This window comes from Paenibacillus sp. FSL L8-0502, assembly GCF_038593055.1.
In the GTDB taxonomy this organism is placed as follows: domain Bacteria; phylum Bacillota; class Bacilli; order Paenibacillales; family Paenibacillaceae; genus Paenibacillus; species Paenibacillus polymyxa_D.
Map to the genome: position 1 here is coordinate 2,005,758 of NZ_CP151958.1, position 230,686 is coordinate 2,236,443.

Here is a 230,686-nt window from a genome sequence, read left to right on the forward strand (position 1 = left end):
TCTGGATTATGTGCCTCACGAAGCGCGCAAGGCTCTACTAAATATTGGGCTATCTAATTCTTTCGGCTTCGGTGGTCATAATGCGGTCATTGTGCTGAAGCGCTACGAATCATAATTTGTAAGGAGTTATTGAAACCTCAGGCATTCTATTCGGCTGGATAGAGTACCTGAGGTTATTTTAATTGAAGAATAACAGATTCATTTTAGATCCGGATTTTGCAAAATTCGATACTAGTGGCTCTGAAGTGCAAGATATAGACGAACTAAACCATTTCGATCTATATCTTGTTTATTGAAAGTCGCTCAATGGATTTTTGCTAAATCCCAAGATAAGAGATAGAGTAAGATGAAGGAATACGATGAGGAGTTCATGGCTTATTTTTATTAATGGTGAAAGGTTTTGAAAAAATGAAAATTGACCGATTGCTTTCTATCGTCATTTTGCTACTAAAGAAAAATAGAATACAAGCGAAGGAACTGGCTGATTTATATGAGGTTTCGATCCGGACGATCTATAGAGATATTGAAGCGATTAGTATGGCAGGTATTCCGGTGGTGACTTATCAGGGAGCCAATGGGGGGATCGGCTTGATGGAAGGATACCGCCTGGATCGCAGTATGTTGACGGATCATGATGTCAAGGACATTGTAATGGGGCTGCAGAGTTTGTCCTCGTCGTTGGGCGGCCCGAATGTGTCGCGGTTACTTCATAAATTTGAAAGTATTATACCAGAGTCTGGGAAAGAGCAATTTAGTGTCCATACCACACAGTTTATCGTCGATCATTCGGGATGGGGAAATCGGGCTGCGCAGGAAGGCAAATTGATAAAGGTAAAAGAAGCAATGAGCCAAGCGCGCACTGTCGCCTTTACCTATCGAAATGCGGGGGGAGCCATTACAGAACGGAATGTTGAACCGCATACGCTCGTTCTGAAAGGACAACAATGGTTTGTATATGCATATTGTCCCGATAGGGAGCAGTTTCGTCTATTCAAGCTTTCCCGCATGAGTGACCTTGTGGTTACAGAGACCGTTTTTGCTCGCAGGGATCTTTCTTATGAAGTGTTGCCGTGGAATGAGGGGCGGATGGAGGTATCCAGGGCCGTACAACCATTTACGCTACAATTTAACCGTAACTCAAGGCATCTGGCGGAGGACTGGTTTGGCGTAGAAGCATTGACCGAGCAGGAGGAAGGGATCTATACGGTCTCGGTCCCGTTTCCTGAGGATGCATGGGCGTACGGATTTATTTTAAGCCTGGGACCGGATGTGGTTGTCAAAGAACCAGCCCATTTGCGGGATAAGATTCATAAGATGGCGCTGCGTATTGCGTCTAATTACGAAGAAGTTCGGGAATCATAAAGGAATTCTTAGATTAAAGTAAAACAAACCTGACCCATAGTTGTCAGGTTTGTTTCGTTATACTGGTGGCATACCTGATATCAGATAGCGAAAGGGGATTTACGAGGATGGATAAAGCTTGTCAAAGTTGTGGGATGCCGCTGGAGCATGAGGACCAATATGGAACGGATGCACAACATCATAAAACGGATGAGTATTGCAAGTATTGTTACAAGGAAGGCGAATTTGTACAGCCTGAATTGACTATGGAGGGGATGATTCAGCAGTGTGTGCCTATCCTGGTAGAAGAGGGGATGCAGGCAGAAGAAGCGACTTCGATGCTGCGTAATTACCTACCGCATTTGAAAAGGTGGAGGTCTTTAGAGGATACAGAGCTTCAACTTGATGGACCCATTCGGGAGGAATACCGAGGTGAAATCCATTTAATTGGACTAAAAGCACGTACAAATAATCAGAAGGAACAAACATCTCACGGGATCATTCCAAATATGTGGGAACGTTTTTGGAGCGAGGGTGTGCCAGGTCGGATCAGGGGGCATGAAGGATCTGCTTCCGTCTATGGTTGCTATACTGACTATGAAAATGGAGCTTTGGGCGAGTATACATTCTTTATCGGGAAGGAAGCGGCTGTTGATTTCCAAACTCCTGACGATCTTGAAGAACTTGTTATTCCGGCTGCACGCTACGCCATTTTTCAGACAACTCAGGAACCCTCTTCTATCTTCCGAGTATGGCAGACGATCTGGGAGTGGGCTGCCACGGGACAAGGGGAGCGGACATACACAGGTGATTTTGAAGTGTATGGCAGTCCTGATGAACCTGTTTTGATTTATATCGCAATCAAGTGATGATTTTGTCGTGACAGAAGAGAACCACCCGGTCATTGTCGTGGACCCGGCGGTTTTTTCTGATTCAATCCATAGCATTCTCCCCATCAAGTTGAACGTCGGGTCACAGCCCAAAAGATGAGAGCCAGAGCACTGACACCAGCTCCTAATAGACACACCCCGTTCCATCCGGCATAGATGTACATATGAGTGGAAGCAATAGCCCCGGTGGCGCTACCGATGGAATAAAATATCATGTAGCCTGCGGTAAGTCGGCTCCGTGCCTCAGGGCGAACATTGAAAATCAAGCTTTGGTTGGTGACATGTACAGCCTGTACGGCCAAATCCAAAAGTATTACGCCAAGAACTAAAGCGAACAAAGAATGCTCGGTGTAGCGGATAGGTAACCAGGACAGCAGCAATACAACGAGTGCGATACCTGTCGTCCGTTGTCCCAAGCCTTGATCAGCAAGACGCCCTGCTCGTGCTGCTGCTAATGCTCCGGCGACTCCAGCCAGGCCAAAGGCTCCGATGGCTGTATGTGAAAGAGATAGAGGCGGGGCACTGAGAGGTAACACAAGCGAAGTCCACAATATGCTGAATGCCATAAAAATGAGCAACGCAAGGACAGCGCGAATGCGTAGAATTCGTTCTTGCACGAACAACAAGATAACCGATCGGAGCAGCTGCGGATAGGAAAGTGCCGCACTCGTGGGTTCGTTCTTTGGCAACACCCGCAACAGAGCTACAGCCATAAACAGCGTAAGTATAGCAGAAACAAGGTAAACTGAACGCCAGCCTGCCAGATCAGTTAATACACCGGCCACGGTTCGTGCAAGCAGAATGCCGATAACGACTCCACTGGTCACCAGACCTACGACCTTACCCCGTTCAGTCGGATTAGCCAAGGTAGAGGCGAAAGCCACGAGTGTTTGAGTAACTACAGCCAGCAGTCCAACCATTGCCATTCCCATAAGCAGTATTGTACGAGTAGGAGCAAAGCTAACCACGCTTAATGCCAGCACGGACAGTAGCATTTGCCCAGCAATCAGCCGCCGTCGATTCAAAAGATCGCCAAGCGGGACGAGCAGCAATAAACCCAATGCATAACAAATTTGCGTGATGGTAATGACCATGCCTACCGATGAGTGCGTAATGCCAAATTCATTTGCCAGCGCATCCAGCAGTGGCTGTGCATAGTAAATGTTAGCGACAGCGAGCCCGCAGGCTATGGCAAATAGGAGTGCCACAGATCGGGACAGGGAGGGAATGGGGGCTGTTTCGGTAGCATTTGCTACCGTTTGATGAGGGAAGAGTACCGCTTTTTCTTCTGACGTCTTCATTTTCACATACCACATCGCTTTCTGTAAGTTACATACCGTTAAGTATAATATACCGATTGGTATGTAATTAATTTAGGTCAATATAACTCGTGCATATATGTTATGTCAAGAGTTTATCCTGTACATATTTGACAGTTCCTTTTCGTAATCATACAATCTTAATATACTGAACGATACGAAAAGAAGGAGCTGCTTATGGTTCGACCACGGGAATTTGATGAAGATCAAGCGTTGGATGCAGCGATGCAAATTTTTTGGGAAAAAGGATTCGAGGCTACCTCTTTAAGCGATTTAACCTTAAAAATGGGAATTCAGCGTCCTAGCATTTACGCTGCTTTTGGAGACAAGAAGCAATTATTCGAAGCCGCGCTGCGCAAATATACGCAATCTCATGCAGCTTGTGTAAGGGCTAAACTGCAAAATAGTTCATCTGTAAAAGAAGCATTTTACAATTTTTTTGGAGGAGTGGTGGCAGAAGAGTACGAGGAGGGACCCAATAAGGGATGCTTTTGCATCAACACGATGGTAGAATTAGCCCCTCATGATGAAAAATTCGAAATTTTAACTAGAGAACATCAAATGTATCTTTCTGCTGTCTTTCAGGAGACCCTCGAACGTGGTATTCAATCTGGGGAGCTTGAGGCGACTATGGATGCACGGGCTTTAGCGCATATGTTGGTCTCTTTGTTAATCGGGATTACCGTGATGATGAAATCACGCCCAGAGCGTTCTTTTGTGGATCATGCGGTTGCGACCGCACTTATGTTGCTGGATGGGAAATAGAGATGAAGGGAGGGGAGCGTGGATGCCACAGATAAAGGCCGTTCAAACCCCGATTGGAGTATTGTATGGACGAGATGCGATCTATTTGGACCATGTGCATATGAATTATTCGAAGAAGGAGCTGATTTTAAAGGGAGAGATTAATGGGGGGCTGGCAACGGAAGCAGCAGATGATTTTGTGCCTTATGAACTGATATTTACAGAAGTCTACTACTTCAACATGATTGAATTGGACGTCGCTTTGCACATGTCTGAACGGGAATATACGCAGGGCAGCAGCTTTGATGAGCTTATAGATACGCCGTTATTAGCTACAGTAGCAAGCGCACGGGGGAAAAATCTAAAGCACTATATGTTGAAAACCTATGACGATATAGTAGAAATTGCCTGTAGAGACTATAAGATGACTATATAAACGAGTTGATTTTTAGAAGAGGGAGAGGATCAATGGATACCCAAATTGAACTATTGAACGTGACAATACGTGTGTTGCAAGGGGATATTACCCGTTGTAAGGCGGATATTATTGTCAATGCAGCCAATACAAGCTTGCTGGGTGGCGGTGGCGTAGACGGCGCGATTCATAGGGCTGGCGGTCCGGCTATCTTAGAAGATTGTGTAAGTATCAGAAACAAGCAGGGTGGATGTCCCGTAGGAGAGGCAGTTTATACCACAGCTGGCAAGCTGGATGCCCAATATGTTATTCATACCGTCGGCCCTGTGTGGAATGGTGGCGACCATCGGGAAGAGGAGCTATTGGCGAAATGCTACCATAATGCACTCCAATTAGCTTTAGAACTGAATGCACGAAGCATTGCTTTTCCGAATATCAGCACAGGCATCTACTGTTTCCCCAAAGAAAAGGCGGCGGATATTGCTATACAGGAAGTGACACGTTTTGTACGTGAACATGCCGGTTTGAATGAGATTATTTTTGTTTGTTTTGATGCGGAAAATGCTCAGTTATACAGCCGTAAGTTACAAGATGGTGTTAAGGATATTCAAAAAGATACAGTTGAAGAGAGAATACATGAATAGAAATTAGGGGGGGATCATGAATGCATGAGGAGCAAAACCAGGAACATTGGCCGGTGTGGGCTACGGAGCCTGTAAAAATAGTGAATCCTGATCCTGCCTGGTCAGAGCAGGGCCTAAAGATCATTCACCAGTTGCGGGAGTTATTACTGCCGTTTAAGGTGACGGAAATCGAACATATAGGAAGCACGGCAATTCCCAATCTTTCCGCTAAGCCCATTATTGACATAATGGCAAAATTAGAATCTTGGGATCAACTGGAACAGATCGTGTCTACTTTACAACCAGCAGGCTGGAACTATGTTCCGCCTGAATTGGACGGTCGGGAATGGAGAAGATTTTTGGTTAAAGTGGAACAGGATCAAAGAAAGGGACATCTGCATCTCATACTGAAATCTGATGAGCATTGGGATCGGCAGCTATTGTTTCGGAACCGACTTCGTGAACAGCCTGAGCTGATTCAGCAATATGATGTATTAAAAAGGCGGCTGGCGATGGAAAATCAGCATGATCGTGAAGCGTACACGGATGCCAAGACTGATTTTGTGCAAAACGTTCTGAATATCGGACATCCTAAAGACTAGGACGACCGGACATTCCGGGTACTTTCCGACCAAGCGCTGAAGTCTCCGACATTTGTTATTGCCGTGTAGGGGAATGGCCGGAAGGCTTGCCAGCACACCAGAAAAAGCTTATTCAGAAGCTGTTACAGTAGGGTTCATCCAGTACTCATGTTCATTTCAAGATAGGAAAAATCGCATTTACAGGCGCTTCAAAAATGCGCTAATGCGCTCTAAAGCCATTTCCAACTGATCTCGCGATGATGCATACGAGCAGCGGATAAAGCCCTCGCCGCCTGAGCCAAATGCGGAACCGGGTACAGTAATGACTCCTTCTTCTTCCAGCAACCGCTTGGCAAACTGCTCTGAGTTTAACCCTGTGTGCATAATGGAGGGAAAAGCATAGAAGGCACCGTTTGGTTCGTGACATGGCAGTCCTGTCTGACATAGGCCTTCAACGAACCATTTTCTACGCAGATTGTAGGACTCCATCATACGATCTTTTTCCTCCAGCCCGTTACGCAGGGATTCAATAGCGGCAATTTGCCCGATAATAGGAGCGCACATGGCGGTATATTGATGAATCTTCAGCATAGCTGAAATCAACTCTCTGGGGCCACACACATAGCCGACCCTCCAGCCTGTCATCGCAAATGCTTTGGAAAAGCCGCTGATGAGCAGGGTGCGCTCTTTCATTTCTGGCAGAGCAGCGAAGCTTACATGCTTCTGTCCATAGGTCAGTTCAGCATAAATTTCGTCTGATATGACGACAAGATTATGCTCCTCAACCAGGCGGGCAATCGGTAGCCAATCCTCATAGGTCATCACCCCACCCGTTGGATTATTCGGGTAACAGAGAATAAGCACTTTGGATCGTGGAGTCAGCTTGGCTTGAAGTGCCTCAGCTGTCAGCTTGAACTGCTGATTCGCAGAGGTTTCAACCGTTACGGTATGTCCTCCGTTCAGAAACGTGATGGGCGAATACGAAATATAACATGGAGCCGGAATGAGTATTTCATCGTGTGTTGAGATGAGGGCGCGTAGTGCCAAATCTAGGGCTTCACTGCTGCCAATGGTAACCATGATTTCATCTGTCGGGTTGTAGGATGTGTTGAAGTTGCTCTCCAGATACCCGGCAATCTCCTCACGAAGCTCAGGAAGACCGGCATTTGGTGTGTATGATGTTTTGCCATTTTCCAGTGCTGTGATACAGGCCTTTCTGACATGTTGAGGGGTTACAAAGTCGGGTTCACCGACACCAAGCGATACAATATCTTTTCTGCCTGTACTATATTCGAAAAACTTACGGATGCCTGAAGGCGGCATTTCCCGTACAGCTGGAGTCAAAAAATCGGTTATAGATACTACTGTCGATACATTTGTCATGATGATTTCCTCCTTTTTGAAAAACAAAAAAACCCGCCCCTGTAAAAGGGACGAGTTTATACCCGTGTTACCACCCTAGTTTCATTCCATAGGAAATGACACTCTGTTCACGTATCCATCAATACGTGTTCCGGTTAACGCTGGAAAGGCGGCAGAGCTTACTTCAGGTTCAGCCCGCTTCTCAGAGATGGCGTTCGGCTACCCTCGGAATGTTGGCTTTCACCTGCCCCAACTCTCTGCAAATCCGCTGTATAGCTTACTCGTTCTCGTCATTGAAATTTGTTACCGTATCAAGTTAGGTGTAATTATAAGCACAACATTTCAGGATGGCAAGTCTTTTTTTCATAAACTCTAAAGACATATCATCATTATTGACGACTGGAAAATAACGTATATAGTGGTATCAAGGGGATTGTGCCCCAGATTTCAATGTGTTATATGACTATATTGCCAGAGAGGAATGGTATCCATATGAACGTATTTGAACGCTTTAGCGGTGAAGTTTTGCCGGCGGATTGGAGCTGGATCAATGAGCCGACAGAATGGAGATTTGATGATACCAAGTCTTTGCAAATTTTTGCACCTTCACAGGCAGATTTCTTTAGGGATCCGTCCGGCGCAGCGACTAAATCGTCCGCACCTTTTTTGCATACAACGCTTCAAGGTGATTTTACAATATGGACGAGGGTTCGTGTTGATATGAAGCAGCCTTATGATTCAGGATGTTTGATGATAATGGCGGATGATACCCGCTGGGCTAAGCTGTGTTTTGAATATTTCGAAAGCATTCCATCTATTCTTAGTGTGGTCACTCGGGATACATCTGATGATTGTATCTCTGGGGCGATGGACGTGTCCAATCCGTATTTACGAGTGGCACGAGCTGGAAATTGCTTTGCATTTCATTATTCATCAGATGGTCAGCATTGGAAGCTGGCGAGATATTTTGGGATGAATGTTCCTAACCAGCTAAAAGTCGGAGTTGTTGCTCAATCTCCCGTGGGGGAGGGCTGTGCTGTTACCTTTGATGCCTTGACGATAACAAACCATGTATCTGAGGACATACGAAACGTGGAGTAAACAGACAAAGACCCTCTTTCTTAATATGAAAGCGTTATAAAATTAGGATTAGAAAAGACGTATATACGCAACTCAGGCAGGAGGTAGATGGAAACTTGCTGTTAAGAAGGAAGGGTTACAAGCTGCCCAGTTTGTTGGGAGTGCTGCTTGTAGCTACGTTGGGCTGTTTCGGGCTCATTATGTATTTACAGTCCACAAGCGGAACGAGGATGTATCAATTTCTGTACTGGGATATATTCCTGGCCTGGGTTCCGGTCTTTATCACTCTCGGCATGATGGCTTTATCCAGACTGCGAAGTACAAAAGTGAGGAGTATTCTTTTATTTTTCTCTTTAATTGTATGGTTGTTTTTTCTGCCGAATGCTCTCTATTTGGTGACTGAGTTACTTCATGCGTTTCGTTTTTACGATGTGAATCCTGATACACGTTTTTGGTTGAACACCCAATTTTGGTTAATCTTATTTACGTCTTTTTCAGCAGCAGGGCTTGGCCTTTTTCTTACATCCCTTTGTGTGTTGGTGATCCATCATATGCTGAGGAGGATTTGTTCAAAGGGGCTCGCATGGGCTGTAGTTTTGGTGTTGTTGTGGCTGGACAGCATAGGCGTATATATAGGCAGATTTGCTCGCTGGAATAGCTGGGATGTGTTGTTGCAGCCACTGGTGCTCCTTACGGATATTTGGAGCTGGGGAGTATATGCTGGACCTAGGCTTCATTTGCTGTCCTTTTGCTGGCTGGTGTTTGGGATAGCAGTCATTTTTTATTTATTGATCTATATCTCTTTAAGTGAGGATCAGGATGTTTAGGCCGAGGACATGTATTCCATGAATACAGGCTTCGGCCTATTTTTACATGTGGCGAGTCAGGAGTTGGCGTTGTCCTCCCCATGCACATCGTAAAGCACGCGCACAAGCAGATCCTGACTGAAATTCCCGAATCTTTTGCCAAAAATAGTGAGTCCTCCTTTGTTTTCTGATTCATCGGTTACAGATAAACGGAGTGTAATGTCGCTTTTATAATTAAGGTTAATATCATCTATTGTGACCTCGGAAATGCGGCACCCATCAATGAAGCTGCCTTGTTGATTGATGCGAATTAATTTGAGCATACCATATTGATTCAGATGCGGTGGCCACCAATCTGGATTGAGAACCCCCGGCACTTCTCCAAAATCTCCGGCGCTGGTCCAGTGCCCAATAGGGATACCGTTAATGTGAAAACAAATATCGGAGGGATATTCCTCACAATAGCAGGGTGCTTCTGAGCCCAGTTCTGCGGAGAATTGAATTTCTTTAAAGGATTGATTCGCTTTCAGATAGTTGGGGATACGGTATTCCAAAAAGCCCTCAGCCATCCAGATCATTTCCGACTCCAGCCGCCCGGGATCTGCAAAATAGCGTGGATCATCAAAATCGCCGATAATGCTGTCTCGGGTCACCAATCCACAAGTGGGGGACGCTTGATAGTTACTATAATGACCTACGCGAATCTCAACCTCATACACATTTTTTTGTTCTCTACTGCGCAAATCTACCATCAGTTTATCCTTGTTCAAATAGCACATTTTTCGGGTGCCGTGCTTGCCGCTCACGGTATTGATCTCCACAAGGCCGCATTCTTCCAATTTTCGAATATGCATTGTAATGGTACCGTTGCTCAAATTAAGTTTGTTAGCAATGTCATTCATACTTTGTCCCTGGTAGGCAAGTAACTCGAGAATTTGAATGCGGATTTCTGAACCCAGTGCTTTAAAAATATCTAATCCTGACATTAAGTCCTTAATATAAATCATAGCTATAGACCATCCTTATCTATAAAAATTGTGATGTAAGCGCTTATATATTTACTTTGATTTATGTTAAAATAAAATCAAAAAGAAGTAAACTGCTTTTTTGTAAATTTTTTTTACTAAATAAAGAGGGGAGCAAATTAAACTCCGAATTAAGAATTACTTCAAAAATAAATCGTATTTAAGCTTTATCACTGATTATTTCGATAAAAGTTAACTTAAATACGATTTAATTTTGCTTTCCATGTTACTCTAATCTATGTTTTATAATTATTTAAAAAGATTGAAAAATACATTGACGAACCGAGGAAAGGCATGCTATATTTTGTTTGTAAACGAATTCATTATTGATAAAGTAAAATGTTAATTATATGGTACATGAGAGGGATGATAATCACAGCGGCAATCAACAACGGGTTGTGTACCGCACAGTTAAAGATTAGGCCGAGTGGTATAAAGTTATTTTAACACTAAATGTATGCGGTTTCATTTAAATTTAGGAGGGGTCGCGTTGATAAAGAAAAAAGGTTTTGCAATAACAATGGTTGTTCTGTTGTTAATGGTGGCTGCACTGGCTGGTTGTAGTGGGGGAAGTTCCAGTAGTGATGGAAGTAAGGAACTGACATTCATGTTCCGTGGTGGCACAGATGAACAAAAGGCTTATAAGGAAGTAATCAAGAAATTTGAAGAGGAACATCCTGGCGTAAAAGTTAAAATGGTCGTGACGGCAGCGGATCAATATGCTACAAAGCTAAGAGCTGCGATCACAGGAAATAATCTTCCAGATATCTTTTACTTTGCCCCTGGAGATGTGAAAGCTTATGTAAACAGTGGGGTATTGAAGAATCTCACTCCTTACATTGAGAAGAACAAGGATATTAAACTGGATAACATCTGGAAATACGGTATAGATTTGTATCGCTATGACGGTAAAATGGCCGGTCAAGGAGATATTTACGGTATGCCGAAGGACTTAGGTCCATTCGCACTTGGCTACAACAAAACGATGTTCGAAAAAGCGGGCGTTCCATTGCCTGACAAAGACAAACCGTATACATGGGATGAATTTATCAAGGTTAGCCAAGAGTTGACCAAAGATACCAATGGTGACGGCAAGCCAGATCAATACGGTACAGGTTTTAACGTTCAGTGGGCATTGCAAGCCTTTGTATGGAGTAATGGGGCTGATTGGCTGGATGAGAGCAAAACGAAAGTAACGATTGATGATCCGAAATTTGCGGAAGCTCTTCAGTACTTTGCTGACATGCAAAACAAATATAAAATCACACCTGGTATTGAACAATCACAAACATTGGACACATACCAACGTTGGATGAAGGGCGAAATGGCATTCTTCCCGGTTGGTCCTTGGGATATGAGTACATTTGAAAAACTGCCATTCGAATATGATTTACTGCCGTTCCCAGCCGGATCGACTGGCAAATCAGCAACATGGATCGGTTCTCTGGGTATCGGCGTTTCCTCTAAAACAAAATACCCGGATGAAGCTGTTGAACTGGTTAACTATCTGACGACTTCTAAAGAAGGAATGAAGCAGCTCGTAGATGCCAAGGTACAAATTCCGAATCTGCTGGACATGGCTGATGAATGGTCCAAAGATACGAAAACCAAGCCTAACAATAAACAAGAATTTATTGATATCGTAAATGACTATGGACGCTCATTACCAGGCAACTATACGTATAATGCAGAATGGTACGATATTTTCTTCACAGATATTCAACCTGTGCTGGATGGTAAAATTACGGCGGCAGATTATGTGAAACAAGAACAACCGAAGATGCAGAAACTGCTGGATAAAGCGGTGGAGCAAGAGAAAAAATCACAGAAATAATGCGTAAATAGAGGAAAAAAGGATGATGTTAGTGGCTGAATATCATGCTGCTAACATCATCTTCATTCCAAATTAGAAACAGAGGTGAGCCCTGTGATAACCAAATCTAATCTCTACCGCAAAGAGAAGGTATATGGATACTTATTTATTCTTCCACCTATTCTCGGTCTGCTAATCTTTACGTTATTCCCGTTTGTCTATTCATTATACGGCTCTTTTACAGACTGGGACGGATTGGGACAAATGAACTTTATTGGTCTCGACAATTTTAAAGATTTATTTAGCGATGAGCTCTTTTATAAATCGATGTACAATACTCTTTTCTTAATGCTAGGTATTCCAATCGGTCTTGTACTAGCTTTACTGCTGGCACTAGGTTTGAATCGCAAGATTCCAGGTACGACAACATTTCGTGTGATTTACTATATCCCGGTTATTTCTTCGTTGGCTGCCGTTTCTATTATGTGGAACTGGGCATACAACGGGGACTATGGTTTGGTGAACCAATTCCTCGAAATATTCGGTATTAAGGGTCCTAACTGGCTAATGGATAAGGATACGGTCAAACCGGCCTTGATCCTCATGACCGTCTGGAAGGGTCTCGGATATACGATGCTGCTATATTTGGCAGCCCTGCAAAGCGTATCTCGCTCTTATTATGAAGCAGCAGAGCTAGATGGAGCTAGCGGATTCCAAATGTTCCGCAATATTACATGGCCAATGGTGAAACCAGTAACTTTTTTCCTGGTCGTAACTAATATCATTGGTGGTTCGCAAATCTTTACTGAAATGAACATTATGACACCTACAGGGGGTCCGGAATACTCATCCGCCTCAATCGTCTTTTATATTTGGGATAAGGCATTTAAAAACCTGCAAATGGGATATGCCTCCGCGATGGCTATGATTCTCGGCATCTTCATTTTTATCGTAACTTTGATTCAATTCAAAATGAATGAAAAATCGTCCTTTGATGGGGATTGATTTTCGCGGAAAGGAGTGAGTCTGATTATGTCCCATAGTCAAAAAACGAAAGTTACCAATATCATTATCTTTATTGCACTAGCGATTGGAGCGATTGTGATGATCGCGCCGCTGCTTTGGATGCTGTCCACTTCAGTGAAAGAAAAGCAGGATGTCTTTGCTCTTCCACCAGTATGGATACCAGAGGTGTTCCAGTTTGGCAAGTATAAGGAAATTTGGGAAGCAGGGCCTTTGTTAAGCGGAATCAAGAACAGCGTGATTGTAGCTGTAAGTGTTACCGTTGTGGGTACCTTTACATCCAGTGTGGCCGCTTTTGCATTTGCAAAGCTGAGATTCCCTCATAAAAACAAACTGTTTTTGGCACTCATCGCATCTATGATGATTCCATACCCAACGGTTATGATTCCACAGTTTATGATGTTTTCCAAACTTGGCTGGGTCGATACACTTTTACCTCTGATCGTTCCAGGCTTATTCGGAAATGTAGTTATGATCTTTTTCCTGCGGCAGTACTTGCTTAGCGTACCGGATGCCATCATCGAAGCTGCGAAAATTGACGGAAGTTCTTATTTCCGACTCTATTCGTCGATAACGTTCCCGCTCATTAAGCCAGCAGTTGCGGCACAGCTTATTTTATGGTTCATGGGGATTTGGAACGATTATTTGGCACCGATTATTTACTTGAACTCACCAGAAACGCAGACATTGCAACTGGTTATCGCGAATTTTAATGCGACTTACGCCATTCAGACGGACTATCCGCTTATAATGGCAGCATCAATAATAGCCTTGTTACCTGTACTGATTATATTCTTGATCTTCCAGAAACAAATTATTGAATCGGTTGCTATTTCGGGTGTCAAAGGTTAATTGACACTTGGAGGGTACGCATGAATGATGTAAGGCAGTTACAATATGTAATGGGTAAAGGAAGGAGGAGAATAACAGTTATGGTTATGCTGCTCATGCTGGGTCTATCTGGCTGTGGGGATAACACTCCGGACCCTGTGTATCCGCAGGCTCCGCCTCCCGATCACTTGTATGATCAAAGTACGATTAACGATGAACAGCGCTGGACCATTAACAATGCACATGACCCGGCGATTATCAAAACAGATCAAGGCTACTATGTCTACTCAACGGATGTAAAGACAGGTGGAGAATTGAGACCCGGTGTCATGGTACGCAAATCGACTGATCTGATTCATTGGAATTGGGTGCAGTATGCACTCCCCGGCATTCCAAAGGAAGCAGAATCGTGGTCATCGGCAACCAATCTGTGGGCACCGGACGTCATCAAGATGGGTGATACCTATCGGATGTATTACTCTGCTTCTACCTTTGGCAGCACACGGTCTGCGATCGGATTGCAGACATCCAGCTCCCCGGAAGGCCCTTGGAAGGATGAGGGGCTGGTCGTTAAAACGAAAGAGCATGACAAGCTGAATGCGATTGATGCCAATCCGGTGCTGGATGCAGAGGGTAATCCATGGATGGTATACGGCTCTTTTTTCGGCGGTATTTATATTACACCGCTTGATCCCCAGACTGGAAAGCTCAAAGAATCTGGCTATGGTAAAAATATCGCTGCCAGAGATCGGGCAACTGAGGACGGTGCTGTAGAAGGACCATACATTGTGTACAATCCAATGTTCCGTAAATACTACTTGTTCGTCTCGTATGATTCTTTGTTTGAGGACTACAATGTTCGCGTTGCCCGTTCAGATTCTATCACAGGCCCTTATGTGGACATGAATGGACATGATATGGTAGATACCAGCTATTTGCCTCAATATGAGATTGGAAACAAGGTATTGGGCGGTTATCGGTTCAGCGAAGGAGAAGGCTGGGTTGCGCCAGGTCACAATTCTGTCCTGAAGGACGGTGAGGATTATTATATTGTACATCATGCGCGAGGAGAAACGGACAAGAGCTGGCCGTACCTGCATGTACGCAGAATATTGTGGACGGCAGAGGGCTGGCCGGTCGTCTCTCCAGAGCGCTATGCCGGCGAAAAGGAGCAGGATATACCCAAAAGGCTATTATCCGGCAACTGGGAGCGCATCGTGATAAAGCAGGAAGTAGACGGCCAGGTGGAAGCTGAACAGCTCCGTCTAGAAGATGGAGGGCGGGCAACCAGCGGTTCTCTTGAAGGTCACTGGAGCTTTGATGGCAGGCGTACTCTAACAATGGATTGGAGCAATACATCCGAAGGAACTAAGGAAGAATTGTTATTGCTTCCTTCATGGGACTGGGAGCTTGGTCGCCATACTTTAATTTTCACGGGTATGAATGAAAAGGGAATTTCCATTTGGGGAAAGCGTATCAGCGATTAATTGTATGAACTACATACTACACATAGAGGAGAGAATAACCATGAATCAAACTGTACCCTTTAATAATCCGGTCATTGAGCAACGGGCAGACCCTTGGATTTACAAGCATAGTGACGGATACTATTATTTCACCGGATCTGTACCAGAGTATGACCGCATTGAGGTTCGACGAGCAAGTACTATTCAAGGCTTGAGTACAGCAGAGCCTGTCGCAGTGTGGCACAAATATGAAACGGGCCCGTTAAGTGCGAACATTTGGGCACCGGAAATTCATTATATTAACGACAAATGGTACATTTATTTTGCAGCAGCTCGTACAACGGAAACGAAGGAAGGCCTGTTCGACCACCGGATGTTCGTGCTTGAAAATGATTCAGCTAATCCTCTGGAAGGGGAATGGGTGGAAAAAGGACAGATCAAAACCCGTTGGGAGACGTTCGCTCTCGATGCGACAACCTTCCAGCATAATGGAGTTTTGTATTATGTGTGGGCTCAGAAGGACCCTGACATCGTCGGTAATTCCAATCTGTATATTTCCGAAATGAGCAATCCATGGACGTTGCGGGGTGAGCAGGTGATGATCTCCACTCCTGAATATGATTGGGAAATCATCGGTTTTAAGGTGAATGAAGGAGCAGCGGTTCTGAAACGGAACGGGCGGATCTTTATCAGTTATTCAGCTAGCGCCACAGACCACAATTATTGCATGGGTCTGTTGACGGCAGATGAGAATGCGGATTTACTTGATCCGAAATCATGGACGAAATCACCTCAGCCGGTATTCTGCACCCATGAGGAAACAGGACAATTCGGGCCAGGTCATAACAGTTTTACGGTTGCTGCTGATGGTAGCGATGTAATCGTATATCACGCCCGGAATTACAAGGAAATTACAGGCGACCCGCTGTATGATCCGAATCGTCATACACGTGTGCAGCCGTTCTACTGGAAAGAAGATGGAACACCTGATTTTGGTATTCCAGTACCAGATGGCGTTTCTGTTGATAAATAAGCGAAATTTATTATAGATGGTTGACGTGTTGCACAGTGGCACTTTAACTTTCTAGAAATCATAGGGGATTATGATTCGGCTGCGTATAACAAGAGTAATGAGATATCTTCTGAGCCTTCAGGCTGGAGGATATCTTTTTGATTTTGGGACGGCATGAAGGACTCTTTTCAAAAACTTCGATTTCTGCTATATTTAAATCGTAATATTTACGAATTGATCAAGGGGTGGAAATCTCGTGAACGAACGGATTGATCCGTTTACCGTTAAAAAGGTTGAATACCTGCTGAATGGCTATATTGCGCTAAAGGTGCCAGGCTACGTGCGTTCTGACGTGCGGCTCATTTATCAAATAGAGGATAACTGTTTGATCTTGACGGAGGAAAGGCCTTCTAATGAAACTGAGTTGTGGGATCGCACGGACATTGTCCAATTTCGCTGGGAAGAAAATCATTGGCATGTATATGCCCGGCAAGAGGCTGAAAGCTGGCAGCGTGTAAAAGAGATTGCACCTAATCCGTGCTTTGAAGAACAGCTCGAACAGGTAGAAATAGATCATGCAGGTATTTTTTGGACAGGTTAACGAAGTACAGAATGATAAGTTCGGAAGATGGAGGTAGTGGGAGTCGTGTCGTTAAACTGTATATGGAAATAAACAGGCTGACCGTAATTCCTTATATGGAAGTTACGGTCATTTGTTTTGTCTGAAGTGGCACTGTCTAGTGCACTTGAGGGTTATGTGTGCGTTTGGAAAGTATGTCAAGCGGTTGATTGATACAAATGTTTAATATTTTCCACGAGGTGGAAGTTACAAATGTATGGTAAAGTGTAGTATATACAAGGTTTTAATCCAAATGTCTTATTCAAAGTCTCCTGTGCATACCGAATCCGAATCACACGAGGTGAGAAAAATGTTGCAATCGTTAAAAGCCATTGCTAATTACAGGAAAGAAAATGATCTGGCCTGGGATACACCGACTTGGTTAAAGCTGCTTGTTTCGGCTGAGGAGCGTATTGTAAATTTGGAACGCATTCGATCTATAGGTGAGTTAAAGGATGCCAATCCTGTACTGGATTACGTGGAGCGTACGTTGCTTATTTTGGACGGACTTCCATTGTCATTCTGGGTTAAAGAGCTACTGGAGGATGTATTGGTATGGTCTGAGACAGCCAAAGGAGGCACAGTCCGCGAACGGCTACGCTGGCAGCATGAGGGTATTAATTTATTTGTACATAATATCGGATCCTCCCAACTGTATGTCAGACAGGCCCAAGCGGAGTCCCCTGCTTACCCGCGCAATAGCATGACCCGAATTCTGATTGAGACGCATGGATTGATCGGGCAATATATACGGGGGGAAATTCCTTTTGCTGAAAATCGACTGCTGCTTGAAATTACTCGTAAGGGCTGGCTAAGCCCTGAGGAACTGGAGCTTGTTTTACGGGCCCTGAACGAGTGTATTATCGCCGGGGTGGAACCTGCATTATGGGATCAAGTACGCAGTGAAGTGGAGCAGCTGATCGGCTGGATTGCATGGGATAACGCACCTGTAGTCTGGAGTGTAAAGGAGCGACTGGAAAGGTTACGGTCGGTTTCCATTCATGAAGGGGAGCCGTTCGAGCAGGCTTACACAGAACTAGAGCGGGAGTTGAATGTAGAGAAGGCGCTGGCTCCGTTGGAGAATCGGACACTTTGGTATGTAGAATCAGCTTTGCAAGATTTTTCACTTCAAGAACTGGTAAAGGTATTTTTACTCACATTAAGGGATGGCACAGGGCAGGAACAGCCTGCGACCGTTCGCCATATCAGTTTCGAATCGCTCATGAATACGATGTATTATGACTATCGTGGTGTCAAGAAAATTAACGTATATAAAAAACGAATGATAGAAAAATATTTAAGTGCACTGTCTTGGCAGGACATTTCAAAAGGAAAACGGAAGCATAATCCTCATTTGAGTGTGATCGTGGAGCATAAAGAGGAGCTGCCGAGTACTGTATTTTTTAATTTTGTATTTTCATCTGCGGCTGAGAAACTGATTGACTTTTGTATTGAGGCAGAAAAAACGCCTCTGTATGACAAAGCAGTCCTGCTGCTGTTCGATCTGTTCGGATTACGGCGCGATGCGTATGATCGCTTTCACAATGAGGAAACGTACCTTACAGATATGAACCAGACCGTAGATTACAAAAGGATCATTTTAGATTATGTGACTGGAACCCGCATACTGGATATTGGACCCGGCGGGGGTGTACTGCTGGATCTGATCGAACAGGAAAGACCAGATGCGAAGCCATTAGGTCTTGATATTTCTGTAAATGTCATTGAGGCACTTAAACGTAAAAAGCAATTGGAGCGCCATCGTTGGGATGTCATCAAAGGGGATGCGCTTCAGTTAGAGGAATATGTGGAAACGGGGAGTATGGACACGGTCATCTTCTCTTCAATTCTTCACGAGCTCTATTCCTACATTGAACGAGATGGGATTCGGTTCAATCCACAAACAGTGGAGGCAGCTCTGCAGAGCGCCTATCGTGTGCTTGCACCCGGCGGGCGTATCATCATTCGTGACGGGATTATGACCGAACCAGTAGAGCAGCGCAGACGAATTCGATTCTTGGAGCCGGATGGAATGGAATGGCTGATACGGTATGCGCAAGATTTTGCAGGTCGCCACATTGAAATAGAGCGTGTGGGGGAGCATGAGGCTGTTTTACCAGTGAACGATGCGATGGAATTTCTCTATACCTATACATGGGGAGCGGAAGCCTATGTGCATGAAGTGCAGGAGCAGTTTGGTTATTTTACCCCGTCACAGTATGAAGAGTGTATTCGTAGCACACTTGGATCACAAGCGATTATCCGCGTGAGCCGCCACTATTTACAGGAGGGCTATGCCGAGGCGCTGTCTAGACGTGTTGAGTTCATGGATGAGCAGGGCCAGCAGGTTTCTTTGCCAGACAGCACCTGTCTGATCGTGATTGAGAAGCCGAATAATAGGGTTGGAGTTGCTGAATGATTTTTAAATTGAACAAGAGAATGCCTTCTGATTTGTGCCAAGCACGATTAGAAGGCATTTTTTAGAAAGCTATGCATTCAAATATGACCGTGCAGCGTATACCGAAGCCAAAGGACCATTCATTCGGCAGGTGGTTGAGCGAGCGAAGCTTGAAAGATATAGGTAGGGACAGATGAATTCTTAGTACGCATGAACAAAGTGGGGGAATGATGAAGAATATGATGCTTGATGCACAGCTAACGCCGAATGGTTTAAAAGACAGAATGCTACTACTGTCAGCGCTGGACATTATATTGTCTCCAGAAGATTGGTTACGCACGTATCGTATGCAGTCTGAATGGTCTGGTGATGTGTGCCTGGGTGAGGTAAACAATGGCGCTGGAGATACGATTCATATGCTATGGACGGGTGAAGGTGTGCTGCTGAAGGGGTTTGACCATGAATCCCCTGTAAGTTCTCATGCGAGAGACGAATATGAAGTCTGGCCGGGCATATATGACGGTGTGCCTGATGATATGATGGAGCTTTTGGAAGATGAAGCACTGGAGAAAGAGGACGTTACCTTTTGTATGTGGAGGGAAGCGGGAGATAAAGAGTGGCGTATGGGCAACGCGAACTTTCCTGAGGGATATGACGATGGCTCATCCTTTTTGTTGGGGAAAATTATAGTTACACCGGAGGAATATGAGGATTGGGCTGAGAGTTACTATGAGTTGCCGATTTCTCTAGGGGTGGTAAGCCAGATTTTCAACGGCGTTCCGATCACTGCACAGATGATCTCTGCGCTTCATCCACAGCGTAACGTTACGGAAGCGATAAAGGAGCTAAAGCAGCTTGGCGTTCAAGTGCATGAAAGCTAAGAATACAGATTTGTTTTTCTTGACAAGTTTTGTATATAATACAGGAGAAATGCTGGGTTAACCACCTCGAATTAAAGGAGCTGTGTTGAAGATGTCCAAACGTTTGATTCCTTACATCACGATGGATGGAAATGCAAAAGAAGCAATCGAATTTTATAAAGAGGCATTGGATGCTCAACTGCTTTTTATTCAAACCTTTGGGGAAATGCCGGAAAACCCCGATTTTCCCATTCCCGCAGAGGTCAAGGAACGTGTGGGACATGCTACCCTTAAAGTGGGTGAGACAGAGCTCATGTTTTCTGATACCTTTCCCGGGTCACCGTTTAGCCGCGGGAATCAGGTGAGCATCTGTATTACAACCGATAGTGTGGAGCAAGCTCAAAAAATGTTTAATGCTCTACAGCAGGGAGGACAGGTGGGAATGCCTTTGCAGGAAACCCATTTTAGTCCAGCTTATGGGAATGTAACAGACAAGTTTGGTGTCACTTTTCAAATGTTCACTGAGGCTCGGTCTTAAGAAATGTAAAACGGCTCGATTCCGCTACTTTAGCGATCTGGCCGTTTTTTTTTTCGTGTATGCCCTCGTGCTCAATTCAATAATTATTTTAATATTGTTGAAATAGAAACAAAAATATACTATATTGTATTGTTAATGCACCAACTGGTGGGAGGACAGGCCATGAACAAAGAAGAACAGGTCATAGTGGGTTTCAGGGACTTATTTAACAAGATGGTTTGGCTTAATAAAGATAAGATGGAAGACAGCCTTAAGGGTTATAAGCCTTCTGAAGTACATTGCATCGAATACATTGAAAGAAATGCAGATTCCAACGTGACAAAACTTGCGGAGTCCCTTTATATGACTACCGGTGCCATAAGTAAAATAACTAAGAAGCTTATAAAAAAAGGCATTATCGAAAGCTACCAGAAGCTGGATAACAAGAAAGAAGTCTATTTTAGGCTTACTGAGGAAGGGAAAGTAATCTATAACATCCATGAGGAACTGCACAAAGAGTTTCAAGAGCGGGATAAAGCCGTATTTGAGCAGGTAACCGAAGAACAATTTAACAGTATGATTAGCTTCTTGGAAAAGTATAGTAGGCATTTGGATGCAGAAATAAAAAAACAGGGTATAGATATTAAGACGGAATAAATTTGAATAATGAAAATCAAACCATAGGCAGCCGGGCTCTATTGAGAACGGGCTGCATTTTTTTGTTATTATTTTGTTGCCGAGGAAGCAAAATTGTGATACGATATTTTTGCTTCCGAGGAAGTGAAAATTAACCTTTAAGGGGAGAAATGAAGTGTTCAAATGTAGATCACACAATGAACAGAACACAGAACAAACCGTAGATAAACACGCTTTAATATTCGGCCTTATCTCTGTATTTCTTTGCGGAATAGGCTTCAGTATCATAATACCTGTCGTCCCATTCTTAGTGCAGCCTTATACAAGCAGTCCGGGAGAACAAGCTATAGTTGTTACGCTGCTGACCTCTGTTTATGCATTCTGCGTGTTTTTTGCGGCTCCCGTACTTGGAGCTTTGAGCGACAAATATGGCCGTCGTCCATTGCTCTTAGTATGCCTTTTGGGTTCCGCAATTGGGTACTTGGTTTTTGGCATAGGAGGAGCTCTATGGGTACTATTTGCTGGGCGCATCATAGAAGGGTTAACAGGCGGGAGCATAAGCACGATCTTCGCCTATTTTGCAGACATCATTCCTCCAGAAGAGAGAACCAAATACTTTGGATGGGTGAGTGCGGTTGTAGGTGTAGGCACTGTCATTGGGCCAACTCTAGGCGGATTACTTGCCAAGTTTGGTTATTCTGTACCCATGTATTTTGGAGCAATCATAACTTTATTGAACGTTGTTTATGGATTCTTTTTTATGCCTGAGAGCCTTGACAAGAAACATAGACTGAAAGAGATTACCTTTGTAAGACTGAATCCATTTACACAGCTTGCAAATCTGCTTTCCATGAAAAACTTAAATAGGTTACTTGTCTCTGCGTTCTTACTTTGGATACCCAACGGATCTTTACAGGCCGTTTTTTCACAATTTACAATGGATACTTTCAGTTGGAGGCCTGCACTAATCGGACTTATGTTTTCAATTATGGGTTTCCAAGACATCATTTCACAAGGTTTCATCATGCCCAAGCTTTTGATAAAACTTAATGATAAACAGATAGCCATTCTTGGAATGGTTTCGGAGATTATAGGTTACAGTCTTATTGCGCTATCTACTTTGTTCTCATTCTATCCTCTTTTTATCGCTGGAATGTTTATATTTGGTTTTGGTGATTCGATCTTTGGACCTTCATTCAACGGGATGCTCTCCAAGTCTGTCGATTCTAGTGAACAAGGAAGGATTCAAGGAGGTAGTCAATCTATTCAGGCTTTAGCAAGAATGATTGGGCCTATTATTGGGGGTCAAATCTATGTATCACTTGGTCATGCCGCACCCGCTTTTATGGGTATAATCCTTATAACAGCGGCAATACCAGTTTTATATAAGCGAACGCATGTAAATGAGGATTTTGCAAAATCCTGAAATATGTAAACTATCTACTTTCTTTAGGCAATAGGGTTTCAGAACTCAGGGACAAGTTCTGAAACCCTATTTGTTTACAGTTTTACGTAATTGTACTTATACGCCAAAATTAAAATCATCATCTGTCAGCGGCTCTACATTCATCGCCCGCACATAGCCGTTTCCTTTTTTAGAAAAGAAATCATGCTGCTTAGTATGGGTGCTGATGCCGTTGAATACAATGGGATTAACTTCTTCTTCTTCAAACAGTGGATCAAAGCCCAAGTTCATCATGGCCTTGTTGGCATTATAGCGCAAAAAGACTTTCACATCGTCTACGAGTCCAATAGGGGTGTAAATTTGCTCGGTGTATTGTTCCTCGTTATTATGCAAGTAGCGCAGCAAGCCTACCAGCGTCTGGTAAAGATCACGTTGTTCTTCCTCGTCCAATTCTGCATAAATCTCCTGTGCCAGTACACCTACGTACACACCGTGAATACTTTCGTCCCGTAAGATCAAATCGATAATTTCTCCACTACATGTCAGCTTGCCCTGGCCCGCCAGATAAAGAGGATAGAAGAAGCCGCTATAAAACAAATAGCTTTCTAACAGCACCGACGCAGCCATCGCGAGATAGAGGTCTTTCGGTGTGTGGATATTCATATAATATTGACGAATGGTTTCTGCTTTGGTTTGGAGATGTGGATTTTCTTCCACCCAGCGGAATACACCGTCAATTTCTTCCGTGGAAGCTAGCGTTGTAAAGATGCTACTGTACGACTTGGCATGGATTTGTTCCATCATCGCCATAAAGCTTAGTACGGCTTTGCGTTGCAGTCCGTCCACATGCTCCATAATTTGCGGCATACCTACACCGCCTTGAATGGTATCCAGCAGTGTTAATCCGCCCAGCACCTTCATGTAGGCTTCTTTTTCGATATCACTGAGGGTTACCCAGGACATTTTATCGTCAGACAACGGGATTTCATCATCCGTCCAAAATTGCATGATGTTCTGGTTCCAGAACATCAGTGTAAAATCATCGTCCGAGCGATTCCAGTTTACGGCTTGTATACCTGTCATTGTTAGCATTCTCCCTTCAGCTTGCGAGATTCCCTAGAAACACACATTGAAATAGTGCAGGCGAATCATCGTATGCTTGACATACGGAAGCTGTATCCGCGAGGGTCTTGTCCAGCCCCGTAAAGGTCTGAACCACACGCTGGATACAGCTTCTAATGCAAAGCATCCATATCTATTTAAAATCTAATTTTTATACTACAGCTTGTTACCATTTATGCTTAGATGGAGCAGGTGAGGCACTCTTCCACAGACAGCTTTTTGGTGCGTGTGTAGTATAACGATTTAAGTCCTTTGTGTGCGGCGTACAGATAGCAACGTGCTAACTGACGCGTAGTCACGTCACTGTTCACATGAAGAACGGTCGAAATTCCTTGGTCCACATGCGGCTGGATTTCTGCAATCAGATCCAGCACTTTGAATTGGTCCATTTGATAAGCGGATTTATAGAAGAACACGTTATCCTTTTGCAAATAAGGCATTGGATAGTAGGTCGTCGAATTGGCATAGGTACGGGTTTCAATCTGCTCAACAATCGGCATGACGCTGGATGTTGCATTTTGAATGTACGAAATGCTGGCAGTCGGCGCAATTGCCATACGATAGGCGTGGTACAGGCCATTTTTCATCACATCTGCTTTTAATTTGTCCCAGTCCGCTGTAGTCGGAACATAGATGCCCTTGAACAGCTCTTGCACACGTGCAGTTGTTGGACGATAATCTGTGTTCAGGTATCGGTCAAAATATACGCCTGTCGCATAATCCGATTCCTCAAATCCATAAAAGCTTTGTCCAGCCGCTTTCGCGATTTCCATACTCTTTTCGATGGAATGATAGTTCATCGTCATGAAGAAGGTACGGACAAAATCTTTTGCTTCATTGCTTTCATACGCAATTTTGTTCTTGGCAAGGTAGCCGTGCAGATTCATGACACCCAAACCGACGGAATGCATTTCACGGTTCGCTTTCGCAACACCTGGCGCATTAGCTACTTGGGTCATATCGCTGACCGAGGTGAGCGCAATCATACCCTCGTGAACGGATTCGCGGATTTTGCCATGCTCCATCACATTTACAATGTTCAGAGAAGCCAGATTACAGCTCACGTCCCGGCGGATGGTATCCTGTTGGCCGTAATCTGTAATTTCGGAAGTTTCCTGCAACTGGAAGATTTCCGTGCATAGGTTCGACATCTTGACTTGACCCACGTTTTTAAGAGCATGTGCCTGGTTCGCGTTACTTTTGTTCATGATATATGGATAACCAGACTCCAACTGAATCATGGCAATTTTCGTCAGCATGTCACGTGCGCTCATCGCTATTTTTTTCTTCACCCGATCGTCGGCGAGCAGCGTGTCGTACATTTCATCCAAATCCATGTCGTCCAGATGTGTTCCATAGGCTTTGAACACACTGTAAGGAGCAAATACATGCAGCGGTTCATTATCTTGAGCCAGCTTGTAAAAACGGTTTGGCACCAGCAATCCAATCGAAAGTGTCTTAAGACGTACTCTTTCGTCAGCATTGATTTTTTTGCTATCCAGAAACTCCAGCACATCCCATCCGAAAATGTTGTAATAGGCTGCCCCAGAGCCTTTACGTTGCCCCATTTGATCCGCATAAGAGAAGCCGTCTTCCATCAGCTTCAGCACAGGCATAATGCCTTTTGCTGCGCCTTCTACGCCTTTAATCGCTTCGCCGCGTGCCCGCAGCTTCGACAGGTTAACGGCAACACCGCCGCCGATTTTGGACAACTGCATGCAAGTGTTTAGCACATAGTTGATCGAGTTCAGGGAGTCGTCCATTTCGAGCAAGAAGCAGGATACCAATTCCCCACGGCGGCTTTTGCCTGCATTCAGGAACGTTGGTGTCGCTGGCTGGAGACGTTGCTCCATCATCGAGCGGGACAACAGGCGTGCCGTATCCGCGTTACCGCGTCCCAAATGCAGGGCAACCGCGGCAACCCGATCAGGGTAATGTTCCAGATAGACTTTACGGTCATTACTCTTCATTGCATAATCGGTATAAAACTTGGATGCTGCCATATAGGAAGGGAATTTAAAATTATAGCTATGAGTGATATGGAAAATATCATTAATTTCGTCAGCCGTATAGCTGTTGTAGAAATTCTCATAATAATCATTCTCAATCATATACAGCACTTGAGCGGCTGTGTCAGCAAACTTCAAACTCCGTTCCTGAACTTCCTTCATAAATTCTGCTACAGCCTCTTGGTCCTTTTCCAATTGGAAAAAGCCGTCTGTATCGCGTTTCATCAACATGTTGTTCAATTCAATATGCCGCAACTCGGCTCACCTCCTGTTTAAAACGCTCTACATCTCCGAACGTTCCAGATAATTCAAATTTACTAATCACGGGGACATTATAGTGGTCGGCAATCAAATCCGCACTTTTGGCAAATTTCTCACCCCAGTTACGGTTGCCGCTTGCAGCTACACCAACAAGGTTTTGTGCGTTTTTTTTCAAAAAGGAAGATACCCTCTCAGGTATCTGCCCAAACCCGGTTGTATATGTAATAAGTACGTAAGGCTCTTCTATAGTCATTTGCTCCTCGATCTGAACCGCTGGAAGCTTGAGCTTGTTTATAAATCTTTTTACATTGCCGGTCTTGGAATCATAAGCAATCAGCATGGTATGCATCCTCCTTAACAATTAACGAAAAAAAGAAAACGGCATTGCCCGAGATCCATCATAGCTCTAATCCCTTGCTGGCTGTGCCATTTTAAATTTTTGACTCTATATTTACATGTATTTTCATACCTGTATCTTCAAGATATCGGTCATAAATACGTTTTTTACACTATATTTAGAGTACATTCTCTATTTTATATCTATATATAGTTTTGTCAATCGGTCTAGAGGGGATCAGAGGACCCAGATCGGGTAGAAGTCCAAGCGGGGTGCGGAAAAGAGCGAAAGAACTTTTTTTTCGTAAGTATGTTAAAAAAGTATTGGAGTTTTTGAGGGTGAAGATGTACGATTTGTCAATGGGCAATTGAATGGAAAATTTACATTTTACTGTAGAAAGGATGAAGTGAATGGGAAGTGATTCTATGGAAGTTCAATCGTTTAATACGATCTTTTTTATCGTATTTGGACTCATTGCTTTTGTAATGATTATGGGAATTGTCAAAACGATCGGAGCGGGCCTGTCCAATCAAGCAGCCGAACGGGTACAACGTTCATGTAAGGTTGTGGATAAACGGACGAGAGTGCGTGGGGGATCAGGCGATTTTTCAGCTTCGACCTATTATTATATCACCTTTGAGTTTGACGGGGGTGAGCGTAAGGAGCTGGAGGTGAAGGATAGGGACTTTGGTATGATTGTGATCGGGGATCGTGGGGAGCTTCATTATAAAGGTACACGTTTTCTGGAGTTTGTGAGAGTAATGGAAGCATAAAGGTGCTTAAACAAATACATAATCGGAGGGAAGATTACGATGCCGCATATCATTGGAAAACGAGTTGTATTGAGAGAATACCGTCAAGAGGATATACCAGATATCCGAAAATGGGTCAATGACCCGGAAATCACACGTGGTTTAAGCGACGTGTTTATCTATCCGCATTCACAGGTGAATAGTGAATCTTTTGTACAGATGATGATTGACGGCAACCCCGAGATCAAAGGTTTTGTCATTGCGCATAAAGACACCCTGGATTATATCGGACAACTGGACTTATTTAAAATCAACTGGGTGAATCGGCATGCCACCCTTGGAATTGTGATCGGGCGTGACGGTGATCTGGGCAAAGGTTATGGACGGGAAGCGATCCGGCTGTTACAAAAATTTGCATTTCATACGCTGAACCTACATCGACTGGAGCTGGAGGTCTATGCGTTCAATGAACGTGCACACCGTTGCTATTTGGCCAGCGGCTTCAAGGAGGAAGGGCGGCTGCGGGAAAAGCTATTCAGGGAAGGGCGATACTATGACATTATTCAGATGGGGATTTTGCGAAGTGAATATGAGGCTGCACAGCAATCGACGGAATCCTGAGAGTGCAACCTCATAAGCTATATTACTCCGTCAGCTTTCTTCAATTTTTTATGAGTGAAATCACGGGGACTACGCTCATCCTTTTTTTATTAGCTAAAGGACTTTCTTTGCAGAGTGCGAACTTCTTACTGGTTGTATTCTTTGTAAGTATTTTTCTGTTTGAGATACCTACTGGGGCTATTGCAGACAAGTATGGAAGAAAAATCTCTGTTATTTTGGGACTTTGTTGTTTTCTAGCCTATAGTGTATTGTTCGTTTCGACAGATCATATCGGGGTGCTTGTGTTTGCGGAAGTCTTTGGAGGTCTGGCTATATGTTTACAATCAGGTTCGTTGGAATCATGGGTTGTGGAAAATAGTGATAAGCCCATGGAAGTTCTTTTTACAACCTCTAACAGTATACAGTACATTTCAGGATTTATTTGTGGTCTGTTGGGGGCCTTTCTCGCAACTTTTAACTATTCACTTCCATGGGCGGTTAGCATTTTATCTATTATTGTATGCATTTTTCTATGCTTCTTTTATATGGATGAGGAGAATGTGGCTCATCGAAAGACGTCCACTACCCGCATTAAAACGATTATCGGAGAAAGTGTCCGTATCGGTTTTGAAAATAAGTCTATCTGGATTGTGTTTATGATTGGCTTATTTATCAGCTTTTCGAACTCGGCGGGGAATACATTCCAACAGCCACGTCTGGTTGGCCTTTCTGAACAAGGGATTTGGATTATGGGGTTTATCAAGGCAGGGTATTCACTATGTATGACTTTGGGAAGTTACCTGGTTCGAAAGCTAGGCGCACGATTCAGTGATGTACATATACTCATGTATGCCTGCGGCATGATTGGGATATGGCTCATTTTTGCCGGTGCATTCAACACATTTTATCCTGTACTGCTTACCTTTTTGATCTATGAAATGGGCCGCGGCATGTACCCGGTTGCGAAACAAATTTTTCTGAACAAAAGAATCTCTAATGAGTATCGTTCTACACTACTATCTTTGGATTCTGCGATTTCACAATTAGGCATGTGCATAGGTTTAATCGTGACAGGGACCATCAGTCGTAATTTTACGGATTTGTCTTCCGATCAAACACCTATTCAAATATCTTGGGTGATGTGTGGCGGGATTGCGTTGATTCCTATCATTTTATTGTTTTACGTCAATCGTGTATCAGGGAAAAGTAATTCTTGGAAAGAAAAAGAAACCAAACAGAATATGTAATGTAAAAGTTAATGTAGAAGGGCTGAACAGCATGGTCTGTCAGCCCTGTAATATTTCATTAAAAAGGCAAACCCTATTTTTCGCCGTACCACAGTTTCAGCCGATTTTGAATTAGGCCAGTGTAGATTTCTTCAGCCTTTGGCACACCCGCCTGATCCAGCTCTTGGAGCATGCGGTCATACACAGCGTCGAACTGATCTGGCTTGGCGAGTACGGCCTCAGGAATGCGTTTGCGTACAATGTCCTGCGACTTTTGATAAATAACATTGTAATTCGTATTGGTCGGAACAGGCATGTTGTAGGCAGCCCCCCACTCTTTTACCGGAAAATCTTTTTCGTTCGGGAACAGGTCTTTCCACGTATGGGCTTTGTATGCCTGAAGGGACTCTTTCTCGGCTTGACTATAATTTTCGGTAATCATCTCCGGATAATTGGTTGTGTAATAATTGCCCGAAGGGTCCTTCACGCTATCGCCGTAATGTGGACCCCATATCCAGTACAAACCGATACCTGACTCTCTGCTAAAAGAAGCGTTATCGGTGTTCTTACGTTGTTGCACATCCGCCGGAATGACTCGTTTGCCATTCTCTACGTTGTAATGCTGGCCTTCAATTCCCCAATTACGTAAAATTTGTCCTTCGTCGGAGGCCAGAAAATCCAGAAACTTGATAGCTCGCACCGGATTTTTACATGAGGTTGTAATTCCGATCCCGGATGCGGTATCGAAGCCGATGGGCTGGAGGGAATGGTCCTCGTATTTCTCATTTAAAGTGACTGGAAAATGGGCGTAAGTGAATTCATCCTTACCTGCTGCTTTGAGCGCATTTTCGGCATCTTGATAGTTCCATTCCTGATCAATGAGTCCGATGACACGGCCTGCGGCAATTTTGGACTTGTACTGATCACTTTTTTGCACAAAAGTATCCTTATCCAACAGTCCCTCATTGTACATATGGTTCAACCAACGGAAATATTCACGTTCTTCTGGGCGCTTGTAGTGAAGAATGGCTTTGTGTGTTTTAGGATCAATATAATATTCGCCATCGTCGGGTCCACCTGTAGCAGTAACAGCCGGGTTTGTCACTGTAATTTGAATTTTCCAGTCCTCGGCATCGAGTGATAGGGGGATGGTTCGCTGTCCATTGGTGGTTGGATATTTGGCGACATAATCTTTAAGTGCTTTTTCAAAATCTTGAACGGTGCGGATTTTAGGGTATCCGAGCTTCTTAAGTGCCTGGTGCTGGATTTCGAAGCCGGCTTGTGCATCAAACGCAATGTGATCCACACCCAGATTGGTCGGGATCGTGTAGATGGCTGGATCTTCACTACTATATTTAATACGATTAAAATAGTCTCCATACACTTTCTTAATGTTAGGGCCGTATTTGTCAATGAGGTCGGTTAAGTCAATGAGTGCCCCGGCATCGACTAACTTGCCAATGTCTGATTTAGGGTACACGAGATCTGGATATTCTCCGCTCGCTGCCATTAAAGCAAACTTTTCCTCGCCTCGACCATTGACAGCATGTTCGGCATTTAGCGTAACGCCCGTTTTCTTGATAATTTCCTGTCCGACAGCATCCTTCATGTTGTTCCAGTTAGAGCTGGAATCACCGCCAAAGAAAGTAAATGTAATGGGACTGGTGTCATTAGGATCTTCCTTTTCTGCCTTACCGTCTGTTCCATTCGCACAGCCCGTTGTAACGAGCAGCAGCAAAGACAGGAGTAGAATAGAGCTCTGTCGTACCGACCTGTTCATGAACATTTGCAAATCCCCCTTAATAAGTATGATTTACACAATGTAAGTGCTTTCAATAGTAAATTGTAGGAAATAAAGAACCTCACGTCAAGTCATTTATAATTGTTTGTTATGCAGTTTGTTTTTTTATTAAGCAAACATATTTTAATGAAAAGTGTGGATTTGTGTAAATCCATCGTTTGATGATCTAAAACAAAGTATGCTACGATGGTACCAGTTTATAGGCATACCTGTATATTTAGAAGACTAAGGTAGAAAAAGATTTCGAATAGGGTTGGGTGAGGAGATGCGTGGAAAAGTAACATTACAGGAAATTGCGGATGCGGCGGGTGTTTCAAAGTTTGCTGTTTCGCGTGCACTGTCAGGCAAACCCGGTGTAAGTGAAGAGACGAGGGCGCTGCTGGTTAAGCTTGCTGCCCAGATGGGCTATTTTCGCAGTCATCCCAAAATGACTGGGATAGAGCCTCGGGACACAGATGCCAGAGAATGGTCGGGTACGGTGCTGGTGTTATTTCCAAATATTCGGCACCAGAACAGGGAATCCAGGTACTGGGGACCTGTATTTGAAGGGATTTCCGAGCGTCTGAACCGTAAGGGGATGGATATGATCACGTTAACGGAGCCCTCGACTGAGGATATGTTTTCTCTACTGAACCCGGAGGCGATTAAAGGGATTATCACAGTAGGGACAATTTCAACTTCGTTGTTGCTGAACATTTATCGGATGGGTATTCCGGTCGTCATGGTAGATCATTGGGATTCTGCATTTTTAAGTGATACGGTGTTTACAGATAATCGCACATGCATGAGTGAATTAATGAAGGATTTGCTGTGCAGGGGCTATACCCGCTTTCAGTTTGTGGGTCATATTGATGACGCTCACAGTTTCTACGAACGCTGGGAAGCTTGTCGTTCTACACTGGAAATGAGCGGAGTAGAATTGCGACAAAATAAAGCCCTTCTTCACGGAGGAGCGCAGGCGCTTGCTGAGGAAATGGACAAGTTGTCTGAGGACAAACTGCCTGAGGTTTTTGTGTGTGCTAATGATGTGACTGCTGCGCAGGTCGTGGATGTGCTGAAAGAAAAGGGGATTGACGTTCCGAGGCGTTGCGGAGTGACCGGGTTTGACGATACGAATGAACAAATGCCAATTTATGCCACGGTGAGAGTGGATAAGGAATTGCTGGGAATGCGTGCAGTGGACCAATTGTTGTGGCGCATAACGAACCCGAACTCGCCTGTCGAGAAAAAGTTGCTACATGCTGAGCTATTCATACGGGAAGTTCATGCACCCCGGATCAGTCGGGAAAATGATGACCGTGAGCGTCCCATCAGCACAATCACATATAGTTAATGTCCAGATACGTGTGTGACACCATACATCGTGAAGACAAAGGAGGTCGCTTTTAGCCTGTTTGGGGCAGAGGGCGACTTTTATTTTGTATTTTGTCACTTGTTCCAAAAAAACGATTGACTACTTTGTTAGCTTAATGTTATTTTTGTTATGTTACTGACGAATCCAGATGTTCCCAATCATGCTTATAGGGAGGCTTGTGACGATGGTTAATGTGATAGGGTTGGATGGCTGGAGGTTTAGAGAAGCACAAAGTGATGAGTGGCTCAGCGCGAAAGTGCCGGGTTGTGTGCATACCGATCTTTTACGACATGGCAAAATTCCTGATCCGTTTATGGGTATGAACGAGATGGAGGTACAGTGGATTGATAAGCAGGATTGGATATATGAAGCCCATTTTGAGATAAATGCAGATCAGCTTCAATGTCAATGTGTAGAGTTGGTGTTGGAAGGTCTGGACACATACGCAGATGTAAAAGTGAATGATCAATCTGTCTTGTCAGCCAATAATATGTTTCGAGTATGGAGACAGGATGTGAAGGCATTGGTTCAGCAAGGGGAAAATCGGCTAGAAATCAGTTTTCGTTCTCCGATTGCTGAAGATGTACCCAAGCTGGAAAGCTTAGGTTATGGACTCCCTGCACCCAATGATCAGTCTGAGATCGGTGGTTTGTCCGATAAAAAGGTAAGCGTTTTCGCACGTAAAGCTCCTTACCACTATGGTTGGGATTGGGGACCGAGGCTGGTGACGAGCGGTATCTGGAGAGAGGTTCGGATCGAGGCTTGGTCCGGTCTGATCGTGAGAGACTTGTTTATTCGACAGGACGAAGTGAGTTCGGCAGGGGCTAAACTCATGGCAGTGGTAGAGATCGAAAATGCAGATGAGATTAGAGATGCCGAGTTGCGTATTTCTGCTGACGGCAAAGTGTGGTCCAAGCCAGTTCGGCTGCTGAAGGGGAAGCAGACAGTGGAGCTGGAGCTGGAGATGAAGAAGCCGAAGCTGTGGTGGTGCCGTGGACTGGGGGAGCCGCAACTATATACGTTTGTGGCCGAATTAGTGGAACAAGAACAAGGAGCTGTAATCGCGGAAAAATCAGTAAAAACGGGACTGCGTTCCATCCGTCTTGTACGGGAACGGGATGCAGCAGGAGAGAGCTTTTATTTTGAGCTGAACGGAATTCCGGTGTTTGCAAAAGGGGCTAACCATATTCCGAATGACAGCTTCGTCACTGAAGTTACGATGGAACGATATCGGTATGAAATTGCCAGCGCAGCCGCCTCGAATATGAATATGTTGCGAGTGTGGGGTGGCGGTATATATGAGCAAGACGTATTTTATGAGCTTTGTGATGAATACGGTTTGCTCGTGTGGCAAGATTTTATGTTCGCTTGCAGTATGTACCCAGGCGATGAAGATTTTATAGACAATGTGGCACAGGAAGCCGAGGACAATATCAAGCGGCTGCGTAATCATCCCTGTATTTCCTTATGGTGCGGCAACAATGAGATCGATTCTGCGTGGGCGCATTATGAAGAGAATGGAGGCTGGGGCTGGAAAAAGAACTACACACCTGAGCAACGGGAACGCCTGTGGAATGATTATGAAATGCTCTTTCATCGGATTCTACCGGAGGCGGTACGCACCTGGTCAGCGCAGACAGCATATTGGCCCTCCTCCCCGCTAATTGACCTGACGAGAGATCGGAATCAGCATGCCCATCGGTCTTCAACTGCAGGTGATGTTCATTATTGGGGTGTATGGCACGCGTCTGAGCCGTTTGAGAATTATCATGTACATGTGGGCCGTTTTATGAGTGAATATGGTTTTCAGTCTTTTCCTGAATACAAGTCCGTTCGTACTTATGCGGAAGAGAAGGATTTGGAACTGGAATCTGCGGTGATGCTGGCACATCAGAAGAACGGTGCGGGCAATCGTCTGATTAAAGAATATATGGAGCGGTACATGCGAGAACCAAAGGATTTTACGGGTTTTCTTCCCATGAGCCAAATTTTACAGGCAGAAGCAATGAAAGCAGCTATAGAGGCGCATCGTCGTCACAAGCCTTATTGCATGGGAACATTATACTGGCAAATGAATGATTGCTGGCCCGTTGCCTCCTGGTCGAGTATGGACTATTTTGGTCGTTGGAAGGCGCTCCAATATACGGCTAAGCGTAGCTTTGCCGATGTGTTGTTGAGTGCAACAGATACAGAACAGGGGAATAAGGCACTACATCTGGTCAACGATACACTAGAGCCGATATCAGGTACGCTACGGCTGACGCTTTTGCATATCCGAAGCAGCCAGGCTGTTCGTGAAGAGAATGTTAAGGTAAAGCAACCAGCAGGTGGTGCAGGAATTGTACATATACTGCCTATCGACAAATGGCTGAGTGGCCTGAACCGTGCGGAGCATATGCTGGTCGCGCGTCTGACGCAGAATGGTGAACAGGTGATCTCCAGTGAAATTTATTTTGCAGACACGAAAGAGATGGATTTACCGCAGGCAAAAATTGAAGTGACAGAGATTCAGGGAAGCGAGGCTAGCAGATTCATGCTGTGTTCGGATGTACTTGCCCGACACGTGTGGCTATCGGCAGAGCAGGAAGGTATTTTCAGCGACAACCATCTGGATCTGGCTCCCGGTATTCCAAAAACAGTGGAATTTTTGGCTTTGCACAACGGTTCAGCGGCATTTGTGGCAGCTGCGCCGGGTACATTGGCAGTACATTCATTAGTCAATTGGATACAAGGTTAGACAACAGTAAAAGCTTATCCGTCTTTAAGTAGATGATGGATAGGCTTTTTTTTATAATATAAATTTATTTTTGTGATATGTGGAGCGATTTCATAATGTTCATATACATAACAAAAGAAGGCTTGGGAGCTGAGTGATAACAGATCATTTGTAAGAAATTTATCTATTCAGCATCTAACTGTTGGAATATAAAAAAACATATGGGCGGCCGAGAACTTGTAGAGGAAATCCGTCAGTTGGACTTTAGCAGGGTGGAGCTGAATTATAACATTACCCGGGAAATGCTAACGACGATTGAGCCTATGATTGAGCGGGGGAAAATCGGCATATCGAGTGTGTACAATACATTTCCTCATACACCAGATCCGAATTAGCACGAATTCCGTTCTGCTCGGGTTTGACGATGAGACCAAGCGACAACGTGCGATAGAACTGCTGGTGCAATCTGTGGAATATGCGCATCAGTACGGAGCAAAAGCGGGAATTGTGCATCCCGGACGACAGATGGCGAATGGACAGAGCGCAGCAACGGAATTTATAATGCCGTTAGCGGTATTATGCTAATTCATGCTGCCCGAATATTAAAACTACCGGAGCTACGCCTTTACCTGTGAGTGAAGTCTAAAACACAGTAAGCATCTATTTTTCGGGATGGGGTCGATTCCCAAAGAATAGATGTCTTTTTATGTTCATTTATGCAGAGGTGGAGCGCTTCCATTGAGCTTGAAGCCATTGTGGTGTACACTGTCCAGAACAGGTGTAAATTGGAACGTCAGGAAGGCAGGACGGTTACAAGGAGGGAAAGACACGTATGTATGCCCGTTTAAGATCGTTAAATTATCCAGTAAAACTTTATGTTTTTTTAACACTGGCCTTATGCTCCGTAATCAGTACATTGTGGATCATTAACGTGCGACTGCCCTCAGGGGGCCGCCCTTATCTTTTTATTTGGTGGAATATGATGCTGGCCTGGATTCCTATGCTGTTGACGCTGCTGCTTGATGTAGTGTATAGCTCGTGGAGGCGAGGAACGAGGACTTTTTTACTCTGGGTCACGGGGGCGGCATGGCTTTTCTTTTATCCCAATACACCCTATTTGATCACAGATTTGCTGCATGTATTCGCCAGATATCCGTTTCTCGGGGAGCAACGTTTCTGGGGAAATCCGTACTTTTGGAATCATGTATTGGGGATGCTGCTGGTAGCCATACTTGGCCTGACAATGGGATTTGTATCACTCGAATCCGTACGACAGTTGGTACAACGTGCACGTGGTGGGCTTGTTAGTTGGCTGTTTATGATGGCGGTACTCTTGTTGAGCAGCCTGGGTATTTATATTGGCCGTTTCTTTCGAGGGAACACATGGGATATTGTTTCTGCGCCTTCTCAACTGTATGCACAGGTATCTTCCATATGGGCAGACTCCTTGCAACGTACTCATTTTGTGGAGTTTAGCGGGATGGTATTCGTTATTTTGCTCGTCAGCTATGTATCCACGATGTGCGTAGTCTGGATGGGGAACAGCCGCCAGGACGAATGGCGTCGTTGGTGATTTTGTTGTAACTGAGTGGCTGAATATCATCATAAATATAAAAACAAAGGAGGAATAGCTACAATGAACGGACAGAATCGATCCGACATCCGCGCTGGTCTTCAGGTAGATATTGTACTTAAAAAGGATCAGCCTACCGGTAAGTTGACGCGAGGAACGGTGAAAGATATTTTGACTAATTCCCCACGTCATCCGCATGGAATCAAAGTGCGTCTGACAGACGGACAGGTTGGGCGTGTCAAACATATCGTAACGAACGAAGGCTAGAGCTTTGGGCTGAGGAGGAATGACGATGAACCAGGCAACGGCATGGTCTAAAAATGATCGCTACCCGCTTGTTTTACTTGTATTGCTGGCGCTTGCCCTCATTTGGTCTTTGATTCGCCCGGCGGATTATTTTACATGGGTACTGGAAGTTCTCCCAGCAGTTTTGGGAGCTGTACTGCTGGCGGCTCTGTACCGAAGATTTCGGTTTACCAATCTGGTATATACCCTAATCTGGCTGCACGCATTGATCCTGATTGTGGGCGGACATTATACCTATGCCGAAATGCCACTGTTCAACTGGATTCGGGACACGTTCGGACTGGAGCGCAATTATTATGATCGACTTGGGCACTTTGTACAAGGTTTTGTACCTGCACTCATTGTCAGGGAAGTGTTGTTGCGTAAAACGCCATTGGGAAGCGGGAGCTGGCTCACTTTCCTCACGGTTAGTGTGTGTCTGGCGATTAGCGCTGTGTACGAGCTGATTGAGTTTGCTGTAGCCAAGGCAACGGGAACAGCAGCAGAAGCCTTTTTGGGCACACAGGGGGATGTATGGGACACCCAATGGGATATGCTTCTTGCGTTCATCGGCGCTTTGACCGCAGTGATTTTGTTGAGTGGGGTACATAACAAGCTGCTGAAACAATTAAGATATTAGCAAAGGCTTTTCTTCTTTTATCTGCAATTGTAGTTAGACGGGGAAATAGTTAAGCTGATGAAGGGTGGTTACAGAATGCGTGAAGGAGCATTTTCTAACCACCCTTTAGCATCTGTAGCTATGAAGTCCTCAGAGTTACATTCGCCTCATGGGATGGCTATCAAGATGGAGGGTCGCTGCGTCCATGTAGCTGTCCAGTAGCCGTTCAAAAATACGGTCCCATGTCTGCTCCAGACTGTAGGCTCTACCAGTTCTGGATATAGCATCGCGAAGTGAGGCATCCTCATACAACAGGTGTACAGCTTTGGCAAAGGCAGAGGCGTCCCCAGCAGGACACAATAGCCCCGTTTTTCCATGGATTAGATTATCTTTTACCCCGCCTTCATTGGCACCGACCACAGGTGTACCGCTCGCCATAGCCTCCAGTACTACGTTGCCGAAGGTTTCCGTGGTGGAAGGGAAGAGAAATACGTCGGCTGCGGCGTAGAGTTCAGCTAATTCCGGCCCTTTCACAAAACCAAGCCAGTGGAGTGCATGCTCCGGCGCCCCTATATCCGCTGCAGTTTTGACCTTATATAATGGACCATCTCCTGCAATGACCAGCACAGAGGCTGCGCGGACGTCGTCAGGTAACTGGAGGTAGGAATCTAGTAACGTGTCTATCCCCTTTTCTGGTGCAAGCCTGCCCACATACAAAATAACAAATGCATCTGCATGAACGTCCCATTTCTTCCATACTGTATGACGGTCCACCTTTGGTTGAAATCGGTCGGTATCAATGCCTCTGCTCCAGATTTCGAGCTGCCCCATTCCTTTATTGCGCAATAATTCCATGGTTGATTGAGAGGGGACATATACCCTTTCGCAATGTCTGTGAAACCAGAGCATGTATTTCCATAACGCAGGTTCAAGCCAGCGAAGCTTGTAATATTCAAGGTATTTATCAAAGTGGGTGTGATATGAGGCAACGAGTGGAATATGGTGTTTGGCTGCGTAGCTTGTTCCATACAGGCCAAGGTTAAACGGAGTAGCGACATGAATCAAATGCGGGGAAAAGGCTGACAGACGCTCGTTGATCTGTTTGGCGTTGGGGATCGCAAGTCTGCATTCCCGGTACAACAAAAAGGGAATACTTCGAAATCGCTCTACACCCGGCCCAGAGGGCAGATGATGGTCTGCCTCCGGTGCGAAGACGAGCGTAGATACTCCATGTGTCTCCAGATAGCCAATCCATCGTTCCAGGGTCAGAGCAGCGCCATTCACGTCAGGCGTATACGTGTCCGTAAATAATGCAACTCGAAGCATGCCTTCATTCCTCCTCCGCCATTCTCATTTATCCTATGACGTTCCAAGGGAGTCCGCTTGGAGGCTCCGGCTTTTATTGTGTCATGATTTTGTTTACGGGCCTGCCGGGTTTTGTAAAAGCTGGCTCGCGGACGGACGCTTTTCTCGAAACATCCTGTAATAGACGAGGGAGGACAAAATATAGAAAACACCTGTCATGCTAAATGTGATGGCATAGCCCCAGTAGTTGCCATAAGTTGTAACCAGATAGGCTTGTACAAGTCCCATACCTGCGGTGCCTAGCATCCAGGTCGTCTGGAGAATGGAGTTGGCAATGCCACGATTTTTATCTGACACACGTTCGACGAGAATGGCGGTTTGCAGCGGATTGGCTGCATTCATTAGCGCTTGCCTGAATAGAAAGCTGATGGAAGCGATCCATAGCACGTTTGTAAAGCCTGTAATGAGAAGGAACGGTAGCGAAAGCAGTTGGAAGCCAACTACAGCTCTGACTAGACCAATTCGGCTGCCGAGGGTAGGTCCGATCAACATGGAGAGGATGGTCATGAGCTGGCCGAGTGCAATCAGTAAACTCATTGCGCTGAGCGATACGGAGAAGCGGTTCGTAAAATACAAATTAAGATACGGGATGACCAGACCTGAACCCAGTCCAAGAAAAAACTGGGCCAGAACAAATTGTCCAATAACCCGGCGATCAGAAGCAGCAGTAGGTGTCTCCGAGGCAGGGATATCGGATGTACTGTGCGGCGTCTGTACTTGTTCTGTTTGAGATGAAGATTCGGCAGGAGCTGGTGCTTCTACGGTTGCCGTAGTTTTTGTGATGAACAATAGAGGAATAAAAGCAGTCAATGTTGCCATTCCTCCAAGGAACAGAGCAACCCGCAGACTGGATAGCGGTGTGATTCCCCACGTCTGCAGCCCATCTGCGAGTACGCCACCCCCGAAGCTGCCCAGGACTTGGGCTGCCAGTACAAGAGCTGAGTAATAGCTGAATATTTTTAAACGTTGGGCTTTGCTTATGCTTTCTGCTAAAAAAGGCACGGCCAGCACCTGAATAAAGGCGGCGAATACACCTGAGATTACGGCAAATACCAACATGCTTCCGCTGGTATCTGTAAAGGTACGGGCGAGAAAGGCCAGGCCGCTGAATAATGCACCGATGACCAGCATATTTTTGCGGCTCGTCCGATCCCCCAAAAATCCGACCGGAATGAACAGCAACGCCGTCGCCAGCGCCTGCATGCTGACCACCCGGCCGTTCATATCATCATCAAAGCCAAGCCCTTGGATATACAGGTTATACAGTACAGAAAACATTCCCGTGCCCATCTGGTACAACAGATTGGCCATAAAAAACAATCGGATATTACGCGGCCACTTTCGGGGCTCTTCTAACATTTTGCTAGTCCATGACACGATGAGTTCCTCCTGTGACGTGTTGCAAATAAGTTAATACTGTTGATATGTATTCTATCAGGAACTGTACATTTCATAAATATTCCTGATCTTCGCTTGTTTTGGGTAATAATAAAGCATGGACTTTACATTGAATTTTCATTATAGTAATTCGGTATGAATAAATTTGAAAGGTAAGCAGGAGGGATGGCTTTGGCTTTTGGAGCACGGGTGTTGAAAACGGGAATTGCAGTGACGCTCGCCCTTTTTCTGAGCACGCTTTTGAACACCCATTCGCCTGTGGGGGCAGCGATAGCCGCTATTTTTGCCATGCAACCGTCGATATATAGGTCGTGGCGTTATTTTCTGGATCAACTCCAAACAAGCACACTAGGTGCAATCATGGCATTGCTGGGCGGAATGGTATTTTCGAATGAGCCGATTGCAGTCGGACTCGTATGTGTATTGGTACTTATGATATGTCTGAAAATAAATATGGCTGATACGGTTGGATTGACACTCGTGACCGTTGTTTCTGTAATGGAAGCCTCAGGGGACTGGAAATTTGCGGTGACCCGCTTTGCGCTCACTTTGATTGGGATTGTGTCTGCTTTTGTCATCAATGTTAGCGTTTTTCCCCCGAAACCGAAAAGGCAGTTTATTAATCAGATTCAAAATGTATTTAACAGCATGTCCTTGCTGCTGCGTACTGCCATTTCCGATGAGATTAAGGAGTCTGTCTTTAAAGAGGAAAAAGGAAATCTAGAGGGAGCCATTAAATCGCTGTCGGACAAATATCATTTGTTCGAGGAAGAGCAGAAGAAGCTCAAGCGCTCCAAGTTTAGTCAAACGAGACAAATGGTAGTATACAAACAAATGCTCGGAAGTTTACACAAAGGATATGAGGTACTGGATGCGGTGGAAAGGCACTACTTCCAGTCTTTACGGCCAAAGGGAACGGATGCTTTTTTTGACAGTCACCTGGAGTTGCTGATTCGTTTTCACGAGCACGCTCTACTGAAATTCGAAAATAAGCTAAAACCGAACGAGGACGAAAGTGAATTGTTCCAGCAGGCGAACGGCGAATTTATGAAGCATGCGATTACACGTTTTGACCATTGTCAGGAAGGAATGCTGCGGCTTTCTATTGTGGCTGCGGCCATGTACGACTACGGTCATCAGCTGGAGAGGTTGAGCAGATTGGCCGATCATATTCATCCTGTGGAAGAGAGCAGATAGGCGAATTTTCTAAAAGAAAAGCGACCGCATTCATCAATCAGATGAACGGTCGCTTTTTTATGTAATGAATTCAAGTATGTCAGAACAGGTTAATAGAAGGTTGCCAGAACGCACAAAAAAAGCCCGCTGGTTGCGAACAGGGACTGAACTTGCTACAATAGAGAATGCTCTGTTTTATGGTAAAACCATATGCATAAATTGTGAGTTACACTTCTTTTTACATTATAGCATGCTTCAAAGGATTAGTCAATTTTCCCGGAGCAGGGGGATGCCGCGGGTATGTCCGGGTCCATAATAGAGCATAGTTTGTACGCAAGGGAGCCCTGCGTGGAGCAGGAGGAAACGGAACAGGAGCGATGCCAGTGACTACTGAACAGCAATGGAATGAAGAACAACGAAGAGTAGAAGATGTGACCGCAGTAATTAGCGGGCGTATTCGGAAGCTAGAGACAGAGGTTGGTTCTGTGCGCGGAGATGTCGTCGATATGCGTAAAGACTTCTGGGATGAGGTAACGATCAATTTCAGTGAGGCGGATGATGTGGGCGAGACGTCCACCAGTTTGCGTCAGCAGTCTGAGATTTTGTCTGAGCGGGAACGAAGACACAAGCATTCCACAGAGGCGTTAGGTCGTTTGAAAAAGTTGCTTGATTCACCGTATTTTGCACGCATTGATTTTGCTGAGGAAGGGCAGACTGCGGAACGTGTTTATCTGGGGATTGCCTCCCTGCTTGATAATCAAGATGAGGAATTTCTGATCTATGACTGGCGCGCGCCTATTTCCAATCTTTATTACGATAACATGCCGGGTCCCGCTTCTTATAAAACTCCGGCAGGGGAGATGGATGGAGAGCTCACGCTTAAGCGTCAATTCTCGATCCGTGATGGACAAATTCGTTTTATGTTCGATACAGGGGTGACGATTGGAGACGAACTTCTTCAAGCCGTATTGAGCCGCAGCTCGGATGCTCAAATGAAAAGTATTGTCGCTACCATTCAAAAGGAGCAGAATCGAATCATCCGTGATGACCGAAGCCGTATGCTTATTGTTCAGGGAGCGGCAGGAAGTGGCAAAACCTCTGCAGCGCTTCAGAGAGTAGCGTATTTGCTGTATAAGTATCGGGATCGCTTGCGAGCGGATCAGGTCGTGTTATTTTCGCCAAACCCGATGTTTAACAGTTATGTTTCGACGGTATTGCCTGAATTGGGTGAGGAAAATATGCTTCAGGCCACGTTTCAGGAATATTTGGAGCGGCGTTTGGGCCGGGAGTTTCAGTTAGAAGATCCCTTTGAACAGCTGGAATATGTGCTTTCAGCGTCGTTACTGCCTGGGTATGAAGCCAGGATGGAAGGTATCCGTTTTAAATCGTCTAAGACGTTTTTACATGTGATTACAGGCTACAAGGCGTATTTGGAGCAGGAGGGCATGCGTTTTAAACCCATCCGCTTTCAGGGACGTGAGGTGGTTTCAGTAGAGCAGATGGCACGCAAGTTTTATGAATTCGACTCTACGGTGCGACTGGCGAATCGATTGGAACTGCTGCGGGATTGGATGCTTAAAGAGCTGGCCCGCTTTGGTAAGGAAGAATGCTCCGCCCCATGGGTGGATCAACAGATGGATCTGATGGAGCCGGAGGATTATCAGCGTGCCTATAACCGTATGCGCCGTAAATCCAAGAATAAGGGCGATACTTTCGACGATTTTGCACGTGAAAGAGAAATATTGGCGCGTATGGTGGTCAGTGACCGCTTAAAGCCTCTGCGCAAATGGATTAAGGCGCTTCGCTTCGTAGATACGACCCGGCTCTACAGCGAGCTGTTTATGAACGAGACACTGTTGAGCCAACTGGCGAATCATGCAGAGCTGCCCGTCAGCTGGGGTGAAATTAGTCGGCAAACCCTGCAACGAATTCAGGCTGGGGAGTTAGCGTATGAGGATGTAACCCCCTTTTTATATTTGCGTGAGCTGATGCTGGGCTTCCGTTCCAATAGCAACATCCGTCACGTCTTTATTGATGAGGCACAGGACTATTCCCCATTCCAACTGGCGTTCTTCAAGCGTTTATTTCCACAGGCTAAAATGACGGCACTGGGTGATTTTAATCAGGCCATCTATGCCCATGCCTCGGTGCTTCAGGATGCAGAACCATTGTATGACCTGTATGGAGCAGACCAGACCGAGATGATTTCCCTGACACGCAGCTATCGCTCGACACAGGAGATTGTGGAATTTACCCGGGGGATGGTCGCTGGGGGAGAGCACATTGTACCGTTTAACCGTAAGGGTGAGAAGCCTCTGGTAACCGAGGTGCGTTCACGTGAAAAGTTGCATCAACGGATAGCTGGGAATGTCACTGAATTGTTGGCAGAAGGCTATGAGTCCATCGCGGTGATCTGTAAAAATGCTGACGAAAGCGCGGCAGCCTACGAAGCGCTGGAAGGACAGCTGTCAGTGAAGCCAAAATTAATTAAGAAAACAACCCCCGCTTTTGAAAAGGGGATTCATATCATTCCAGCCTACCTGGCAAAAGGCGTGGAATTCGATGCGGTCCTGATTTATGACGGATCAGCGAAACAATACCAGCGTGAGAGTGAGCGTAAGTTGTTCTACACCGCCTGTACGCGAGCGATGCATTTGCTGCATATTTATAGCATAGGGGAGATTACACCATTCGTGAGTTTACGGGATTCGGATACGTATACCCGCAATGTGGAAGAAAGTGATCGTGTTCTGTAGAGAGGATATTGGCAATCAGCTGGGGACAAATGCCACAGGAACCTTTGCGATGTTTGAATAGATATAGAGTTGGCTGGCATTATGGAGCGTATTCCAGTAACATAAGCAAATAAGCAAATAAGCAAAACAGGTAAGAAGCATAAACGGAGGTTACAAACGTAATGGACATGAAGAGTGTATTTCAACGCCCGCCACTGGCGGAGTGTGTACCCGAGTTAGTAGCTACAGCTAGAGGGGAGCGCAAGGCATCACTGGTGATCCGCGGAGGAACACTGGTCAATGTGGTATCGGGCGAGTTGCTGCCGGGCATGTCTATTGCTGTGCAAGGTTCTCGTATCGCTTACGTCGGTAGGGACGTCAGTCATGCGATTGGTGAAGACACCATAATCATTGAAGCGGATGGCCGCTATATGGCACCGGGGTTACTGGACGGACATTGTCACATCGAAAGCACGCAGCTTACGGTAACTGAGTTTGCTAAGGCTGTACTGCCGCTGGGAGTGACGGGTGGTTTTTTTGACCCGCATGAAATTTCTAATGTACTGGGTCTAAAAGGGCTTCGTCTGATGTTGGACGAAGCCCGTACGACACCGCTGGCAGCTTACATGCAGGTGGCTTCCTGCGTGCCGTCCACAGGCCCGGAGCTGGAAACTACGGGTGCCTCCTTCGGCCCGGTGGAAGTCGCAGAAGCGTTAAGCTGGGGCCCGGATATGATCGGGCTGGGCGAAGTCATGAATTTCCCTGGTGTCGTCTATGGAGACGATGTGATGATCGGGGAAATTCAGGCCACGCTGCGCGCGGGCAAGGTGGCGGATGGCCATTTTACATGGGCCTCCGATGATTGGCGACTGCCGGTCTATGCAGCCGCGGGAATTTCGGGCGACCACGAGTGTGTCACGCCCGAGGATGTAGCTGAGCGTATCCGGCTCGGCATGTATGCCAAGATGCGGCAAGGTTCCGCATGGCATGATGTGGCCGAGACGATCCGCGCCAGCACGGAAATGGGTCTCGACACGCGCCGCATGATGCTGGTAACGGATGACCGCAGCGCAGAATCCTTGCTCCATGAAGGGCAGATGGACTTCGTTGTGCGTCATGCCATTGCACAGGGCGTCAAGCCCGTAACCGCGTTTCAGATGGCTACGCTGAATACGGCAGAGCGCTTCGGCGTGGCACGGGACATCGGCTCGATCATTCCGGGTGCGATTGCCGACATTATTTTGCTTGATGGCCGATTGGCCGAAGTGAATGTGACGGCTACCATCGCAGCGGGCCAGCTGGTGGCCGAGCACGGTCAAATGGTCGCCGATTGGGACGGATTCGTTTATCCTGCGGAAGTAATGGACACGGTCCATCTGGGACGAGAGCTGAGTGCAGCAGATTTCCGCATTGCGGCTCCAGTACAGGAGGGGAACGTACCCGTACGGGTGATTCGTGTTACGGAAAATCACGTGGACACGAAGGAAGTGCGGATGACCGTTCCGGTGCGTGATGGTGAAGTTGCATCAGATCCTGCGCAGGATTTGTGCAAAATCGCCGTTTTCGAGCGACATCATGCCAGTGGCAGTCACGCGGTCGCACTTGTGACAGGTGTCGGCTTCACTGAGCCGGCTGCGATTGCCATGACCGTCGCGCATGATAGTCACAACCTGCTCGTCATTGGTAATGATGACGAGCTCATGACCCAGGCGGCGAAGCAGGCTGTTGGTCTGCGTGGTGGCGTGGTGGTTGTATCCGCCTCGGGTGAGACACGCTTCCCGCTGCCTATTGCCGGGCTGATGTCCCCAGCTCCGTTTGCAGAGGTGGCAGCGCAGTCCGAAAGTATCAGCCGCGCGCTTCAGCAAGCCGGCTGCATGCTGAACAACGCGCTGATGACACTGTCACTGCTCGCACTGGTCGTTATCCCTGAAATCCGTCTGTCGGATCAGGGGCTTGTCGTCATCGGAGCGGATGGCATCCGCAAGGTATCTCTTTTCGTGGAAGAGGATGCTGCGGAAGTCTGATAGAACACGTCGCTGGGGGTTGTCCTGCAGGTCTGTCCAGACCTAAGGGATAACCCCTGTTTTTCATATACGAAGCCATAAAAGTTATCTTCGATTCCTTTATAAAAGTCAAGAAGAGGTGGGCAGATGCATCCCTATTATCGTTCACTAGAAAAAATGGCTCATCATGCCTCGATTATAGAGCAGGATTGGAACCGGTTTGTAGAGCAAACCCGTGTGAAGCATGTTCAGCAGGGAACGGTTCTCATTGAAGCAGGTGAGCTTGTGAAACATGCCTATTTTTGTTCAGAGGGATTATTCCGTTTATTTTATACATTAGCAGATGGCAGAGAATATAATGTCGGTTTTTCGCCAGAAGATGATTACGTAACCTCTTATGGGGCTATGATCCAAGAAGAAGCCTCCACTTTTTCGATTGAGGCAATGGAAGATTCGGTTGTCATTGAAATTCCATATCACGTATTGAAGGAGCTTATGGATACAAGCCATATGTGGGAAAGATTCGTGCGCAAGAGTGTAGAGAGACTTTACATTCGAAAAGAGGAGCGGGAACGCGAATTATTGTACCTCTCCGCTAAGGAACGTTATCACGCTTTTCTCCTAAAATACCCCGGATTGGACAAGCGAGTTGCCCAATATCATATAGCTTCTTACATAGGCGTCTCCCCTGTGTCACTTAGTCGTTTGCTGCGTAGTGATCCGCATTAACCTATGTTAATGCGAATTTGTAGACAAGCAGCGTACAATAACGATACATCATTCAAGCTTCACCAAAAAAAGGAGATAGGCATATGCGTTATATGATGATTGTATTATTGGAATTCTACCCTTCCTGGTTGGCTCTTCCTCGGGAGGAACGTCGAAAACATGCGGGGACCTTGCAGGCTACCATTCAAAAGTATAACGAACAGGTTCAGGTTCGGTTTTTTGATGCAGAAGCATTGCCTGGAAAGGACTACACCGATTTCGTCGTATGCGAAACAGAGGATATGAAGCAATATCACTATATGTGGGAAGAAATTCGCGATTCGGAACCGTATACCAAAGGATACATGAAGATTAAAGATGTAGTGATGGGTATGGAAAATGCATTTCAGTCCTATGAGTCAGAAATGTTACAGATGGAAAAATAACCTTCATTCCGCTTTCTATGTAAAATGAAGAGTTCATCTTATATACGGTTAATAAAGGCGAATTCCTGTGCTGCTTATGTTCAGCTGGGAATTTGCCTTTTATCTTTTGGAGACGAAAAAAGTGTAATAAGAAAAACCACATTATACAGTTGTGTTACTTATAATCTTCAGAAAACCGTTCTTCCCAGCGGTAAACATTAACTGATTAATGGATTTTCTTGCGGTATCATTAAACAAATACCACTCATCTTTCGATACGTCATGAACTAAAATCTCTGGATATTCTGTTGAAAGTTCAGATGGAACAGGACTAATTAAAGAATAAATATCAAAACGGACTAAGCTTTTCCCTTTTTTGTCTAAAAAATCATATTGTGCATTTTTATAATAAGACCCAAGTGTGTCAATAGTGAAGCTCCAAGAGTAGTTTGCAGGTGCTTCAACCTTTTCACCTATGTTGTTTGCAAAAATACTATAGATGGTTTCATTAAATGCATTTCCATTAATTTGCTGAACTACGCCGCCCATAAACATATGGTATTCATATTGCAATGCTTTTACTTGTACACCGTCTATGAACAGTGGTTTAGTATCAACAATCACTGCAAGGTTGCTGTAATTGACATTGCAGCCAAACGTCTCTGCAATAAAACGAAGTGGAACATATATGCGATTGTTTTTCGTGTATGGTTTTACATCAAGCAGTATCTTTTCGCCGTTTTTCTCCGCTGTACTTCTATTTATTGCTAATTTCACTTTCATATCGCTTTTAGCGAGAATAACCTCGGAATTGGACCATTCGACGCTAGCCCCCAAACTTTCACTAACAACACGTAGAGGTACCATTAAACGGTTGTTCTTCATTTCGGGCTTCACATCGGATGTAGCAGTCACACCGTCAACTTTGATTTGATTTTCTGCTGCATAAGTAGTGGATGATGAAATAAATAAAAAGATTGCAAGAAAAACCCAGCAGAATGCTTTGTTCATAAATGATTGCCCCTTTTTTGATTAAATTTGTTGTGAAGTAACTTTTCCCCATATTAAGACGCGATTGGATAAAATTTGTTGTGCTATCTTGTCTGTTAACTTAACGTAACAACCTGTTTATACTATTATTTAACTTCCGATATTTACCAACGAAAAACTTCTAACCTTCGCGAAGGATTATGTCGATAACATTGAATATTGTTCATAAATTTTATGAAAGCAAATCCTTAGGGGGGGAAGTTAATGAGAAAACAGCTAAAAGTTGCGATTTCTCTAGCATGTTTAATTATGTTTATAGGTTGTTCAGCTTCACCATTATCACAGCAGACGACCAAGATTACACTTTTGAATTCTAAATCTGAAATAAAAACCCAGTTAGAGGAAGTAGCAAAACAATACAATCAAGAGCACCCTGAAGTATCTTTAGAGATTATAACCGCTCCTGAGGGGACGTCTGCATATCAAAAGCTGATGTCGATGTATGGCTCAGGGAGTCCAGCTACCATGTCGATGCTTGATCCAGGCGACACGCAGACATTCTTGGATAAAGCTATTGATTTAAGTAAAGAGAAGTGGGTAGCCGATACGATAGAAAATGGACTTGACACCGTCAAGAAAAATGATGCTGTGCTGGGGTTTCCATTTGCAGTAGAAGGCTACGGATTAATTTACAATAAGAAAGTACTGGACAAAGCAACAGGGGGGGCTTTTGATGTTTCCTCGGTAAAAAGTAGAAGTAGCCTGAATTCATTAATGGCTAAAATTCAGAAGTCGGGAGTAGCACCGGACATGCTTTCACCAATGGACTGGTCTCTCGGCTCTCATCTTTTAGCTCTGTCTTATTCTGTTCAACCTGGGGGCTTTCCGGAGTTTGTTAAAGGTATGCAGAATAACTCCATTGATATGTCCCAGAACAATGTAATGTCTGGATGGGTACAAACTTTAGATCTGCTCAAGGATAACAACATTAATAAGCACTTGCCTTTGGACAGTACGTATGAAGATGGAGCCAAAGCTTTGGGAGAGGGCAAGGTAGGGCTTTGGTTTATGGGCAACTGGGCTTGGAATGGAATAAAGAGCAATGATACGGCAAATGAGGAATACGGTTTCTTGCCTCTTCCGCTAAACGATAATACGGATGATCCTAACAATGCTAAGATCACTGTCGGTGTGACAAAGTATATATTCATCGACTCCACAACTACCACACCTCAGCAGCAAGAGGAAGCAAAGAAGTTTTTGAACTGGCTGGTATATGAAAAATCCGGACAAGAACTTTTGGTTAACAAGGCCAATGTTATACCGGCGTTCAAGAATATTGACATGGTGCCTTCAGATCCTTTGAGTAAATCGATCAAGTCATATATGTCGAGCGGAAAGACGCTGCCGTTCATGGCAACCCTTCCACCTGATCATGGGGGCATCACAGGAGCATCTATCCAAAGCTACATCAGTGGAAAGATAGATAAGGCAGAGCTGTTGCGCCAAATACGTATATATTGGAAAGCTCAGCAGTGATGATACGAGACCAGTCACGGGAGGAAGATAAGGGTGTTTAAATTAACGTTAAAGAAAAAGATAATTAGTGCAGCGCTCATACTGGTGATCGTGCTGTCCCTTTCAAGTGTTATAGGCGTTATTAAGATGTCGGAAATGGGGGAGGCTTCTGATAAGGTAAATAACAGGTCTTTACCTGCAGTCATTCTTCTTCAAGGTATGGATAAGCAGATTACAGAAATCGATAGGCTCACCGTTCGAATGATACTCGAAGAGGATGCAGCCGTCCGCAGCACTTATCAAGAAGAACTAACCAAAGCTACAGCGTCAATGGATAAGAGTGTAAATAAATATCAAAGTTTAGCCTCCACGGCAGAGGAAAAAGAACTATTCACCGACTTTTATGGTCAGTGGGCAATGTATCTCCGCCATCTAAAGGTGGTTTCCGCGGCCATGGAAGAAAACGACAAGGTGATGGCCTACATGATCATCCATGGGAATTCTTCTATTTATAAGGCAGCCTTGGACGATGTGAATAAACTGAAGCTGCTTAATGAGCAGTACGCTACTGATGCCGCTAATCAATCGAGTCAATCTTACCATTCAGGTAGACTTTTGATGATTTCTCTGACTATCATATGTACGATCCTTGGAATTATCGGTTCTTTTTTACTGGCTCAATCGTTCACTAAGCCCATATTAAAGATAGCGGAACAGATAAAGCTGGTAACGAGAGGGGACCTGCAAGTGGAACCCCTTAGTATCCGATCCAAAGATGAGGTCGGGGAGCTGGCATCCGATTTTAATGAAATGTGCGATTCACTTCGCAATCTTTTAAAGGAAGTTGTGGATAATTCCTTACTGGTTGCCTCTACGGCTGAACAGTTAACGGCTAGTGCGGAACAGACAAGCATTGCTACCGAGCAGATAGCTATAAGTGCCACTCAGGTTGCGGAGGGATCTCAGACACAGCTTGTAGACATAGCTGAAACGCTGAATTACACGGTAGACGTTTCTAAAAGTGTAGAGAACATAACCAATCGCTTTGTGAATGTGGCAAATCTCACAACCCAAGCACAAGAAAAAGCAAACAACGGAAAAACCCAAATGTCTTCGACTGTTTCTCAAATAAGAGATGTGCATACCAAGGTAACTCAATCCGCTGAAGTAGTAAATATTCTAGGAGAAAAGTCTGCGGAGATCAGACAGATCACAGCTATGATCCGTGATATAGCAGCTCGAACCAATTTGCTTTCACTAAATGCGAGTATAGAAGCTGCGAGGGCGGGAGAGCAGGGAAAAGGGTTTGCGGTTGTTGCTTTTGAAGTACGCAATCTGTCGGCACAAGCAAGTGAAGCAACAGGCAAGATCTCTTCTCTGGTTAACGAAATTGCCTTAAGAACAGATGAAGTTGTGATTTCAATGAATGAAGGTGTTCAATCTCTAAATGAAGGCATGATGCTTGTCGAAGGCGTAGGTAACGTTTTTTCTGAGATTGTAGGTGCCGTTGAAGAAGTGAGCGGTGAGGTGGACACTGCGGCTGTAGAAGCAAGATCCGTAAATGAAGGGACCGTTTCTATGGTGGAATCGATGAAGAAAATTGCTGAAATCTCCGAACGTGCAGCAGATTCTACTCAAACAGTCGCAAGCGTAGTCGAGGAAACTACTGCATCCATGCAGGAAGTGTCTGCGGGTGCTAACATGCTTGCCAAGAGGGCGGAAGAGATGAATCAGACGGTGTCGGTATTCAAGATTTAAAATAAGCTTCAAATCAACTGGAGTTAAGAGCGGCAGCCTTGGACGAGAAAAAAGTCCTAGACTGCCGCTGTTTTGTTAAGCTTAAACCATTAGATTACGAATGAACTGCTTCAGCTTTTTTGGTTGCTCTTTTCAGATCCTGTTTACGGCGTTCTTCCAGATACCGCTCTCCATTCTTCTTGTCTGCTGTCAGTGTAAAACAGGATAGGATGGTGAATAGACCTGCAATGGAACCCAGAATTACATAAGTAATCGGGAAATTTAATACTTCATACATATGCCCGACAATGGGTGAGAAAATGGAAACCACCAGGGAGCCCATAAACAAATACAGCAGGTACATGGTGGAGGACAAGCGCTGGTCAAAGTTAACGGTAATGTACTTGAAGATGGCTACCAGAATAAGTGGTTTCTCCAGGGAGTGAATCATCTTCATCGCAGCCACCCATATAGAACCGAATGGCAGCGAAGAGCCGATAATACGCAAAGACATAATCGACCCGGCAATAATTAATGCCCATTTGGCGGTCGTTTTGTTCACAAACCAAGGGGTAACGAAAAGGAACACAAATTCCAGAAAAACCTGCACAGCGCTCAAATCGCCAAGGAATTGATTTCCTTCCGCTTTGGAACTGAACTGCGATACGAAGTATGTGGCAAACTGTTGGTCATATACCTCATAAATTTGGGTCACGCCAACCATGAATAGCATAAGAAACCAGAACTTTGTGGTACGTACGAGATGCAGCACATCAATGAGCTTCAACGATTCTGTTTTCTGCTGCTCCTGTCCAGAAATTTCGACTTTGGTCAGGAAGATGCAGATCATGGCAACAATGGCAGATACGGAGGCAATCCAGAAGGTCAGATTTACATTGATATTGATGACCCGTCCCGCAACAAAAGTAGCCGCCGCCCACCCGAGTGAACCCCACATACGAACCCGTCCGTATTCAAAGCCATATTTACGCGAAACTTTGTCCATATACGAATCGACGACACCGTTACCTGCATTAAATACCAGGCCGATAAATAGCGCACCAACAATGGCACCAATGACGAACTGCGTTTGAAGCAATGGACCGTATACATAGATAAAAAAGGGCCCGACGAGCAAAAGGATTGTAAAGAGTATGTACAGCAGGTGTTTTCTCAAGCCCAGCTTGTCAGATAAGTAACCGAACAAAGGCTGCATGATCAAGGCGACGATTGAATTAGCCGCGTATAAAAATCCCGTGTAGGTTTCTGAAATTTCCAGGCTTTGTCCCAGCCAAATGACAAAAAAAGACATGGCGGCAGACCATGTAAATAGATAAGCGAAGTTAAAAATACTCAGAGACCAATAGTTGCGTTTTGCCAAATTCGTCATGTTTAAGCACCCCTTCAATTGTAGCCGCTCAAATTGTATTCAACGTTAATATGCATTGTTGTACTATTAATTGTAAGGATTATTCGCTTGCTTCCATAGGGCATTTTCCCAAGATTTCCTGTGCTTATTACAATCAGTTGATGATTCGATTAAACCGCAGATTATGTAGTAATTTAAAACTTTTACGAGACCTACCGGGTGTGTGTAACTACATCTATGTCTTGTAAGAAATAAGTCCTACGTGTAAAATTCTCTTATAGTTCATTAAGCTCACTAAGTAGGAGGAGAAATATAGGGTAGCCTCATAAGTGCAAAAGCAAGGGGATGAAATGATTCATTTTTGCAAGTACAAAGTTACTTGAAACGATGATCGTATATAGAGTAACATACTCTAGGCAATCAGATGCCGTTCTTTGAATGCAACAATTGGCTACGTTCCTATTAACATACAGTATACAAAATTAAAAGAAAACGAATAAAAACAAAATGTTGTGAGTTCGTGGTTGGAGGATTTATTATGTCTAAAAGTGTTTCTACGTCCTTTATTATCATTATAGGATCAATGCTATTTGCCTTATTTTTTGGTGCAGGGAATCTAATCTTTCCACCTATGCTTGGGCAAATGGCCGGAAAGAATGTATGGATAGCCAATGCGGGTTTCTTGGTTACCGGTGTCGGCTTACCATTACTAGCCGTCACAGCCTTTGTTTTTTCGGGCAAAAGCAATTTGCAAACTTTAGCGAGTCGTGTACATCCTGTATTCGGTCTTGTCTTTACAACAATCCTTTATCTAGCCATCGGGCCTTTGTATGCAATTCCTAGAACCGGTAGTGTGTCATTTGAAATTGGAGTAAAGCCTTTTTTTTCAGACAATGCAGATCATCCTGTCGCACTTTTTGTATTTACTATCCTTTTTTTTGCAGTTGCATGTTTGTTGTCACTTAATCCTACAAAAATTATTGATGTCATCGGAAAGTTCCTAACACCCATTAAATTGACATTCATTGGATTACTTGTGATTGTAGCTATTATTCACCCAATAGGAAAATTCCAAGAACCTGCGGAGGGTTATACATCCAATGTCTTTTTTAAAGGCTTTCAAGAGGGTTATTTAACATTGGACGCTCTTGTAGCCTTTATTTTTGGAATTATCATTGTGAATGCGATTAAGGATAGAGGGGTTAATACAAAAAAAGAGCTGATGATCATTTGTGGCAAAGCGATAGCAATTGCGGTTATACTCTTAGCTTTTATCTATACGTCTCTTTCATACATGGGAGCTTCTAGTGTTGAAAAACTGGGCATTTTAGGAAATGGTGCTGAGGTGTTAGCTAAGGTTTCCTCCTATTATTTTGGATCTTATGGATCTATTCTATTAGGCTTAATGATTACAGTAGCGTGTTTAACGACAAGTGTGGGGCTTATCACTTCCTGCTCTTCCTTTTTTCATGGATTATTTCCAAAAGTCTCTTACAAAAGAGTCGCTCTCATGTTATCTATATTTAGTATCCTTGTAGCCAACATAGGTTTAACACAGCTCATTAAGGTTTCAACGCCAGTATTAATGGCAATATATCCTATTGCTATTTCTCTAATATTTTTAACTTTTTTACATCCCGTATTTAAAGGAAAGTCAGAAGTATATCAAGGCAGTTTGATATTAACCTTTATCAATAGTTTATTTGATGGCTTGAATGCTGCTGGAATAAAAATTAATGTAATTAATGATTTTTTCACCCATTTTCTCCCATTATATAATGTAGGGTTAGGGTGGTTAATTCCCTCTGTTTTAGGAGGTGTAGCTGGCTATATATTTACTAAATTAAGAGGAAGAAAAATAATTTTAGTACTTATGAAGCCCAAAAAAAACAAATAATTTATCCTATGCATATCAGTCTGTTATATAAGGGACAGCAAGCGCCTGATCTGCTTCGTGCTGCTTACGGTACTGCGAAGGGGTCAGGCCTTTCCATTTTTTAAAGGTCGCAATAAAGTAGCTTAGATTGTCAAATCCAACATCCAGCGCAATATCAACCACTTTTCGATCACTTTGCTCCAACAACCTGCAAGCCTTTTGAATCCGATGATAGTTGATATATTCTACCGGGCTTTTCTGAACCATCTGCTTAAAAAAACGGCAGAAATGTCCCTCGCTCATTCCAATCTCATCTGCGATTTCCCGTAAACGTATAGGCTCATGAGCATGACTGTTGATATACGCCAACGCTTTTTTGATCCGTTCAACTTTGTTGCGCTGACCCGCCATAATCACATCCTCTCCGTTAGCGGGAGTCATGTGTGGGTACAGGCAGGCGATCATGCTATAGAGCTGTGCCTTGGTCGCCAGTTCACGGGCAGGCGCATTCTTTTCATGGCTGGTGATAATGTATCGCAATGCAGCCAGCACCTCTTGCTCCCAGAGCTGCACGCCGCGAATGTGGGGGGGAGGGACAAGCTTTTTACTGATAAATGGGTCAATAAACTGCGTCTGCACCGTATCCTGCGTGCGGCTGTGCAGTATGTCGGGGTGAAACACCACCGCAGAAAATACACAGCGAGGACTTTTTTGTAAATAACCGGCGTGAAGCTCGCCACTGTTTACAAAAAGGGCTTCACCTTCGCTAACCTCCGTATAGACCATATCCGTCTGAAATACAGCGGTCCCTTGTTCCACTACGATAAACTCCATTTCCTCATGCCAATGGGACTCCAATATACTATTTCCGTTCAATTGCTCTACGCTCGGATATACGCTGACCGGATACATGGGATTGCCGTGAATGCGGTTTTCTCGTAACATTTCCCTTTGCATTTCAATGATTCCTTTCGGCAAACTGATTTATATAGAAAACATCAAAATATTGATATAATACGTCAAAATAAAAGAAGTAAACCCTTACATAAATCAATATTATTATAGTAAGGATTTCGAAAAAATCCAACAAGCGATTTGGAATCAAGAATATAAAGATTGAGACGGAGGAAGGAATAGATGAAATTTACTGATGGCTATTGGTTGGTTCGCAAGGGCTATGAAATACAAAATCCTGCTGAAATCCGTGATATCGTGACGGACGATGCTTCCATGACGGTATATGCAGCAACCCACCGGATCGAGCATAAAGGAGATACACTGAACGGAGCGTTGCTGAAAGCGACCTACAGCTCGCCTATGCCGAATGTCATTCGGGTACGTCTAAGCCACCATAAGGGACGGGTGTATCAGGGACCGGATTTTGAAATTCACACCTTGCCAACAGAGGTAGGCATTACGGTGGATGAGGACGCAGCGGTACTGAAAAGCGGCGATCTGAGTGTGCGAGTCGGTCGTGGAAAGAGCTGGGACGTAGGCTTTTATGTCGAGGATCGCAGAGTCACAGGTAGCGGACATCGGGGACCAGGATATATTACAGACCCGCAGGATCAGCCTTTTTTTCGGGAACAGCTGGAGCTGGGCATCGGTGAGTACGTATACGGACTCGGAGAGCGTTTCACTCCGTTCGTAAAAAATGGCCAAGTGGTCGATATCTGGAATGAAGATGGCGGGACCAGCAGTGAGCAGGCATATAAAAACATTCCATTTTATCTATCTAATAAAGGGTATGGTGTGTTCGTCAACCATCCGGAAAAGGTATCCTATGAGATTGCATCGGAAAATGTATCAAAGGTTCAGTTTAGCGTCTCCGGCGAATCGTTAGAGTATTTCATTATTGGTGGAGCTAACCCTAAAGAGGTACTGGACAATTACACCAAGCTGACGGGTAAGCCTGCATTACCACCAGCCTGGACTTTTGGTTTGTGGCTGACCACTTCGTTCACAACAGATTACGATGAAGCCACAGTGAATCATTTTGTGGACGGGATGGCTGAGCGAGATCTGCCGCTCTCGGTATTCCATTTTGACTGCTTCTGGATGAAGGAATACCAATGGTGCGATTTCCAGTGGGATCAAGACATGTTCCCAGACCCGGAAGGCATGCTGCAAAGATTGAAGGCAAAGGGTCTCAAAATTTGTGCATGGATCAATCCGTACATTGCTGAAAAATCCATTTTGTTTGATGAAGGCATGGAGAATGGTTATCTGGTCAAAACCGCCGATGGTGGCGTGTGGCAATGGGATATGTGGCAGGCGGGGATGGGGCTGGTTGACTTCACGAATCCGGCTGCAGTCGCCTGGTACCAGGATAAGCTGAAGGTGTTGGTAGAACAGGGGGTAGATTGCTTCAAAACTGATTTTGGCGAGCGCATCCCTACCCATGTGGTATATCATGACGGATCTGATCCGATGAAAATGCATAACTATTATACGCATTTGTACAATAAGGCTGTATTTGATGTGCTGGAGGAAAAGCTGGGTAAAAATGAAGCCGCGTTATTTGCACGTTCCGCTACAGCCGGGGGGCAACAGTTCCCGGTTCACTGGGGAGGAGACTGCTCGTCGACGTATGAGTCGATGGCGGAATCCTTACGAGGCGGTTTGTCGCTTGGTTTGAGCGGCTTCGGCTTCTGGAGCCATGATATTAGCGGCTTTGAGTTAACGGCTGCGCCGGACGTATACAAACGGTGGGTACAATTTGGACTTCTGTCCTCCCATAGCCGTCTGCACGGAAACGAATCCTATCGCGTGCCTTGGCTATTTGACGAAGAATCAGTGGATGTGGTGCGTAGCTTTACAAAACTCAAATGCTCGCTAATGCCATACCTGTATCCTTCTGCTGTGGAATCCTCGGTAAAGGGACTGCCGATGATGCGGGCTATGGTATTGGAATTCCCGCAGGACCCAACCTGTGCAACACTGGATCTGCAATACATGCTGGGGGATTCCATTTTGGTAGCCCCAATCTTTAATAAAGAAGGCAATGTACAGTATTATGTACCAGAAGGTCAGTGGACAAATTTACTTACGAATGAGAGAGTGTCAGGTGGTCGTTGGGTCAACGAGCATCATGATTTTACAACTTTGCCTGTGCTCGTGAAGCCGAACACACTGTTGGCAATCGGTCATGAGGACAGTCGTCCGGATTATGATTATGCTGATCAAGTGGCGCTTCATTTGTTTGAGCTTGGTGAGGGGCAACAGGCTCGAACGGTTATCGTGAATACGTCAGGTGAAGAAGAGTTAACGGTTATTGCCAGCCGCAAGGATTCTGTCATTACAGTGAAGGCAGAAGGTGCTGTTAAACCATGGTCGATCGTCCTGCGCGGTATCCACGAGGTTGTTCAAGTGGAGCAAGGCAGCAGCCAGTCGGGAGAACAGGGTGTAATTATTACAACAGCTTCCAGTGGACAGCAAGAGCTTACGATTCACTTGGGCTAGGTAAGGCGCTAGAAAGTGGATGAAGTATGTCACAATGTAGCGATTATATGTAAAGAAAGGGCTTGCTTGATCCAACAGGCAAGCCCTTTTTGATGCAGATTTTTGATAGAATCAGTTGCAACTTTTAGCATTGGTTATCTACTCCTATCCATTCTGCTGGAGTAGTAGCGGTACAATATACTGCCGGAAAATATCCACAGGAGTCCGTTTCTTTTTGAATTTATCGGCGGTAACGACAACAACCATGTCATACGACGGGACGACAACAATATATTGCCCACCAAAGCCGAGAGCGTAAAAATAGTCCGTTTCACTTCCTGTATCTGTTCCATCTGAAAAGGAAGAAGTCCACCAGTGCCATCCGTAAAATGCTTTTTGCGGTTTGGCAGCAGGGAGAAACGGACGGGTTGAATATCGAACCGTCTCTGCTTGGATGATCTGCCGTCCTTCCCAGCCTCCTTCATTCAGGTAAAGCTGCCCGAATTTGAGCATGTCCATTGGCCTGAGATGCAGTCCGAAGCCTCCCGTATGAGTTCCCTGAGGATCGGTTTCCCAATGGTAGCTTTCGATACCGAGCGGTTGGAATAATTGCTGTTCGGCAAATTCAGCAACTGTTTGTCCAGAAACATGACGTAGTATGGTGGCCAAAAGTTGAGAACAGCCAGAACTGTACTCCATTCGCGTGCCTGGCACATCCGATAATGGCTGTGAAAGTACAAATTGCACCCAGTCTGACGTTTTGCTCATGGTAGGAAAAGAGTTTTGTCCGCCAAACTCCGTCCAGTTAAAGCCTGCGGACATCGTCAGCAGATGTTCAATCGTAATATCATGTTTTCGAGAATCACTATCTGTGGCCAACTGGGGAAAGAATTCGAGGATCGACGTCTCCGGTTTCGGTCCCTGTTGCTGGTTCATAGCGATACTAACTAATGCAGAAATCACGCTTTTGGTGCAGGAATTTATTTTATAGAGTTCGTTAGCAATTTGAGGTTCACGATAGTAATTCAAGATCATGTTACCCTGCTGCTCAATAAGGCAGCTGCGGGTTTCCAACTCGTTAAGCACGTGAATAAGCGGTTTGAGCTCCAGACTGTTCATGCAGATCCTCCTTGAGGCTTATGCTATACCAATACATAGTATATCATTTAAATAGTCTGAAATTCGAAGAGTACAAACTGAAAACAGTTCATTTACCTAATTTTGAATTTTTTTGTTTTTTGATATTAAAAAAGATATATATGTTCACTGAATAGACATAAATATATTTAAAAATCTATACACTATTTTCTATTTCATTCAAAAAAACAATCGAATAAAACGATATATAGTAAGTTGGACATTTTATTCAGAAATAACTGGGGGACCGATTCATGAATTTAACGATTAAGGCCAAAATGATTCTTAGCGCGATACTGATCCCGAGTGTGATTGCAGCAATGCTGCTGACCAATTACATTTTAAGCGTACATAGTGAGAATGAGTACAAGGATATTATGAATCGTGAAGAGGCTATTGCGTATAACTCGAAGTCTCTTCAATTTTTGTTAAACGGCATATCTAATGATGAGCGGGCATATTTGCTAACTCGTGACGAACAGTATGGGAAAGAGATCGGAAACAAGCAAAGTGAAGTTGCAAAGTTGCTACAGGAGACAGAAGCTCTGCTTAGTACAGGCAATGAGGATTCTAGTAAAAAGATGACTGATCTCAAGACGGGGATTAATACCTATATGAATCAAGTTCATCGTTTACTGACTACAGCGGGGTATCAGAGTACAAGAGATGACGCTTTCCCGCCATTTTCTGATTTGCTCGATGATTTTGAAAACGAACGGGTGTTGCGCAAGCAACTTGATACCAAGGTAGTAGCCTTCGTCAAAGCTCAAGAGGATATGGTGACGGTGAAAGTACAGCAAGCGCACCAAACGATGACGAATACATCCTTGATTACGAGTATTGTAGGGCTTCTGGTTATCATTTACAGTATTTTTCAATCCATCGTTCTGATTCGTTCAATTCGTCCATTACACCATATGAATGAGCAACTGTTGGAAATGTCTGAAGGTGGGGGAGATTTGCGTAGCCGACTGGATATTACGTCCAAAGACGAAATCGGTATGATTGCAAGCTCCTACAACAAGCTTATTGAGGGATTCCGCAGTATTATAGTGGATGCTCAGGATACGGCGCGTACATTAACCGTAACCGCAGAACGGGTTAGCGTAAGTACAGAGGAAATGAATCAGGCCAATCGTCATACTTCCGGTGTAATGGAAGAATTAGCGGCTGGTATGGAGCATCAGGTCGACGATATTACACAAACTACAGATACTGTGAAAGAGCTTGCCCACGAACTGGAGCATATTGCAGCTACGAGCCAGCAGGTATATGAGTTGTCTGATACAGCCGCTAAAGATGCAGAAGCAGGGGAACAATCTATAGGTCAGGCTATGCGTCAGATGGAGAAGGTAAGCGAAAGTGTAGACAGCTCTGCACGTGCTGTACGTTCACTTAGTGAACAGGCCGAACAGATTGGCATGATTGGAGCTGTTATTACTGGAATTGCTAAACAGACAGGAATGCTGGCGCTCAATGCGTCGATTGAAGCGGCAAGAGCCGGAGAGCAGGGCAAAGGATTTGCAGTTGTAGCCTCTGAGGTAAGAAGATTGGCCGAGCAGGTATCGGTTTCAGCAGCAGAAATCACACAATTTGTGCAAAATATTCAGGAGCATGTTGGAAATGTCGCTTCCAGTATGCAGACAGGGACGGTTGAAGTGCAGTCTGGCGTAAAGGTCATGCAATCCGCAGAAACCGCATTTCGTCAGATTGGAAGTTCCATTCAACAGGTCAGCGAACAGATTCACAATGTAAACCGGTCCGTAGAACAAATGTCCGGCGGATCAGAGCGAATGGTGGAAGCAGTAGAACGTATTCGTGAAGTAGCAGAGCAGTCGGCAGGAGGAACCCAGAGCGTCAGTGCGGCGGCTGAAGAGCAACTGGCTTCCATGGAGGAAATTGCATCATCTATTCATACACTGGCGGATATGTCGCAACTGCTGAATGCAAGGGTCGGTGGATTTAAAGTGTAGCCGTATAAATCCCCACCAATGTAAACACAATAACATCTGTTGAACAAATCTGAACAGCTGTGTTATTACTTTTGCAAAGGTGGTAACGGGATGCAACAAAATAAGGGGAATCTGCTTGCGTTAGGTTCCATCCCGCTGATGATGACGCTGGGTAATTCCATGCTGATTCCTGTGTTACCGGAAATCGGACGTAAGCTACATGTAAGCTCTTTTCGGATTAGCATGTTGATTACAGTATATGCGGTGGTGGCCATTTTACTGATACCGATTGCGGGCTATCTCTCCGACCGATTTGGCCGTAAGGCGGTGATTGTTCCCTGTCTGATTCTGACAGTGATTGGTGGGGGGATTTCTGCAGCGGGAGCATGGCTGCTTCACGATTCGGCAGCATACTGGACCATTATTGCAGGCCGTCTACTTCAGGGTGCGGGAGCGGCAGGGGCTTTTCCTATAGTCATTCCGCTTGTGGGTGATCTGTACGAGAATGAGGATGAGGCCAGTAAGAACCTGGGGGTCGTCGAGACTTACAACACATTTGGCAAAGTGCTAAGTCCGATACTCGGTGCCGCATTGGGAGCTGTTCTATGGTTTTTGCCACTGGCCGTAATTCCAGGCCTCTGTCTGATTTCGCTCATTTTGGTGCTTTGGCTGATCCATGTGCCTAAGCGTAAGAACCAACCGATTATGTTTCGGGAGTTTGTGGGAAATGTGAAGCGGGTGCTTGCCGAAAAAGGACGTTGGCTCTATGCTATTTTCGCTATGGGCGGCATTTGTATGTTTGTCATTTTTGGCGTCTTGTTCTACTTATCCGACATCTTGGAAAGTCGTTACAACCTCCATGGAGTGTGGAAAGGTTTTGTGTTAGCCATTCCGCTGATTTCCCTCTGTCTGTGTTCTTATGTAGGAGGCAAGATCATCGGCAAGCACAAAAAGCGTATGAAGTGGATCGGTTTTAGTGGTTTGGCCATATTGACGATCAGCTTTGCCATTCTCGGATTTATCCAAAATATTTATGCGGTGATCGGACTGTTTACGTTAGGGGGCGGCGGAATTGGGCTTGCGCTGCCTTGTTTGGATTCTCTCATTACAAAGGGAATTGAAAAAGAGGAACGCGGAACCATTACTGCCCTGTATAGCAGCATGCGCTTTGTCGGGGTGTCACTAGGCCCTCCGGTTGTATCCTTGCTGCTGGGCAGCAGTGGACATGGTCTGCTCTTTGGCGTGATGGCCGCAGTGGGAGGCATTGCAGCTCTGCTGATGCTGTTTGCGGTCAGACCCAAGCAGGATGAACCCACAGATGACAAATCCACGGACCGTATGAGTGTAAATGAGGAGCAAACAAGCGTGTCCCGGGAAAAGCCTCGTTCTCCCAAGCTAAGACGCAAAACTCCTGCGAAATAAATGAAAAAGCACCCATTGTCCATGAAACCATGGCAACGGGTGTTTTTGATAACTAAGCAAGTAAGAGCTAATGTTCATTTGTAAAATATAGTCTACCCTTCTAAAGGGAGATGCGTCTTAGGCTTGCGGCTCACAACGATTTGTATGACATAGATTAGTAAGAACAGTACAACAAACAGCGAGGAAAGACGGTACATCCACGCATAATCACTTGCTTTGGCGATAATGCCAAGTATAAGCGCTCCGGCTGCAACCCCGAAATCGAGGGAATTGAGAAACATACCGTTTGCCATGCCCCTCTGTTTAGGAGACACGACCTGAATCATCCAGGTTTGGAGGGTCGGCTGCATGACACCAAACCCGATACCGTAGCAAAGAGCAGACATATACATGAAGACATCACTGTGTGCGTAGGAAAGCAGGATCAGACCGCCAATTAAAAACAGGGAGCCAGGGATGAGCAGTGCTTTTGCCCCTTTTTTGTCATAAATACGGCCCGAGAAGGGACGCACGATCAGCACGGATACCGCATTAAACAGGAAAAAGTAGGCCGGATGTGCCAGATTTGCTTCATCCCCGTAAAGCGCCATAAAGCCGAGTAATCCACCATATGTGATAGACATCAGCATGTTCAACAAGGCGGGAACCCACAATTTACGGTTAAATGCCGGTTTTCGCCCTTCTTCCAAAGGAACCATAGGTGGTTCGATGTGCCCTTTGGGTAGTGTACGAATCAGCCAGTAAGCCAACGGGAATATCACAACAATTACAGCTGCTGTCGTATAGGCAAGCAGGTTGAAACTCCCGTATTGAAGCATCGAAATGCCGATGGTCGGCCCAATCGACATCGCTAGACTAGTGGACAGACTAAAGAAGCCCATTCCTTCACCGAGACGTTTGGGCGGGATGACGTCAGAGGCCATCGTTGGAAAGGCCGTGCTACTCATACCGAAGCCAATCCCAAATAACATCCGCATGAGCAGAAGCACTGTAATCGTTGGCGAAACACTGTACCCCAGCGTTCCTGCCAATGCAAACAGCAGTCCCACGAAGATCAGGGTACTGCGATGTCCCTTTTCCAGCATACGGGCTGAAAAGAGTCGTGCTGCAATCGCACTTAAAGCGAATAAGGTGGTAACGAGACTCACCTGAACGGAACTAGCGTGGAATGTATTTTTCACATAAGAAGGAATGGAAGATAGGATCATCTGTAATTCCAGAAACAAAAATAAATTGGAAACCGTAAGAACGATAAATTCCTTGGTCCAAAGAGGTTGCTTGCCTTGTTGCATATTAATCGTTCTCTCCTTGTTTTTCTGATTCGGTCATGTTGGCGTGAATTTGTAAAAGAGTCCGGCGGAATTGCTTCAGATCGGCCGAGGAAATTCCTTTTACAAAATCGTGATTGGTATCAAGTTCGACAGGAAGAGTCTTCTCCACAAGCTGTCGGCCTGTTTCAGTCAGATGAAGCAAATAGGCCCGACGATCCTGTGGGCTATTTACACGCCGTACCCAGCCCTTCTTGTCCAACAAATCAATAATTCGAGTCGTGGTAGGCTGGTCCTTCACGGCCTTAGCTGCAATTTCTTTCTGATTTAAACCCTCAGCCTGATAGATTTGGAACAGAACCGACCATTGCTCTGGGGAAATATCATAAGGTTTGAGGCGCTGCAAGAGCTGCTGACTCATTTTGCGGTGAGTAATCCCGAGCAACATCCCAATGGAACAATCGGGAGGCAAGTTATTCATAGGTACTCCTTTCTGTTTCCCGTACATAAATTACTTTGAAATTAATTAGTTGTTATAACAATTATATGAACAACAAGTTATTTTGTCAAAAAAAGTTGTTCAGCGTTTTGGGTTCTGCTATCACTACAGCAAAAAAAACAGCCCGTAAAATACGGGCTGTTTGGGTTGATATAATATCGTTTGCCATGACTGGCGAATTAAGCTTTAGGTACGGTTTCCCAGTCCTTCAGGAAGCGTTCGATACCACTGTCTGTCAGTGGGTGTTTCCACAGAGAAGGGAGCAAGGAACCTGGAATGGTGGCAATATGTGCACCAGACAGAGCAGCATCTTCTACATGCTTAATATTGCGGATGGATGCGGCGATGATTTCGGATTTCAGACCATGAATGTCCAAAATTTGTCTCAGCTCACGAATCAGCTTCATACCATCAACAGCAATATCATCCAGACGTCCTACGAACGGGCTGATAAAAGTAGCGCCAGCTTTGGCTGCCATCAAACCTTGAGCCGCGGAGAAAATCAGTGTTACATTCGTTTTGATTCCGTTCTTGGTCAGCTCGTTACAAGCGTACAAGCCATCTTCAGTCATAGGAAGCTTGATAACCACGTTCGGTGCCCACTTGGCGATATCATAAGCTTCTTTGAGCATGTCTTCAGCTTTCAGACCAATAACCTCAGCACTTACGGGACCTTCAACGATACTGCAAATCTCCTGAATGACTTCCTTGAACACTCGACCTTCCTTAGCGATCAGTGAAGGGTTCGTTGTTACACCATCAACCAGACCCAAACGTTCAATACGTTTGATTTCTTCAATGTTACCAGTATCCAAGAAAAATTTCATTTGATTTCCTCCTCAGGTTTATATAATACATAATACATATCACATGCGATGTACAATAGTTCATTATAAATGTAGCATATTGCACACGTTAAACTTATAATTAGTATGTATTACATTCTTAATTGTGACACATTTTAAATTTGAAAACAAGCGGTGTATGATTAAAATTTGATGAATTGTCGGAAGATGCTGAAATTTACCGATCTATGCTCTTTATAATGTATTCTACCCCACTCCATAAGGAGGTAATCATTATTCAACTGTCTGAAAGACAGCGGGAAATTGTTGATATTGTCCGGCGTCTGGCACCTGTTACGGGGGATAAAATTGCTGAAACACTGGGATTGACGCGTCCGACTCTCCGTTCTGACCTTGCTCTGCTCGTTATGCTCGGACTGGTGGATGCCAAGCCGAAGGTAGGCTACCTGCCAGGGCGTCATCCTAAATATGATAGTCATATCGGAAACATACTCAAAAAGCTGACGGTGGCGGATATACTTAGTGATCCGATTTTGATTTCCGGTGACACGACCGCCTATGATGCGGTGCTAATGCTGTTTCAGCAAAATACAGGCACCCTGATGGTCACAGGAGAGGAGCAGGAGCTCATTGGAATTGTTACCCGCAAGGATTTGCTGAAGGTCATGCTGGGGCATACCGATCTTCACACCGTCCCGGTGACCATGGCAATGACGCGCCGGGCCCAAATGACGACGCTTGCTCCAGAAGACACTTTACTGGAAGCGATATCGAAACTGATTCGGCATCAGGTCAATTGTCTTCCAGTTTTGGACGAGCAATGTAGCTCCTCAACTCCAATTCGGGAGTTGGTAGGGCGGGTTACGAAAACGGACATCATGAACGCCATTCTGAGCTTGACAGAAGATAAAACGTAAAACGTAAATAAGGGGGCCTTGTATGTACTGGTTGGCCATGCTGACGATGCTGATTGACCATGTCGGACTTGTGTTTTTTCCGACGGATCCGGCTTGGAGAATTGCCGGCAGGCTTGCTTTTCCAATCTACGCGTACGCGCTGTATGCGGGATATACTCATACCCGAGACATGCAGAGCTACATGCTTCGTCTACTCGGACTGGCTCTGATTTCTCAGGTGCCCTATATGCTGGCGTTTGATGTGCTTAGACCGAACGTAATCTGGACGCTATTGGCCTCGTTGCTTGCGTTGGCTGCTGCATCCCACTTAAAGCATTGGACGGCTGTAACGTGCCTGTACGTCGTCTCAGCTCTGGTTATGGAGCTCAGCCAGATGGATTACGGAGCCTATGGACTGCTGTTGGTTCTGATTTATCGATACACCCGTTCATATATGATGATTGCAGCCCATTTTGTTTTGAACGTAGTGTATGACATGGTGCATCACGCGAATCTTCAGCACTTTAGTCTGCTGTCCAGTATTCTGATCGTATGTTTTGCAACTGGAGAAAGCGGATTTTATAGTCGGGTACCGCGTTGGTTGTGGCGTAGCTTTTACCCGGTACATCTGGCTGTTATCGCGGCAATTCGCATCTGGCCCTAATCTACATCTCATACATTAAAAAAACCTTTAAAACCACGACATAAAATGGTTTTAAAGGTTCTTTTTTATCCTTCAATAAGCTAGCCAACGTTTAGGATACCTTGTTGGGACCTTGAGCAAAAGGAAGTGGGCGAAGGGGAGCACCTTCCTTCATGTATTGCACCAATACTTCGGGAATATTGTGTATTCCACCTGCATTGACGCGATAGCCGTTCGTTTGCCCTGGCGAGTTAATCCCGCGTTTCACCGTAAACGTAACGTCAATACCCAAGGAACGGCAAATTTCCATCGTCTCCTTGGTATACCCACCATAAGGGAAGGCAAGTACATTCTGATCATTGTGTAGATGCTTGAACAGCTTCTTGTCAGCCATGTCCAAATCGGTAGAAACTCGCTGTTTGAACTCATTCTCGGTTTCCATTCGCCCCAGCTTTTTCGAATACACTGGAGCCATCAGAAGCGGCTTTTGTTGGGTGCGCGCTGTGTTGGAGTATCCGTAAGCATGCTGGTCATTCGTATGATTGTAGAAATCAATGCCTTCAGCATGCATCTGATGAATTTGATCCCATGTCAGCTTTGGAATACCAATATGTTTGGGATTGCTGATCGTGGACGTGATGAGAAAATTGGTTGCCGGTACCTGGTACTTTTTCAACACAGGAAAAGTGTCCGTATAAAAGGACTCGTAGCCATCGTCGAATGTCATAAGTACCGCATTATCAGGAACCTTGGCTTTATGTAAAATAAAATCCGTATACTCTTTCATCGTGATCCAGTGGAAGCCGTTAGCTTTCATTTCGTCCAACTGCCTCGTTAAATTACTAAGCTTGAGAGCACCGGGATCAGGTGGAGTCTTGGTCACCTCATGATACATCAGGACAATTACTTTGTTTTGGTAATATACTTTATCTGGTGTAGGCGTCAGTGAAAATAAATGGCGTACCAGTCGATCTGCATTAGCTGTGCGTGTACGATGAGCCCCTTTAACTGTAGGTGTGTGGTATATGCTACGTGCTTCATACACCAAAATTCCTAAAATAGCCAACAAACTTATGATTAGCAACGTTCTTTTAAAAAAAGTGTGTTTCATTGAATGACATCCCCCGCATGCAAAAAAATTCTGAAAGTATAGAGGTTTATACTAGATATGAAACTAGCAAAATCTAGTCTATCATACCGAAAACACGCGGGGGAAATATCACAACTTTGTTACCTCTGTGTAGCTTTTACAGATACCGGTGAAGAGGTCGGGAAGTAACCGATCTCGACGGCATGCTGGATCATGTTCCGAATAAAATTCAGGTCGGTTGCCGGGCATTGAACGCCAGCTTGTTCCAGCAGAGCTGTGGTTACAGAGCATCCGTAACGGTAAGCTGAATCCTTGGCTCCGTCACCTTCTAGTTGTCCCATAGCAAGGTGAAGTGCATCCTCCTGAATGCCGGAAGACGGATTTAGCAACCAGGCGCTGTAATCGTCAAAAGGCAGGGTTTCTACTGCGTAACCGAGTTGGTTTACCATAGCGATCAGTTCATCATATGGCAGTGGGTTCGGATTGCAGATATGGAAAATACGGTTTGCGCTTTTTTGATGAACAGACAGCTCTACGATAGCACGGCTGGCGTAATCAATCGGTGTGAAGTCCGTATGCCAATCGGCTTGTGGCGCTTTGCCCAGCAGCAGCATCGCCTTCATCATACGATAATAAGCATTGCTATCAATATTTCGCTGGAAGCGTCCGTTGGCCGAATGGGCTGTCAAATTACCCGCGCGATAGATCGAGACAGGCGTACCCTCCTGAGCTGCTTGGAACAACAGCTTCTCCGCCGCGAGTTTACTGTTCGTGTACAGATTGTCCACGTTCAATTCATCTGGGAAGGCAGAAAGCTCCAATGCCGACTCCCATTTTCCTTCGTTAGCAAGATCCTCCGGTATTCCCATAGTGGAGACATGATGGAAGGATACTCCCGGCTTGGCTTGGGCGATTTTCAGCAGTTCCAGTGTTCCGGTCACATTCGTGCGATCGAAGGCTGCCGAATCACCAAAATGACGTACGTCAGCGGCGCTGTGAATAATGCCGTCGATTTGGTGCTCCAGCATATGGCGGTCGACAGAAGAGAGACCCAGATCAGCTTGCTCCAGATCCCCATAGACAGCCTTCACTCGTCCTTCGATCAAGCTGGAGATATCATGTCCAAAATATCCCGTCAATACGGACTGAATACGCTCGATACCAGATGGACCGTCCTGAGAAGGGCGTACCATCGCGTATATTTTGGCTTCTGTCCGTTGAAGCAGGTCATACAAAATGTGCGAGCCCAGATAGCCTGTAGCTCCAGTCAACAAAATCACGCGCAAGTCGCGGACTTCAGCTAAGTCAGAAGCATCAGACAGCTCAATAGGATGCTCATTCAAATCCATTTTTTCTTGAGAAATCGCGAGTGGCTTGCGTTGCGGCATTTGTTCCGTACCTAATTGTTCCACGTATTCAGCAAGCTCACGAACGGTTTTGTAGCGGAAAAAATCTCCGATGCGCAGCGCGCCATAACGCGGCTTCAAAATAGCCAGCACATGGATGACACGAAGCGAATCGCCCCCGATCAGGAAGAAATCATCGGTAGCGCCAATGTTATTTTTACCAAGCACTTGAGTCCATGCTTCGGCAATGAGTGTTTCGGTTCCTTCTCGGAGAGGTTCCCCGCCAAATGAAAGATCAGACGCTTCCGGTAGTGGTCGCAGGGCCAGCTTTTTGCGATCGATCTTGCCAGTTGGTGAAATTGGCATAGCTTCCAAATGAACGACATGACTCGGTACAAAATAAGAAGGCAGCTTGCCCCCAATATAAGACTGAATAACGTCCTGTGGAATGGATTGTCCATCCGAAGTGGTGAAATAGCCAACTAGCATGTTCTGATCTGTGTGATCTTTGACGGCTACCACAGCGACGTCCTGAACACCTGGATGTTTGGAAAAATGGTCTTCAATTTCTCCGATTTCAATCCGATTTCCACGAATTTTGAGCTGCGAATCCTTGCGGCTTACGTATTCAATCGTACCGTCTGGCAGCAGCTTGGCGATATCACCCGAGCGGTACATTTTTTCACCCGGAACAAAAGGATTGTCCACGAACGATTGCGCTGTACGTTCTGGCTGATGGAGATAACCATGGGCCAATGCAGGAGTAGCAATACATACTTCACCCGGAATATTGACTGGGCAGAGCTTGTTATCATCGTTAACGATATACACTTTGTAATTGTAAATCGGCTTGCCGATCGGGATATTGACGACATGCTCAGGCACGGCACCACGGACCCGATGGGTCGTTGTCGCTACGGTGCATTCGGTCGGTCCGTATACGTTTACGATGTCGGTATCTGTACCGAATTTGCTTTGGAACGCTCGAACTTGGGAGCCGTACAGCGCTTCGCCTGCTACAGTAACAATCCGTACATTAGCGAGTTTGCGATAGCCTTCGTCTGACAAGTACGTAGATAGCTGATTAAAGAATACAGTTGGCAAAATGGTAATAATCGTCGTGCCTGTACGTGCAATGGCTTCAGCGAATTCTTCAACAGATACACGCTCTTCAGAAGACAGCAAGTACAATTTTGCACCGTAAAACAAGGCTCCAATGGTATCCCAAACGGATGCATCAAAGCTGTAGGTTGCAAATTGGGTCAATACATCCTGAGGTGTAATGTCGCAATCGCGTTGCACGACAGCTCCTAGGTTAACAACACCGCGGTGAGCGATCAGGGCACCTTTCGGTTTGCCTGTAGAGCCGGATGTATAGATGACATAAGCTAGATCATCCGGACTTACACGAACGTTCGGATTGCTTGCAGCATAGCCTGCCAGCGGCCCGTTAATAGCTAAAATTTCTTTTACCGTTTCAATAGAACCGCACAGTTCAGTCGCTTGTTCCATAAGTGCGGAAGTTGTTAATACAAAAGGAGAACGCGTGTCTTCGACAATGTAGCTACTCCGGTCAGCGGGGTGGGCGGGATCAACAGGTACATATACGCCTCCGGCTTTTAGGATACCAAGCAGTGAAATAACGGTCTCTAAGCTCCGTTCCATGAAGATGGTCACGAATTCACCTTTGGTAAGACCTTTGGATAACAAGACACGTGCGACTTGGTTAGCGCGTTCGTTCAACTCACGGTACGTGTACTCTCCAGTGTGGGAAGCAATAGCCGGACGATCAGGGTATTGTGAAGCCGCCTCCTCAAACATTCCATGAATAGTTTGATGCTCAGGATATTTCACGACTGTATTATTTAAAGCTTCGTGAGCAGCTCGATCTGCATCCGATAATATATCAATTGAATTCACAGGTGCATGGCTGTTGGTTAGCGCGCCACGCAAAAGGGTTTCAAAGTATTCTGCGTATCGGACAACCGTTGTTTCCAGCAAGAGTGATTGATCATATCGTATCTGTATTTGATAAGCGCCATTGTGTTCACTGACAGCCCAATCCATAATGCGGGATTCTACACCGCTGTCCGTAGGCAGATTTGTCGAAAATGAAGTATCGGCTTGTGGTTCCGCAAGGTATGCACTTGGCTGACGGAGCATCTCCTGAAATAAGTCTGCTAGTTCATGAAAAGTCGTTTCCTTTTCGACTGTCAGCGAAGCTGTAAGCAGACCAGTTTGTGGCACGAAAGTAGAAAAAGAAACTTCTTCTTCTGCGGAAAGGCGATATACCCATGCAGTATATGCTGATAAGAGCAACGCTTGTTTGTCTCCCGCAGTTTTTTGCTGATTTAATTGTTCCGAGATGGACGCTTCTAACTCTACTTGATAAGTAGAGGATGTATGCTTGCGTTGTATACGTGCATAATCCAAGGGAACTAGGAATGGGGAAGGGGTTGTCTGTGTACTGTTTTGTAGTAATGAAGCCATTACGCTAACCTCCTGAATGTATGATGTCTTAATATAAATGGTAAACTCAGTAAATGCCTCCGATCCCTTCAAATGCATGAACAGGAGGGAGGCATTACCGAATGAATGATTTACTTATGAAATTAACTTTAAGTCGATAAATGGCTATTATGATTTGCTACGGTTGATGTCTGCAATTTTGAAATAAGATGTAATTTCTTGAAGCTCTTCAGACATGGATGTCAATTTATGGGATGAATCAATAATCGAATCCAAAGAAGCTTTTTGTTCCTCCACCGTTTGCACAATGTGAACACTGTTATTGGCTGTTTTGGTTACAGTGGAAGAAAGATCGTCTGCTGTCGCTGTCATTTCCTGTGTACCCGCAGATATTTGCTCAGTAGCGCTGGATACTTCTTGGATTTGCCATGCTACATTTTTAGTTGCTTGAAGAATATCATTGAACAGCACGCCTGCTTGTCCAGCAACGACGATTCCGTTTTGAACTTCAACGTTTCCTTGCTCCATCGACTTCACAGCTTGTCCGATTTCATTTTGAATTTCTTCAATCAGTGATGTAATCTGTTTGGTTGCCTCCGCAGATTGTTCTGCCAGCTTACGTACTTCACTGGCAACGACGGCAAAGCCTTTACCTTCTTCACCAACGCGCGCAGCTTCAATAGAAGCGTTCAGAGCGAGCAGGTTGGTTTGACTGGAGATGCCTGAAATGGTACTGATGATATTGCCAATTTCCTGCGAACGACTGTCGAGCAACTTGATGATACGGGAAGTATTGGTTACTGTATCGGTAATCAAGTGCATTTGGGATGATACCTTACTTACAATCTCGTTGCCTTCGTTAGAGCGTTTCTCTACCGAATTGGCTTCTTCCGCAACATTGGAAGAACTCGTGGCAATATTTTGAATGACCGAAGCCATTTCAGCCATGGCACGTGCACTATCGCCTGTTGCTTTTTCCTGCGAACGGATATTCTCCGTGATTTCACTGATATTTTGATTGATGATGTTGGAATTGATTCCGTTTTGTTCGCAGATTGCGAGCAATTCTTTGGCAGATTCATTGACTTCATCAGTTGTCTGCTTCACCTTGGTCATAATGCTGTTAATATGACTTACCATATCGTTGAAATTCTGATTTACGAGTCCTAAATCATCATGACCTGCATGAATTTGAACATCCAGATTTCCTCTGCTTACTTCGCTGATACCGTACATCAATTGCTTAATCGGGGACAGCGTACGTTTCACAACCCAATATTGAAGCGCCAGGCAGATCAGTAGGAAAATCACTAAAATGGTAGCGCCGCTAATGAGCAGCTTGGTCAATCCTGCAGGTACGGCACCGGCATCTGCATCGACTGCAAAATATGCAAAGATTTTGCCGCTTGGATCTTTAATCGGAGTCATCAAAGTCGTCCATGTACCAAAAGTATCATCGTAGAAGCTGGTGAATGTTGGTTTGCCACTGTCCAGCATACCGGTTACGCCTACTGCCACGACATTGGGTTGCTCATACATAGAGCCAACGAGCATCTTATCTTTTTCAAATGCTTCTCTGAGATCCGTTGGCATCGCCACAATAGATGTCAGATTGCCATTTTCGAGCTCCGTCCCGAAAATATAGGCATGAGAGATATTTGGATTCGTCGCCATGATGTTATCTAGGTACGCGCGGAGTTTGGTTTGAATGGGTCCATCATAATTTTTCTCTTGAACCGCTTGGGTTACTTCATCGGAATTAATGCCCTGGGCCCACTTCAATGTGATTTTTTCCACTTGCCCATGCAATTGGTCTATCAAAATCGTACGTTGGATCAAATAGCTGGACACAATAAGGACTAGCCCAATCAATACGATGTTGAAGAAGGATAATAATAGGTTTTTGGTGAAGAATGATAAGCTACTCCACTTTTTCAAAATGTTCCACTCCCTGGTTGTATTTTTTGTATATGGTGTTGAACCGCTTATCGAATGAGATAATCAAGTCCCCCTTACAAACATGATAATAGAGATCATAGACCCTTGAATTTTATGTAATAGGTCTTAAGTCCTTTTATAGACAAGTAAGATATCCCTATATATATGTCGTACGAAAAGCCCTTGAAATGAATAGCTTACACAATAAAAAATTAATTTTTAATAGGTAAACGCTGTCTGTGTTTCAGTATATTCCAATTTATACTTCAACTTGAAATTCGAATTCATTACAGTCCATAAGCAACTATTCAACAGAAACCATCATACTTTATAATAGAGTCAAATGCACTTATCAATTTGGGACATTTTTCATATTTAACGTTGGAAATGCTTGATTTATCGCGGTTTTTGTGAATTGTTTGCGAAATGAGTCCTTATATCTATGCAAAGAGAAGAGGGATAAGAAGAATGTCCAAGCTTACGATTTTAAAGGTTGAGAGTAATCACGAGGATCTGCATGAGTTGATTCAAAGGCTGGATGAGGACTTGCTGGAAAGGTATTCTGCCGACGAAATTTACTTGGTTGATTTTTCCAATCCTAAAGTTAAAGAGATGGTTTTCGCTGTTGTGTATGTGGACGAAAAACCGGTGGCTTGTGGAGGGCTTAGGCCTATAGGTGCGGAAGAAATGGAGCTTAAAAGATTTTATGTCGATTCCTCTTATCGCAGACAAGGAATTGCGGTGAGCCTATTATCTTTTTTGGAAGAGGAAGCCAGAAAACGGGGAGTTGTAAGGATTAAATTGGAGACCGGAGCGGCTCAACCTGAAGCGATTGCTCTCTATACCAAGCGGGGATACGAACCTATTGAACGATTTGGGGAGTATGAACACGATGAAAACAGCCTTTGTTATGGTAAAAAGCTGTCTCTGTTAATATAAAGCGTTCTCTTATAAAATGGATGATGATCAATACTAGCCTATATAGCGGGAGAGATGATAATGAATTTGAAGCAAAAAGCGGCCGAAAAAGCAGTTGAGGCGATTCAGGACGGCATGAAAGTAGGACTTGGTACAGGCTCGACAGCCTTTTGGGCTATTCAAAAAATTGGTGAGCGTGTAGCGCAAGGATTACATATACAGGCTGTAGCTACATCCCAAGCGTCGGAAGATCAGGCCAGGGAGCTGGGAATTCCCATCATTCCGTTTGATCAGATTGGAAGGCTTGACGTTACCATCGACGGTGCAGATGAGGTGAATGAGCAGCTGGTGCTGGTGAAAGGTGGAGGCGGAGCCTTACTGAGAGAGAAAATTGTGGAAAGCAATAGCGACCGATTAATTATTATTGTCGATGAGTCCAAGGATGTGAAGGTGCTGGGTGCATTTCCTTTACCTGTTGAGGTCGTACCCTTTGCCAGTGAATGGACGTTGGAGGCCTTGCGGCAGACGGGCTGTAAAGCGGAGTGGCGTATGAAAGACGCCGAGCGCTACCTTACGGATAACGGTAATTATATTGCCGATTGTCGCTATGGTACGATTGAGAATCCGCAGGAGTTGGAAATCCGCTTGAACCAAATTCCGGGAGTAGTCGATAACGGACTGTTCATTAATATGGCGGACCAGGTGATTATCGCACGGGCCAATGGACAGATCGACGTCCGTAACAAGTAATGTCTAGGACCCGTCTGCTTCATCATGTGGCATTGGTGTTATTGATTTTATATACAGGACTTCTATTATATTGGATGTTTCTCGGTTTTGGTCGTACATTACGGCCAGGACCCCCGTATTCGTATAATATTGTGCCGTTTGATACGATCAGGCAATACTGGCGGGCAATGGAGTCGTTTCCTTTTCGGGTATGGGGTGTTAATTTGCTCGGTAATATTGGCGTATTCATTCCCTTCGGTATCCTTGTGCCTATCATTTGGGTGTCCATGCGAAGTATAGGCAGTCTGTTGTTAACGATAGTGATCGCACTGGTCATTCTTGAGGTGTCCCAAATGCTGCTGGGCGCAGGTACAATGGATGTGGATGACATCATACTGAATGTTCTGGGAGTATTATGCGGCCGTATTGCCTACGTATTTTTACGTAAGAAGTTAGGGATTGCAATATAATCGTCCTGCTCTCTGAATCAGTGTGTTAAGACTGGCTGAGAGCGGACTTTTTTTACATAATGAACTGTAATCTTCACATAATAGACGACAATTCCTCCATTTTTAGGCCGTAGGAGTAGGGGGAGGAACGCTTAAACTTGACAAAAGCGCACAATTAAGATATCTTGGAATAAAGATATGAGTAACGGAGGCTGTTAATATGTCTGTAAAACCAGATGATCAGGACCTAGCACTTAATTTGTTCGTTGTTCTGGCTCGTGCTTATAATTCGGTCACGTCTCGTACGAATCGGGACATTCATAGTCATGGATTAAATACAACAGAATTTGGTGTGCTTGATCTGCTGTATTATCGGGGACCCCAGCCTTTGCAGAAAATTGGAGAAAAGGTACTAATCTCTAGTGGGAATATTACGTACGTGGTAGATAAACTTCAGAAAAAAAACTTGCTTACCCGTCGTGCTTCGCAAGATGATCGGCGTGTGATTTATGCAGAATTGACTGATGATGGACGTCATTTCTTTGAGCAAATATTCCCGCAGCATCATCGTGTTATTATGGAGACCGTGGATGGCTTATCCGTGGAAGAGAAGGAGCAGGCTATTCATCTGTTAAAAAAGCTTGGACTAACGGCTGAGGGGCAGAAGAGTAACGGATCATAAATTGTGCATGTGCAGGTTAAATCTGCTTTAGATAAAATACCGACTTTTCGGTATTTTATTTTTTTGTCGTATTATGGGGGAGTAGGGTTAATGTAGAGACGCAAATCAGGTATAATTGTCTAATAGTCACGTCCGGAACAAATTCCCAGTACCTGTTTCGAATACAAAACCTTGTCGGGGAAGGAGCTGTACATGAGTATACAGCAATACACCGCAGGTGAATCGCTATTGATGCAAGCAGGAGCTTTGGCTGAATTAGTTACCCATAAGCAATACGAATTACAGCCCGATCTTTTGCAGCGTTTTGGGGATAACGGTAAAATAAAGACAAAACAGGATTCCATATATAGTTTGAACTATTTGGCTGAAAGTGTAATCATGAACAGCCCTATTTTATTTACACAGTATGTTTCTTGGTTAAAAAAGCTTCTGGAGGGTTTCGGGATAACCCAAGAAGATTTGAGCATCAATTTCAGATTAATCCAGGAGACGTTGGTAGAGCACTTCGATCATACGAATAAAGTCATGGTGCTGGAGCACCTGGATTTGGGGATACAGCAAATTGGGAAGAAAGAGGAGTATGCCTCTTTTATTACAGGTGATAATCCCTATGCTGCTGACGTGGCTCAATATTTGGAATATTTACTCTCAGGTAATCGCAGACAGGCTTTGGATTGGATCGTTCGCTTGCTGGATGAGGGTATCTCTATTCAACATACGTATAAATATATTTTTCAAATTTCGCAATATGAAATAGGCCGTCTATGGCATGAAGGCAAAATCACCGTCGGTCAAGAGCATTTTTGCACTGCCGTGACTCAATTTATTATTTCAAGCCTGTATCCCAGATGGATGGGGAGTGGAAGTAAGGAACGCTGCCTGGTGGCGGCGTGTGTAGGCAGCGAGCAGCATGAAATTGGAGTGCGTATGCTGGCTGATATATTTGAAATGGATGGTTGGGATACGTATTATTTAGGCGCCAATGTACCTAACCGGAGTTTGCTTCAGGCCATTGTGAGTTACAAGGCGGATGTAGTGGCTATCTCAGCTACCATGGCTTACCATGTCCATCTAGTGAAAGAGTTGATTGCTCTCATTCGGCAAGACCCAACGACTAGCCATGTGAAAATTATGGTCGGAGGCTTGCCTTTTAATCTCGATTCCCTCTTGTGGCAAGAAGTAGGGGCGGACGGATACGCACCAGGTGCGGAAGAAGCGCTGGAGGTTGCGGGTGACTTACTTTCGCTCAGGAAATAAGGTTGGTTTTGTGAACCTGTAAGTCATTTTGTAAAGGGGGCCTTTTAATATGAAGGAACCGACAGCAGAAATGGCTGTTCTGCGGAAAACGGTCGAACAATTAACGGATGAGATAGTGAAAAGCAAGGCTGAGGAAGAAAAGCTGCTGAATGAATTTTCAGCGATGAACAACGAGCTGGTTAATCTGCAGCGTCAGCTTGCCAAAAGCAATGCGGAATTATCACGGACGAAGGAAGAAGCGGTACGGGCTAATGACCTAAAGAGCACTTTTCTGGCTGTGGTTAGTCATGAATTCAGAACGCCAATGAACGGAATACTTGGAATGATCGAAATGTTAGGTTCATCCAAACTTTCCCCGGATCAACGGCAGGCCATCGGTGTGATACGTGAGTCAGCCTCCCTGTTGTTGAACATGATTAATAATCTGCTTGATATATCCAAAGTGGAAGCAGGACAGATGGAGCTGGAGATCGGAAACGTCAGAGTTCAGGCGATTATGAGCCATGTTGCTCAGTTGTTGGAGCCGCAAATCTATCAGATGGGTAACCGGTTGAGTATAGAGACCGATACCGATGTGGCAGAGCATCTGGAGGGAGATTCGGCAAGGATCATGCAGATCTTGCTCAATCTGTTGAACAATGCGAATAAATTTACGAGTGAAGGATTGCTCATCGTTCGAACAAAATTAGTGGAAGAAACAAAAGATTCCCAACGTGTTCGGTTTGAGGTGCAGGATTCGGGTATTGGGATTTCACCGGAGGATCAGAATAAGCTGTTTCAGCCTTATGTACAAGCCGGTGAAGGCAGCGCCTCCCAATATGGAGGAACGGGTCTAGGGCTATGGATATGCAGTTCATTTGTGGAACTCATGCAGGGAGAAATTGGGGTCGTCAGTACAGAAGGCCAAGGCTCCACGTTCTGGTTTGAAATTCCCCTCATGAAAGGATTGGAGCAGGCAGGCGAAATGGAGAAGCGTGAAAATGGTGATTTAAAGGTATTTAGCGAGTTGCTGCGTGAGCATAGTCATTCTCTAACTATTTTGGTGGCTGAGGATAATCGGGTAAATCGTCAGGTGGTGCAATTACAGCTTAACCATTTGGGATTCCAGCATATTGATTTTGCTGAGGATGGACAAGCTGCTGTAAAAGCGGCCTCCGAACGATCCTACGCTTGTATTCTAATGGATCATTACATGCCTCTGCTAAATGGTCATGATGCGGCAAAAGCGATCCGCCAGCGGGAAGCAGAAAACCAGCAACCACCTGTACCGATCATTTCTTTGACCGGGAATGTGTCTGAGGAGGATCAGGCACGGGGCCGGGAGGTTGGAGTGAACGATTACTTGATAAAGCCAGTAACGATTGAAAAGCTCTCTGAAAAGCTTGTCAAATGGCTTCCAAAGCCGGAAACCGAGCCGATTTTGGATAAGGAAGTTATACGTGAAATTATGCTGCTGGACGAGGATGGCAGCACGGCACTACTGGAGTCATTGGTCAAAATGTATACAAGTGATACACCTGCCAAAATCAATAAGTTAAGAGAACTGGCTGCTGTGGGCGAAGTCACAAAAGTAGTAGAGGCTGCTCATGAGTTGAAATCAGGCAGCGTGAGTCTGGGTGTCGGGCGTTTGTCCTCGTTGCTGTCGGATATTGAACAGCTTGCACGGGAGAACCGACTCGAGAATGCGAAAGCGAAGTTGTCTGCGCTCCAATCTGTCTATCAAGCAACGTGTTTAGAACTGGAACGCTATATTCACCAGTGCTAGACCGTTTTCCCCCCCCTTATTAGACTTGCACGCGGAAGGAGAACGTAAGAGGCATATATGAAAGAACAGTTGCGTTCCATTCACCCGCTGGCCTGGACGATTATTGTCGGTACTATTTTCGGGCGGATGGCGACATCCATGAGTATCCCGTTTTTGTCAATTTACCTTACCACCCGTTTAGGAGTGTCCCCCTTTCATACGGGGGTGATCGTGTCGGTAAGCTCGTTGGTCGGCATTTTTGCCAGCTTTTACGGTGGATATATTTCAGATCGAATCGGACGGCGTAAGGTGATGTTGGTGTCCATTGCGAGCTGGGCGCTTGTATTCGTTGCTTTTGCGTTGGCGGAAGCGGCCTGGGCCTTTTTTGTCATTAATGCTCTAAATGGACTGTGCAGGTCCTTGTTCGAGCCAACCTCGCGGGCGCTGTTATCAGATGTAACCCCCAAGGAGAAAAGACTGCTTATCTATAATATGAGATATGCGGCCATTAATGTTGGGGTAGTGGCAGGGCCGTTGCTTGGTTTGATGTTAGGATCTGCATCCAATGGTACGCCGTTCATGGTAGCTGCTGGTGTGTACGCACTATACGGAGTACTGTTGTTGATCCAATTTGCCCGTTATGCATCGGATCTGCATATAGGTACAACGGCGAGAGAGGCTCCACTGCGAATGGCTGAGGCATTCCGTACAGCCAGCCGTGATCCGGTGTTTATGCCGATTTTGCTGGGAACGGTATTTTGTGTGATGGGCTATGCGCATTCCAATTCCACAATGCCTCAATTCTTGTCCTTATCCTTCGCGGAAGGAACTCGATGGTTTACATATATGCTGACGGTCAACGCGGTTTGTGTATTGGCATTTCAATATCCGCTGGTGCGGCTGGCAAGCCGATTTTCCCCGGTGAATTCTCTGATTGCAGGGAATATATGTATTGCGGTCAGCCTGTTGCTGTGCGGTATGCTAAACTCAGGCTGGATGTTTATACTGGATATGGTGCTGTTTACGGTTGGTGAAGTGTTATTGTTCACGATGCTGGACGTATTGATTGACCAAATTGCAGATGCTCAATATAAAGGGACCTACTTCGGTACAATCGGATTTAATAATTTGGGAAGCGTGCTGGCTCCTTTATTTGGTGGCTGGTTGCTGGATATCTATGGTCAAACGGCGCCGCTTGTTGTTTTTGTTCCGGTTGCCCTGTCGGTTGTGATTGGCATTCCGTTCCTTCTGGTCGCACGCCGCCGCCTGGTGCAGCGTACAGCACGGATCGCGGCTCAAGGAGGAGAATCGGTGCAGCAACTGTCATCATAAAAAGGGAGTTGAGTGCAGGATGAAGTCGGAAGAAGATGTGCTACGAGTCATACAATATATGAATGATCCGCAGGTAATGGAAGACTTGCGCTATGTGCGAGAGCTGAAGTTGCCGCAAGGATGTATTGCCGCAGGCTATGTACGTAACCGCGTTTGGGACAAGCTCCATGGGTATACAACGGCTACACCTTTAAACGATATAGATGTTATCTATTTTGACCCGAAAAACACGCTAGAGGAACGAGATGAGTATCTAGAGTTGTCCTTGAACCGTAAGCAGGCCGGACGTAATTGGTCTGTCAAAAATCAGGCTCGGATGCATTTTCGCAACGGGGAGGCTCCTTATTCCTCGGTAGAGGATGCGATGAGCCGCTGGCCAGAGACGGCAACGGCGGTGGCGGTTAGATTGAATGACAAGGATCAAATAGAGGTCATTTGTCCGCATGGATTGGAAGATCTGCTGGATATGCGGGTACGACAAAGCCCTTTGTTTCGTCACACAACGGCTTATCGTCAGCGTGTATTTGAGAAGCAATGGCTTGATAACTGGCCGTTGCTTATTATGGAGAATTAGAGTGAAATCCTAATTTTAGGATATTAAGGAGAGACGACAAACAATGTTTAAAAATATAAAAATAGATTCAGATCGTGAGGAAGTTCTGGAGCTGTTAACCTACGCCGTGCTGGATCACCCTGAACGCGGAGAAGCAGTTTTACGTACCTATCAAGCCTCGGATGACTGGAAGCTGTTCGGTGTAGAAGATGAAGGACTTATTGTAGGTATTGTCGGCTTTGAGGACCAGGAGGATGGAACAACTGTAATTCGCCATCTGGCCGTGTTGCCTGAAAACCGTCATAGAGGATATGCCAGAGGTATGCTACTTACGCTCATTCAGGAGCGTAATCCAAAACGGCTTACTGTGGACACGGATGCGGAGGGGGCAGATTTTTTCCGCAACGTGGGCTTTGCCGTGTATGGATCAGAGGATTTGCCGGATGGTGGGCAATTCCATTGTGTATATGAAATAGACGAAGAATAAGCGAATCTCCGGGTCCCGCGTCCCTCTTTCTACATAAGATATGTTATGCAGAAAGAGGGAGGTGGGTTTCATTGGCGTACCACTACACAGCGATTGGAGATTCTTTAACAACAGGTGCAGGGACGTTGCTGAGCGGCGGATTTGTACCTATCTATCGGCGAATGGCAGAAAGACATCTGCGTACGCCAGTCAGTTACGAGAATCTGGGAATTAACGGGCTGACATCGCAGGAGTTGCTGTCCATGGTCCGCAACAATCCACTTTTTCGGTCGGCGATCAGCCGGGCTGAACTTATAACGGTAACGATCGGCGGGAATGATCTGCGCCCATACATCAGCGCCCTTGCTGGAGGGTCCGGCTTATCGGGTTCTTCCATTCCACAAGCGTTGAATCACACAAAAGAACATGTACGCCAAATTGTACATGCCCTGTATCAGATAAAGTCCGGTCAGCGTGAGCCATTTATCATTCGAATGGTGGGATTATATAATCCTTTTCCAGAAGTAAGGGAGGCGGGAGTATATGTGCGTCAGTACAACTCGTTTCTCTATACATTAGGCGGACCGAATTACCGGGTGGCGAATATTTATCCCGCATTTGAGGGCTATGAACGGGCACTACTTTCGTTAGACCGGGTGCATCCGAACAGTCGTGGTTATCGCGTGATTGCGGAAGAGTTGAATCGGCTTGGTTATGCGCCATTAAGGCGAGCGTGAGAGGATGCTTTGGATCAGACAAAGTATATTAAAGAAAGAGGTTCATGATGACAGTAGAAACTGACCATTATGAACCTCTTTGTTTGCGTTAGTAGGCGCTGTTTAGCCGATTGATTTACGAAATAAGCTACGCGCAGCCCACTTGCGCTCACTTCGTTTGCGGTATTTGGGTAGAGAGCGATAGACGGCAATGGACTGGTTAAAGGCTATAGTGGCTTCATCCTTGCGTCCCAGCATACGGTACATCAAGCCTGTCAGATAATAACCCTCGCTGGAAGAAGACTGAATCTCCTGAAATTGCTGCAGATAATGAAGCGACTTATTGACGTCACGTTCCTTGAAAGCAGCGGCTAAATGCAAATAAGGCTCACCGTACTGTACCCGCGGGTTAATATCCAGTGCTTTTAGTAAATGTTGTTCTCCATCCTCCAGATGGTTTGTATGTACTTCAGCCGTTCCCCGTGCGTTCCAATAGTCTGCTGAGTCTTCATAACGGGATTGAATTTCCAATAAGAGCTCCAAAGCCTGCGGATATTTCTTGCTTTCGATCCAGATACGAGCCAAATCGAACCTAGCAGCCACATCGTTGGTGTTTAGCGCAATCTGTTGGCGCAATCGAGCGGCATTGCGTCTTCTTTTCCATGGTTTGCTGATGCTGGGCAATACACCGACAAAGCTACGATCCAATATATAGATCACGATTAAGAGTACGAGCAGTGCCAGAAACGGGTTGCCGAGCAAACTCCATAGTAGAGAGAAAATTAAAAATTTCCCAATCATTTTTCTCCAATCCTCCTGTGCATGTAACAATCCATACTTTCCACATTATAGCATAAAGCCGCTTTAAGGGGCATTAGCCTGATGAGATTTCGAAGGATGGTAGAGGGGGTGAGAAGAAAAACACTTATTTGTGATGCTCGGTGTATAGTTTTACGAGAAAAGGAACCTTTTTTTATTCCCGCCAAAAGGTTGAACAGTCTGCCTTATCCAAAATATTAAACTCGATCATTTTCTCAAGTAATGAGAAATCAACTGGACTATCCCACTGGATACGTACCAACTGCTTGGTGTGATCATAGCCAGCCTGCACAATTAACTCAGAAAAATGATTAATCCCTGCCTTTTCAGGGGCAACGGCCAAATGATGTTTGGCTACGCTAAAGCCAATAATAAATGTGCTGTGATCCGTAAACATAGGCTGATTCCACGCAATTTTTGGCATTAAATTTGGAAATTTCTTGGTTACCCAAGCCAATACTTCTTGCGTTCGAGCCCGATGTTGGGGGTTATCAATATGCGCTAAATATTCTGCAAAAGCTTCCATGTTGTTCCCTCCTTAATTAAAAATTGTATCGTTCAGAGAAGTTCCTCGAACCTATTTGTCGTTAAAACTCCTCATAGAATGGCTCAGACACGTTCTTAACAACACCTATTTCCAACGATATATATTTTCAAACTAGATAGTCAAAATGGTTTACTATCAATTTATCGCAGCAACATGCTTCCCAAGATGTAAACAATACCTTTTATGTCCTGTTATATTCCTCAGAAAGAATAGAGTACAAATATGAATCGTGAAATTCGCCTTTGTAGTACCAGTGTTCTCGCATTATACCTTCACGTTGCATTCCGATCTGTTGCATAATCTTCTCAGAAGCCTTATTTTCTGGACGACATGTTGCATAAATACGATGGACATCAAGTGTGCTAAATCCAAAGCCTAGCAGGGCTCGTGCCGCTTCTGTTGCATAACCCTTTCCTTGATAATCTGGGTTTAGAATATAGCCCATTTCTGCATTAGTATCTTTGACATGAATACCAACACCGCCGATCAGGATTCCAGTGTTTTTCAGACATATGGCTAGTTCGTAGTCTTGTCGTGGCATTTCCTGCTGTGAGGCTAGAACTTGTTCTATATATGCCTTTGTATCTTCTTCTGTATTGGGTCCCCATGCTGTGTGCCTAGTAACTTCAGGCAATGACGTGTAGGTATGTATACTTCCCCAATCGGATGTACAAATATCACGAATGATGAGCCGTTTTGTCTCAAATTGCATAACGATTCCTCCTGTCTATAATTAGCATACATATTCGTGTTTTCTGCACATTCTATTAATCCTATTTAAGCAGATCTGATGGGGAAGATCCAAGATTTTGAGAGAAAGTGCTAGAGAAGAGGATCGAATTACGTGTTGAACAATGGGAACGAATCAATACCTTTTGCCACCTGAACGCAAACCGCAAGGGAGGCGTCCGGCAAAAATGCAAACAGAAAATATTGAATGTGGTACTGGAATAGCCCGCTATTATTAGCCATCCAGTTTGTCTTAAAACAGCCTGCGGGCTGTTACGAAACGATTCTGCCATTTACCATCAAGCGTGTCAAAATGAACGCCACGTTCTTTGGAGAATGTATGCAACAATTTGTTGTTCCCTGCATAGATCGCCACATGGCCGATCTCCAGGTCGCGTGCGCTGAAGAACAGCAGGTCGCCTTTACGTAGCTCGTTTAGCCCGACCTTCTGGCCTTCTTTAGCCTGATCGTAAGAGACACGGGGGAGGTCGATGGAGAGCGTATGTCGGAACACTTCCCCCACAAAAGAAGAACAATCAAAGGTCGATGTCTGGCCGCTTGCTGCGCCGAATTCATAAGGAGTACCAAGGAATTTCTCTCCGTAGGCGATGAGTTCATCTCCCTGCCGTTCCACCAGGGATGAGCTGGTATAATCGCTGTATTTGGGTTTAGCCGATATGTATCCGGTCAGGTTGTCTTTAGTGCGCACTTCCAACCAGAGGGCATTGATCTCACGGATGACATGAACCTTTTCGTTGGCTGGAATAAGCCGCAGGGAAGGGGAAGCTCCCGACGAATCCGGTTTGCTGCGCAGGTTGACTCCCGAAAGAACCGTTGTAAAAAAATCGTTACTGGAGACAATCCGAATCGCTCGGGTCAGGGCATCCCACTTCACTGTGCTCCCAAGTGCCTCGCTCACAAAACGTAGTGGAATCATTGTGTTGCCCTCAACAATTTGTCCAGGAACATTCAGGGACAGCGTTTTGCCGTTTAAGGTGGCAGCAAGTTCCCCCATACGGTAGGTCAGCACCGCTTCATTTTTGGTAGCTGTTACGGTTTTGCTGGATGCGTTCCAGGAAAGCTCGGCTCCTTGTGCCTCAAACAACTGGCGCATCGGGACGAGCGCTGTTCCTTCTAGCAGCAGCGGCTGGGCAGCAAGCTGAAGTGGGCGGTCATCTACATAAACGGTCGTCACCGGAGTCAGCGGTACCGACTTCGCATACGACGGGTTTGCTTGGAGCAGTGATACTGCTAGCAGAGCTAGCAATGCTTTCTTGTTGATTGTCATGCTGTCATCACCTCATTGTGAATATGTTCATCTAAGTTGTACGAGGCTTCCTCCGATTAGTTGTGTACCAAATATTGGACTGATTCGAAAAACGTAAACAAACAAAAATAAAACCAATAAATATCTGTGTTTAATTGTTGACACCAAAATAAAATAAAGATAACATTATACATGTGAAATATTTCACTTTTGAGAAATACCCTTATATTTAGCGAGGCAACAAGAAGTGAATCCTTTAGGAGGCCGATTTTATATGAGCGCACATGTATTTTTTGTACCATCTATCAATCTTATGGGAACAGGCTGTTTGCAAGAAGTTGGGCCGTATATAAAAGAACTGAATTTAAACAAAGCTCTAGTCGTGACGGATAAATTTTTGATGAAGAGTGGTATTGCAGGCAAGGTTACATCTTTGCTGGATGATATTGGATTGAACTATGCGGTATACGATGAAGTAAAACCAAATCCGACCTGTAAAAATGTACATGATGGTGTTCAGTTTCTGCAAGAAAATGAATGTGACTTTTTAATTTCGATTGGCGGAGGATCACCACAGGATACGGCTAAGGGAATCGGCATTATTGCCACCAATAGGGGACATATAACCGAGTATGAGGGCGTTCATAAATCCAAGCATAAATCGCTTCCTATTGTCGCCATTAATACCACAGCAGGAACATCTGCTGAAATCACGATCAATTATGTCATTACGGACGAAGAGCGCAAGGTCAAGATGGTTATGGTTGATAAGAATAGTGTAGCTACGATTTCAGTAAATGATCCTGAACTGATGGTAGATAAACCCGCCGCATTAACGGCAGCTACAGGGCTAGATGCTTTGACCCATGCCATTGAAGCTTTGGTTACGCCAGGTGCTTATCCTGTAACGGATGCAACTGCGTTGGCAGCAGTAGAAATTATTTTTAAACATTTAGCTCGTACAGTGAGAAACGGTCATGATATAGAAGCGCGTGAGCAAATGGTATACGCTATTTTCTTGGGAGGACTTGCATTTAATAATGCCGGATTGGGTTACGTTCATGCGATGGCGCATCAGCTTGGCGGCGTTTACGATTTGCCTCATGGTGTTTGTAATGCCATGCTGCTGCCAATCGTGGAGGAGGAGAATGCCAAGCATGTACCGGAGAAGTTTCGTGCCATCGCTAAAGCCATCGGTTTTGAAGATAAGGGGAAAACGGATAAGGAATGCGCAGACTATGTACTCCAAAGAATCAAAGACCTGTCGAAGGAAGTAGGGATTCCTTCCAAACTTTCTGAACTAGGTGTAAATGAAGTGGATTTGGATCTGCTTGCCGAGAACTCAATGAAGGATGCTTGCGCTCCGGGCAATCCGTTTATACCTAGCAAAGAACAAGTTATCGAGATGTTTAAGAAAATTTTTTAAATAAAAGAGGCAATTATTTTACTAAATACTATAAGGGCTGTCCCAGGAACTGATCGAAGTATACTGGGAACGGCCCTTTTTATTCGCATTTTCTACTAAGAGATTTGTGAGACTAGAGATAAGACAACCCCATTGAAGATTAAAGGCACAGCTCTCTCGGCTAAATCTGTAGGAGACTCTTTTTTTCCTTCCACATTCCAGCGAAAGGTTACACCATAAATGGACCAGCTTAAAATGGTCGCGGCAAGTTCTAACGTTCTTTGGTCTGTATTATTGGCTTCTCTTGTTATGAGTTGAAGTATGAATTGCTGTAATTGATTCTTAATATGTTCTTCCAGGATCGGTGCCACTGAATTATATTTATGAACGCATTGGTTACTTGAGTCGTGATAGTCACATAACGAAAGAATAAGTTTCTGAATGATCTCCTCCGACAAACGTGCCTCAGCATCAATCCTCTTGATAACATACTCCAAAAATGCATCTGACAAAAGGGTTTCAAGCAGTGCATATTTATCTTGAAAATGTGCATAGAACGTGGCGCGGTTAATGGTGGCTTTTTGGGTAATGTCATTGATCGTAATCGTGTAGAAGTCTTTCTTATTTAATTGGTCAACGAATGCGTCGAGAATTAATCTACGTGTTCGAATGACGCGAGGATCGTTTGGGTTGGGTGAAGTTACACCAGGCATCCTAAAGACACTCCTTTCAGGTAAATCAAATGATTCCCCCATTATAAACATGTGTTGTTTTGTCAACAAGTGAATTTAGATATACAACAATTTCATAACCCTTTTGGTTAAGCAACAGAATGAACATTTTGTCGGTTGAATGATAAATTAAACATTGCTAACATTTCACTTGCACCCCGTTTGATGATGCACGAGCCTTATATATAATCCTTTAAAAGAATAAAAGAAAATGAGGAGGTACAATCCTTGAGTAATCAACCGCAAAATGTTCATTCAACAGAAGCTTTATTTCAACCTTATACCATTCATAATCTAACCCTACAGACTCGTATTGTAATGCCGTCAATGGGCCGCGCTTTTTCACCAAATGGTGTGCCAGGACCGGATGTAGCCGCTTATTATCGCCGTCGCGCAGAGAATGATGTAGGTCTTATTATTACTGAAGGCGCAGTGATTGACCATCCGGCTGGAACAAGTGAGCCGAGGATACCTAATTTTTATGGGGAAGCGGCTTTAAACGGTTGGGCTGAAGTGGTCAGACAGGTTCATGAAGCTGGTAGTAAAATTTTCCCACAGCTTTGGCATATGGGGATGGCTCGTCCTTTGGGATCTCAGCCGAATCCCGAAGCGCTATCGATTGGTCCATCGGGGCTGGATCTGGAAGGCAATAAAGTGACCGAGCCGATGACAGAAGAAGAAATTGTCAAGGTCATTCGCGCCTATGTCGATGCAGCTGCGAATGCAAAACGACTGGGTTTTGACGGCGTTGAAATTCACGGAGCGCACGGCTATCTGGTTGATCAATTCTTTTGGGAGAAAACGAACCAACGTACGGATCGCTATGGTGGCGATATCATAAAACGTGCTCAATTCGCCATTGAGCTTGTGGAAGCTATTCGTGCTGAGGTTGGCCCTGACTACCCTATTGCCATGCGCCTATCCCAATGGAAAATGAATGATTACAACGCAAAGCCGTTCGATACACCGGATAAACTGGAGCAATTCCTGAATGTATTAGTAGAAGCGGGCGTGGACATCTTCCATTGCTCGACACGTCGCTTTTGGGTACCTGAATTTGAAGGCTCCGATTTGAGCTTTGCCGGATGGGTGAAGAAGCTGACTGGAAAAACTACGATTACGGTTGGCTCTGTAGGTCTGGATGAGGATTTTGTAAGTTATATCGAAGGGAAAGGGGCAGGACACCAAGATATTAATGAACTTCTGGAACGGCTCGACAACAATGAATTTGATCTGGTAGCTGTTGGGCGTGCGCTTCTGGGCGATCCTGCATGGGCTACGAAAATACGTGAAGGCCGAATTCATGATCTTCAAACCTTTACACCTGAGATACTTCAAACGCTCAACTAAAACATATCATACTTTGAACATCTCTTCATTTCATAAATAAATACTGTAAGCCAAAATACTCAAAGTCAGGTAAGGAACTTGGGTATTTTGGCTTTTTTATGCGTCTGCGATAGTAGTCCACCATGAACCATTATAGATTAAGTCATATTTGCTTTTAGTTCAGACTGGTATCAATACTTGATATATATAGATGTCTATGTAATAATGCTTGTATGTTAAAAAATAATGCAGCTGCACTGATAGGAACCATTAGAGACTCGATCAATAAATTGATTGTGTCTGAGCTCGAATCGAATGGAATTGAAGGGATTGTTCCTACTCATGGCGGAATCCTAATGTTCCTTTATCAAAACGACGGGCTTTCCATTAAGGAATTGACGCAAAAAATTTCTCGTCAGCAACCCACGGTCACTGTCTTGATCGACAAGCTAGTGAAGTTGGGATATGTCGAAAGAAAAAAAGAAAGGGAGGATAGCCGAGTTACCCTGATATTTCTGACCGATAAGGGAAGAGAGATAGAGCCTGTATTTGAGATGATCTCCAATAGATTACAAGAAACCATCTATGGTGGTCTCAAAGATGAAGAAAAAGAACAACTGGAATATTTGCTGGAGCATGTCAAAAACAGATTATAAATTTTTTTAAGTAAATGTATAGATATCTATATTAATATTAATATCAAAATAACAATAAAACATCTGGAGGTTATTAAAATGAAACATCTTATTATCTATGCTCACTCAAACGCAGAAAGCTTCAATCACGCGATACTCGAAACGGTTGTAAATACCTTGAAAGAAAAAGGTGATGAAGTCGTTGTACGCGATCTTTATGCCCTTAATTTTCAACCTGTATTAAAACCTGAGGATACTGCCGCTATGAGAGCAGGGCAAACTCCGGCTGATATCAAAGTGGAGCAGGAATACATCTCACAATCGGATACGATTACTTTTATTTCTCCCATTTGGTGGACAGGTCTTCCGGCTATCCTGAAAGGTTACGTTGATCGTGTATTTGCATACGGCTTTGCATATACGGCTGGTGCGGAAGGGATTAATAAGCTGCTTACAGGTAAAAAAGGTTTTATCGTGAATACACATGGTACTCCCAACGCGATCTACGATGAAATCGGTATGACCGCAGGATTGAAGCTCACATCCGATACGGGGATTTTTGATTTCGTTGGAATTGAATCCGTCGGTCACTTACTGCTTGGAAGTATTGGTTATCTCGATGAAGATGGCTATAAAGGACTGCTGAAGCAAGTCCAACACACGGTTAAAACGGTGCTGTAAAGTTAGTCCATTTTCTCTTAGAAACGTAAGACAGTCTTTAAATGATGAGGTCAACCCGTATTTAGTGGTTGGCCTTTTCTTGTAAATGTTAATACTTCTCTAATATAGTCCAAACAACAATCTCATTTGGAGCTGCTCAAATCCCCCTTTTCCTTGAAATTCTATGATATAACACATTTCCAGAACCTCATAAAAATGAAACACTCCTTGTTGTCTCCTCTGGGTGTCTCACAGTCCACGGTATAAAACCTCCTGTTACTGGACATTCAAGGGGGGATAAAGTATAAAAATTCACAAATATTTCATTGTTATTATCGTGGGCAATTCATTATAGTACATAGTATTAATAGTTAACTGTATGTATTACGTGTGTTGCGGAGGTTCACTATGAAAGATTATGAACTAAGGGACGAATTGAGAGAATCCGTTAACCGGATTTATGACATGGAATTATTCAGTAGCCTGACGGAGCTTGTTCAGGGGGAAAACCATGTGCTTCAATATTTAGTTCAGCACCGGGATGATGAAATTAATCCTTCCTTGCTCAGCGATGATCTGCATGTATCCAGATCAAGAATTACGGCAGCGCTTACGGGATTAAGGAAAAAAGGCTATGTGACTATGGAAATGTCTGAGCATGACAGACGACGAATGTGTGTAAGGCTCACAGTAAATGGTGAATCCTTGATCAGACAGAAGCAAGAGAGAATTGAAGGTTATTTTGAAGCGCTTGTAGTAGGTTTGGGTGAGAAGAATGTGAAGGAATTTATACGGTTAATTGAGCTTTCTTTGAGTATTATGAACGCGCGTTCTATTGAAAAATAACATAATGTGAGGGTGTACCGGGTGAGATATAAAATAATAGCAGATAGCTGCTGTGATTTAACGAGAGAGCTTAGAGAAGAGATGCAGATTACTACGATCCCGTTAAATATGACGCTGGGAGATAAATGCTTCGTAGATGATGACACATTGGACTTACCTCAGTTTATGGAAGAAATGAGAGCCTGTACAACCAAAATTGGATCCGCATCACCGTCACCTATGCTATATAAGGAAGCCTTTCAAGGTGCGCATACTTCTTTTGCCATTACATTATCCAGCAACCTGTCCAGTTCGTATTCCAGTGCATTGGTAGGAAAAGATATGGCGGAAGAAGAGGGGGCGGATGTTCATGTATTTGATTCGAAAAGCGCTTCGGCTGGACAGCTCTTGTTAGCTCTAAAACTGCGCAAGTTGATTGACGAGGGATATCATAAAAGCGAAATTATTTCATCCTTGGAGAGCTTTATCAGCAAGATGAAAACCTACTTTGTTTTAGAAAATCTAGATAATTTGGTTAAGAACGGGCGGATGAATAAAATCACTGGAAAGATACTTTCACTCTTGCATATCAGGCCTATTTTAGGCTCGGATGGTGACGGTAATATCGCATTTTTTACTCAAGCACGCGGTCAGAATCAAATTATCGAAAAGCTCGCAGATACTATTGAAAAAAGTGGCCGGGCTACCGAAGGAGAAAGCATTGTCATTACTCACTGCAATAATCCTGGGCTGGCGGAAAAATTAATGAATGCGCTGAGGAAACGCTATCAATTTAAAGATATTCATATTGTGTCCACCAGAGGGATTAGTTCAATGTATGCCAATGACAAAGGGATCATTATGGCCTTTTAAAAATATTCAGGGTTTATCCTCGCTGTATGGATAAACCCTTTTTTAGTACACTGAGGCTTTGCGGGAGTTCAAGCCTATCCCAATTTTCTAATGAGGACAGAAGCGTTTATGCTGGCTTGAGTTCCTCCGGCTTGTGTTTGCAGGGTAACAGCAGTAGTAGAGCTATGGTTTCGCAGAGTAAGGACGTCACCGCATGCCAGAGCAAGGATGGCTTGCCCTGTGTTCTGTTGTGTCCCGGCTCCTGAGCCGTATACAGTTCCCACAGCCAGTGCGCCATTAATAAAGATGGCGAATTGGTTAGGTTCCACACCGGACACCGAAAAGTGAACTTCATATTTTCCAGCATCGGATACAGCAATCTGTGTAGTTCCTGGAACATGAGCAATTCCAGGTGTAAGTATACCGTTCGTATCCCAAATGACATCCCCTTCAATCGGAACAACTTGGGGCTTTACATTGTAAATATAACCGAACTGCGCTAAATCACCTATGGTTCCAGAATCCCCTTCAGGTCCTAAAGCACCATGATTAATATTCACACTTACAAGTTGCTTTTTGACGATGATGTCTTTCCCAACCCCTTTCCGTTTCGAGCGGCTTTTTCTCTTTGGGGGTTTCTCCTCAAACTTTTTTTCTAACTTATCAAACCAGGCACGGACAAAAACATTTTTTTTACGGCCTTTTTTTCGTTTTAGTTCAGGATGACCCAATACAAACACCTCCATATGGTTTGTTGTATACTACTCCATTCATCTAGAGGAGGCATGGATATCTGTCCTGTGATTCATAGGAAACGATCTATTTTGACTAAAAACAGGCTACTGTACAAGGTACATTCGTCTAGTATGTAAAAAAAGCACCTTTGAATGTGCACTTGGATGACAACCAAGGAACAGACAAAGGCACCAGTAGAGGTGTATATCATGATGAAGCGGTTTGAAGCCGCTTTTTGCGCACATATAGGAAGTACAAGATGCCCCCAAGCAGGCACAGGATACATGTGAAGCCTGCCAGCAACCACGCCGATGAGACTGCTCCACCACGATCCATGCTATTTCCGAGCCATAAAGGCAGCAGAGCTCCCCCAACTCCACCTGCGCCTATAAGCAGGCTGGTGGTAGATTCTTCGGTGCCTGGCATCATTTTGCTGGCAAAAACAAGTGCGATGGAAAAAATGCCCGACATGCCCAGCCCCAGCAGTGTGATAAGGACAAAGGCAACGGTAGTTCCCTTGATCAGCGGGAACACGCATAGCAGCACGGTCGCCGCCAGCGAGCTTAGGGCTACAAAGACACCATAGCCGTACCGATCAGCAATACTTCCTGCGAACAACCGTCCGGTAGCCATTGCTAGCCAGAAGCAGGTAACACTGAGTGCTGCCTCGGCTTGAGTGAGGCCCAGCCGTTCGATGAACATGGAGGGCAGGAAATTAGCTAGGCTCATCTCTGTTCCTACATAGATAAAGAAAAAGACGATAAATAGTGTAAGTAGCTTCCGATTGCCAATAGGGCTACCCTCAGAAGCCTTCTCCGTGGGTGACTTCAGTGAATTAGTCGAATGCTTAAGGCTGTTATCTCGGTGTTCCTGTGGGTCCAATACAGCGTCCAGCGGGCCGAAGGACCCGCGCAACCAAGCTATAATGGTCACGGCTGCAAACATGGAAATGATGGGAAAGGCCAATCGCCACCAACCGAGAGTGATAAGTTGGCTGGCGATAGCGGGCATAGCCAAAGCGCCAATCCCAAAAAATACTTCCAGACGGCTCATCGCCGCGCCCGTTCCTTGAGTAATACCGCTGATAATAATAGTGCCAATGAGTGTTTCTACCATGCCGAAGCCAAACCCCGCTGCTGCACCGACGACATATAGCCAATCCCAAGGCGGCAGCAATGAGTATAGCACTTCAGCCGCGCACAGCAAGAGCAGGGCGAATACCAGACTTCGGCGTTTGCCGAAACTTCGGGCAAGCCACGGTGACAGCAGGACTCCAACCAGAAAACCGGAAAATTGAGCGAAGATTAGACTACCGCCATCCGTATAGTTTCTACCGTAATGCTCTAACAACACAGGCAGTAGGGAGCCTACAACCACGTGTGCCAGGCCGATTAAAAAATAAGACAAGCTGCCGATCCATAGCAGTCGTTTCATGATGAACTCCTTTGATACCTAGATTATACTCATGCAGCAAAGTGAACTGTATGTGTCAAATCTGAGTGATTATGATAGCTCCAGTACTTGAAAGCCGTAGCCTTCAATAGAAATATCTCCTTCCAGGTATTTACCGCTGATTAGCTCATTCCCTTTCTGATCATCCAGATGATATTGCTGCGTCTGGGCGTTATGATTCAGAATGAACAGATATGATTTTCCATCTTTGGTCCGTACAGTGGTTTCTACACCCGCAGGAGCGCGCAGCAGGGATGGAATCCCTTTTTGCTCACAAATGTAGCCCAGCAGGCCATCAAGGAAAGTCTCTTCAGGATCTGAAGCAACGTACCATGCCTCGCCTTGACCGAAACGATTGCGTGTCAGCACTGGCATGCCCTGATAGAAATCATCGCCGTATTCCGCCAGCACCTCGGCACCTTCGCTATGCAACAGGTCGCAGAGCAGACCACATTGATATTCACCTTGTAATACGCCCACCTTTTCTTTTAATACAATGCGATTGTATGATTCCGGCAGAAGCGCGTCAATTTCCTCCACCCAGATCCCGAGCAAGTTACGCAGTTTACCAGGATATCCTCCGGTTGTGACCAAATCGTTTTCATTTACAATGCCACTGAAAAAGGTCGTTACGAAGGTGCCTCCATGCTCTGTGAATTGTTCCAGCTTCTCGGCGGTACCTGGCTTGACCATATAGAGTACAGGCGCGATAATGAGATCATATTTCTGGAAATTTGCATCAACGGAAATCAGGTCTATCTGTACGTTACGCCGGAAGAGGGTCGCATAATACTTATGCACCTGATCCACATATTTCAAGGCGACAGAAGGACCGCTTGATTTTTCCAATGCCAACCAATTATCCCAATCAAACAAAATGGCTACTTTGGCATTGACGGTCGCGTCAAGTAGCGTGTTGCCTAATGCGCCAAGCTCACTGCCAAGCTGTGCCACCTCGCGAAATACACGTGTGTTCTCATGCCCGGCATGCTCAATAACAGCCCCGTGGAATTTCTCACATGCGCCGATTGAGCGGCGAAGCTGGAAGAACATGACCGTGTCCGCGCCATGCGCGACTGCCTGATAACTCCATAACCGCATAACGCCGGGCCGTTTAAGCGAATTATACGCCTGCCAGTTCTGCTGGCTCGGTGTTTGCTCCATCAGCATAAAGGGTTGCCCATCCTTCAAGCCGCGCATCAGATCGTGTGCCATCGCGGTATAGCTTGGCGGGGTATTAGCCGCAGGATAACTATCCCAAGATACAATATCCATGTGCTTAGCCCATTTAAAATAGTCCAGTTGTTTGAAAAATCCCATCAGATTGGTCGTTATCACGGCATGGGGAATATGTTTTTTAATCGCGTTGTATTCCAGCAGATAGCAATCCAGCATACTGTCTGAATTAAAACGTGCATAATCGAGGGATATGCCCTGAAAGGAGGAGTGATTTTCTCCCCAATGCTCGCTCAAATTATTTGGTGGCACGATTTCATCCCAATCATAGAAGGTATGACCCCAGAAGGAAGTATTCCACACCCGGTTTAGCTCTTCCAGTGATCCGTATTTTTGCTTGAGCCACACCCGGAATGCGGCCGCACAGTTATCACAATAGCAATCCCCACCGTACTCATTGGACACGTGCCACACGAGGATCGCGGGATGGTTTTTGTATCGTTCTGCAAGTTGGCCAGCCATCTGCTCCGCAAATTTTCGATACGTAGGACTGTTCGGACAAGAATTGTGGCGACCACCGAACTTCCGCTTCCGTCCGTCAGCGTCCACCCGGAGAACGTCGGGGTAGCGAGTAGCCATCCAAGCAGGATGCGCTGCCGTGCTAGTAGCTAGACAAACGAAGATATCGCTTTCATAAAGACTGTCAATCAATTGATCCAGCCATTCAAAATGATATGTGATTTCGTCGGATTGAATTTTGGCCCATGAGAATACGTTGACCGTGGCGATATCAATCCCTGCCTGCCTGAACATCCGTAAATCTTCCTGATGCGTGGCCTCATCCCATTGTTCAGGATTATAATCTCCACCGTAAAATACTTTAGGTAGTTTACTGCTTATCATGCCAATCACCTCTGTATATAAGAATAATTCTATCTTATAATACAAATAACTGCTTTTAAATATAATAAAATGAACGTGTATATAACAATATGGATCTACATGAGAAATACATACCCGCATACGCCGGAGGTGCTTTTTATGATTTTAACTCCCCATCATTTGCGATTTTTCCTGACTACGCGTGAGCACTCTTTACCCCTTTTTATTGAAAGTATCGGATTTAACAGCAGGCAGGAGGATGTGTCCCGTCCAGAGGGCTATCCGTGCTTTCACTGGATTCAGACGGTGTCTGGTGAAGGGATGTTTACATTTAAAGGGGGGACCTTTCGTCTGGGGGAGCAGTCTGGAGTTCTGCTGCTACCTGGGGAATCCCATGCATACAGACGGGCGACCAAGGTATGGCGAACGTTATACATTACATTTGACGGCCCCATCGCCGCTGCTGTACTGACTGCACTGGGGTTGAAGCATACGCGTGGGTATCATTGGGACCCGGATAGCGAGCTGCACAGTTTTGGGGAAACGATGCTTCATTCCATGGTTAGTGAACGTGATTTGTCTGGATTAGATGCTTCGGCCAATATGTATCGTTTTCTGACTCTGCTGCGTAAACATGGACAACATAGCTCGATGCCTTCCCTATCCCATAATGTGGAACGATTAACCCCTGTACTGGCCTTTATGGAGCAAAATTATGCCAGTCCAGATGTGGGCCTAGGTGATATGGCAGTTATGATGAATGTCAGCTCCCGTCATTTAAATACATTATTTAAGCAAGCGTTTGGTGTGACTTCGTATGCTTATCTGATTGTGATTCGGCTGCGGAAGGCCAAGGAAATGATGGCGGAATATCCGCAATTAACAGTAAAGGAGATTTCGGAGCGAGTGGGCTTCCGAGATACCAGTCATTTTGTGGCAACTTTTCGCCGAGCTGAAGGAATTACCCCGGAAAGGTTCAAATTACTGTATACATAAAGGTATTTTATCGAAATGCTCTTTCTTACTCGGGAATGCTCTTTTTAGGGAGCATTCCTTATTGTTTTTTTCAGGAAGAGGGAGTATAAAATAATAGTTCATTTGTTTCATCAATCTGATGTGCAGGTGACATAATAAACATAAGATCCATAATTCTTTTGCAAAACCCTCATCCAAAGAAGGAGTCAACGAAATGCTGAGCAAAGTCAAAAGATTATTAATCGGTCGTCCGCGAAAGTCGACGGCCCTTGAAGATGAGAAGCTGAATAAGCTCAAGGCACTGGCCATTCTGTCCTCAGATGCCTTATCCTCTGTAGCTTATGGAACGGAGCAAATTCTGCTGGTTTTAATTACAGCCGGCTTTGCTGCCCTATGGTATTCCATTCCTATATCCATTGCGGTATTGGGTTTGCTGATCATTCTGATCCTGTCTTATAGACAGACCATTTTTTCCTATCCTGGTGGCGGAGGAGCGTACATTGTTGCACAGGACAATTTGGGAAAGAGTCCGAGTCTGATTGCAGGCGGTTCTTTGCTGGTCGATTATATTCTGACGGTAGCAGTTAGCTCATCAGCAGGTACAGATGCCATTACATCGGCGTTCCCATCGTTACATGATCATCGGATCGCCATTGCTCTAATTATGATCATCTTTTTGACGATTATGAACTTGCGCGGAGTAACAGAATCTGCCTCAGTGCTGGCTGTACCGATTTACTTATTTGTTGTTGCCATATTTGTTTTGATTATTAGCGGTATCATTCATTACGTGGCAGGGGGAGCTCATGCTGCAGCACCGCAATTTGGAGCTACGGTATCCAACGTCAGCCTGTTCCTGTTACTGAAGGCGTTCAGCTCGGGTTGCTCGGCGTTAACTGGGGTAGAAGCTGTCTCGAATGCCATTCCGAACTTCCGCAAGCCAGCTGCCAAAAATGCAGCAACTACACTAATGATGATGGGTTTGATTCTCGGGTGTATGTTTATCGGAATCAGTTTGCTGGCTTATTGGTACGGTGTTCGTCCTAATCCGCATGAAACGGTCATTTCGCAAATTGCGAACGCCACTTTCGGGCGCGGTGTGATGTATTACATCATTCAGGGTGTAACGGCGCTCATCTTGTTTTTGGCGGCGAATACAGCCTATTCGGCCTTTCCATTGCTTGCTTTTATGCTCGCGAAGGACAAATACATGCCGCACATGTTCATGGTTCGTGGAGATCGGCTCGGATACTCTAATGGTATTTTGTTTCTGAGTATCTTCTCGGCATTGCTGGTCATCGTATTTGGCGGCAACACAGAAAATCTGATCCCGCTTTATGCAGTAGGGGTATTTATCCCGTTTACCCTTTCACAGCTTGGTATGATGATTCGCTGGATCAAGCTCAAACCGCCAGGCTGGATTGTCAAACTTGCTATTAATACGGTTGGGATGCTGACCACGCTGTCGATTACGCTCATCTTTATCTTCACCAAGTTTAGCCAGGTGTGGGTAGTCTTTATCTTCCTGCCTTTGGTTCTGTATTTCTTTATGAAGATCAACAGGCATTACAAAAATACGGCTGAACAACTGCGCATTGATATTACCAAGGATAAACCTATGGTGAAAGGCAATACGATTATTATTCCGGTGGCAGGCATTACGCGAGTCGTCATGAATACGATCAGCTATGCCAAAACCTTGTCGGACAATGTGGTTGCCGTATATGTGGGTGTGGATGATGATGCAATTCGCAAAATGGAACAGAAATGGGAAGAGTGGGATGTCGGTATACGTTTGGTCGTACTGAAATCCCGTTATCGCAGCATTATTAATCCGCTTCGCAAGTTCATCGATACAGTAGAGTGGAAAAAAGCAGACGAGGACCATATCACTGTTCTCATTCCACAATTCATCACCAAGCACTGGTGGGAAAATATTCTACACAATCAGACCAGCTTACTGATGAGAGCTTATTTAATTAATTATAAAGACGTGATCGTAACGACCGTACCTTTTCATTTAAACAAATGACAAAATGAACATCTTTTGGCCGCATTTCTTTGCGGTCGGAAGGTGTTTTTTTGCATAACGAGGATATTTACTTTAGTGATACATTTTGTGTATTATAGATACAAAATGTATCATTTGAGGCTGTTATGGAGGGATACGATGCCCGAAGCTAAGGGGAAAATGGAAGATGACAAGCTGCAATTTGTAGATACGCTAAGGGCGCTGGCTATTATTGGAGTTTTACTTGTGCATGTCAGCCAGCATGTGGACGGATTAAACGGTTGGTTGCAAAAAGGCTTGAGTATAGGAGCCAAAGGTGTCGCTTTATTTTATATGGCCAGCGCTTTTACGCTATTTTTGTCCTTAAGCAGACGTTCGGGTAACAAGAGTGAAAGAATTTCAGCTTACCTGATGCGTCGTTTTTTTCGGATTGCTCCTTTGTATTACGTGATGTTAGGAATCTATTTAGTTGTGAACGGGACAGGTCCACGATTTTGGCTTGGGGATCAGGAGGGAGTCACTGCCGCCAATATCGCAGCTCATGTCCTGTTTTTGAATGGTCTGAATCCGTACTGGATCAACAGCATTATCGGTGTGGAATGGTCCATTGCGGTGGAATGTATGTTTTATCTGTTTATCCCTCTATTATTTAAGCTGATCCGATCCGTCCGCCATGCGACGTGGTTTGTCGTGATGGCGCTTGTGGTAAGCTTGGGGCTAAATACGGTAAGTGTTCAATATCCATGGATTAGTGATCACTCTTTATGGGGGCACTATCTGTATTTATGGTTTCCGAATCAATTGCCTGTCTTTGGGCTAGGTATATTGTTGTTTTTCATTTGGAAAGACGAGCGGCATTGGAAAAGTATAGACCGAGTCAGTGGAGGTTTGCTGCTTGTTTCTGTGCTATTTTCATTTTTAGAAGGCATGACCGATGTTCTCATAGGTGTCGGGTTGCTGCTGGGAGCGTATGCTTTGTATCACTGGCAGCCGATATGGCTGCTTAATCGGGTATGGTCATGGATCGGCCGCCTTAGCTACAGCATGTATTTAACGCATATGCTGGCTCTGGGACTAATCGTACAGGTTAAAATACCTTTTGCTCCCCTAGTCAGCCTCACACTTATGTTTATCATGACGTTGCTAGTCACCATCGGACTATCTTGGTTTACCTACTCGTGGATTGAACAGCCCGGTATCCGTTGGGGGAAAAAGCTTATATCACGTATGAAGCCTGTGCGCAAGCAGGGAGATTCGGTCAAAGAAAGTGTTGCCTAAGCTACAACTTGAAGCAGCATCCGATAACATTTGGTTGAAGTGCTTGAATAAATTTATGAAATAATTGAAAAGACCTCTTGAAAAGTAGCTCCCAGCCCTTTATATTCGATGTACATCCAAGTTTTTGAATACACCGATGAGGTTTGTTGGAATTGTAAAGGAGATGCACGCATGCTTTTGAAGCCAATCGGCTTTTTGCTTTTCTCCACACTTGAGGGAGTCGCTGTTTTTGCGCTTATTTTGAGTATTTTTAAAGTTAAAATGACCCCTTATCTATGGCAGGCCATTTTTGTTAACCTGATTATGAATATGCAAAGTTATATGCTTAGAGAAGAGTTTTCCCTTTCGTATTTGGTGCCTGTCGTAAATATGCTGCTTTTTATTTTTTTACTCGCTACGGTCGTGAAGATTCCGATTGTGTGGTCCGGTATTATGACGGTTACAGGTTATTTTGCATATGCCGTTGTTCAGTCGGTACTCTTAAAAGTCATGTTCGGCAATCTTCCGGTTTCTGAGCTGCAGGATGGGTCCTTGAAGGGCTATCTGCTACAAGTGGTAAGCGCAGCAGTAGGACTGCTTATTTCATTGATGTTGTATCGAAAAGGGATCGGCTTTTCCCCTAATTTCAAGAAGCTTAAGTTCAAAGAGGAATATGGCATTGTCATCACGCTGATTATCCTGTCTCTCATTTCAACTTCTATTGTGCTCTACTATAACGAGGTATGGTTAAGTATGATATTTTTTGCACTGGTTTCGGGATTTTTCATCTATTATGCAATCGGAAAGGAATACCGGGATGATTGAAGCGATGGCTTTCAAACTTGCTAACCAGATCAAACGTACTGTGCCTGATCATCCGGCCTCTGTCGCGGTACTTAAATACGCACTTGCTCTCATTCTGAATGCGTCCCTGATCATTGTGTTGACACTATTCGCCTCATTCTTCACGGGGCGTATGGTAGAGGCTGTTACGATTCTCGTCGCTTTCGCCCTACTGCGCCAAATGTCAGGAGGCATTCATTTGAAAACGGGCATGACATGTGTGTTGGTGACCTCAGCAGCTTTTACTTACATATCCTGCATTGCCTTAAATAGTGGGTGGACAAACCTGTTTACCGGAATAGCTCTCATTTTCGTTTTATGTTTTGCCCCGTCCAGAATTGAAAAGCAGTCGCGCATTCCAGTACGGTTTTATCCCTTCTTGCGGCTGTTATCCTCCTTGCTTGTATGTACTAATTTTGTAATCGGTTCCTCTGTAGTGGCTGTTGCTTTTTTGGTCCAAAGCCTAACATTGATCCGGGGAAGGAGGTGAGTGGAATGATGAGAAAAATGGTATATGGGTTAGCCACATCGTTGTCTATGTTTGCTACATTTGCTGTATCAGTGGCGAGTTACGTGTATGTTTATCAAGGGGATACACCCGAGGAACTACTGAAATAAACAAAATGCCGAGATAGAAAAATGATACATAGAGCTGCTATTAAGCAGCTTCTTTTTATGCGAAAAAATCAGGCGCTCCATTTAAAGAGCGCCCGAATGGGAGAGGAGAAACCGGACGAAGAGCTTATGGGGAAACGTAAGTCTTCTCCGCGGTTGTCTACGACATTGGTTGAATGCCGATATCCTAAGGATGCCCAGGGAATGGTTTTTTATACCTGCCTCATCCTAAGTTTTTCAAACGGCGGTGCATGTGGTACGATAGCGTCATAATCTATGGTTATGAACACATATAGAAAATAGGTGAGTTTCAGCGTGAGAGTGGTATCAGGTAGTGCCAAAGGAAGGCCGTTAAAGGCAGTTCCCGGCACAGGGACGCGGCCAACCACGGATAAGGTCAAGGAAGCGCTATTTAGCATGATAGGTCCTTATTTTGATGGGGGAGTCGCACTTGATCTGTTTGCTGGCAGTGGCGGCCTGGGTATAGAGGCGCTTAGCCGGGGGATGGACAAGGCTGTTTTTATTGATATGGAATCCAAAAGCATTGATGTCATTAAAGAAAATTTGCGAAAAACTGGATTGGAAGGACAGGCCGAAGTGTTCCGCAATGATGCCGGACGAGCGCTCAAGGCGCTGGCAAAACGTGGAGCTCTTTTTGATGCTGTTTTTCTGGATCCGCCCTATCGTCTCAAACACGGAGATGAATTGATGAGCCGTATGGTTGAATTGAACTTGCTTCGTTCAGATGCAATCATCGTGCTGGAGTATGAATCGGGACATGAATATCCGGAAAGCTTCGGGCCGTTCGAACAGGTTAGAAAAGCAGTCTATGGGGAAACGGCGTTATCCATTTATCATTTTGCAGCCGATGCTTTATCGGATGTCGAAGAACATACAGAAGCCGGAGTGGTCAAGTTCGGCATCATCGAATCAGACGGGGAGGACCATCATGATTGAGCACAAACCACGTATTGCCGTATATCCGGGAACCTTTGATCCTGTGACAATGGGGCACCAGGATATTATTCAAAGAGCAGCCAGACAGTTTGATCTATTGATTGTCGCGGTTCTTAACAATATTAGTAAAAATCCGCTGTTTTCACTTGAGGAACGAATGGAGCTGCTGCGAACGGTAACTCGCAATATCCCGAACGTTGAGGTGGACAGCTTCCGTGATTTGACAGCTAATTATGTACGTCAAAAAGGGGCCCAAGTTATTGTCAGAGGAATCCGGTCGGTGACTGATTTTGAATATGAGCTGCAATTAGCCTCTACAAATCATAAGCTGAACCCGGATGCGGAAACGATCTTTATGATGACCAATCCGGCTTATTCATATCTGAGTTCCAGTATGGTGAAGGAAATTGCGCATTTTGATGGCAAGGTTGTAGATCTGGTGGCACCGGAGGTGGAAGACGCGCTGCGTGCAAAGGTCAACGCAAATCGCGGCGGCTCCACCATGAAGTCATAAAGGAAAAGGCCAGCAGGGTAACTATAATTGTACCCAGCAGCGCAATGGACAGTACGGTTAGTTGCCAGGGGTACATAGATGTTCCTTCTATTTGTGTTAGTAAGCTGCTGGCTTCGGCCATGACAGGATGCGTGCCGGATTCATTTACGCTTTCCGCAAAAGAAGACACAGAACTGCGACTGACGTAAGCGGGAATTGTATTGCTGACGATGCGGTTAAGCGGGACCCATGTCGCCAAGGTAAGTCCAAAAGCAATGATCCCATGGAGCACTCGTGACAAGGTGAAGGTGATACCCTTGTCGGAAGGTCTGGTGACGGCGGTAATTTGAAGCCAGCCGCACAGGCCGCCCCAGCCCAACACAGCACTGATCAGCGCTGCTTGTGTACGGAGATCGTAGGGCAGACGGCTGGTTTCATAGGAACCCAGATGGATTTCCATCCAAGCAGGCCATATGAAAGAAAGCGATCCTTGGCCTGTGTATATGGACAGCAGTCGAATCAGTACGGAAAAGAAAATAATGAATCCACCTGTCACCATCAGCGTCTGTACAGCATGGGATACGGTTTCGCCCAACAGTTTTCCGAAGCTGCGGCCGTCCCGTTCTCTGGCAGAACGGGTAGCTTCCCATGCGGATCGGATCAGGGAGGGAGAAGTACGGGAAACTGAGGTGCGCCGAAGGGCAGCTGGCGTTTCCCGTTTTTGCAATTCTTTGGACGATACAGGTAGTCTGGCGGTGATCCAGCCTGCCAGCAGCCCGGAAATCCAGTGAACGGCAAGTAACATCACGCCTACGGCAGCATTGTGCAGTAGCCCTGTCCCGATGACGAGCAGGATGGTAATCGGATTGCAGAAATGAGCGATGGCGGTTAGACGTCGAAGCTGAAGCGCGGTCATATCTTCCTGTTGTGACCATTGGCGTACTGCTTCCGCAGCAGCCGGGAATCCCGCGGTCAGGCCGAGGGCCAACACCCAGCCACTTCGTCCGGGTAGACGGAACCAGAATCGCATAAACGGCTCCAGCAGGACACCTAGTCCATGTACTAGACCAAAGGCGATGAGCATTTCGGACAGCATCAAAAAAGGTAGCATAGCTGGGAAAATAATACTCCACCATAGCTTAAGGCCTTGAGTAGAGGCTTGAAATACTTTTTCTGGTGAGGCGACAACAGCCAGTACAAGCAAAATGGCTCCGAGGCCAAGCAGTACGGTTGTCCAATAAGGAGCGGAATGGGCTTCCTTTTGCATCAAAAAATTCACCTCTCATAAATATGCTAAGGAGAGTCGGATGCTATCTCCAGCGTTTATTCACGTTCGTTGTCTTGGGATAGGTTGTTCGTATACGTTGTCGTAAATAATGTATGCTTTTTTGAAAGGCTTGAGAACAGGTGCACAGAGGCACTTGGATAAGATGGGAGAAGTTAGGCTGGAAGGGGGGAGAAGCAATGAAACGAATAAACCGGAAAAGAGCTTTTTTTACAACCGGTTATGTCTTAATGCTGGCTGCAATGGTCTATGTGCTGGTCTATATGCCAACCCCTTATCTGATCTACGGACCAGGTGGGGCAAATGAGATCAAACCGATGGTTAGAGTCCGGGAGGGTGACAGCATCGAACGGGGGGCCTTTATGATGACGACGGTATCGGCGCGTTATGCCAATGTTATCATGTTGGGTCTGTCCAAGTTGGACCGCAATTCGGAGATTCAGCGCAAAGAGGATCGTCTGCATGGAAAAAGTGAAGACGAGTATGCGGCAGAACAGTTATGGTATATGGGGGATTCCCAATCTTCCGCGATGGAGGCTGCCTACACCCGTGCCCATGTCCCCTATCGCATTGTGCCGGATTACGTGTATGTATTTAAGGTCCCGGGATCGAGCAGCGTGTTTGACCCCGGGGATGAAATATTGGAGCTGAACGGCGTGAGGGTGACCGATAATCGTTCCATTCGGAAGGCTTTGGAGGACGAAAAACCGGGAATAATGGCTAAAGTGAAGCTAAAGCGCGATGGAAAGTTGCTGTCCGTGCAAGCTCCTTTAACGACCATTACGGACAGTGAGACGGGCAAGCAACGTTCCGGATTTGGCGTCAGTATTGCCACGGTACAGAAGGTAGAGCCGAAGGATGGACGTAAAACGATTCATTTTACATCTACGGATGTTGGTGGTCCTTCGGCAGGTTTGATGTTTACCATGGAAATCTATAACCAACTGACACCAGGTGATTTGAGTAAGGGATATCGTGTAGCCGGTACGGGTACCATTGATAAGGACGGTCAGGTTGGAGCGATTGGTGGTGCAAAGTATAAAATAGTTGCTGCTGACCGTCAGGGTGCGGATTTGTTTTTCGTCCCTGCGGATAATTATAAAGAGGCCAAGACCAAAGCTGAGCAAATTGGAACCCGGATGAAGCTTGTTCCGGTTCGCAAGCTTGGCGATGCGCTGAATTATATGGAAAAGCTGCCCATCAAACCATAATGGGCGGTCGCAAGTAATCAGCATACATGTCGCGGATGGCGGGGCGTGGCATCCCGGCTGCATGTATGGCGGCTGCGGCGGTATCCCAGTCCAGATGAGGATGTGATCCGGTAGACAGCTTGACCCATACCGGAAGGGTAGCTGTCTGCTTCATACGTGCAAGCAGTTCGCGTCCAGCCCTGTTAAAGCCAAGCACGCGGATATAGCCCGGACCTTTCGCCAGCTCAGCCGGAGTCATATCGGCTTTGGCATGATTCAGCAAAATATGTGCACACATCCGCTGAAGCTTCGTACGAGTATAGCGCCTTGTCTTGATCGCGGCGAGCAGGGCCTCCACAGAGGGCTGGGGCAGCGTGTACAGCGATTGTCGCAGACGATGCTCCAGCCCTTCGGTGACCTCGTGCAGCTCCGCCAGCTGCTGCGAGCTACGTGTGATCAGGGCGTTCAGCAGCGGCTGGCTGAACGCTTCCCAATGCAGCGGTGCGCGTCCGGCTTGCCACTCGCGCCGCAAAATCCCCAGTGTCGCCGCAGGTATGTATGGCGACGCGGCCTCCGGCCCGCCGTCCAGCAGCAGACGGCGAATGGCCGTGGCACTGGCGATGACTCCGTCCGCAGGGGCCACGGCTTCATGGTAGCCCGATCCCGTGCGGGCTACCGTGAAGGGCTTGATTGTGCTGCCCAGCCGTTCCAGCGCAATCAAGTAATGCAGCCCCAACGTATTGTTGGGCTGCTGCATGAGGGCGGCGAGCGCAGCGCCGTCCGCTCCTTCGGCCGCGAGCGCGGCTGCGGCTCCCGCGTAGGCAGCGGGATAGCTCGCGCCGCTACTCAGGCGCTGCGCGATGCCGGCCTTGAGCTCGGCCGGCTCTGCCGCCAGCACGCGGGCCAGCGCGCGCAGCGGGGCGATGTCTCCGCTCTCGCTGCCGAAGCAGAGCGCGTCTACGATGCCTGTCGCATGGAGCAGGGAGATTGCTCCGCGGGCAAACCATTCTGCAGGCTGGACGGCATAGGCCACAGGCAGCTCCAGAACGAGGTCCACACCCATGGCGAGTGCCATTTCGGTGCGGGACCATTTGTCTGTAATCGCGGGTTCACCTCGCTGAAGGAAAGGACCACTCATCACAGCCACTGTGCGCTGTGCACCAGTGATGCGAAGAGATTCCTCCCAGTGATGGACATGTCCGTTATGCAGGGGATTGTACTCTACAATCATACCGAGTGTTTTCAAGACCGTATGTCGGCTCCTTTCTTATAGTAGCTTATTGGATAACTATTTTGACAATAATGGTTAAGTACCCGTGAATGATTGTTTTCAGGGCAGCTATACTGATTTTTCAGCATCGGCATGAACAAGACCATTGAGACCTGGACGAAAAAGCTTTATACTCGCATTATTGTACACGAAGAGTGGCGGGGGTACGAATACTCATCAGTACATGTTTAGCACAATGCATTTTTGCTTCTGCATAAAACTTGTCGAACCATTGGAAAACCGGTGGATTTGTGAGTGGTGTAAAGTGAAAGGTGTTGACAAACGACTCGATCAGTCGGTATAATAATTTTTGTTTGTTTGGAGTGATAGTGATGCAACTATTTTTTCGCAAAGTAGCAACAAGTGACGGTCCTTTTCCTATCCGTGAATCTCTCAATGTGAGTGAATTGGTGGATGATCGTGCTGATGTTACGGCCGTTTCCCCGCTGGAGACCGACTTGGTCGCCGTTAGTCTGGGTCAAGGCTTGATGAACGTGGAAGGCACGTTGACCGCAGGTCTGGACATGCTCTGCTCACGCTGTTTAAGCCCGATGCACGAGGATTTAAAGATTGAATTCCGTGAACGGTTCAAGCAAACCTCTTCGAGTGTTGAAGAGGAGGATGAAGATGGCGATTTTATCGCAGTGACGGAGGAGTCTTTCGACATTGCACCGTATTGTGAAGAACTGTTTGTACTGCATGTGCCGTTTGCGCCTTTGTGCAGTGAGGATTGTCAGGGAATCGCACCAAAGACCGGACAAAACTGGAGTATTGGCTCCGATGACAGTAGCGATGGCGATACGGAAAAGATTGATCCGCGTCTGGCAGGGCTTAAGGATTTTTTTAAATGAGAATTGAGTTCAATTCTGAAAAATCATCATCCGCTTGTGCCGGAGAGTTACAGAACCGATGCGTGGATGTTGCAGGCTTGATTCACCGGCTGTAAGATAATTGCTTCTGGCATTTTCTTCAGTCTTGAATGAGATAAGAAGTCATACCCGTTATGCGGGGTTGATCTGGTTAAGGAGGTGGGAATAATGGCAGTACCTCAACGGAGAACATCCAAAACTCGTCGCGACAAACGTCGTACTCACTTTAAACTGGCAGTACCAGGTATGGTGAAATGCTCCGAATGCGGCGAATTGAAACTTGCTCACCATGTGTGCAAAGTTTGCGGAACGTACAAAGCTAGAGAGATCATCTCTCAATAATGTCCGATAAGCGGATTCTTTGGAATCTTCGCAGAAAAAGTAGCGCTTCACTTCAGTGAGGCGCTACTTTTTTTGTCTGCATGCTTCCTTTTTACGTCAGCATGCTATATACTGTTTTAGTACCAGGTTCTAAGAAAGAAGGGCCGAAGGGGTTCCTTTATACATACAAGAAGACAAATCGGTTGGAGTTTCGCCGTTAGAAAGTGAAGTAAAGTAACCCGAGCTGTCGTCTGAACGATAGTTTATTGTAGGGAAAGGAGGCGTCACTGACATCGAACGTTTGCCGAAGAGACAGAGACAGCAGCGGCTGACTCAATTAATTGATGATAATCCATTCGTAACGGATCAGGAATTGACAAGACAGCTGAAGGTGAGTATTCAGACTATTCGGCTGGACCGGATGGAGCTGGGAATCCCCGAATTGCGGGAACGGCTAAAGCTGATGGCTGAGCGCTCCTACGACCAGGTTCGTTCCTTGCCTTTGCATGAAGTGATCGGGGATATCGTTGATCTGCAGTTGGATCGAAGCGGTATTTCGATTTTTGAGATTAAAGAGGAACATGTTTTTTCGCGTACTGGCATTGCGCGGGGGCATTATGTATTTGCTCAGGCCAATTCATTGGCCGTTGCTGTGATTAATGATGAGATAGCATTGACTGCATCAGCGGATATACGCTTTGTCCGCCCGGTTCATTTAGGTGAGAAGTGCATTGCCAAGGCATATGTACGTTCAAATCCAGAACAAAAAGGGAAGGCTAAAGTGGAAGTTTTCGCCTACGTAGGAGAAGAAATGGTGTTCCAAGGCAACTTTGTCATTTATCGCTCCACGGAGGAAGAGTATAGCGAAGGAGGAAGTCAGCATGCGGATCGCCATTGATGCCATGGGGGGAGATAATGCTCCTGAGGCGACAGTAGAGGGCGCGCTATCTGCGGCGGCGGAATGGAAGGATACGGACATTACGCTGGTTGGTGACCGGGAACGAATTGAATCGGTTCTGAACGGTAGAGCGTTGCCGACGAACCTCAGCATTCGCCATGCATCCGAAACGATAGATGCGCAGGACGAGCCTGTAAAGGCAGTGCGCCGCAAAAAGGATGCTTCAATGGTCGTAGCTGGTCGAATGGTCAGAGAAGGCGAAGCGGATGCCATGATATCTGCAGGTAATACAGGCGCGCTAATGACCACGGGGTTGCTGGTGGTTGGAAGAATGGAGGGCATTGAACGTCCGGCTCTCGCGCCGATGATACCAACGATTGACGATCAGGGTATTCTGGCGCTTGACTTGGGAGCCAATATGGATGCCAAGCCTGAGCATCTTGCCCAGTATGCACTGATGGGGAGCTTGTATCGTCAGAAAGTTCACGGTGTGGCTTCTCCAAGGGTGGGTCTGCTGAATGTGGGGACCGAGGCTGGGAAGGGCAATGAACTGACGAAGTTGGCATTTCCACTTATTGAGCAGTTACCTGTCCATTTTGTGGGTAATGTTGAATCGAGAGATGTGTTAACTGGGAATTGCGACGTACTGGTGTGTGATGGATTTGCTGGAAATATCATGCTAAAATCACTAGAGGGTACAGCGGGGGCCATATTTTCTCTCTTAAAAGAGCAATTCACCAAATCCTTGAAGACCAAGCTTGCGGCAGCCTTGATTATGCCTGAGCTCCGCAGTCTGAAAGGTAAATTGGATTATAAAGAGCATGGTGGGGCTCCTTTGCTGGGTTTGAGTGGACTCGTCCTGAAAAGTCACGGTTCGTCTGACGGCGTTGCCGTCAAAAATGCGGTAAGGCAGGCTCGTACGGCCCTGCAAAACCGGTTGGTGGAAAGTATATCCAAGGAAATCAGCAGGAAGTGAGTGACGATATGAATAAATTACGGCCGGTTGGTGTTATCGGAACAGGGAAATACGTACCTGAGAAAATTCTGACGAATAAAGATTTGGAAGCAATCGTAGAAACAAGTGATGAATGGATTGTCAGCCGTACAGGGATTCAGGAGCGCCATATTGCAGCTCCAGAGCAGGCTACATCTGATTTAGCTTATGAAGCAGCAATTAAGGCGTTGGAGTCCGCGGGTATGACGGCACAGGATCTGGATTTAATTATTGTAGCTACGGTTACACCGGATATGGCGTTTCCGTCAACTGCCTGCATTCTTCAGGACAAACTGGGAGCCAAAGGCGCAGCGGCTTTCGATTTGTCTGCGGCATGCTCGGGTTTTGTATACGGACTGGCTACGGCAACGAGCTTCATTAAGACAGGTATTTATAATAATGCGTTAATCATTGGGGCAGACTGTCTTTCTCGGATTACAGATTATACCGACCGCAATACCTGTGTCCTATTCGGAGATGGTGCAGGAGCTGTAGTGATTGGCGAAGTGCCTGAAGGCAGAGGATTCCAATCCTTTGATCTCGGGGCTGAAGGTGCAGGTGGAACCTTGCTTAAGCTGGAAGCTGGTGGCTCGCGTTTGCCTGCGAGTGCAGACACACTGGAGAATAAACAGCACTATATTTACATGAACGGACGCGAAGTGTTCAAGTTCGCGGTTCGTGTTATGGGAACGGCAACGGTTGATGTGTTGGAAAAAGCAGGGCTGTCCAAAGATGATATTGATCTGTTCGTTCCACATCAAGCCAATGTTCGCATCATCCAATCGGCGATGCAACGTCTGGATTTGCCAGAGGAAAAGGTAGTTGTTAATGTTCATAAATATGCGAATACATCCGCAGCATCAATCCCTCTCGCTCTAGTAGAAGCAGCTGAGGAAGGCCGCATGAAGGAAGGCGACCGTGTATTAATGGTGGGCTTTGGCGGTGGCTTGACCTGGGGAGCGTCGGTTCTTGTCTGGTAATAAGATGGAATTTTTGATATAATATTGAATTTGTGTAGTGTTTTACAGGACAAGCATTGGATATAGAGAGGTGCATACACGATGGGCAAAACGGCATTTATATTCCCCGGTCAGGGTTCACAAGCTGTAGGTATGGCTAAAGATGCTTATGAAGCAGTTCCAGCTGCAACAGAAGTATTTCGCCAAGCGGACGAACGGTTAGGGTTCGCACTAAGCACACTGGTTTTTGAAGGGCCAGACACAGCTTTGAAGCAAACATCCAATACGCAGCCTGCACTGTTAACGGCGAGCATTGCACTGTATGAAGCGTTCAAGGAAAAAATGGACATTCATCCCGATTATGTAGCTGGGCACAGTCTAGGAGAGTACAGCGCGCTAGTTGCTTCAGGTGTCCTTGCATTTGCGGATGCGGTTGAGACTGTTCGTGCACGTGGTCAGTTTATGGAACAGGCTATTCCTGATGGACAAGGCAGTATGGCTGCTGTGTTGGGAGCTGATCGTGAAGCATTGGCAGCATTGTGCCGTGATATTACGGAGTCTGGTCAACTGGTCGAACTAGCCAACATCAATTGTCCTGGACAAATTGTTGTATCTGGTACGAAGGAGGGCGTAGCTGCTGTCGCTGAACGTGTGAAGGAAGCGGGCGGCAAGCGCGCTATTACTCTGGAGGTTAGCGGTCCTTTCCACTCGTCATTGATGAAGGAAGCAGCGACCAAGCTCTCAGACAAGTTGGGGACTGTAACTTTCTCTGAAGCTCAGATTCCGGTGGTGGCCAATGTAACAGCTAAACCTATACGTGAGGGGAATGAAATCCGCCAACTGTTGGTGGATCAGGTCTATTCTCCGGTACTGTGGGAAGACAGTGTAGCATGGCTACTGGAACAAGGTGTTGACACTTTTGTTGAGTTTGGACCGGGAAGTGTTTTGACTGGACTGGTTAAAAAAATCGACAAAACGGTTAAGCTGTATAATATAAGTAGCCTGGAGTCGATTGCTTCTGTAACGGAAGCCTTGGAGGCCCGTTAAAAGTATAATCATTGCCTTAACGGGTTATATACTTGCAAGGGAGGACTATGATGTCTAAGCCATTAAGTGGAAAAACGGCGCTCGTTACAGGAGCGTCGCGCGGAATTGGCCGTAGTATCGCGCTGGCGCTGGCTGATGCAGGCGCTAATGTGGCGGTAAACTATGCTGGTAGTGAAGCGGCTGCGACTGAGGTAGCTGAGCAGATTCGTGCCAAAGGTGTGGAGGCTATTACAGTTCAGGCTAATGTCGGTCGCGCTGACGAAGCAGATCAGTTGATCAAGGATGTGATTGGCGCTTGGGGCAAGATTGACATCCTGGTGAATAATGCCGGCATAACAAGAGATAATTTAATCATGCGCATGAAGGAAGAGGAATTCGATCAGGTGATCGAAACGAATCTGAAGGGTGTGTTTAATTGTCTTAAGGCGGCAACACGTCCAATGATGAAACAGCGTTCTGGCCGAATTATCAATATCTCCTCCGTGGTTGGTGTCCTTGGCAACGCAGGACAAGCCAACTACGTTGCTGCTAAAGCAGGGGTGATTGGTCTTACCAAATCCTCTGCTCGAGAGCTTGCATCGAGAGGTATTACAGTGAACTGTGTAGCTCCCGGATTCATCGATACTGAGATGACACAGGTACTGGCTGATGATTTGCGTGACAATATGCTTAGCGGTATTCCGCTGGCCCGTCTTGGACGGCCTGAGGAAATTGCTGACGTGGTGCTGTTCTTGGCCTCGGATGCTTCCTCATATATGACGGGCCAGACTTTGCATGTGGATGGCGGCATGTATATGTAGTAGCATGTTGCCAATCTGCATGCCCCGATGAAGAGTTGTCAAAGAAAACTCTCTTCTATGGCATTTTAATTGTAATTTTCGTATAATACCTAAGAGGAGGTGAGCCGGATGTCCGATGTATTGGAGCGCGTAAAACGCATTGTCGTTGACCGTTTGGGAGCCGACGAAGCCGAAGTTACACTTGAAGCATCTTTTAAAGATGATTTAGGCGCTGATTCTCTCGATGTAGTTGAATTGGTAATGGAATTGGAAGATGAGTTTGATATGGAAATCTCTGATGAAGATGCAGAGAAAATTACAACTGTAGGTGAAGTTGTGAAGTACATACAATCTCATACCTAATTCATGTCATCAAAAGTCCCGTTCTGTTACAGGCGGGACTTTCTCCTAATTATACAGATTGAACTAAAGGCGGAATTGCCGCGTGTTTTTGAGTTTGGTTCAGCTTCACTTAGTCAAAGGCTGAGAAGTATGCGGCATTACTAACTTTAGTTGATTCTATATTATTTTTACGCACAAGAGTGTGCGGTCTTAAAATACAATATGCAGTAGACATAGAGGTGATTATCTTTGAAACAACGTGTTGTCATAACAGGAATGGGTGTAATCACTTCGCTGGGACAGGATTTGAACACACTATGGGATAATCTGATGGCCGGAAAATCCGGCGTCAGTGAAATCGAAGCTTTCGATACAAGTGAGTACACTACGAAAATAGCCGCTTCCATTAAAGATTTTAATCCAGAGGATTATATTGAACGTAAGGATGCGCGTAAAATGGACCGCTTTGTGCAGTTTGCGGTTGCTGCTAGTAAATTGGCGCTTGAGGACAGCGGACTTGTAATCGGAGAAAATGCGGAAGCTGAGCGTGTTGGTGTATCTGTCGGTTCCGGTATTGGCGGATTGGGAACTTGGGAAGATCAGCACAACGCACTGATTGAAAAAGGACCTAAACGCGTAAGCCCTTTCTTCATCCCGATGATGATTGCTAATATGGGTTCCGGTCAAGTGTCGATTTCGCTCGGTGCTAAAGGCCCAAATACATCACCAGTTACGGCTTGTGCCACGGGCAGTCATGCTATTGGCGATTCCTTCCGCATGATTCAGCGTGGTGACGCAGACGCCATGATTTGCGGAGGAGCTGAGGCGACTATTCGTCCGATTGGTATGGCTGGATTTTGTTCCATGCGAGCGATGTCCACGCGTAACGACGAGCCTGAAAAGGCAAGCCGCCCTTTTGATACCGAAAGAGACGGGTTTGTTATGGGTGAAGGCTCTGGTGTTCTTATTCTGGAATCGTTGGATCATGCTTTGAAGCGTGGTGCGCGTATTTACGGTGAAGTGATTGGTTACGGTCTTTCTGGCGATGCTCATCATATGACAGAGCCTGATCCAGAGGGAGCGGCACGCTGCATTAGAATGGCGATCCGTGATGCCGGATTGAATCCTGAAGAGATTGATTATATCAATGCACATGGTACGTCTACGCCAGTCGGTGATAAATCCGAAACGGAAGCAGTTAAGAAAACGCTTGGAGATCATGCCTATAAGGTAGCGATCAGCTCAACTAAGTCGATGACAGGGCATTTATTGGGTGCAGCGGGCGGCGTTGAAGCCGTGATCTGTGGTCTCGCCCTTCAGCATCAGACGATTCCGCCAACGATTAATTTGGATAATCAAGACCCGGCATGCGATCTTGATTATGTACCTAATAAGCCGAGAAAAGCGGAACTGAATGTGGTTATGTCCAATTCCTTTGGTTTTGGCGGTCACAATGCTACGGTTATTCTAAAAAAATATGAAGCATAAGGGGTCAGTTCGTTGAGTGGAGACTTGAAGCAATTACAGCAGAAACTTCATATTCAATTCAACAATCGGCAGCTTCTGAAGCAGGCCTTTACGCACGCTTCCTACGTAAACGAACATCGGTTCAGTCAGCATGCAGACAATGAGCGTCTTGAATTTTTAGGTGACGCTGTTCTGGAACTGACGGTGTCCGAGCAATTGTACAATCAGTACCCTAACCGACCCGAAGGCGAACTCACCAAGCTGCGTGCAGCTATTGTCTGTGAGCCTTCTCTGGTGAAGTTTGCTGTCGGGCTTGAGTTCGGGCAATATGTGCTGCTTGGAAAAGGTGAAGAGTTGACAGGTGGACGTACTCGTCCGGCTCTGTTGGCTGATGTATTCGAAGCGTTCGTAGGTGCGCTTTATTTGGATCAGGGTCTGGAGGCCGTCCGTTCGTTTCTGGAACATTATATTTTTCCTCAAATTGTATTAAATGGTAAACTTCAGATGAGTGATTTCAAAACAGAGCTTCAGGAACTGACACAGCATCATAACATGGGGATGCTTGAATACAAGATTGTAGAGGAGCGCGGACCAGCCCATGAGCGCGAGTTTGTAGCCGAGGTATATATGGACAGCGAACGGCTAGGGGCAGGTACGGGGCGCTCCAAAAAAGAAGCTGAGCAGCAAGCGGCGGCAGTAGCTTTAAACCGTTTGAAGCTGGCAGAATCGTAATCGGTACCTGAGCAGCCCGGACGGGTTACGCAAGCAGGGGGCACAAAGTAAGAGCAAAGGGCAGTCCGCGGGGAGTCCCGGTCCGTAATGGCGAATGGACTGCGTTTTGCTCTTTTTTCGTGGCTTTGCTGGTGTAATGTGAGTGTTGGTACTGTGCTTTAAACAAGCTAGTTTATGCTACAATAGGGATAATTCATATCAATCAGGTAAACGGTGTTGTACAAGCATATTTGAAATGTTAGAGGTGAGATTGAGCATGTTTTTAAAGCGCATTGAGCTGGCGGGCTTCAAATCGTTTGCAGATAAAACGGAAATGGAATTTGTCCGCGGCATTACGGCAGTCGTCGGACCTAACGGAAGCGGAAAAAGTAATATTTCCGACGGGATTCGTTGGGTGCTGGGCGAACAGAGTGCCAAATCACTGCGTGGCGGCAAAATGGAGGACATTATTTTTGCAGGTAGTGATGCTCGTAAGGCTGTTAATTACGGTGAAGTATCGCTTACGTTGGATAATGAAGATCAGGCGTTGCCTCTGGATTTTGGTGAAGTCACGGTAACGCGACGTGTACATCGAAGTGGGGATAGTGAATATTTCATTAATCGGCAATCATGCAGACTCCGAGATATTACAGAGCTGTTTATGGATACAGGGATTGGTAAAGAAGCTTATTCCATTATTGGGCAGGGACGCATTGAAGAAATCCTAAGTACTCGATCTGAGGATCGTCGAGGTATTTTTGAGGAAGCCTCGGGTATCGTAAAATATAAATCCCGTAAAAAAGATGCGGTTCGCAAGCTGGATGAGACGGAGCAAAATTTGCTGCGTATTCACGATTTAGTTAGTGAACTGGAAGATCAGATTGGACCGCTTAAGGAGCAGTCTGAAAAGGCGATTCATTTTAAAGAGCTACGCGGTGAATTGAAATCAAAAGAAATCTCTATGTACGTCCATCAAATTGAACAAATTCATACTTCGTGGAGCGATGCGACTTCCAAATTAGCTTTGCTGCAGCAGGAGCAACTTCAGTTGTCTACGGTGGTCTCCCGCCATGATGCGATGCTGGAAAGCGACCGCAACGAATTACGCCAGCTGGAAGAGCAGGTAGAACAGTTGCAAAGGGATCTGCTGCAATACAGTGAAGCGACGGAGAAAAGTGAGGGCTACGGCGAATTGCTCAAAGAGCGCACACGCAATCTGGCGGCTAATCGGGAACAGCTGATCTTATCACTTAGCACAAGCGAATCACGGCATTCCGAGCGCAAGAGTGAACTGGATCAGCTGAACGAAAAGCTGTCTGCACTGAATGTAGAGCTTGACGAGTTGCGTGCACGGCTGTCTGACGAAGAGGCCAAACTGATTGGAGTTACAGGCGGAATCAGCCAGGAGCAGGAAGAAAGCCTAAAGGGTGGTCTGCTGGAGCTGATGAATCAGATGGCGCAGGCGCGTAACGAAATCCGTTATACAGACCAACAGAAGGAAGCATTGGAACGGCGTGTGACTCGTGTAAGTGACGAATCCGGCAAATGGGAAGCCCAGAAAGTACAACTTGAACAGCGCAAAAAGGGATTGGAAGCTGCGGTTCAGAAGCTGGGGCAGGAAATCAGTAGTTTGCGTAGTGGCTATATTCAGGGAAGTGAAAAGTACCAGGCCCTGCAAAAACTTTTGGAAGAAAACCAGGGTACAGTTCGTAAATGGGAACAAAAACGTGAGGCTCAAATTTCACGGCGAGATACAATGAAGGAAATGCAGGATGACTTTGACGGCTTCATGCTTGGAGTTAAAGAGGTATTGAAGGCTGCACGAAAAGAAACCTTGCACGGTGTGCATGGAGCGGTAGCAGAGCTGATTCGGGTGCCTGAGCATTTAGAGCAGGCGATGGAAACCGCTTTGGGTGCTTCAGTTCAGCATATTGTGATGGAAAATGAATCCGTATCCAGACAGGCAATTAGTTTTCTAAAGCAACGTCAACTGGGCAGAGCAACATTTTTGCCTATGGATGTTATCCGCCCGCGTCAAATCGGCGCGGGAGAACGCCAAATTGCAGAAGGAGCCGAAGGCTTTGTCGGGATCGGTGCAGATCTTGTTCAGTATGATGATCGATATGCCGGAATTGTAGGCAGTCTTTTGGGGAATGTGGTCATTGCTCGTACGTTGGAAGACGCAAACCGTATTGCGGCTCGTTGCCAATATAGATACCGCGTTGTCACTTTGGAAGGCGATGTTGTCAATGCAGGGGGTTCCATGACTGGGGGAAGCCAGTTCAAGAAAAATGCTAATCTGCTTGGACGCAAACGTCAGTTGGATCAGTTGGATCAAGACATTGTAGATACGGAGCAGCAAATTGCAAGGTTGCGCCAGAGTGCAATAGATACCAAACGCCAGTTGGAAGAGACACAGATCCGTCTGGACGAGCTACGTCAGGGCGGTGATGTGAAGCGTGGTGAAGAGCAGCAGATGGCTATGGAGCTCAAACAACTGGAGCATGAACTTCGTCATGTTCTGGAACAGGTCGCTGCGTCTGGTCAGGAGAAAAAGGGCTTTGATCAGGAAATCAAGGAGCTGGAAACTTCCCGGGAAGAAGCGTTGGTAAAGTTAGCTGCGCTGGAGGAAGAAGAAAAGAAAACGCATCAGGCCATTCACGCTGCTGAATTCGCCCGTAAAGCCAACGAATCTGCCAAAGAGCAGTTGCAGGGAGAGCTCACGAATCTCAAAGTAAGAGAAGGAAAGCTGGACCAGGAACGCTTTTCATTGGAAGAGCAGTTGCGCAGATTGCGTGGGGATTATGATACTCTTGGTAAGGATTCGAGACAAAACAAGACCTTACTAGCTTCCATTGAAGCAGATTTGCTGACCAATGAGCAGGAGACTGTGAAACAGATTGAAAATCTCAATCAATACCGTTTGAAAAAAGAAGAAGCTGCACAACAACTGGAATTCAAGCGGGCTGCACGCAGTAGCTTGTCCAAAAAGCTTGAAGTGGCTGAGAACGACACGAAAGAACAGCGAATTCAGCTCAAGTCAGTGGAGGAGTTGCTTCGTCAAACGGAAATTGGAGTAAATCGGCTTGATGTGGAGCTGGAAAACGTACTGAAAAAATTAAGTGATGATTATGAACTCAGCTATGAGTTAGCCAAGCAGCGTTACCCTATACCGGAAGATATTGAAGGCACGCAGAGCGAGGTAGAAAGGCTCAAACGTGGTATTTCCGCGTTGGGTGAGGTGAACCTGGGCGCCATTGATGAATACCAGCGTGTGCATGAGCGTTATACGTTTCTTGATGAGCAAAAGTCTGATTTGGTGGAGGCCAAGACAACACTTTATCAGGTTATTCGTGAAATGGATGAAGAAATGTCCAAACGCTTTAAGACTACGTTCGATGCTATTCGGCGCGAATTTGGAACGGTATTCTCCAAGCTGTTCGGAGGCGGACGTGCTGATCTCGTGTTACTTGACCCGGAACGCTTATTGGAGACGGGAATTGACATCGTAGCTCAGCCACCGGGCAAAAAACTGCAAAACTTGCAGCTACTGTCGGGCGGTGAGCGTGCGTTAACAGCGATGGCGTTACTATTTGCCATTTTACACGTTAAACCTGTTCCATTCTGTGTACTCGATGAAGTAGAGGCTGCATTGGACGAAGCAAACGTGGTGCGTTTTGCCCAGTATTTACGAGAATTCTCGGAGCAGACACAGTTCATTGTAGTCACACACCGCAAGGGCACAATGGAAGAATCTGATGTGCTGTACGGGGTTACGATGGAGGAAGGCGGGGTTTCCAAACTCGTATCTGTCAAGCTGGACAACGATGAAGCTGAGATTGCCTGACATTAAACAACATACTTTCAGACCAACGGAGGGAATCCATGAGTTTCTTTAGGAAATTGAAGGAAAGCATTGCAAACAAAACTGAATCGGTCACAAAACAGTTCAAAGATGGTTTGGAAAAAACGCGTAAAGGTTTTGTTGAAAAAGTAACGGACTTGATGATTCGCCGTAAAAAGATTGATGAGGAATTTTATGAGGAACTGGAAGAAATTCTGATCGGAGCGGACGTAGGCGTCAACACGGTTATGAACCTCATTGAAGACCTGCGAGAAGAAGTGAAAAAGCGCAAAATTGAGGATGCATCCGAATTACAGCCTGTATTGTCGGAAAAGCTGTCCGAGTTGCTGCGGGGGAATGACAACAGTCAGCTCAAAATGAGTCCTGACGGAATTACAGTCATTCTATTCGTGGGAGTCAATGGCGTCGGCAAAACGACAACCATTGGCAAGTTAGCTCATCGTTTTAAACAAGAGGGAAAAAAAGTATTATTGGCTGCCGGAGATACGTTCCGGGCGGGTGCGATCGAACAGTTGGAGGTATGGGGCGAGCGGGCAGGTGTAGAGGTTATTAAGCAGCAATCCGGTTCCGATCCGGCTGCAGTTATGTTTGATGCCGTACAGGCTGCCAAGCAGCGACAAGTGGATGTTTTGTTGTGTGATACCGCAGGACGTCTTCAGAATAAAAGCAATCTGATGGAGGAACTGAACAAAATTTTCCGTGTGATTCAACGCGAAATTCCAGATGCTCCTCATGAAGTGTTGTTGGTACTTGATGCGACGACTGGACAAAATGCACTTAACCAAGCCAAGCTGTTTGGTGAGAAAAGCGGTGTAACCGGGCTGGTACTAACGAAGTTGGATGGTACAGCGAAGGGCGGGATTGTTGTGGCCATCCGTCAGGAGCTGAATTTGCCTGTTAAGCTGGTGGGCTTAGGTGAAAAAGTGAATGATCTTCAACCGTTTGATTCCGAGCAATTCGTTCATGCGTTGTTCGCGGGGTTGATTCAGGAAGAGACGGTCGAAGCAACTGCTACAGGCGAGGAAGAACAGAACTGATACGTTTAAAGTGGGCTTTCATGCTACGTTTGGGATAACTAAGTAGCCATCCTGTTGCTGTTCAAGTTTGCCCAGATGTATAATGAAAGCAAGAGGTCTGTCGATGTCGTATATGTAATGTATCTTGTATGTAAAATATAAATCAGGAAGCCGGGTGAAAAACCGATGGCAAACACCTATACCTACTCCCGACGGGAAGAAGTAGCCAACGCCATTACACATGGAATTGGAGCCGTTTTAAGCGTGGCAGCGCTTGTGTTGCTTATTGTTTTTGCTAGCATGAAAGGAACCACTTGGCATGTCGTCAGCTTTACGATTTACGGGATTACGATGCTGTTGTTGTACACCAATTCAACGTTGCTTCATAGCCTGCGTGAAGGAAAAATGAAGGATTTGTTCGAAATATTCGATCATTCTTGCATTTACCTGTTTATTGCAGGTAGCTACACCCCGTTTATGCTCGTTGCACTGCGAGGTACTCTGGGATGGACACTGTTTGGAGTGATTTGGGGGATTGCACTGTTCGGTGTGTTGTTCAAGGCGTTCTTCACCAAGCGCTTCCTGTTTATGTCTACCGTGTTTTACATTGTGATGGGCTGGCTCATCACCATTGCCTGGAATCCTCTGGTTGCGACTGTTCCCGCCGGAGGGATGACGTTATTGTTCGTAGGTGGCCTTATGTATACGTTGGGCACGATTTTCTATGTGTGGCGGGCATTTCCATATCACCATGCGATCTGGCATCTGTTTGTTCTGGCAGGCAGCATACTTCATTTTCTGGCTGTTCTGCTGTATCTTACTCCGGTAAGGGTTTAAGTAACAATGGGTAAAAAGTCGATCCGTACTTCCGTTTAAGGACAGTGGATCGGCTTTTTTTTGTATGACAAGGGATAACGCTTGACATCTTCTTTTCTTTTAGGTATCATAAGGAACGTTGAAAAGAACTGTAAAGTGTTTTTCCTTGACGATGGAGGTATACAAGATGAGTCAGGAGAATCGGCTGGAAAAGACAAACCGGATTAACCGACTGTTTGACTTCTATGAACCTCTGCTTACAGAGAAGCAACAGATGTTTTTAAAATATTACTTCCATGATGATTTTTCTTTAGGGGAAATTGCATCGGAATTTCAAATTAGCCGTCAGGCAGTATATGAACATATTAAACGTGCTGAACAGGTATTGGAAATGTACGAGGAAAAGCTTGGTTTGCTAAGTAAGTATGAGCGCAGAATCCAAGATCTCGATGAATTAAATAAGACGTTGTATGAGGCATTCGGTAAAATCAGTGAGTCCGATGAAGGCACTCTGCAACATGTCCATCAAATTGTAAATCGCCTGCAGGAACTGTAGGACATATAGATTAAGAACAAACAACCCTGGTAGACAAGGAGGTGCGAAAGTATGGCATTTGAAGGATTATCGACTCGCTTGCAAAATGTATTCAGTAAACTGCGCGGTAAAGGAAAAGTGTCTGAGGATGATGTAGCTCAGGCGATGCGCGAAGTACGATTAGCTTTGCTTGAGGCGGACGTTAACTTCAAGGTTGTAAAGGACTTTATTGCCAAGGTAAAGGAGAAATCCGTTGGTAAGGAAGTGATGGACAGCTTTACGCCAGGCATGGTCATCATCGACATCGTGAACAAGGAACTGACCGAGTTGATGGGTGGCAGTCAGGCCAAGCTTGCCAAAGCAAACAAACCGCCTACGGTCATTATGATGGTGGGTCTCCAGGGCGCAGGTAAAACGACGACATCTGGTAAACTGGCGAAATTGCTGCAAAAGCAAAATCATCGCCCATTGCTTGTAGCTGGTGATATTTATAGACCAGCCGCGATCAAGCAGCTTCAGGTTCTTGGGGAGCAGATTAATACTCCTGTATTTACTCTGGGAGATCAGACAAGCCCAGTGGAAATCGCAAAACAGGGTTTGCAGCATGCTAAGGATAATGGAAATGACTACGTTATTATAGATACTGCCGGTCGTCTTCATGTTGATGAAGAGCTCATGGAAGAGTTGCGCCGGATTCATACCAACGTCAACCCGGATGAAGTTTTACTGGTTGTAGATAGCATGACGGGGCAGGACGCGGTTAACGTTGCGGAGCACTTTAATACTAGCCTAGAGTTAACGGGAGTTGTACTGACAAAGCTGGATGGCGACACTCGTGGTGGTGCAGCTTTATCGGTTAAAGCTGTAACGGGATGTCCGATCAAGTTTGCTACATTGGGTGAAAAGCTGGATGCGATGGAGCCGTTTCATCCTGAACGGATGGCTTCACGGATTTTAGGTATGGGTGACATGTTGTCCCTGATTGAAAAAGCGCAGTCCAATATCGACGCCGATAAGGCGAAGGAAATGGAACGGAAAATGCGTAATGCCGAGTTTACTTTCGAAGATTTTCTGGAGCAAATGGATCAAGTTAAGAAGCTTGGCCCAATCGACCAGATTCTTGATATGATTCCCGGTATGGGCAACATGAAGCAAATGAAAGATATCAAAGTGGATGACAAACAGATGGGCCGAATTGAGGCTATCGTTCATTCTATGACCACACAGGAGAAGCAAAACCCAGACATGATTAATCATAGCCGTCGCAAACGTATTTCTGTAGGCAGTGGAACATCACTGGCTGAGGTAAATCGTCTGATAAAGCAATTTGACGAAATGCGTCGCATGATGAAGCAGTTCTCAGATATGATGGGACCTAAGGGTGGCAAAAACAAGGCTATGAAGCAGTTGAAGAGTATGGGTAAAGGTATGAAGTTTCCTTTCCGCTAAGGCCAATAGGCCCTTGGAATTATGGATAACAATATACAGTCTACTTTTTGAAGGAGGTGAATTTTCGTGGCAGTTCGTATTCGTCTGAAACGTATGGGTGCACATAAAGCTCCTTTCTATCGCGTCGTGGTATCTGATTCTCGTTCCCCGCGTGACGGTCGTTTTATCGAAGAAATCGGTTACTACAACCCAATCACAGTACCAGCGGTTGTAAAAATTGATGAAGATAAAGCGCTGAAATGGTTGCAAGATGGTGCACAAGCATCCGACACAGTCCGTAACTTGCTTAGCAAAGCGGGCGTAATGAAAAAGTTTCATGAGTCTAAACTACAGAAATAAGGTGCTGATACGGAGGGTCAACCATGGAAGAATTAGTGATAATCATTGCTAAGGCTTTAGTCGATCATCCGGAAGATGTAACCGTGAAGACCTTGGAGAAGGATCGGCTTGTTGTATATGAGCTTAGTGTACATCCTGAGGATGTAGGCAAGATCATTGGTAAGCAGGGTCGTATCGCCAAGGCGCTTCGCACTGTGGTTGCATCAGCAGCCGTTAAGATGGATAAACGGGTTACCGTAGACATCATATCTTAAAGATATACGAAAGTGGGTTAGGATGTATGTCCTAACCCTTTTTCGTACATGATGAAGATGTATATGGAGCGGGACCGATTACAAGCAGGAGGAACACGATGCAACAATTGTTTAATGTCGGAAAAATTGTGAACACTCATGGAATCCGTGGGGAGCTAAAAATATTAACGACGACAGATTTTCCAGAGGATCGCTTTGCAAAAGGCAGTGAGCTTTTGATTGTTCCGGCTGAAGGTAAAGCACCGATCCCCGTAACTGTTGAAACAGCGCGTTTTCAAAAAAATATGGTTGTCGCTAAATTTAAGGAATATCACAATATTAATGAAGTTGAAAAATATAAAGGTACATTGTTGAAGGTATCTGCTGAGCGGTTAGGCGAATTGGAAGAAAATGAATTCTATTTTCATGAAGTAGTCGGCATGGAAGTGGTGACCGAGGACGGAAATGAGCTCGGCGTGGTCAAGGAAATTTTGACTCCGGGAGCCAATGACGTATGGGTAGTCAAAATGCCTAAAGGCAAGGAACTGCTATTGCCGTATATAGAAGATGTTATTTTGGATGTAAACGTGCGTGAAAAACGAGTTACGGTACGGTTAATGGAAGGTCTGCTGTAATGCGGGTGGATGTGCTGACCCTGTTTCCAGAGATGTTTGATGGAGTATTTAATGCAAGCATTCTGGGAAAAGCAAGGGATAAGGGAATTGTATCACTGCAAGCGGTTAATTTTCGTCAGTATGCCGGCAACAAACACGGACAAGTGGATGATACGCCCTATGGCGGTGGGGGTGGCATGGTTTTGAAGCCTGACCCTATTTTTGCTGCTGTGGAAGCGCTGTTGGATAAATCAGAGCAACCAACATTAGAGACTGCCGATGAAGTTAACCAACTTGAAGGGGTAGAACGTAACACAGACATAAAATCTCCGCGTATCATTTTGATGTGTCCACAAGGCGAGACTTTTACGCAAAAGAAAGCGGAAGAGCTGGCCAAAGAGGACCATCTTATTTTTATATGTGGGCATTACGAGGGTTATGATGAGCGTATTCGAGAGCACTTGGTGACGGATGAGCTTTCTATCGGAGATTATGTATTGACTGGTGGTGAGCTTCCAGCCATGACCGTCATTGACAGTGTGACACGATTGCTACCAGGAGTTCTGGGGAACGAAACGAGTGCGGTAACGGACTCGTTTAGTACGGGGCTGCTGGAGTACCCCCATTATACCCGGCCTGCGGAGTTTCGGGGCTGGAAAGTCCCCGATGTACTCCTGTCAGGGCATCACGTCAATATTGATTCTTGGAGACGACAAGAGGCGTTACGTCGCACGATGGAACGCCGACCGGATCTATTGGTACAAGCTGAACTGACAGGCAAGGAGCGCGTGTGGATTGAGGAGCAACGCAAAGCTGACTTTTTGGAAGACAAGCATTAAAACGCTTTAAACATGAGTGGATTTGAAAGCAGGCAGTGACCTGTTCTATAATAAAGTCAATTAAATAATGTTTGGTCAAATCCCTTTTTGTTGTTGCAATGCGGTATCCTCCATGATACAATACATCTGTTGTGTGTAATACGGTGGTCCTCTGTGGATGATGAAGGAAACGGTTGTGTTTCCAGAAGAAGCATGAACACCTGTACGGAAGGAGGGAGTCATAGATGAATATCGTCCAAGCGATCACTGAAGAACAACTGCGTAAAGATTTGCCTAACTTTCGTCCTGGTGACACTTTGAAAGTGCACGTGAAAGTTATTGAGGGAACTCGTGAGCGTATCCAGTTGTTTGAAGGTGTTGTAATTAAACGCCGTGGTGGTGGAATCAGTGAGACTTTTACAGTTCGTAAAATTTCTTACGGTGTAGGTGTGGAAAGAACTTTCCCGCTTCATTCCCCGAAAATCGATAAAATCGACGTGGCTCGCCGTGGTAAAGTGCGTCGTGCGAAGCTTTATTATCTTCGTGAACTGCGCGGTAAAGCAGCGAGAATTAAAGAAATTCGTCGTTAATACAACGAATAACGAAAGGGGCTTGGTTACAAGCTCCTTTCGTTTTTTCTACGTACATAGGGAACTGTGGATTATTGACCGTAAAGAGAGGACAGTGAGCTATGGAGCAAGAAGTAGGACAAGGAGCTGTACAGCAGCCAACTGATCAGGATGGTACGCCCAAGCGTAAACCAAAAAATGAGATTTTTGAGTGGCTCAAGGCCATCATTATTGCGTTAGTGCTTGTCTTTTTAATCCGCTGGCTTCTCTTTAAGCCGTTTATTGTGGATGGCCCGTCGATGCAGCCTAACTTTCATACCGGAGAACGCGTCATTGTGAATGAGATTTTGTATGATTTCCGTGCCCCTAAACCAGGCGAAGTGATCGTGTTTCATGTGCCGGAGGAAGGAAGAGACTTTATCAAACGCGTCATTGCCGTTGAAGGAGATACGGTCAAGGTAGAAGGTGACACAATTACAGTAAATGGCAAGCCGATTCAGGAATCTTACCTGAAAGCTCCTTTGGAAGAAGCGCATCAAAATGGCGAGCTTTACAACAAGTTTACAAATTTTCCAAATGAGAAGTTTAAGGATGGAAAAGTTCCGGCTGGGCATATTTTTGTAATGGGAGATAACCGTTCCAATAGTACAGACAGTCGGATGATCGGATATATTGATTTGAAAGAAGTCGTGGGTCGGGCTGACGTTATTTTCTGGCCGGCGAAAGATATGCAGTGGATTAACCACTAGAATAACTAATAAGCAGCATAGCTGCCGTAATCCTAACTAAGAGCCTAAGGGTAAAAGTTGGAGTTACGCACAATGGGGTGATGACGGTGACGATTCAATGGTTTCCTGGTCACATGACCAGAGCGCGCCGCCAAATTGAAGCAAAATTAAAGCTGATTGATTTGGTTATTGAGCTGATTGATGCTCGATTGCCGCTCTCCAGCCGAAATCCAATGATTGATGATATTTTGCAAGGCAAGCCGCGAATGATTATATTGAATAAAGCAGATTTGGCGGACCCCGTAGTATCACAGCAATGGATTGCCTACTTTAAGGAGCAGGGGCATGTGGCCTTACCAGTAGATGCCACAACTGGAACGGGGCTAAAAGAAATCCCGATTCAGGCTAAGCTGTTGCTTAAGGAAAAGATAGATCGGCAGATTCGGAAGGGAATGAACCCGCGTCCTATGCGTGGGTTGATTGTTGGTATTCCGAATGTCGGTAAATCGACACTGATCAACCGAATGGCGGGACGTAATATTGCAGCTACGGGTGACCGTCCAGGGGTAACGAAGGCACAGCAGTGGATCAAGATCGGTGAAATTGAATTGCTGGATACACCAGGTATTCTATGGCCTAAATTCGAGGATCAGAATGTAGGCTATCGTCTGGCTGTTACAGGTGCGATCAAGGAAGAAATTCTGAATGTCGAGGATATTGCTTTTTTTGCGACTAAATATTTGGTCCAGTACTATTGGGATGTAATGGCAGAGCGCTTTGAGCTCACCAAACGTCCTGAAGATACAGAAAATCCTGATGAAATTGTCAACGTCATGGAAGCGATCGGACGTAAACGCGGCTGTATTGTTAGCGGCGGACGTGTGGATCTTGAAAAGGCGTCAAAAATCATTTTGCGTGAGCTGCGTGCAGGGAAGCTGGGACGGTTCAGTCTGGAAGCTCCTTACTGATTCTACAGGTACACCGATACAGAACATAGCACTTTGTGGCAAGGAAGAACCTTCCCCATCTCTCCGGAGAGGAGGAAGGTTTTTTTGGTATTTGAAGGCAGTTAGAAAAGGGTTTTGGACGATGAAGGTCTGTGGTAAGCTGAATTCAATCGCTAGAGCTACGGCATGAATGACGCGTTAAACTACATATAGATGGGCAGGTATTGAATATGGAAGATAAAGAGATTGTAGTGAAGGACATGCTACATTATGAAAAAAAATGCTGGGAGCAGTCTTGTGAGCGGATTGCAGGAATTGACGAGGTAGGTCGCGGATGTCTGTTTGGTGATGTTGTGGCCGCAGCAGTCATTTTACCAGTGGGTGAGTTACTGGAAGGTGTGGATGATTCCAAAAAATTGACGGATAAGAAGAGAGAAGCGTACTACGAGCTGATTATGGAGAAGGCCATTGCTGTAGGAGTTGGCTATGTAGATGCGCAGACGATTGATGATATCAATATTAAGCAAGCAGCTCGTTTGGCTATGAAGCAGGCTATTGAGGCTTTACATGTGTCTCCTGATTATTTACTGGTGGATGCAGAAAAGGTAGATGTGCCTATTCCTCAGCTCTCTATTATTAAAGGAGATGCGAACAGTCAGTCTATTGCGGCGGCCTCTATCATCGCCAAGGTAACCCGTGATCGACTGTGCAAAGGTGAATGGGATGCGAAGTATCCGGAATATGGGATCGGTATACATAAAGGTTACGCTACCAAGTTGCATAGGGAACAAATTTTGGCGCTAGGACCTACAAAGATGCATAGACGCAGCTTTCTGGGAAATCTGTTGACGGAGCAACCGACGCTGTTTGATCTGTGATTACTTATTATGAATCGGGACAATGCCGATATAAAGGATAACTAATACCATAAGCCCCTTTTGAGTAGGGGGAGAGTGAGAGGAGGGGCGATATGAACATCGGATCTGTATTTCGGGGATTACTTGGAGATGTGAAGGCGGGAGAGGCAAAAAAACTTGATATGCAGCCAGGCCAGGTCGTAAGAGGAGTCGTATTAAAGGTGTCTGAGGACGGCGACGAGGCTGTATTGCAAATACAAGGTTCTCAGGTCAGGGCAAAGCTGGAGACCCCTCTTCAACCTGGGCAGACTACAACGTTTCAGGTTCAACCGGCTTCCCCCAGCGGAATGACGGTGCTTAAACCTTTGAACGATGTGGCCAATACACCACAGCAAACCGTAGCGCTGACAGATGTATTGGAATCGGTGGGACTGCCGGATACAGCTCAGAACAGGGAGCTTATACAGGCAATGCAAAAGAATGGTGTGCCGTTGACATCTGAAAATGCGGCTTCTTTGCGAGAAGCTATGGCGAAGCAAAGTGGCAATGTACAGTTGGGAACGTTTGTGCAGGCGGCGGCAGTTGCTTTTCAGCGGGGACTTCCATTGACGGCAGAAAGCATAAACGGATTGCGTCAAGCGATGTTTGGGCCTCCTTTAAATGATCTGTTGTCTTCGCTGGAGCAAGAACTTGAAGCGGTGTTAAAGCAGCAAGGACAGGGAACGCCTACTGACCGTTCAGTAGGGGAAGCAGCCACAATAAAAAGCACTGACCGAACGTCAGTTAGTCCAACAGGCACTTCTTCTGTGGTGATTGCAGATGGACAGGAAGGCCAAGCTTTAACATTGTCCAAGGATGCTTCTGCCTCTGCTGCTACAAAACAGGCAGAAACAGGACAACAAGTCACAGGTGGCAAGGAATTGTTAAAAGGGACTCAGGCAGCCAATCTCGCTGCTACAGTAAGCGAAGCGAGTGTTTTGGCTACAGATTCGGATACTTCGGCGGGATCTACTGCATTTGCATCCAACGGGACTGCTTCAGAAGAACCGCAAGCAGTTAGCGGGCGAGGAGCGCCAGTGGTATTGGATGCTGGTGCCAATGCGTCTGAATCGGGCGCTGCTGATGCATTAAACGGCTCCCGCGTCAAAGCGGAGCAACAACAGCAAGCTACTGCGGCAGGTACGCAGCTTAAGGATGCCGATGGTGCTCCAACTCCGGCCACGGCAGAGCCTACGGGGACGAAGTCTGCCTTAAACGCAGTCATGGCAGACCGTCCTTCCGCACAGCAAGCCGCTGGCTCTACGCTACCATCCGCGGCGAACAACGTTACTGCGCCAGAGGCGCCGCTCCAGCGGCTGCGCCTCCTGCTGCAAGAGCTGCGTGCAGCCGTGCCACCCGAACTGAGCACGGCTGCACCAGACCAGTCCACGGGAGAGGTAGCGCAGCCGGCGGCTGGCGCCTCGCGGACTGCGGATGCCGCTGCTTCACAGCCTGCGGCATCCAGCCCGCAGCTCACCCCCACGGAGGATCCGTGGGTGGGCCGCGTACTGAAGCTGCTCGGTGCAGAGCATGAGCAGCAAGTGCACCGCGCGACTACACAGGTCGCGCAAGGGGCGACGGCACGTATGGAGTCGCCAGAGGGAATGCCCCAGACACTGCCGGGATTAGCGGCTACGTCAGGCGACACAGTGTCAGCAGACGCAGCCACCGTAAAAGGTGCGCTGCTCCAGCTGATGAGCAGTGACGACCTGCCGCCCGCTTTGAAAGAGGCGGCTCAGCAGGTTGTACAGCACCTGACAGGTCAGCAGTTGCTGCTCAATACAGACCGAACGGCGCCTTTTGCACAAGTACACATGTTTATACCGTTCGTTGGACCGGACGGTCGTGAAACAGCTACGATCCAGATTCAGTCTCGCCGCGGCAAACGGGGAGAACTGGACGCCTCCAACTGTCGTCTTTGGTTTGATTTGGACATGAAGGGGCTTGGACCGACCCTGGTAGATGTCCAGGTTGTAGATCGGATTGTAAGTGTCAAGCTCCATAATGATCATGAATGGGCGGCTTCGTTGTTAACCAGTGGGCGTGAGTCCATTCACACAGCGTTGGAGTCACTAGGATACCAACTTCTATCGCTTCGTACCGAGCCCATGCCCATAAGGACTGAACAGAACAGCCTCGTCTCTTCTGAAGTACAAAGCTATGTACCTCAGCCGTATAAAGGAGTCGATCTTAAAATATGAAAGAGCCGTTGGAGCCTCCTTCTCCTTCCATAAAGAAGGCGGTCGCCCTTAAATATACGCCTGGTGAGAGCGAAGCACCGATTGTCGTTGCCAAAGGGAGCGGCCGTATTGCGGATAGCATTTTAGAAAAAGCTAAAGAACATGGTGTTCCGGTACAGGAGGACGCTGCGCTGGTTGAAGTACTATCCAAACTTGATTTGGACGAACAAATCCCTGCTGAGCTCTATCAGTTGGTGGCAGAGGTGCTTACCTATATTTATCAAATGGATCGACTTGCATCAAGGGATGACTGGTGATGAGGAATGAGATGAAGGCTGGAGGCAAGGATCAACGGAAAGCCAAAGGAGCGATGGGCGAAGAGGCAGCGGCTTTGTTTTTAGAAAACTTGAGTTACCGTATCATAGAGCGTAATTGGCGATGCCGCAGTGGTGAAATAGATCTGATTGCCAAGCAGGAGCATACATTCGTGTTTATTGAGGTACGTAGTCGTAGTAGCTCCAAATATGGAACGCCAGCAGAATCAGTTACTACGCGTAAAATAGCCCAAGTTCGCCAAACAGCTGCTGTATATTTGCATATGAATGGGATTGGAGATGCTCCGATCCGCTTCGACATGATTTCTGTACAATTAACTGACGAAAAGGCAGTTGTTACGGACCATTTAATAGGTGCATTTTAAAAGAGTAAGAGCTTTCGCGAAGGTAAGAGTGCGGGACTGAATTCAAATGTGCAGGTTGACATGAAGGAAAGCTACAGGTATATTTTATTGAGAATAGTTATCATTTTCATCTTAAAATGAATAATCGAGAAGTTGTACCTGTGAAGGAGGATTTACGTGACAAAGCATACCTTTAGTGAACATGTCATAGATGTAATTCAGGAACGTCGAACGATTAAACGATTTAAATCCGACTCCATTCCGGTAGAAACGATCAAAGAACTGTTGGACGTCGCTGTGTGGGCTCCTAATCATAAAATGCGTGAGCCGTGGCGTTTTTTGTTGTTTGCTGGTGAAGGACGGAAAAGGCTTGCAAAAGCCATTGCAGCCGATATTGGTAAAGACAACAAGTTTGAAAGTGGAATTCTGCACAACCCGATTCAGCTTTTAGTGGTGATGGAAGAAGATCCGCGTCAAGCGGTTTGGGATGAGGATTTTGCAGCGGTCAGTGCGCTTGTACAAAACTTTATGCTTGCCGCATGGAGCAAAGAAATTGGAACGTTTTGGGTGACAAAGCCATTTTTGTATTCGCCTAAGTTCCGTGAGCACTTGGGAATTCAACCGGGTGAGAAGGTAATAGGAATGATATATGCAGGCTATCCTGACGTTATCCCAGAATCAAGGCCACGTACTCCGGCAGCCGATAAGCTGACCTTGTTTGACAAATAATCTTTCGTTAGATAAACTTAGTCAAGAATTTTGAAAGCATGTTCAGAGCTAAAATTACGAACATTATATTTGCAATAAATGAAAATTTGGAAGCACCTTTTTTCATATAGGCAATGATTCCCGAGAGGGACATTTCAATATGAGGAGAGGTGCTTTTTTGATATGTATGGAAAATTACATGGAGCTTGTCTATATGGGATAGATGGCGTTCTGATCGAAGTTGAGACTGATTTGTCCAATGGCTTGCCTCAGACCGCAATTATCGGATTGCCGGATTCAGCGATTCGAGAGGCAGTAGAGCGTGTGAGAGCAGCAATCAAAAACTGCGGTTTCAAATATCCGTCCCAGCGTGTCACGATTAACTTAGCTCCTGCAGATTTGCGTAAGGAAGGCTCATCTTTTGATCTTGCTATCGCTTTAGGCTTGCTGACAACCAGCGGACAGGTTGTTTTACCAGTAGGGGAACGAACGCTGTTTATTGGCGAGCTGGCACTGGATGGCAGCATTCGTCCTGTAAATGGGGTGTTGTCTATGGTTGATCTGGCCAAGCGAGAAGGATTCGATTCCGTGCTGCTTCCTCAAGAAAACGCAAGCGAGGCTCGTCTAATTGCGGATATACGTATTTACGCTATACGCCATCTGGTGGATCTTATCCCGGTTAATGAGCATGCACAAGGCACCCCGGACGGCCAAGTGACCAATCAAAATTGTACTGCCAGTAAACAAGTTATAATCCATTCCTATGACCATTTATCCCAAGCAGAGCATATAGCGTTGTGCGAGCAAGAGGAACTAGCCAGTAATATGGAGGATTACAGCGATGTGCTGGGTCAGCTACACGCCAAACGTGCGTTAGTTATTGCTGCAGCAGGAATGCATAATATTTTGCTTATGGGGCCGCCGGGTGCTGGAAAAACGATGCTCATCCGCAGATTGTCCTCTATCCTGCCGCCTTTGACTGAAAAGGAGTCGCTAGAAGTGACCAAGGTATACAGCGCAGCAGGAAAATGGAAGGAGTCATCGCCCCATCTCATGCATGTTCGTCCCTTCCGTTCGCCTCATCATACGATCTCTGCTGCTGGATTGGTAGGCGGAGGAGGCATACCCAAACCAGGAGAAATCAGTCTTGCACACCGAGGGATTTTATTTCTGGATGAACTGCCTGAGTTTAGCCGTCATGTGCTAGAAGTGCTGCGGCAGCCTCTGGAAGACCACCATGTTACAATCAGTCGTTCACGTGCAGTGTTTAAGTATCCGGCGCATTTTTTACTTGCAGCTTCTTTGAATCCGTGTCACTGTGGCTTTTTCGGCAATAACACGGAACATCAACGCTGTACCTGTTCACCTGCAGCAGTCGCTCGATACCGCTCACGTATTTCCGGTCCATTGCTGGATCGAATTGATCTTCAGCTTGAGGTATCACAACCGAAGGATTGGCGGGAGGAAAAAGAATCACTGTCGTCTGCTGATATGAGAAAGCAGGTGTTGGCTGCTCGAGCAATACAAATCCGCAGATACAGCAAGCTTCCTTTTTCATGGAATAGTGAGCTGTCCGGTCAGCTGCTGCGTAAATATGCGGTATTAGAACAAAATGCAGCGGAGTTGCTTGACCAGACGATGGATGCACTTGGTTTAAGCATGCGTGCGTATGATCGAATTCTCAAGCTGTCCCGCACCATTGCAGACTTACATGAGTCAGAGAAAATTACGACTTCACATGTGGCTGAAGCTATTCAATACCGCCAGATGGATAGAGCAAATTCCAATTTTCCCGAAATGTAAAAAGGCGATAAAATTAGCAGATACAGCACGATCATTTTTATGAAAAAGTTTTTCCAAAGGATATGTATACGAGAGAAAACGGAAATAAGGACAAAAAAAAGCTCCAGGCAAAAAGACCTAGAGAAGCAAAAAAGATTATGACAATAGTGATTATACTATGAGTATATCAATTTCGTATATACGATTATGCATCATCTCCCATGTTACTTGATGGAAAAACAACAAGCCCCTCGACCAATACGGTTCAGGGGCTTGTTGTGAAATTCATTCTAACTCTATGTTACAAAACGTTCAGCTTCACTTCAATATTACCGCGGGTAGCGCGGGAGTATGGACATTGTTCATGTGCGCCTTCCACCAGTTTTACCGCAGTTTCATGATCAACGCCTTTGACCAGAACGTCGAGGTTTACTCCGATTCCGAAGCCGCCGTCTTCGACTTTGCCAAAATGGACCGTAGCTGTGACTTCGGTACCTTCATGTTTAACACGTTGCATGCGAGCAACCATATTTAAGGCACTGTCAAAGCAAGCGGAATAGCCTGCTGCGAACAATTGTTCTGGGTTCGTACCTGCACCACCTGCACCGCCCATTTCTTTTGGAGTATCAATATCTAAACGAAGTTCGGGGGAAGAAGACTCGATATAACCGTTACGTCCACCAACCGCTTTTACTGTTGTTTCATACATTTTTTGTTGAATGGTCATCATAATCTAATCACGGCCTCTCGCTCAATTTATATTTTACACAATTTAATTTATCAAAATAATTATTGTTTGTAAAGTATTTTGTGCAATTAGCATGTATTTTATTATATAATGTGCTAAAATAATGACGAAAGTAGGTGATCAGACAGCATGGAAAACAATCCTATTGAAGGTACAGCGTTGAAACTTGATAATCAGTTATGCTTTGCCATATATGCATGCTCCAGAGAGATTACGAAGCTATACCAGCCTTATCTGGAAAAGCTCGGTGTGACGTACTCGCAATATTTGGTACTTATCGTGCTCTGGGAGCGTGAAGAGTGTACAGTGAAGGAATTAGGTGAGGCACTATATTTGGACTCCGGCACATTAACTCCGCTATTGAAGAGATTGCAGAACGCCGGGCTTATCGATCGAAAGCGTTCCACTCAGGATGAGCGTAAGGTGCTGATTTCTTTGACGACAGAGGGAAGCGCATTACGGGACAAAGCTCTGTCTGTACCTGGATGCATCCAGGAAAAAACAAGTATGACCCGTGATCAATTTGGGTCGCTTCTGCTCCAGTTCAATGATCTGCTCGATCGTGTTCATCAAGCGAATGTACAAATCGAAAAATCATAAGGTAATTTCAGTTGCTCTTGCGAATCTTACGGCATGAGTTAATCTTCACTGAAAAAAAATACTTAATCATGTTTGAAGAAAAAAGTGCCTCTTAATGCGGATTAGGTAATCCCATGTTGTAGAGGTGCTTTTTTTGTGTGAATTTGTATTATGTATAATATCCAATAATATCCAAACATTCGATTTTGGGAATGATAATGATATCAAAATACTGTAATTCATAAGGTTAAATTATAAGGAAAGCGTTTTAAAAACATGTTACAATGATGTAGGTTTAGTATAGATTTCCTTGTGAACCGCCCTTGTTGCAGTCATGTTGATAGGAGGATTCCAGAATGAATATCCATGAATATCAGGGTAAAGAAGTATTGAAACAGTACGGAGTGGCTGTACCGAACGGTAAGGTTGCCTATACGGTGGAGGAAGCCGTTGCTGCGGCAGAATCGCTTGGGAGCGCTGTTACGGTGGTAAAAGCACAAATTCATGCTGGTGGACGCGGTAAAGCGGGTGGCGTGAAAGTTGCCAAAGGTTTGGATGAGGTGCGGACTTTTGCTGCTGAAATTTTGGGTAAGGTGCTGGTGACGCATCAGACCGGACCTGAAGGTAAAGAGGTCAAACGCCTTTTGGTTGAGGAAGGCTGCGATATTCGTAAAGAATATTACGTCGGTGTTGTCGTAGATCGTGCGACTGGACGTATCGTAATGATGGCCTCAGAAGAAGGCGGTACGGAAATCGAAGAGGTGGCTGCAGCCACTCCGGAGAAGATTTTTAAAGCGGTTGTTGATCCAGCGATTGGGCTTCAGGTGTATCAGGCCCGTAAGTTGGCGTATGACATTAATATTCCTAATGAACTGGTAAACAAAGCAGTCAAGTTTATGCTGGCGCTATACGAAGCTTTTGTGGACAAGGACTGTTCGATTGCAGAAATCAATCCCTTAGTCGTTACGGGTGATGGGAATGTACTGGCGTTGGATGCCAAACTGAATTTTGATTCTAATGCGTTGTTCCGTCACAAGGATATTTTGGAATTGCGTGATTTGGATGAAGAGGATGAGAAGGAAATTGAGGCATCTAAATACGATCTAAGCTATATTGCTCTGGATGGAAATATTGGCTGTATGGTCAATGGTGCGGGTTTGGCGATGGCAACCATGGATATTATCAAATATTACGGTGGCGATCCGGCCAACTTCCTAGACGTGGGGGGCGGTGCGACGACGGAAAAGGTAACCGAAGCGTTCAAAATCATTTTGTCCGATCCGAAGGTAGAAGGTATTTTCGTGAACATTTTCGGCGGAATTATGCAGTGTGACATCATTGCGAACGGCGTCGTGGAGGCTGCCAAACAGTTGGGGCTGACTCGTCCGCTTGTTGTCCGTCTTGAAGGGACGAATGTTGGGCTCGGTAAACAGATTTTAGCGGAATCCGGTTTGAATATCGTGGCAGCCGATTCTATGGCGGATGGCGCCCAAAAAATCGTCGAACTTGTTCAATAGCCTGTTTGCATTCCGATATGCCGAATAAACGATAGGGGATGTGAAGATCGTGAGTATTTTGGTCGATAAGCATACAAAGGTGATTACACAGGGGATTACGGGAAAAACGGCGTTGTTTCATGCCAAGGGTGCACTTGATTACGGTACACAAATGGTAGGTGGCACCTCTCCAGGTAAGGGGGGCACCGAGGTAGAAATTACACTGGAGAACGGACAACAGGTCAAATTGCCAGTGTTTAACACAGTGAGCGAAGCCAAGGAAGCTACTGGCGCAACAGCGAGCGTGATTTACGTGCCACCGGCTTTTGCAGCAGATTCCATTTTGGAGGCTGTAGATGCGGATTTAGATCTCGTGATTTGTATCACGGAGGGCATTCCGGTGCTTGATATGATTAGGGTCAAACGTTTTATGGAAGGTAAAAAGACCGTTCTGATTGGCCCTAACTGTCCAGGTGTTATTACACCAGGAGAATGTAAAATCGGTATTATGCCAGGTTACATTCATCTACCAGGTCATGTAGGCGTTGTGTCACGTAGTGGCACTTTGACCTATGAAGCAGTGCATCAGTTAACGACCCGGGGTATAGGACAATCTTCCGCTGTTGGTATTGGCGGTGACCCCGTTAAAGGTTCGGAATTCATTGATATTTTGCAACGTTTCAATGAGGACCCCAACACTCACGCTGTCATTATGATTGGAGAAATTGGGGGTACAGCCGAGGAAGAGGCTGCTGAGTGGATCAAGGACAATATGACGAAGCCGGTGGTTGGTTTTATCGGCGGTGTGACTGCGCCTCCGGGCAAACGGATGGGGCATGCTGGTGCCATTATTTCTGGCGGAAAAGGAACGGCTAAAGAGAAAATCGCCACGCTTGAAGCCTGCGGGATCCAGGTGGCACCGACTCCTTCCGAAATGGGCTCGACACTGGTAAGTGTGCTGGAAGCACGTGGTATTTTGAATTTGTGCACGACACATTAAATCGTGTTCCTTCATTAATATACAGGCCATAAAACGCATCGAAATTTGCCGCAGGCTAGTGTATAATGAAAGAAAGGTAAGCAACCTTTTTATCTTCTGAAACAGGGGATGAAAAGGTTGCTTTTTTTGCGTTAAGACAGGCTTATCAGGGAAACGCTTGCAAAATGACTCATTGTGCCACAAAATAAGGGAGGGTTCACTCTTCCGTGAATGGGGGAACCATAGTTTGGAAGAAAGATGGCTTTTGTTAGGCTTACATGAGTTAGAGGGAATCGGAAGAAAAACAATCCAGCGTATTTGGTCGAGTGACTATCAATTGCATGAGCTACTGCATTTTAGCGAACAAAAATGGATTGAGATAGGGTTAAGCCCTGCTCAGGCACGCATTGCGGCCCAGTGTTACGATGAAGAATGGGTGCATGAACGATATCAGCGAGTCCAATCCGGTGATATTGGAACGGTAACTTATGTGGACGAGGATTATCCCCTATTAATGAAGGAAACAGTTGATCCACCCTGGGTAATGTATACAATAGGGGATAAATCACTTTTGCATACATGTTCTGTAGCCATGGTAGGAACTCGCGTTCCCACCGCTTATGGACGTAGAGCAGCGGAGATACTAACAGAGGGATTATGTAATGCAGGGATTACAATAGTTAGCGGATTGGCGAGAGGCATTGACAGTATTTGTCACGAAACAGCCCTGCGCCGGGGAGGAAACACGATTGGTGTACTGGGAACAGCGATCGATCAAATTTATCCTCCCCAAAATGCGTCTTTATTTGCAGAGCTGGCTAGCAAAGGCTTGATCGTATCAGAGTATCCTCCAGGCACAAGGTCGCATCCGGGAATGTTTCCACAACGTAATCGGATTATAGCCGGCCTAACGAAGGGAACGCTTGTCGTCGAAGCAGATGCAAGAAGCGGTTCTTTGATTACAGCTGATGCTGCGCTAGAGGCAAATCGAGATGTGTTTGCTGTTCCCGGACCCATTACGTCACCGAAGAGTAGAGGCACGCTGAGCTTGATTAAGCAAGGAGCCAAAACAGTCACTGAAGCTTCGGATATTATTGAGGAGTATGAAGCGGATTTGCGTACAAGGGGGGGTTCTTCATACAATAGAGAGCAGAGTCCTAATCTGAAGGAGGTCTCCAAATTGCCAGAAAGTGAGACTTCTGAGGAAAACCGTGTCATACTGTTGCTCGAACAGGGAACCATGACTCTGGATGAACTGCTCGATGCTACGGCATGGGATTTTGGACTTTTACACGCAGTTCTGTTATCGTTAATCATAAAAAAAAGGATCGCCCAGCTAGCGGGCACAAAATACAAGCTTATTTAGTAGTTGTTTTTGCAAAGTCCTTAGTAAATGCACAAATTCAATTTTAAACATCAGGTGGAGGGCAGTATGGCATTTATCCGCGCCGCGGATTCCTACTCCTTCCCCACTTCCTGAAATGTGTTGAATTTATAGCTCGTACTAGTGAAGCGTTGGATTTGAACTTGGAAAAGCGACAGCGTTCGCCTTTGTAATGGAATTCTAACTTTATCGAAGGTTTATAAAATCTAAGAATTCCGTTACAAACAGTAATTGTAAGATCAATTCCATCGTGTAGCTTCTCTACGAACTATAGCTCACCACATTTCAGGAAGTCTATCATACTCATGTGTGTAATTGAGAGGAGGAAGAGCCTATGGCGGATTCACTCGTCATCGTGGAATCGCCTTCCAAGGCGAAGACGATCGGCAAATACTTAGGCAGCAAATATATCGTCAAGGCTTCCATGGGTCATATCAGGGATTTACCGAAGAGTCAGATCGGCGTAGAGGTCGAAAATGATTTTAATCCCAAATACATTACCATTCGAGGTAAAGGCTCAATTCTAAAAGAATTAAAGGATGCCCGAAAAAAAGTGAAAAAAGTATATCTGGCGGCTGACCCGGATCGCGAAGGTGAGGCTATTGCCTGGCATCTAGCGCATGCGCTGGAACTGGACGATACGGCAGATTGCCGTGTGGTATTTAATGAAATTACAAAGCAGGCTGTCAAAGATGCTTTTAAAACACCCCGTAAAATCAATATGGATTTGGTCAATGCTCAACAGGCACGACGGATACTGGATCGACTTGTAGGCTACAAAATCAGCCCGTTGCTCTGGAAAAAGGTGAAAAAGGGCCTATCCGCTGGGCGTGTGCAGTCGGTTGCGGTGAAAATTATTCTGGACCGGGAAAACGAGATCAGTGAGTTTGTACCAGAAGAATACTGGACGATTACAGCTAAACTAGCTATTAAAGACAGCACCTTTGAAGCGAAATTTCATAAGCTGCGCGGTGAAAAGAAAGAACTCTCCAGCGAAGCGGATGTACAAGAAGTGTTGGAAGCTATCGGAAAATCGTCTTACAAGGTGCGCGATGTGAAAGAGAAAGAGCGTTTACGCAATCCTTCTCCTCCATTCACAACAAGTTCCTTGCAGCAGGAGGCGGCTCGGAAGCTCAACTTCCGTGCTTCTAAAACGATGTCTGTAGCTCAGCAGCTATATGAGGGTGTGGATTTAGGTAAAGAAGGGACCGTGGGTCTAATTACGTATATGCGTACGGATTCCACACGGATCGCCGCTTCAGCTCAAGAGGAAGCGAAAGAATTAATTATTCAAAAATATGGCGAAGCTTTTGTACCTGAAACTCCTCGTCAATATTCAAAAAAAGCGGCCAACGCCCAAGATGCGCATGAAGCGATTCGCCCAACCTCTGCGTTACGCGAACCGGAAACAGTTAAACCGTTTATGAGTCGGGATCAGTTCCGTTTGTACAAATTGGTATGGGAACGTTTCATGGCCAGCCAGATGGCTTCTGCTATTATGGATACTTTGTCCGTAGATATTGAAGCGGGTGAGACGATATTCCGGGCAGCAGGTTCGAAGGTTCGTTTTCCAGGTTTCATGAAAGTGTATGTAGAGGGAAATGACGACGGTAAAACCGAAGAAGATAAACTGCTGCCACCACTTCAACCAGGCGATAAATTAAAAAAAGAAGCAGTTGAGCCGAAGCAGCATTTTACACAACCGCCTCCCCGTTATACGGAAGCGCGACTTGTTAAGACGCTGGAAGAACTGGGTATAGGACGTCCAAGTACGTATGCGCCGACGCTGGAAACCATTCAGAAACGTGGGTACGTTGCTATTGAAGAGAAGAAGTTTTTCCCTACAGAGCTGGGCGAATTGGTCATCGAACAGATGGAGGAGTTCTTTCCAGAGATTTTGAATGTGGAGTTTACAGCTCATATGGAAGGTGATCTTGACCACGTCGAAGAAGGCGAAGGTAATTGGGTCAAAGTGTTGAGTGACTTTTACGAGTCATTCGAGAAGCGACTTGAAGTGGCTGAAGAAGAAATGAAAGAAATTGAAATAAAAGATGAAGTATCCGATGTTATTTGTGATAAGTGTGGCAGCCAAATGGTCTATAAGCTTGGCCGATTTGGTAAATTCCTGGCCTGTTCTGCTTTTCCAGATTGCCGTAACACAAAGCCAATTGTTAAGGATATCGGGATTGATTGTCCTACATGCGGTGAGGGACATGTTGTCGAACGACGAAGTAAAAAGGGACGTATCTTTTACGGATGTGACCGCTACCCGGAATGTGATTTTGTATCCTGGGATAAACCGTCCATTAAGCCTTGCCCAAGTTGCAGTAGCCTAATGGTTGAAAAACGTACGAAACAAGGAACGAAGCTCAACTGTACTGTCTGCGATCACAGCGAAATGCTGGAAGAGAGCGATGAGAGTGTAGAGACTTCTTAAGAACAACATTAGCAGGGGGATTTAAACGTGAGTGAACTACAAAAGGTAACGGTCATCGGAGCAGGCTTGGCGGGCAGCGAAGCTGCCTGGCAAATTGCAAGCCGTGGAGTGCCAGTCAAGTTATATGAAATGAGGCCGGTTGTAAAAACACCAGCACATCATACAGATAAATTTGCCGAACTGGTATGCAGTAATTCCTTGAGGGCAAACGGCCTAACGAATGCAGTAGGCGTACTGAAGGAAGAGATGAGAATACTGAACTCCTTGATTCTGAGCGCAGCAGATCGTCATGCTGTTCCGGCTGGCGGTGCATTGGCAGTAGATCGTGACGGATTTTCCGGTCATATTACTGATACGCTTCATCAACATCCTTTGATCGAGGTTGTTAATGAAGAGCTTCAGGAAATCCCACAGGACGGTATTGTGGTTATTGCGACGGGGCCTTTAACTTCTCCAGCTTTGTCGGAACAGATTAAATCACTGATGGGAGAGGAGTATTTTTATTTTTACGATGCGGCGGCCCCGATTGTGGAAAAGGACTCTATCGACATGAGCAAGGTTTATCTGGCTTCCCGTTATGATAAGGGAGAAGCAGCGTACTTGAATTGTCCGATGAACGAAGCGGAATTTGATGCTTTTTATGAGGCTCTGATTACGGCTGAGGTAGCGCAAGTCAAGGAATTCGAAAAAGAAATTTATTTTGAAGGCTGTATGCCCATCGAAGTGATGATGCAACGTGGGAAACAAACGGCATTGTTCGGACCTATGAAACCTGTGGGTCTCGTAAATCCGCATACAGGTGAACTGCCTCACGCAGTTGTTCAGCTTCGGCAGGACAACGCTGCAGGAACGCTGTATAATCTGGTTGGTTTCCAGACTCACCTCAAATGGGGGGAGCAAAAGCGTGTATTTTCAATGATTCCGGGTCTTGAAGAGGCAGAGTTTGTACGTTATGGTGTGATGCATCGCAATACCTTTATTAATTCACCGCAGCAACTTCATCCAACCTATCAGTTCAAGGGAAGAAGTAATCTATTCTTCGCCGGACAAATGACCGGTGTAGAGGGATATGTGGAGTCGGCAGCTTCTGGTCTGCTGGCCGGGATGAATGCGGCACGAGCAGCACGTGGACAGGAAATGTTTGTATTTCCTGCAGAAACGACATTAGGCAGCATGGCGCGGTATATTACGACCGCTGATTTTAAACATTTTCAACCGATGAATGCAAACTTTGGTTTGCTTCCAAAGTTGGAAAAACGGATTCGTAACAAAAAGGAAAAGAATGAAGCTCTCGCTAGTCGCGCGTTGGAAAGTTTGCGCGGTTATATCAATGAAACGGGAGTTATATCAGCTGAAGTACAGGCATAGGGATGAAGGAAAAGGAGGAGCGCGTTATGGATATGTCCTTTCATGCTACCACCATCTGCGCTGTACGCCACAATGGCAAAGGAGCTATTGCGGGTGATGGACAGGTAACGTTCGGTAACAGTGTTGTAATGAAGCAGACGGCAAAAAAAGTACGCAGATTGTATCGTGGTCAGGTCGTTGCAGGATTTGCGGGTTCGGTGGCCGATGCTATCACGTTATTTGAAAAGTTTGAAAATAAGCTAGAGGAACACCACGGAAATCTTCAAAGAGCAGCCGTGGAACTGGCCAAGGACTGGCGTCAGGATCGTATCCTGCGTAAACTGGAAGCGCTTATGATTGTGATGGACTCTTCCGGGATGCTGCTCATTTCTGGAGGCGGCGAAATTATCGAGCCGGATGATGATGTGCTTGCCATTGGCTCAGGTGGCAATTTTGCATTGGCTGCTGCCCGCGCTTTCAAACGCCATGGCTCTGGCATGGAAGCAAAGGACATGGCACGGGAAGCGCTAGAGGTTGCTTCGGAAATATGTGTGTATACGAACAATCAGATTATCGTGGAAGAACTGTAAATCGGCTCTGAGTATTCAAGGGTGGAGGAGTGCAAAATGAATAATCAATCGTTGACGCCCAGACAAGTGGTATCCGAGCTGGATAAGTATATTGTCGGACAAAAGGAAGCAAAAAAATCTGTTGCTGTTGCCTTGCGCAACCGCTATCGGCGTAGCAAGCTGCCGGATGACATCCGGGATGAAATTGTGCCTAAAAATATTTTGATGATCGGACCAACTGGTGTGGGTAAAACTGAAATTGCACGTAGACTTGCACGGCTCGTAGGGGCTCCTTTTGTCAAGGTAGAGGCGACCAAATTTACAGAAGTGGGTTACGTCGGTCGTGATGTGGAATCCATGGTGCGTGATCTGATGGAAACCTCCATTCGCATCGTCAAGTCGGAACGAACAGAGAATGTGAAGGACAAAGCGGAGGACATGGCAAATGAACGGATTGTCAGCATCCTTGTACCTGCAGAAAAGTCAAACAAATCGCAACGTAATCCCTTTGAAATGCTGTTTGGCAATAACACGGGAACTTCGATAGAAGAAGAACCACCACAACAGGATGGATCTTTGGCAGAAAAGCGCCGTAAGGTTAAATTCGATCTGTTGTCCGGTAAGCTTGAGGATGATGTCATAGAGATTGATGTGGAGGATACTGCACCCAATATGCTCGATATGTTTGCTGGGCAAGGGAATGAACAAATGGGTATGAATATGCAGGAGATGTTCGGAAGTTTTCTGCCCAAGCGGACGAAGAAGCGCAAGCTGCCAGTCAAGGAAGCTCGCAAGGTGTTGATTCAAGATGAAGCCGCCAAATTGATCGATATGGACGATGTGATTCAGGAGTCTGTGAAGCGTGCTGAGCAATCGGGTATTATTTTTATCGATGAAATAGATAAGATTGCCAGCCAGGGTAAGGGGAGTGGCCCCGATGTGTCGAGAGAAGGCGTCCAGCGCGATATTTTACCTATTGTCGAGGGATCTACCATCATGACCAAATACGGTCCGGTAAGAACAGATTACATTCTGTTTATTGCTGCAGGAGCTTTTCATGTTGCAAAACCATCTGACCTGATCCCTGAGCTTCAGGGCCGTTTTCCAATCCGTGTGGAATTAAGTAGCCTGACTTTGGATGAGTTTGTGTCGATACTGACGGAGCCTAAAAATGCGCTGACCAAGCAATACACTGATCTACTCCGTACCGAGGAGATTGAAGTCGAATTTTCTGCGGAAGCGATTCGTGAGATTGCCAGTATTGCTGAGTCTGTAAATCGCAACACCGAAAATATTGGCGCACGTCGTTTGCATACCATTCTAGAAAAGCTGCTGGAGGATCTGTCGTTTGAAGCACCAGAGCTTACATTGGATCGTATGATCATTACCCCGGAATATGTACGTGAGAAGCTGGGAGATATTGCCCAAAACAGGGACCTTAGTCAGTATATTTTATGAATAGGGTTTTCTAAAAATAGGGTGTGTGGTCCAGAATAACACTATCTTGCACCGTCATTTAGACCTAGATAATGGTCAAGTTGATGATTTTTCTGTCTATTCCAAAAGTAGGACGTATAATCTTTTACAGGTGTAAAGTGCTAAGAAAACATTCATTTTCTTGAAAAAAACCTGAAAAATTTAACAATTTATGCATCTAAAGCCCTCTTTTTTTAAAAAGATAGGGCTTTTTTCTTATTGTAATTAGGTCCCAACTCTACGAAACTTAGAATATATGACAGAAAGTTATTATTTTCTACTTAAGACCTAAAAGAAATGTATAATTATGAAATTTTATTGTCGAAAAAAAGTGAAAAATCTTGTTTTATTGAATCTTACTTTGGAGTAGACGCTGGGAGGGAGGAGCTAAATGAATCTGCTGGGTGATATGAGCTTTCAAAAGCTTCAGGCAGGTGTACAGGCGGCAAATACGAGACAACGTGTGATGGCTGACAATATTTCCAATGCGGATACCCCGTATTTTAAGCGTTCGGAGGTTTCATTTGAAGAACTGCTTCAGCAGCAAATGGACGGGGATGTCACACCACTACGTGGAAAAGTAACCAATTCAAGACATTTTCAAATAGGACCTGTGAACTCCATTCCAGATGCCACGGTCACCAAAGATGGGTACTCAGTCATGAATAACAATATGAACAACGTAGATATCGACAGAGAAATGAGTCTTATGGCTGAAAATCAACTAAGATATAATACCTACATCCAAGAAATTAATGAGCGCATCAAGATGATGAGAACAGCGGTAGAAGGGAGATAGGAATAGGTGAAGATTAACAACGGCTTTGATATTAGTGCGTCTGCTCTTACGGCCCAACGGTTGCGGATGGACGTTATATCTAGCAACATTGCCAACGCAGAGACAACTCGGGCGAAAGTAGAGAATGGACAAGCAGTTCCATATCGGAGAAAAACGGTTGTTTTGGAGCCGAACCAATCTGGCTTTGCCGATGTTTTGAAGGCTCAAATGGAAGGAAGTAGAACTAGCGCTGCTGGCGTTAAGGTTTCGCAAATTCAGGAAGATCAGTCACCTTTGAAGCCTGTGTACAATCCGGGTCACCCGGATGCTGATAAAGATGGCTATGTATATATGCCTAATGTAGACATTATGAAAGAAATGGTCGACATGATTTCCGCAACACGCTCATACGAAGCCAATGTAACAGCTCTGAATGCATCAAAGGCTATGGTTTCCAAAGCGCTTGAAATCGGTCGCTAAGCTCTAGGACTACTAATTACTTAATAGGGAGAGTAAAACATGATTCAGAACGCCATGTTTAATGTACAGACACCGGTAATACAGCAGATTCAATCGCCTAACAATGAGTTGGCGAAAGCGACGCCTTCCGAATCCTTGAAGGACTTTGGTTCCTTCCTAAAGGATGCTCTCAATGAAGTAGGGCAGCAGGAAGCCGCTACGCACCAGATGTCCGACCAATTCATGGCAGGCAAAGTTGATGTAGATCAGGTCATGATCACTTCCCAACAAGCGCTGCTTTCCCTGCAGCTTACTACACAGGTCCGAAACAAAGCGATCGAAGCCTATCAGGAGATCATGCGTACACAGATGTAAAGAGGGTTTAGCAAAGTTTCGGATGGGGTGACGGAGTGAACGAGAGAATCGCCCAATATCGGGATAAGATTTCCGGGTATTGGAATAATTTTAGCAAAAAACAGAAGATATTACTTGTTTCGACATTAGCATTCATCATTATCGCTGTTGTAGTGCTAACGATGCAGTTTACCAAAACCGAGTATGAAGTGGCTTTCCGGGATTTAAATGCTAACGATGCTGCCGGAGTCATTAAATATCTCGATTCTGCGGGTATACCGTATCAACTTAATGCTGGTGGGACACAAATCTCAGTCCCAACCGCTAATGCGGATAAGGCGAAGGTAGATGTTGGGTCTCAAGGCCTGATTCAGAAGGGTTCAATCGGCATGAGCGCTTTTGACCAGTCCTCCTCTGCCATTGGCATGACGGAGAACGAGTTCAATGTGAAGTACAATAATGCATTGAACGGCGAAATACAGCAACTGTTGGAACGGATGGATGGTGTCCAAAGCTCCAAAGCTGTCATTAATATGCCAAAGGAAAACATTTTTGCCGGACTTGAGGAAAAGGACAAAGCCTCCGCTTCGATTCAAATGGAATTCGAGCCTGGCTTTACTCCAAATCAGCAGGCGATCGATGGATACTTTAATCTGGTAAAAACGGCCGTACCGAATCTTCCAGTGGAAAACATTACGATCACTAATAAGGAATATGAGTTGATTCCAACGGCCAAGGGCGGCCAAGGTGGGCTCACTAGTGGTGTTCAAGAAAACATGGCTCTACAGAAGAAGTTTGAGAGCGATGTAAGGAATAATGTTCAACAATTTTTGTCGAAAATTGTTGGAGACGACAAGGTAAATGTACTTGTGATGTCCCAGCTAAATTTCGACAAAGTAACATCAAAGGAACAAATGGTCACACCTGTTGACCAAACGAAAATGAAGGGTATTGAAATTAGCGCCCAACAAATTCAGGAAAGCTATACAGGTAGTAGTGGACAAACCGGAGGAGTTGCAGGAACAGGAACACAGGATGTTCCGGGCTACCCCGGAGGAGCTAATTCCGGCAATACCAGCTCAGATAAGAGCTCAAGTACGATTAACTACGAAGTTAACCGAATTGCAAGGGATATTATCCAAAGTCCGTATACTGTAAAAGATTTAACCATTAATGTAGCAGTTGAACCACCAACAGGTCAGCAAACGTTGGATACTGCAACTCAGACAGCAATTCAAAATATTTTGGTTAATATCGTAAGAGCGTCGTTGGCGAATTCTGGTACTACAATTACAGACGCTGATTTGGCTAAGAAGGTTTCGGTGTTCTCACAAGCAGTTCCGGCGCCTGCGAGCACAAATACATTCTTCTCAGCTTCCAACCCTTGGCTATGGGGCATCGGAGCTGCTGTTCTGGCACTGCTGGCGGGTGTAATCTTCCTCATCGTACGCGGTCGTCGTAAGCAGGAAGAAGAGTTGGATGAAGAATTGCAACTTATGCCAACGCCGACGGAGTTCCCGTCTATTACCATGGAAAGTGTGACAAATGAAAGTCAAGTGCGTAAACAGCTTGAAAGTCTGGCGAAAAAGAAACCCGACGAATTCGTCAATCTGCTTCGTACATGGCTGGCTGACGAATAGAGGTGAGTTCATTGGCAAAGGCAAGCAGTCAAGGTTTAACGGGAAGACAGAAAGCAGCTATACTTCTGATCACAATGGGACCAGAGGTATCTGCTCAAATATTCAAGCATTTGCGTGATGAGGAGATCGAGCAACTTACATTGGAAATTGCCAATGTGCGGAAGGTCGATGCCATTGAGAAGGACTCCATCATGGCCGAGTTTCATCAAATTTGTTTGGCTCAGGAGTACATTTCCCAAGGCGGTATTAATTACGCTAAAGAAATATTGGAAAAAGCACTCGGATCGCAAAAAGCAGTTGAGGTCATTAACCGTCTAACAGCGACGTTACAGGTAAGACCCTTCGATTTTGCCCGCAAAGCTGATCCAAACCAGATATTGAATTTTATACAGAATGAGAATCCGCAAACGATTGCTCTCGTGCTTTCGTACTTGCAATTCGAGCAGGCGGCTGCAATTCTGTCGTCTCTGCCACAGGAAAAGCAGGCAGATGTGGCCCGGCGTGTCGCTGTCATGGACAGTACATCTCCGGAAGTTATTTCCCAGGTGGAACGAGTGTTGGAGCAAAAGCTGTCTGCAACCGCGACGCAGGATTATACGAATGCAGGTGGTATCGAGTCCATTGTTCAGATTTTGAATGGCGTAGACCGCGGAACCGAACGTACGATTCTCGACTCGCTTGAAATTCAAGATCCAGAACTGGCTGAGGAAATTAAGAAAAGAATGTTCGTGTTCGAGGATATCGTCAATGTGGACAACCGTTCCATTCAGCGCATTGTCCGCGATATCGACAATGCAGATTTGCAATTGGCGCTTAAAGTATCCAGTGAAGAAGTGCGTGATGTGATTTTCCGAAATATGTCGAAACGTATGGCAGAAACCTTCAAAGAGGAAATGGAGTACATGGGACCGGTGCGGTTGCGTGATGTGGAAGAAGCACAGACACGTATCGTATCGACGATCCGCAGATTGGAAGAGGCCGGTGAGATTATAATCGCACGCGGCGGAGGAGATGACATCATTGTCTAACTTGATCAAATCTTTCCAATATGTTCCTGTAGAGGCTTTGAAAACAATTGATGTGGCACATACGTATGCGCCAGAAACGACGGACGAAGAAATCACAACTGAATATACGGAGCCGGAGCCTCAGCGAGATCATGAGGCTGAACGGCTACGGGATGAAATGCTGAAAGATGCTAAGGATTTTGCCGAACGTCAGGTTCGCGAGGCAGCTGAAGAAGCGGAACGGATGCTTCAGGAGGCGCAGCAGCAGATTGAAGCCTGGTGGCAGGAGCGACGCGAGCATGACGATCAGCTGACTCAGTCGTTAAAGGCTGATGGGTTTCAGCAAGGATATGAAGAAGGTCAGAAGCTGGCTGAGGCCGAGCTTCAGACGAAATCAGAGCAGATGATGGAAGAAGCACAGGATATTCTACGTCAGGCCTATGAGATAAAGGAACAACTAATTCAGGAAGCTGAGCCTTTTCTGGTTGAACTGAGTAGTGCTATTGCTGAGAAGGTCATTGAGAAACAGCTTAGCCTTGAGCCGGACTACACGATAGAATTAATTCGTAAAAATTTGGCTCGTAAGCGGGAAAAAGGAACCATTACATTGTGTGTGTCGCCTCAGCATTTCGCATTTGTGCAAGGTGCACGAGAAGAATTGTCATTAACTGTCGATTCGCAGGCAGAACTGCAAATTATTCCTGATGGTACCGTGAAAGATCGCGGTTGTGTTATCCGTTCTTCTTTTGGGAGCGTGGATGCGCGGATTGATACGCAATTAGCTGAGATCAAAAAGGAACTACTGCGTCTGGCACATGAGAATGAGGAGCGAAGACATGAAGGGGCTTAATACGCAGCGCTACATGGATCATTTGCGCCAGCTGGACCCGGTTCGGGTAAATGGCAAGGTTACGCAGGTTATCGGCCTGATGGTTGAATCGGAAGGTCCGGATGCCAGTATCGGGGATGTTTGTTACATTTATCCGGGTAAAACGGCAAAGCCGTTGCAAGCGGAGGTTGTAGGCTTCAGGGACAATAAAGTGCTTCTAATGCCACTTGGAGAACTGCAATCCATTGGTCCCGGTTGTGATGTAGTAGGAACAGGGAAGCCGTTGAATGTGCAGGTCGGGTCGGAACTGTTAGGCAAGGTGCTGGACGGCTTGGGTCAGCCTCTGGATGGCTCATTGATTCCCTCGCGAATGGCGAGATATTCAACCTTCAATATTCCGTCCAATCCGCTGAATCGTCCGCGTGTGCAGGAACCAATCAGTATCGGGGTGCGCGCTATTGACGGGTTGCTTACTATCGGTAAAGGACAACGGGTTGGTATTTTTGCAGGTTCGGGTGTAGGTAAAAGTACCTTGATGGGAATGATTGCCCGTAATACGGAAGCTGATGTGAATGTAATCGCCTTGATCGGGGAACGTGGACGCGAGGTGCTGGACTTTATTGAACGGGATTTAGGTCCGGAGGGACTAGAACGTTCCGTGGTCATTGTGGCAACTTCCGACCAACCTGCGTTAATCCGTATTAAGGGTGCACTTATTGCAACGACGATCGCGGAATATTTTCGGGACCGCGGGTTGAATGTCATGCTGATGATGGATTCAGTTACCCGGTATGCGATGGCCCAACGTGAAGTCGGCCTAGCCGTAGGGGAGCCACCGGCAATGAGAGGGTACACACCTTCCGTGTTTGCTAGTCTACCTAAGCTTCTAGAACGTGCAGGGACAGGCCCTACTGGCTCCATAACCGCTTTCTATACGGTACTGGTCGATGGTGATGATATGAACGAGCCCATCGCGGATGCGGTGCGCGGGATTTTGGATGGACACATTGTCTTGAATCGTGGGATTGCGAACAAAGGACATTTTCCGGCAATCGATGTGTTAGCGAGTATTAGCCGTGTTATGAAGGATATCGCACCACGAGATCAGATAGACGCTGCCGAGAACATTAAGCGCTTGATGGCCATTTACAAAGATTCGGAGGACCTGATTAATATTGGGGCCTATCAGCAGGGTTCAAATGCAGAAATTGACGAATCCATGGAGCGTATACGGGATATATGGGATTTTACAAGACAAAGAACAGATGAAAAGGCTGAGCTGGACGAGGTAAGAGAGCGTTTGATTTCTGAATTTACGAGGAGATGAAGGTTGAACGATGAGATTTCAGTATTCCTTTCAGAAAGTTGTAGACTTGAAAACCAACGAAAAGTCACAGGCCGAATGGTTGCTTTCCAGTGCTGTTGGACAATTGCAGGCTGAGGAGCAGACATTAACACAGCTTGTAGGCGAAAGGAATCGAGTCATATCAGCCATCCAAAAGGCTGCCGAGGATTGCGCACCACTCTCTACCATTCAGGAATTACAGGCTTATGTTAATCATCTGGACCAATGTATTACACGCAAGCATAGGGATGTTCAATATGCGCAGCAAAATGTGCAAAGCAAACAAACCGTTTTGACCGATAAAATGCTGGATGAACAGGTTTGGCTGAAAGCGAGAGAGAAGGCCAACGTGAAATTCCAACAGGAAGTGCTCCTGCGCGAGCAGAACGAGCTGGATGAAATGGCTTCCGTGCGATTTGCCATGAAAGCCCGGTAAGCGGAAAGTCATAGGATACGCATATCAGCTGCCTGAGGAGGAAGACGATGGCACAGAAGTTAGCAGAAAATGAACTGGATATGGATTTAGGAAAAGAATCAGGCGGGGGATTTGAACGGTTTATGTTTTTCCTGATTCCGATTGTGTTCACAATCGTTCTGGTCGGGGTCCTGCTTACATTGTTCAATATGGACTTCAGAAGCGAAATGATTTCATTAGGGAACAAAATACCAGTTGTTAAAAATTGGGTACCTGAACCGAAAGATAAGGCTACACAGACGAAAGAGGCAGATCAAAAGGCTCAGTCCGAAAGTTCTGAAGCAACCATTCAGCAGTTAAAGGCAGATCTAGCCAAGCAGACGGAGGAGCTTAAAAAGGCTACCGCTGCTAAGACGACACAAGATAAAAAGGTTACTGAACTGCAGAATCAGGTCAATACGCTCCAAACGCAACAGGAACAGCAGCTACAGGCCAGTCAGCAGGGACAGGCTGGTACGCAAACTACAGGTGGAACAACAAATGAAGATCCTTATGTAAAACAGGCCAGAGATCTTGCTAGTATGTATGAAGGAATGACAGCTAGTAAAGCGGCACCGATTATGGAGAATCTGACTACGGAAGAGACTGTGCAGCTGCTAAGCTACATGGACCCTGCCAACAGTGCGAAGATTTTGCAAAAGATGGACGCTAAAAAAGCAGCCGATATTACTATGGCTCTGAAAAACGTAACGCCATCTACGGATTTGTCAGTTGCTGCGTTGCAGTCTCGTCTGAAAAAGGATCAAGGTACCACAGCTGGCACGACGAGTAAGAGTTTGCAAAGCACTCAAATCAGTAGCACATTTGCTTCCATGGACAAGAAGAGCGGTGCCGAACTTATTTTGCAAACTTACAAAATCAGTCCAGACAAGGCATTAAACATATTAAATACAGTAGATGATTCGACACGTGGTTCTTTACTACAAAATATGTCTGCCAAGGATGCGGCTCAGACCGCAAAAATTTTAAACAAACTGATGGGCAGTAAGTAATTTAAATGAAGGGAGGTGAAAAATAAATGACCCTTATTTCTCAAAGTGTATCGCTCGGCTCCAGTCAGACAGCTAGCAGTACAACGGCCTCAACAACGACTACAGCCACAGCTGCTGGAGCAACCACGGGTGCTTTTAATCAAACACTTACGCAAATGATGACAGGCGGGCAAACGGGCTCAGCAGGCACAGATGCGAACGGTTCTCCATTAGTTATGGTACTCCCGCTTATTGCGACTGGAGAATCCACGGAAGCTCCAACGGAGTCGCTGGTCGAAACACTGGCTCCTTTGCTGCAGAATCTCGAAAAGTTGGATGACCAAGTAGCTGCCGATCCTGCTCTGCTTGCAACTCTGCAAGCTTGGATTCAGCAAGTACAACAGTTTTTGCAAGGCGACGGAACAAATCAACAGTTAAACGGTGGAGAAACGACAGAGGCGACAGGCTTAACAGCCTTGGCAGCCAACCCGGCTACTCTTCGATTTGCATTGCAGGACGCTTTGTCACAACTTGCCAATGTAGCAGAGCAGGCTTCTGGAGACCAAAAGTCCCAGGTGACACAGTTGCTACAATCGCTCCAAAGCGCAACGGCAGGTACGGGAGCAATTTCCGATGAGCAGTGGAATGGTGTAATGAAAGCTGTGGAACTTGCTGATGGTGGGGATTCACAAGCAGTTCAGCCTTCTGCAAATCGAACAAATGGTACTCAGACCGTAGCTACAGCCACTACAGACAAACAGGTTGTTGCTTCTCAGCAGCAAGCTAGTCAAGGCGAAACTAATCAACAAGGTTCAGAAGGGCAACGTTCATCAACTAATATTCTCGTTCAGTCTGCAGTTAAGACGACTGGAGCGGATGAAGCGAGTGCATTCGTAGATGCAACTGAGCAAGCGGATTCGACAGCAACTGACAATCAGACTCCAGTGATCACGACTGCGGGACAGCTTTCGGTACAAACGCAAGGAACAACACCTTCGGCTCCGGCTCAACCAGTCGTACATGTGCGGCAATTTGCCAAGGAGATGACCGAATTTGTAGTGCAGAAACTTGACATTGTAAAACACACTGGCTTGACGGAAGCGACTATCATGCTTCGTCCAGATCATCTGGGCCAGCTGGAGGTTAAGCTGACAATGCAAAATGGTCATCTGGTTGCCCAGTTCATGACTGAGCATAGCGGAGCGAAGGATTTGCTGGAACAGCAAATGTCGCAGCTGCGTTCGAGTCTCCAGAGCCAAGGTATCCAGGTGGATAAGGTAGAAGTCACGCACAATGAGTCGCTTTCCTCCCATATGTATCAGGATGGGCGCGGATCTGGAGCTAATCAGCAGCAGCAGCAATCCAATCAACGTTCCAAAGCTCGTGGTAGAGAAGAGAGCGAAGATGCTATGAAGGTAGCTGAAATGGCAGAGGAACTCCGTAACTGGACAGCAGAACAACGTGCAGATGATATAAATCGGACAGGCTCCTTTACAGCACAAGCGTAATGATGGAGGTGAGAACACAATGACGACGACAGACAACAATGTATCCACCAGCAACGTCTGGCCGAATTACAATGTGAACAATGTCAAAACGGCGAGTGCTAAGGATACTAAGACTATGGGTAAAGATCAATTTCTGAAAATTTTGATCACCCAGCTACAAAATCAGGATCCGATGCAGCCTTTGGAGGATAAAGAATTTATCGCTCAAATGGCCCAGTTTTCCTCAGTGGAACAACTGATGAACATTTCTACGCAGTTGAATGCATTGGGACAGTCTTTGGGTACGGCTTCCGGTTTGATAGGAAAAGAAGTCAGCTGGATTGAGGCAGGTAAAAAAGACTCCATCACAGGTGAAACAGGTGCGGGTACCGTAAAAAGTGGAATCGTGGATTCTATCGTTATTCGCGACGGTGTGCAGTATGCCAAAATGGGAGCGGCTGAGGTGGCATTAAAAGATGTAACATCAGTGAGTCAGGCTAATACAACGACTCCCGCTACAAATACATCGGATACTTCATCTTCTTCCTCTACTGGAAGCGGTGAGAACTCATGAATGATAGAATGACGGTCGGACGCCTTTTTCCCGCCAACGTGCCCCCGGCAGCAATCTCACAAAACCGAGTAAATTCGGTATCCAAGGATGCCAGACCGTTCGGTCAGGTGTTGCAGGAACAGGTGCTCAAGCTGAGCAACCATGCAGCCAAGCGTCTGGAGCAGCGGGGAATAGAGTTGAGAAGTGACCAAATGGCGAAAATCAACTCTGCTGTGGATAAAGCAGCTGCCAAAGGCGCCAAAGAATCATTGATTTTAATGCAGGATATGGCTTTGATTGTAAGTGTACCTAATCGAACAGTTGTTACCGCGATGGATAAGAAGTCCATGGAGGATAACGTATTTACGCAGATAGATAGTGCTGTAATTATTTCATAAAAATGTATATGGAGTGGCTGGCCCGAATAGGAAAGCCATGAAAAAGCCGCGGATCGACTGATGCGGTCAACTAAGCAACCAATCAGAGGAGGATTTATACTCAATGTTGAGATCAATGTATTCAGGTGTATCGGGCATGAAGGGCTTTCAAACAAAGCTGGACGTTATCGGTAACAACATTGCAAACGTAAATACTACAGGCTTCAAGTCCAGCCGAGTGATGTTCAAAGATATCTTGAGCCAAACCAGTTCGGGTGCAAGTGCGCCTGACGCTACGACAACTGCAGGTCAAAATGCCAAGCAGGTTGGTCTAGGGGTGTCCGTCAGCTCAATTGATACCCTGCACCTTCCGGGTAGTGCAATGACTACCAATAATCCGACGGATTTGCGGATTAACGGTGACGGATTTTTCCTGATCAAAATGAATGATGCACAGGAAGTCCCTTATCTGACTCGTGCGGGTGATTTCCACATAGACGCAAACCGAAATCTGGTTACTGCAGATGGATTTTTTGTAGGAGATGCGGGTGGAGATCCAATCACACTTGCTGACAATGTTACGGCAGTCTCTATCTCGCAGGATGGTACGATTGTACAGCAGCTGGATGATGGTACAGTAGATAATGGCACGCAAATTGGTATAGCCAGAGTTACTAACCCGGAAGGTTTGGAGAAAATTGGAGGCAGCCTGTATCGTACAACGGTCAACTCCAACATTGATGCACTTGAGCCTGGAGCAGCCAACTCAGAGGGGCGTGGAGCTATCATCGCGGGTCAGCTGGAAATGTCCAACGTTGATCTGACAGGCGAATTTACCGAAATGATCGTAGCTCAGCGCGGATTCCAAGCGAACTCGCGTATCATTACGACCTCGGATGAAGTGCTTCAGGAAGTTGTAAACTTGAAACGATAATCTCATTTAAACGCGGAGGAGTAGAGGCTCCTCCGCACCTATCAGGAGGTTGGTATTACGATGATCCCGTTAACGCGGCTGAACGGCTCGCCTATGTGGCTTAATGCGCTGCTCATTGAGACTGTGGAGGAAACACCGGATACATACGTCACTTTGGTGACGGGGAAACGGTTGATTGTATTGGAAAAAGCGGCAGATGTCGTCTCCTTGATCAAGGGTTACAGCCGTGAAATCGGCATGCATGCCGCCACGATAAAAGTGCAACAAATGGAGGAAGACGAATGAAGAAGATGCTGCCATGGCTCATTACAATTTTACTCGCGATTACTTTGATTGCAGGCGCGGCCTTTGTACTTATACCAGCGCTTAGCGGGAAGAAGTCGGAAGTCATACCGAATGCGCAAGCTGCTCAGGCAGAACAACTTCCAAGATTGTCAGCAGATGAATTGGTGGAAGTGAGCTCTGAAATTACCGGTATCAAAACAAATCTGGCAGACGCAGATTACATTGTTCAGATGAACCTATCTTTTCAATTGAACGATGCCAAAGCAAAAGAATCTTTTGAAAAAATCAAAGACATCAGTATTAAGCCCATCGTTATTCAATTACTTGCAGACACCAAACCTGATGAGCTCAGAACGGCTAAAGGCCGGGACCAGTTCAGTGACAAGCTGACGGATCTCATCAACAAGTCGCTCCCTGAAGGTCACCTGGGGAACGCCAAAATTACAGACTTTTTGCTGGCAGCCATTTGATTCCAGGTGAACTTGTCAGGAACACGTAAGGGGGTGAATAACATTGGTGGATGTACTGTCACAAGGGGAAATTGATGCCCTTTTAGCAGCTCTTTCGTCCGGTGAAATGGATGCGGAAGAACTTAAAAAGGAAGATACCCAAAAGAAAGTTCGCGCTTATGATTTCAAAAGAGCGCTTAGGTTTTCCAAGGATCATATACGGAGTCTGACGCGGATACACGAGAACTTTGCACGGTATCTGACCACATATTTTTCAGCGCAGCTTCGTACTTTTGTCCAAATTAATGTCGTTCAGGTGGAGCAACTTCCTTATGATGAATTCATTCGCTCCATTCCGAAAATGACCATTCTAAACATTTTTGAAGCTGAACCGCTGGAAGGCCGTATGGTGCTTGAGGTTCACCCGAACGTTGCTTATGCCATGTTGGACAGGCTTCTCGGAGGAACAGGTTCGGCACCGTCAAAGGTTACTGCGTTGACCGAAATCGAGACGACGATTATGGAGCGAATTTTCAGTCGTACCTTTGATAGCCTGCAAGAGGCTTGGAAAACGGTACTGGACATTGAACCGCGCCTAGAGGCGATGGAAACAAATCCGCAGTTCATGCAGATTGTCTCGCCGAATGAAACGATTGCTCTGATTTCGCTTAGTACCAAAATTGGTGATACCACAGGGATGATTAACCTCTGTATCCCGCATGTGGTATTGGAACCTATTATGGCTAGACTGTCCACGCACCAGTGGTTTACATCCGAAAAGAAATCAAGGGCGCCCGAAGAGATTGACGCCTTGAGATTACGGGTCACCAAAGCAGAGCTCCCTATTATTGCGGAGTTGGGTGAATCCCGGATAAATGTAGCCGAGTTTCTGGGTCTTTCGGTCGGGGATGTCATTTCATTGAACAAACCTGTCAAAGAAGGACTATCCATCCGGGTAGGCGAGAAATTGAAGTTTATGGGAAGTCCCGGCATGGTAAGAGATCGTGTTGCCGTACAAATTGATGAAATTGTCAACGAAGGAGTTGAAGAAATTGACGAGTAAAGACTATTTGTCCCAGGAGGAAATCGATGCCTTGCTGAAACAGTCTGAAGCGGGGACGGATTCTACTCCCGCAGGCAAGACCGTTGACGATTTTCTGACTCCTCTGGAGCAGGATGCTCTCGGGGAAATCGGTAATATAACGTTCGGCAGCGCAGCTACGGCTCTTTCCACACTGCTCGGTCAAAAGGTGGATATTACGACACCTAAAGTTTCAATTATTACCCGTTCTGAATTTGAAACTGCATTTCCAAAGCCACACGTAGCTGTACATGTAAATTATGTCGATGGATTCGAGGGTATTAACTCACTCGTAATCAAAAAGCGTGATGCACAAGTGATAGCGGACTTAATGCTTGGTGGTGAAGGAAACCCAGCAGATGAAGAATTGAATGAAATCCACATTAGTGCTGTGCAGGAAGCGATGAACCAGATGATGGGATCGTCGGCGACCTCAATGTCTACTATGTTTAATCGTTTTGTTAATATCTCTCCACCGGGGATTGATATTTTGGATCCTATGCACGGTGATGGAGTATCCAGTCTGCCGGATGAAGAGACGCTCATCACAGTCTCCTTCCGGTTATTGATCGGGGATCTTATTGACTCTACGCTGATGCAACTGTTACCTGTTAATTTCGCCAAAAAAATGGTGAGCATCCTAATGAATGGCGGAGAGGATGAAGAACAACCGCAAGCGTCTGCACAGCAGGTAGCTGCAACAGCTGCTCCCGAAGTGCCGCAACAAGCTAGCGTTCCGCAGCAACCGCCTGCACCAGCCTATCAACAGCCACCTGCAGCCGCGCAGGCGCCGCAAGACGCAGGCTATGGACAACAACCGCCAATGTATCCTCAAGACCCGGGATATGGGCAGCAGGGCGCTCCAGGCTATGGAACACCGGGTTATGGAATGCCAGCTGGTGTACCGCCGCAAGCTCCTTACGGAACGCCTCATCACTACGGCGCAGTACCGGGACGTAATGTAAATGTACAACCTGTACAATTTTCTAACTTGCAGTCCGGTGCATTTGCGCAAGTGGATGAAAACAATTTAAATTTATTGATGGACATTCCCCTTAGAGTCACCGTAGAATTAGGAAGGACCCAAAAGCAAATTAAAGATATTCTGGAGCTCTCACAAGGTTCAATTATTGAACTAGACAAGCTTGCTGGGGAGCCGGTGGACATTTTGGTAAACAACAAACTGATTGCCAAGGGCGAGGTTGTCGTAATCGACGAGAACTTTGGTGTGCGCGTAACAGATATTGTAAGTCAATGGGACCGTATTCAAAAATTACAATAAAAGCATAATTTAGGGAGGATTTATTTCAGATGGCAAACCGTATTTTGATCGTGGACGATGCTGCATTTATGAGAATGATGATTCGGGACATCCTGTCCAAAAATGGTTTTGAGGTAGTAGGAGAGGCCCAAGATGGATCACAGGCCATTGAAAAATTCAAGGAGCTTCGTCCGGACCTGATTACGATGGATATCACGATGCCTGAAATGGACGGCATTGCCGCTCTGAAGGAAATCAAACAAATTGACGCGAATGCAAAGGTTATCATGTGTTCCGCGATGGGTCAGCAAGCAATGGTTATTGATGCCATTCAAGCTGGCGCAAAAGATTTTATCGTTAAGCCTTTCCAATCGGATCGGGTTATCGAAGCCATCAACAAAACACTGGGTGTCTAAGGCGCACCCAGTATGGATACACAACAGGGTGCCTCTGACGCATTGAGTACATCCAGCAATATAGGCAACATTGCCTGGGTCCTTTTCGTGCTAATCTTTATCATCGTACTGATCGTGTACTTGATACGGTTTTTGAGTAAAAGAAATCAGAGCTGGTTCAGCAACCGCTCCGTTCGCATACTGGGAGGCGTGGGACTGGGTCCCAATAAATCCCTTCAGCTTGTTGAAGTAGGTAGCAGTGTGTACCTCATTGGTGTGGGAGAAGATATCCAGCTTGTTGACAAAGTATCCGATCCTGAAGAAGTGGAGCAAATTTTGGCCGCACTGGAGCAGGAAGCTTCTCTGCAGCGCGGCCCGATTGCCCCGCTATTCGCTAAAATTGCGGATAAGCTTCGCCGGAACAACGTGGCACAGCAGCAGCCTGAAGAGGAGACATCTTTTCACGAGATGTTTGAATCCAAGCTTCGGCAAATGCCGAATCGCAAGGATAAACTTGAAAAGCTGCGCAATGAGGAGAATACTACAGATCGGTCGGGAGATTCATGAGAAAAAAGATTATACTTGCATGTTTGCTGCTTGTCTTGTTCAGCTTCATTTCGGTGACGGCGGCCTCTGCGGAACCGATTCCGAACATTGATATTCAAGTCGGCAATTCGGACAAAGGACAGCCCGGTGCCACCTCGCTGTCTATTATTTTACTTATTACTGTCATTAGTGTAGCGCCCGCGTTGCTTGTACTTATGACAAGTTTTACGCGAATTGTGATTGTGCTTGGCTTTGTGCGAACTTCGCTGGGAACCCAGCAGATGCCGCCTAATCAGGTGCTTGTTGGACTGGCTTTGTTTCTCACTTTATTCATTATGGCACCGACGTTCTCAGCTATGAATGAAACTGCGCTTCAGCCGTATCTCAAGGGGGATATAACACAGTCTCAGGCGCTGGACAAGGCATCGGTACCGATCAAGACCTTTATGTTCTCTCATACACGTGAGAAGGATCTACTGCTCTTTATGAAATACACCAAGATGGAAAAACCAAAGAATTATCAGGATATTCCACTAACGGTGATGGTTCCGGCTTATGCAATCAGTGAGTTGAAAACGGCCTTTCAGATGGGCTTTATGATTTTCATACCATTTTTAGTTATAGACATTGTAGTGTCGAGTACACTCATGGCTATGGGGATGATGATGCTACCACCGGTAATGATTTCACTTCCTTTTAAAATACTGCTCTTTGTACTTGTAGATGGTTGGTATTTGGTAGTCAAATCGTTGCTTCTAAGTTTTAACACATGAGTACTTCATGCAAGGACAGCAATCAAGGAGGACGGCAATGACTTCGGAGTTTATTATTTCCCTGGCTGGGCAAGCGGTGTACATTGTACTCAAGGTGAGCGCTCCGATGCTGATTTTGGGGCTAGTCGTGGGTTTGATTATCAGCATTTTTCAGGCGACAACCCAAATTCAGGAGCAGACACTGGCCTTTGTTCCGAAGATTGTCGCCGTATTGCTGGCATTGCTTTTGTTCGGGCCTTGGATATTGACCACATTAGTGGACTTTACGTATAACATTCTGGACAATTTGTACAAATATATAGGTTAGGCTGAATGTTATGAACATATTGTTACAAAGTTTTCCTGTTTTTTTGCTGATTTTTTGTCGGATTACCTCATTTTTTGTAGTAGCGCCTATTTTTTCGACCCGAGGTGTACCTAATATCTTTAAGGTCGGAATTTCAGGATTTCTAGCTTTGGTCGTGTATCTTACATATGGAACGCATCAACAGGTACCGACCGATGTAGCGTATGTGCTGTTAGTGGGCCGTGAAGTGCTGATTGGGTTGTTATTGGGATTTACTGCATATCTGTTCATGACAGCGATCCAAACCGCAGGTTCATTTATAGATTTACAGGTGGGGTTCGGAATGGCGAGTGTGTTTGATCCCATGACAGGGGCTTCAACGCCTTTAACAGGGAATTTTAAGTTTGCCATAGCTGTATTGTTCTTTTTAAGTATAAATGGGCACCATCATCTGCTAAATGCTATCTTATACAGCTATGATTGGGTACCGTTGACAAATGATTTTTTTGTAAAGCTGTATGGTGGCAGTGTAACTGAATTCCTGGTACGTTCTTTTGCGGAATCATTTATGCTGGCCTTTCAAATTGCTGCCCCCATTGTAGTAGCTACCTTTTTAACGGATGTGGGACTCGGTTTTTTAGCTAAAACAGCGCCACAATTCAACATTTTTGTCATTGGTGTACCTCTTAAAATTATTGTGGGACTGTTCATGTTACTGCTTCTCATGCCAAGTTTTGCTTTTATATTCGAAAGATTGTTTTCTGTGATGTTCGAATCCATGCGCAACTTGTTGGATATTATGGGTAATCGTCCTTAATGTCTGGTCTGGAGGAACGTAGTTTGTCATTTAAATATGCTATGAACCTGCAGTTGTTCTCAGGGGAAAAAACGGAAAAAGCTACACCCAAAAAGAAACAGGATGCAAGACAAAAAGGGCAGGTTGCCAAAAGCATGGAGTTGCCCGCCGCTGGTGTCCTGCTGGTTACGTTTTTTTGCCTCATGATTTTCGGCGGGTATTTTAAGGACCATGCGGTTCGACTATTTCGGGATATTTTTGTGAATCGGCTTTCTATGGAGGTAACGCCGAACACAACGCTGCTGATGATGGGCGAATATGGCGTGCAAATCTTAATTATGCTGGCACCTATTTTTATTGGGGCCATTGTCATTGGGATAGCAGCAAATTACATGCAGATCGGTTTTTTATTAACCGGAGAGGGCATTACGCCCAAGTTTAGCAAGATTGATCCGATTAAAGGATTCAAAAATATTTTTTCCATGAGGTCATTGGTTGAATTCCTGAAATCTGTTTTAAAGATGACCGTAATTGGTTATCTGGTGTACAGCGTACTCTGGAAAACAAAGGCTGACCTACCCAAACTGGCTGAAATGTCCGGCGATCAGATGTTGAGCTTTACAGCTTCATTAACGATGGAACTGGGGCTCAAAATTGGTGTGGTGCTGTTCGTTTTAGCGGTATTGGACTATATGTATCAACGTTATGAGCATGAGAAAAACCTGAAAATGTCCAAACAGGACATCAAGGATGAATACAAGAAAATGGAGGGTGACCCGCTGATCAAAGGGAAAATTCGCGAGCGTCAGCGCCGTATGGCTATGCAGCGTATGATGCAGGAGGTTCCTAATGCAGATGTCATCATTACCAACCCTACGCACTTTGCTGTGGCTTTGAAATATGACGGTTCGGAGATGGAAGCGCCGCAGATTATTGCGAAAGGGCAAGATTACGTTGCGCTCCGAATTAAAGAAATTGCCAAGCAAAACGGCGTTATAACGATGGAAAACAAGCCGCTGGCGCGAGCGCTGTTTCAAAGAGCCGAAATCGGGGATGCTATACCAGCTGATCTGTTCCAGGCCGTTGCCGAAGTGCTGGCGTATGTATATAAATTAAAAGGTAAAGTGAAATAAAGGGATCGGAGGGCTAGAGACCCGTGAAAATAAAAGAAATAACTGTCCTTGCAGGCGTCATCGGTATCGTTCTTATGATGATTCTCCCGATCCCATCATGGCTGCTGGATATCCTACTCGTCATTAATATTTCTATTGCTTTAATGATTCTACTCGTTTCTATGAATACGAAGGAAGCTTTACAGTTCTCTATTTTTCCTTCATTGCTGCTCATTACAACGTTATTTCGTTTGGCACTTAATATCTCTACAACCAAACTTATTTTAGGTGAGGGCCATGCAGGGGAAGTAGTTGCTACGTTTGGTAGTTGGATTGCAGGAGGGCAAATTGCCGTCGGTTTTGTTGTCTTTCTCATTCTCGTGGTCGTACAGTTCATTGTTATCACTAAGGGATCTGAGCGGGTTGCTGAGGTAGGCGCACGGTTTACATTGGATGCAATGCCGGGTAAACAAATGAGTATTGATGCGGATCTGAATGCAGGTTTGATCAATGAGCAGCAAGCCCGTGAACGACGTAGTAAAATCGAACGGGAAGCAGATTTTTACGGGGCGATGGATGGTGCGAGTAAATTCGTTAAAGGTGATGCCATTGCTAGTATTATCATTTTGATCATTAACTTGGTCGGTGGCTTTATTATCGGTATGGCCGTTCAGGGAAAAGGATTTCAAGAGGCGCTGTCGACTTATTCTGTCCTCACCATCGGTGACGGACTGGTCAGTCAGATTCCCGCACTGCTCATATCCACGGCGTCAGGCTTGATTGTTACGCGGGCTACGTCAGATGGCAACTTGGCAGAGGATTTAACTGGACAACTCTTTTCTTATCCAAAACTGATCTACATTGTGGCTGCCACAATTGCATTATTAGGGCTTTTCACACCTATTCATATCATTACAACTCTTCCACTGGCGATTCTGCTGTTTTTTGCGGCTCGAAGAATGCAGGGCAATATGGAGCGCAAGCAAATAGCCGATGAACAGCTGGAAGAGGAGCAACAAATTGAAGAAGTCCGTAGTCCGGAAAGTGTCATTAATTTGCTTCAGGTAGATCCAATTGAATTTGAATTTGGATACGGGTTAATTCCGCTGGCGGATACACAGCAGGGCGGGGATTTATTAGATCGGATTATTATGATCCGTCGTCAATGTGCTTTGGAACTGGGTTTGGTTGTACCGGTCATTCGTATTCGAGACAACATTCAGCTCAAACCTAACGAGTATGTAATTAAAATTAAAGGTAATACCGTGGGCGGCGGAGAGCTTCTGTTAAATCATTACCTGGCTATGAGTCCAGGATACGACGATGATTCTATTACAGGAATCGAAACGACGGAACCAGCCTTCGGATTGCCTGCGCTCTGGATTGATGAGAACACCAAGGATGTTGCGGAATTGTCTGGTTATACCGTAGTTGATCCACCTTCAGTTGTAGCTACTCATCTTACGGAGACGATCAAGAAACATGCTCATGAGTTGCTTGGCAGACAGGAGACACGTTCGCTGGTCGACAATCTCAAAGAGAATTATCCAGTGCTGGTGGACGACCTTATTCCTTCTGTGCTTGCGATTGGGGACGTACAAAAAGTGTTAGCCAAGCTGTTGAAAGAAAAAATCTCCATTCGCGATATGGTGACTATTTTCGAAACACTAGCTGACTACGGTACTTATACAAAAGATCCCGACGTGCTGACTGAATATGTCCGTCAGGCGTTGTCCCGTCAGATTACGCAGCAATTTGCCCAACAAGGGGAGACGTTACGCGTTATTACAGTGGGACCAGGATTGGAGAAGAAAATTGCTGAAAGCGTGCAACAGTCGGAGCAAGGTAGCTATTTAGCTCTAGACCCGGTGTCAACGCAAACGGTGTATCAAAGAATGATGGAGCAAATCAACCGTCTCATTCAATCTGGACAGCAGCCTATTGTGTTAACGTCACCGACAATTCGTATGTATTTGCGGCAAGTGATGGAGCGGACGATGCAGGATGTCCCAGTGCTGTCGTACAGTGAGCTGGAGCCGAACGTTGAAATTCAAAGTGTCGGGGTGGTGAACTTATGAGAGTGAAACGATATGTAGTGGATACCATGCCAGAAGCTATGCTGCAAATCAGGGGTGACTTAGGAACAGACGCCGTCATTTTAAGTACAAAGGAAATGAAGGTCGGCGGTTTCATGGGAATGTTCAGTAAAAAGAAAATCGAAGTGGTAGCTGCGGTAGAGGAGAAGCAACCTCAAAAGCCACGACGGTTTGGACCATCTTCACAAGAGCTTGCCCGGGCGGCTTCACCTCAAATGAACGCTCCTGAACAGCCAGAAAAATCATTTATGCCTGTGGTTCCCAGACAAGCTGCTCCAGAAGCTTACCGGCGGGTAACGCAGATGACGGGTGGTTCCAAAGAAGAACAAGCTGAATTAATGATCGATGCAGAACAAGCAGCTTCAGCAACTGAGCATTTGTCATCTAGGTCTGCTAATAATCTGGAGACTACGTCTCAAGCACTTGATCATGAAGCATTACTTTCGAACATGAAATCATCCAGCGAACTGTTTAAACAGCCCATTGAAGCAAGCGTTCCAGACAAGAGCGGAGCGGAGGAAAATCAGGCTCTGCTTAATGAATTGCGGGAAATGAAAGCTATGATGACTCGGTTTTCCCGAAACTCTTCAATGGAAAGTACTTGGCCGGAGCCGCTGCAAGAGATTTGTGAGCGTGTGCTGGAACAGGAAGTGGAACGTGATTTACTGGAGTATTGGCTCGAACAGGTATATGTGCGTCGGAGTGAGCACCCTTTTGCGCCTGAAACTTTCGATTGGGAACAAGCCTTTCGTGAGGAAGTGGCCAGTTTTATTCAGACAAGACTGGACAAAGGGATCTCCAAAGATACCAAAATTGTGTATGTGGCAGGTCCTACCGGAGTAGGGAAAACAACAACTATTGCCAAGTTAGCAGCAGAACAGTTGTTTAAGCATCATCGCAAAGTTGGATTTATTACTTCTGACACGTACCGGATTTCTGCCGTCGAGCAACTGCGTACATATGCTACGATTTTGAATGTACCGCTTGAAGTTGTGCAATCTCCCGGTGACGTTCACAGAGCCATTCAACGTCTGGAACATTGTGACCTGATCCTCATGGATACGGCAGGACGAAATTATCGAAATGAATTACTTGTTTCGGAACTGCAAAGTCTGCTTTCGCCTATTAATGAAAGTGAGACGTATCTGGTACTCAGCCTAACATCCAAAAGCAAAGATATGCTCAATATAACTGGACATTTCAGCAAGTTTGGTCTCGGTAAGGTTGTGTTTACTAAGATGGACGAGACAGGTAGCTGCGGTGGAATGTTTAATCTTTTGCATCAATTTCCGATGCAGCTGGCCTATATTACCAATGGGCAAAATGTTCCTGATGACCTGCTTCATCCCGATACAGAAATGGTGACAAGCATGCTGCTTGGACCCAAAACATCAACAGGAGTTAACGGAGATTCCATATGAGTGACCAAGCCCAATCACTTAGACAAATGGCTTCTTCCTTGGATCAATATCGATTGCCTCCACGTAATCGTCAAGCAAAAATTATAACGATCACCAGTGGTAAAGGCGGGGTGGGCAAATCCAATTTCACGCTGAACTTTGCTCTTGCTCTGCAATCCCTTGGTCGAAGGGTACTTGTGTTTGATGCTGATATAGGTATGGCCAATATTGATGTATTAATGGGAGCCAATTCACAATACAATCTTTTACATCTGCTAAAACGTGAGAAATCAATTGATGAAATTATTCAAACGGGTGTAGGTGGTTTGCCTTATATTGCTGGAGGATCGGGTTTGAGCGAATTGTTTACGTTATCGGATGACGATCTGAATTATTTTGCCGAAGAAGTAGAGAAAATGGCAGCAGATATGGATTATATTCTATTTGATACAGGTGCAGGTTTATCCAAAGAAAACCTTAAATTCATCACTTCAGCTGACGAATGCCTGGTTGTAACTACACCGGAACCGACGTCCTTAACAGATGCGTATGCGCTAATTAAAGTCGTCAGCGGTTTGCAAAAGGATACGGTATTCAAAATTATAGTCAATCGTGCCGATAACGATAATGAGGCCCGTCAAGTTGCCGATAAGATCGCACTGGTTGCGAAACGCTTTTTGGAGATCGATATCCCGTTGCTTGGACATATCAGTGATGATACTCATGTCATGCAAGCAGTCAAAAGGCAAGTACCATTTATGGTTGCTTTTCCGGGATGTGCGGCTTCAAGAGATGTATTGAATCTGGCACACCGTTTTGCAGCAATGCCACAGATTCCGCAATCAGGTGCATTGAGTGGAATTAAAGGGTTTATGCAAAAATGGTTGCGGCGTTCTGTACATTGATTTTGATGAGAGGAAACAGAGGTGTTTAACATGTGTGCTTACCGGGTGCTGGTTGTAGATGATTCGGCCTTTATGCGCAAAATTATTACAGATTTAATTGTAAGGGATGAGTCGTTCAACATCGTAGGTACAGCCGCCAATGGCAAAGAGGCTGTAGAGAAAGTGAAGGAATTGCAGCCCGATTTGGTCACCATGGATGTCGAGATGCCTGAAATGAATGGTCTTGAAGCATTGCCATTGATTATGGCAGCCCATCCGCTACCTGTAATTATGCTGTCAGGCATTAATGAACAAGGCATGAAGGAGACCATCATGGCTCTGGAGGCAGGAGCTTTCGATTTTATAAGAAAGCCTTCCATCGCTCATGCGCAAGATATTGAGCAAGTGAGCAAGGCGCTGCTGGAACAGATGCACACTGCTATGCAAGCAGTGCGGAGTCGTCTGGAGCGCAAGGAAGCTAATGAGCGCAAAGCTGCATTGGAACAAGCGAAAAAAACGCCACAGCAAAAGCCTCCAGGACAGGCTGTGACTGAGAAGCGATCAGGCAGTCAAGCTTCGACAGACAAGTCTCCTGTTGTTCCGCTTGCTCCTTCACCTGCTGTATCAGCTCAGCCGAAGCGTGATGTTGGCAAGTCCGCCCCGGCAGTAGCCAAGCAGGAAACTAAACGACAACAGTCTGGAACATCTGTTACAGCGGGGCGCATAGAACAGCAGCCAGCTGCTCAGCCAAGCAATAAGTCAGTCCAAGCACCTACTGTTCAGAAGAAGGAAGATTTGTCCAAGGGGATAGGACGAACACCAGGGCAACTAAACAGTACTACTACGGCCGCTGGCAAATCGCTGCATGGTAAGGATAAAGCAGGCTTGGTTAAGCCGGAGCCCCATAAGACGGTGATTTCATCAGCTACTCGTACTCCTGCGGCTGCTACGCCTCCAGTAGCGGCACCTACAGTTCCTGCCGCACCTAAGGGATTGTCACTTAAAAAAGGTGTGCACACGTCCAACTTTCGCAAACTAGTGGCGGTGGGATGTTCTACGGGCGGTCCGCGGGCGCTTAAGACGCTGTTGGAACGCATTCCTGGTGATTTTCCTGCTCCAATCGTTATCGTTCAGCATATGCCGCCAAACTTCACTCGTTCGCTGGCACAACGCTTAAACACGTTAAGTCCACTCCGAGTTGTGGAGGCTGAGCAGGGAATGACGTTGGAGACTGGAACGGCCTACATTGCCCCAGGGGGATATCAACTAAGAATTGTACCAGGAGCTGGTGGTAAATACACTGTGTCACTGAAGACGGAGGAAGCTCGCAATGGTCACCGTCCTTCCGTAGATACGATGTTTGAATCGTTGCTCTCGTTAACCTCGTTGGAGCGGCATCTAGTATTGCTCACTGGAATGGGGAGCGACGGGGCCAAAATGATGAAGAAGCTTTATGATGCTGGGGTACAATCCACATTTGCTGAAAATGAGGAAACTTGTGTAGTGTACGGAATGCCCCGCTCAGCAGTAGAGTTAAAATGTGTGCGTCACCTTCTGCCAATGCAGGAGATCGCCCCCAAGCTTGTACAAGTTGTGAAATAATCGGAGTGTAACTCATGGAGGAGGTGTCTCACAATGGACATGAACCAATATTTAAACATGTTTATTGATGAGTCGAATGATCATCTGCAATCTCTTAACGAAAAAATGCTTCAACTGGAAAGCAATCCAACTGATCTAGGTATCGTTCAGGTGATTTTCCGTTCTGCCCATACCCTCAAGGGAATGGCTGCTACGATGGGGTTTGAAGACCTAGCATCGCTTACCCACCAAATGGAAAACGTTCTTGATCTTGTACGTAACAACAAGCTGGCGATGCATGAATTTATATTCGATACCTTATTTAAGGGATTGGATGCTCTGGAGTCCATGGTGCAGCACATTACAGAGGGAGGCGACGGAAAAGCGGATGTCTCCTCTATTGTATCTTCACTACAATCCATCGTGAGCGGGGATTTCCAAAAGACCGGCGCAAATGCTGCGACTGAGGAGTCTCCATCTAAAAAAGTGGGCAAAAACGATAGTGCTGGGCTTGTTTTGGATCAGTTCCAGTATTCTGTATTGGAGCAATCTATTTCTGAAGGACATCGTGTTCACTATATACAGGTAACAATCAGCTCAGAGAGCCAGTTAAAGGCGGCGCGTGCTTTTATGGTGTTTAATACACTGGAAAACTCTGGTGAAATCGTCAAGGCCTATCCGTCGGTACAGGATATTGAGCAGGAGAAATTCGAGCAAAGCTTCTCGTTATATTACATAACGCAGAAAGAAGTTGGGGAGCTGGAAAAGGAAATCGCGGGCATCTCTGAAATTGACACTGTCTCAGTGGTACAACTAGATCAGGAATCGCTTAAACAAATGAGCGAAGTTACTGCTGGACTGGCTGAGACTGCTGCGGTACAGGAAGCTCCTGTTGCCGTGCAATCACCTGCTCCATCCCAGCCGCAGTCTTCAGCTGCGGCCTCTGTGGCTAAGGCAGCTGCAGGTAAGACGCCAGCAGCTAAGGCAGCTGCCCCTACGCATAACCGTACGATTCGTGTAGATATTGAACGTCTGGATGTACTTATGAACTTATTTAGCGAGTTGCTCATTGACCGCGTGCGGTTAGAGCAGTTGGCAAGTGAAGCTTCCAATCCAGCACTGACAGAAACGGTAGAGCACATGAGTCGTGTGAGCAGCGATTTACAAAACGTCGTTCTTAAATTGCGGATGGTACCAGTAGACACTGTTTTCAATCGTTTTCCGCGTATGGTGCGCGATCTGGCCAAATCGCTGGATAAAAAACTTGATTTGGTTATTACTGGAGCAGAGACTGAAATGGACCGCACTGTTATCGACGAAATTGGCGATCCTCTGGTGCATTTGCTTCGTAACTCCGTGGATCATGGCATTGAGTCGGTAGCCGATCGGATTGCAGCTGGTAAACCTGAGACAGGAACGGTTAACTTGCGTGCTTTTCATAGCGGAAATAACGTATTCATCGAGATTGAAGATGACGGAAATGGTATTAATCGCGATAAGGTACTAAACAGTGCTATTTCTAAAGGGATTTTGACAGCAGAGCAAGCAGCGGTCATGACCGACGAGGAAGCTTATCAGGTATTGTTTGCTCCAGGCTTTAGCACAGCTGCAGTCATTTCAGACGTATCAGGACGCGGTGTCGGTTTGGACGTTGTTAAATCCAAAATCACTGCTTTGGGTGGCAATGTTACGGTTCACTCTACACTGGGCCAAGGCACTAATTTCTCTGTGCAATTGCCGCTCACCCTATCCATTATTGCAGCCATGATGATACAGATCGGTTCTGAAAAATATGCGATCCCATTGTCCTCCATTGTGGAGACTGCGATTGTCAAACGGACACAAATTCGTTCTGTACATGGCAATAAAATGATTGCTTTCCGCGATTCTCATATCCCGCTCATCTCCTTGAGTCAGCTGTTTGAGGTACCGGACTTCAATGAAGATGAAGAAGAAGAGACAGAGGTCGTGGTCATCCGAAAGGGAGACCGTTTGGCAGCTCTTTCTGTACAGGACTTTTTGGGACAAAGTGAAATTGTCCTTAAAAATCTGGGCAAATACCTTCCAAACATCCAAGGAATTTCAGGTGCCACGATTCTGGGTGACGGTCAGGTTGCGTTGATCATTGACCCGAATGTTTTCATTAAATAATGTCTTCATCAGAAATGAAAGAAATGTGAAGTTGCTGACATCAATAAGGAGGGTTTTTAGACATGGGAGAAGAAATTAAAGTTATCGTATTTAAGCTTGGTGAAGAGGAATACGGTGTTGAAGTAGAAAAAGTCCAATCTATTGAACGCATGGTGCCGATTACACGGGTTCCAAGAACTTACGATTTTGTAAAAGGTGTATTCAACATGAGAGGCGTAGTCATTCCGGTTATTGATCTTCGTGGCCGATTTGGATTGCCTGAAGCTGAATATACCGATCAAACCCGCATCATTATCGTTGCAGTGGGCGAAATGCAAGTCGGCTTTATCGTTGATTCAGCGAATGACGTTATTGACCTGAATACTGACAATATCGAGACACCACCGGAAGTGATTGGCGGAGTTAAGGCTAAATATCTTCGCGGAGTTGCTAAAATTGGTGAAGAGCGCTTGTTGATTATGCTGAACTTGTCCGAAGTCCTGAATCGTAGCGAAATGAACCAACTGGAAGGCTTAGAGGATTAACATATGGAGAATCTTGGGAATCTCGAAGACTTCAAGTTGGATGTGTTGAAAGAAGTCGGCAACATTGGCTCGGGGAACGCTGCTACAGCGCTCTCCCGGCTTCTCAATAAACCGGTCGACATGGGTGTGCCCAAAGTACAAATGCTGCCTTTTGAGGAAATTGCCGATAAAGTCGGTGGAAATGAGCAACTTGTTGTTGCAATATTTTTTAGGGTAGAAGGGGAAGCCCCCGGCAATCTATTCTTCATATTGCAGCCTCAGGCGGCAAAAGGCTTACTTTCCCGTTTGGCGAATATTCCTTCAGATGACGAGGACAGTTTTAACGAAATGGAGCACTCAGCCCTGTCGGAGATCGGAAACATTTTAGCGGGCTCTTACCTGTCTTCGCTGGCCGATTTCACACGTTTATCCATGTATCCAACAGTCCCTGCGCTGGCGTTGGACATGGCAGGAGCAATTCTTAGCTACGGACTGCTGCAGTTTGGGCAGATGGGAGATGCTGCATTATTGATTGACACATCGTTTCTGGAAGGGCAGAATCAGATAGAGGGTCAATTTTTCCTGATTCCTGATCCAGAATCGTTCGGGAAAATCTTTAGGTCGTTAGGAGTCCCGATGAACGATGATTGAGGATAAAAGCATCATTAAAGTCGGCATGGCAGATTTAAATGTTACCAGCAATCCGAACTCGATTCGTACGACAGGACTTGGCTCCTGCGTCGGATTGACCCTCTATGATCCTCATTTGAAACTGGCAGGCATGGCACATGTGATGCTACCGTCCTCAGATATTGCGCGTGAAGGGCAGCTGAATATAGCCAAATATGCGGATACGGCGCTGCCCGAGTTATTTGAGAGGATGCTGAAATTGGGTGCAGAACGACGCAGGCTGATTGCCAAAATGGCAGGGGGAGCGCAGATGTTCGCCTTTGCTGGTAGTGGAGACACCATGCGGATTGGTCCACGTAATGTAGAATCATGCAAGGAAATGCTCGTAGATCTCGGCATTCCTTTGATTGCGGAGGACACAGGCGGCAATTATGGACGAACGATTGAGTTGGACTCTGAAACTGGCGTTTTGAATATTCGAAGCGTACAAAAAGGTGTAAAGGAATTATAAACATGTTATTTGGCAGCTTACGCATTAATCTTTGGTCTGGAGTAGTCGGATTTATTCTGACTTTTGTGTTGTCCGTTGGCAGCAATCTGCTGACCACGAGCTTAATTCGTGGCTTGATCGCCTTCGTTTTTTGGTTCCTACTTGCATTTGTGCTGCGCTGGACACTAGGTGTTGTAGCGCGGCCAGATCTGGGGAATGCCCAAAGCCGGGCAAGCTCTCAGGTAGATGGCGTAGGGGGGAATCTGGACCTGACGACACCAGACGAAAATGAAGACCTGAATGAATTGCTGAAACCGAAACCAGAGCAGACGGACGAGGGGGATAATGGTTTTGCACCTTTAAACCCACCTAAGCTGGTTTCCAACAAGGACCCTGAAGAATTGGCCAAGGCCGTTCGTCACCTGACAGACAAATAAGGAGGGTGAAGCCGATGAACGAGCGAAAAGCCGCTCATTTAAACCATTCCGAACTATGGGAACAATGGAAAGAACACGGTGACAAGGAAGCAAAAAAACAGTTAATTGAAAAGTATCTCCATATTGTAGAGTATGTGTCAGGCCGTCTTGCAGTAGGCTTGCCTAAAAATGTATCCAAGGATGATCTGGCGAGTAACGGCGTTATGGGTTTGATTGACGCTTTAGAGAAATTTGACTATGAGCGTGGTTTGCAGTTTGAGACTTATGCTTCTTGGCGTGTTCGTGGAGCGATTTTGGATGGTCTTCGTCAAGGGGATTGGGTTCCTCGTTCAGTTAGGGAAAAAGCGAAAAAAATCGAGGATGCATACCAGCATTTGGAACAAAGATATCTACGCACGGTCAGCGACGAAGAGATGAGTCATTATTTGGACGTTTCTGAGAAAGAGTTTCAAAATATGATCCAAGAGGTCGCTGTTATGTCGATTGTCTCACTGGAGGATCCGATCCGCGAAGAGGAATCGGAAACACGGCTTTCCCTTTTGGTGGACGAGAAGGCGAAAAATCCGGATCATAAGGTCAATGAATTTACACTTCGTGATGCCCTTGCACAAGGCATTGATAAATTGACTGAAAAAGAACGTATCGTTGTTTCTTTATTGTATTACGAGGATTTGTCACTCAGCGAAATCGCTGAGGTCATGTCGCTATCTCCATCGCGAATTTCACAGTTGCATTCCAAAGCAATATTACGTCTGAGAGCGACATTGGACAAACAACGGGATTTGCTAATGCGTAAAGATTAACGTACGGGAGGTTACAGTAACAGTTAGACGGAAGGAGCACCCTTGTGGAGAAGCAATATGCTTTGGACCAGTTTTTAAAAGTGGTTGTCTCACCTGACAAACAAACCGCCTACTTGGAGTTTGCCAAACGTGAAGAAGGCTTTGCCTGTTCTGTGGAAGAATTAGAGCGTTTTCTAAGCAACCAAAAAATATCCTACGGTTTAATAACCGATGCAATTCGCGTATTTGCGGCAAGTCCGGAAGATCATTTCTTCGGAAAATTACTGATTGCTCAGGGAAAGCAGCCGATCCATGGCACAGACGGAAAAATCAATCTGGCTGATATTGTGACTGGCGAAGATGCACATAAGCCGCTTGAAACCGTGGATGGACGGGTGGATTATAAAGAACTAACTCGTTTAAGAAATGTAAAACGTGGTCAACTGATTGCCGAACGGGTTGATCCTCTGCCAGGTGTACCGGGGATTGCTGTAACCGGAGAGGAAATTCCTTTTCTTCCAGGTAAAGAGGCGCGTTTTAAAGTTGGAAAAAATGTAGTGATTCATCCAGAAGGTGTTGCGATGTATGCGGCTATTGACGGACTGGTAACTACGACTGAAAAGGGCAAACTTAATGTGTTCCCCGTATATGAAGTTAACGGGGACGTCGATTATAGTGTCGGCAACATTGATTTTGTTGGAACCGTCGTCATTCGTGGGAATGTTTTGACAGGTTTCCGGGTTCGGGCGGCTGGCGACATTCGTGTCATCGGTGGTGTGGAAGGGGCCGAAATTGTGGCGGAAGGTTCAGTGGAAATCACTGGCGGTATTATCGGATACCATAAGGGGTTCGTGAAAGCTGCACAAAATGTGAAATGCTCGTTTATACAAGATGGTAACGTGATTGCGGGAGGCGATGTACTTGTATCCCAGAGTATCATGCATTCCCAGATCAAAGCGAGTAATAATGTAATCTGCGAAGGGACAAAAGGGCTTATCGTAGGTGGCAGTGTACAAGCTGGTAAAAAGGTAGTGGCTCGTACCGTCGGTAATACGATGTCCACAGCTACCAATATCGAAGTGGGTGTACTTCCCGAACTGCGCGATGAACTGACAGAACTCCGCGCACGTTTGAAGCAGCAGACAGACAGCCAGGATAAAACGAATAAGGCTCTTACCATATTGGATCAGCTTGCCGCCGCCGGACAGCTTGCACCTGAAAGAATGGCTATGCGAATCAAGCTGACATCTACTAAAAAATCTAATGAACAGGAGCTTTTGGAAACCAAGTCCAGAATGCTTGAAATTGAACGAACATTAGAGGATACAAGCCGCGCACGGGTAGAAGTGAAAAATGTGATTTATGGTGGCTCTAAAATAGTTATCGGCAGATATACAAAATTTATTAAAGATTCAGTGGAAAGAATGGCGTTTTATTATCATGAGGGAGACATCAGCATGTCCTCCTACGTGTAATTCGGCACACTGATAAACAACATTTAACATTGTATTCCTTGGAAGAAAGATACGGATGCCCAATCGGAAAGGGTGTGGTCCAATGAGCTTGAAGGCTGTTGAATTGCAAATTGCCGTACCTCGCACCAGCGAAGCTGGAAAATACCAAAGTGAGTCCCAGCAGCGGCCGATGAATGATCAAGCATTGCTTGGACAAAAGGCCGCGCTGGAGACGGAGAATATGCGTCAGCGAAGCAGTGCTGTAGATCAGTCTGCGGAAACATTCGTCGGTGAGCGGCAAACAGGGGGGCAGAGCAGAGATTCTTCCCAGCAGAGCCGCTCCCGGCCAGATGAGGCTGAACTGCCTAAGGAGCATCCGGCAGAGCATCCATTCAAGGGACACCATATTGATTTTTCGCTCTGATCCGACAGGTGGAGAAGCGTTATTAAAGGAGACGATGGGCAGTGGATCAACCATGGATTTATATTGTTCTACTGGGCGCCGCAGCTGTTGTCTACGCCTGGCTACAGCCTAAGCGTCAGCCAGGCCGGGGAACAGAAGAGGCCGTCGTCCAAAAGGTCGAGGCCACATTAGAGCAATATATGGCCGATATTGAAAACGATAATGACGAGTTGATTGAGCTCGTTTCTGGTATGAAGCAGGAGCATACAGTGAAACAGGCGGCATTACAGGAGCAAGTAGCTGAGCTTCGGAGCCGTATCGTGGAGCTTGAGCGCCAGGCTATGTTTGCAACTGTGTCTATGCAAACCGAGCCTGTACCTAAGGAAATACAACATACAGCTGCTTCTCATCAGGCAGCGGTTGCATACGGTCAATTTCAAAGTCCGCAACCTGAAATGTCTGTGCAGGAAGGCTACTCTGGTTCAGAAGCTCTCCTCATAACTATGGAGGAGCAGACGGCATTACAAGATCCTGAAACTGAGCAGGAAGCAGAGTCCATCCGTGATCGTTATCAAGAGTTGTTTGCGCTGCATGAGCAAGGCAAGTCGGTGGACTATATAGCCAAGCAATCAGGCATTCAACGGGGTGAAGTACAGCTTATTTTGCAACTCGCGGAGCGGGAGGATGTAACGTGATCAAAAACCGTTCATTTATGCTAGGCATGGGTACTGGTCTTATAACGGGGGCATTGCTATTGCAACTGGCATTGATCGGTCAGGGGCAATCGCAGCAATCTTCCACAGACCCGAAAAACATGACGCGAGAGCAATTAGAAAAGGCAGCAGCCGGATTAAATCTCCAGGTCAGTGACAGCTCTGACCCGAAAATGACAGAAGAGGAATGGCGTAATAAGGTGATCAAGGAAGGTAATAAAACTCCCGTTGCACCCCAAAAAGCTAAACCAGCTCAAACGCCAGCAACACCAAAGGCACCTGCAAACAGCATATCCTCGGCTGGTTCTAAACCTTCGAGCAGCACATCGGTTCCACAAAGTCCGAATAAGCCGCAAACTCAAAGTTCTGGCACTACAGCGACTCCCAATATCCCCAAGCAGCCTGTCACCCCACAAGTGCAGTATAGCATTGCATCGGGAAGCAATTTGAGAAGTGTGGCATCAGGATTGCAACGGGCAGGGGTCGTATCGGATGCTAGTGCATTTGAGGCAGCAGCTAAGGCTAAAAAAATCAATACCAAAATTCGTACCGGTACCTATCAGTTTGCTAAAGGTGAGGATTTCAGTTCTATCATTACTAAAATTACGAAAAGGTCGTCCAACTGACCAGACTGGGAAGTGGACGGCTTTTATTCTTGCTGAAAAGTTCAATGAGAGGCGTAAAACGTCATATCTTGCGTTGTTCTAACTATTGTCGAAAAGTTGGTTGCAACGATGCAAGTGTTATGGTATATTAATTAACGGTGTTAAAAACGCACGTCGGTTAATTTTATAAAGGGTGCTTTCCAATTGAAAGTCTTTATGAAAAATGATGTCGGCGGAGGACACACAAAAAACCAAACTTAGGAGGTGCGTGAAGATGGCAGTAATCTCCATGAAACAGCTTTTGGAAGCTGGGGTTCACTTTGGTCACCAAACACGTCGCTGGAACCCGAAAATGGATCGTTATATCTTCACTGAAAGAAACGGTATTTATATCATTGACTTGCAAAAGACAGTGAAAAAGGTTGAGGAAGCTTACAACTTTGTAAAAAGCATTGCAGCTGAGAATGGTACAATTCTGTTCGTAGGCACGAAGAAACAAGCACAAGATTCCGTTAAAGAAGAAGCAGCACGCGCTGGTCAATTTTACATTAACCAACGTTGGTTGGGTGGTACGCTGACTAACTTCCAAACGATTCAAAAACGTATTGACCGTTTGAAACAACTGGAAGCTTGGGAAGAAGACGGTACATTCGCAGTTCTTCCTAAAAAAGAAGTTATCATTCTTCGCAAAGAAAAAGATCGTCTTGAAAAATTCTTGGGCGGTATCAAAAACATGAAGGGCCTTCCAAGTGCTCTGTTCATCATTGATCCACGCAAAGAACGTATCGCGGTTGCTGAAGCTCGCAAATTGGGCATCCCAATCGTAGGTATCGTTGATACAAACTGCGATCCAGACGAAATCGACTATGTTATCCCAGGTAATGACGACGCAATTCGCGCTGTTAAATTGCTGACAGGTAAAATGGCTGATGCAGTTATGGAAGCAAACCAAGGCGAAGAAACTACAGCATAACATTTCCATTAGGAAATAACTATATGAATTAAATGAAAAGGGTGGTTGGCAGGTGTATAACCTCTCACTACCCTTTTTTTAAGGAATAAGCACGGTATACCACTGAAAATCAAATTTGGAGGGAAATAATATGGCAGTTAATGCTAGCGCAGTAAAAGAGCTTCGTGAAAAAACAGGCGCAGGAATGCTGGATTGTAAAAAAGCGCTTGAAGAAGCAAACGGTGATTTGACAAAAGCGGTTGAAGTTCTGCGCGAAAAAGGACTTGCAGCTGCAGCCAACAAAGCAGGTCGTATTGCTACTGAAGGTGTTGTTGAATCCTACATTCATGCTGGCGGCCGTATCGGCGTACTGGTAGAAGTAAACTGCGAAACAGACTTCGTAGCTAAAACAGACCAGTTCAGAGATTTTGTGCGCGACATTGCAATGCATATCGCTGCATCGAACCCTCGTTATGTTCGTCGTGAAGAAGTGCCACAGGAAGAGATCGAAAAAGAAAAAGAAATCCTGAAAGCACAAGCACTGAACGAAGGTAAACCAGAAAAAATTGTTGAAAAAATGGTTGAAGGCCGTATTGGTAAGTTCTATGAAGAGTTCTGTTTGTTGGAGCAATCTTTCATCAAAGATCCAGACAAAACAATCTCCACGCTTATCAACGAAAAAATCAGTACGATTGGCGAAAACATCTCCCTGCGTCGCTTTGTTCGTTTTGAACTGGGTGAAGGTCTGGAGAAAAAAGAAGACAACTTCTACGAAGAAGTTATGTCTCAAGTGAAACAATAATTACCAACGAACGGTAATCGCATATGGAAAAATGGAAATGGGACACATCAGTGTTCCATTTCTTGCAACAGGACACCTATCCTGTTACATAAAGTATAAATGATATTGGAGGGTGATCATTTGGAAAAACCTGTGTTTAAGCGTGTTGTCCTGAAAGTTAGTGGTGAATCGCTGTCAGGTCCTAACGGTTACGGTATTGACGCGGATACGATTGCATCCATTGCAGAACAAGTCAAAGACGTAGTGGAACTGGGAGTAGAAGTTGCTATCGTGTGTGGTGGCGGTAACATCTGGCGCGGTATTGCTGGAAGTGCCAACGGAATTGACCGGGCCACGGCAGATTACATGGGTATGCTGGCAACGGTGATGAACTCACTGGCCTTACAGGATGCTTTGGAACAGATTGAGGTACCTACCCGTGTACAAACATCCATTGCGATGCAACAGATTGCAGAACCTTACATTCGTCGTAGAGCTATCCGTCATTTAGAAAAGGGTCGGGTTGTTATTTTTGCAGCAGGTACAGGTAATCCGTTCTTCTCGACTGATACTACAGCTGCACTGCGTGCCGCTGAGATCGAAGCGGAAGTGATTCTGATGGCTAAAAATAAAGTGGATGGCGTATATTCTGCTGATCCGTTTAAAGATAGCACAGCTGAGAAATATGAGCAGCTTACGTATTTGGATGTGCTCAACAAAAATCTCGGTGTCATGGATTCTACTGCTTCCTCGTTGTGCATGGATAACAATATTCCGTTGATTGTCTTTGCTATTACAGAGCAAGGTAACATTAAACGTGTCGTGCTGGGTGAGAAAATTGGTACGATCGTCAAAGGGAGTGTAAATTAATGCCACAATCTGTGAAAAAGAGTGCTGAGGAACGCATGCAAAAAGCAATCCAGGCATTGCAACGTGATCTTGCATCTTTGCGTGCAGGACGGGCGACACCAGCTTTACTGGACCGTGTACAGGTAGAGTATTATGGTGCAATGACTCCAGTCAACCAACTGGCGAATATCAATACACCTGACAGCCGGACCTTGATGATTCAGCCTTGGGACAAATCTTCCTTGGCCGATATCGAGCGCGCTATACAAAAATCCGATTTAGGTTTGACACCTTCGAATGACGGTAACACCATTCGTCTTAGCATTCCTGCTTTGACGGAGGAGCGCAGAACTGACTTGGTGAAGTTGACAAAGAAGAACGGTGAAGAAGCGAAGATCGCTATTCGTAACATTCGTCGTGATGCCAATGATGACATCAAAAAATTGGAGAAAAGTGATATTTCCGAGGACGAATCTCGTAAACATCAGGAAGATATCCAGAAAACAACTGATAAGTTTATCGCTGAAGTGGATAAAGTTTTAGCTGCAAAAGAAAAAGAAATTATGGAAGTCTAAAAGATTGGCAGCCCCTCCCTTACGGTGGGGTTTGTCTCTTTTCAAGCCTGAGGCACATTTTCAGAGAATGCTGGAGGAACTGGAATGATCAAACGGGTTCGGTCTTGGTGGAACGGGGAACAAAAACAGCAAATACCGGCCATTTCAAAAGACAATATTCCGCAGCATGTTGCTGTCATCATGGATGGGAACGGCAGATGGGCCAAACGGATTGGAATGCCGCGGATTGTAGGGCACCAAAATGGAATGAAGGCAGTGAAACGCACAGCAATTGCGGCGGATGAACTGGGTATTAAGTATTTGACTTTGTTTGCATTTTCAACTGAAAATTGGACGCGTCCAAAGGACGAAGTTGATTTTCTAATGCGCTTACCGCAGGAATTTCTGGCTATTGAGCTAGATGAGTTGATTGAAAAAAATGTGCAAGTACGTATGATGGGCAATAAAGAACATTTACCTTCCCATACCGTTGAAGCGCTGACTGAAGCGACTCGACGAACTGAAAATAATACCGGACTTGTTCTTAATTTTGCATTAAATTATGGAAGTCGGTTGGAAATCACCGAATGCATGCAAACATTGGGCCGTCAAATTGCGGATGGGAAGCTTAAATCGGAAGATATAACATCTGAGCTGATCGGTAGTACGTTGCTTTCTAGCGGTATGCCAGACCCTGATTTACTGATTCGAACAAGCGGTGAGCTTAGACTTAGTAATTTTATGCTCTGGCAGCTTGCCTACAGTGAGTTGTGGTTTACTGATATTTATTGGCCTGAGTTTAAGAAAGAACACTTATACGAAGCAGTGATCGAATATCAGCAAAGAACACGACGGTATGGCGGACTGAAGTAAATGGAGGATGAAAGCCGTTGAGACAGAGATTAATTACCGGTATTCTGGCAGGCATATTCTTTTTGGCGATGGTCCTGTGGGGCGGCTTGGCCTACCATTTGCTTATATTGGCGATGGCCCTAATCGGATTTTATGAGTTCGCACGAATGACGCAGGTATCTCCTTTTGGAGGTACAGCAATACTTGGATACGTAAGCATATTAGCTTTTGTATTCCCGTATGAACCTTTTGGCTTGCACTCACCCTTACCCTTTGCCAGTATGCTTTGGCTGGTAATGATAGCTTTTATGATCATCACGGTAGGAACAAAAAATAAAATCCCGATTCAAACGGTAGCTATATTATTTCTTGGTACCGTTTATATAGGGTTTGGATTTTCGTATATTGCGGAATCACGTCATATGGAACATGGACTATTATGGACATTTTTATTATTGGCTTGTATTTGGGCAAGTGATGCAGGGGCATATTTTGTAGGCAAAATGGCAGGAAAGACGAAATTATGGCCTGCGATCAGTCCGAATAAAACGGTCGAAGGCTCCATTGGCGGCATCGTTTTAGCGTTGGTTATAGCTCTTGTATTCGCTGGATTATCGGGTGGACTGCTGCCATGGGGCAAAGCCATCGGCATCGGTTTGTCATGTGCAGTTGTGGGACAACTGGGCGATTTGGTACAATCTGCATACAAACGAGTGTACGGCATTAAAGATTCCGGTAATCTGCTGCCAGGGCACGGTGGTATACTAGACCGTTGCGACAGCTGGATTGTCGTTTTTCCATTTGTACATATGCTGATGCTGCTTCCATGAGTCTATTGATTACAGTTTATGCTCAGGCTAATCTCTATGCTGCTCACTCTGCGCTACTAGAAGGTTGGAACCAGTAGCATAGCTGCCTGAATAATAATCAATGAGCTCCTGGATAAAAGTGATTTTCAGGATAGGAAGGTGCATCATGAAAAGAATTACGGTACTTGGTTCAACCGGTTCTATTGGAACTCAAACGCTGGATGTAGTGTCCATGCACCCGGATCAGTTTACTGTTGAGGCTTTAGCAGGTGGTTCTAATATAAAGTTACTTGCTGAGCAGGCGCATCTTTATAAACCCAAAAAAGTGTCTGTGGGTACTCGGCAGTTGGCGGATGAAATTCGTCCTTTACTGCCTTCTGGAATGAAACTGTATTGGGGAAATGAAGGACTCGTTGAGCTTGCTGCGAACACGGAGGCGGATATGGTTGTGACGGCTGTAATGGGCAGTGTCGGATTGCACTCCACGCTGGCCGCGATTGAGGCTGGAAAACAGATCGGTTTGGCCAATAAGGAGACACTGGTTACTGCTGGTCATCTGGTCACAGCGCGGGCTCGGGCGAAAGGAGTGCCGTTGCTGCCGATTGACAGTGAGCATTCAGCTATTTTCCAATGCTTGAATGGTGAGCGTATGAAAGATGTGGCACATATTACCCTCACAGCATCAGGGGGTTCTTTTCGAGATTTGACAAGAGAACAGTTGCGTGAAGTTACAGTGGAAGATGCACTCAAGCATCCCAATTGGTCAATGGGGGCCAAAATTACGATTGATTCAGCAACGATGGTAAACAAGGGGCTGGAAGTCATTGAGGCGCATTGGCTATTCGGACTTGATTATGAGCACATTCATGTGTTGCTTCATCCGGAAAGCATTATTCATTCCTATGTTGAGTTTCAGGATACAAGCATTGTTGCTCAACTTGGGAATCCGGACATGAGAGTACCCATTCAATATGCATTGACTTACCCTGAGCGTATGAAGTCCCCGGCGAAGCCGTTGTCACTAGCTGAAGTGGGTAAACTCCATTTTAAGGAAATGGATTATAATCGTTTTCCTTGTTTAAGGCTTGCCTTCGAATGTGGTAAAATGGGTGGTACAGCACCGACCGCATTTAATGCGGCTAATGAAATTGCAGTTGCCCGTTTCCTGCGTGGAGAAATTTCTTTTCTGCATATTGAAGCTATTATTGAACGTGTGCTGGAGCGGCATGTCAATGTGGCTAATCCTGATCTTTCTGCAATTGAAGCCTGTGACGAAGAGACTCGTAGCATATCTGCGGGGTTGTAGGCTAATGTTGGGTTTGAAACGAAATGTGATTCTCTTGTGCGGGATCGGAGAATAATGATAATCTAGGAAGACAAACTCGATCTCATTGAAAGGGGAACAGAAACGATTGGAAACGATTCAAATAGTGTTGATGACGGTGCTCATGTTTTTCGTCATAGTGACGGTGCATGAATGGGGGCATTATTATTTTGCCAAACGCGCCGGGATTCTGGTACGGGAGTTTGCGATCGGTTTCGGTCCGAAACTGTTTTCTTATAAAAGAAACGAGACGCGATTTACGTTGCGTTTGTTGCCGTTCGGTGGCTTTGCCCGCATGGCGGGAGAGGATCCGGAGGTCAATGAAATTGAGGCCGGACAAACGATTGCTGTACGCGTAACGGATGACGTCGTTAAAACCATCTATCTAGATCAACTGGATAATCGTAAAAATGTGGTGCGCGGCGAAGTGTTGGATATTGATCTGGAACAGTCATTAACTTTAAAATTGGATGTGGATGGCGAAGATCAGCAATACACTGTACATCCGCAAGCGATGATGGTAACCAAAGGTCAATCCATTCAGATTGCACCCAAGGATCGGCAGTACGGGAGTAAAACAGTAGGACAGCGTGCGATGGCTATTTTTGCTGGACCCCTGATGAATTTTATTCTTGCTTTTATTTTGTTTGGTCTGCATATTCAGATGGTCGGCATACAAGTGGACAACCCGACTTATGTCCAAATTAGTGAAATTACAGCAGGTATGCCTGCTGCTGAAGCTGATTTGCATAAGGGAGATATCATCGAATCGGTGAATGGAATAGCCATTGGTGCAAATGTTGAAAACATGATCAAACTGATTGCGGATTCTCAAGACAAGCCGATGAAGTGGACGGTTCGCCGTGATAGTAAGACCTTTGATCTTACGATTACACCTCGTGCTATGGAAGGACAAAAGGGTGGCAAGGTGGGTATTGTACCCGAACTTCCAAAACGCCAAGCAGGTGTGGGAGAAACGTTCAAATTTGCCGGCCAATCTATGGTCAGAACGACCGATATTATTTTCCAAGGATTTAGCCAGCTCATCCAACGTTTTTCTATCAATGACCTGGGAGGCCCGGTACGTACTTTTGAAGTGACAGGGCAAATTGCCAAGCAGGGGATTGAGCAGTTGACGTATTGGACTGCTATAATGAGTCTTTACCTGGGGATATTTAATTTATTGCCTATTCCGGCGCTGGATGGAAGCAGACTTGTTTTCCTTGGTGTGGAGGCGGTAAGAGGACGTCCCGTTGATCCGAGTAGGGAAGGTATGGTCCATTTCGTTGGTTTTGCTATGCTATTCCTGCTTATGATTGCGGTCACGTATAACGATATTTTACGCTTAATTAATGGTTAATTAGAGACGGACTTATATAAAAACGGTCTGTATGGGAGGACATGCATTTCTATGTCGAACGATAAACAGTTTGTCGAGGAAATTACGCCACAGAGTGAAGATTTTTCCCGATGGTATATTGATGTTATTAAAAAAGCAGAACTGATGGATTATTCCCCTGTTCGCGGATGTATTGTATTCCGCCCCGATGGTTTTGAAATTTGGGAGCATATCAAGGAAGCCATGGATGTGCGCTTCAGAGAAACAGGTCACCGTAATGCCTATTTTCCAATGTTCATTCCAGAAAGCTTTTTTCAAAAGGAAAAAGAGCATGTCGAAGGGTTTAATCCTGAACTGCCTTGGGTAACCGAGGCTGGCGGGGAAAAGCTGGAAGAGCGTCTTGCAATTCGTCCGACTTCGGAAACCATGATTGGTCATATGTACTCCAAATGGATTCAATCCTATCGTGATCTACCTGTGCTTATTAACCAATGGGCTAATGTAGTGCGTTGGGAAAAACGCACGCTGCCTTTCTTGCGCACAAGTGAATTTTTGTGGCAAGAAGGTCACACGGCCCATGAAACAGAAGAAGAAGCACGTGAAGAAACGATGAAAATGCTGGAAGTATACCGTGAGGTTATTGAGGAAGTTCTGGCTATTCCGGTTATTACTGGACAGAAAACACCTTCTGAAAAGTTTGCAGGTGCGAAGGATACATTTTCACTGGAAGCGATGATGAAGGATGGACGGGCGGTACAAGCTGGTACCTCCCACTATATGGGAACTAATTTTGCGGTTGCATTTGATATCAAATATTTGAGTCGTGAAAACAACCTGGAATTCGCGCATACGACTTCATGGGGAACAAGTACACGTTTGATCGGCGCACTGATTATGGTCCATGGAGATGACCGTGGTCTGGCATTGCCTCCTAAAGTTGCGCCTACGCAGGTTATTATGGTTCCAATTGGGCCACCTAAGAAGCGTGATGCCGTTATCGCTCGTGCAGATGAACTATTCGCTCAGTTGAAACAAGCGGGAGTGCGTGTTAAAATGGACGACCGCAGCGATGTAAGCCCAGGCTGGAAATTTAATGAATATGAAATGCGCGGTGTGCCGGTTCGTCTGGAAATCGGGCCTCGTGATATGGAAAACGGTGTCTGTGTGCTCGTATCCCGTATCAGCGGTGAGAAAAAAATCGTACAGCAGGATAATCTGGTTGAGGAAGTACACGCGATGCTCGCACAGGTACAGCAGGAGATGTTTGATCGTGCGAAAAATTTCATGGAAGAAAACTTCTATTCCGTTGATACGCTGGATGAAATGAAGACTCTCATGGAAGAAAAACGCGGCTTTACTTTGGCAGGCTGGTGCGGATCTGAAGAATGTGAAGATAAAGTTAAAGAAGTGACAGGTGCTACAAGCCGTAATATACCGTTTAAAACAAACGAGCAAAAGTCCACATGTTTGTGCTGTGGCAAACCTGCCAAGCATACAGTAGTGTTCGCACGGGCGTACTAATATAGAAGTAGGGCAATACCACTATACTCACTTCATTCTCTTCGCTGACATGGTAACTGTTACGGGACAATGTCCCGAAGGATCTATGTGTCGTTGTGAAGAGGATTGAAGAGGGCTACGAAAAGCTTTTGCGGTCGGAGATGTTTTTGACGCAGAAGCTTTTCATGTTTTCAGAATGGTAGATTTGAAATTGGGGGGAGAGCCATGGGCGGAGCTGAAGAAAAGAGAAAGCGGCTGGAACTGCTAATGAAGCAAGTTGGGATGCCGGCGGGAGTGGTTGAACCTTATTTTTTGGACGGTTGGATTGACCAAGTGGAGATTAGCCGAACCAATAAGGATTGGAACATCACCATTGCCAAGGAGACATTGGTCCCCGCTCAGGTGTATCGTACGTTCTGTATTCAAGTACAGGAAAAAATGAGTCACATCGCAAAAATTACGTTCCGTTTTCAGTACAGTGAGCAGATTCAGCCTGGTGATATCATCAGTGAATACTGGAAACTTTTTCTAGAGTGGGTACATCGTGAGATTCCATCGGTTAACGGTTGGATGAATCGGGCTGTGCATGAGTGGGACGACGGTCTATTATTGCTAACGATGAGCGACGGTATGTCGTTGGAACTGGCGCGTAAAAAGCAGATAGATCAAGCTATCATCAAATTTTACGATAAATATTTCGGGCTTTCTATGCGCATTAAAGTCCAGGTGGGTGAAAGTAACCAGGAGGCGTTACAGCAATTCCAAGAGAAAAAAATGCAGGAAGAACGCGAAGTCATTCAGCAGATGATGGAAAGTATGGAATCCGAAATGCCGCCTTTGGATGAAGAAGAAGGAGACGTACGGCTTCAATTCGGTTATGACATCAAAGAACCGGCTGTTCCGATGCAAGATATTCAGGACGAAGAGAAGAAAGTCACTTTACAAGGAACAATCTTCGGTTTGGATAGTAAAGAATTGCGCAATGGCAGTACGTTGTTTACGTATTATTTGACCGACTTTAGTGATTCCCTGCAAATGAAAATGTTTGCTAAAACTAAAGAAGATCTGAAGATCCTCAGCTTGTTGGCTAACGGGAAATGGGTCAAAGTACGGGGTCGAGTTGAATATGATCGTTTTATGCAAATTCCCGAGCTGGTTATGATTCCCTCTGATCTAGTTGAAGTACAGGCTCCACCCACACGTAAGGATAAAGCAGAGGAAAAACGAGTCGAGTTCCATCTCCATACAAAGATGAGCGCAATGGATGCTGTTGCCTCGATTGATCAATACGTTAAAACAGCCGCCAAATGGGGGCACAAGGCGATTGCAGTCACCGACCATGGCGGAGTGCAGTGCTACCCTGATGCTGCTAAGGCTGCAAAGAAAAACGGCATTAAAATGATCTACGGTGTTGAGGCCAATGTGGTTAATGATGCCGTTGAGGTTGTAATGCAGGCACAGCCATTAAATTTGAAAACAGCGACTTATGTCGTTTTTGATATTGAAACCACCGGTTTATCGGTTACACAGAATAAAATCATTGAGATTGCAGCTGTGAAAATGCATGATGGCAAAGAAATTGATCGTTATGCTACCTTTGTCAATCCGCATGAGCGCATTCCATATAATATACAGCAACTGACCAACATTAACGATGAAATGGTCAAGGACGCGCCGGATGTAGAACCTGTTATGAAGGAGTTTGTAGCTTTTGCTGGCGATGCTGTATTGGTTGCCCATAATGCGCGTTTTGATGTCGGTTTTATCCAGGCCACCCTTCGAAATATGGGTTTGCCTGAAATGACCAATCCGGTACTGGATACGCTCGAACTGGCTCGTTTACTGTTTCCAACAATGAAAAACCATCGTCTGAATACGCTGACGACCAAATATAAAGTGGCGCTCGAAAGCCATCACCGAGCCATTGACGATACAGTCGCACTGACTGAAGTGCTGAATGGCTTGCTGAATGATGCGGAACAAATTAAGGGTTTAAAAATGCTCGATCGTCTGAATGATTATGTGGGTAAGGACTTATCGACCGTTCGTCCATTTCACTGTTGTATTTATGCCCTCAATCCGATTGGTAAAAAAAATCTGTACAAGCTGGTTTCGATGTCTCATACCGAATATTTCAAGCGTGTGCCTTGCATTCCTAAATCAAAATTGTCAGAAATGAGAGACGGACTGCTTATTATTTCTGGCTGCGAAAAAGGAGAGTTCTTCGAGGCTGTGTTGAACAAGTCCGAGGAAGAAGCCGAGGAAATAGCACAGTTTTATGATGTGTTGGAGATTCAACCTTTGACGATGTATATGCATTTAGTAGAAAAACAACTGGTAAGCGGGCCTGATGCTCTGAAAACGGCAATACGCAAAGTATGCGAAATTGGGCGGCGACTTGATAAGCCCGTAATTGCCACAGGCAATGTTCACTATTTGGAAACGCGCGATAAGTTGTACCGTGATATTACGATACATGGCATTACGGGATTTAGTCCGCTAAAAGATATTCGTAAGCCTGATGCGCATTTACGCACCACAGACGAAATGCTGGCAGAATTCGAGTTTTTGGGCGAGGAGAAAGCCTATGAAGTCGTTGTGAAGAATACCAGTGAGTTGGCGGATCGATTTGAGGAGCTGGAGTTGTTCCCTGACAAGCTGTTTACACCTTTGCTGGATGGGGCGGACGAGGAAATCCGTAACACTTGCTATGAGACGGCTAAATCTATCTATGGTGAGGAATTGCCCGAGGTGGTTGTAGCTCGCCTTGAAAAAGAACTGGAGCCGATTATTAAATACGGTTTCTCTGCCAACTATCTTATTTCCGAGCGCTTGGTTAAAAAGTCTAATAAGGATGGATATCTGGTAGGTTCACGGGGGTCTGTTGGATCTTCTGTGGTCGCTACCTTCCTCGGTATTTCCGAGGTTAATCCACTGCCTGCACATTATATTTGCGGTAATCCTGAATGCAGACATAGCGAATGGATTTTGGACGGTAGTGTGCCGAGTGGATTTGATTTGCCGGACAAAAATTGTCCGAATTGCGGCGGCAAACTGAAGGGTGAGGGACAGGATATTCCGTTTGAAACGTTTCTTGGGTTTAAGGGAGATAAAGTTCCCGATATTGACTTGAACTTCTCTGGCGAATATCAGCCTGTCGCACATAACTATACGAAAGTACTGTTTGGTGAGAAAAGTGTATTCCGTGCTGGAACCATCGGTACCGTTGCTGAGAAGACAGCCTTTGGCTTTGCCAAGAAATATGAAGAGGCGCATCATAAAAAATGGCGTGGGGCTGAGCTGAATAGGCTGGCTTCGGGCTGTACAGGGGTCAAACGCAGTACCGGGCAACATCCAGGCGGAATTGTCGTTGTTCCCGATTATATTGAGGTCGAGGATATTACGCCGGTACAGTACCCCGCCGATGATACAAGCTCGGAATGGAAAACAACGCATTTTGATTATCACGCTTTTGATGCGAATTTACTCAAACTCGATATTCTGGGTCATGATGATCCGACCATGATGAGGATGCTTCAGGATTTGACTGGTGTCGATCCTACGACCATTCCAATGAATGATCCTAAGGTGATGAGCATGTTCAACTCCACGGAGGCGCTCGGTGTTACACCCCAGCAAATCCGCACGCCTGTAGCAACCTATGGTGTACCAGAGATGGGGACGAAGTTTGTGCGCCAAATGCTAGTAGAGTCGCAGCCAAGTTCTTTTGCCGATTTACTGCAAATATCCGGACTGTCTCACGGCACGGGCGTATGGCTGGGGAATGCACAGGAACTGATTAAGAATAATACCTGTAACATCAAGACTGTAATTGGTTGCCGTGATGACATCATGCTGTTTTTGATTTACAAGGCAGGCATGGACGCAGGTCTGGCCTTTAAAATTACGGAGAGCGTACGTAAAGGTAAGGGGCTTAGTGCTGAATGGATTGAAGAAATGAAAAAATGCAAGGTGCCACAGTGGTACATTGATTCTTGTCTGAAAATCCAGTACATGTTTCCGAAGGCGCATGCTGCAGCGTATGTTATTTCAGCAGTGCGCACAGCGTACTTTAAGCTGTATCATCCGATTGAATATTATGCGACTTACTTTTCAGTACGTGCAGCCGATTTTGATATTGAGCTGTGTTGTCAGGGATATGATGCAATCGCGCGGAAGATTGTCGAAATCGAGCAACTCGGTTTTCAGGCACCTCCCAAAGAAAAAGGGATGCTTCCGATCCTGGAAATGGCTCTGGAAATGACGGCTCGCGGGTTTAGTTTTAAATCCATTGATTTGTACCGTTCCGAAGCTACACGCTTCAAGGTGGATGGAGATTCACTCATTCCGCCATTCGGAGCTCTTCAGGGAATTGGAGACAACGCGGCACGTAACATCGCAGCCTCCCGTGAACATGGTGAATTTTTGTCTGTCGAGGATTTTCAACAAAAATCGAAGGCTAGTAAAACCATTGTCGAAATGCTGTCCCAGATGGGTTGCTTTCGAGGTCTTCCAGAGAGTAATCAGTTGTCTCTGTTTTAATCCGAACCACAGTAGTCAAGCTCTGGCACTTGTCACATAACTACGGTTATGTTATAATTTTTTTGGTAATCATGGAGATAAAACCGTTGCTAAAAGAGTGGGGAAACCCACTCTTTACTGTTTGATATACAGTTACAACGTGAAAAGGTAGTTTTTGGGCACGAAACCGGTACGCCGGTTTATTTGCAGTGAGCCCGAAATGAACATTACATCAAATGAAAATGAAAATGCCGGTGATGGAGAAGCATTGTCCATGCAATAGGGCATCTTTTTTTCAACACAGGAAAGTTCACTTTTGGAGGTTATAATCTTTGAGCACACCAAAGATCAAATCAGTAGTAGAAGAAATGGCCCAACCTTACCTCGAAGAGCATGGTTTTGAACTGGTCGATGTCGAGTATGTCAAAGAGGGCAGTAATTGGTTTCTTCGCGTTTTTGTAGACAAAGACGGAGGAATTGATCTGGACGACTGCAGTATGATCAGTGAATATTTGGGTCAAAAGTTGGATGAAAATGACCCTGTTTCTACAGCATATTTTCTGGAAGTGTCTTCACCAGGCGCCGAAAGACCGCTAAAAAAAGCGGAGGACGTTACTAAAGCGGTAGGCAAAAACGTATTCGTTACTACATACGAGCCGATCAACGGCCTGAAGGAATTTGAAGGTCGTTTGCTTTCTTTTGAAGATGGGGAACTCACCGTTCAAAGCGGACAAAAGAAGCATGCTATACCTTATGACAAGGTAGCTGGTGCAAGGCTCGCGATCATATTTTAATTCAGATTTGACTGTTGCTGTTTGACATGTACTACATGTTTTTTTGCCTCGTGTGCCGACCAGTACGCAGGTGCATCATTTGAAAGGGGGAGCAGTAATCCATGAGTATGGATTTTATTGAAGCAATGAACGAGTTGGAAAGAGAAAAGGGGATCAGCAAGGATGTGCTGTTTGAGGCCATTGAAGCAGCCTTGATTTCTAGTTACAAACGGAATTTCAACACCGCACAAAACGTGCGTGTTGATATGAACCGCAACTCGGGAGTCATTAAGGTATATGCCCGCAAGCTGATCGTTGAGGAGGTATTGGATCCTCGCACCGAGATTTCGTTGCCTGCGGCTCGTGAGATTAACCCGCATTTTCAGTTGGAAGATATCGCTGAAATTGAAGTTACACCACGTGATTTTGGACGGATTGCTGCACAAACTGCGAAGCAGGTCGTGACCCAGCGTATCCGCGAAGCGGAACGGGGACTGATCTACAACAAGTTTGTGGACAAGGAAGAAGATATTGTAACAGGAACTGTACAGCGCCAAGACCCACGTAACATTTATATTGATCTTGGTAAGGTGGAAGCGGTTCTCCCGTTAGGCGAATTGATGCCTAATGAGAAATTTAGCCATCTGGATCGAATTAAGGCTTATATTACCAAAGTAGAAAACACAACCAAAGGACCGCAAATTATGCTGTCCCGATCACATCCGGGTCTGCTTAAGCGTTTGTTCGAACTCGAAGTGCCTGAAATTTTTGATGGTGTTGTAGAGATTCGTTCCGTAGCGCGTGAAGCAGGCTTCCGTTCTAAAATCGCGGTTCATTCCCGTAACGCCGAGGTGGATCCGGTCGGCTCTTGTGTGGGTCCTAGAGGAACACGTGTACAGACTATTGTGAACGAGCTGCGTGGCGAAAAAATCGACATTGTACGTTATTCCGATAATGTTGATGAATACGTGGCTAATGCGCTGAGTCCATCCAAGGTGCTCGAAGTGCAGGTGTTTGAAGAAGAGAAAATGGCGCGTGTTATTGTGCCTGATTATCAGCTTTCTCTTGCTATTGGTATCAAAGGACAAAATGCTCGTCTTGCTGCTAAGCTTACGGGTTGGAAAATTGATATTAAGAGTGAAACACAGGCGGAGGAAGAACTCGGCAGACCGAGAACATCCACCGATGAAATGCATCAGGATTCCGTTTCTGTAGATTAAGCGGAGTGTAGGGGGGTTAATGCATGAAACAGAGAAAGATACCTTTGCGCAAATGTGTGGCCTGTCATGAAATGATGCCAAAGAAGCAGTTGATCCGTGTCGTCAAAACCCCTGAAGACGAAGTGTTGATTGACTTGACTGGCAAAAAGTCGGGACGCGGCGCTTACTTGTGCGGCAAAGCCGCCTGCTTCAAGCTGGCTCAAAAGAGCAAGGCACTGGATCGAGCATTGAAGCACTCGGTTCATCCTGATATTTATGAGCAGCTAAGTCGTGATTTTGCTGCCGTCGAGGAAGAATTCCTGGCGGCACAAGGCAGCGTGCAGGATGAATAAGGCGCTGTCTGGATTGGGTCTTGCCATGAGAGCTGGCAAGCTGCTAACAGGTGATGAGATCGTTTATAAAGCGATCAGGTCTTCAGAAGCCAAGCTGGTCATTCTTGCGAAAGATGCTTCAATGAATACTCAAAAGAAATTCCGCGACAAATGCGGGACGTACAAAATCCCCTTAATGATAGGATTTGACCGGGAAAGCTTGGGAAGCAGTATCGGCAAGCCTGAACGGGTTGTGCTGGCTGTGACGGATCAAGGATTCGCGAAATTGATCAAGAAACATACGGGGATAATGTCGGAGGTGGAGTATATTGAGTAAACAAGAAAACAAAGACAAAGTGCGGGTATACGAATACGCCAAATCGTTGAACATGAGCAGCAAAGAAATTATCACCATTCTTAAACGGCTGGATATTCCCGTGAACAACCATATGAGCGTCATGGAACATGATGCCGTAGGTAAAGTGGAAAGTTTTTTTAAGAATATTAAATCCAATGCTGCGGCCAAGCAAGGCGAAGCAGGTACGGTGCAAGTAAGCTCGAATCAGGCCGGTTCAAGCCAGAATAGTAATCATTCAACTGAGCAAACCAAAAATCAACAGGAAAAGCAGGTAAGTATGAATAGGACAAACAACAACCAAAACAGTAACCGAAGCAGCGCTCCAAAAGCGCAAAGCAGTCAGCAGGGCGGTCAAAACCGCAGTCAACAAAGTACTAGCAGACCCACTGGTCAGCAAAGTACACAAAACCGCAGTAATGGTCAACAACAGGGAGGACAACAGCGTCCCGGCGGTAACACAGGTTCGCGTCCTCAAGGTAGCCAAAGCACTAACTCACGCCCTCAGGGAAGTAGTCAGGGTGGTACGGCTGTAAGAACATCATCCTCCACAGGTAGCAACAATGCGAACCGTAGTGGTGGCAACCGTACAGGCAGTAACTCCAACAACGGTGGTAACCGTTCCGGTCAAGGACGTTTTGACGATAACCGTCAAGGCGGCGGACGCGGTGGTAACGGTGGTCGTGGAGGCAATAATCGCGGTGGTAGCAATCGTGGCGGGAAATTTAACAATCGTGGTAAAGGTCAACAACAGGAACGTCGCGAGAAAATCGACAACACGCCAAAGAAAATTATTGTTCGTGGTGAGATGACCGTAGGCGAAACTGCCAAGCTTCTTCACAAGGATGCGTCAGAAGTCATCAAAAAGCTGATTATGCTCGGAACGATGGCGACCATTAACCAGGAACTGGATATGGATACTATCCTCTTGCTTGCCGGAGACTTTGGTGTCGAGGTAGAAGTGAAAATTCCGGTCGAAGAAGATCGTTTTGAAACGGTGGAAGAAAATGATGATCCTGCGGATCTGAAAACACGTCCACCCGTTGTAACGATTATGGGTCACGTCGATCATGGTAAAACAACTTTGCTGGATGCCATTCGCTCGACTAATGTAACTGGTGGCGAAGCTGGCGGTATTACACAGCATATTGGTGCATACCAAGTTGAAATTAACAGCAAAAAAATCACTTTCCTGGATACACCGGGTCACGAAGCCTTTACTGCTATGCGTGCACGTGGTGCTCAAGTGACAGATATGACGATTATCGTGGTTGCAGCTGACGACGGTGTTATGCCTCAGACGGTCGAAGCTATTAACCATGCGAAGGCGGCAGGTCTGCCAATTATCGTAGCTGTGAACAAGATCGACAAACCAGATGCCAACCCGGATAAAGTGAAGCAAGAACTCACTGAATATGAATTGGTACCTGAAGAGTGGGGCGGCGATACGATTTTCGTCAACGTTTCCGCGAAACAAAGAATGGGTCTGGAAGACCTGCTCGAAATGATTCTGCTCGTAGCTGAAGTGAATGAGTACAAAGCGAATCCGAACAAACGGGCACGTGGTACCATCATCGAGGCAGAACTGGATAAAGGCCGCGGTTCTGTGGCTCGTATCCTCGTTCAGAATGGTACACTGAAAGTTGGCGATGCTTTCGTAGCGGGTAACTGCTTCGGACGTGTGCGTGCCATGGTCAACGATAAAGGTCGTCGTCTTAAGGAAGCAGGTCCTTCCACTCCAGTTGAAATTACTGGTTTGACAGAAGTTCCACTTGCTGGCGATCCATTCATGGTGTTTGAGGATGAGCGGAAAGCACGCGCTATTGCTGACAGACGTGCGATCACACAACGCCAATCTGATCTGGGCAGTAATACACGCGTAACACTGGATGACCTGTTCCAACACATCAAGGATGGCGAAATGAAGGATCTGAACGTCATTATTAAAGGTGACGTGCAAGGTTCTGTCGAAGCGTTGAAAGGTTCCTTGAATAAGATTGAAGTCGAAGGTGTGCGCGTTAAAATTCTTCACAGTGGTGCAGGAGCAATCACCGAATCCGATATTATTTTGGCCGCAGCTTCCAATGCTATTGTCATTGGTTTTAATGTTCGTCCGGATAACCAGGCGAAATCTACAGCGGAAGCTGAAAAAGTGGACATTCGTCTACACCGTGTCATTTACAATGTCATTGAAGAAATAGAGCAAGCCATGAAGGGCATGCTGGATCCTGAATATAAAGAAAATGTGATTGGGCATGCTGAAGTACGTAACGTGTTCAAAGTTACCAAAGTCGGTACGATCGCTGGTTGTATGGTGACATCCGGTAAAATTACCCGTTCAGCAGAAGCACGCCTGATTCGTGATGGCATCGTCATTTTTGAAGGTAAAATCGACTCACTGAAACGCTTTAAGGACGACGCAAAAGAAGTTGCCCAAGGTTACGAATGCGGTATTACCCTTGATGGCTATAATGATGTTAAGGAACTCGACATTATTGAAGCGTTCGTCATGGAAACAGTGGAGCGCTAACGGCAGAGAGGTGAGCATCCATGGCTAAAATACGTACAGGTCGGGTTGGCGAGCAGATCAAGAAGGAGCTAAGCCAACTCATCCAAACTGAATTAAAAGACCCCCGCATCGGTTTTATCACGGTAACGGGTGTCGATCTTACAAATGATTTGTCCCAAGCGAAAATATACTTGAGCGTGCTCGGGGATGAAGAACAAAAAAATTCTTCCCTGAAAGCATTGGACAAAGCGAACGGTTATCTTCGTTCTGAACTCGGCAAACGGATACGGCTGCGCCATATTCCTGAGTTGATTTTCAAAATTGACGAATCTATTGCTTACGGCAGTCGAATTGAAAAACTGCTGAGTGATATCGACAAGGATGAAAAATAAAACTTTTAGTTTGTCTGAAGGAACCATGAACTGAATGTAAAGGAGAAGGCAATGCATACCTATGAACAGGCGCTTCAACAAGCGAAGGAATTTATTCTGGAGCATGATGATTACCTGATCGTATCGCATGTACAGCCGGACGGAGACGCAGTCAGCTCCACCGTAACGGTGGGCTGGCTTCTCTCATGTCTGGGGAAGAAATTTACCATGCTGAATGAGGGACCTATTCCCAAGCGCATGGATTTTTTATGGCATGCCGATGAGATTATGGATATGAGCCAGCAACCGCCAGAACGGAAATACAATCGGATCATTTGTGTAGATTGTGCGGATTACCGTCGTGTTGGTTTGACAGAGCAGTTTTTTACGGAAGATGCCATTATCCTGAATATTGATCATCATCCAACAAATGATGCTTATGGTACAGTTAATGTGATTAAGTCGGATGCTGCGGCAACAGCGGAAATTCTTTTTGATCTACTGGAAGAGTTTGCAGTAACCTGGGACGTCGAAGTAGCAACGGCTTTATATACAGGGTTGCTAACGGATACAGGAGGTTTCCGTTATTCCAACACTTCACCGAAAGTGATGTCTGCTGTGTCACAGTTACTTGCTTACGGTGTAGATGGTCCCTCTTTATCTGAGAAATTGCTCGAGGAAATGACCTTTCCACAAATGAAGGTGCTGACAAAAGCATTGCAAACGCTCACGATGTCCGAGGATGGAAAAGTCGCTTGGGTCGTTGTATCACCTGACGATATGACAGAATGTGGCGCTGTAAATGAGGACTTGGAAGGCATCGTGAATTACCCAAGAAATATTCGTGGTGTTGAGGTAGGCATTTTCTTTAAGGTTATTAATGATCAAGCGGTCAAGGCCAGCTTGAGATCGGCAGGGAATGTAGATGTAGCCGCGCTGGCTCAATCATTTGGAGGCGGTGGACATGTACGTGCGGCTGGCTGTCGGCTAGAGGGTAAACTGGAAGATATCATTAAGACAGTTGTAGGGCGGGTGAAGTCTGAGCTATGAACCCGATAAAGAAGAAACAAGCAGCTTGGGAAGGCGTCCTACCAGTCTATAAACCTGCTGGATTTACCTCTCATGATGTGGTGGCCAAGGCTCGCCGTTTATTAGGTATGAAGCGAATCGGACACACTGGAACGCTTGATCCGCAAGTAACCGGTGTTTTGCCCTTGTGTCTGGGACGTGCCACCCGCGTGGTGGAATACATGCAAGAGCGGCCCAAGGAATATCTGGCTACACTGCGATTAGGCATTGCCACGGATACCGAGGACCTGACTGGGGAAATTACGGAAGAAAGTGAACGTCCAGTAGAGGTGACGGAAGTGGAAGTCAAAGCGGTTCTGAAGCGTTTTGTTGGTACGATCTCCCAAGTGCCTCCAATGTACTCCGCGCTAAAAGTGGACGGCAAACGCCTATACGAACTGGCTCGAGAAGGCAAAACTGTTGAGCGCCAAAGCCGTGAAGTAAGCATTTATGAGTTGGAGATGACGGGATTCGCGGAGACGGAGGCGTATGTGGATATTTCTTTTCGTGCCTTATGCTCCAAAGGTACTTATATCCGTACACTATGTGTTGATATTGGCCGTGAATTAGGATATCCTTCAACGATGGTCAAGCTGGAGCGAACCATGTCTGCGGGAATTCCTGCGGAACGTTGTCTGACTTTCGAAGAGATAGAGCGTTTCGTAGCGGATGGCAGTCTTGGAGAGCGACTTATTACAACGGATCAGGCGATTGACTATATGCCTGAGCATATAGTGGCTGAAGCCAAGGTAACTGCGGCTCTGCAAGGCCAGCGCCTGTCGCTGAATATGATTTCACCACCTGTGACGGACAACCAGCCTTTCCGTTTGTATAAAGAGGATAAAACGTTTTTAGGCATATTTGGTCGGGATGAATCAGACGCGATTGCTCCCATTAAAGTTTTTTTAAGATTATAGAATTTATAGATTTTCAGGGGAGCTGAACAATTCTATAATTGCAAGAAAAACTTCCGCTAGGCGTGATCTGGCTTCCGTGAATTACGTCGATAGACGTTTTTCTTACCTTGAATTGTGCTATAATTTTGACGAAGTTAGTCAAATGATGTGAAATGCAGGTGAATTAATAATGATTACCGTATCGTTATCTTATCCATTGAGTGATGAGCTTTTGCAGCAATGGGGACGTCCACAGGTCACGGCGATCGGTCAGTTTGATGGTCTTCATCTTGGACACGCAAGCGTGATACGCGAGGCCGTTGCGCTGGCTCGTGAACAGCAAATGCCGGTATCTGTCATGACATTTCACCCTCATCCGAAGGAAGTCATGAAAAAAGGCGATTATGAAGGTTATTTAACACCGCTTGCGGACAAGCAGACTATTCTGGCTGATATGGGTGTGGATGTACTTTATATTTTGAGTTTTAACGAAGAATTTTCCAAGGTCAGCCCTGAGGCGTTTATGAGCGACGTGCTGCTTCCATTGCAAATTCGAACAGCGGTAGTAGGCTTTGATTTTCGGTTTGGCCACCGGGGAGCAGGGCATGAGAATACACTTCGGACGCTGGGAGGAAAGCTGATGTCTGTGCACACCGTACCACCGTTCGAACTGGATGGGGACAAGGTGAGCAGCTCTGGAATTCGCCGTGCTTTAATGACTGGGGATCTAGCGCATGCCTCTCGCTGGTTGGGACGTCCTTATCGTATCCAGGGTACTGTAATGGATGGGGAGAAGCGTGGACGTACGATCGGTTTTCCGACCGCTAATCTCAAACTGAATGATACTTACGTGATTCCGATCAAGGGTGTATACGCTGTACGGGCACTTGTAGGTGATCGTTGGATAAACGGTGTAATGAATGTAGGGGTTAAGCCTACTTTCCATGAAGGTGTGCTGAATCCGTCGTTTGAGGTACATCTATTTGATTTTAATCAGCAAATTTATGGAGAGTCTGTACTTGTGGAGCTTCACCACTACATCCGTCCTGAACGCAAATTCTCTTCGGTGGATGAGCTGATCAACCAAATTGGCAATGACGCACAAACGGCTAAAAAGCTGTTAGGCTAATTTATTTACATAAGACAGGCGCTGTGTTATACTGACTTATGTTGTGTAAACAACGATGAACCTTAGCTTGGTTGTCCGCTTTCACCGGCGGCTACGAGGCTAATGGCGATTATAATGAAGGAGGTGAACAGGATGGCATTGACTCAAGAGCGTAAACAGCAATTGATCGAGGAGTACAAAACTCATGAATCCGATACAGGATCACCAGAGGTACAAATCGCTATCCTTACTGAAAACATCGTCAACTTGCAAAGTCACTTTCGTTCGCACAAGAAAGACCATCACTCCCGCCGCGGGTTGTTGAAAATGGTCGGTCAGCGTCGTAAACTTTTGGCTTACCTGAAGAAGACTGATGTTAAACGTTACAGTGCGTTGATCGAGCGTCTCGGACTGCGTCGTTAATTTTCAGACATGTAATGAGAAAAGAAGCCTGGTTGTTCACCGCTTGTCCCTGCTAAGGCGACGGCGGACAGCAGCCGGGTTCTTTTTTGAAATGAGGAATCTTTTTTTGAATTACATATCCTGATTTGCCTGCGAGCTTCTTATGAATAAGACCTGCGCAGGAAATACTGAATATGTATAGAACTTTTACAATGAAATGAAATGGAGGGATACCATGGAGCAACGCGTAGAAATGCAGCTCGGCGGAAGAAAGCTGGTGCTGGAAACAGGACGTCTTGCGAAACAAGCCAATGCGGCAGTTAAAGTGAGTTACGGAGAAACAGTTGTGCTTTGTACCGTGACCGCTTCCCGTGAGCCGAAAGATTTGGATTTTTTTCCACTGACCGTAAACTATGAGGAAAGATTGTATGCTGTGGGGAAAATTCCTGGCGGATTTATTAAACGTGAAGGACGTCCGAGTCAAAAAGCAATTTTGTCCAGCCGTTTGACAGACCGTCCAATTCGCCCATTGTTCCCGGAAGGTTTCCGGAATGATGTACAGGTGTTGAACCTGGTTATGAGTGTCGATCAGGATTGCGAACCTGAAATTGCAGCAATGATCGGAACCTCGGCAGCACTTAGCATTTCGGATGTACCTTTTAATGGGCCAATCGGTGGAGTCGCTGTAGGACGTGTAGACGGACAATTTGTGATTAACCCGGATATTGCACAGCAGAATGCAAGCGACATGTACCTGGTTGTAGCCGGAACGAAAGATGCCATCATGATGGTAGAAGCCGAAGGCAATGAGATTCCAGAGGAAGTTATGCTGGAAGCCATTATGTTCGGTCATGATGAGATTAAGAACATTGTGGCAGTCATTGAACAATTGGTGCAAGTAGCAGGTAAAGAGAAAATGCAGGTTAAACTGCATGCTGTTGATGAAAAAGTGAACAGTGAAGTACGTGCTTATGCAGCTGAACGTTTAATGGAAGCTGTTAAAATTGCAGAAAAACATGCCCGTCAAGAGGCGATTGATGCAGTCAACGAAGAGACAGTTGCCCATTTTGAAGCACAATACATAGAGACACCAGAGCTTTTGAGCGACGTGAGCGAAGTTCTCTATGATATCGTCAAGGAAGAAGTACGTCGTCTGATCACGCATGATAAAGTGCGTCCTGATGGTCGTAAGCTTGACGAAATTCGTCCGATTGAAAGCGACACTAGCATCTTGCCGCGTACTCATGGTTCGGGCTTATTTACACGCGGTCAAACGCAAGCACTTAGCATTTGTACACTTGGTGCATTGGGTGATGTGCAAATTTTGGACGGTATTGATCTGGAAGAAACAAAACGCTTCATGCATCATTACAATTTCCCGCCATTCAGCGTAGGGGAGGCTCGTCCTTTGCGTGCGCCAGGTCGTCGTGAAATCGGACATGGTGCTCTTGGTGAACGTGCGCTTTCCAAAGTAATTCCTTCCGAAACTGAATTTCCATACACCATCCGTCTGGTTTCCGAGGTACTGGAATCGAATGGTTCGACTTCACAAGCTAGTATTTGTGCAAGTACACTGGCTATGATGGATGCAGGTGTACCAATTAAAGCTCCGGTTGCAGGTGTAGCGATGGGATTGATCAAGGATGGAGATCATGTCTCCGTATTGACTGATATCCAAGGTATGGAAGATCACCTGGGCGATATGGACTTTAAAGTTGCTGGTACTGCGGAAGGCGTAACTGCCATTCAAATGGATATTAAAATTAACGGTATTGACCGCCAGATTTTACAGGATGCACTCAAGCAAGCTAAAGAAGGACGCTTGTTCATTCTTAGCAAAATGATGGAAGCGATCCAGAAGCCACGTGAGCAGTTGTCTCCGTATGCTCCAAAGATTATGACGATGCACATTAACCCGGACAAAATCCGTGATGTTATTGGAGCTGGTGGTAAAATCATCAACAAAATCATCGAAGAAACCGGCGTGAAAATCGATATTGAACAAGATGGTCGTGTGTTCATCGCTTCCACAAATCAAGAGATGAATGAAAAAGCACGTTCCATTATTGAGGGTATCGTAAAGGAAGTCGTGGTCGGTGAGATTTACATCGGTACAGTAAAACGGATTGAGAAATTCGGTGCATTTGTTGAAATTTTACCAGGTAAAGATGGTCTGGTTCATATTTCTCAACTGTCTACTGAGCGTGTAGCCAAAGTTGAAGATGTAATTGCTATTGGGGATACAATTACGGTGAAAGTAACCGAAATTGATCAACAAGGACGTGTCAATCTGTCCCGTAAGGCTGTTCTGACAGCAGAAGCACCTGCAAAATCCTAGGACCTGCATGTTGCAGACTAGAAAGACAGGAGTAGCTTTTCGTATTAACAGTACAAGGGATTTGAATAGCATTGTTTAAGCTTTTGGAAAGAGGCAGAGCTACGTTTCTGGCTCTTTTTTCATACATATGCACAAGCTGCGCCAAAGTGGGCTTCTAGAGGCTACTGCGTCATAGTTCTTTTCCTCTCCGCATACAATGTGGACAAACGGGCGGGAGGCTGAAGGAATCATGAGTAGGACAAAAAGAGCAGTGTGGGTGGTAGCCAGTTTAGCCATCACACTGATAATCGGACAGTTTAGCGGGGTTCGTGACTTCGCTGATCAATTACGCAATGGAGACGTTACAGGAGTTGGGGAGCCTAAAGTTGAAACAACGATGGCGATGGCGGCTTTACCCGATAATGCGCTTATGCAGCGACTAAGAACAGAAGCAGCCCGTCAGCGGCGGGAGCCAGTTGATGCCAAGATCGACAGGGTATGGAAGGCTATTCCAGGCTATAACGGGCTGGAGGTGGATTTGGATGCTACCTATCGCAAAGCGATTGCATCTCCGGATCGACCCATTCAATATGTATACCGGCAATTGGCACCTAAAATACATTTAAATCAGCTCGGTAATGTTCCAATATACAGGGGAAATCCCGAAAAGCCGATGGTCTCCTTCATGATCAATGTAGCATGGGGGAATGAATTTATCCTGCCGATACTGAACACGTTGGATCAGGAAAAAGTTAAGGCTACATTTTTTCTTGATGGAAGTTGGTTGAAAAAAAATCCAGATCTCGCCAAGGAGATTCAAAAAAGAGGGCATGAGCTTTCGAATCATGCTTACTCTCATCCGAATATGAGCCGTCTGAGTCGGGCCAGAGCCACACAAGAAATTGAAAAGACTCAAGTGCTTCTTCAAGAAACTTTGGGTATCAAAAATTACTGGTTTGCCCCTCCTTCGGGTGATTTTAATCAGCAAACGGTGGATATAGCAGCAGAAAGTGGGCTCAAAACAGTGTTGTGGACATTGGACACAGTAGATTGGAAACATCCGTCACCGGAATCGGTGATTAACAAAATCAGTAGTAAGGTAGAATCAGGCTCCCTGATATTAATGCACCCAACAGATTCCTCAGCGGCTGCTCTCAAAGGCATGATCCATGCCATTCGTAGTAAGGGACTTATGCTCGGAACTGTCAGTCAGACGCTTTCCCCTGATCGGCAACTACCTGTTCCGGTTGAGTGAACGTCTTTTTTCTGTTAGGATTGAACATTATGGCTAAGTATGCAATTCAGTTTAGGAGGGCCAATCGTGGAAAGAATTCAACTCAAAAACGGCCTAAGAGTGGTCATTGAAAAAATTCCAACCGTGCGTTCAGTTTCTTTCGGCATCTGGGTTAAAACTGGCTCCCGGAATGAAACGCCGGACAATAGCGGTATCTCTCATTTTATCGAACACATGCTTTTCAAAGGAACAGAGCGTTTTAACGCTAAGGAAATCGCTGAGCAATTCGATGCCATCGGAGGAAATGTTAATGCTTTTACTTCGAAGGAATATACATGCTATTATGCCAAAGTGTTGGATGAGCATCTACCGATCGCAGTTGATGTGCTGTCTGATATGTTTTTTAATTCCAAACTAGATCAGGAAGAATTGGCAAAAGAGAAGAATGTGATTTTGGAGGAAATCTCCATGTATGAGGATACACCGGATGATATGGTGCATGATCTTGTATCTCGCGCCGCCTATGGTGAACATCCACTGGCTTATCCTATTCTCGGAACCGAAGATCACCTGCTTGCTATGGATAGCTCACATCTCAGCCATTACATGAGGGAACATTATACAATCGACAATACGGTTATCAGTGTGGCTGGTAATGTTGACGATCGCTTGGTAGAATTGTTGGAGCGACATTTTGGACATTTTGACAATCATGGAACCGTTTCGCCGCTGACAGTACCTGCGTTTAACGGTGAACTGTTGTATCATGAGAAAGCAACGGAGCAAAATCATATTTGTTTATCCCTACCTGGATTTGCGACGGGTGACGACCTCCAGTATGCTATGGTTTTGCTGAATAACGCGATCGGCGGCGGCATGAGTTCACGTTTGTTTCAAGAAATTCGGGAAAAGCGTGGGCTTGCTTATTCGGTCTATTCCTATCATAGCTCCCATGCGGACAGTGGCATGTTCACGATCTATGCAGGTACGGCTCCTAAACAAACAAAGGACGTGCTGGATTTGACTCTGGAGCTTTTACGAGATGTGGCTGTCAACGGTTTAGACGCTAATGAGCTTCGTAAAGGTAAGGAGCAATTAAAAGGAAGTTTGATTTTAAGCCTTGAAAGTACAGGTAGCCGGATGAATCGGCTTGGAAAAAATGAATTAATGCTTGGTCAGCATTATACGCTGGATCAAATGATCGAACATATCGAGCAAGTGACGGCGAATGATGTGAACAAAGTGCTGGATCGGATGTTCTCGGAGCCGTTTGCCCTGTCGATGGTGGGAGCGAGTGATTCAGCGGTAAAGGATATGAGGAGGGACTATTTTGTTAACTTACGTGGAAATTAACAGACTCGCGGGCAATGAAGATATTGAGCTGCCCCGCAAAATGTCAGAGCTTGCATCAGGGTTTGACTTGTATGCAGCAGTACAGGAAAATCTGGTACTGGAACCCGGCAAGCGTTGCCTCGTTCCAACCGGATTTGCAATAGCTATGCCGGCGGGATTGGAGGCACAGATCCGTCCGCGAAGTGGACTGGCTCTTAAGCATGGTATTACTTGTCTCAATACACCGGGAACAATTGATGCGGATTATCGTGGGGAGATTAAGGTACTTCTTATTAATTTGGGCGAGGAATCATTCACGATTACGCGCAATGAGCGAATTGCACAAATGGTATTTCAAGTTGTACCTGAGGTAGAGCTGAAACAAGTAGACCAATTATCTGAAACAGTGCGTGGTGCTGGAGGCTTTGGTCATACAGGACGCTGAGGCGATGGTTGGTTTAAAATGTACGAATATCTATTTTGTAAAAGCTTCGAATTTACTTGCTTAAGAGCATGTATGCATATAAAGGTCGCCTCATAAAGAGGCGGCTTTTTTTTGTGTTTTTTCACCCCTTTCCGGGCACTCGCATAGACTAAAAGCATATCGTGTCTCGGAAAGGAGTGATCCGGATGCTAACAGGAATACGCGTCGTTGTTTTGGGTGGCGATGCGAGGCAGCTTGAGGTAATCCGTAAATGTGTGGACATGGATGCTACCGTCAGTGTGGTCGGTTTTGACAAGCTTGAAGTACCACTCAAAGGAGTGACACTAGAACCACTGTCTGTCAAGCTGCTGGAATCGTCAGATGCATTGATTTTGCCGGTGGTGGGATGCGATGAGGAAGGCAACGTAAATGCACTTTTCGGAGCACAGAAGCTTCAGTTCCTGAATGAGCATGCTGCTGCTCTTCCACCTCATTGTATTGTATATACAGGAATGGCGCGGACGTACTTAAAAGAAATTTGTACCAGACATGAGTTAAAGCTGGTAGAGCTGCTGGAGCGAGATGATGTGGCCATATACAACTCTATACCTACGGCCGAAGGCGCACTGATGATGGCCATTCAGCATACTGATTTTACGATTCACGGTGCAGATTGTATGGTTCTAGGCATGGGACGGACTGGATTTACCATGGCAAGGGCACTACAGGGATTGGGAGCTAGAGTGAAGGTTGGAGTACGGCGGGCAGAGGATGCAGCGAGAGCCGTGGAAATGGGTTGGAAGCCTTTTATGACAAGGGATTTAGCGCATGAGACAAAGGGAGTTGACTTGATTTTTAATACGATACCCTCTATGATTATCACAGCGCAAATCCTGTCTAAATTGCCATTGAGCACCGTGATTATAGATCTTGCTTCCGCCCCGGGCGGATGTGATTTCCGTTATGCGGAAAAGCGTGGAATCAAGGCTATGCTTGCCCCTGGTCTTCCCGGTATTGTTGCTCCCAAAACTGCTGGTGCCATTATAGCGAATACGCTGGTGCAGTTGTTAATGGAAGATAATCCTGATCGGGGGGATGCACAATGAGTTGGCAAGGGAAAACAGTAGGTTATGCAATTACAGGCTCACATTGCACATTTGAAGAGGTAATGCCTGTTATACAGCGCTTTGTTGATGAGGGTGCAAAGGTCGTCCCTATTATATCCAATACAGTGCTAACAACGGATACTCGCTTTGGTACTTCGCAAAGTTGGCAAAAACAGTTGAAAGATATAACAGGGAATGATATCATTTCTACAATTGTGGAGGCTGAGCCACTGGGTCCCTCCCAAATACTCGATGTGCTGGTGATTGCACCTTTGACGGGGAATTCGATGAGTAAGTTAGCGAATGCGATGACAGACAGTCCGGTTTTGATGGCTGCCAAGGCGCAATTGCGCAACGGCCGTCCACTTCTTTTAGCCATATCTACTAATGATGGACTGGGCCTAAATGCTGCCAATATCGCCAAATTACTCGTAGCCAAAAATATCTTTTTTGTACCGTTCGGACAGGACAATCCAGTTAAAAAGCCGAACTCGCTTGTAGCTAACATGGAGTTGATTCCGGAGGCTGCTTATGAAGCATTGCAGGGCAAACAGCTTCAGCCGATGATTGTGGAACGCAAGACCCCATGAAGTATTATAGTTAACTGCTGAGCATCCCTCGCCTAGAAGATGATTCGATATTGTATCGGGTCTAATTTCTTGTTGGCGGTGGATGCTTTCAGAATAAAAAATGGTTTTTTAGTCGAGAAGGGGAGATATACCAGATGAGCAATAGAAAGTTTAATGTAGCTGTCGTTGGAGCGACAGGCGCTGTAGGAGAACAGATCGTAAATCTGCTGGAAAAACGGGATTTTCCTGTGGACAAAATCAAATTTCTTTCTTCGCCTCGTTCTGCCGGCACGTTAATTAGCTTTAAAGGTCAGCAAATTCCAGTAGAGATTGCTACCCCCGACAGCTTTGAGGGAATCGACATTGCTTTGTTTAGTGCAGGTGGAGACGTAAGTAAGGAATTGGCGCCGCATGCTGTTCGTTATGGGGCAGTTTGCATTGACAACACCAATGCATTCCGAATGGATCCGACAGCTCCTCTTGTAGTGCCTGAGGTGAACAGCGACAAAATTGCCGAGCATCAAGGCATTATTGCGAACCCGAACTGCTCCACCATTCAGATGGTAGCTGCTTTGAAACCATTATATGATCAGTATGGCATTTCTCGTATCATAGTATCCACATACCAGGCCGTTTCCGGGGCTGGAAGCCGAGCTATTGATGAATTGAATCGTCAAAGCGCAGCGATTCTTAACGGTGATGAAGTTCAGCCTGATCTGTTGCCAGTAGGCTCGTTGCCAGTAAAACATCAGATTGCTTTCAATGCTATTCCGCAAATTGATAAATTCCAGGACAATGGTTATACACTGGAAGAAATGAAAATGGTACGTGAAACGAAAAAAATACTGGGTGACGAATCGGTGGACGTAACAGCAACGTGTGTACGTATTCCTGTTGTATATGGTCACTCGGAATCTGTATATGTAGAACTTAAAAAAGATTATGATTTAGAAGAAATCCGTAATTTGCTGGCTTCAGCACCGGGAGTAACGCTAGTGGACGATCCTGCTGCTCAGCTTTATCCACTGGCATCTGAAGCTGCAGGAAAACCTGACGTATTTGTGGGGCGTGTACGCCGTGATTTGGGCAATAGCCGTGGATTGAATTTGTGGGTCGTATCCGACAATCTGCTCAAAGGAGCGGCATGGAACGCGGTGCAAATCGCGGAAATTATTGCTGCAAACGCGGAGTAACGTTCCAATATGGGGGAAAAATAATGGGTATTTTGGTGCAAAAATTTGGAGGAACCTCGCTTTCCACACCTGAAGCACGTAAACTTGTGTTGGCACATGTGAAGAGGGAGCTGGAACAAAATCTTCAATTGGTTGTTGTTGTGTCGGCCATGGGGAGAAAAGGAGAGCCTTATGCCACCGACACGCTGCTGGATTGGGCGGTGTCTAACGGCGACAGTCTGCCAAAGCGCGAACGGGATTTATTGCTGTGCTGTGGTGAAATTATTTCTGCTGCTACATTATGCAGCCTGATGGAGAAGGAAGGTATTCCTGCTACAGTGCTAACTGGGGCACAGGCGGGCTTTATTACGGATGATCAATACGGCAATGCTCGTATTTTGGATATAAAGCCAGACCGTGTTGTTGAAGAGTTGAACCAAGGCAGAGTTGTCATTGTGACAGGTTTTCAGGGACAAACAGCAGACGGTGATATGACTACCTTGGGTCGGGGAGGCAGCGATACGTCAGCTACTGCTCTAGGTGCTGCTCTACATGCGGATATGGTTGATATTTATACGGATGTGAATGGTATATTGACCGCCGATCCGCGCATTGTGGAAAACGCAAAGCCGCTTACACATGTTAGCTATACGGAGATTTGTAATATGGCTCATCAGGGAGCAAAGGTTATCCATCCTCGTGCTGTTGAAATCGCCATGCAGGCTAATATCCCGGTCCGTGTTCGCTCTACCTTCTCCGAAGGAGAAGGTACGTTAGTTACCCATCCGGAAGGCTTTAAAGACGTGCAGGCAGACATCGTAGACCGTTTCGTGACCGGTATTGCGTATGTTGGCAATGTCACTCAGATTAATGTTGAATTAAAGCCGGGTATGGAGCACTTGCAATTACAAGTGTTCAAATCTATGGCTGAACATGGAATCAGCGTTGATTTTATTAATGTAACGCCATCGGGGGCAGTTTATACTGTGTTCGATTATGATGGAAGCAAAGCGGTTGAAGTATTGAACGGTTTGGGTCTAGAACCTAAGATACTGGCGGGATGTGCTAAAGTTTCTGTCATAGGCGGTGGTATCAACGGGGTACCGGGCATTATGGCGACGATTGTGGAGGCATTGGCAGAATCAGACGTACAGATCCTTCAATCCGCAGATTCCAACACGACGATCTGGGTACTTGTTAAAAAAGAAGATATGGTGCAGGCTGTACGCGCATTGCATAATAAATTTGAACTCCATCAATAGGTGCATGGTCCGTGCTCGGATTTGCAAAAAGGAGGCAGCATGGTGAACTTCGGCAGATTGATTACCGCGATGGTGACACCTTTTGATCAGCAAGGAGAGATTGACTGGACTGCATTGTCCTCGTTGATTGATTATTTAATAGAAGAACAGCATTCAGAGTCACTTGTTGTATCTGGAACAACAGGAGAGTCTCCTACCCTGAGCGATGATGAGAAAATCAAGTTGTTTGCTTTTGTTGTAGAAAAAGCAGCTGGACGATGTAAAATTATTGCCGGGACTGGCAGCAACAATACGCGTCACTCCATTCATCTTACCCGTGCCGCGGAGCAGGCAGGAGCAGATGGTGTTCTACTGGTAGTGCCATATTATAATAAACCGAATCAGGAAGGGATGTATCAGCATTTCGAAAGTATTGCAAACTCCACATCCCTTCCAGCTATACTGTATAATGTTCCAAGCCGTACTGGAGCGAGTCTAACAGCTCAAACAACGCTGCGTCTTGCACAAATTCCAAATATTGTGGGAACCAAAGAATGTGCATCACTTGCGCAGGTTACACAGATTGCAGCGGCAGCGCCAGAGGGTTTTCTGGTTTATTCCGGGGATGATGCTTCTGGGTTGCCTGCTATGGCTGTAGGTGCTTATGGTATTATCAGCGTAGCGAGCCATGTGGTAGGTGCTGAAATGAAGCAGATGATCGATTCACTTGTAGGAGGACACTCTCAGGAGGCAGCAAAGTTGCATCAGCAGTTGTTCCCGATTTTCAAGGGTTTGTTTGGCTGTCCTCATCCTCTGCCTAATCCAGTGGCAGTAAAATATGCATTGGAATTACGAGGGATTAGGGTTGGTTCGGTTCGGTTGCCGCTCATTCCTCCAACTGAGGATGAAGCGGAATTTATTAAGAAATTATTTACCCGCTAAAGACAAATAGGAATGTAGGATATTAATTAATACTAAGGAGTAACCTTGTTAAGGGCAGTCGGTAGGTACAAAACCGATAGAGTTTATTGTCTGACAAGGTCCTCCAGCATGAAGGACGTTCTTATAGGACGTCCTTTTTGCTGTGCTTTTAACCATGCATATAGATAAAATGACAGATACTAATGGTTTGAGACGGCAATGGGAAACCTAGCGTAACGAACAGGATGACTTGTTTTTTCGTATTTTAATCATGTATAATGGGGTCAAGTGACTGGGTGCGGTATTTTTTTGAAAATTAAATAACAAATCAAGGTACGACGTCCAACTACCATAGGAGGTTTAGATTCATTTGTCTAAAAAAACAAACAACGATAAATTGATGATTTTCGCTTTGGGCGGCGTCGGTGAAATCGGGAAAAATATGTATGTCGTTCAATACGGCAATGACATTGTCGTGGTGGATTCCGGTCTGAAATTCCCGGAAGAGGACATGCTGGGCATTGATATCGTTATTCCTGATATTTCCTACCTTACAGAGAACCGCGACAAAGTAAGAGGCATTGTGCTGACTCATGGTCACGAGGACCATATCGGCGGTTTGCCTTACGTGTTGAAACATTTGAATGTACCAGTATATGGTACCAAATTGACGCTGGGATTGGTGGAAAACAAGCTGAAGGAAGCGAATCTGCTTGGTGAAACCAAACGTATTTTGATCAATGCTGATTCCGAAATCAAGCTGGGTTCCACACTAAAAGCAACCTTCTTCAGAACCAACCATAGTATTCCGGATTCTGTAGGTGTATGTATTGATACTCCTGAAGGCGCTGTTGTTCATACAGGTGACTTCAAATTTGACCATACTCCGGTGAACGGACAATATGCAGATTTGCAGCGTATGGCTGAAATTGGCACACGTGGCGTACTGGCTCTTTTGTCAGACAGTACGAATGCCGAGAAACCGGGCTTTACACCTTCGGAAAAGAGCGTTGGTATTGTGCTGGAAGACATTTTCCGCAAGTCGAGACAGCGTGTGGTCGTAGCCACTTTTGCTTCTAACGTACATCGTATTCAGCAGGTAATTAATGCTGCTGAAGCAACGGGACGTAAAGTAACAGTTATTGGTCGAAGCATGGTTAATGTCGTAGGCATTGCTTCGGACTTGGGTTATTTGGAAATTCCGGATGGAATGCTGATTGAGCCTGAAGAAGTTGGCAAAATGTCAGCGGACCGTGTAGTTATTCTCTGCACAGGCAGTCAGGGCGAACCGATGTCCGCTTTGACAAGAATGGCTCGTTCCACACATCGAAAGGTTGACATTCTTCCAGGGGATTCAGTCATCATTGCAGCTACTCCGGTACCGGGTAATGAAAAATACGTTGGACGCACAATTGATGAACTGTTCCGTCTGGGTGCCAATGTATATTACAGCGCAGCTAATCCAGGTATTCACGTTTCTGGACACGGAAGCCAGGAAGAACTTAAGCTGATGCTGAATCTGATGAAACCAAAGTTCTTCTTGCCAATTCATGGTGAGTTCAGAATGCAACGTCGTCACGCCCTTCTTGCTGAAGGCGTAGGTATTGAGCCTGAAAATATCTTCATCACGGATATCGGTGAAGTCATTGAAATTCAGAATGGCGGAGCACGCAGAGCTGGTAAAGTTACAGCAGGTAACGTACTGATCGATGGACTAGGCGTAGGGGATGTAGGAAATATCGTATTGCGCGACCGTAAATTGCTGTCACAGGACGGTATTTTGGTGGTGGTTGTCACGCTGAGCAAGCAAGACGGAACGATTAAATCGGGTCCAGATATCATTTCCCGCGGTTTCGTTTATGTCCGTGAATCGGAAGGTTTGCTCGATGAAGCGAATCGTATTGTCTCAAGTACACTGCATAAGCTCATGAGTGAAAATGTAAATGAATGGGCTTCCCTCAAGACAAATGTCAAGGATGCATTGGGTCGCTTCTTGTATGAGCAAACTCGTCGCAGACCGATGATCCTGCCAATTATAATGGAAGTGTGATTCAATTGAAATTTGTTCAAAAACCTGAATTAAAAACTTAAGTCACAGGCACACAGTCGCCTCTCTTCCCGCAGGAAATATTGGACGGTTTCCGCGGGAGGAGAGGCTTTTTTGATTTTTCAGGGCAAGGAAAGGCATGGGGGTAGGTATAAAATATTCCATTTACATCCCATACTATAGGGTGACTACGGGTCATATAGATGCGTAAAGCGAAAGGAAGATCACCCATATGGAACAATACAGCAATCTATCATCTGGCAACGAGGAAACGGAAACGCCAGATCAACCAGAAATTGGGCAAAGACCCGCGTTACCTGCTATGGAGGCTTTGCAGCAACTGGGTCAAACCTCCATGCCTGGAGGCGAGTCCAATATTTTTTGCATGACGATTATCGGTCAGATTGAAGGGCATCTCATTTTACCGCCTCAAAACAAAACGACAAAATATGAGCACATTATTCCCCAACTGGTAGCGGCAGAACAAAATCCTCGTATTGAAGGATTAATGATTTTGCTGAATACAGTTGGTGGTGATGTAGAGGCAGGACTGGCTATTGCTGAAATGATCGCATCGATGAGTAAACCAACGGTGACCATTGTGATAGGCGGGGGGCATAGCATCGGTGTGCCGATTGCTGTGTCTTCCACTTATTCCTACATTGCGGAGAGTGCGACGATGACCATTCATCCTATTCGTATGAGCGGCCTGGTCATTGGAGTCCCACAGACTTTTGAATATATGGAAAAAATGCAGGAACGTGTCGTACGCTTTGTCGTTTCTCATTCTCGTATTACAGAAGAGCAGTTTAAGGAATTGATGTTTAAAACCGGTGAGTTAAACCGCGATATTGGTACAGCGGTTGGGGGAGCCGATGCAGTGAAGTATGGATTGATGGACGCGGTTGGAGGGATCGGAGAGGCTTTAAAACAGCTGAACACCATTATTGAAACGCGGCGTCAGCAAAACGGGAACGCTGGGATCCAACAGCAGGCTCCGTATGCTCCTTTTATTCCCAGTGCCACAGGAACTCCTACAGAGACACTGTCAGGGGAGCATAGCGGGGAGCTATCCCAATGACATTATATACTGTAATGCCAATGGAAATGGTGTGGCAAGGGATGTGGAAAGAGGCTGAGGAGCTTGCAGAGGTTCGAGTAGACGGTCTACTTATGCAGGTACAGCCGCTTGAAAGTCGTCGGGGGATCATTGTACGGTTGTTGGACTGCCCGCTGGAAGCCTACCTGAATCCGCGTTATGGACCCGGTCAAGTCATCGAATGGTCGTAGAAGTTGTCGAATAATATAGAAATCGGTCATTTACTGCTGAAAAAGAACATATGTGCGGATACCGGGTGACGTGGTATAATATTCTTCTGGGGGGTGACCTTGTATGTCCAGAAGAAGAAAAAGAAAAAAGAAAGCCGCATTTGGCGGAGTTCTAAAATTTGAAATTTACGGCATTGTGCTGATTACATTAGCGGTCATTGCGTTATCGGGTGAAGCGGCAGTTGGTCGGTCGCTATCCAAGATGTTTGGGCTCGTATTAGGGAAATTCTATTTTGTTATCCCTCTGATTGGCATTTATTATGGTCTGATGGTGATGATTCACCGCAAGTGGCCGAACCAGTGGAACTCGCGTAAAACGGGTTTGCTCCTGTTGGTATTTGCCTTTACACTTATGAGTTCTATTTCATCTATGGAGCAGCGTTTGGGGCCGATCAACGCGCTTCAGCCGGGCGGAGTGATGACCCAGATACATATAGATATGCGCGAGCAGTTGCTGTCGCCTGATCAGCAGGGCCATTCCTCAATGCTGAACAAGGATATCAGCGGGGGTTACGTAGGCGCGTTGCAGCTTACTGTTCTGTTGTGGCTGTTTGGTCTCACGGGAGCTAAACTGATCATGATTGTTATGTTCGTCATTTGTTTCATGCTGATGACTCAACTGTCCTATGTGGATTTGGTGCGGATTGTAAAGACCAAGCTGCTAGCAGCTGGGGGAAGTGTGCGCAAAAAGTGGACTGGTAAAGCTACTCCGCTTTCGGCATCTAGCAAAGGTAATGGAAATAGAAAGATCAAGTCTGAGCCGATTCCTGCCTATGAGGAAGACATGGATGATGACTTTGACGAAATGCAGCCTCCTGCACGCAAACAACCGATTTTCTTTCAGTTGTTTGGTCTTAAGAATTCAGATAAAGCGGACAAGGAAGAGCATTCCGTCGATGAGGATGAGCATGATTTTCCATATGAAGCTGAGGACGCGCAGGCCCAGTGGAGAAATGGCAACCAGAGTGAAGAGCTGTCTGACGTAGTCGAACACGCTGAGCAGGAAGCTGCAATTCCGGTAAAAAGGTCGCCGATTATTAGGGATTTCTTCGAACAAGTAAAGCATGAGGAAAGAAGAACGGAAGCTGAATTTGGAGAGTCCCTGACAGGGGCAGAGCAGACGACTTCCATTATTGACGAACCCCTGGATGATGACTTTGTGGGTGCCAATGCGAATAAGGATATGGATGATTCGACTACGATTCAGGGGACATTAGAAGGTGCTCAGGGACAAGCTCAGACGATTGCAACTGGGGTGGCAGGCGAAGAGGTTGAAGGTACCCATACAGCTATCCCGGCTCCGCCGCCGCCTAAACCGTACAAGCTACCATCGTTTCGTTTGCTTGCTAAACCACAAAATGCAGGCAAAGGTATGGGACAAAAGGATTATATGCAAACGGCACGCAAACTGGAAGCAACGCTGGAAAGCTTCGGTGTGCGGGCGAAGGTGCTGGAGGTTGTCCGTGGCCCTGCCGTAACACGTTATGAAATTCAGCCGGACATTGGAGTGAAGGTCAGCCGTATTGTGAGTCTGACGGATGACATTGCGCTTGCACTTGCTGCCAAAGATATCCGTATGGAGGCTCCGATTCCTGGCAAATCTGCTATCGGAATTGAGGTTCCGAATAATGAAGTTTCCATTGTAACGATGCGTGAGGTAATGGAGACAACCGTTTTCCAGGAGTCAGCTTCCAGCTTGTCTATTGCATTCGGACGTGATATTGCAGGACAGACGATTGTCGGTAATTTGGCCAAGATGCCCCATCTTCTTGTAGCTGGGGCAACAGGTTCGGGTAAATCAGTGTGTATCAATGGGATCATCACGAGTATTTTGTACAAAGCAAAGCCGGATGAGGTCAAATTTTTGATGGTCGATCCTAAAATGGTGGAGTTGAACGTGTACAACGGAATCCCGCATTTGTTGGCTCCGGTCGTGACTGATCCAAAGCGTGCCTCACTTGCATTGAAGAAAATTGTAGTCGAAATGGAAAAAAGGTATGAGTTATTTTCCAAATCAGGAACCCGTAATATTGAGGGATACAATAATTTGATGAAAGATAACCCGGATGCATTTCTGCCTTACATCGTCGTTATTGTGGACGAGTTGGCAGATTTAATGATGGTAGCTGCGGGAGATGTGGAGGATGCGATTGCACGACTTGCCCAAATGGCGCGCGCAGCAGGCATCCACCTTATCATTGCAACGCAAAGACCTTCGGTTGATGTAATTACCGGGGTAATTAAAGCTAATATTCCTTCACGTATTGCCTTCGGCGTTTCCTCGCAGGTAGATTCCCGTACCATATTGGATATGGGTGGAGCCGAGAAGCTGCTCGGACGTGGTGATATGCTTTTCATGCCAATGGGTGCTTCTAAACCAGTCCGCGTTCAGGGAGCGTTCATGAGCGATCAAGAAGTCGAAAATATTGTTAACTACGTACGTGAACAGGGTGAAGCGCAGTATGATGAGACGCTAGTGCCGGAGGTGGAAGAGGTATCGGCTGATGCAGATGAAATGCTGGATGAGCTGTACGATCAGGCTGTCAACATCATTTTAGAGGCTAAACAAGCTTCCGTTTCGCTCCTTCAGCGCCGTATGCGGATCGGTTATACACGTGCTGCTCGACTGATTGACTCCATGGAAGCTCGCGGAGTCATCGGCCCTTACGAGGGCAGCAAGCCCCGTGAGGTTCTTATCTCAATGGAGCAATATCAGCAAAATAAAGTTAGTTCCTAAGCATTATCTCTACCCAGCACTACATTAAAACGCTGTTCGTTCGCAAGGTAGTTGTTCTAAAATGACAACTCCAAGTGTACAAACAGCGTTTTTTTGTGATGTTTTTTTGAGGTGTGGCGACTACCTGCTGAAAGAAGATTAAAAGGGTGAATAGCTTTAAGCGGAGCTTGTCATAATAAACGTAGCCATCCTGTTAATCCCACAAAAGAAAGGTAGAGCGCAGCATATGAAAAAGACAATGGTCTGGATTTGCACGGGTATCCTCGCAGCCTCGGCTATTACGTACACAGGACTTTTTAAAAATGACTCTGCACAGCAGCAAACAGAGTCGCTCAACACACAGCAGAAAGTACAAGCGGCGCAACCATCCGAGCCGACATTCAGCTCGGGAGCGGTTGATTTTGGATCTTACGGTCAGGATGTATATGAGTTGCAATCACGTTTGAAGTTGCTGGGCTTTTTTGGCGGGAAAGTGGACAGCCATTTTGGCAGCAGTACACTAAAAGCTGTTAAAGGTTTTCAAAAGGAATTTGGTATCCGTCCCGATGGAGTGGTCGGAGCAAAGACGAAATTAAAGCTGGTGAATGCTACCCCTAACTGGAAGCCAACGGAGACTCCTATGCATCGTAACAATCAAGGTTCCGCTCAGGGACACACAGCGGACAATAATGATAAAGCGGATCAAAAAGATGAAACGATGGGATCGGCCAACACCATGGGACTATCTGCAAACGATCTTAAGATTTTGGCTAATGCGGTCTACGGTGAATCCCGTGGCGAGCCCTTTGAAGGGCAGGTTGCCGTGGCAGCGGTTATTTTGAACAGGGTTAAGTCACCTAGTTTTCCAAATACACCATCTGGGGTGGTTTTCCAGCCGGGGGCCTTTACAGCTGTAGCAGACGGACAAATCTGGCTTACGCCGAATGAAACTGCACAGAAGGCAGTACGACAGGCGCTGAACGGCTGGGACCCAAGCGGAGGATGTCTCTATTATTTTAACCCAAAAACAGCCACCTCCAAATGGATTTGGACCCGTCCGCAGGTGAAAACCATCGGGGAACATATTTTTTGCATGTAAAACGCCGAAGCAGCCGGGAGCTTGTCTCCGGTTGCTTCTTGGCTTTTGCATGGTTAGAATAAAGATTGGTACACTTTACCTCTTTACAGGAGGACGATTTACAGCAGCTAATGCTAATCAAAGGCTAGACGCCAATTGACGTCACAAAGGAGTTTTGGACTTGAACAAAACAGGTTTCGAGCGTGGCACACGCAGACAACTGAGGATTCATGTACTGCCAACCAAGCGCTTTAAGACGTTTGCTATATCATTGTATGTAGGCACTCCGCTACGGGAGGAAACCGTAACTCGAGTGGGGCTGGTACCTTTCGTTCTGCGCCGGGGTACAGAATCGTATCCGCAGACTACACAATTCAGAGAACAGTTAGAGCAATTGTATGGCGCAGGTTTCGGATTCGATGTGTATAAACGTGGAGATTATCAGATCGTGCAATTTCGCATGGATACGATTAATGACAGCTTTGTAAACAGTCCGGATAGTTTGCTGGATCGTTCGTTTGCTTTCCTTGGAGAAGTGCTGACGAAGCCTGCATTGGAAAATGATGCATTTCAAACTGGATACGTTCAGCAGGAACGAGAAAATGTGCGCAAGAAGCTGGAATCTATAGTTAACGATAAAATACGTTATGCTGGTGAGCGCTGCATGGAGGAAATGTGCAAAGATGAGCCTTATCGTCTGCACCCTCTTGGTCAACGATCTGATCTGGACAGTATAGATGCACAGAGCTTGTATGAGGCTTATGGAGAATGGCTGAATCATGCCAGCATGGATTTATACGTTGTGGGAGATACGACGCTAGAAGAAGTTGAGAAGTTTGTTGATCGCTATTTTCAATTGAACCGTTCAGCGGAAGCAGGGTATGTTCCGGAACAGCCCAAGTCGGTAGAGCGTGATGTTCAAACTGTTGTAGAGCGTCTTGATGTGAACCAGGGCAAGCTCAACATGGGATTGCGGACCCCTATTACGTATGGTGACGATCGCTATGCATCCGCTCTGATGTACAATGGCATTCTGGGCGGGTATCCGCATTCAAAGCTGTTCGTTAATGTAAGGGAAAAGGAAAGTTTGGCGTATTACGCTTCATCGCGATATGACGGGCATAAAGGGATTGGTACGATTCAATCTGGTATTGAAATTCCTAATTATGAAAAAGCGGTTACTATTATCCGCAAGCAACTGGAAGATACGCAAAACGGAGCGATTACTGAGCTGGAAATGACCCAAACGCAGGCGATGATTCGCAACTTGCTGAAGGAGATGCAGGATTCCGCTTTTGAGATGATCGCCTATGATTTTAACAGACAGCTTTCCGGTAAAGAGCGGACGGTAGATGAGCTGCTGAGTCAGGTGGAGGCAGTCAAGGTGCAGGATGTTCAGGATGCCGCCCGGACGTTCCGACTGGACACTATTTATTTCTTGAGAGACCAGAAAGGGGAATAACGGTGGAGCATATACCTTATGAGCATTTGCAGGAAACGCTGTACTATGAAGTAATGGATAACGGCTTACACGTTTATGTGTTGCCCAAACCGGGTTTTCAGAAGACGTACGCCACATTTGCGACTAAATACGGCTCGGTTGATAATCATTTCCGCGTAGAAGGTCAACAGCCCGTAAAGGTGCCGGATGGCATAGCCCATTTTTTGGAGCATAAAATGTTTGAAGAGCCTGAAGGAGATATTTTTGCTACCTTTTCCTCTAATGGTGCATCGGCGAACGCATTTACGAGCTTTGATCAAACCGTATATCTGTTTTCGGCAACTGAGCGTATTCAAGAAAATTTGACCACGCTGGTCAATTTTGTTCAACATCCTTACTTTACAGATGAAAATGTAGAGAAGGAAAAAGGCATTATTGGCCAGGAAATCAATATGTATGAAGATAACCCCGATTGGCGGAGTTACTTTGGTCTGATCGAGGCGTTGTACAAGGTCCATCCGGTGCATATTGATATCGCAGGTACGATTCAATCCATCAGTACGATTACAAAGGAAACGCTGTACAGTTGCTATGAAGCTTTCTACCACCCAAGCAATATGATTCTTTTTGTAGTGGGAGGAGTGGATCCAGCTGAAGTAATAGAGCTGGTACGTAACAATCAGGCCAAAAAGGACTATAAGCCGCAGGGAGAGATTGAGCGGATTTTCGACGATGAACCCACTACAGTTGCAGAACCACGTCGTGAGGTGAAGCTGGCCGTTTCTCTGCCAAAGCTACTGTTTGGATTCAAGGAGGCAGAAGTAGGTTTAACGGGTGAAGAATTGCTTCGTCATGATCTGGAAACCAAGCTGATGCTTGATCTCCTATTTGGTTCCAGTACACAACTGTATCAAAAGCTCTACGATGAGGATCTGATTTCGGACAGTTTTGGCCATGAGTACAATAGTACGCAGCAATATGCATTTTCCGCAATCGGTGGAGATACCAAAGACCCGGATCGGCTGTTGGCGAGAATACGTGAAGAGGTGGAGTCCATCCAGAAGCAGGGCTTCGCAGCAGAACATTTTGAACGGGCACGCAAAAAGAAAATCGGTGGTTATCTGCGTACACTCAATTCACCAGAAAATATTGCGCATGAATTTACAAGACATCGCTTCCGGGGCAGTGATTTTTTCCAACTGCTTCCGGTTTATGAAAGTATTACGCTTGAGGATGTAAATCGCCGTCTGAAAGATCATATCCAGTGGGATCAACTCGCAATATCACTAGTGGTGAGTCCGTAATGTCCAGGGAGAGGGAAACGATGACCACTGAGGGCGGAGAATTAAAAGCGATTGGCGATACAACTGTGCTGATCACAGGAGCGAGTGGCGGAATTGGTGCGGCTATTGCTGAGCGTTTTGCAGCTGTAGGGATGAATGTGGTCATTCACTACATGAAGTCCCATGAAAAAGCAAATGAAGTTGCCCGTCGTTGCATGGCTTATTCGGGCAAGGTTATGACCGTGTCAGCGGATCTGCGGAGCAAGGAGCAGATCGAACGCATGCGGGAAAAGCTGGATAATCACGGGATGAAGCCGGATATTCTTGTGAACAACGCCGGATTATCTCATTATGGGCTGTTGACAGATGTTTCGGAAGAGGAATGGGACGAAGTGATGGCAGTCAATGTTAAGGGAACCTTTCTGTGTACGCAGGTTTTTATGCCACATATGATTTCCCAACGCTATGGCCGCATTGTGAATGTTTCCTCCGTGTGGGGGATATGTGGCGCTTCGTGCGAGGTGTTGTATTCCACCACGAAGGGAGGCATTAACGCTTTCACTAAAGCGCTGGCTCAAGAAGTAGCACCTTCCGGGGTGACAGTGAATGCAGTAGCTCCAGGTGCAGTGAATACGTCGATGCTGGATCATTTAGATGAAGGCGAAATTACCAGTTTGGAAGAAGAAATTCCTGCCGGACGATTGGCTCGACCTGATGAGATATCATCCCTGGTTTATTTTCTTGCGCTTCCTGAGTCAGGTTATATTAATGGCCAGGTCATAAGTCCTAACGGAGGATGGGTGACTTAAGGGAAATAGCGCTTGGAGGAATCCACCAGTATAGTAAGCGTCTGAGAAGAGCATATTACAACTGTTGATTTAAATCTGAATCATCTAAGGAGGATTTAAGTATGTCAACAGTTGTTCAGAATTTTGATGTTTGGAAAAAGTTCCTCGGTCAGCGTGTAGAGCAAGCGGAGAAGCTGGGAATCAGCCAAGATACCATTTCAGAGCTTGCTTATGAAATCGGTGATTTTCTGGATGAGAAGGTCGATCCAGCCAACCACTCCAACCGCGCATTGAAAGAACTGTGGGGAGTTGCCGATGAGGACGAGCGTCACACCATCGCCCGGCTAATGGTTAAATTGGCCAAGAGCAACGCATAAGTAAGAACCAACATGAAAAGCTCCCTTTTGGGGGCTTTTCTGTAATGGTTACAGAGCTGTTCTTGTAATTCCATTGTAATTTATATATCATAAACGTGATTGAGGCTTACAACACAATGCAGCCTATCAAATTTCAATAATTGGTTTTGTCGAAAGATGTTATTTTATGATACAATAATGCTTTGATTTGGAGTTGTTGACGGTTTGAATGTGAATGAGGTGCTAACGTGACGGAAGAAACGAAACAGTGGTACATGGAGTACAAGATACATAAAAATCGACCCGGACTGCTGGGAGACATTGCTTCCATGCTTGGTATTCTGGGGGTTAATATACTGACGATCAACGGTGTTGAAGGTGAAAGACGGGGGATGTTGCTTGAAACAGACGATGATGAGAAGATACGTATTCTCGGAGACACGTTAAAAAAAGCGAGCAACATTACAGTCACGGCCTTACGTGCTCCGAGACTGGTTGATATATTGGCAGTAAGACATGGCCGTTACATCGATCGGGATTCGGATGATCGTAAAACATTTCGCTTTACACGCGATGAGCTTGGGTTGCTGGTCGATTTTTTGGGTGAAGTATTAAAGAGGGACGGCAATCAGGTAATCGGTCTTCGCGGGATGCCACGTGTGGGCAAAACGGAATCCATTATTGCCAGTAGTGTATGCGCAATGAAGCGTTGGACTTTTGTATCTTCGACGCTACTACGACAGACGGTACGCAGTCAGCTCTCTGAAGAAGAAATGAACCCAAACAATGTGTTTATTATTGATGGTATTGTGAGTACAATTCGGTCAAATGAAAGACATTATCACCTGCTTCAGGAAATTATGAGCATGCCAAGTACTAAAGTGATTGAGCATCCTGATGTATTTGTACGTGAGTCGGGATACAGCTTTGACGATTTCAATATCATTATTGAACTTCGCAATAATCCGGCTGAGGAAATTATTTATGATACCTTTACAGCCAGTTATACAGAAGATCTTTAAATAAGCGTAATTACACAAGGAGATGATGACATGTCAGAACTGGGTCAGCAATTAAAGGAGGCCCGGCTGCAAAAAGGATTGAGCCTTGACGATGTTCAGGAAATGACGAAGATACGCAAACGTTATCTGGAAGCCATTGAGACGGGCGATTACAAAGTGCTGCCGGGAAGCTTTTATGTCAGAGCTTTTATTAAAACATACGCTGAAACGGTCGGGTTGAATCCTGATGAGATTCTGGAAGGGCATCAAAGCAATGTGCCTGAACCTGAACCGGAAGCAGTCATGGAGCCTGTTACACAGAAACGCTCCAGCCGTCCCGCCACGATTGGTAATCTTAAATGGTTGCCTACAGCGTTAATGTGGCTTTTTCTAGTTCTCATTGTTGGGGTTATTTATGCTTATTGGGTGAGCAACAACCATTCAACTCCAAAAACAGCAGAAAACACAACACCGATTACTACACCAAGTACAACACCAAATACAACACCAAGTACAACACCGAGTACAACACCAAACACGTCTACTCCTGATACCACTACGACACAGCCGAACAATGGTCAAACGACGGCTCCAAATGGTGCTGGTGGGCAGACTCCTGGTGCGGGGCAAACCGGGCAAACTCAGCCAAATGGTACGGGGAATACGGATGCTACTACTCCAAATACTGGACAACAGCCGGATACGACTACTCCACAACAAGGTGTAACTGTGGCACAGGACGGCAAGCAAGGCAAGACGACGATTTTTAAAGTTTCCAGTGCAACGGGAGCCACAGCCAAGGTTGATATTAAAGCTACGGGTGAAAGCTGGCTTGAAGTGTACAAGGGAGAAAATTCCCGTGGAGAAAAGCTGAGTTATGGTATGACTAAAAGTGGAGATGCCATGTCTTTCGATATTGGTCCAGAAGGTTTATATATCAAATCAGGGCGGTCTTCTGCCACAGATATTTCCGTAGCAGGTCAACCGATAACAGATAATAAATCGACTACTCGTGTACTGATACAGCAAGGAGAAGCCTCTTCGACCGGAACGAGTGCAGGGGTGACGGGTTTACCTGCAGATTCTACGACAGGTAGCAGTACGGATTCAGCACAAAGTGGTACAGATTCTACAACTACTAATGGTGAATAAACGCCTTGGTGCGAGGAAATACTAATGACTGTAATTCCTGGAAAGGCAGTCATTTCATTTTCCGCAAAGTGAGGTGTATACGTTATGACCGTCAGCTGGATTGTGACTGGGCTCGGTATAATTGTCAGTTTACTGGGCTATTATCTGACACCGAATGCATGGGGCTATGGCATACTGGGCTTTGGTCTTGCTCACATTGTGCTTGGACTTTTGGATATGTTCCGAACTCCAACACGAAGCCATAATTAGATATTTTGACCGTAAATGAAATAAAGGCGTTTTTGTCAGGAAAACTGGCAAGAACGCCTTTTTAGTCAACCGATTATTGGATTTTTGTAAATGACTAGCCTATAATTAGATATTGAACTTTGTTGTGGAAAGGAAAGTGAAACGATGGCTTCAGAAAATTCATTTGATATCGTCTCCAAAATGGATATGCAGGAGTTAACAAATGCGGTTCATCAGACGGAGCGTGAAATTGAAACACGATTTGATTTCAAGGATAGCAAAAGTAGCCTCAAGCTTGAGAAAGAAGCTCTTACGATTGCATCGGAAGACGAATACAAGCTGAATGCGGTGATTGATATTTTGCAATCTAAAATGGCCAAACGAGGTCTGTCTCTCAAAAATGTGGAGTATGGCAAATTGGAACCCGCTTCTCTAGGTTCAGTGCGTCAGCGTCTTTCGCTGAAGCAGGGAATTGATCAGGAGAATGCCAAGAAAATTAACATTCTTATTCGGGACTCCAAGCTAAAAGTTAAAAGTCAGATTCAAGGTGATCAAATCCGGGTTACCGGGAAAAACAGGGATGATTTACAGGCGATCATTCAATTGCTACGTAAAGCTGATTTGCCATTGGAGCTTCAATTTACAAACATGAAATAAAGACGTTTTCCCTCATATATTTTGCAGGAAAAACGTTGCTTGATGTGCGGCAGGTTATTTTGACATGCGTTTTGTGCCATATTATACTTGTAACGAAAATGCAGACAATTCAGGTGTATAGCGCTCGCCGAAAGCGATTTACATAGGGTTGAATTTAATCCGAAAACTGCCATTTGTAATCAAGTACGATAATCAGGGGAGAGTGTGTTGTGAATTTACCCAACAGAATTACAATAACGCGGATTTGCCTTATCCCGGTGATGATGCTGGCTTTGCTGGTGGACTTTGATTTTTATCCGCCACCGATTGAGATCGGAGCTTTCAAGCTGCCGTATAATCAGCTGATTGCGGCTATCATTTTCCTTGTAGCAGCCAGCACGGACGGTCTTGACGGGTATTTGGCACGTAAAAATAATATGGTCACCAATTTGGGCAAGCTGTTGGACCCCCTTGCTGATAAGCTTTTGGTAACCGCCATTTTGGTTTCCTTGGTAGAAATGGGGAAAATTGATTCGTGGATTGTTGTTGTGATTGTTAGCCGTGAGTTTGCGGTTACGGGGCTGCGTCAGATTGCCTTGCTGGATGGGTCTGTGGTTGCTGCAAGCAATTGGGGCAAATTAAAGACGATCATTCAGATTGTTGCTATAGTAGCGCTGCTCATTAATAATTTCCCGTTTGTTTTTCTTGGTATACCGTTTGATTTAATAGCGATATGGGCAGCGGTGTTGATCACCATTTATTCGGGTATTGATTATTTCGTGAAAAATATCCATTTGCTGAGCTCCTCCAAGGTTTAACAGTATAAATTTTATGGAAACAGCAATAGGGACTAAACTTATTGCTGTTTCTTTATATAATTCCCATCATATTCGCAGTACAGGAGGAAGAATTGATGAAAGCTGAAATAATTGCGGTAGGAACAGAGTTATTGCTCGGACAAATAGTGAATACAAATGCTCAATATTTGTCACAAGAGTTGGCTACAATTGGAATCGATGTATATTTTCAGACTGTGGTTGGCGATAACATAGATCGGCTTCAGGAAGCCATAAGAATTGCTCAGAAGCGTGCGGATATTATTTTATTTTCTGGCGGTCTGGGACCGACCCAGGATGATTTGACGAAAGATGCGATAGCGTCTGTATTGGGGCGAAAATTGCACATAGATCGTCTTGCAATGGACAAGCTAGATCAATTTTTTCGTAACCGTGGGGTAGAAATGACCGAAAATAACCGCCGGCAGGCGCTTTCTATTGAAGGTGCTACTCCGCTTGAAAATGAGACAGGGCTAGCTGTGGGCGACGCAATTGCACAGGATGGTAAATTTTATGTAGTTTTGCCTGGACCTCCTAAGGAACTCAAACCGATGTTTGCAAACCAGGCCAAACCTTGGTTGCTTCAGCAGGCATTGAGCGGTGAGGAAATGCCAATTTATTCAAAAATGCTAAAATTTGCAGGGATTGGTGAGTCAGCTCTTGAAACCCGTTTGTTAGATCTGATCCAATCCCAGACAGACCCCACGATTGCTCCTTATGCCAAGGAAGGGGAAGTCACGATCCGTATATCCACCAAGGCGGCCAGCGAAAGTGAAGCATTGATTAAGCTGACGGCTACGGAAGTAGAAATTCAGCAGCGTCTTTCGGAATTTATGTATGCAAGCGAAGATGTTACGCTGGAGAAGGTTATCGTAGATCTAATGGCCAATCGCGGACTCACTGTGAGTGCGGCAGAAAGCTGTACAGGTGGAATGCTGATGGAACACCTCACTTCTATACCTGGCAGTGCTACTATGTTTCAAGGTGGCATCGTGTGCTATTCCAATGAAATGAAGATGAAATTACTCAACGTGCCTTGTGATTATTTGGAAGGGGATCAAGCGCCAGGTGCAGTGAGTAAGGAAGTGGCCCTTGTGCTTGCAGAGCAGGCGAGAATGATCATGGACAGCGATTTTGGACTTTCAGTTACTGGTGTAGCCGGGCCTGGGTATTCCGAACGGAAGCCAGTCGGTCTAGTGTATATTGGCATTGCTGAACGCGACAAGGAAACGGAAGTACATGAACTGAGACTGAGTGGTAACCGCGAAACAATCCGACTGCGATCAGTCAAAGCGATTCTGTACAGATTGTGGCGCAGGCTGGTAGAGAACGAGAAACTCTCTTAATCATCTATGTACAGTGTGGGTCGTAGAGTTGTTTTAGATAGATATTCATGATATAATCACCTTATCGGAAGAACCGTTGCAAAGCCTTTTGCCAGCGGTTCTTTTTTTGTTTTAAGAGACAGGTGTAATTACAGAAGAGAGCTGTGTGAATAAAAAAAACGAATGTATGTTCGAAAAAATGCTTGGCAAGCGTGTCAAAACAAGGTATTATTAAAGTACAAACAATGAAGGATGTGAGTTTATTGTCAGATCGTCGTGCTGCGCTGGATATGGCGCTCCGTCAAATAGAAAAGCAATTTGGTAAAGGTTCCATTATGAAGTTGGGTGAGTCTACCCACATGCAAGTGGAAACGATCCCCAGTGGTTCGATTGCTTTGGATATTGCGTTAGGAACGGGCGGCTTTCCAAGAGGCCGGGTTATTGAAATATACGGACCGGAATCATCCGGTAAAACGACAGTAGCTCTTCACGCTATCGCAGAGGTGCAAAAAACAGGCGGACAAGCCGCCTTTATCGACGCCGAGCATGCGCTTGATCCGTCGTATGCAAGCAAGCTGGGTGTCAATATTGATGAGTTGTTACTATCGCAACCAGATACAGGAGAGCAGGCGCTTGAGATTGCCGAAGCCCTTGTACGTAGTGGAGCAGTAGACATTGTAGTTGTTGACTCCGTAGCGGCACTTGTGCCGAAGGCAGAGATTGAAGGCGAAATGGGAGATTCCCACGTCGGTCTTCAAGCACGTCTGATGTCGCAGGCATTGCGTAAGCTGTCTGGAGCCATTAACAAATCGAAAACTATTGCTATTTTTATTAACCAGCTACGTGAAAAAGTAGGTGTTATGTTCGGTAACCCTGAAACAACACCAGGTGGACGTGCCTTGAAGTTTTACTCTACGGTACGTTTGGATGTTCGTCGTATTGAAAGTTTGAAAATGGGTAACGACATTGTGGGTAACCGCACACGTATTAAAGTCGTGAAGAATAAAGTTGCCCCTCCATTCCGTCAGGCTGAAGTGGACATTATGTACGGTGAGGGCATTTCCAAAGAAGGTAGCTTGATCGATATCGGTACGGAGCATGACATTGTCGACAAGAGTGGAGCTTGGTATTCCTACGAAGGTGAGCGCCTTGGTCAGGGACGTGAGAATGCGAAGCAATTTTTGAAGGAAAATCCGAACATTGCTAGTACGATCGAGCAAAAAATTCGGGTGGCAAGCAATTTGATTACGACGGTTGCTCCGCCTACAGAAGAAGAGTTGGCACAGCAAGCCAAGGAAGAACAGGAATTGTTGGAGCTTGAATAAAGCTTGGTGAATCCTGATTTGTGAACTGGAGCCAGGGTTATGGCACAATCCGGTTGAATAGCATGATTCTGATGCCCTGCACAGTTGTGCAGGGCATTTTTGCATCAATTAAAGCTGCTTTATCAGCGGAATCTAACTTTTGCGTAGCAGTTGTCCAAAGACTGCTTTCGTGAATTTCAAAGTGAGGGAAATATATTGCAGTTGGACGATGAAGATGAATATTCTGCGGAAGCAAATAAGCAACAAGAAATTTCTCTTTTTCCGGATCATGAGGAATTGATGATTACTAGGGTAGAGCAGGGACAGGGACGCAAACGTGGACGCTATATCATTCATTTTGGCCCGTATTCACTGTCTGTATTAGAAGATGTAATGATCAAGTACAATATGTTCAAAGGAACGTTATTCGTCAAAAAAGAACTGGAAGATATTGTTCTGGCAGATGAAAAGCAACAGGCCTATGTACTCGCGCTTCGATATTTGGGGCGAAAGCCTCGCACACGTCAGGAAATTGCCCAGCGTTTGGTGCAAAAAGAACTGGATCAGTCTGTTATTGACGAAGTAATGGTCCGACTGGAAAGGGAGCAACTCGTGGATGATGATTTGTACGCCCGCCAATGGGCAAGGCAGCGTATAACTAGCCAACGTAAGGGGAAGATGTGGGTTAGGCAAGAACTCCGTCAGAAAGGCATCTCTAAAGCCTCTATTGGGGAAGCGTTAGGTGAAATCACCGATAATGAGGAGTGGGAGAGTGCTTTGACGATCGGACGTAAGAAATGGAATCAGGTACGTGGTGATATAATGGAGAAAAAAAGGAAAACCTACCCTTTTCTCATGAGACGCGGATATTCGGGGGATATGACACGCCGAGTGGTCAATCATCTCACTGCGGCCGAGCATGACGCTGCTTCAGATGACGAGGAATTGTTGCAGTGGGAGGAATAATTGCCAAACGGCTGCTGAACCTTGGGCTAGTATGAACGGATAGGATGAGCTAGTTATTACATGGAAAGCTGCATGGTACTCTACTAATGTTTGCATTCCCTTGACAATGCCATTTGTCAAATAATAAAATATATATGAAACGATACTTGTGGAACGCCCTTTTTCCTTCCAAAAAAGCGGAATCCACCGGTGAGTTCTCATCGCCAAATAACAAGTGATGCCGCTATGCCAGGCGGAATTGTACATGTGAAAGCATGTGCATATGAAATGAAACGACCTTGTGTCGTTATCTTAGTTTGACGATCAAAGTAAATGTGACAATTGCAAAAAGTCCCAAGGAATGCCTTGGAGGAACCAACGGGGAGGTGAACAGTATGATGACTGCGATCTGGTTCGTTCTCGTTGCTGTAGCCGCGTTATTCTTTGGGTTCGGGATTGGTTATTTTATTCGCAAATCTATTGCAGAAGCTAAGATCTCCAGTGCGGAAGAAGCTGCCGCGCAAATCGTGGAGAACGCGAAAAAAGAGGCAGAAGCGCTGAAGAAGGAAACGGTATTGGAAGCGAAAGATGAAATTCACCGCATCCGTGCCGAAGCTGAAAAAGAAACTCGTGAACGTCGCAATGAAATTCAACGACAGGAACGAAGATTGCTGCAAAAAGAAGAATCGCTGGATAAAAAATTGGAATCGCTGGAACGCAAAGAAGAACAGGTGGCCAACAAAGAGAAACGAATCGATGAAACCCAGCAGCAAATTGATTTGATTTACAAGAGTCAGGTAACTGAGTTGGAGCGTATTTCCAATCTGACGATGGAGGATGCAAGAAGTATTATTCTGACCAACGTAGAGCAGGAAGTTCGTCATGAAACAGCTCAGATGATTAAAGAAATTGAACAGCAGGCCAAAGAAGAAGCGGACAAAAAGTCTCGTGAAATCATCACACTGGCCATCCAACGCTGTGCGGCAGATCATGTAGCAGAAACGACGGTTTCTGTCGTCACATTGCCGAACGAAGAAATGAAAGGCCGGATTATCGGGCGCGAAGGCCGTAATATCCGTGCACTTGAAACCCTTACAGGAATTGACCTCATTATTGATGATACGCCGGAAGCTGTTATTTTGTCCGGATTTGATCCGATTCGTAGAGAGATTGCGCGTACTGCGCTTGAAAAGCTCGTAGCGGACGGACGGATACATCCGGCTCGTATTGAAGAGATGGTGGAAAAATCCCGTAAAGAGGTGGACGAACGAATCCGTGAATATGGTGAGCAGGCCACCTTTGAGGTGGGCGTGCATAGCTTGCATCCGGATTTGATCAAGATCTTGGGACGTCTTAAGTTCCGTACGAGTTACGGACAGAACGTATTAAAGCACTCGATGGAAGTTGCATACTTGACAGGTCTAATGGCCGGGGAACTGGGCGAAGACGTTGTACTGGCAAGACGGGCAGGATTGCTGCATGACATCGGGAAGGCGCTGGATCACGAAGTGGAAGGATCGCACGTTGAAATTGGCGTGGAACTGGCGAAAAAGTACAAGGAACACCCGGTCGTCATAAACAGCATTGCTTCACATCACGGCGACTGCGAAGCGACTTCAGTGATCGCCATGCTGGTTGGGGCGGCAGATGCTCTATCAGCAGCAAGACCGGGAGCGCGGCGTGAAACGCTAGAGACGTACATCCGTCGTCTTGAGAAGCTGGAACGCATCTCCGAATCTTTTGAAGGCGTTGAAAAATCATACGCGATTCAAGCCGGACGCGAAGTTCGTGTCATGGTACAGCCAGAGAAAATTGATGATGCGGAAGCATTCCGACTGGCCCGCGATATTACGAAAACGATTGAGAATGAACTGGACTATCCGGGACATATCAAAGTTACTGTTATTCGCGAGACCCGTGCGGTAGAATACGCAAAATAAAAGCATTTCAATGAAAAGTGGCCGCTGTTTGTAGGGCCACTTTTCATTTATGTAAGGCAGACTAGGGAGGGCTTTCTATCAACGTATTATTTATTGGAGACATCGTCGGCAGTGTAGGCAGAAAGGCACTGAGGGAAAATCTTCCTTCGCTCAAATCAA

At 45.6% G+C, this 230,686-nt stretch carries 216 protein-coding genes, 2 pseudogenes and 1 other annotated feature (2 of these 219 only partly in view); of the genes and pseudogenes, 188 read left to right on the top strand and 30 right to left on the bottom strand.

Annotation, left to right across the window (positions count from 1 at the left end; all coding sequences use genetic code 11):
- The 3 genes from fabF (NSQ57_RS09085) to NSQ57_RS09095 form a co-directional block, all read left to right on the top strand.
- A protein-coding gene (fabF, locus tag NSQ57_RS09085; protein WP_029516739.1) for a beta-ketoacyl-ACP synthase II crosses the window boundary here: on the top strand, nt 1-115 show its end. It extends 1,124 nt beyond the left edge of the window; only the last 115 of its 1,239 coding nucleotides appear in the window; its start codon lies beyond the left edge, outside the window; the stop codon is at nt 113-115.
- A 293-nt stretch (nt 116-408) separates the two neighbouring features.
- Entirely contained in the window at nt 409-1,362 is a 954-nt protein-coding gene (locus NSQ57_RS09090) for a YafY family protein (RefSeq protein ID WP_029516740.1), read from the top strand.
- A 107-nt stretch (nt 1,363-1,469) separates the two neighbouring features.
- Entirely contained in the window at nt 1,470-2,210 is a 741-nt protein-coding gene (locus tag NSQ57_RS09095; protein WP_029516741.1) for a zinc ribbon domain-containing protein, read from the top strand.
- Between the two features lie 86 nt (nt 2,211-2,296).
- On the opposite strand, the gene NSQ57_RS09100 is transcribed toward NSQ57_RS09095, so the two are convergent.
- Complete coding sequence (locus tag NSQ57_RS09100) at nt 2,297-3,532, bottom strand: MFS transporter (protein WP_340955108.1); 1,236 nt, start codon at nt 3,530-3,532, stop codon at nt 2,297-2,299.
- Nucleotides 3,533-3,727: 195 nt separating this feature from the next.
- Here NSQ57_RS09100 and NSQ57_RS09105 point away from each other — a divergent pair, with 195 nt between their 5' ends.
- The 4 genes from NSQ57_RS09105 to NSQ57_RS09120 are packed head-to-tail and all read left to right on the top strand — an operon-like array spanning nt 3,728 to nt 5,934.
- Complete coding sequence (locus NSQ57_RS09105; protein ID WP_029516743.1) at nt 3,728-4,315, top strand: TetR/AcrR family transcriptional regulator; 588 nt, start codon at nt 3,728-3,730, stop codon at nt 4,313-4,315.
- A gap of 22 nt (nt 4,316-4,337) precedes the next feature.
- Nucleotides 4,338-4,730 carry a hypothetical protein gene (locus NSQ57_RS09110; RefSeq protein ID WP_029516744.1) on the top strand — a complete coding sequence of 131 codons (393 nt, stop codon included), beginning with the start codon at nt 4,338-4,340 and terminating at the stop codon, nt 4,728-4,730.
- Nucleotides 4,731-4,762: 32 nt separating this feature from the next.
- Nucleotides 4,763-5,353, top strand: coding sequence for an O-acetyl-ADP-ribose deacetylase (locus tag NSQ57_RS09115; protein WP_049816950.1), 591 nt, complete (start codon nt 4,763-4,765; stop codon nt 5,351-5,353).
- A gap of 20 nt (nt 5,354-5,373) precedes the next feature.
- Nucleotides 5,374-5,934, top strand: coding sequence for a GrpB family protein (locus tag NSQ57_RS09120; protein WP_029516746.1), 561 nt, complete (start codon nt 5,374-5,376; stop codon nt 5,932-5,934).
- Between the two features lie 177 nt (nt 5,935-6,111).
- Here the strand turns inward: NSQ57_RS09120 and NSQ57_RS09125 are convergent, their stop codons facing one another.
- Nucleotides 6,112-7,296 carry an aminotransferase class I/II-fold pyridoxal phosphate-dependent enzyme gene (locus tag NSQ57_RS09125; RefSeq protein WP_342425936.1) on the bottom strand — a complete coding sequence of 395 codons (1,185 nt, stop codon included), beginning with the start codon at nt 7,294-7,296 and terminating at the stop codon, nt 6,112-6,114.
- A 43-nt stretch (nt 7,297-7,339) separates the two neighbouring features.
- Nucleotides 7,340-7,578, bottom strand: a binding site (T-box leader).
- A gap of 189 nt (nt 7,579-7,767) precedes the next feature.
- Here NSQ57_RS09125 and NSQ57_RS09130 point away from each other — a divergent pair.
- Together NSQ57_RS09130 and NSQ57_RS09135 are read left to right on the top strand one after the other, a co-directional pair.
- Nucleotides 7,768-8,376 (top strand): DUF1349 domain-containing protein, encoded by a 609-nt coding sequence (locus tag NSQ57_RS09130; protein ID WP_029516748.1) that lies wholly within the window; start codon nt 7,768-7,770, stop codon nt 8,374-8,376.
- A 95-nt stretch (nt 8,377-8,471) separates the two neighbouring features.
- The gene (locus NSQ57_RS09135) at nt 8,472-9,182 is read left to right on the top strand and encodes a DUF1361 domain-containing protein (protein ID WP_069011353.1); all 711 of its coding nucleotides are present in this window, start codon (nt 8,472-8,474) and stop codon (nt 9,180-9,182) included.
- Nucleotides 9,183-9,238: 56 nt separating this feature from the next.
- On the opposite strand, the gene NSQ57_RS09140 is transcribed toward NSQ57_RS09135, so the two are convergent.
- Nucleotides 9,239-10,168, bottom strand: coding sequence for an ArsR family transcriptional regulator (locus NSQ57_RS09140; protein WP_029516749.1), 930 nt, complete (start codon nt 10,166-10,168; stop codon nt 9,239-9,241).
- 508 nt (nt 10,169-10,676) lie between these two features.
- Here NSQ57_RS09140 and NSQ57_RS09145 point away from each other — a divergent pair.
- The 11 genes from NSQ57_RS09145 (at nt 10,677) to NSQ57_RS09195 (ending at nt 22,787) form a co-directional block, all read left to right on the top strand.
- Complete coding sequence (locus NSQ57_RS09145; RefSeq protein WP_029516750.1) at nt 10,677-12,020, top strand: sugar ABC transporter substrate-binding protein; 1,344 nt, start codon at nt 10,677-10,679, stop codon at nt 12,018-12,020.
- 93 nt (nt 12,021-12,113) lie between these two features.
- Nucleotides 12,114-13,004 carry a sugar ABC transporter permease gene (locus NSQ57_RS09150; RefSeq protein ID WP_013309768.1) on the top strand — a complete coding sequence of 297 codons (891 nt, stop codon included), beginning with the start codon at nt 12,114-12,116 and terminating at the stop codon, nt 13,002-13,004.
- 27 nt (nt 13,005-13,031) lie between these two features.
- Nucleotides 13,032-13,874 (top strand): carbohydrate ABC transporter permease, encoded by an 843-nt coding sequence (locus tag NSQ57_RS09155; RefSeq protein ID WP_029516751.1) that lies wholly within the window; start codon nt 13,032-13,034, stop codon nt 13,872-13,874.
- A gap of 80 nt (nt 13,875-13,954) precedes the next feature.
- Nucleotides 13,955-15,340: an arabinan endo-1,5-alpha-L-arabinosidase gene (locus tag NSQ57_RS09160; RefSeq protein ID WP_342426126.1), complete on the top strand. Its 1,386-nt coding sequence runs from the start codon at nt 13,955-13,957 to the stop codon at nt 15,338-15,340.
- Nucleotides 15,341-15,380: 40 nt separating this feature from the next.
- Nucleotides 15,381-16,352, top strand: coding sequence for a family 43 glycosylhydrolase (locus NSQ57_RS09165; protein WP_029516753.1), 972 nt, complete (start codon nt 15,381-15,383; stop codon nt 16,350-16,352).
- Between the two features lie 235 nt (nt 16,353-16,587).
- A complete protein-coding gene (locus tag NSQ57_RS09170) occupies nt 16,588-16,932 on the top strand; it encodes a DUF3024 domain-containing protein (RefSeq protein WP_029516754.1) in 345 nt (114 codons plus the stop codon).
- A gap of 328 nt (nt 16,933-17,260) precedes the next feature.
- Nucleotides 17,261-19,369, top strand: coding sequence for a class I SAM-dependent methyltransferase (locus NSQ57_RS09175; protein WP_165147737.1), 2,109 nt, complete (start codon nt 17,261-17,263; stop codon nt 19,367-19,369).
- Nucleotides 19,370-19,578: 209 nt separating this feature from the next.
- Nucleotides 19,579-20,229, top strand: coding sequence for a hypothetical protein (locus NSQ57_RS09180; RefSeq protein WP_342425937.1), 651 nt, complete (start codon nt 19,579-19,581; stop codon nt 20,227-20,229).
- 91 nt (nt 20,230-20,320) lie between these two features.
- Complete coding sequence (locus tag NSQ57_RS09185; protein WP_039270073.1) at nt 20,321-20,746, top strand: VOC family protein; 426 nt, start codon at nt 20,321-20,323, stop codon at nt 20,744-20,746.
- A 162-nt stretch (nt 20,747-20,908) separates the two neighbouring features.
- Nucleotides 20,909-21,382, top strand: a complete 474-nt coding sequence (locus tag NSQ57_RS09190) for a MarR family transcriptional regulator (RefSeq protein ID WP_029516758.1) — start codon at nt 20,909-20,911, stop codon at nt 21,380-21,382.
- 154 nt (nt 21,383-21,536) lie between these two features.
- Nucleotides 21,537-22,787 carry an MFS transporter gene (locus tag NSQ57_RS09195; RefSeq protein ID WP_069011356.1) on the top strand — a complete coding sequence of 417 codons (1,251 nt, stop codon included), beginning with the start codon at nt 21,537-21,539 and terminating at the stop codon, nt 22,785-22,787.
- Between the two features lie 96 nt (nt 22,788-22,883).
- Here the strand turns inward: NSQ57_RS09195 and nrdF are convergent, their stop codons facing one another.
- The 3 genes from nrdF to nrdI all read right to left on the bottom strand — a co-directional run bounded on the left by nrdF (nt 22,884) and on the right by nrdI (nt 26,498).
- Nucleotides 22,884-23,849, bottom strand: a complete 966-nt coding sequence (nrdF, locus tag NSQ57_RS09200; protein WP_029516760.1) for a class 1b ribonucleoside-diphosphate reductase subunit beta — start codon at nt 23,847-23,849, stop codon at nt 22,884-22,886.
- 218 nt (nt 23,850-24,067) lie between these two features.
- Entirely contained in the window at nt 24,068-26,152 is a 2,085-nt protein-coding gene (nrdE, locus tag NSQ57_RS09205) for a class 1b ribonucleoside-diphosphate reductase subunit alpha (RefSeq protein ID WP_165147728.1), read from the bottom strand.
- Nucleotides 26,139-26,498: a class Ib ribonucleoside-diphosphate reductase assembly flavoprotein NrdI gene (gene nrdI, locus NSQ57_RS09210; protein WP_016819181.1), complete on the bottom strand. Its 360-nt coding sequence runs from the start codon at nt 26,496-26,498 to the stop codon at nt 26,139-26,141. The genes nrdE and nrdI overlap by 14 nt, the downstream gene beginning before the upstream one ends.
- A gap of 407 nt (nt 26,499-26,905) precedes the next feature.
- Here nrdI and NSQ57_RS09215 point away from each other — a divergent pair, with 407 nt between their 5' ends.
- Genes NSQ57_RS09215 through NSQ57_RS09225 form a run of 3 tightly spaced genes read left to right on the top strand, consistent with a single transcriptional unit; the run spans nt 26,906 to nt 29,094 of the window.
- The gene (locus NSQ57_RS09215) at nt 26,906-27,268 is read left to right on the top strand and encodes a DUF2500 domain-containing protein (protein WP_069011357.1); all 363 of its coding nucleotides are present in this window, start codon (nt 26,906-26,908) and stop codon (nt 27,266-27,268) included.
- A gap of 39 nt (nt 27,269-27,307) precedes the next feature.
- Entirely contained in the window at nt 27,308-27,868 is a 561-nt protein-coding gene (locus NSQ57_RS09220) for a GNAT family protein (RefSeq protein ID WP_029516763.1), read from the top strand.
- A gap of 2 nt (nt 27,869-27,870) precedes the next feature.
- Nucleotides 27,871-29,094, top strand: coding sequence for an MFS transporter (locus tag NSQ57_RS09225; protein ID WP_342425938.1), 1,224 nt, complete (start codon nt 27,871-27,873; stop codon nt 29,092-29,094).
- A gap of 73 nt (nt 29,095-29,167) precedes the next feature.
- Here the strand turns inward: NSQ57_RS09225 and NSQ57_RS09230 are convergent, their stop codons facing one another.
- Nucleotides 29,168-30,859, bottom strand: coding sequence for an ABC transporter substrate-binding protein (locus tag NSQ57_RS09230; RefSeq protein WP_029516765.1), 1,692 nt, complete (start codon nt 30,857-30,859; stop codon nt 29,168-29,170).
- Nucleotides 30,860-31,139: 280 nt separating this feature from the next.
- Here NSQ57_RS09230 and NSQ57_RS09235 point away from each other — a divergent pair, with 280 nt between their 5' ends.
- From NSQ57_RS09235 to NSQ57_RS09260, 6 genes and pseudogenes are all read left to right on the top strand, one after another.
- A complete protein-coding gene (locus NSQ57_RS09235; RefSeq protein ID WP_039270191.1) occupies nt 31,140-32,207 on the top strand; it encodes a LacI family DNA-binding transcriptional regulator in 1,068 nt (355 codons plus the stop codon).
- Nucleotides 32,208-32,412: 205 nt separating this feature from the next.
- Nucleotides 32,413-34,965, top strand: a complete 2,553-nt coding sequence (locus tag NSQ57_RS09240) for a glycoside hydrolase family 2 protein (protein WP_342425939.1) — start codon at nt 32,413-32,415, stop codon at nt 34,963-34,965.
- A 200-nt stretch (nt 34,966-35,165) separates the two neighbouring features.
- Nucleotides 35,166-35,463 (top strand): annotated as a pseudogene (locus NSQ57_RS09245) (sugar phosphate isomerase/epimerase); the annotation flags it as partial.
- Nucleotides 35,464-35,776: 313 nt separating this feature from the next.
- Complete coding sequence (locus NSQ57_RS09250; RefSeq protein WP_029516768.1) at nt 35,777-36,517, top strand: DUF1361 domain-containing protein; 741 nt, start codon at nt 35,777-35,779, stop codon at nt 36,515-36,517.
- Between the two features lie 63 nt (nt 36,518-36,580).
- Nucleotides 36,581-36,784 carry a YwbE family protein gene (locus NSQ57_RS09255; protein ID WP_025721733.1) on the top strand — a complete coding sequence of 68 codons (204 nt, stop codon included), beginning with the start codon at nt 36,581-36,583 and terminating at the stop codon, nt 36,782-36,784.
- Nucleotides 36,785-36,809: 25 nt separating this feature from the next.
- Nucleotides 36,810-37,442: a DUF2238 domain-containing protein gene (locus NSQ57_RS09260; protein ID WP_029516769.1), complete on the top strand. Its 633-nt coding sequence runs from the start codon at nt 36,810-36,812 to the stop codon at nt 37,440-37,442.
- Nucleotides 37,443-37,577: 135 nt separating this feature from the next.
- Here NSQ57_RS09260 and NSQ57_RS09265 read toward each other — a convergent pair whose 3' ends face one another.
- Complete coding sequence (locus NSQ57_RS09265; protein WP_029516770.1) at nt 37,578-38,747, bottom strand: glycosyltransferase family 1 protein; 1,170 nt, start codon at nt 38,745-38,747, stop codon at nt 37,578-37,580.
- Nucleotides 38,748-38,840: 93 nt separating this feature from the next.
- Complete coding sequence (locus NSQ57_RS09270) at nt 38,841-40,145, bottom strand: MFS transporter (RefSeq protein WP_049816954.1); 1,305 nt, start codon at nt 40,143-40,145, stop codon at nt 38,841-38,843.
- A 204-nt stretch (nt 40,146-40,349) separates the two neighbouring features.
- Here NSQ57_RS09270 and NSQ57_RS09275 point away from each other — a divergent pair, with 204 nt between their 5' ends.
- From NSQ57_RS09275 to NSQ57_RS09295, 5 genes are all read left to right on the top strand, one after another.
- The gene (locus tag NSQ57_RS09275) at nt 40,350-41,381 is read left to right on the top strand and encodes an aromatic acid exporter family protein (protein WP_175405266.1); all 1,032 of its coding nucleotides are present in this window, start codon (nt 40,350-40,352) and stop codon (nt 41,379-41,381) included.
- Between the two features lie 356 nt (nt 41,382-41,737).
- Entirely contained in the window at nt 41,738-44,116 is a 2,379-nt protein-coding gene (gene helD, locus NSQ57_RS09280) for an RNA polymerase recycling motor HelD (RefSeq protein ID WP_239645170.1), read from the top strand.
- Nucleotides 44,117-44,277: 161 nt separating this feature from the next.
- Complete coding sequence (locus tag NSQ57_RS09285; protein WP_069011364.1) at nt 44,278-46,119, top strand: adenine deaminase C-terminal domain-containing protein; 1,842 nt, start codon at nt 44,278-44,280, stop codon at nt 46,117-46,119.
- Nucleotides 46,120-46,245: 126 nt separating this feature from the next.
- Nucleotides 46,246-46,827, top strand: coding sequence for a Crp/Fnr family transcriptional regulator (locus NSQ57_RS09290; RefSeq protein WP_029516774.1), 582 nt, complete (start codon nt 46,246-46,248; stop codon nt 46,825-46,827).
- 83 nt (nt 46,828-46,910) lie between these two features.
- Complete coding sequence (locus tag NSQ57_RS09295; RefSeq protein WP_029516775.1) at nt 46,911-47,252, top strand: darcynin family protein; 342 nt, start codon at nt 46,911-46,913, stop codon at nt 47,250-47,252.
- A gap of 141 nt (nt 47,253-47,393) precedes the next feature.
- On the opposite strand, the gene NSQ57_RS09300 is transcribed toward NSQ57_RS09295, so the two are convergent.
- Complete coding sequence (locus NSQ57_RS09300) at nt 47,394-48,242, bottom strand: copper amine oxidase N-terminal domain-containing protein (protein WP_069011366.1); 849 nt, start codon at nt 48,240-48,242, stop codon at nt 47,394-47,396.
- Between the two features lie 243 nt (nt 48,243-48,485).
- Here NSQ57_RS09300 and NSQ57_RS09305 point away from each other — a divergent pair, with 243 nt between their 5' ends.
- Both NSQ57_RS09305 and NSQ57_RS09310 read left to right on the top strand, forming a co-directional pair.
- Complete coding sequence (locus tag NSQ57_RS09305) at nt 48,486-49,760, top strand: ABC transporter substrate-binding protein (protein ID WP_029516777.1); 1,275 nt, start codon at nt 48,486-48,488, stop codon at nt 49,758-49,760.
- A 33-nt stretch (nt 49,761-49,793) separates the two neighbouring features.
- A complete protein-coding gene (locus NSQ57_RS09310) occupies nt 49,794-51,497 on the top strand; it encodes a methyl-accepting chemotaxis protein (protein ID WP_029516778.1) in 1,704 nt (567 codons plus the stop codon).
- A 94-nt stretch (nt 51,498-51,591) separates the two neighbouring features.
- Here the strand turns inward: NSQ57_RS09310 and NSQ57_RS09315 are convergent, their stop codons facing one another.
- A complete protein-coding gene (locus NSQ57_RS09315; protein WP_069011367.1) occupies nt 51,592-52,866 on the bottom strand; it encodes an oligosaccharide MFS transporter in 1,275 nt (424 codons plus the stop codon).
- 517 nt (nt 52,867-53,383) lie between these two features.
- Between NSQ57_RS09315 and brnQ the strand changes: the two genes are divergently transcribed.
- Complete coding sequence (brnQ, locus tag NSQ57_RS09320; protein WP_342425940.1) at nt 53,384-54,742, top strand: branched-chain amino acid transport system II carrier protein; 1,359 nt, start codon at nt 53,384-53,386, stop codon at nt 54,740-54,742.
- Between the two features lie 15 nt (nt 54,743-54,757).
- Here brnQ and NSQ57_RS09325 read toward each other — a convergent pair whose 3' ends face one another.
- Nucleotides 54,758-55,678 (bottom strand): AraC family transcriptional regulator, encoded by a 921-nt coding sequence (locus NSQ57_RS09325; RefSeq protein ID WP_029516781.1) that lies wholly within the window; start codon nt 55,676-55,678, stop codon nt 54,758-54,760.
- A 180-nt stretch (nt 55,679-55,858) separates the two neighbouring features.
- On the opposite strand from NSQ57_RS09325, the gene yicI reads away from it, so the two are divergent.
- Complete coding sequence (yicI, locus tag NSQ57_RS09330; RefSeq protein WP_342425941.1) at nt 55,859-58,183, top strand: alpha-xylosidase; 2,325 nt, start codon at nt 55,859-55,861, stop codon at nt 58,181-58,183.
- A 144-nt stretch (nt 58,184-58,327) separates the two neighbouring features.
- Here the strand turns inward: yicI and NSQ57_RS09335 are convergent, their stop codons facing one another.
- Entirely contained in the window at nt 58,328-59,281 is a 954-nt protein-coding gene (locus tag NSQ57_RS09335; RefSeq protein ID WP_342425942.1) for a serine hydrolase, read from the bottom strand.
- Nucleotides 59,282-59,553: 272 nt separating this feature from the next.
- Here NSQ57_RS09335 and NSQ57_RS09340 point away from each other — a divergent pair, with 272 nt between their 5' ends.
- Nucleotides 59,554-61,272 (top strand): HAMP domain-containing methyl-accepting chemotaxis protein, encoded by a 1,719-nt coding sequence (locus NSQ57_RS09340; RefSeq protein WP_069011371.1) that lies wholly within the window; start codon nt 59,554-59,556, stop codon nt 61,270-61,272.
- Between the two features lie 90 nt (nt 61,273-61,362).
- Nucleotides 61,363-62,673, top strand: a complete 1,311-nt coding sequence (locus NSQ57_RS09345; RefSeq protein ID WP_029516785.1) for an MFS transporter — start codon at nt 61,363-61,365, stop codon at nt 62,671-62,673.
- A gap of 92 nt (nt 62,674-62,765) precedes the next feature.
- Here the strand turns inward: NSQ57_RS09345 and NSQ57_RS09350 are convergent, their stop codons facing one another.
- The 3 genes from NSQ57_RS09350 to fsa form a co-directional block, all read right to left on the bottom strand.
- The gene (locus tag NSQ57_RS09350; RefSeq protein ID WP_029516786.1) at nt 62,766-63,965 is read right to left on the bottom strand and encodes an MFS transporter; all 1,200 of its coding nucleotides are present in this window, start codon (nt 63,963-63,965) and stop codon (nt 62,766-62,768) included.
- Between the two features lies 1 nt (nt 63,966).
- Nucleotides 63,967-64,422: a MarR family transcriptional regulator gene (locus NSQ57_RS09355; protein WP_029516787.1), complete on the bottom strand. Its 456-nt coding sequence runs from the start codon at nt 64,420-64,422 to the stop codon at nt 63,967-63,969.
- 197 nt (nt 64,423-64,619) lie between these two features.
- A complete protein-coding gene (gene fsa / locus NSQ57_RS09360; protein WP_013309811.1) occupies nt 64,620-65,267 on the bottom strand; it encodes a fructose-6-phosphate aldolase in 648 nt (215 codons plus the stop codon).
- 206 nt (nt 65,268-65,473) lie between these two features.
- On the opposite strand from fsa, the gene NSQ57_RS09365 reads away from it, so the two are divergent.
- Both NSQ57_RS09365 and NSQ57_RS09370 read left to right on the top strand, forming a co-directional pair.
- Nucleotides 65,474-66,163 carry a CBS domain-containing protein gene (locus tag NSQ57_RS09365; RefSeq protein WP_342425943.1) on the top strand — a complete coding sequence of 230 codons (690 nt, stop codon included), beginning with the start codon at nt 65,474-65,476 and terminating at the stop codon, nt 66,161-66,163.
- A gap of 22 nt (nt 66,164-66,185) precedes the next feature.
- Nucleotides 66,186-66,806: a TraX family protein gene (locus NSQ57_RS09370; protein WP_039274832.1), complete on the top strand. Its 621-nt coding sequence runs from the start codon at nt 66,186-66,188 to the stop codon at nt 66,804-66,806.
- A gap of 91 nt (nt 66,807-66,897) precedes the next feature.
- Here NSQ57_RS09370 and NSQ57_RS09375 read toward each other — a convergent pair whose 3' ends face one another.
- The 3 genes from NSQ57_RS09375 to NSQ57_RS09385 form a co-directional block, all read right to left on the bottom strand.
- Complete coding sequence (locus NSQ57_RS09375; protein WP_342425944.1) at nt 66,898-67,896, bottom strand: polysaccharide deacetylase family protein; 999 nt, start codon at nt 67,894-67,896, stop codon at nt 66,898-66,900.
- A 119-nt stretch (nt 67,897-68,015) separates the two neighbouring features.
- Nucleotides 68,016-71,711 (bottom strand): amino acid adenylation domain-containing protein, encoded by a 3,696-nt coding sequence (locus tag NSQ57_RS09380; protein ID WP_342425945.1) that lies wholly within the window; start codon nt 71,709-71,711, stop codon nt 68,016-68,018.
- 147 nt (nt 71,712-71,858) lie between these two features.
- Complete coding sequence (locus tag NSQ57_RS09385; RefSeq protein WP_340955153.1) at nt 71,859-73,628, bottom strand: methyl-accepting chemotaxis protein; 1,770 nt, start codon at nt 73,626-73,628, stop codon at nt 71,859-71,861.
- A 468-nt stretch (nt 73,629-74,096) separates the two neighbouring features.
- Between NSQ57_RS09385 and NSQ57_RS09390 the strand changes: the two genes are divergently transcribed.
- The 10 genes from NSQ57_RS09390 (at nt 74,097) to NSQ57_RS09435 (ending at nt 82,495) form a co-directional block, all read left to right on the top strand.
- Nucleotides 74,097-74,567: a GNAT family N-acetyltransferase gene (locus tag NSQ57_RS09390; protein ID WP_342425946.1), complete on the top strand. Its 471-nt coding sequence runs from the start codon at nt 74,097-74,099 to the stop codon at nt 74,565-74,567.
- A gap of 60 nt (nt 74,568-74,627) precedes the next feature.
- Nucleotides 74,628-75,296: a ribose-5-phosphate isomerase RpiA gene (rpiA, locus tag NSQ57_RS09395; protein ID WP_209948004.1), complete on the top strand. Its 669-nt coding sequence runs from the start codon at nt 74,628-74,630 to the stop codon at nt 75,294-75,296.
- Nucleotides 75,296-75,745: a VanZ family protein gene (locus NSQ57_RS09400; protein WP_165147658.1), complete on the top strand. Its 450-nt coding sequence runs from the start codon at nt 75,296-75,298 to the stop codon at nt 75,743-75,745. Before rpiA ends, NSQ57_RS09400 begins: the two co-directional genes overlap by 1 nt.
- 199 nt (nt 75,746-75,944) lie before the next feature.
- A complete protein-coding gene (locus NSQ57_RS09405; protein ID WP_013309820.1) occupies nt 75,945-76,406 on the top strand; it encodes a MarR family transcriptional regulator in 462 nt (153 codons plus the stop codon).
- Between the two features lie 192 nt (nt 76,407-76,598).
- Nucleotides 76,599-77,663, top strand: a complete 1,065-nt coding sequence (locus NSQ57_RS09410; protein ID WP_069011378.1) for a cobalamin-dependent protein — start codon at nt 76,599-76,601, stop codon at nt 77,661-77,663.
- A 49-nt stretch (nt 77,664-77,712) separates the two neighbouring features.
- Complete coding sequence (locus tag NSQ57_RS09415) at nt 77,713-79,428, top strand: ATP-binding protein (RefSeq protein ID WP_342425947.1); 1,716 nt, start codon at nt 77,713-77,715, stop codon at nt 79,426-79,428.
- A gap of 57 nt (nt 79,429-79,485) precedes the next feature.
- Nucleotides 79,486-80,739: an MFS transporter gene (locus NSQ57_RS09420; RefSeq protein ID WP_029514763.1), complete on the top strand. Its 1,254-nt coding sequence runs from the start codon at nt 79,486-79,488 to the stop codon at nt 80,737-80,739.
- 19 nt (nt 80,740-80,758) lie between these two features.
- Nucleotides 80,759-81,313 (top strand): nucleotidyltransferase family protein, encoded by a 555-nt coding sequence (locus tag NSQ57_RS09425; protein WP_165147654.1) that lies wholly within the window; start codon nt 80,759-80,761, stop codon nt 81,311-81,313.
- Nucleotides 81,314-81,356: 43 nt separating this feature from the next.
- Entirely contained in the window at nt 81,357-81,779 is a 423-nt protein-coding gene (locus tag NSQ57_RS09430) for a GNAT family N-acetyltransferase (protein WP_039274816.1), read from the top strand.
- 71 nt (nt 81,780-81,850) lie between these two features.
- Nucleotides 81,851-82,495, top strand: a complete 645-nt coding sequence (locus NSQ57_RS09435) for a GDSL-type esterase/lipase family protein (protein WP_039274815.1) — start codon at nt 81,851-81,853, stop codon at nt 82,493-82,495.
- A 102-nt stretch (nt 82,496-82,597) separates the two neighbouring features.
- Here NSQ57_RS09435 and NSQ57_RS09440 read toward each other — a convergent pair whose 3' ends face one another.
- From NSQ57_RS09440 to NSQ57_RS09455, 4 genes are all read right to left on the bottom strand, one after another.
- Nucleotides 82,598-83,275 (bottom strand): tetratricopeptide repeat protein, encoded by a 678-nt coding sequence (locus tag NSQ57_RS09440; RefSeq protein WP_029514758.1) that lies wholly within the window; start codon nt 83,273-83,275, stop codon nt 82,598-82,600.
- Nucleotides 83,276-83,447: 172 nt separating this feature from the next.
- The gene (locus NSQ57_RS09445) at nt 83,448-83,819 is read right to left on the bottom strand and encodes an iron chaperone (protein WP_029514757.1); all 372 of its coding nucleotides are present in this window, start codon (nt 83,817-83,819) and stop codon (nt 83,448-83,450) included.
- A 202-nt stretch (nt 83,820-84,021) separates the two neighbouring features.
- Entirely contained in the window at nt 84,022-84,552 is a 531-nt protein-coding gene (locus NSQ57_RS09450) for a GNAT family protein (protein ID WP_029514756.1), read from the bottom strand.
- Between the two features lie 270 nt (nt 84,553-84,822).
- Nucleotides 84,823-85,857 (bottom strand): stalk domain-containing protein, encoded by a 1,035-nt coding sequence (locus NSQ57_RS09455; protein WP_318626687.1) that lies wholly within the window; start codon nt 85,855-85,857, stop codon nt 84,823-84,825.
- 253 nt (nt 85,858-86,110) lie between these two features.
- On the opposite strand from NSQ57_RS09455, the gene NSQ57_RS09460 reads away from it, so the two are divergent.
- Nucleotides 86,111-87,262, top strand: coding sequence for an iron-containing alcohol dehydrogenase (locus NSQ57_RS09460; protein WP_341039231.1), 1,152 nt, complete (start codon nt 86,111-86,113; stop codon nt 87,260-87,262).
- A 95-nt stretch (nt 87,263-87,357) separates the two neighbouring features.
- On the opposite strand, the gene NSQ57_RS09465 is transcribed toward NSQ57_RS09460, so the two are convergent.
- Nucleotides 87,358-87,954, bottom strand: coding sequence for a TetR/AcrR family transcriptional regulator C-terminal domain-containing protein (locus NSQ57_RS09465; RefSeq protein WP_029514753.1), 597 nt, complete (start codon nt 87,952-87,954; stop codon nt 87,358-87,360).
- Between the two features lie 246 nt (nt 87,955-88,200).
- Between NSQ57_RS09465 and NSQ57_RS09470 the strand changes: the two genes are divergently transcribed.
- The 5 genes from NSQ57_RS09470 (at nt 88,201) to NSQ57_RS09490 (ending at nt 92,294) form a co-directional block, all read left to right on the top strand.
- Nucleotides 88,201-89,322 carry an NADH:flavin oxidoreductase gene (locus tag NSQ57_RS09470; RefSeq protein WP_341039233.1) on the top strand — a complete coding sequence of 374 codons (1,122 nt, stop codon included), beginning with the start codon at nt 88,201-88,203 and terminating at the stop codon, nt 89,320-89,322.
- A gap of 212 nt (nt 89,323-89,534) precedes the next feature.
- Nucleotides 89,535-89,957 (top strand): MarR family transcriptional regulator, encoded by a 423-nt coding sequence (locus tag NSQ57_RS09475; protein WP_039274799.1) that lies wholly within the window; start codon nt 89,535-89,537, stop codon nt 89,955-89,957.
- A 78-nt stretch (nt 89,958-90,035) separates the two neighbouring features.
- On the top strand, nt 90,036-90,617 hold the full coding sequence (locus NSQ57_RS09480) for an NAD(P)H-dependent oxidoreductase (protein ID WP_341039234.1): 582 nt from the start codon (nt 90,036-90,038) through the stop codon (nt 90,615-90,617).
- Between the two features lie 387 nt (nt 90,618-91,004).
- Nucleotides 91,005-91,442, top strand: a complete 438-nt coding sequence (locus NSQ57_RS09485) for a winged helix DNA-binding protein (protein ID WP_029514750.1) — start codon at nt 91,005-91,007, stop codon at nt 91,440-91,442.
- A 21-nt stretch (nt 91,443-91,463) separates the two neighbouring features.
- Nucleotides 91,464-92,294: a DegV family protein gene (locus NSQ57_RS09490; RefSeq protein ID WP_029514749.1), complete on the top strand. Its 831-nt coding sequence runs from the start codon at nt 91,464-91,466 to the stop codon at nt 92,292-92,294.
- Between the two features lie 74 nt (nt 92,295-92,368).
- Here the strand turns inward: NSQ57_RS09490 and NSQ57_RS09495 are convergent, their stop codons facing one another.
- The 3 genes from NSQ57_RS09495 to NSQ57_RS09505 all read right to left on the bottom strand — a co-directional run bounded on the left by NSQ57_RS09495 (nt 92,369) and on the right by NSQ57_RS09505 (nt 96,539).
- A complete protein-coding gene (locus NSQ57_RS09495) occupies nt 92,369-93,004 on the bottom strand; it encodes a hypothetical protein (protein WP_342425948.1) in 636 nt (211 codons plus the stop codon).
- 211 nt (nt 93,005-93,215) lie between these two features.
- On the bottom strand, nt 93,216-94,442 hold the full coding sequence (locus NSQ57_RS09500; RefSeq protein WP_342425949.1) for an MFS transporter: 1,227 nt from the start codon (nt 94,440-94,442) through the stop codon (nt 93,216-93,218).
- 69 nt (nt 94,443-94,511) lie between these two features.
- Nucleotides 94,512-96,539, bottom strand: a complete 2,028-nt coding sequence (locus NSQ57_RS09505) for a beta-galactosidase (protein WP_342425950.1) — start codon at nt 96,537-96,539, stop codon at nt 94,512-94,514.
- Nucleotides 96,540-96,677: 138 nt separating this feature from the next.
- Between NSQ57_RS09505 and NSQ57_RS09510 the strand changes: the two genes are divergently transcribed.
- The 8 genes from NSQ57_RS09510 to coaD all read left to right on the top strand — a co-directional run bounded on the left by NSQ57_RS09510 (nt 96,678) and on the right by coaD (nt 103,690).
- A complete protein-coding gene (locus NSQ57_RS09510; protein WP_029514745.1) occupies nt 96,678-97,514 on the top strand; it encodes an AraC family transcriptional regulator in 837 nt (278 codons plus the stop codon).
- A 193-nt stretch (nt 97,515-97,707) separates the two neighbouring features.
- Complete coding sequence (locus NSQ57_RS09515; protein WP_029514744.1) at nt 97,708-99,525, top strand: APC family permease; 1,818 nt, start codon at nt 97,708-97,710, stop codon at nt 99,523-99,525.
- A 138-nt stretch (nt 99,526-99,663) separates the two neighbouring features.
- Nucleotides 99,664-100,782, top strand: a complete 1,119-nt coding sequence (locus NSQ57_RS09520) for an acyltransferase (RefSeq protein WP_069011385.1) — start codon at nt 99,664-99,666, stop codon at nt 100,780-100,782.
- Between the two features lie 171 nt (nt 100,783-100,953).
- Nucleotides 100,954-101,586 carry a hypothetical protein gene (locus NSQ57_RS09525; protein WP_029514742.1) on the top strand — a complete coding sequence of 211 codons (633 nt, stop codon included), beginning with the start codon at nt 100,954-100,956 and terminating at the stop codon, nt 101,584-101,586.
- Nucleotides 101,579-102,094: an accessory gene regulator B family protein gene (locus NSQ57_RS09530; RefSeq protein ID WP_029514741.1), complete on the top strand. Its 516-nt coding sequence runs from the start codon at nt 101,579-101,581 to the stop codon at nt 102,092-102,094. Before NSQ57_RS09525 ends, NSQ57_RS09530 begins: the two co-directional genes overlap by 8 nt.
- Before the next feature lie 5 nt (nt 102,095-102,099).
- Nucleotides 102,100-102,222 carry a cyclic lactone autoinducer peptide gene (locus NSQ57_RS09535; RefSeq protein ID WP_023988155.1) on the top strand — a complete coding sequence of 41 codons (123 nt, stop codon included), beginning with the start codon at nt 102,100-102,102 and terminating at the stop codon, nt 102,220-102,222.
- 312 nt (nt 102,223-102,534) lie between these two features.
- Entirely contained in the window at nt 102,535-103,176 is a 642-nt protein-coding gene (rsmD, locus tag NSQ57_RS09540; RefSeq protein WP_029514740.1) for a 16S rRNA (guanine(966)-N(2))-methyltransferase RsmD, read from the top strand.
- On the top strand, nt 103,169-103,690 hold the full coding sequence (gene coaD / locus NSQ57_RS09545; protein WP_029514739.1) for a pantetheine-phosphate adenylyltransferase: 522 nt from the start codon (nt 103,169-103,171) through the stop codon (nt 103,688-103,690). Before rsmD ends, coaD begins: the two co-directional genes overlap by 8 nt.
- Here coaD and NSQ57_RS09550 read toward each other — a convergent pair.
- Nucleotides 103,653-104,936, bottom strand: coding sequence for a nucleoside recognition domain-containing protein (locus tag NSQ57_RS09550; protein ID WP_069011387.1), 1,284 nt, complete (start codon nt 104,934-104,936; stop codon nt 103,653-103,655). The two genes, coaD and NSQ57_RS09550, sit on opposite strands and share 38 nt — an antisense overlap.
- A 197-nt stretch (nt 104,937-105,133) precedes the next feature.
- Here NSQ57_RS09550 and NSQ57_RS09555 point away from each other — a divergent pair, with 197 nt between their 5' ends.
- A complete protein-coding gene (locus tag NSQ57_RS09555; RefSeq protein WP_029514737.1) occupies nt 105,134-106,165 on the top strand; it encodes a S16 family serine protease in 1,032 nt (343 codons plus the stop codon).
- Here NSQ57_RS09555 and NSQ57_RS09560 read toward each other — a convergent pair.
- Nucleotides 106,155-107,390 (bottom strand): nucleotidyltransferase, encoded by a 1,236-nt coding sequence (locus NSQ57_RS09560; protein WP_342425951.1) that lies wholly within the window; start codon nt 107,388-107,390, stop codon nt 106,155-106,157. The genes NSQ57_RS09555 and NSQ57_RS09560 overlap by 11 nt on opposite strands.
- A gap of 356 nt (nt 107,391-107,746) precedes the next feature.
- On the opposite strand from NSQ57_RS09560, the gene NSQ57_RS09565 reads away from it, so the two are divergent.
- The 28 genes and pseudogenes from NSQ57_RS09565 to NSQ57_RS09700 form a co-directional block, all read left to right on the top strand.
- A complete protein-coding gene (locus NSQ57_RS09565) occupies nt 107,747-108,265 on the top strand; it encodes a DUF177 domain-containing protein (protein WP_342425952.1) in 519 nt (172 codons plus the stop codon).
- Between the two features lie 186 nt (nt 108,266-108,451).
- Complete coding sequence (gene rpmF / locus NSQ57_RS09570) at nt 108,452-108,625, top strand: 50S ribosomal protein L32 (RefSeq protein ID WP_007429979.1); 174 nt, start codon at nt 108,452-108,454, stop codon at nt 108,623-108,625.
- A gap of 280 nt (nt 108,626-108,905) precedes the next feature.
- Nucleotides 108,906-109,502, top strand: a complete 597-nt coding sequence (gene fapR / locus NSQ57_RS09575) for a transcription factor FapR (protein ID WP_039274761.1) — start codon at nt 108,906-108,908, stop codon at nt 109,500-109,502.
- The gene (gene plsX / locus NSQ57_RS09580) at nt 109,486-110,478 is read left to right on the top strand and encodes a phosphate acyltransferase PlsX (RefSeq protein WP_029515010.1); all 993 of its coding nucleotides are present in this window, start codon (nt 109,486-109,488) and stop codon (nt 110,476-110,478) included. Before fapR ends, plsX begins: the two co-directional genes overlap by 17 nt.
- Nucleotides 110,479-110,486: 8 nt before the next feature.
- A complete protein-coding gene (locus NSQ57_RS09585) occupies nt 110,487-111,476 on the top strand; it encodes a beta-ketoacyl-ACP synthase III (RefSeq protein WP_029515009.1) in 990 nt (329 codons plus the stop codon).
- Between the two features lie 81 nt (nt 111,477-111,557).
- Nucleotides 111,558-112,502: an ACP S-malonyltransferase gene (gene fabD, locus NSQ57_RS09590; protein WP_342425953.1), complete on the top strand. Its 945-nt coding sequence runs from the start codon at nt 111,558-111,560 to the stop codon at nt 112,500-112,502.
- A 50-nt stretch (nt 112,503-112,552) separates the two neighbouring features.
- Entirely contained in the window at nt 112,553-113,302 is a 750-nt protein-coding gene (gene fabG, locus NSQ57_RS09595; protein WP_039274753.1) for a 3-oxoacyl-[acyl-carrier-protein] reductase, read from the top strand.
- A gap of 108 nt (nt 113,303-113,410) precedes the next feature.
- Nucleotides 113,411-113,644, top strand: a complete 234-nt coding sequence (locus NSQ57_RS09600) for an acyl carrier protein (protein WP_007429985.1) — start codon at nt 113,411-113,413, stop codon at nt 113,642-113,644.
- A gap of 228 nt (nt 113,645-113,872) precedes the next feature.
- Nucleotides 113,873-115,111, top strand: a complete 1,239-nt coding sequence (fabF, locus tag NSQ57_RS09605; protein WP_029515005.1) for a beta-ketoacyl-ACP synthase II — start codon at nt 113,873-113,875, stop codon at nt 115,109-115,111.
- A 12-nt stretch (nt 115,112-115,123) separates the two neighbouring features.
- Nucleotides 115,124-115,822, top strand: coding sequence for a ribonuclease III (gene rnc, locus NSQ57_RS09610; RefSeq protein ID WP_029515003.1), 699 nt, complete (start codon nt 115,124-115,126; stop codon nt 115,820-115,822).
- A gap of 256 nt (nt 115,823-116,078) precedes the next feature.
- Nucleotides 116,079-119,648, top strand: a complete 3,570-nt coding sequence (smc, locus tag NSQ57_RS09615; protein WP_340885080.1) for a chromosome segregation protein SMC — start codon at nt 116,079-116,081, stop codon at nt 119,646-119,648.
- 38 nt (nt 119,649-119,686) lie between these two features.
- Entirely contained in the window at nt 119,687-120,703 is a 1,017-nt protein-coding gene (gene ftsY, locus NSQ57_RS09620) for a signal recognition particle-docking protein FtsY (RefSeq protein ID WP_025721714.1), read from the top strand.
- Nucleotides 120,704-120,868: 165 nt separating this feature from the next.
- Nucleotides 120,869-121,519: a hemolysin III family protein gene (locus NSQ57_RS09625; protein WP_025721713.1), complete on the top strand. Its 651-nt coding sequence runs from the start codon at nt 120,869-120,871 to the stop codon at nt 121,517-121,519.
- A 166-nt stretch (nt 121,520-121,685) separates the two neighbouring features.
- The gene (locus NSQ57_RS09630; protein ID WP_029514999.1) at nt 121,686-122,054 is read left to right on the top strand and encodes a putative DNA-binding protein; all 369 of its coding nucleotides are present in this window, start codon (nt 121,686-121,688) and stop codon (nt 122,052-122,054) included.
- 51 nt (nt 122,055-122,105) lie between these two features.
- Entirely contained in the window at nt 122,106-123,482 is a 1,377-nt protein-coding gene (ffh, locus tag NSQ57_RS09635) for a signal recognition particle protein (protein ID WP_029514997.1), read from the top strand.
- 66 nt (nt 123,483-123,548) lie between these two features.
- Nucleotides 123,549-123,821: a 30S ribosomal protein S16 gene (rpsP, locus tag NSQ57_RS09640; RefSeq protein WP_013309862.1), complete on the top strand. Its 273-nt coding sequence runs from the start codon at nt 123,549-123,551 to the stop codon at nt 123,819-123,821.
- A 23-nt stretch (nt 123,822-123,844) separates the two neighbouring features.
- A complete protein-coding gene (locus tag NSQ57_RS09645) occupies nt 123,845-124,075 on the top strand; it encodes a KH domain-containing protein (protein WP_013309863.1) in 231 nt (76 codons plus the stop codon).
- Between the two features lie 98 nt (nt 124,076-124,173).
- Nucleotides 124,174-124,689: a ribosome maturation factor RimM gene (rimM, locus tag NSQ57_RS09650; RefSeq protein ID WP_013309864.1), complete on the top strand. Its 516-nt coding sequence runs from the start codon at nt 124,174-124,176 to the stop codon at nt 124,687-124,689.
- The gene (gene trmD, locus NSQ57_RS09655; RefSeq protein ID WP_340955197.1) at nt 124,689-125,507 is read left to right on the top strand and encodes a tRNA (guanosine(37)-N1)-methyltransferase TrmD; all 819 of its coding nucleotides are present in this window, start codon (nt 124,689-124,691) and stop codon (nt 125,505-125,507) included. Before rimM ends, trmD begins: the two co-directional genes overlap by 1 nt.
- A 224-nt stretch (nt 125,508-125,731) precedes the next feature.
- Nucleotides 125,732-126,076, top strand: a complete 345-nt coding sequence (gene rplS, locus NSQ57_RS09660; protein ID WP_010346403.1) for a 50S ribosomal protein L19 — start codon at nt 125,732-125,734, stop codon at nt 126,074-126,076.
- 101 nt (nt 126,077-126,177) lie between these two features.
- Nucleotides 126,178-126,804, top strand: a complete 627-nt coding sequence (lepB, locus tag NSQ57_RS09665) for a signal peptidase I (protein WP_025721709.1) — start codon at nt 126,178-126,180, stop codon at nt 126,802-126,804.
- A gap of 86 nt (nt 126,805-126,890) precedes the next feature.
- Nucleotides 126,891-127,751, top strand: coding sequence for a ribosome biogenesis GTPase YlqF (gene ylqF / locus NSQ57_RS09670; protein ID WP_029514994.1), 861 nt, complete (start codon nt 126,891-126,893; stop codon nt 127,749-127,751).
- A 209-nt stretch (nt 127,752-127,960) separates the two neighbouring features.
- Complete coding sequence (locus NSQ57_RS09675; RefSeq protein ID WP_081112524.1) at nt 127,961-128,608, top strand: ribonuclease HII; 648 nt, start codon at nt 127,961-127,963, stop codon at nt 128,606-128,608.
- 92 nt (nt 128,609-128,700) lie between these two features.
- Entirely contained in the window at nt 128,701-130,827 is a 2,127-nt protein-coding gene (locus NSQ57_RS09680) for a DNA ligase (RefSeq protein ID WP_342425954.1), read from the top strand.
- Nucleotides 130,824-131,123 (top strand): EscU/YscU/HrcU family type III secretion system export apparatus switch protein, encoded by a 300-nt coding sequence (locus tag NSQ57_RS09685; RefSeq protein WP_023988176.1) that lies wholly within the window; start codon nt 130,824-130,826, stop codon nt 131,121-131,123. Before NSQ57_RS09680 ends, NSQ57_RS09685 begins: the two co-directional genes overlap by 4 nt.
- Complete coding sequence (locus tag NSQ57_RS09690; RefSeq protein ID WP_029516978.1) at nt 131,123-131,506, top strand: YraN family protein; 384 nt, start codon at nt 131,123-131,125, stop codon at nt 131,504-131,506. The genes NSQ57_RS09685 and NSQ57_RS09690 overlap by 1 nt, the downstream gene beginning before the upstream one ends.
- Before the next feature lie 156 nt (nt 131,507-131,662).
- Entirely contained in the window at nt 131,663-132,214 is a 552-nt protein-coding gene (locus NSQ57_RS09695) for a nitroreductase (protein ID WP_029516979.1), read from the top strand.
- Between the two features lie 144 nt (nt 132,215-132,358).
- A pseudogene (locus NSQ57_RS09700) lies at nt 132,359-133,996 on the top strand (YifB family Mg chelatase-like AAA ATPase); the annotation flags it as partial.
- A gap of 280 nt (nt 133,997-134,276) precedes the next feature.
- Here the strand turns inward: NSQ57_RS09700 and NSQ57_RS09705 are convergent.
- Nucleotides 134,277-134,705, bottom strand: a complete 429-nt coding sequence (locus tag NSQ57_RS09705; protein WP_013309874.1) for an organic hydroperoxide resistance protein — start codon at nt 134,703-134,705, stop codon at nt 134,277-134,279.
- Between the two features lie 147 nt (nt 134,706-134,852).
- Here NSQ57_RS09705 and NSQ57_RS09710 point away from each other — a divergent pair, with 147 nt between their 5' ends.
- The 93 genes from NSQ57_RS09710 to NSQ57_RS10170 form a co-directional block, all read left to right on the top strand.
- Nucleotides 134,853-135,323, top strand: coding sequence for a MarR family transcriptional regulator (locus tag NSQ57_RS09710; RefSeq protein ID WP_029516981.1), 471 nt, complete (start codon nt 134,853-134,855; stop codon nt 135,321-135,323).
- Nucleotides 135,324-135,658: 335 nt separating this feature from the next.
- Nucleotides 135,659-136,819, top strand: a complete 1,161-nt coding sequence (sucC, locus tag NSQ57_RS09715; RefSeq protein ID WP_029516982.1) for an ADP-forming succinate--CoA ligase subunit beta — start codon at nt 135,659-135,661, stop codon at nt 136,817-136,819.
- A 49-nt stretch (nt 136,820-136,868) separates the two neighbouring features.
- Nucleotides 136,869-137,798: a succinate--CoA ligase subunit alpha gene (gene sucD, locus NSQ57_RS09720; RefSeq protein ID WP_029516983.1), complete on the top strand. Its 930-nt coding sequence runs from the start codon at nt 136,869-136,871 to the stop codon at nt 137,796-137,798.
- A 226-nt stretch (nt 137,799-138,024) separates the two neighbouring features.
- Nucleotides 138,025-139,143 (top strand): DNA-processing protein DprA, encoded by a 1,119-nt coding sequence (dprA, locus tag NSQ57_RS09725; RefSeq protein WP_342425955.1) that lies wholly within the window; start codon nt 138,025-138,027, stop codon nt 139,141-139,143.
- A gap of 352 nt (nt 139,144-139,495) precedes the next feature.
- Nucleotides 139,496-141,598 carry a type I DNA topoisomerase gene (topA, locus tag NSQ57_RS09730; protein ID WP_029516985.1) on the top strand — a complete coding sequence of 701 codons (2,103 nt, stop codon included), beginning with the start codon at nt 139,496-139,498 and terminating at the stop codon, nt 141,596-141,598.
- Between the two features lie 27 nt (nt 141,599-141,625).
- On the top strand, nt 141,626-142,966 hold the full coding sequence (gene trmFO, locus NSQ57_RS09735; RefSeq protein WP_039274718.1) for an FADH(2)-oxidizing methylenetetrahydrofolate--tRNA-(uracil(54)-C(5))-methyltransferase TrmFO: 1,341 nt from the start codon (nt 141,626-141,628) through the stop codon (nt 142,964-142,966).
- A gap of 26 nt (nt 142,967-142,992) precedes the next feature.
- On the top strand, nt 142,993-143,535 hold the full coding sequence (gene hslV, locus NSQ57_RS09740) for an ATP-dependent protease subunit HslV (protein WP_013309881.1): 543 nt from the start codon (nt 142,993-142,995) through the stop codon (nt 143,533-143,535).
- A gap of 36 nt (nt 143,536-143,571) precedes the next feature.
- Nucleotides 143,572-144,972 carry an ATP-dependent protease ATPase subunit HslU gene (gene hslU, locus NSQ57_RS09745; RefSeq protein ID WP_342425956.1) on the top strand — a complete coding sequence of 467 codons (1,401 nt, stop codon included), beginning with the start codon at nt 143,572-143,574 and terminating at the stop codon, nt 144,970-144,972.
- A 409-nt stretch (nt 144,973-145,381) separates the two neighbouring features.
- Nucleotides 145,382-145,789, top strand: coding sequence for a flagellar basal body rod protein FlgB (gene flgB, locus NSQ57_RS09750; RefSeq protein ID WP_013309883.1), 408 nt, complete (start codon nt 145,382-145,384; stop codon nt 145,787-145,789).
- A 6-nt stretch (nt 145,790-145,795) separates the two neighbouring features.
- Entirely contained in the window at nt 145,796-146,248 is a 453-nt protein-coding gene (gene flgC / locus NSQ57_RS09755) for a flagellar basal body rod protein FlgC (protein ID WP_029516988.1), read from the top strand.
- Nucleotides 146,249-146,287: 39 nt separating this feature from the next.
- Complete coding sequence (gene fliE / locus NSQ57_RS09760) at nt 146,288-146,602, top strand: flagellar hook-basal body complex protein FliE (protein WP_029516989.1); 315 nt, start codon at nt 146,288-146,290, stop codon at nt 146,600-146,602.
- Nucleotides 146,603-146,637: 35 nt separating this feature from the next.
- Complete coding sequence (fliF, locus tag NSQ57_RS09765; RefSeq protein ID WP_013309886.1) at nt 146,638-148,221, top strand: flagellar basal-body MS-ring/collar protein FliF; 1,584 nt, start codon at nt 146,638-146,640, stop codon at nt 148,219-148,221.
- A gap of 11 nt (nt 148,222-148,232) precedes the next feature.
- Nucleotides 148,233-149,249 carry a flagellar motor switch protein FliG gene (gene fliG / locus NSQ57_RS09770; RefSeq protein ID WP_013309887.1) on the top strand — a complete coding sequence of 339 codons (1,017 nt, stop codon included), beginning with the start codon at nt 148,233-148,235 and terminating at the stop codon, nt 149,247-149,249.
- Complete coding sequence (locus NSQ57_RS09775; protein ID WP_029516990.1) at nt 149,242-150,078, top strand: FliH/SctL family protein; 837 nt, start codon at nt 149,242-149,244, stop codon at nt 150,076-150,078. Before fliG ends, NSQ57_RS09775 begins: the two co-directional genes overlap by 8 nt.
- Entirely contained in the window at nt 150,065-151,384 is a 1,320-nt protein-coding gene (gene fliI, locus NSQ57_RS09780) for a flagellar protein export ATPase FliI (protein ID WP_029516991.1), read from the top strand. Before NSQ57_RS09775 ends, fliI begins: the two co-directional genes overlap by 14 nt.
- 10 nt (nt 151,385-151,394) lie before the next feature.
- Nucleotides 151,395-151,838: a flagellar export protein FliJ gene (gene fliJ, locus NSQ57_RS09785; RefSeq protein WP_029516992.1), complete on the top strand. Its 444-nt coding sequence runs from the start codon at nt 151,395-151,397 to the stop codon at nt 151,836-151,838.
- A 47-nt stretch (nt 151,839-151,885) separates the two neighbouring features.
- Nucleotides 151,886-152,869 (top strand): kinesin, encoded by a 984-nt coding sequence (locus NSQ57_RS09790; RefSeq protein WP_029516993.1) that lies wholly within the window; start codon nt 151,886-151,888, stop codon nt 152,867-152,869.
- Nucleotides 152,870-152,895: 26 nt separating this feature from the next.
- Entirely contained in the window at nt 152,896-154,356 is a 1,461-nt protein-coding gene (locus NSQ57_RS09795) for a flagellar hook-length control protein FliK (protein ID WP_029516994.1), read from the top strand.
- Between the two features lie 19 nt (nt 154,357-154,375).
- Nucleotides 154,376-154,909 (top strand): flagellar hook capping FlgD N-terminal domain-containing protein, encoded by a 534-nt coding sequence (locus NSQ57_RS09800; protein WP_318626667.1) that lies wholly within the window; start codon nt 154,376-154,378, stop codon nt 154,907-154,909.
- The gene (locus tag NSQ57_RS09805) at nt 154,906-155,286 is read left to right on the top strand and encodes a TIGR02530 family flagellar biosynthesis protein (protein ID WP_039274704.1); all 381 of its coding nucleotides are present in this window, start codon (nt 154,906-154,908) and stop codon (nt 155,284-155,286) included. Before NSQ57_RS09800 ends, NSQ57_RS09805 begins: the two co-directional genes overlap by 4 nt.
- 103 nt (nt 155,287-155,389) lie before the next feature.
- The gene (flgF, locus tag NSQ57_RS09810) at nt 155,390-156,199 is read left to right on the top strand and encodes a flagellar basal-body rod protein FlgF (protein WP_342425957.1); all 810 of its coding nucleotides are present in this window, start codon (nt 155,390-155,392) and stop codon (nt 156,197-156,199) included.
- A gap of 60 nt (nt 156,200-156,259) precedes the next feature.
- Nucleotides 156,260-156,484 (top strand): flagellar FlbD family protein, encoded by a 225-nt coding sequence (locus tag NSQ57_RS09815; RefSeq protein ID WP_013309896.1) that lies wholly within the window; start codon nt 156,260-156,262, stop codon nt 156,482-156,484.
- Entirely contained in the window at nt 156,481-156,954 is a 474-nt protein-coding gene (locus tag NSQ57_RS09820) for a flagellar basal body-associated FliL family protein (RefSeq protein WP_023988194.1), read from the top strand. Before NSQ57_RS09815 ends, NSQ57_RS09820 begins: the two co-directional genes overlap by 4 nt.
- Nucleotides 156,955-156,997: 43 nt before the next feature.
- Nucleotides 156,998-157,996 carry a flagellar motor switch protein FliM gene (fliM, locus tag NSQ57_RS09825; RefSeq protein WP_029516998.1) on the top strand — a complete coding sequence of 333 codons (999 nt, stop codon included), beginning with the start codon at nt 156,998-157,000 and terminating at the stop codon, nt 157,994-157,996.
- Nucleotides 157,986-159,296, top strand: a complete 1,311-nt coding sequence (gene fliY, locus NSQ57_RS09830; RefSeq protein WP_029516999.1) for a flagellar motor switch phosphatase FliY — start codon at nt 157,986-157,988, stop codon at nt 159,294-159,296. The genes fliM and fliY overlap by 11 nt, the downstream gene beginning before the upstream one ends.
- Nucleotides 159,297-159,325: 29 nt before the next feature.
- Complete coding sequence (locus tag NSQ57_RS09835; protein WP_010346372.1) at nt 159,326-159,691, top strand: response regulator; 366 nt, start codon at nt 159,326-159,328, stop codon at nt 159,689-159,691.
- A gap of 12 nt (nt 159,692-159,703) precedes the next feature.
- Nucleotides 159,704-160,237 (top strand): flagellar biosynthetic protein FliO, encoded by a 534-nt coding sequence (locus tag NSQ57_RS09840; protein WP_340955209.1) that lies wholly within the window; start codon nt 159,704-159,706, stop codon nt 160,235-160,237.
- Nucleotides 160,234-160,989: a flagellar type III secretion system pore protein FliP gene (gene fliP, locus NSQ57_RS09845; protein WP_013309901.1), complete on the top strand. Its 756-nt coding sequence runs from the start codon at nt 160,234-160,236 to the stop codon at nt 160,987-160,989. Before NSQ57_RS09840 ends, fliP begins: the two co-directional genes overlap by 4 nt.
- 37 nt (nt 160,990-161,026) lie before the next feature.
- The gene (gene fliQ / locus NSQ57_RS09850; protein ID WP_007430038.1) at nt 161,027-161,296 is read left to right on the top strand and encodes a flagellar biosynthesis protein FliQ; all 270 of its coding nucleotides are present in this window, start codon (nt 161,027-161,029) and stop codon (nt 161,294-161,296) included.
- Nucleotides 161,297-161,306: 10 nt separating this feature from the next.
- Entirely contained in the window at nt 161,307-162,092 is a 786-nt protein-coding gene (gene fliR, locus NSQ57_RS09855; RefSeq protein WP_023988198.1) for a flagellar biosynthetic protein FliR, read from the top strand.
- On the top strand, nt 162,092-163,204 hold the full coding sequence (flhB, locus tag NSQ57_RS09860; RefSeq protein WP_039274693.1) for a flagellar biosynthesis protein FlhB: 1,113 nt from the start codon (nt 162,092-162,094) through the stop codon (nt 163,202-163,204). Before fliR ends, flhB begins: the two co-directional genes overlap by 1 nt.
- A 23-nt stretch (nt 163,205-163,227) precedes the next feature.
- The gene (gene flhA / locus NSQ57_RS09865) at nt 163,228-165,261 is read left to right on the top strand and encodes a flagellar biosynthesis protein FlhA (protein ID WP_016820963.1); all 2,034 of its coding nucleotides are present in this window, start codon (nt 163,228-163,230) and stop codon (nt 165,259-165,261) included.
- On the top strand, nt 165,258-166,700 hold the full coding sequence (flhF, locus tag NSQ57_RS09870) for a flagellar biosynthesis protein FlhF (RefSeq protein WP_342425958.1): 1,443 nt from the start codon (nt 165,258-165,260) through the stop codon (nt 166,698-166,700). Before flhA ends, flhF begins: the two co-directional genes overlap by 4 nt.
- Nucleotides 166,697-167,584 carry a MinD/ParA family protein gene (locus tag NSQ57_RS09875; protein WP_342425959.1) on the top strand — a complete coding sequence of 296 codons (888 nt, stop codon included), beginning with the start codon at nt 166,697-166,699 and terminating at the stop codon, nt 167,582-167,584. The genes flhF and NSQ57_RS09875 overlap by 4 nt, the downstream gene beginning before the upstream one ends.
- A 30-nt stretch (nt 167,585-167,614) precedes the next feature.
- Nucleotides 167,615-169,165 (top strand): chemotaxis protein CheB, encoded by a 1,551-nt coding sequence (locus tag NSQ57_RS09880; protein WP_029517004.1) that lies wholly within the window; start codon nt 167,615-167,617, stop codon nt 169,163-169,165.
- A gap of 33 nt (nt 169,166-169,198) precedes the next feature.
- A complete protein-coding gene (locus NSQ57_RS09885) occupies nt 169,199-171,295 on the top strand; it encodes a chemotaxis protein CheA (protein WP_069011401.1) in 2,097 nt (698 codons plus the stop codon).
- 62 nt (nt 171,296-171,357) lie between these two features.
- Nucleotides 171,358-171,819, top strand: a complete 462-nt coding sequence (locus NSQ57_RS09890) for a chemotaxis protein CheW (protein ID WP_007430046.1) — start codon at nt 171,358-171,360, stop codon at nt 171,817-171,819.
- 3 nt (nt 171,820-171,822) lie between these two features.
- A complete protein-coding gene (locus tag NSQ57_RS09895) occupies nt 171,823-172,449 on the top strand; it encodes a chemotaxis protein CheC (RefSeq protein WP_029517007.1) in 627 nt (208 codons plus the stop codon).
- Complete coding sequence (locus NSQ57_RS09900; RefSeq protein WP_010346358.1) at nt 172,442-172,939, top strand: chemotaxis protein CheD; 498 nt, start codon at nt 172,442-172,444, stop codon at nt 172,937-172,939. The genes NSQ57_RS09895 and NSQ57_RS09900 overlap by 8 nt, the downstream gene beginning before the upstream one ends.
- A 2-nt stretch (nt 172,940-172,941) precedes the next feature.
- On the top strand, nt 172,942-173,355 hold the full coding sequence (locus NSQ57_RS09905; protein ID WP_029517008.1) for a hypothetical protein: 414 nt from the start codon (nt 172,942-172,944) through the stop codon (nt 173,353-173,355).
- A gap of 14 nt (nt 173,356-173,369) precedes the next feature.
- Nucleotides 173,370-174,158 (top strand): FliA/WhiG family RNA polymerase sigma factor, encoded by a 789-nt coding sequence (locus NSQ57_RS09910; RefSeq protein ID WP_013309911.1) that lies wholly within the window; start codon nt 173,370-173,372, stop codon nt 174,156-174,158.
- 44 nt (nt 174,159-174,202) lie between these two features.
- Nucleotides 174,203-175,612, top strand: coding sequence for a FapA family protein (locus tag NSQ57_RS09915; protein ID WP_039274680.1), 1,410 nt, complete (start codon nt 174,203-174,205; stop codon nt 175,610-175,612).
- 82 nt (nt 175,613-175,694) lie between these two features.
- Complete coding sequence (locus NSQ57_RS09920) at nt 175,695-176,015, top strand: hypothetical protein (RefSeq protein WP_029517010.1); 321 nt, start codon at nt 175,695-175,697, stop codon at nt 176,013-176,015.
- Between the two features lie 41 nt (nt 176,016-176,056).
- A complete protein-coding gene (locus NSQ57_RS09925) occupies nt 176,057-176,689 on the top strand; it encodes a hypothetical protein (RefSeq protein WP_342425960.1) in 633 nt (210 codons plus the stop codon).
- Nucleotides 176,686-177,333: an endolytic transglycosylase MltG gene (locus NSQ57_RS09930; RefSeq protein ID WP_342425961.1), complete on the top strand. Its 648-nt coding sequence runs from the start codon at nt 176,686-176,688 to the stop codon at nt 177,331-177,333. The genes NSQ57_RS09925 and NSQ57_RS09930 overlap by 4 nt, the downstream gene beginning before the upstream one ends.
- Nucleotides 177,334-177,586: 253 nt before the next feature.
- Complete coding sequence (rpsB, locus tag NSQ57_RS09935) at nt 177,587-178,285, top strand: 30S ribosomal protein S2 (protein WP_013309916.1); 699 nt, start codon at nt 177,587-177,589, stop codon at nt 178,283-178,285.
- Between the two features lie 130 nt (nt 178,286-178,415).
- A complete protein-coding gene (gene tsf, locus NSQ57_RS09940) occupies nt 178,416-179,066 on the top strand; it encodes a translation elongation factor Ts (protein ID WP_013309917.1) in 651 nt (216 codons plus the stop codon).
- 120 nt (nt 179,067-179,186) lie between these two features.
- Entirely contained in the window at nt 179,187-179,915 is a 729-nt protein-coding gene (pyrH, locus tag NSQ57_RS09945; RefSeq protein ID WP_013309918.1) for a UMP kinase, read from the top strand.
- Nucleotides 179,915-180,469, top strand: a complete 555-nt coding sequence (gene frr / locus NSQ57_RS09950; RefSeq protein WP_029517013.1) for a ribosome recycling factor — start codon at nt 179,915-179,917, stop codon at nt 180,467-180,469. Before pyrH ends, frr begins: the two co-directional genes overlap by 1 nt.
- Before the next feature lie 84 nt (nt 180,470-180,553).
- Entirely contained in the window at nt 180,554-181,321 is a 768-nt protein-coding gene (locus tag NSQ57_RS09955; protein WP_039274672.1) for an isoprenyl transferase, read from the top strand.
- A gap of 17 nt (nt 181,322-181,338) precedes the next feature.
- Nucleotides 181,339-182,130: a phosphatidate cytidylyltransferase gene (locus NSQ57_RS09960; RefSeq protein ID WP_029517015.1), complete on the top strand. Its 792-nt coding sequence runs from the start codon at nt 181,339-181,341 to the stop codon at nt 182,128-182,130.
- 145 nt (nt 182,131-182,275) lie between these two features.
- The gene (locus tag NSQ57_RS09965) at nt 182,276-183,415 is read left to right on the top strand and encodes a 1-deoxy-D-xylulose-5-phosphate reductoisomerase (RefSeq protein WP_069011405.1); all 1,140 of its coding nucleotides are present in this window, start codon (nt 182,276-182,278) and stop codon (nt 183,413-183,415) included.
- 106 nt (nt 183,416-183,521) lie between these two features.
- The gene (gene rseP / locus NSQ57_RS09970; RefSeq protein ID WP_069011406.1) at nt 183,522-184,793 is read left to right on the top strand and encodes an RIP metalloprotease RseP; all 1,272 of its coding nucleotides are present in this window, start codon (nt 183,522-183,524) and stop codon (nt 184,791-184,793) included.
- Nucleotides 184,794-184,844: 51 nt separating this feature from the next.
- The gene (proS, locus tag NSQ57_RS09975; protein ID WP_039274666.1) at nt 184,845-186,293 is read left to right on the top strand and encodes a proline--tRNA ligase; all 1,449 of its coding nucleotides are present in this window, start codon (nt 184,845-184,847) and stop codon (nt 186,291-186,293) included.
- Nucleotides 186,294-186,497: 204 nt separating this feature from the next.
- A complete protein-coding gene (locus tag NSQ57_RS09980) occupies nt 186,498-190,814 on the top strand; it encodes a PolC-type DNA polymerase III (RefSeq protein ID WP_029517019.1) in 4,317 nt (1,438 codons plus the stop codon).
- A 311-nt stretch (nt 190,815-191,125) separates the two neighbouring features.
- Nucleotides 191,126-191,587, top strand: a complete 462-nt coding sequence (rimP, locus tag NSQ57_RS09985; RefSeq protein WP_029517020.1) for a ribosome maturation factor RimP — start codon at nt 191,126-191,128, stop codon at nt 191,585-191,587.
- 101 nt (nt 191,588-191,688) lie between these two features.
- Nucleotides 191,689-192,786, top strand: coding sequence for a transcription termination factor NusA (nusA, locus tag NSQ57_RS09990; RefSeq protein WP_013309927.1), 1,098 nt, complete (start codon nt 191,689-191,691; stop codon nt 192,784-192,786).
- Between the two features lie 23 nt (nt 192,787-192,809).
- Nucleotides 192,810-193,118, top strand: a complete 309-nt coding sequence (locus tag NSQ57_RS09995; RefSeq protein ID WP_007430067.1) for a YlxR family protein — start codon at nt 192,810-192,812, stop codon at nt 193,116-193,118.
- On the top strand, nt 193,111-193,434 hold the full coding sequence (locus tag NSQ57_RS10000) for a ribosomal L7Ae/L30e/S12e/Gadd45 family protein (protein ID WP_029517021.1): 324 nt from the start codon (nt 193,111-193,113) through the stop codon (nt 193,432-193,434). Before NSQ57_RS09995 ends, NSQ57_RS10000 begins: the two co-directional genes overlap by 8 nt.
- The gene (gene infB / locus NSQ57_RS10005) at nt 193,427-195,982 is read left to right on the top strand and encodes a translation initiation factor IF-2 (RefSeq protein ID WP_029517022.1); all 2,556 of its coding nucleotides are present in this window, start codon (nt 193,427-193,429) and stop codon (nt 195,980-195,982) included. Before NSQ57_RS10000 ends, infB begins: the two co-directional genes overlap by 8 nt.
- A gap of 20 nt (nt 195,983-196,002) precedes the next feature.
- Entirely contained in the window at nt 196,003-196,353 is a 351-nt protein-coding gene (gene rbfA, locus NSQ57_RS10010; RefSeq protein WP_010346342.1) for a 30S ribosome-binding factor RbfA, read from the top strand.
- A 51-nt stretch (nt 196,354-196,404) separates the two neighbouring features.
- Nucleotides 196,405-197,382 (top strand): bifunctional oligoribonuclease/PAP phosphatase NrnA, encoded by a 978-nt coding sequence (locus NSQ57_RS10015; RefSeq protein ID WP_069011407.1) that lies wholly within the window; start codon nt 196,405-196,407, stop codon nt 197,380-197,382.
- Nucleotides 197,379-198,317 carry a tRNA pseudouridine(55) synthase TruB gene (truB, locus tag NSQ57_RS10020; RefSeq protein ID WP_318626653.1) on the top strand — a complete coding sequence of 313 codons (939 nt, stop codon included), beginning with the start codon at nt 197,379-197,381 and terminating at the stop codon, nt 198,315-198,317. The genes NSQ57_RS10015 and truB overlap by 4 nt, the downstream gene beginning before the upstream one ends.
- A 169-nt stretch (nt 198,318-198,486) precedes the next feature.
- Complete coding sequence (locus NSQ57_RS10025; protein WP_342425962.1) at nt 198,487-199,425, top strand: bifunctional riboflavin kinase/FAD synthetase; 939 nt, start codon at nt 198,487-198,489, stop codon at nt 199,423-199,425.
- A gap of 132 nt (nt 199,426-199,557) precedes the next feature.
- A complete protein-coding gene (rpsO, locus tag NSQ57_RS10030) occupies nt 199,558-199,827 on the top strand; it encodes a 30S ribosomal protein S15 (RefSeq protein WP_007430074.1) in 270 nt (89 codons plus the stop codon).
- Between the two features lie 214 nt (nt 199,828-200,041).
- The gene (gene pnp, locus NSQ57_RS10035; RefSeq protein ID WP_039274655.1) at nt 200,042-202,144 is read left to right on the top strand and encodes a polyribonucleotide nucleotidyltransferase; all 2,103 of its coding nucleotides are present in this window, start codon (nt 200,042-200,044) and stop codon (nt 202,142-202,144) included.
- Between the two features lie 229 nt (nt 202,145-202,373).
- A complete protein-coding gene (locus tag NSQ57_RS10040; protein WP_342425963.1) occupies nt 202,374-203,378 on the top strand; it encodes a polysaccharide deacetylase family protein in 1,005 nt (334 codons plus the stop codon).
- Nucleotides 203,379-203,444: 66 nt separating this feature from the next.
- The gene (locus tag NSQ57_RS10045) at nt 203,445-204,710 is read left to right on the top strand and encodes a pitrilysin family protein (protein ID WP_209948042.1); all 1,266 of its coding nucleotides are present in this window, start codon (nt 203,445-203,447) and stop codon (nt 204,708-204,710) included.
- Nucleotides 204,688-205,134 (top strand): dUTP diphosphatase, encoded by a 447-nt coding sequence (gene dut / locus NSQ57_RS10050; RefSeq protein WP_013309936.1) that lies wholly within the window; start codon nt 204,688-204,690, stop codon nt 205,132-205,134. The genes NSQ57_RS10045 and dut overlap by 23 nt, the downstream gene beginning before the upstream one ends.
- 185 nt (nt 205,135-205,319) lie before the next feature.
- Entirely contained in the window at nt 205,320-206,219 is a 900-nt protein-coding gene (gene dpsA, locus NSQ57_RS10055; protein WP_029517030.1) for a dipicolinate synthase subunit DpsA, read from the top strand.
- Nucleotides 206,216-206,809, top strand: a complete 594-nt coding sequence (locus NSQ57_RS10060) for a dipicolinate synthase subunit B (RefSeq protein ID WP_029517031.1) — start codon at nt 206,216-206,218, stop codon at nt 206,807-206,809. Before dpsA ends, NSQ57_RS10060 begins: the two co-directional genes overlap by 4 nt.
- Nucleotides 206,810-206,943: 134 nt before the next feature.
- Complete coding sequence (locus NSQ57_RS10065) at nt 206,944-207,981, top strand: aspartate-semialdehyde dehydrogenase (protein WP_318626651.1); 1,038 nt, start codon at nt 206,944-206,946, stop codon at nt 207,979-207,981.
- Between the two features lie 23 nt (nt 207,982-208,004).
- On the top strand, nt 208,005-209,222 hold the full coding sequence (gene dapG / locus NSQ57_RS10070; RefSeq protein ID WP_069011410.1) for an aspartate kinase: 1,218 nt from the start codon (nt 208,005-208,007) through the stop codon (nt 209,220-209,222).
- A gap of 39 nt (nt 209,223-209,261) precedes the next feature.
- Complete coding sequence (dapA, locus tag NSQ57_RS10075; RefSeq protein ID WP_318626650.1) at nt 209,262-210,143, top strand: 4-hydroxy-tetrahydrodipicolinate synthase; 882 nt, start codon at nt 209,262-209,264, stop codon at nt 210,141-210,143.
- Between the two features lie 349 nt (nt 210,144-210,492).
- Complete coding sequence (locus tag NSQ57_RS10080) at nt 210,493-212,172, top strand: ribonuclease J (protein ID WP_013309942.1); 1,680 nt, start codon at nt 210,493-210,495, stop codon at nt 212,170-212,172.
- Between the two features lie 229 nt (nt 212,173-212,401).
- The gene (locus NSQ57_RS10085; RefSeq protein WP_029517034.1) at nt 212,402-213,250 is read left to right on the top strand and encodes an ATP-dependent Clp protease proteolytic subunit; all 849 of its coding nucleotides are present in this window, start codon (nt 212,402-212,404) and stop codon (nt 213,248-213,250) included.
- A complete protein-coding gene (locus NSQ57_RS10090) occupies nt 213,247-213,459 on the top strand; it encodes a YlzJ-like family protein (RefSeq protein ID WP_023988229.1) in 213 nt (70 codons plus the stop codon). Before NSQ57_RS10085 ends, NSQ57_RS10090 begins: the two co-directional genes overlap by 4 nt.
- 103 nt (nt 213,460-213,562) lie before the next feature.
- Complete coding sequence (locus NSQ57_RS10095) at nt 213,563-216,235, top strand: DNA translocase FtsK (RefSeq protein WP_209948044.1); 2,673 nt, start codon at nt 213,563-213,565, stop codon at nt 216,233-216,235.
- Nucleotides 216,236-216,461: 226 nt separating this feature from the next.
- The gene (gene sleB, locus NSQ57_RS10100) at nt 216,462-217,313 is read left to right on the top strand and encodes a spore cortex-lytic enzyme (RefSeq protein ID WP_342425964.1); all 852 of its coding nucleotides are present in this window, start codon (nt 216,462-216,464) and stop codon (nt 217,311-217,313) included.
- Nucleotides 217,314-217,473: 160 nt separating this feature from the next.
- Nucleotides 217,474-218,754 (top strand): pitrilysin family protein, encoded by a 1,281-nt coding sequence (locus tag NSQ57_RS10105; protein ID WP_029517037.1) that lies wholly within the window; start codon nt 217,474-217,476, stop codon nt 218,752-218,754.
- 2 nt (nt 218,755-218,756) lie between these two features.
- The gene (locus tag NSQ57_RS10110; protein ID WP_165147547.1) at nt 218,757-220,037 is read left to right on the top strand and encodes a pitrilysin family protein; all 1,281 of its coding nucleotides are present in this window, start codon (nt 218,757-218,759) and stop codon (nt 220,035-220,037) included.
- 20 nt (nt 220,038-220,057) lie between these two features.
- Nucleotides 220,058-220,825, top strand: coding sequence for a 3-oxoacyl-ACP reductase FabG (fabG, locus tag NSQ57_RS10115; RefSeq protein WP_029517039.1), 768 nt, complete (start codon nt 220,058-220,060; stop codon nt 220,823-220,825).
- A gap of 101 nt (nt 220,826-220,926) precedes the next feature.
- A complete protein-coding gene (locus NSQ57_RS10120) occupies nt 220,927-221,181 on the top strand; it encodes a DUF3243 domain-containing protein (protein ID WP_013309950.1) in 255 nt (84 codons plus the stop codon).
- A 227-nt stretch (nt 221,182-221,408) separates the two neighbouring features.
- Nucleotides 221,409-222,182 carry a DUF3388 domain-containing protein gene (locus NSQ57_RS10125; protein ID WP_013370747.1) on the top strand — a complete coding sequence of 258 codons (774 nt, stop codon included), beginning with the start codon at nt 221,409-221,411 and terminating at the stop codon, nt 222,180-222,182.
- Nucleotides 222,183-222,212: 30 nt separating this feature from the next.
- Nucleotides 222,213-223,313 carry a RodZ domain-containing protein gene (locus tag NSQ57_RS10130; protein ID WP_342425965.1) on the top strand — a complete coding sequence of 367 codons (1,101 nt, stop codon included), beginning with the start codon at nt 222,213-222,215 and terminating at the stop codon, nt 223,311-223,313.
- An 84-nt stretch (nt 223,314-223,397) separates the two neighbouring features.
- Nucleotides 223,398-223,562, top strand: coding sequence for a hypothetical protein (locus tag NSQ57_RS10135; RefSeq protein WP_023988236.1), 165 nt, complete (start codon nt 223,398-223,400; stop codon nt 223,560-223,562).
- 144 nt (nt 223,563-223,706) lie between these two features.
- Nucleotides 223,707-224,198 carry a YajQ family cyclic di-GMP-binding protein gene (locus tag NSQ57_RS10140; RefSeq protein WP_025722076.1) on the top strand — a complete coding sequence of 164 codons (492 nt, stop codon included), beginning with the start codon at nt 223,707-223,709 and terminating at the stop codon, nt 224,196-224,198.
- A 209-nt stretch (nt 224,199-224,407) separates the two neighbouring features.
- Nucleotides 224,408-224,995, top strand: coding sequence for a CDP-diacylglycerol--glycerol-3-phosphate 3-phosphatidyltransferase (gene pgsA, locus NSQ57_RS10145; protein ID WP_013309954.1), 588 nt, complete (start codon nt 224,408-224,410; stop codon nt 224,993-224,995).
- A gap of 95 nt (nt 224,996-225,090) precedes the next feature.
- Nucleotides 225,091-226,359, top strand: a complete 1,269-nt coding sequence (locus tag NSQ57_RS10150; RefSeq protein ID WP_039273576.1) for a competence/damage-inducible protein A — start codon at nt 225,091-225,093, stop codon at nt 226,357-226,359.
- 242 nt (nt 226,360-226,601) lie between these two features.
- A complete protein-coding gene (gene recA, locus NSQ57_RS10155) occupies nt 226,602-227,663 on the top strand; it encodes a recombinase RecA (protein WP_023988239.1) in 1,062 nt (353 codons plus the stop codon).
- A 195-nt stretch (nt 227,664-227,858) separates the two neighbouring features.
- Nucleotides 227,859-228,608, top strand: coding sequence for a RecX family transcriptional regulator (locus tag NSQ57_RS10160; protein WP_342425966.1), 750 nt, complete (start codon nt 227,859-227,861; stop codon nt 228,606-228,608).
- 374 nt (nt 228,609-228,982) lie between these two features.
- Nucleotides 228,983-230,527: a ribonuclease Y gene (gene rny, locus NSQ57_RS10165; RefSeq protein ID WP_013309958.1), complete on the top strand. Its 1,545-nt coding sequence runs from the start codon at nt 228,983-228,985 to the stop codon at nt 230,525-230,527.
- Nucleotides 230,528-230,604: 77 nt separating this feature from the next.
- Nucleotides 230,605-230,686 carry the start of a TIGR00282 family metallophosphoesterase gene (locus tag NSQ57_RS10170; RefSeq protein WP_013309959.1) on the top strand. 713 nt of this gene lie beyond the right edge of the window, so only the first 82 of its 795 coding nucleotides appear in the window; its start codon is at nt 230,605-230,607; its stop codon lies off the right edge, out of view.

Bases quoted from the DNA above. Each gene is read 5' to 3' on its own strand.
- NSQ57_RS09260 (WP_029516769.1), top strand. From the start codon at position 36,810: ATGAACCAGGCAACGGCATGGTCTAAAAATGATCGCTACCCGCTTGTT.
- NSQ57_RS10090 (WP_023988229.1), top strand. From the start codon at position 213,247: ATGACATTATATACTGTAATGCCAATGGAAATGGTGTGGCAAGGGATG.
- NSQ57_RS09790 (WP_029516993.1), top strand. From the start codon at position 151,886: ATGGCACAGAAGTTAGCAGAAAATGAACTGGATATGGATTTAGGAAAA.
- NSQ57_RS09680 (WP_342425954.1), top strand. From the start codon at position 128,701: ATGAACATCGGATCTGTATTTCGGGGATTACTTGGAGATGTGAAGGCG.
- NSQ57_RS10085 (WP_029517034.1), top strand. From the start codon at position 212,402: ATGGAACAATACAGCAATCTATCATCTGGCAACGAGGAAACGGAAACG.
- fliQ (WP_007430038.1), top strand. From the start codon at position 161,027: ATGACTTCGGAGTTTATTATTTCCCTGGCTGGGCAAGCGGTGTACATT.
- NSQ57_RS10150 (WP_039273576.1), top strand. From the start codon at position 225,091: ATGAAAGCTGAAATAATTGCGGTAGGAACAGAGTTATTGCTCGGACAA.
- NSQ57_RS09955 (WP_039274672.1), top strand. From the start codon at position 180,554: ATGATCAAACGGGTTCGGTCTTGGTGGAACGGGGAACAAAAACAGCAA.
- flgF (WP_342425957.1), top strand. From the start codon at position 155,390: ATGTTGAGATCAATGTATTCAGGTGTATCGGGCATGAAGGGCTTTCAA.
- NSQ57_RS09230 (WP_029516765.1), bottom strand. From the start codon at position 30,859: ATGTTCATGAACAGGTCGGTACGACAGAGCTCTATTCTACTCCTGTCT.
- NSQ57_RS09380 (WP_342425945.1), bottom strand. From the start codon at position 71,711: ATGGCTTCATTACTACAAAACAGTACACAGACAACCCCTTCCCCATTC.
- NSQ57_RS10130 (WP_342425965.1), top strand. From the start codon at position 222,213: ATGTCAGAACTGGGTCAGCAATTAAAGGAGGCCCGGCTGCAAAAAGGA.
- dapA (WP_318626650.1), top strand. From the start codon at position 209,262: ATGGTGAACTTCGGCAGATTGATTACCGCGATGGTGACACCTTTTGAT.
- coaD (WP_029514739.1), top strand. From the start codon at position 103,169: ATGATTGAGCACAAACCACGTATTGCCGTATATCCGGGAACCTTTGAT.
- NSQ57_RS09090 (WP_029516740.1), top strand. From the start codon at position 409: ATGAAAATTGACCGATTGCTTTCTATCGTCATTTTGCTACTAAAGAAA.
- NSQ57_RS09505 (WP_342425950.1), bottom strand. From the start codon at position 96,539: ATGATAAGCAGTAAACTACCTAAAGTATTTTACGGTGGAGATTATAAT.
- NSQ57_RS09305 (WP_029516777.1), top strand. From the start codon at position 48,486: ATGAGAAAACAGCTAAAAGTTGCGATTTCTCTAGCATGTTTAATTATG.
- NSQ57_RS10060 (WP_029517031.1), top strand. From the start codon at position 206,216: ATGAGTTGGCAAGGGAAAACAGTAGGTTATGCAATTACAGGCTCACAT.
- NSQ57_RS09165 (WP_029516753.1), top strand. From the start codon at position 15,381: ATGAATCAAACTGTACCCTTTAATAATCCGGTCATTGAGCAACGGGCA.
- NSQ57_RS09465 (WP_029514753.1), bottom strand. From the start codon at position 87,954: ATGCCTGGTGTAACTTCACCCAACCCAAACGATCCTCGCGTCATTCGA.
- NSQ57_RS09895 (WP_029517007.1), top strand. From the start codon at position 171,823: ATGGAGAATCTTGGGAATCTCGAAGACTTCAAGTTGGATGTGTTGAAA.
- NSQ57_RS09405 (WP_013309820.1), top strand. From the start codon at position 75,945: ATGTCTGTAAAACCAGATGATCAGGACCTAGCACTTAATTTGTTCGTT.
- fabD (WP_342425953.1), top strand. From the start codon at position 111,558: ATGGGCAAAACGGCATTTATATTCCCCGGTCAGGGTTCACAAGCTGTA.
- NSQ57_RS09215 (WP_069011357.1), top strand. From the start codon at position 26,906: ATGGGAAGTGATTCTATGGAAGTTCAATCGTTTAATACGATCTTTTTT.
- NSQ57_RS09105 (WP_029516743.1), top strand. From the start codon at position 3,728: ATGGTTCGACCACGGGAATTTGATGAAGATCAAGCGTTGGATGCAGCG.
- hslU (WP_342425956.1), top strand. From the start codon at position 143,572: ATGAATAATCAATCGTTGACGCCCAGACAAGTGGTATCCGAGCTGGAT.
- NSQ57_RS09835 (WP_010346372.1), top strand. From the start codon at position 159,326: ATGGCAAACCGTATTTTGATCGTGGACGATGCTGCATTTATGAGAATG.
- fabG (WP_029517039.1), top strand. From the start codon at position 220,058: ATGACCACTGAGGGCGGAGAATTAAAAGCGATTGGCGATACAACTGTG.
- NSQ57_RS09270 (WP_049816954.1), bottom strand. From the start codon at position 40,145: ATGTTAGAAGAGCCCCGAAAGTGGCCGCGTAATATCCGATTGTTTTTT.
- NSQ57_RS09345 (WP_029516785.1), top strand. From the start codon at position 61,363: ATGCAACAAAATAAGGGGAATCTGCTTGCGTTAGGTTCCATCCCGCTG.
- NSQ57_RS09370 (WP_039274832.1), top strand. From the start codon at position 66,186: ATGTACTGGTTGGCCATGCTGACGATGCTGATTGACCATGTCGGACTT.
- NSQ57_RS09155 (WP_029516751.1), top strand. From the start codon at position 13,032: ATGTCCCATAGTCAAAAAACGAAAGTTACCAATATCATTATCTTTATT.
- flgB (WP_013309883.1), top strand. From the start codon at position 145,382: ATGAATCTGCTGGGTGATATGAGCTTTCAAAAGCTTCAGGCAGGTGTA.
- NSQ57_RS09550 (WP_069011387.1), bottom strand. From the start codon at position 104,936: ATGCAAAAGGAAGCCCATTCCGCTCCTTATTGGACAACCGTACTGCTT.
- NSQ57_RS09980 (WP_029517019.1), top strand. From the start codon at position 186,498: ATGGGCGGAGCTGAAGAAAAGAGAAAGCGGCTGGAACTGCTAATGAAG.
- NSQ57_RS09885 (WP_069011401.1), top strand. From the start codon at position 169,199: ATGGACATGAACCAATATTTAAACATGTTTATTGATGAGTCGAATGAT.
- fliJ (WP_029516992.1), top strand. From the start codon at position 151,395: ATGAGATTTCAGTATTCCTTTCAGAAAGTTGTAGACTTGAAAACCAAC.
- NSQ57_RS09625 (WP_025721713.1), top strand. From the start codon at position 120,869: ATGGCAAACACCTATACCTACTCCCGACGGGAAGAAGTAGCCAACGCC.
- nrdI (WP_016819181.1), bottom strand. From the start codon at position 26,498: ATGCTGATTGCTTATGATTCCAAGACCGGCAATGTAAAAAGATTTATA.
- NSQ57_RS09160 (WP_342426126.1), top strand. From the start codon at position 13,955: ATGGTTATGCTGCTCATGCTGGGTCTATCTGGCTGTGGGGATAACACT.
- fliE (WP_029516989.1), top strand. From the start codon at position 146,288: ATGATTCAGAACGCCATGTTTAATGTACAGACACCGGTAATACAGCAG.
- NSQ57_RS09485 (WP_029514750.1), top strand. From the start codon at position 91,005: ATGAAAGATTATGAACTAAGGGACGAATTGAGAGAATCCGTTAACCGG.
- NSQ57_RS09910 (WP_013309911.1), top strand. From the start codon at position 173,370: ATGAACGAGCGAAAAGCCGCTCATTTAAACCATTCCGAACTATGGGAA.
- NSQ57_RS09820 (WP_023988194.1), top strand. From the start codon at position 156,481: ATGAAGAAGATGCTGCCATGGCTCATTACAATTTTACTCGCGATTACT.
- NSQ57_RS09285 (WP_069011364.1), top strand. From the start codon at position 44,278: ATGGACATGAAGAGTGTATTTCAACGCCCGCCACTGGCGGAGTGTGTA.
- NSQ57_RS09350 (WP_029516786.1), bottom strand. From the start codon at position 63,965: ATGCAACAAGGCAAGCAACCTCTTTGGACCAAGGAATTTATCGTTCTT.
- NSQ57_RS09190 (WP_029516758.1), top strand. From the start codon at position 20,909: ATGAACAAAGAAGAACAGGTCATAGTGGGTTTCAGGGACTTATTTAAC.
- rpmF (WP_007429979.1), top strand. From the start codon at position 108,452: ATGGCAGTACCTCAACGGAGAACATCCAAAACTCGTCGCGACAAACGT.
- NSQ57_RS10040 (WP_342425963.1), top strand. From the start codon at position 202,374: ATGAGTAGGACAAAAAGAGCAGTGTGGGTGGTAGCCAGTTTAGCCATC.
- NSQ57_RS09340 (WP_069011371.1), top strand. From the start codon at position 59,554: ATGAATTTAACGATTAAGGCCAAAATGATTCTTAGCGCGATACTGATC.
- trmD (WP_340955197.1), top strand. From the start codon at position 124,689: ATGCGGGTGGATGTGCTGACCCTGTTTCCAGAGATGTTTGATGGAGTA.
- NSQ57_RS09630 (WP_029514999.1), top strand. From the start codon at position 121,686: ATGAGTCAGGAGAATCGGCTGGAAAAGACAAACCGGATTAACCGACTG.
- dapG (WP_069011410.1), top strand. From the start codon at position 208,005: ATGGGTATTTTGGTGCAAAAATTTGGAGGAACCTCGCTTTCCACACCT.
- NSQ57_RS09520 (WP_069011385.1), top strand. From the start codon at position 99,664: ATGCCCGAAGCTAAGGGGAAAATGGAAGATGACAAGCTGCAATTTGTA.
- NSQ57_RS09410 (WP_069011378.1), top strand. From the start codon at position 76,599: ATGAGTATACAGCAATACACCGCAGGTGAATCGCTATTGATGCAAGCA.
- NSQ57_RS09705 (WP_013309874.1), bottom strand. From the start codon at position 134,705: ATGATGACCATTCAACAAAAAATGTATGAAACAACAGTAAAAGCGGTT.
- NSQ57_RS10065 (WP_318626651.1), top strand. From the start codon at position 206,944: ATGAGCAATAGAAAGTTTAATGTAGCTGTCGTTGGAGCGACAGGCGCT.
- hslV (WP_013309881.1), top strand. From the start codon at position 142,993: ATGGATATGTCCTTTCATGCTACCACCATCTGCGCTGTACGCCACAAT.
- fsa (WP_013309811.1), bottom strand. From the start codon at position 65,267: ATGAAATTTTTCTTGGATACTGGTAACATTGAAGAAATCAAACGTATT.
- sleB (WP_342425964.1), top strand. From the start codon at position 216,462: ATGAAAAAGACAATGGTCTGGATTTGCACGGGTATCCTCGCAGCCTCG.
- NSQ57_RS09255 (WP_025721733.1), top strand. From the start codon at position 36,581: ATGAACGGACAGAATCGATCCGACATCCGCGCTGGTCTTCAGGTAGAT.
- helD (WP_239645170.1), top strand. From the start codon at position 41,738: ATGCCAGTGACTACTGAACAGCAATGGAATGAAGAACAACGAAGAGTA.
- lepB (WP_025721709.1), top strand. From the start codon at position 126,178: ATGGAGCAAGAAGTAGGACAAGGAGCTGTACAGCAGCCAACTGATCAG.
- NSQ57_RS09110 (WP_029516744.1), top strand. From the start codon at position 4,338: ATGCCACAGATAAAGGCCGTTCAAACCCCGATTGGAGTATTGTATGGA.
- NSQ57_RS09920 (WP_029517010.1), top strand. From the start codon at position 175,695: ATGAGCTTGAAGGCTGTTGAATTGCAAATTGCCGTACCTCGCACCAGC.
- yicI (WP_342425941.1), top strand. From the start codon at position 55,859: ATGAAATTTACTGATGGCTATTGGTTGGTTCGCAAGGGCTATGAAATA.
- NSQ57_RS09840 (WP_340955209.1), top strand. From the start codon at position 159,704: ATGGATACACAACAGGGTGCCTCTGACGCATTGAGTACATCCAGCAAT.
- NSQ57_RS09815 (WP_013309896.1), top strand. From the start codon at position 156,260: ATGATCCCGTTAACGCGGCTGAACGGCTCGCCTATGTGGCTTAATGCG.
- NSQ57_RS09515 (WP_029514744.1), top strand. From the start codon at position 97,708: ATGCTGAGCAAAGTCAAAAGATTATTAATCGGTCGTCCGCGAAAGTCG.
- NSQ57_RS09220 (WP_029516763.1), top strand. From the start codon at position 27,308: ATGCCGCATATCATTGGAAAACGAGTTGTATTGAGAGAATACCGTCAA.
- NSQ57_RS09875 (WP_342425959.1), top strand. From the start codon at position 166,697: ATGAGTGACCAAGCCCAATCACTTAGACAAATGGCTTCTTCCTTGGAT.
- NSQ57_RS09275 (WP_175405266.1), top strand. From the start codon at position 40,350: ATGGCTTTGGCTTTTGGAGCACGGGTGTTGAAAACGGGAATTGCAGTG.
- NSQ57_RS10025 (WP_342425962.1), top strand. From the start codon at position 198,487: ATGATTACCGTATCGTTATCTTATCCATTGAGTGATGAGCTTTTGCAG.
- NSQ57_RS10000 (WP_029517021.1), top strand. From the start codon at position 193,111: ATGAATAAGGCGCTGTCTGGATTGGGTCTTGCCATGAGAGCTGGCAAG.
- NSQ57_RS09645 (WP_013309863.1), top strand. From the start codon at position 123,845: ATGGAAGAATTAGTGATAATCATTGCTAAGGCTTTAGTCGATCATCCG.
- NSQ57_RS10015 (WP_069011407.1), top strand. From the start codon at position 196,405: ATGCATACCTATGAACAGGCGCTTCAACAAGCGAAGGAATTTATTCTG.
- NSQ57_RS09890 (WP_007430046.1), top strand. From the start codon at position 171,358: ATGGGAGAAGAAATTAAAGTTATCGTATTTAAGCTTGGTGAAGAGGAA.
- NSQ57_RS09455 (WP_318626687.1), bottom strand. From the start codon at position 85,857: ATGACAATCAACAAGAAAGCATTGCTAGCTCTGCTAGCAGTATCACTG.
- fliR (WP_023988198.1), top strand. From the start codon at position 161,307: ATGAACATATTGTTACAAAGTTTTCCTGTTTTTTTGCTGATTTTTTGT.
- NSQ57_RS09510 (WP_029514745.1), top strand. From the start codon at position 96,678: ATGATTTTAACTCCCCATCATTTGCGATTTTTCCTGACTACGCGTGAG.
- NSQ57_RS10120 (WP_013309950.1), top strand. From the start codon at position 220,927: ATGTCAACAGTTGTTCAGAATTTTGATGTTTGGAAAAAGTTCCTCGGT.
- NSQ57_RS09390 (WP_342425946.1), top strand. From the start codon at position 74,097: ATGTCCAAGCTTACGATTTTAAAGGTTGAGAGTAATCACGAGGATCTG.
- NSQ57_RS09805 (WP_039274704.1), top strand. From the start codon at position 154,906: ATGAATGATAGAATGACGGTCGGACGCCTTTTTCCCGCCAACGTGCCC.
- NSQ57_RS09175 (WP_165147737.1), top strand. From the start codon at position 17,261: ATGTTGCAATCGTTAAAAGCCATTGCTAATTACAGGAAAGAAAATGAT.
- NSQ57_RS09525 (WP_029514742.1), top strand. From the start codon at position 100,954: ATGCTTTTGAAGCCAATCGGCTTTTTGCTTTTCTCCACACTTGAGGGA.
- proS (WP_039274666.1), top strand. From the start codon at position 184,845: ATGTCGAACGATAAACAGTTTGTCGAGGAAATTACGCCACAGAGTGAA.
- NSQ57_RS09995 (WP_007430067.1), top strand. From the start codon at position 192,810: ATGAAACAGAGAAAGATACCTTTGCGCAAATGTGTGGCCTGTCATGAA.
- NSQ57_RS09535 (WP_023988155.1), top strand. From the start codon at position 102,100: ATGATGAGAAAAATGGTATATGGGTTAGCCACATCGTTGTCTATGTTT.
- NSQ57_RS09565 (WP_342425952.1), top strand. From the start codon at position 107,747: ATGCAACTATTTTTTCGCAAAGTAGCAACAAGTGACGGTCCTTTTCCT.
- topA (WP_029516985.1), top strand. From the start codon at position 139,496: ATGGCGGATTCACTCGTCATCGTGGAATCGCCTTCCAAGGCGAAGACG.
- NSQ57_RS09450 (WP_029514756.1), bottom strand. From the start codon at position 84,552: ATGCAATTTGAGACAAAACGGCTCATCATTCGTGATATTTGTACATCC.
- NSQ57_RS09325 (WP_029516781.1), bottom strand. From the start codon at position 55,678: ATGCAAAGGGAAATGTTACGAGAAAACCGCATTCACGGCAATCCCATG.
- NSQ57_RS09240 (WP_342425939.1), top strand. From the start codon at position 32,413: ATGGTTAATGTGATAGGGTTGGATGGCTGGAGGTTTAGAGAAGCACAA.
- NSQ57_RS09295 (WP_029516775.1), top strand. From the start codon at position 46,911: ATGCGTTATATGATGATTGTATTATTGGAATTCTACCCTTCCTGGTTG.
- NSQ57_RS09115 (WP_049816950.1), top strand. From the start codon at position 4,763: ATGGATACCCAAATTGAACTATTGAACGTGACAATACGTGTGTTGCAA.
- NSQ57_RS09905 (WP_029517008.1), top strand. From the start codon at position 172,942: ATGTTATTTGGCAGCTTACGCATTAATCTTTGGTCTGGAGTAGTCGGA.
- NSQ57_RS09140 (WP_029516749.1), bottom strand. From the start codon at position 10,168: ATGATTTATATTAAGGACTTAATGTCAGGATTAGATATTTTTAAAGCA.
- fliI (WP_029516991.1), top strand. From the start codon at position 150,065: ATGAAGGGGCTTAATACGCAGCGCTACATGGATCATTTGCGCCAGCTG.
- smc (WP_340885080.1), top strand. From the start codon at position 116,079: ATGTTTTTAAAGCGCATTGAGCTGGCGGGCTTCAAATCGTTTGCAGAT.
- NSQ57_RS09965 (WP_069011405.1), top strand. From the start codon at position 182,276: ATGAAAAGAATTACGGTACTTGGTTCAACCGGTTCTATTGGAACTCAA.
- rpsB (WP_013309916.1), top strand. From the start codon at position 177,587: ATGGCAGTAATCTCCATGAAACAGCTTTTGGAAGCTGGGGTTCACTTT.
- NSQ57_RS09460 (WP_341039231.1), top strand. From the start codon at position 86,111: ATGAGCGCACATGTATTTTTTGTACCATCTATCAATCTTATGGGAACA.
- NSQ57_RS09440 (WP_029514758.1), bottom strand. From the start codon at position 83,275: ATGATTGGGAAATTTTTAATTTTCTCTCTACTATGGAGTTTGCTCGGC.
- NSQ57_RS09420 (WP_029514763.1), top strand. From the start codon at position 79,486: ATGAAAGAACAGTTGCGTTCCATTCACCCGCTGGCCTGGACGATTATT.
- NSQ57_RS09500 (WP_342425949.1), bottom strand. From the start codon at position 94,442: ATGAAACGACTGCTATGGATCGGCAGCTTGTCTTATTTTTTAATCGGC.
- NSQ57_RS09475 (WP_039274799.1), top strand. From the start codon at position 89,535: ATGTTAAAAAATAATGCAGCTGCACTGATAGGAACCATTAGAGACTCG.
- NSQ57_RS09880 (WP_029517004.1), top strand. From the start codon at position 167,615: ATGTGTGCTTACCGGGTGCTGGTTGTAGATGATTCGGCCTTTATGCGC.
- NSQ57_RS09415 (WP_342425947.1), top strand. From the start codon at position 77,713: ATGAAGGAACCGACAGCAGAAATGGCTGTTCTGCGGAAAACGGTCGAA.
- NSQ57_RS09600 (WP_007429985.1), top strand. From the start codon at position 113,411: ATGTCCGATGTATTGGAGCGCGTAAAACGCATTGTCGTTGACCGTTTG.
- NSQ57_RS09795 (WP_029516994.1), top strand. From the start codon at position 152,896: ATGACCCTTATTTCTCAAAGTGTATCGCTCGGCTCCAGTCAGACAGCT.
- rbfA (WP_010346342.1), top strand. From the start codon at position 196,003: ATGGCTAAAATACGTACAGGTCGGGTTGGCGAGCAGATCAAGAAGGAG.
- rpiA (WP_209948004.1), top strand. From the start codon at position 74,628: ATGAATTTGAAGCAAAAAGCGGCCGAAAAAGCAGTTGAGGCGATTCAG.
- sucC (WP_029516982.1), top strand. From the start codon at position 135,659: ATGAATATCCATGAATATCAGGGTAAAGAAGTATTGAAACAGTACGGA.
- NSQ57_RS09235 (WP_039270191.1), top strand. From the start codon at position 31,140: ATGCGTGGAAAAGTAACATTACAGGAAATTGCGGATGCGGCGGGTGTT.
- NSQ57_RS09375 (WP_342425944.1), bottom strand. From the start codon at position 67,896: ATGAAACACACTTTTTTTAAAAGAACGTTGCTAATCATAAGTTTGTTG.
- NSQ57_RS09480 (WP_341039234.1), top strand. From the start codon at position 90,036: ATGAAACATCTTATTATCTATGCTCACTCAAACGCAGAAAGCTTCAAT.
- NSQ57_RS10135 (WP_023988236.1), top strand. From the start codon at position 223,398: ATGACCGTCAGCTGGATTGTGACTGGGCTCGGTATAATTGTCAGTTTA.
- NSQ57_RS09690 (WP_029516978.1), top strand. From the start codon at position 131,123: ATGAGGAATGAGATGAAGGCTGGAGGCAAGGATCAACGGAAAGCCAAA.
- NSQ57_RS09365 (WP_342425943.1), top strand. From the start codon at position 65,474: ATGCTCTTTATAATGTATTCTACCCCACTCCATAAGGAGGTAATCATT.
- NSQ57_RS09530 (WP_029514741.1), top strand. From the start codon at position 101,579: ATGATTGAAGCGATGGCTTTCAAACTTGCTAACCAGATCAAACGTACT.
- rpsO (WP_007430074.1), top strand. From the start codon at position 199,558: ATGGCATTGACTCAAGAGCGTAAACAGCAATTGATCGAGGAGTACAAA.
- NSQ57_RS10140 (WP_025722076.1), top strand. From the start codon at position 223,707: ATGGCTTCAGAAAATTCATTTGATATCGTCTCCAAAATGGATATGCAG.
- NSQ57_RS09685 (WP_023988176.1), top strand. From the start codon at position 130,824: ATGAAAGAGCCGTTGGAGCCTCCTTCTCCTTCCATAAAGAAGGCGGTC.
- NSQ57_RS09355 (WP_029516787.1), bottom strand. From the start codon at position 64,422: ATGAATAACTTGCCTCCCGATTGTTCCATTGGGATGTTGCTCGGGATT.
- tsf (WP_013309917.1), top strand. From the start codon at position 178,416: ATGGCAGTTAATGCTAGCGCAGTAAAAGAGCTTCGTGAAAAAACAGGC.
- NSQ57_RS09265 (WP_029516770.1), bottom strand. From the start codon at position 38,747: ATGCTTCGAGTTGCATTATTTACGGACACGTATACGCCTGACGTGAAT.
- NSQ57_RS09100 (WP_340955108.1), bottom strand. From the start codon at position 3,532: ATGAAGACGTCAGAAGAAAAAGCGGTACTCTTCCCTCATCAAACGGTA.
- NSQ57_RS09130 (WP_029516748.1), top strand. From the start codon at position 7,768: ATGAACGTATTTGAACGCTTTAGCGGTGAAGTTTTGCCGGCGGATTGG.
- NSQ57_RS09125 (WP_342425936.1), bottom strand. From the start codon at position 7,296: ATGACAAATGTATCGACAGTAGTATCTATAACCGATTTTTTGACTCCA.
- NSQ57_RS09430 (WP_039274816.1), top strand. From the start codon at position 81,357: ATGTTTAAAAATATAAAAATAGATTCAGATCGTGAGGAAGTTCTGGAG.
- ffh (WP_029514997.1), top strand. From the start codon at position 122,106: ATGGCATTTGAAGGATTATCGACTCGCTTGCAAAATGTATTCAGTAAA.
- NSQ57_RS09800 (WP_318626667.1), top strand. From the start codon at position 154,376: ATGACGACGACAGACAACAATGTATCCACCAGCAACGTCTGGCCGAAT.
- NSQ57_RS09185 (WP_039270073.1), top strand. From the start codon at position 20,321: ATGTCCAAACGTTTGATTCCTTACATCACGATGGATGGAAATGCAAAA.
- NSQ57_RS10095 (WP_209948044.1), top strand. From the start codon at position 213,563: ATGTCCAGAAGAAGAAAAAGAAAAAAGAAAGCCGCATTTGGCGGAGTT.
- fliP (WP_013309901.1), top strand. From the start codon at position 160,234: ATGAGAAAAAAGATTATACTTGCATGTTTGCTGCTTGTCTTGTTCAGC.
- ftsY (WP_025721714.1), top strand. From the start codon at position 119,687: ATGAGTTTCTTTAGGAAATTGAAGGAAAGCATTGCAAACAAAACTGAA.
- NSQ57_RS09425 (WP_165147654.1), top strand. From the start codon at position 80,759: ATGAAGTCGGAAGAAGATGTGCTACGAGTCATACAATATATGAATGAT.
- brnQ (WP_342425940.1), top strand. From the start codon at position 53,384: ATGTCTAAAAGTGTTTCTACGTCCTTTATTATCATTATAGGATCAATG.
- plsX (WP_029515010.1), top strand. From the start codon at position 109,486: ATGCGGATCGCCATTGATGCCATGGGGGGAGATAATGCTCCTGAGGCG.
- NSQ57_RS09180 (WP_342425937.1), top strand. From the start codon at position 19,579: ATGAAGAATATGATGCTTGATGCACAGCTAACGCCGAATGGTTTAAAA.
- rimM (WP_013309864.1), top strand. From the start codon at position 124,174: ATGCAACAATTGTTTAATGTCGGAAAAATTGTGAACACTCATGGAATC.
- NSQ57_RS09095 (WP_029516741.1), top strand. From the start codon at position 1,470: ATGGATAAAGCTTGTCAAAGTTGTGGGATGCCGCTGGAGCATGAGGAC.
- NSQ57_RS09400 (WP_165147658.1), top strand. From the start codon at position 75,296: ATGTCTAGGACCCGTCTGCTTCATCATGTGGCATTGGTGTTATTGATT.
- pnp (WP_039274655.1), top strand. From the start codon at position 200,042: ATGGAGCAACGCGTAGAAATGCAGCTCGGCGGAAGAAAGCTGGTGCTG.
- NSQ57_RS09710 (WP_029516981.1), top strand. From the start codon at position 134,853: ATGGAAAACAATCCTATTGAAGGTACAGCGTTGAAACTTGATAATCAG.
- dpsA (WP_029517030.1), top strand. From the start codon at position 205,320: ATGCTAACAGGAATACGCGTCGTTGTTTTGGGTGGCGATGCGAGGCAG.
- NSQ57_RS09675 (WP_081112524.1), top strand. From the start codon at position 127,961: ATGGAAGATAAAGAGATTGTAGTGAAGGACATGCTACATTATGAAAAA.
- NSQ57_RS09445 (WP_029514757.1), bottom strand. From the start codon at position 83,819: ATGGAAGCTTTTGCAGAATATTTAGCGCATATTGATAACCCCCAACAT.
- NSQ57_RS09555 (WP_029514737.1), top strand. From the start codon at position 105,134: ATGAAACGAATAAACCGGAAAAGAGCTTTTTTTACAACCGGTTATGTC.
- truB (WP_318626653.1), top strand. From the start codon at position 197,379: ATGAACCCGATAAAGAAGAAACAAGCAGCTTGGGAAGGCGTCCTACCA.
- flhF (WP_342425958.1), top strand. From the start codon at position 165,258: ATGAGAGTGAAACGATATGTAGTGGATACCATGCCAGAAGCTATGCTG.
- rny (WP_013309958.1), top strand. From the start codon at position 228,983: ATGATGACTGCGATCTGGTTCGTTCTCGTTGCTGTAGCCGCGTTATTC.
- NSQ57_RS09120 (WP_029516746.1), top strand. From the start codon at position 5,374: ATGCATGAGGAGCAAAACCAGGAACATTGGCCGGTGTGGGCTACGGAG.
- nrdF (WP_029516760.1), bottom strand. From the start codon at position 23,849: ATGACAGGTATACAAGCCGTAAACTGGAATCGCTCGGACGATGATTTT.
- flhB (WP_039274693.1), top strand. From the start codon at position 162,092: ATGTCTGGTCTGGAGGAACGTAGTTTGTCATTTAAATATGCTATGAAC.
- frr (WP_029517013.1), top strand. From the start codon at position 179,915: ATGCCACAATCTGTGAAAAAGAGTGCTGAGGAACGCATGCAAAAAGCA.
- rplS (WP_010346403.1), top strand. From the start codon at position 125,732: ATGAATATCGTCCAAGCGATCACTGAAGAACAACTGCGTAAAGATTTG.
- NSQ57_RS09900 (WP_010346358.1), top strand. From the start codon at position 172,442: ATGATTGAGGATAAAAGCATCATTAAAGTCGGCATGGCAGATTTAAAT.
- NSQ57_RS09315 (WP_069011367.1), bottom strand. From the start codon at position 52,866: ATGACGAATTTGGCAAAACGCAACTATTGGTCTCTGAGTATTTTTAAC.
- nusA (WP_013309927.1), top strand. From the start codon at position 191,689: ATGAGTATGGATTTTATTGAAGCAATGAACGAGTTGGAAAGAGAAAAG.
- fabG (WP_039274753.1), top strand. From the start codon at position 112,553: ATGTCTAAGCCATTAAGTGGAAAAACGGCGCTCGTTACAGGAGCGTCG.
- NSQ57_RS09300 (WP_069011366.1), bottom strand. From the start codon at position 48,242: ATGAACAAAGCATTCTGCTGGGTTTTTCTTGCAATCTTTTTATTTATT.
- NSQ57_RS09250 (WP_029516768.1), top strand. From the start codon at position 35,777: ATGTATGCCCGTTTAAGATCGTTAAATTATCCAGTAAAACTTTATGTT.
- NSQ57_RS09585 (WP_029515009.1), top strand. From the start codon at position 110,487: ATGAATAAATTACGGCCGGTTGGTGTTATCGGAACAGGGAAATACGTA.
- NSQ57_RS09335 (WP_342425942.1), bottom strand. From the start codon at position 59,281: ATGAACAGTCTGGAGCTCAAACCGCTTATTCACGTGCTTAACGAGTTG.
- NSQ57_RS09290 (WP_029516774.1), top strand. From the start codon at position 46,246: ATGCATCCCTATTATCGTTCACTAGAAAAAATGGCTCATCATGCCTCG.